Below are 227,774 nucleotides of genomic sequence, written 5' to 3' on the forward strand. Positions count from 1 at the left end.
CCCGGCTCCGAGGCTGGCCGCATCGCCTTGCTGCACGCAGTGGCGCATATCGAGTTGAACGCCGTCGACCTGCACTGGGACATCATCGCCCGGTTCGGGCACGTGCCCATGCCGATCGGGTTTTATGATGATTGGGTTAAATGCGCCGAGGAAGAGTCACGCCATTTCGAGATGGTCTGCGACTGCCTTGAAAACATGGGCAGTTATTATGGTGCCCTGCCCGCCCATGCCGGCATGTGGCGCGCGGCAGAGGACACCGCCGACGATCTGATGGGCCGTTTGGCTGTCGTTCCCATGGTGCTTGAGGCGCGCGGGTTGGATGTGACACCCGGCATGATCAACATCTTCCGAAAGGCCAAGGACGAACAGGCCATCGCCGCGCTGGAAGTGATCTACGCCGAAGAGGTCGGGCATGTGGCCTATGGCTCGAAATGGTTTCACTTCTTGTGCGGGCGTGAAAATGCCGATCCCAAAGACGTGTTTCACCAATTGGTCCGGCGTTATTTCCACGGCGTTCTCAAACCTCCTTTCAATGAGGAGAAACGCGCCGAAGCCGGACTACCGCCTGACTTTTACTGGCCACTGACCGAGGATCTGCCGGCGCCCGGCAGCGCGGATTAGGTTTGCTCAAATCAGTGTTTTCGGCAATTTCCCGCCGAGAATTGGCGGGAAAAAGATGGTTTTAAGGGTGAACAGGTTAACAAACTTGCCCTAATCCAGTGCGCCATTTATGCAATGCGCCAAGGGACGGCGGACGCTCACGACCGGTCCCGATCATGGGGATGAGAGGTATAGACGCGTGCGAACCCGTCTGGCAATAAAACTACACTCACTGTTCGAACGGTATTTCCCGGAGCGCCGGGTCTTTCTGAAATCTGATAACGATACGCGGTTTATCCGGCTCAGCTCGGAAACGCAGGTGGCCGCCGTTGCCGGGGTGTCCGTAATCATAGGATGGACGGCCGTCGCGACAGCGATCCTGTTGATGGACAGCATCGGATCAGGCAATTTCCGCGAGCAGGCCAAACGGGATCAGGCAACCTATCAAGAGCGTCTGAACGTCCTGTCCGCCGAACGCGACGCCCGCGCGATTGAAGCGCTTGCCGCGCATGACCGGTTCAACGCAGCGCTTGAGCAGATATCAGCGATGCAATCCGAGCTTTTGGCGTCGGAAAACCGCCGCCGTGAGCTTGAAACCGGTATCGAGGTCATTCAGACCACCCTGCGCGCCACAATGAAGCAGCGCGAAGAGGCTCGCGCTGAGCTGGCCAGCCTGCAGGCAGAAGCCGGCGAGAGCGATACGTACGTGACCGCCTTGGCCGCGCCCGAACAGATGACCTTCATGACTGAGGCGCTGGCTCGCACCGCGCAGGAACGCGATCAGATCGCCTCAGACGCACAAAACGCGCTGGAACAGCGTGAAGAACTAGAGCTGGAAATCCAGCTGATGCAGGAACGCAGCGACGAGATTTTCCGCCAGCTGGAAGAGGCGATGGTGATTTCGGTTGAGCCTCTGGACAAGATGTTCCGCCAGGCCGGCATGCCTACGGACCGCATCATCGAAGAGATCCGCCGCGGGTACAGCGGCATGGGCGGCCCCCTGACACCCATTTCGTTCAGCACGCGCGGCGGGGAACTGACGCCGGACGAAATCCGCGCCAACGTGCTTCTGCAACAGATGGATCAGCTTAACCTGTACCGCATCGCCGCCGAAAAAGCCCCCTTTGCCAGCCCTGTGCACGCAGCTGTCCGTTACACCAGCGGATTCGGAAAGCGGCGCGATCCCAAAACGGGTGGTCGGCGCATGCATAACGGCGCAGATTTCGCTGGCGCGCATGGCACCGATATCTTTGCGACGGCTGACGGAGTGGTCACCCAGGCAGGCTGGCAATCCGGTTTTGGACGCTTGGTGAAAATCAAACACGCCTTTGGAATTGAGACGCTTTACGCTCATAATACCAAGATCCGCGTAAAGGTTGGTCAAAGGGTCTCGCGCGGGGATCATATTGCTGATATGGGTAGCACTGGACGGTCTACCGGAACGCATTTGCACTATGAAGTGCGCGTTAATGGAAAACCTGTTAACCCAATGACTTACATCAAGGCTGCGAGAAATGTTTTCTAAAAGCAAAATCAACGAGCCCGCGTCCAACGCCCAAGAGGCGGCGAAACCCGCGGCACCGGCGAAACCGGCGGCACCTGCACCCGCAGAAAACAAGGCCAGTACCGCGCCAAAGCCCAAGCCTCCGGCATCAGTTCTGTCGTCTGACCTGCACATCACCGGCAACCTCAAGACATCGGGCGACATTCAGGTCGAAGGTACCGTAGAGGGCGACATCCGCGCGCATCTGCTGACTATCGGCGAAACGGCGACCATCAAGGGTGAAGTCACCGCAGACGACGTCGTCGTGAACGGCCGCATCGTAGGCCGTGTGCGGGGCTTGAAAGTACGCCTAACGTCAACTGCGCGGGTCGAGGGCGACATTATCCACAAGACCATTGCCATCGAAAGCGGCGCGCATTTCGAAGGCTCGGTGCAGCGTCAGGACGATCCACTGAACCCTGGCCGCAGCGCAAAGCCGGGTGCAAACCCCGCGGCTGAGGTCAAACAGTAACACTCTGCCTGTTGCAGAACGATTGAGCGCCGCAGGTTGCCCTGCGGCGTTTTTCTTTGCTCTTGCTGAACGAAAAGGTCGGTATAAAGTCTCTCTATGCTGATCTTTTTCTCTGTCCTGCTGCTGATTGTCGGCTTCTTCCTGTACCGCCATTGGTCAAAATCCCAAGCTCGGCAACGGCTGCTTTCGACATCACTGACCGACCATCAGCGCAAGGTTATCGAACAGCAAGTCCCGCTGATCCGCCGACTGCCCTCTGACCTGCGCGCCAAGCTTGATGGCAAGGTAAACCTGTTTCTGGATCAGGTCCGCTTTTTTGGGTGCGATGGGCTTGAGGTCACCGAAGAGATGGAGCTTGCCATCGCTGCGCAAGCCAGCCTGCTGCTGGTCAACAGTGACCAATGGTACGATCATCTGACCACCATCCTGATCTACCCAAATGCGTTTAAGTCGCGGCAACGCAGGCAGGACGGCTATGTCGTGAGCGAAAAAGAAATCGTTCGCACCGGCGAAAGCTGGGATCGCGGACCCGTGATTCTATCCTGGTCACACAGCCGCAAAGGCGCGGCAAATGACCATGACGGCCAGAACGTCGTTTTGCACGAGTTTGCACATCAGGTCGACGACATGTCCGGCGGAACCAATGGCGTTCCGATCCTGAGCGACGGGCAAAGCTTTGCAGAGTGGGAACGCGTGTTTCTGACTGCCTATGACGCCCATGTAAACGCGGTCGAGCATGGCAGGCATACCGTCATTGACCCTTACGGAGCGGTAGGCCACGAAGAATTTTTTGCCGTTTCGGTCGAGGTCTTCTTTGAACAGCCAAAACAGTTGAAAGCTGCTGTGCCCGATGTCTATGCACAGCTTTCCAAACTGTTTCGACTCGACCCCGTCAGCTGGAATTAAGCCGGTTCAATCTGTGTAGTTTTGCAAGTAGCTATCAAATAGTAATAAATGAATTATAGTGAAACCCGTTGTTTTCGGGAGGACTTTTCATGTTTCCAAAACTTATGGCCGAGTTTTTCGGTACGTTCTGGTTGGTACTCGGCGGCTGCGGGAGTGCAGTATTAGCGGCAGGCGTTGCTGATGTTGGCATCGGATGGCTGGGTGTTTCCTTTGCCTTTGGACTGACCGTTTTGACGATGGCTTATGCTGTCGGGCATATCTCGGGCGGACATTTCAACCCGGCAGTCAGCCTCGGCCTGATGATAGGCGGCAGGTTCCCGGCAAGCGAACTGATTCCCTATTGGATCGCACAAGTAATCGGCGCGATTGCTGCCGCCGCAGTGCTATACCTGATCGTGAGTGGCGCGCCAGGCTTTGAGGGCGTCGGCAGTTTTGCCACAAACGGATACGGCGAGGCTTCACCCGAGGGATATTCGCTGACTTCGGCGCTGGTGATCGAGATCGTGATGACCGCATTCTTCGTCGTGGTCATTCTTGGCGCAACATCCAATTTTGCACCCGAAGGGTTTGCTCCGATCGCTATTGGGCTGTGCCTTACGCTGATCCACCTGATTTCCATCCCTGTAACGAACACATCAGTAAATCCCGCGCGTTCGACTGGTGTGGCTCTATTTGCTGATGGACCAGCTTTGGCGCAGCTTTGGCTGTTCTGGGTTGCCCCATTAGTCGGTGCCGCTATTGGTGCGCTTATCTGGCAAGCGATGGGCGACGACTAAACAATTGCAAGAGGAAAGCCCCGCAGCGATCAACTCCGGGGCTTTTCTATTCATTCAGTTACGGTAACCGTTTTCATCACATCGGGCTGACCAATCACAGCACCGTTGGGTCCGTCGCCCCGCTTGATCATATCAACCACATCCATGCCGTCAGTAACCTGCCCAACAACCGTGTACTGGCCGTTCAGGAATGGACCCGGTTCAAACATGATGAAGAATTGCGAGTTCGCACTGTCCGGGTCCTGCGCCCGCGCCATGCCCACCACACCGCGGTCATAGTTGAAGTCCGAGAATTCGGCTGGCAAATCGGGTCGATCCGACCCGCCGGTGCCCGCCCGGCGCATGTCGCCTCCGATGCGACCAAACTCAACATCCCCGGTCTGCGCCATGAAACCGTCGATCACGCGGTGGAACACGACGCCATCATACTTGCCCTCGGCGGCGAGGGTGCTGATCTGTTCAACATGCTTCGGGGCGAGATCTTCGAATAGATCGACGGTGACCGTCCCATTGGCTCCCTCACCTTCGATCTCGATCTGTAGGCCTGTAGCCAGCGCGGGACTGGCCAGCAGGACAAATGCTGCGGCCAGTTTATACATCTGCTGCCACCTTGACGCTGATCATGCGGTCCGGGTTCGCAGGCGGCTCACCACGTACGATAGCGTCCACATGCTCCATTCCGTCGATCACACGGCCGTAAACGGTGTATTGGCCGTTCAGGAAGTGATTGTCCTTGAAGTTGATGAAGAATTGCGAGTTCGCCGAGTCTGGGTTCTGCGACCGCGCCGCGCCCAGAGTTCCGCGATCATGCGGAAGCTTTGAGAACTCTGCCGGTACGTTGGGCAGCGACGAGCCGCCAGTTCCCGCCATGCGAATGTTGAACCCGTCTTCCATATCGCCGTGCTGCACGTCACCAGTCTGCGCCATAAAACCATCGATCACACGGTGGAAAGCCACGTTGTCATATTCACCGCCGCGCGCCAGTTCCTTCATCCGGGCACTGTGCTGCGGTGCCACGTCGGGCAGCAGTTCAATGACGACCTTGCCATCTTTCAGTTCGATGATGATGGTGTTTTCGGGATCCTTGATCTCGGCCATGTGGCCCTCCTGTCGTTTGTCTTGCGCATTTACCTATTCGCCATGCGCCTGAATGCCAAGTGACGCATTGACCTGAGGACAAAATGCAGGAAAAGAACCGCCTAAATCTGTTTCAAAATACCAAGGATTGCGCGATGGGCTGGAAAACTCTTGACGATATGGACCTGAACGGCAAACGCGTGCTGACACGTGTGGATATCAACGTACCGGTCGCTGACGGGGTGGTGACGGACGATACCCGCATTCAGCGCATCGTGCCGACTGTTCGCGATGTTCTTGCAGCTGGCGGGAAGCCAATCCTGTTGGCTCATTTCGGTCGTCCCGGGGGCGAACGGAAAATGGACCTGTCATTGCAGCAATTGGTTCCTGCTCTTGAAACCGCCTTTGGTGCCGCTGTCCGTTTCGCCCCCGATTGCGTCGGTGCCGAGGCTGAACAGGCCGCGGACGCACTGCCATCGGGTCAGGTTCTGCTGTTGGAAAACACGCGTTTTCACGCAGCTGAAACGAAGAATGACGCCGAATTGGCCGCAGGTATGGCCAAGCTTGGTGAGGTTTACTGCAACGATGCCTTCTCGGCCGCGCATCGCGCCCACAGCTCGACCGAGGCTATCGCCCGCCTGCTGCCCTCCTGCGCGGGTCGTTTGATGCAGGCCGAGCTTGAGGCGCTGGAGGGTGCTTTGGGTGATCCCAAGCGGCCCGTGACTGCCGTGGTTGGTGGGGCAAAAGTGTCGACTAAGCTGGAACTGCTGGGCAACCTGATCAACAAGGTGGATTTTCTGGTGATCGGCGGCGGTATGGCGAACACTTTCCTCGTCGCAAAGGGGTTGAATGTCGGCAAGTCGCTGGCCGAAACCGCGATGAAAGACACCGCAGCTGAAATTCTGGCCAAAGCCGAAAGCGCGGGCTGCACGATTGTCCTGCCTTCGGACGTGGTTGTTGCCGCAGAGTTTGCAGCCAACGCGGCGCACGAAGTGCTGCCTGCCAATCAATGCACCGATGACGGCATGATCCTTGATGCCGGTCCCGAAAGTGTCGCAGCCATCTCGGACATCTTTGCCAAAAGCCGGACCCTGATCTGGAATGGCCCGTTGGGTGCTTTTGAGATCGTACCGTTCAACGCCGCGACTGATGCCGCAGCGCTAAAGGCGGCGGAGCTTACCCGCGCGGGCAATTTGGTGTCCGTCGCAGGCGGGGGCGATACCGTGGCCGCGCTGAATGCGTCCGGTGCGGCAGCAGATTTCTCTTACATCTCAACAGCAGGTGGCGCATTTCTTGAGTGGATGGAGGGCAAAACCCTGCCGGGCGTCGCCGCGCTGGAAGGTTAATCATCTGGTCAATTTTGGGCAAATGGCACTGCTCATGGTAGGATCGCCGTCCAAGCGGAGATTTTGCCATGAGAGGCCTTGCATTTCTGATAGCTGCCTTGCTTCCACCGTCTGCTGTCGCGCAATCCAGTTGCAATGGCCAAACCCAGTTCGACCTCAATTTCTGCGCCAAGGAAAAGTGGGAGATCGCGGACCGTGAACTCAACCGCATCTGGGGCGAAGTCAAACCTTTGGCAGACGCGCGCGGTGACGGACAAGCCCTGCTGGAGCAGCAGCGCGCGTGGTTGAAAACACGGGATGCGACCTGCGAGCCCAACCTATCGGCAGGTGGCAGCGCAGACGCGATGTTCTACTGGAGCTGCATGGAAGAACAGACGCTGGCGCGAAACGAGGTTCTGAAAACGTGGCAGTGATTATCAACCACCTACACGTGAAAAAAACCAGGTAAGGGATTCACAACCCGAATCACCTGTGACATAGTGCTTTGAGATGCCCGAAAAGGGCACGTTATTGAGGCAAACTTCATACGGCGGTAAACAGAGTGTCCCGTTCTCATCGACCCGGCTTGGGCGCAGTCGTCTTCTTCATGGTGGCATTTATGCTGGGTGTGTACTTCACCTTTGCCGCCGTGCAGGGTGACTATGGCCTGTTCAGACGGGTCGAAATTGCAGCAGAACGGGACGCCCTGTCGCGCGATCTTGCCAAGCTTGAGGCCGAGATCGCGGAAATGGAAAACCTGACACGTCGTTTGTCCGACACCTATCTGGATCTTGATCTGCTGGACCAACAGGCGCGTTCAGTTCTCGGCATGATCCGCTCGGACGAAATCGTGATCCGCTGAACCCAGCCTGACAACGCGTTTCAACCGCGAGCCTGGCCACAAGCCAAACGCCGGAATTCGCACATCCGACACCGCGTAACATTTACCCTCGCAAGATTGACGGAAATGCTTTATGAAATAGTTTAACGCTAAACTATCTGTCCGAAAGGGGGAGATCGCCACAATGGCTGCGCGAAAAACCACAAAGAAACCAAACGTTTCTGCGGAAGAACTCAAAACGTATTACCGCGAAATGCTGTTGATCCGCCGATTCGAAGAAAAGGCTGGTCAGCTGTATGGCATGGGTCTGATCGGTGGGTTCTGCCACCTCTACATCGGGCAGGAAGCCGTCGTCGTGGGCCTTGAGGCCGCCGCCAAAGAGGGCGACAAGCGCATCACGTCCTACCGGGACCACGGTCACATGCTTGCCTGCGGGATGGAGCCAGGCGGTGTGATGGCTGAACTGACCGGACGCATCGGCGGGCTGTCCAAAGGTAAGGGCGGCTCGATGCACATGTTCTCGAAAGAAAAGCACTTTTACGGCGGTCACGGCATCGTCGCCGCGCAGGTACCGCTTGGAGCAGGGCTGGCCTTTGCCGACAAGTACAAGGAAAACGGCGGTGTGACCTTCACCTATTTTGGGGACGGTGCTGCCAACCAGGGTCAGGTCTATGAGACGTTCAACATGGCCGCGATCTGGAGCCTGCCTGTGGTGTTCGTGATCGAGAATAACCAGTATGCGATGGGAACCTCTCAGGCCCGTTCGACTTCGACCAAGGATATCTACCACCGTGGTGAGGCGTTTGGCATTCCGGGTGAAATCGTCGACGGCATGGATGTGCTTGCGGTGAAAGCCGCTGGCGAAAAGGCCGTTGCCCATTGTCGCGCCGGAAAAGGTCCGTACATCCTGGAAATCAAGACGTATCGCTATCGCGGCCACTCGATGTCCGACCCGGCCAAGTACCGCACCCGCGAAGAGGTTCAGAAAGTCCGCGAACAAAGCGACCCGATCGAGCACGTGCGCGAGCTGTTGCTGACCGGCAAACATGCAACCGAGGATGATCTGAAGGCGATCGACAAGGAAATCAAAGAGATCGTCAATCAGGCCGCCGAATTCTCGAAAGAAAGCCCCGAGCCTTCCGTCGAAGAGCTCTGGACCGATATCTACGCCTGAGAGGACGAATAAGACATGGCAACCGAAATTCTTATGCCCGCGCTCTCACCCACGATGGAAGAGGGCACGCTGGCCAAATGGCTGGTTAAAGAAGGCGATACCGTTTCCTCGGGCGACATCATGGCCGAGATCGAAACTGACAAGGCAACTATGGAATTCGAAGCAGTCGACGAAGGTATCGTTGGCAAAATCCTGATCGAAGAAGGCACTGAAGGGGTTAAGGTCAACACCCCCATCGCGATCCTGGTCGAAGAAGGCGAAGACGCGTCCGCCCTGCCCGAGGCTGCGCCCGCAGCCGCAGCGGAGGCTGAGGCCGCCCCAGCGGCGGTTGAGGCCCCCGCTCCTGCCGCATCATCAGCCCCTGCCGCTCCGAAGGTCGATCTGTCGCCTGACTGGCCCGCCGACGCGGAAATGGCGCAGCAAACCGTGCGTGAAGCGTTGCGCGATGCGATGGCCGAAGAGATGCGCAGCGACGCAGATGTTTACCTGATGGGCGAAGAGGTCGCGGAGTACCAAGGCGCCTACAAAGTCTCTCAGGGTCTTCTGGACGAGTTCGGCAGCAAGCGCGTGATCGACACCCCGATCACCGAGCACGGCTTTGCCGGGATCGCCGTTGGCTCAGCCTTTGGCGGATTGAAGCCGATTGTCGAGTTCATGACCTTCAACTTCGCCATGCAGGCGATTGACCAGATCATCAACTCTGCCGCCAAAACGCTGTATATGTCCGGTGGTCAGATGGGTTGCCCCATCGTTTTCCGTGGTCCTAATGGTGCTGCCGCCCGCGTGGCTGCTCAGCACAGTCAGGACTACGCCGCATGGTATATGCAAATCCCGGGTCTGAAGGTCGTTATGCCCTATTCGGCAGCCGATGCAAAAGGTCTGTTAAAATCGGCAATCCGTGACCCCAACCCGGTGGTCTTTCTGGAAAACGAGATCTTATACGGTCGCTCGTCCGATGTGCCGCAAGTCGATGATCTGACCATCCCGCTGGGCAAGGCCCGCATCTGGCGCGAGGGATCGGATGTAACCATCGTCAGCTTTGGCATCGGTATGCAATACGCATTGGAAGCCGCCGACAAGCTGGCCGAGGAAGGCATCAACGCCGAGGTGCTCGACCTGCGCACCCTTCGTCCAATGGACACCGGCGCAATCATCAACTCGGTTATGAAGACCAACCGCCTGGTAACCGTCGAAGAAGGTTGGCCGCAGGGTTCCGTCGGCAGCTACATCAGCTCGGTCGTGATGCAGGAAGCGTTCGACTACCTTGATGCGCCCGTAATCAACTGCACCGGTAAGGATGTTCCGATGCCGTACGCAGCAAACCTTGAAAAGCTGGCCCTGATTACCACCGATGAGGTGATCGCCGCCGTCAAACAAGTGACCTACCGGTAAGGAGCGACAGACAGATGCCCACCGAAATTCTGATGCCCGCCCTTTCACCGACGATGGAGGAAGGCACACTTGCAAAATGGCTGGTCAAGGAAGGCGATACCGTGTCCTCCGGCGACCTGCTGGCCGAGATTGAAACCGACAAGGCAACGATGGAGTTCGAGGCTGTCGATGAAGGCACCATTGGCAAAATCCTGGTCCCCGAAGGCTCTGAAGGGGTAAAGGTCAACACCGCAATTGCGGTTCTGCTGGAAGAGGGTGAAAGCGCCGATGATATCGCTGCCACACCCACAGCAGCACCGGAGGCTTCGCCAGAAGCCTCCGCAGGCAACGAGGCCGCCGCTCCTGCGGCGCCCGAGGCGCCTGCCCCTGCCCCGGCTGCTCCGGTCAAGGCCGATGGCGGTCGCATTTTCGCGTCTCCGCTGGCCCGCAGGATTGCCGCTCAGAAAGGTCTTGACCTATCGCAGATCAAGGGGTCCGGGCCGCATGGCCGTATCGTCAAAGCAGACGTTGAAAGCGCGACCGCATCTGCTCCGGCGTCCGCACCTGCCTCGGCTCAGGCAGCACCTGCACCCGCAGCCGCCCCGGCAGGACCATCAGCGGATGCTGTCGCCAAGATGTACGAAGGTCGGGAATATGAGGAAATCAAACTCGACGGTATGCGCAAAACGATTGCCACACGCCTGTCCGAAGCCAAACAGACCATCCCGCATTTCTACCTGCGCCGCGACATCAAGCTGGACGCGCTGCTGAAATTCCGCGGCCAGTTGAACAAACAACTGGAAGGCCGTGGCGTAAAGCTCAGCGTTAACGACTTTATCATCAAAGCTGTCGCTAACGCTTTGCAGCAGGTCCCTGAATGCAACGCAGTTTGGGCCGGTGACCGCGTATTGCAGCTGAAACCTTCGGATGTGGCCGTTGCCGTCGCTATTGAGGGCGGCCTGTTCACCCCGGTCTTGCAGGATGCTGACACGAAATCTCTGTCAGCTCTGTCAACTGAGATGAAAGACCTTGCAGCCCGTGCGCGCGACCGCAAGCTGGCCCCGCATGAATACCAAGGCGGTACCTTCGCAGTCTCGAACCTGGGCATGTTCGGCATCGACAATTTCGACGCAATCGTGAACCCACCCCATGCCGGTATTCTTGCAGTCGGCACCGGCCTCAAAAAACCGGTGGTGGGCGATGACGGAGAGTTGACGGTTGCCACCGTGATGTCAGTCACAATGTCGGTCGATCACAGAGTCATTGACGGCGCGCTTGGCGCACAACTGCTACAAGCCATCGTCGATAACCTCGAAAACCCGATGGTCATGCTGGCCTGAAAACCGGACCGTGCATGAATCGAAAAGCCCCACCTTATTGGTTGGGCTTTTCGATTTGCCCTGCGGCACGTATAGATTTCCCCGTCCCGAAACGCCGGATGGTGTCACACTTTTGCAGGATACACTTCGTATCCTCGGTGTTGACACATCAGAGCGAGACAGAAAAAGCACGCCATGTGGGGCGCGCTTATTTGGCTGGGCCTCGTTACCTGTCTTTGCCCAGCATGTGATCCATCGAGATTGATGGCTGATCACAGCCTGCCTCACCAACGATCTTGGCTGGAATGCCAGCAACCGTTTTGCAGGCCGGCACGTCTTGCAAAACGACGGAGCCCGCAGCGATACGGCTACAACGGCCAACCGAAATATTACCAAGCACTTTGGCCCCGGCACCAATAAGCACGCCATTTCCTATTTTTGGATGGCGGTCTTCTTCTTCCTTACCTGTTCCGCCCAATGTAACGGAATGCAGCATCGAAACATTGTCCCCTACCACGGCCGTTTCACCAATGACGATGGAATGCGCGTGGTCGATCATGATGCCCTTGCCGATTTTTGCGGCGGGATGGATGTCGGTTCCGAAGATTTCGGACGAACGCATCTGGAAGAAATACGCCAAATCATGGCGCCCTTTCCGCCAAAGCCAATGCGCAACGCGGTAGGTCTGCATGGCCTGATAGCCTTTGAAATACAGGATCGGTTGCAACAAGCGGTGGCAGGCTGGATCACGTTCGTAAACGGCCATCAGGTCTGCACGCGCCGCCTCAATCAGCGTGGCGTCATCCGCATATGCTTCGTCCACGACCTCGCGCAGGACCATCATAGACATTTCGTTCGAACACAGCTTGGCCGAGATGCGATAGGACAGAGCCCGACCCAGGCTGCGATGGTGCAATATGCAGGCATGCACTAACCCGCCCATCAACGGCTCATTTTCGACAGCCGCTTGGGCTTCGCTCGTAATACGTGTCCAGACCGGATCAACCGGTGTCACGTGACTGCGCTTTTCCAACATAACTATTGTTCCTTTGCTGCGCTTAGCATGCCATTTAGTTGGTAAAACGCCAAACGCAAACCCGTGATCGGTATGGTAACAAAAAAATATGAAACGGAATAAACCGGCAGCAAGGTCCACAATTGTATCTGACTCTGCATACGATCGCGACAAATTCCCTTGCTTTAACGGCATGTTGCCAGAAACAGGCGCAGGTGGCGCAGGACCAGCTCAAAACACCGGCAAAACTGTATGTCATCAAAGCAAGGCTCATCGGCTAGCCGTCTGTTGCGCGCGACGGCCATCAACGAGCCATTGCCGAACTCGGGGTGCAGTTGACCTGTCTGGGAAACATGTTTGTAGGCCAGTTGAGCTTCGCGGAACATGCGAGCACACAAGCTTTCACGATCTTCCAGCGGCGCGGCCAGCAAAGCCCGCGCCGCCGCGCTGACGTCCCCGTGTAATACAGGACGCATCGTTTGGCCTACCCAACTGTCAGGCTGGCGTACAAGCCCGACCCGTAGCTGGCCGATACCTGCGCAACCCGAACGCTGTACGCGCCGCTGACACCATCTGCCGCTTGCGCCGCGGTGGGGTAAAACAAGGTCGGCTCAGTTACGACCTGTTCCCGCACCAAAGCACCATTCACGCTTATTTGAACAAGATAGGATTCGTTCTCCTCTGCCAGCGGCACGTCCAGCCCTGCCCAATCATCTCCGTCCAGACGGGTTCGGCGTATCCAGGACAATTGATCACCGGATGGCGTGTGCTTTGCGCATAGGTGAACCGGCGCGTATGGGCGCAATCCGTTTCCGTTGAATGCCTCGATCAAGTGTACAAAAGACGGGTCTTCATAGCCACGTGTCGCGGGGCCAATGCGATAATGCTTGGTCACGCGCCGCTCGGATCGCAACAGATTGGTTTGGTATACGCGTTGATCAAGCAAAACGAACATCGATCCTTCGGGCCAAACATCGGGAATGATTGCATCTGTTCCAAGCTGACCACGCAACCGGCTGGACAAGGCGTACATGCCCGCCTCTTGCAAATTTGCCTCGGCGAATTGAAAAACTTCCCAGTTTCCAGGCGTGCCATCCCCAATCGCAGCCAGATTGGCACCATTCAGCAGCGCCTCTTGGGTGCGGGATTCCAGCAAACCGTCGACAAGCCTAACACGCAGAGCCGCCCCTTCATCCCAGATGCCTGCGCTTGCGCGTTTAAGCGGCGTTTCAGTAAAGCCAATCACTGCCTGTCCGGGAATGACGTCTTGCAATGCATAGCCTTCGTCGCCTGATGCCGAATAGACCGCTACGCTGCCAGGCCACGGATTTGCCGACGCGGCCAGATACGGGGCATGCGGTGTTTCCGACCCGGTGATCAGCGGAAGATCCATAAATACGGGTAAAACAGGCACTGGTGCAACGAAGGGTTTTTCGGAAACCGAGTCGTCCGGCAGATTCAATGGTGCATAGACATCCGGTTCAACCCGGACCGCCTCGACCAACTGCAAATCAGACTGTTCTACCCGGTCAATGCGATAGCGCGCACTCTGCCCCTCATTGGTCAGGCTGACGACATCACCTGCACCCAAGTGCAGCATCGACGGCGGCAAGGCAAATCTGGCTGTCTCGCGCGCAGTACGCGCCTCACTCAACCACCGTTCGGCGGTCTGTCGACCTTCGGCTCGGGTCATCGACAGGGGAAACTCGTTCACCGATACTGAATGCGTCTCATTGTCCGGCAAGATGGCCTCTTCCGAAACGACGTCATGATCCGCATCGGATTGAACAAAGCTAACGCGCACACGGCCTGACATCTCGGCCTCTGCCTCACGGCGAAACTCGACCCGTCCAGTGATTTCAGAACTGTCAGCCAGAACGTCGCTGGCAAGCTCTTCGGCACCGTGACCGTCGCGCATCTGAAACCGCAATACACCGTCCCGCTCGATCGCATCGAAACCATAGCGCAGCATCAACGGCTGCAAAGCTGCCCGCGCAGTTGTGACATCCTCGACCATGTACCCTCTCACAACCCCGTAAAGGCGAGAAACATCAATATCCGTAACACCAGCGCCGTAGCAGATTTCCGCAACGACCGAGGCCAAAGTCCGCGTGCCCGATCGCCCGTTCAGCCAGTGACCACGTGGATAGTTTTCCCCATCGCTCCACTGGCTTCGTAGATTTGGAAAAGCAGGAAAGGGACGCGCATCCCAAGCCCAAATGTAGGCGTTCGACATATCCACCATCTGACCGCCATACTGATCGGAAACGGGGTTCACGTGGGGATCAGACCAGTAGCCAAGCATAGCCTTCAGGTACTGCACCTGCATAAAGTCGTCGCGTGCACCATTTGAATAGCGCGGAAGACTGGACTCCGACGACTTGGGGTCAAGAAACTTGTTTGGTTGATTGCTTCCCTTGTCGATCGCCGCGCAACCCAGTTCATCCACCCAGGCCGCATCGAACTGAGGACCGCGCAAGCCCTCGGGATCATGCGCCGAAAACGCCTGTGCCTCGGCCCCGTTGGGCCAGATCAGTTTGCGTTCCGACGCCTTCCACGCAGGTCGCCGGTCCGGCGGCGAACACTGCAAAATCCCGCTATCGCCAAAAATCATCACGTCGCGCACCTGATCAAAGGTTTCACCGACCAAAGCCACGCGACACGCCTCACCATTATCCAACGGCAATGACCCTTCAACCATCGACCGCACCCATTCCGCTCCGGCCCGCGTCTTGCCTGCGCCACGCCCGCCCATGATTACCCAAGATCGCCAATCGCCCTTGGGCGGAAGCTGATGTGGCAGCGCCCAGAACTCGAACAGGAAAGGGAGGGCACATAGCCCCCCCTCCCCGATCTCACTCAGAAATCTTTCCCGAACCGCAGCATCGGCGGAGGCGAGCCAACCTGCACCCGATTTCAAATCGAGCGCGCTCAAGGTCGAGCGCATACCCCCCTTGGGCAATTCCGGCTTGTCTGTGATGTTGTTCGACAAAGCTTGTCTCCACTTTCTGACAACTTCGGATCAGCCCCTCTAGCTGCCCGAGTTGTTTGGCTGCACCAGCCAAGTCTGCATCCTCCCCGGTGCCAATTTGCCTGCGCAGTTCTTCCGCTGCTTGGCGCAAACCGCGAATGGATGTCTCAAGTGACTGCAAAAGCTCCGCCGTTTGTGACATCCGCTCTTCCGGGGTAATCAAAGTCATGTTTGCCTGTGACCTCATGCGTGAGTTATTCCGCACGAGAGAAACGGAAAAACGGCCACCGGGTTGCCCCGGGGCCGTTTGCCCACTTCTTCTAGCATGACACAATTCGTACGGGAAAAAGCACGCAAAGTCAATGTCTTGTGCAACAGGGGCGCAACGGGCACCGTACTTGGCACCTTAACATTTCGTAATCGTTGGTTGCATCGGCGGCTGTTTGTGACTTGGCGCAACCCGAGGGACCGCCAAGCCGCACCTGCACCGGTTGACGCGCTCCACGCAATTCCACCAACTCGCTGCAGGCTCTTTTCGATACAGACGATACTATCGTAGTTCAGTGCGTGATTTTTAACGGCGGCATGGCTGACTAGTCCACTCACCCCCGGCCATTATCAGAAAAACCATCGCTTGACATTCCAGCGACAAACCCGCATGTGCCCTTTAATCAAAGCGCTGCCGCGTGAGCATTACGGGCTGTATTGGCCCGAACAGCGCACCACGATACTCCAGTTCCCCATCACGCAGGGTTCTTGACGCGTCGACCGGACACCATAGGAAGCGCCTGTGTGTCCCGAGGTTACGCGAAACCCTTGCCGGTCACGTCTTGAACGTGGCCAAACGCGCTCGTCCGTGACTGATAAATCGGCGCGGATCATAAAGGAATGACACTTGTTCGATTTTGACATGCTGGGCCTTGCCCCGGCCCTGAATGACGCGCTGAAACGCGCCAATTTTTCCCAGCCCACGCCGATCCAAAACAAGGCGATCCCGCTGGCACTTGAAGGCCATGATATTCTTGGACTGGCCCAAACCGGCACCGGCAAGACATTGGCTTTCGGTCTGCCGCTGATTGATCATCTGCTGGCACAGCCCGGCAAACCCGCGCCTAAGACGGCCAAGGCCCTGATCCTGGCTCCTACCCGGGAATTGGTTAATCAGATCGCCGAAAGCCTCCGCAATCTGACCAAAAAAACAAGGCTCCGCGTTGCCACCGTTGTGGGTGGGCAATCCATCGGCAAGCAAATCTCATTCCTGTCGCGCGGCACCGACATTTTGGTCGCCACGCCGGGCCGCCTGATCGATTTGATGGAGCGCGGCGCCGTTGATCTCAGCTCAGTGCGCCACCTTGTTCTGGACGAAGCTGATCAGATGTTGGACATGGGCTTTATCCACGCTCTGCGTCGGATTGCGCCGGAACTGGGCACCCCGCGCCAGACAATGTTGTTTTCAGCGACTATGCCCAAGCAGATGGAAGAACTCAGCCAAGCATACCTGTCCAACCCACAAAGGGTGCAGGTTTCACCTCCGGGCAAAGCCGCAGACAAGATCACGCAATCCGTGCATTTCCTCAGCCGAGCGGAAAAGCCCGGCAAACTGCGCGACATCCTTTCAAGAGACACGGATGCCCTGACGCTGGTTTTCGCCCGTACGAAGCATGGCGCGGAAAAACTTATGAAAGGTCTTGTGGAGGACGGCTTTAATGCTGCTTCGATCCACGGGAACAAAAGCCAAGGTCAAAGAGACCGCGCGATCAAGGCATTCCGAGCCGGAGAGATCACGATTTTGGTCGCCACCGACGTTGCTGCACGGGGTATCGATATTCCCGGCGTTGCCTATGTGATCAACTACGACTTACCTGAAGTGCCTGACAATTATGTCCACCGCATTGGCCGAACGGCGCGCGCAGGACGTGAAGGCGAAGGCATCGCCTTTTGCGCGCCTGATGAAGTGGACCAGCTGCGCCAGATACAAAAGCTGATGAAGATTGAGATTCCGGTCGCCAGCGGCTCGATGCCCGAAGTTGCAGAACCCAAAGCCCCGCGCAAACGCGGAGGGTTCCGGGGCCGCCGCCCTCAGGGAACCAACACGGGAAGGAAGCCCCAAGGGTCCAAGCAGCGCCGTCCGCGCAGACGGTCAGCCGCGTAGGCAAAAGAAAAGGGCCGCGTTGCGAAACGCGGCCCGTGTTCTAGTTGTTGGAGCCGTTTCTCTCCGCTTCGATCTCGCGCCATTTGGCAACGTTGCGGTTATGCTCATCCAGAGTTTCCGCAAAAGCGTGTCCACCTGTTCCATCTGCGACAAAGAACACATACTGGGTCTCTTCCGGGGCCACCGCTGCCTGAAGGCTGGCCAAACCGGGATTGGCAATCGGCGTCGGAGGCAAACCGTCAATCACATATGTATTCCAAGGTGTTGCGCGGCGAAGTTCACTCTGACGCAAACCACGGCCAAGTACGCCTTGCCCTTTTGTAACGCCATAGATCACGGTCGGGTCCGTTTGAAGTCTCATACCCTTTTCAAGACGATTTACGAAGACGCTGGCAACCTGTCCCCGCTCATGCGGGACACCGGTTTCCTTTTCGATGATGGAGGCAAGGATCAGCATCTCTTCCGGGCTGGAAATCGGTAAGCCGTCCTGACGGCTTTCCCAAACCGCGTTGATGCGAAGCTGCTGTTTCTCCTGCATATTCTGAAGCAGGGCTACGCGGTCATCTCCGGGCCTCACGTCATAACTGTCCGGTGCCAGCATTCCCTCGGCCGGGACTTCGGTGACATCACCAGTAAGCGCATCCACCCCCTTCAAGGCTTCAACCACCTGCCACGAGGTCACCCCCTCGGCAAGGGAAACACGATACCGGGTGTCGGCATCCTGACGCTTTTCGGTATATTCCGCAGGGGTTTCATCTACGCCGACTTCAAAATTGGCGATCTCGACGAAGTCCAGTGTCGCCGGGTCCAGTTCGCGTACCCGCGTTTGCAGGCGGGTTACCCCAATCCGATACTCGATCTCGGAACCGCATGTGCTGGCACCGCTACTGGTGATCTTGTCGATGATTTGCTCCATCGACGAACCTTCGTGTACCAGAAAGCTTCCCGCTTTCAACTGCCCAGCCTTGTCGGTGTAATCCGCACCCATCCTGAAGATAACCGCGCTGCTGATGGCGCCGTCCTCCTCAAGCTGTTGGCTGACCTCGGTCATGTTTGAGCCACGCTTGACCTGCAAGCAAATGGCGGTTTCCAGCGGGCCTTCACTTTTAAACTGCGACTGTCCCCACAGGATCACGCCGCCCGTCAGGAACAGGCCGACCACAAGGATGGTCAACGCATTCGACGCCAAAGCCCGCCACATTTAACCAACCTTCCCGAAGATCACGCTAGCGTTGGTGCCACCAAAGCCAAACGAGTTCGATAGGGCCACGTTGATTTCCCGCTCACGTTTTGCGTTCGGAGCAAGGTCGATCGGAGTTTCGACTGCGGGGTTATCCAGGTTGATCGTCGGCGGAGCCACCTGATCCCGGATCGCCAGGATCGAAAAGATCGCCTCGATCGCGCCGGCCGCACCCAGCAGGTGACCAGTGGCCGACTTGGTCGAGGTCATCGTCGCACTACCCGCATGTTCGCCCAGCAGGCGCTCCACCGCACCCAGTTCAATCGTATCTGCCATGGTCGAGGTGCCGTGCGCGTTAATATAGTCCAGATCTTTCGGCTCCAATCCGGCACTGCGCAGCGCAGCCCGCATCGCGCGTTCGGCACCGTCGCCATCTTCGGACGGCGCCGTAATATGGTACGCGTCACCGGACATGCCATAGCCCAAGACTTCGGCATAAATCTTAGCGCCGCGTGCCTTGGCGTGTTCGTATTCCTCCAGAACCACGATACCCGCGCCTTCGCCCATCACGAAACCATCACGGTCCACGTCATAGGGCCGGCTGGCTTTCTTAGGGTCGTCAGCGTATTTGGTCGACAGCGCCTTGCACGCGTTAAAGCCCGCAATGCCAATCTCGCAAATGCAGCCTTCGCCGCCGCCCGCAACCATAACGTCCGCGTCACCCGCACGGATAATGCGGCTGGCATCGCCAATGGCATGCGCCCCGGTCGAACAGGCCGTCACGACCGAATGGTTCGGGCCTTTAAAGCCGTGTCGTATCGAAACCTGGCCCGAGGCCAGGTTGATCAGCGCGCCCGGAATAAAGAACGGCGACACACGGCGCGGGCCCTTGTCCCTGATGAGGTTGGCCGTGTTCGCAATGGAGCCGAGGCCACCGATACCAGAGCCAATCAGGACACCTGTCCGCAGGCGATCCTCTTCGTCTTCTGGCAACCAGTTCGCATCCTGACACGCCATATCGGCCGCCGCGATGGAATAGAGAATAAAGTCCTCGATCTTACGCTGCTCTTTTGGCGGCAACCAATCGTCCGGATTGAAGGTCCCATTCGACCCGTCTCCACGTGGAACTTCACAGGCATAGGTCGTGGTGACCCCGCTTGCCTCGGCGTCGAACTGAGTGATCGGGCCTGCACCGGATTCTCCGTCCAGCAGCCGCGACCAGGTTTCCTCAACCCCACTGGCCAACGGCGTGACCAATCCCAGACCGGTTACAACGACTCTGCGCATGAAATGCCTCTTGCCTGCTTCCTATTTGAGAACCGCTCTTACCCCGGCCCGGGGTCCGGGGGCAAGAGCCACGGCAGATTCCCCTCCGGCACGATTTCGCCACACGAAGCAAAAGCTTGGCGATATAATCGGTTCTTTCGACAAAAAAACCGCCGGTCAATCGGTAGCGACAACTGGCGGTTTTGAATTGCAGTTGGCTTACTGAAACTGTGCCACCGGCTCATGCGCCGTTTTAGCCACTTCCAGCGCATCCGCCAGGCCAAGTGTCTTGCGGAACAACGCACGCCCAACAATCGCGCCTGAGATGTTGGGGATATACGCCAATCTGGAAATGTCGTCCGCCGTACGCACCACACCGCTGGCGATGATTGGCGTTCGGGACTTTTCCGCAAGTCCTGCGATGAGTCCCAGCTGCGCCTCGACATCTTCCATATCGCTGTCGATATCGGTCACAACAATACCGGCAAACGGAGTATTCTCGAAGGCTTGGATAAACGCTTCCGGAGTGAATGCACTCTGACTGCGCCAGCCGTCGGTCATTACAAACCCCCGCCAAACGTCAACCGCCAGAACGATCTGATCGGGGTATAACTTGGCCAGCTCTTTCACCAGATTGGGATCTCGCGCAGCAAGCGTGCCGATCACGACCCGCCCTGCACCTTTGTCGATCCAATGCGCAACTTGCTCACGGCTGCGCATGCCACCAGCCAGCTGCACAGGCATCTCGGCCGAGCGAATGATCTCTTCAACCAACCCAAAGTTGGTATCCCGTCCTTCGATCGCATCAAAGTCCGTCAGCTGCATCCACTCAGCCCCGGCGGCCGACCACCCGCGCGCCGTTTCAATGGGGTCCACATGCCAGATCATGGCATTGTCCAGACGGCCCTTGTCCAGCGTGACACACCGGCCGTTCTGCAGTTCCATTGTAGGATAAATTCTCATGAGCCCGCTCCCTCTCCCAGTCGCGTTGCAATCCAGCGCACTATACACGCGGGATGAAACCCGGAGAATACTGGTTTCGGCAAACTGAGGGTGTTTTGCGGCATGATTGCCGGTCGCATCACATCCGTGTCGGTGGACCGTTCCGTCGCAACAGAACGACCGGAGTACTGTTGTATTCGCAGCTTCGCATTGGGACATATCCCAGCTTGTCAGCCAGCTTTTGCGACACGGTATTGGCCGAATTTACCATTGCAACCAATGGTCCAGGCATAACGCGGTCAAACCAGTCATGGGCGGCTTGCGCAGCTTCCAGTCCCAATCCCTGGCCCTGTGCCTCGGGCACCAGAACCCATCCAGCCTCGGGGTAGCAGTCAAAATCGTCGCCCAGCGCACGATTGCCGTAGAAAAAACCAGCCTGACCGATCAACAACCGATTCGATTGCTGCAAGACAGCCCACTGCCCGAATCCGGCCATCTGCCAATGCCCCGCATTCCGAAGAAACGAATCCCACGCCTCGCCTCGTGACCGCGGCTTGCCGCCAATATGGTGCACGATGCAAGGGTTGCGCCAGATCTCGGCGAACCGGTTGAAGTCTTCGGGCCGCATTGCGCATAGCATCAAGCGCGCCGTGTTTATGGTCGGGGTGGATCGTATCATGCCCTGCCCGCTCGGATATTTGCCTCAGGCCTAACAGTGCTTAGCGAATTGGCACCTAGCAAGGATGAATTTGGGCAAACACAAAAAAACGGCGCCTCCGTTGCCCGGAAACGCCGTTTTTTATCTGTTCGAAGCGCTTAAGAAGCTTCCGAGATGAATTTTACGGCGTCGCCGAAAGTCTGGATTGTCTCGGCTGCGTCATCCGGAATCTCGATGCCAAACTCTTCTTCGAAAGCCATAACCAGCTCAACTGTGTCCAAGCTGTCTGCGCCCAGATCGTCGATGAACGAAGCGTTCTCTGCTACTTTGTCTTCTTCAACACCCAGGTGCTCAACAACGATCTTTTTAACGCGATCTGCGACGTCGCTCATGTCTATTCCTCATTCCATTTCAGGGCGTATTGCCCGGTTCAGCCCTTGCCCGCTCAGGCTGGCTTTGATGTGCCCGGTCCGGGCGGTTGGGTCCCGGAAGACCGGGAAAGTAGAAGGCCGACCAATCGGTCGACCTCTGCATGTATGCGCCGCCTATAGCACAGACAACGCCCAAGGCAAACGCTTTCGCGCCCGGCCTTGTTGGCGCTCACAACATGGCCATACCACCATTCACATGCAAGGTTGTTCCTGTGACATAGCCCGCCTCGGGGCTGGCAAGGTACAGAACTGCTGCAGCAATTTCCGCTGGTTCGCCCATACGTCCGGCGGGAACCTGGCCCAGGATGCCGGATTTTTGATCGTCGGTCAGCTTATCTGTCATCGCAGTTGTGATGAAGCCGGGGGCGACTGCGTTGGCCGTGATTCCGCGGCTTGCGACCTCATAAGCCAGCGATTTTGTCATGCCGACCATACCCGCCTTGGACGCGGCATAGTTTGCCTGCCCGGGGTTGCCAGTTGCGCCAACAACGGACGAGATATTGATGATCCGGCCCCAGCGCGCCTTCATCATGCCGCGTAAAACGCCTTTGCACAGCTTGGCGGTGGCTGTCAGGTTCACGTCAATCACGCTCTGCCATTCGTCGTCCGACATGCGCATGAACAGGTTGTCCCGCGTAATGCCTGCATTGTTGACCAGAATGTCGACTGATCCCATCGCATCCGCCGCCTGCTTTGGCAGCGCTGCAACGGCTTCGGCATCTCCCAGATTACAAGGCAGTACATGCGCACGTTCACCCAGCTCGTCGGCCAGTGCTTGCAGCGGCTCAACCCGAGTGCCGGACAGCCCGACAGTGGCCCCCGCGTCATGCAGCGCGCGCGCGATGTCGCCCCCAATTCCACCCGAAGCGCCAGTGATCAGCGCGTTCTTACCTGTCAAATCAAACATTCGGTTTCCCTCTTGGTGCGTCCTTCGGGACGTTTATTCTTACGACTCGGCCTCAAGGACCTTTTGCACATCTTCCGGTGTACCAACGGCTTTGCCCGCGATGTCGCGGTCAATCTTTCGGATCATACCGGACAGGGCTTTGCCTGCGCCGATCTCCCATGTCTCGGTCACGCCTTGTGCCGCCATGTATTGCACGCTTTCACGCCAGCGAACCGAGCCGGTGACCTGTTCGACAAGTAATTGGCGAATCAGATCAGGGTCGGCAACCGCCTCGGCGCACACATTAGCAACCAGCGGCACAGACGGCGCCTTGATTGAGACCGATGCCAAAGCTTCGGCCATCACGTCGGCAGCAGGCTGCATCAGCGCACAGTGAAACGGCGCGCTAACTGGCAGCATCACAGCGCGTTTCGCACCTTTTTCCTTGGCGATCTCAGCGGCGCGTTCTACTGCGGCCTTGGAACCAGATACCACGACCTGTGTCGGATCGTTGTCGTTCGCGGCCTGACAAACCTCGCCCTGTGCGGCCTCTTCGGCCACGGATCGCACAGCATCCAAATCCAAACCGAGTATAGCGGCCATCGCACCTTCACCCACTGGCACCGCGCTTTGCATGGCTTGACCACGTGTGCGCAAAAGGCGCGCCGTATCTGCAACGGACAACGCACCAGCAGCGGCCAAAGCAGAATATTCACCAAGCGAGTGACCCGCGACAAAAGCCGCATCCGTGACCGCAACGCCCTCGGCCTCAAGTGCGCGCATCGCCGCCATCGACGTGGCCATCAATGCGGGTTGCGCGTTTTGCGTCAGCGTAAGGTCCGCGATATCACCGTCCCAGATCAGGTCGCTCAGTTTTTCACCCAGCGCCTCGTCAACCTCATCAAAAACAGCCCGAGCAGCCGGATAGGCCTCGGCCAGAGCTTTGCCCATCCCGATGGTTTGGGCGCCCTGCCCGGGAAAAACGAATGCGCGTGTCATTGCGACCTCTTGGATGACGTTAGGTTGTCGCGGGGTGTAAACCGACTGCGGGCGCGGCACAAGCATTGCCTGACTTCTGCATCATGGCACCTTGACTGTGCGCATCACGCTATTGAGTCCTGTTCCCATGGCCTTAGGTTTAGGCCAGCCACACCAGTCCGGAGCCCCTGATGCCCTCGACAAACTCTTTCTCTGCATATGGCAGCGTGACCAAAACGTTCCACTGGCTGACCGCCCTGCTAATCTTTGCCGCCCTGCCGCTGGGCTGGATCGCCAATGACATGGCCTACGCAATCCGCGACCCTTCGGTCCCAACAACTGAGGAAGACATTGCACGGGCTGCGCAACTGTTTTCCCTGCACAAAACGGTTGGTGTCACAGTGTTTTTCGTCGCCCTTGCCCGTATCCTCTGGGCCGTGACGCAAACGAAGCCCGGATTGCTGAACGCCGATAACAAGCCCGAGGCCTTCGCGGCCGAGACCGTGCACTGGATGCTCTACGCCTCTTTGGTTTTGGTGCCTCTGACGGGCTGGGTGCACCACGCCGCGGCCGAGGGGTACGCCCCAATCCTGTGGCCGTTTGGGCAAACCCTGCCGTTTGTCCCCAAGTCGCCCTATGTCGCCGAGGTTACGGCCAACCTGCACTGGCTGTTCATCTGGGTTTTGGCCGGATCGTTGGCGCTGCACATCGCAGGAGCCCTCAAACATCACGTGATCGATAAGGACAGCACCCTGCGTCGCATGTTGCCCGGTCGGTCGGATGCGCCCAAGCCGCCTGCGCAACACCACTCGATCGCGCCGGTGTTTACGGCTTTGACGGTCTGGGGCGCGGTTTTGGTTGGCGGCTGGTCCATCGGTGTATTCTCGGACCACTCTGCCGCTGCAAGCGACACGGCTCAACTGACCGAAGTGCAATCTGATTGGCAGGTGCAAAATGGAAACCTGGCGATCACCATCACCCAACTGGGCAGCCCGGTAACCGGCAGTTTCGCTGACTGGACCGCCGCAATTACCTTTGAAGACCCGGCTGCACCGGGGTTAGCTGGCAACGTGGATGTCACGGTCTCTATCACATCGCTGAGCCTGGGGACGGTCACAGACCAAGCTATGGGCGCAGATTTCTTTGACAGCGCGCAGTTTCCCACCGCCCAATTCAAAGCCGACCTTTATAAAACGGATACCGGATACGAGGCGCGTGGTCCGCTGACAATACGTGACAAGTCCGTAGACGTCGTACTTCCTTTTGCGCTGGATTTGCAGGACAACACCGCCACCATGTCTGGTGAGCTGGAATTGAACCGGATGGATTTTGATGTCGGCACGTCGCAACCGACCGAGGGGTCTCTGGGTTTCGATGTGTTGGTGTCAGTCAACCTGACAGCGCAGCGCGGGACATAAGAAAACCGCCGGGGCAGACCCCCGGCGGTTTCGTCCAACAAATTCGGTCAGACGTACTCAGCCTTCTGGAGTTTCGGCCTTCTGGGCTTCGACAGAAATCCGAACTTCGACTTCGTCGCTAACAAAAGGTGCGAATTGGCCAAGGTCGAATTCGCTGCGCACCAGTGTCGTAGTCGCATCGAAACCTGCCCAAGGCTTGTTTGCCATCGGATGGTCTGCTGCTTGGTTCAGCTTAGCGTCCAGAACGACGGATTTTGTAACGCCGTTCATGGTCAGATCACCGGTGATGTTGGCGGTGTCCTCGCCAGTGACCTCGATGTCGGTCGAGGTAAACGTGATCATATCACCCTCAGACGCGCCAAAGAAATCCTCGGTCATGAAGTGATCTTCGCGCGGTTTCCAACCGGTGATCATCTCAAGCACGGGTATCGAAACGGTGACGCTGGATGCCGCCGGATCTTCTTGATTGAACATGATCTCGCCCTCAAAGCCCGAGAACATGCCATACGTGGTCGAAAACCCAAGGTGGTCATAACTGAAGACGACCTGACTGTGGCTGGGGTCCAGAACGTATTTTTCAGCGCTGGCAAGTGCAGTTGTCGCTGAAACAGCGAGTGCGGCGGCTAGTAGGGTGGGTTTCATAATTCACTCCGCGATTGTGTGGATGCAATCCAAAGGGGTTGCTTAGAAACTTAAATGTGCTGCCCGAAGCCAGCACATCAAGTCGTATCCATTCACAATAGCTGTTCCTATATGAACAGAATAAACTTCACGCGAAGATTGTTACACTTCCACTCAACTGTCCTTTTAGCGCATGGCTGACATCCGCCGATTGCAGCGGCAGTTTCATCAGCAGACTGCCGTCGACGTCATAAAGCTCAACTTGGTCTTCGACAAAGCGCGCGCCGCCCAGCGTGTCATAGCTGCGGCGAAGGACGGTTTGCGGGCGACCGTTTTCATTCTTTTGCAACACGCGAACCTCGCGGCGGATCGGATCAAAATACGCATCGGGACGCGCATCCAGCAGTTGAATTGTCATCAGGCTGACCCCGACCAGCAGGAACATCAATGACGCAGCCAGCTTGATGGGCCACACCTCGGCCGCCATGACCGAACCAGCCACCAGCCACATCGAAAAGGCCATGACGATCAAAATGGCACCCACAATGCGGGCCAGAACCATCCTGACTTTCCAATTTGGCGCGAAAGCGATCAGAACTGGTACCGATTTCTCATAGTTCGCGGAACTCGCGGACTCCTGGAGTGTATTCGTATTCATCGCGGTCATATCTCTCACCCTGTTTCTCAGGTTGCCGTCTTGGGTCCGGTGTGTCCGGATATTCCCCGGTATGAAAAACAACTTTGAGCCGAAAAGCGTCAGGAATTGGGCAGTGCAAAGGAATTAGCACGGCTTCACCAAGGCATCTAAGGCGGGGCTTGCCCCCCACGCTTAAACGTGTATACGAGGCCATCCTTCGCTAAACACATGAATCGCGCAGCCTCTCGTGGCAGGGTCGCGAAGGTGAAAATGGCCCCGCCTATGAAATGCGCCTTGATAGAAACAGGAGTGCACATGCCACTTTATGAGCATGTAATGATCGCGCGTCAGGACCTGTCCAACGCGCAGGCAGAAAGCCTTGTCGAACATTTCGGCACCGTTCTGGCGGACAACGGCGGTAACGTCGTCGAAAGCGAGTACTGGGGCGTCAAGACGATGGCTTACAAGATCAACAAAAACCGCAAGGGCCACTATGCCTTCCTTAAAACCGATGCCCCTTCGGGTGCGGTTCAGGAAATGGAACGCCTGATGCGCCTGCATGACGACGTTATGCGCGTTCTGACCATCAAGGTCGACGAGCATGCCGAGGGCCCCTCGGTCCAGATGCAGAAGCGCGATGAGCGCGAAGGCCGCCGCGAGCGCCGCTGATCAACGCCTGACGAAAGGACATAAACCATGGCCGCAAAACCATTTTTCCGCCGCCGCAAGGTCTGCCCGTTCTCGGGCGACAACGCGCCGAAGATCGACTATAAAGACACCCGTCTGCTGCAGCGCTACATCTCTGAGCGCGGCAAGATCGTACCTTCCCGCATCACCGCCGTTTCGGCAAAAAAGCAGCGTGAACTGGCCCGTGCTATCAAGCGCGCCCGCTTCCTCGCCCTGCTGCCCTACGCCGTGAAGTAAGGAGAGACTGACATGCAAGTTATCCTTCTGGAACGCGTTGCGAAACTGGGTCAGATGGGCGACGTCGTTGACGTCAAGCCCGGCTTTGCCCGCAACTTCCTGCTGCCACAAGGCAAAGCGCTGAGCGCATCGGACGCCAACATCGCGTCGTTCGAAGCCCAGAAAGCGCAGCTTGAGGCCCGCAACCTGGAAACCAAGAAAGAAGCTGAAGCACTGGCTGAAAAGCTGAACGGTCAGCAGTTCATCGTGATTCGCTCGGCGTCGGATGCCGGTGCCCTGTACGGCTCGGTCACCCCGCGTGACGCCGCAGACGCCGCAACCGAAGCTGGTTTCACTGTCGACAAGAAACAGATCGTTTTGATCGCACCGATCAAAGAACTGGGTCTGCACTCGCTGGCAGTCAAACTGCACCCCGAGGTCGAAGTCGAGATCAAGATGAACGTCGCTCGTTCGCAAGAAGAGGCTGAGCTTCAGGCTTCGGGCAAGTCAATCCAGGAACTGGCAGCCGAAGAAGAGGCAGCCGCAGAATTCGAGATCGCCGAACTGTTCGACGATATTGGGTCCGCGGCTTCGGAAGACGAAGAGCTCGTCGCATCCGAAGAAGCCCCGGCTGACGAAGGCGAAGCCAAAGCCTAAGCGGGCTTAATCGAATTTTGAAAGGCCGCATGTTTCATGCGGCCTTTTTTCTTGCACATGCATAACGAGCAAAATTTAGCCCATTTCTTTATCTAAGCTTGCGACCATCCGACCAATCCATATCATCCCCAAGCGTTCATTGGAGATCAAAATGTCAAAACGTACCCGTCGCTTTTGCATGGCTTTATTGCTAATGATCCCCCTCGCCGCCTGCGGTGGCGGCGAAGTTTCAAAGGCAGAGAAAAGTACTTTTGCCCCCCCGCTTCATCCGAATGAAACACCAGAACTTCGGGCCTCAATCAATAAATGGGCGGATCACTACGAACTGCCGCGCGAACTTGTCCACAAACTGGCGATCCGTGAAAGCACCCACCGTCCTTGGGCCGTGAACAAGCCGTATTACGGGCTGTTGCAAATTCTTCCTGCAACTGCGCGTTCGATGGGGTATTCGGGAAACGCTCAGGGGCTATTGGATGCAGATACCAATCTTAAGTTCGCCGGAAAATACCTGCGCGGCGCTTGGATGTTGTCCGACGGCGATCAAAAAAGGGCGATTTATCTCTACGCCAAGGGGTACTATCCGGAAGCCAAGGCGCGCGGAATGCTAGTCGAAACCGGATTGCGAACCGAGTAGAAGCCGACACACCAAGCGCCGAACCAAAAACAATCCGACGCGACCATGACATGTAGTCTTGTGAAAATGGCGTCTTTTTGCATATTTTACTCGCCACAACTGCGCATTGTGCGTGTGGGATACAAACTATTCGCTTGCGTTTAATACCTTGCTTGACGCAACGTAGTTGGAACTAAGAACAACAAGGCGCCCTAGGGGATGAAGGGCGCCAAGTAAAGGTTGGACAGGTGAAACTCATAGACTTGGCCGCAATAGACCACAACGATAAGTCGGCCGCCGACATCATTAATGCTGTCTGTGACGAACTTGGTTTTGACTATGCCTCTTACGCAACCATGAATCCGGTCAAAGGGGATATACAAGGCTATGCCAACTATCCGGACGAATGGAAAATCCACTACGGGAGCCACGGCTTTCACCACTTTGACCCGACCCTTTACAAGTCAGCGCTCAGCATTGCGCCAGTAGATTGGGCCAGATTCGAGAAGGATAACAAGTTTAATACCGTGTTCCGGGATGCGCACGACTTTGGCATTACATCCCGCGGTTTGACTGTTCCTGTTCGGGGTCCCTACGGGGAATGCGGGTTGCTGAATGTCACTCGTGACTGTTCGGATGAGGAATGGGAAAAGCTGAAGAGGCACGTAATGGGCGATCTTCAGCTGGCCGCCGTGCAAGCCCATGACACTGTCATGCAGTCCGGCCTGTTGGCCAAAGCATTGTATCTGCCGGCCCTCTCCACGCGCGAAAAAGAGATCCTGCAGTGGGTTGCCGAAGGTAAATCTCAGCAGGACATCGGCGATATTTTGTCCATTTCCCACCGAACCGTCGAAGTTCACATGCGGTCAGGTCGTGAAAAGCTCGGCGCGTTAACCACGCCTCAAGCCATCGGGCGAGCAATTGGTCTAGGTCTAATCGCGCCCGGGTAGGCGAAAAATCCGAAAAATACGGGATACCCCCAATAGTCTATGGTTACTGTTTGGTTAACCTTAACCCCACGGTAACCAGACTGTAGGGGGATGGAAAATGATCATCGTAATTGATGGTATTAACCAACATATGTTTAGTGATGTCCTGGACGAAATGTTCAAACTTCGAGCGCGCGTGTTCGGGGATCGTTTAGGATGGGAAGTCAACATCGTGGACGGGCGCGAGCGTGATATGTTCGACGACCTAAATCCGGCGCATGTCGTCAGCATCGACGACGAAGGGGAAGTCGTCGGATGTATGCGCCTGTTGCAGACCACGGGTCCACACATGCTTGCGGACGTCTTCAATTCGATCCTTGATGGCGAACCACCGGTACGCAGCTCACAGGTTTGGGAAGCAACCCGGTTCTGTGTCGACACTAAGCGCCTGGGGCGTGGGCGCGGCAAGAACTCGGTGTCTTATGTGACAAGCGAAGTCATGATCGGTTCGTTCGAATATGCAAAAGCCGCCGGTGTTCTGGACTCGATCGCCGTGATTGATCCCGTGATGAACCGGGTTCTGCAACGTTCGGGCAATGCGCCGTATGACTATCTTGGCACGGCCAAGCCAATGGGCAAGGTGGTTGCAATGGCGGCTTTGATGGATTGCTCGGATGAACGGATTTCCGGAATTCGGAAATATGCCGGCATCGAGCATGATGTCTTCCTGACCGACGAACAGGCGCTAGAGCGCTTTGAACTCCGCAAGGCCAGAAAACCCGCCAATATAGATCATCAACCGCTGACCGAGCTTGAAAGATACTTCGTCGAACAGATGCACGCAGCAAAGACACAAGACGAAGTCAACGACGTATTGAGGTTGATTGAATCCCTTTCGGACCGCTTCACGCCAGAGCAAAAGACAGCTCTGCTAAATACCCCCCGTGCTTTTGTTCATGAGGCCTGACCCCCTCACCTCATAAGTTCAAAAGCCACCCACCGGAGCCGTCTAACTTCAGACGGCTCCGACTTTTTTTTGACTGCGCGGAACGCAGGTGAAAGAGGATTATTCCTCTTCCAGTGCCTCAACGGCTTTTTGCAGATCGTCCTTGTTGACCTCTTTGTCAGAAACCTGGGCCAGTTCGAACACGTAGTCGATAACTTTGTCTTCGAAGATCGGTGCGCGCAGCTGTTGCTGCATCTGCGCATTCTGCTGCACGAATTCAAAGAACTGACGCTCCTGACCGGGGTACTGACGCGCCTGGTTCATGATCGCCTGGGTCATCTCGGCATCAGAAACTTCAACCTCGGCTTTCTGGCCCAGTTCGGCCAAAAGCAAGCCCAGACGCACGCGGCGTTCCGCCAGTTTGTTGTGCTCGTCCGTCGGCTCAATCTCACCGTGGTCGTGCCCTTCCACATCGGGGTTTTCCTCGTGGAACAACTGATGTGCGATCTGCTTCGCTTCGGCTTCGACCAGCGACGGCGGCAGGTCAAACGAGACCAGTTCATCCAGCGCGTCCAGCAGGGCACGCTTCATCACGGCGCGCGACGCACCTGCGTATTCCGCCTCCAGACGCTCGGCAATCTGAGTTTTCAGAGCAGCCAGATCTTCGGCACCAAATTTTGTTGCCAGTTCATCATTAATCTCAGCGGCGACGGGCTCTTTCACCTCTTTGACGGTGCAGGTGAACACCGCGTCTTTGCCTGCCAGATGTTCCGCACCGTATTCTTCGGGGAAGGTGACGTTGACGTCCTTTTCTTCTTCGGCCTTCACGCCAACCAGTTGTTCTTCAAAGCCCGGAATGAAGCTGTTGGAGCCCAGAACCAGCGGATAGTCTTCAGCCGAACCGCCTTCGAACTCTTCGCCGTCCACTTTGCCAACAAAATCGATCACCACCTGATCGCCGTCTTTCGCCTTGGACCCTTTACGGCGGGCTTTGAAATCCTGCGCGGTTTCGGCTAGGCTTTTCAGCGCTTCTTCGATGGCGGCATCGTCGGCTTTGACGACCAGCTTTTCCAGCTCGACTGACTTCAGATCAACTTCCGGAATCTCGGGCAGCGCCTCATAGGACATCTCAACGTGAACGTCGTCGCCTTCTTTCCAGTCTTCATTGGTCATCTTGACCTGCGGTTGCAGCGCAGGACGATCGCCGCTGTCCTCGAAGTGTTTGTTCATGGCACCATCGATGCTTTCCTGCATTGCCTCGCCCAGCAGGCGTTGACCAAACTGCTTTTTCAGCAACGCCATCGGCACCTTGCCTTTGCGGAAACCCTTCATCTCGACTTCGGGCTGTGCTTCAACCAGTTTCTCGTTGACTTTGTCATCCAGCTCAGATGCGGAAACGACAATATTGTAGCCGCGTTTCAGACCTTCGTTCAGCGTCTCGGTAACCTGCATTATGGTAGTCCCCATAGGATTCGGGGCGCGCAAAACGGCGCGCCGGGCAAATTTGACGCCTTCTATTTGTCCAGCCCCGCGCGTGCAAGGGGCAAAGCCCGGATCAGCCTTGTTTTGGCATCGATTTGAACAAAAAAACGCCCCGTAATTCAGCGAGGCGCTTTTTCTCATTGGGTAGGCTTGTCAGAATTGCCAGAGCGCGCCCAGAACCCAGGCTTCGTTCCTATCGAAATCAACCGTGTCGTCGAAATCATGGTTCCGATACTTCAGGTATGCATCCGTGTTAATGCTATCGATCCGTTGAACCACGGCAATGCCCCAGGACTTGGTGCTTGACCCTTCGCTGTCGAAATCCGACCCGTCAAAATAGTCGATGCCTATTCCTGTTTTCCCCCAGGGTATCCAGTCGCCTTCATAGGCCAGCTTGGTGTACCAATAGTCCGGATCGCTAGCACCCTCGGCTGAGTCGTCTCGCGTGCCAAGAGCGGCCGTAAAACTCAGCCCATTGGGCAGCAGCACCGAACCAGACGCGATCGTGTCTTTGCGCTCACCGGAACTGTCGTCGAAATCACGCACCGCGTATGCCACGCTTGCGGCAAATTCCACGCCGTTCGCAAACGTGTTGCCGTAAGAAATCGCGATGTCGTAGTAGTCGTCGTCATCGCTGCTGGACAGGATGTTTTGTCCGTAAGCGATCGAGGCAGAAAAGCCATTGAGATCAGGCGTGTCATAACGGATACGCCCGCGCCGGGCCCCATCAAAGTTATCGGCTGAGTCCCCGACGGTGATATCGCTTAGGATACCGTCCGATCCGCGATAGAAAAAAGCGCCATTTTCATCGTTTGTGAAGGAATACAAAGCTGTTCCGACATAAGAAAGATCGGTTTCGGCAGCCCCGTCCGAGGCCATGCTGCCCTGACCGGCGGAAAACTTGCCGTACCCACCTTCAAGTGAGAAATCGACATGCCGGATGTCCTCTCGTGACCACCCTTCCGTGTTGGTTCCATCCTGGTTGGCTGTTGCGGTGCTTGGCAGGCCCAAACCAGTTTCAAAACGAAACATAAACTCGTTACTGCCATAAGGCTGCATCAAGCGCAGACCTACGCGGCTGTTGGACATGTCATTGTCGAGCAGCCGTGTCTCGGTCTCTTCGCCGTCGTCAACGGACACAATCACCGGGTCAAATTGCCCATAAAGCAGAACATAGCCACCACTGTTGTTTTCGTACTTCAGTTCCGCCATTGCCGGTATGGCCGTTGTCGCGGCTAAAATCGCCGCTGTTGAAAGCCATTTAAACTGTTTGGTCATTTCGCTCACCTTTACTATCCCTGCCTTTCACAATCTCCGCGCGCGGTGATCCCGCCACCAGATCGGCAGCCCTCTGCGCGAGCTTGCCAATCCCGCTCACCTGTCCTTCAGAGCGCATAGCTGTTTAAAATTTTTTAAAGAACTACCGCGAATTACACTGTGGACAGAAGCCAAACCCCGTGAAATTTTGCGCCCAGTCATAACGCATAGCAAATGCTCCTTCTTTTTGCTTGGCGACGCTGTCGGCTGAATGCCGCCGAAAACAAAACGGATCAGCCATATCCCGCTTAGACAATCAAAAATTCAAACTCTTTAGAACCAACGGCAGTTGCTCGGGCAAGTCTTCAGCGATCAATCCCGGACCGAATATGCGCGCGCATTCGACATGCAGCCAGGCCGCGACCCCTGCCGCTTGCATCGGGGTCAGTCCTCGCGCAAGCAATCCGGTGACGAAACCCGCCAACACATCCCCGGCCCCAGCCGTTGCCAACCAAGGGGCTGTACGCGCATAGAGCGCCGCATTGATTGCACATTGTCCGTCTGGCGCAGCAATCACAGTATCCGGCCCCTTGAAAAGAATGACACAGCCCGCCCGCATCGCGGCTTCCTGCGTAGCGTCGACCTTGGAAAACGCCGGGCCTTTTTCGGGCATGGCTGTCAATTTCTCGGCAATATCTGGGAACAAACGCGCGAATTCGCCCGCATGCGGGGTAAGAACACAATTCTCATGCAAATTCGTAAAAAGGACCGAGGGGTCATCGGCAAATGGCGTCAATGCATCCGCGTCCAACACTGTTGCACGTTTGGCCTGCAAGGTCGCGGGCACCAAATCACGCGCACGCTCAACCCCCAATCCGGGACCAAGACACACAGCATTCAGCCGCTCGTCCTGCAACACTTCCGACAGGTGATCCGCGCCCTCAACCCGTTTTAACATGATGGCGGTCACCTGCGAAGCAACCTCCATCTGGGCCGCTGGTGGCACACCCAGTGTCACCAGCCCCGCACCGATACGGAGCGCCCCGCGCGCCGCCAGCCGGGCCGCACCGGTTTTGCCTGCACCACCGCTCAGGATCAGCGCGTGCCCGTACGAGTACTTGTGGGTCTGAGTTGTTTTGCCGACCGACTGCGGAACGCCCTGCGCAAGCTCCACTATTGGCCCTTCGGCCCTTTCATTCCAAATCTCATCCAGCCCGATCGGCTTTACAAGCAGTCGGCCCGACTTTTCGGCACCGCAATTGAGGTAATGGCCCCGCTTGGCGCTATGAAACGCGACTGTCAGATCAGCCCCCGAGTAGGTGCCGAGTGACTTGCCGCTATCCGCACACAGGCCCGAGGGCGTGTCGATTGCAACAACCCTGACCGCTTTTCGCAAGATCAATGCGTCAAGTGACTGCAACACCTGTGCCAGCACTCCCTCAATGCGCCGCACCAAACCGGTTCCAAAAATCGCGTCAATGATCAAGTCCGGTTCTGCAATACCGCCAAGCGCATCTTTTGCTGTCAGATCGCCGACAGGCCCCAACTGCCTCCATTTCTCGTAATTCACGCGCGCGTCCGGTGGCAGCTTGTCTGGGTCACCGAATAAGAAAACCTTAACCGTCCATCCCTGCGCCTTCAGCAGACGCGCCACAACTAACCCGTCACCCCCGTTGTTACCCGGTCCGCACAAAACGACAGCGCCAAAAGAGCCCTTTGCCTTTTGCCCCGACGCGTTACTGACCCCGATCTTGCCCAGCTCTGGCCATTCCTCGAGAATCGCATCGACAACGCCCTGCCCTGCGCACTCCATCAGTTGCAGCCCCGTCACAGCACCCGAGTCAATCGCGGCCCCTTCGATTGCTTTCATCTGCCCGGCTGTCAGTAGTCTTGTCATTCCAAACCCCCCAAAGCGATTCCATTGTGACTATTTTTTGTGCAAGGCGACCAATATTTCACCTGCCGCCTAATTTCCAAGCACATGGACACGACCATTTTCGCAATCAGATTGCCGACCGATCATAGACGTGATCAGTCCCATTCTGACAAGTGCGAGAGGGAGCCCGGGATGAAGAAGATCGAAGCGATCATCAAACCGTTCAAGCTGGACGAAGTGAAAGAGGCATTGCAGGACGTCGGGGTCCAGGGCCTGAGCGTGATCGAGGTCAAAGGGTTTGGTCGTCAAAAAGGCCACACCGAGCTTTATCGCGGCGCGGAATACGTTGTCGATTTTTTGCCAAAGGTAAAAGTCGAAGTCGTTCTAGACGATGATCAGGTCGACGCCGCCATCGAAGCCATCGTTTCTGCTGCGAAAACCGACAAGATCGGCGACGGCAAGATTTTCGTTACACCCGTTGAGCAAGCCATTCGCATTCGTACCGGCGAAACCGGTTCCGAAGCCCTGTAATCGAACACACCTAAACCAGAGGAATAGTGAGTATGAGCAAGGACGCAGTTCTTCAGCTGATCAAAGAAGAAGACGCCGAATACGTCGATATCCGCTTTACCGACCCGCGCGGCAAGCTTCAGCACGTCACCATCATGGCCGATCAGGTCGACGAAGACTTTCTGGAAGAAGGCTTTATGTTCGACGGATCGTCCATCGCGGGCTGGAAATCGATCGAAGCATCGGACATGAAACTGATGCCGGACACCGCAAGCGCCTATGTCGATCCGTTTTATGCAGAGAAAACAATCTGCATTCATTGCTCGGTTGTTGAGCCTGACACTGGTGAAGCCTACGAGCGTGACCCGCGCGGAACCGCACAGAAAGCCGAAGCCTACCTGAAGTCGTCTGGTATCGGCGATGCGGCCTTCTTTGGCCCCGAGGCAGAATTCTTCCTGTTCGACGATGTTCGTTTTTCGAATTCTATCAACAAAGTATCCTACGAAGTTGATGCAACCGACGCATCGTGGAACACCGACACCGAATACGAAATGGGCAACATGGGCCACCGTCCGGGCGTGAAAGGCGGGTATTTCCCTGTAAACCCCATCGATGAAAGCCAGGACCTGCGTTCGGAAATGCTGTCGACCATGAAGCGCCTGGGCATGAAGGTCGACAAGCACCACCACGAAGTGGCCTCGTGCCAGCATGAGTTGGGCTTGATCTTTGACAGCCTGACCAAGCAAGCCGATGAACTGCAAAAGTACAAGTATGTCATCCACAATGTCGCGCATGCTTACGGCAAATCGGCCACCTTCATGCCGAAGCCGATTGCCGGTGACAACGGCACTGGCATGCACGTGAACATGTCGATCTGGAAAGACGGCAAGCCGCTGTTTGCGGGCGACAAATACGCCGATCTGTCGGACGAAGCGCTGTGGTTTATTGGTGGTGTCCTCAAGCACGCCAAGACCCTGAACGCCTTCACCAACCCATCCACCAACAGCTACAAACGCCTGATCCCGGGCTTTGAAGCTCCGGTTCTGCGTGCATACTCTGCCCGCAACCGTTCGGGTTGTGTCCGTATTCCGTGGACCGAAAGCCCGAAAGCCAAACGCGTTGAGGCCCGCTTCCCCGATCCGGCCGCAAACCCCTACCTGGCATTTGCTGCCCTGCTGATGGCCGGTCTTGACGGCATCAAGAACAAGATCGATCCGGGCGAAGCGATGGACAAGAACCTGTACGATCTGCCTGCCGAGGAACTGGCCGACATCCCGACCGTTTGCGGCTCGCTGCGTGAGGCTCTGGAAGCTCTGGCAGCCGATCACGACTTCCTGCTGCAGGGCGACGTGTTCACCAAGGACCAGATCGACGGCTACATTGCGCTGAAGATGGAAGAGGTCGAAACCTACGAGCACACACCGCACCCGGTTGAATACGGCATGTACTACAGCTGCTAATTAGGCTTTTGCAGAAAAAATAGGGCGTCCCTTATGGGGCGCCTTTTTTTGTTCAGGCACTTTCATTACAAACCAGAGCCCTCTGGTTTAGGGCGAACCGAAAATAGACACGTTGCACGCAAGAAGCACCCGCCTGCGCATTTTACTTCTGTGTATTAACCAAGGCGGCTATCCTTTACAAAGTTGTCTTTTGAACAAAAGTGAGTGTTTCATGAAACTCTTCCTTGGTTGTACTGCAGCTTTAATCATTTCTGTCGCCTCGACCGGTTTCGCGGCATCCTGTGGGAATACAAGCGCGGGGTTCGAAACCTGGAAGCAAAGCTTCGCGAAACAGGCCAGAAAAGCCGGTGTAAAGAAAAAGGGGCTTCAAGCTCTTGCGCAGACTCAATACGCCAGCCGCACGATCACGGCAGATCGGAACCAGAAAAGCTTTAAATACTCGCTGGACAAATTCATGCAAATCCGCGGCGCAGACACCATCGTTGCACAGGGGCGCAAGCGCAAAGCCCGCAACCCGGACTTTTACGCGGCGCTTGAAAGACAATACGGCGTCCCCAGCGGCGTGCTGATCGCGATCCACGGAATGGAAACGGGGTTCGGAAATTTCATGGGCGACAGCCAGGTTGTCTCTGCGATCACGACGCTGGCCTATGATTGCCGCCGGTCCGAGTTCTTTATTCCCCACGCCATCGGTGCACTGAAACTGATCGATCAAGGCAGCATTACGACCGCAACCAAGGGTGCCAAGCATGGTGAATTGGGGCACACGCAGTTCCTGCCGGGCAATGCTCTGACCTATGGGGTCGATGCGACCGGCGACGGCCGTGTCGATTTCTACAACATGACGGACGCGCTGGCCTCGACCGCCAACTTTCTGCGTCAAAAGGGTTGGAAACCTGGGCGCGGCTATCAGCCTGGCCAACCAAATTTCGCGGTGATTGAACAGTGGAACGCCGCCACCGTTTATCAGCAATCCATCGCGATTATGGCCGCTCGAATCGATGGCTAAGACGCGCCATGAAGCTGGCCCAACTCTTCCCATTGCGGCCACATTTTTGCCACAGACATTAAGTGGTCGCTAAAATGTCTAAGTTTCCAAAGAGTAATCAATCCTAACGATTAGTCATTTTTTTCCATTCTTGCCAAAATCTGCCCCATATCCGTTGGTACCGTAGTTGCTGAAACGGGATGCGACAAAGGAATGCGCGGTGAAACCGAAGCACAGCTATCACGGTGGTCTGCAGTTCAACGGTGAAGCCGAAGGCGCAATCGAGCGTTTTGGAAGAATTGTTGCCGCGACGCTGGAAGACTACGGCCACCTGATTGAACGCAAGTCGGTCCTGAGTTCAACCGAGGCCAGCATCGTATCCAGCCAATACCTCGTGTCCCTGACCCTGGATGTTCAGCAGCCTGCAAAAGAAGACCGGTTCGAGCGCATGGACCGTGCCGCCGGCCTAAAGACGGCGGAAAGACCGACCACAGTCCTTCCGGAAAACCGTTTGACGATCACCATCACGCCTGTGTCCGCGTTGCTGGATGACAGCGAAATCTCTGAACTTATGCTGGTGGTCATCCTGTACCGGATGGTCGATATCTGCGCGACGCAGCGGGTCGAGTGGTTGTCGCCCAACACAGTCTTGACCGTCGAACAATTTATGAGCGCTTTTAATACACTGACCCCCTCGAAACCTCGAAAAAGAAAACAGATCTTTGAGGCAGTGACAGGTCCGTTCGCGGGGCTGGACATTGCGGAAGAAGACTTGGACGAGCCACAAAAAAAGGCGCTGTCACCAGCAGCCCGGCCGATCCAGCTGTCGGATGAGCAATTGCTTAGCATTGCTTTTCGGACAGAACCCATCGAGCAGCCTACTGATGGGAACGAAGACACGCCCCCCCTCAACCACGAGCACCCCAGCGATATCCTGCGACTGACCAGTTGGGGATTAACCGGGGCCGTGGCCAGCGTGTCCGTTCCAATCGCGGTCTCTCTGGCCGCCGTAAACCTGATCAAAGGCGAAGACTTCCGCCTGAACACGCAGGTTCTAGCCTACACCGTCGCTATCTCCGCTATCAGCACAAGCGGGGCAATCGCCGGTGTCGCGAACGCGTTGGGCATGTAGCACTAACCTAAAGACCCTCCTAGGAGGCCCCGCCATCAGGCGGGGTTTTCCATTTTGCGCAGGCGGTCCGCCAGCAGGACATATGTGTGGATCGAAAAGACAACCGCGCGTGTTTGCGGCAAACGCAACAAGGTCTGACGTTCACTGCGCAAAAATCGTGCAGCTTCGGGATCCATGATGTGACGCGGCTCGGTTGCACTGCGGGGTTGGTACAGCTCTGCATCCGCGTACCATAAGGCGTTGAACCGCCACAGCGGTCGCCCTGGCTGTATTCCGTCGAACAGGCGTTGAACCCGACGCGCGATGTTCGCGTCATAGCTGGCGACCGGAATGTGAATATCGACCAACGGGCGCATGAACTTTTCCGACAAGCGCCAACTAGCCGGGAAACACAGGATCGCCCCTGTCAGAACATGTTCATCCCCACGTTTTTGCAGGATGCAGAAATCCTCTTGCACCAAACGACAGAGCGTCTCCAACGGGCGTGTCCGGTCGATTTCGACAATCTGACCATCAGGGCGCGTCGCATGATCCAAGCAGCCCGGATAGGCGTGATGCAAGACCAGGTTCAAAAGCTCTTGCGCTGCAGGTTCCGCGCTGTGGTCAAGCGCCAGAACGTCATCCCGCCGTTCGTCCAACAACGCCGCGCGTCTTTGCATCTGGGCAGAAAACGCATCGTCAAACTGCAACCAGTCATCCATGGCAAGCGGCTGGATACCCGGCAGGGGTCGTGGTGTCAGCGGATCATAAGGAATTGAGGTCTGAAGGATCGTCATCTCCCTGACCTAACATCTGTTTCTGGGCTTGTCGGTCAAAAAGCGACGGCTGAACCGTCGCAAACTTTCAAGACTGTGCGGAAATGACCCCTCAGGCTTCATACTCAGGCAGGGAGGCCCACCATGAACCAGCACTACCGCGATACCCGCAAGATTGACCCTTCAAAAGGCGCGACACTTGGCGACGGCACCCCGAACCAGAATGACCGGATCGAGATTGGCCCGACGCAACTGGCCTTTGCGGAATGGGAGGCCGCCGGCCTGACCCTGCCTAACCTTGCTCAGATGCGCGAATATCGGTGGAAACGCCTGACCAAGGCCATTGTCGATCGCGGCTATGGCGGGCTGCTGATGTTCGATCCGCTCAACATCCGCTACGCCACCGACAGCACCAACATGCAGCTTTGGAACACGCACAACCCTTTCCGCGCCGTTCTTTTGTCTGCCGATGGCTACATGGTGATCTGGGACTACAAGAACTCGCCCTTCCTGTCGAAATTCAACCCGCTGGTGCGTGAACAGCGCTCGGGCGCGGACCTGTTCTACTTTGATCGGGGCGACAAGGTCGATGTTGCGGCTGACGTATTTTCAAACGAAGTCCGCGTGCTGATCGACGAACATGGCGGCGGCAATAAACGTCTGGCCGTGGACAAGATCATGCTGCACGGGTTGCGCGCGCTTGAGGCGCAGGGATTCGAAATCATGGAGGGCGAAGAGGTCACCGAAAAGACCCGTGCGATCAAAGGCCCGGATGAGATTCTGGCCATGCGCTGCGCCAATCATGCCTGTGAAACAGCCGTTGCGGCGATGGAGAACTTCGCACGAGCCAATGTGGGTGACGGTAAGACCTCTGAGGATGATATCTGGGCCGTTCTGCATGCCGAAAACATCCGGCGCGGCGGGGAATGGATCGAAACCCGTCTGCTCGCCTCGGGCCAGAGGACCAATCCTTGGTTTCAGGAATGCGGGCCACGGATCACGCAAAAGAATGAAATCATCGCCTTCGACACCGATCTGATCGGGTCTTACGGCATATGCATCGACATCTCACGCACTTGGTGGATCGGGGACGAGAAACCCCGCCCTGACATGATATATGCCATGCAGCACGCGCATGAGCATATCATGACCAATATGGAAATGCTGAAGCCCGGCGTCATGATCCCCGAACTTACTGAAAACGCGCATAAACTGGACGACAAGTATCAGGCGCAGAAATACGGCTGCCTGATGCATGGGGTTGGCCTGTGTGATGAATGGCCGCTGGTCGCCTACCCGGACAAAGCGGTTGCGGGCTCATACGACTATCCGCTTGAGCCCGGCATGGTTCTATGTGTCGAAGCCGCCGTTGGTGAGGTTGGGGGCGACTTTTCAATCAAGCTGGAAGATCAGGTTTTGATCACCGAGGATGGGTACGAAAATCTTAGCACCTACCCGTTCGATCCACAGCTTATGGGCCTTGCGTAAAAACCTAGTCTGGCCAGGTTGAGCGCCGGACATTGCCATGCCAGTCCTCGGATGGGATGGCAGCTTCGGTGATTGCGGGCGAGTCCGGCTTCCAGTTTTGCCCCAGTGTAAATCCCAGAACGCCGGTCAAGGCGATGACGATCAATAGACCGGGGTGGATTACTGCTTTTTGCGAAGAAGATGCGGTAAGTGCCATGTCTGCCTCCTGGGCTGAGTATCTGATAACCGCAAGATGGGCATTCGCCTAAAATAAACAAAACGAATATTTGATGGGTCACTAATCACTATTCATGATATTTTATACGACCGCCCAGCATCCGGGCTTCGAATGCGTTCCTCACCTTCCCGTGACGCGTCTTACATTGGGGTTGAGCGTCCAGACCGAAGCACACAGTATAAGTGTCAACCCGATACGTAAGGAAGTCTCATGCCCACCGAACGCATTACCTTTGCCGGTCACGACGGCGATCAACTGGCTGCGCGCCTTGATCTGCCAGATGGACCCGTGCTGGCGACCGCATTGTTTGCACATTGTTTTACCTGCTCGAAAGACATTCCTGCCGCCCGCCGCATCGCTGCTCGTCTGGCAGCCATGGGCATTGCCGTCCTTAGGTTTGACTTCACAGGGCTGGGTCATTCGGGCGGTGAGTTTGCGAACACCACCTTCACCTCGAATGTGGAAGACCTTATCTCCGCCTCGCACTATCTGGCGGGGCGGGACATGGCCCCTTCACTGCTTATTGGCCACTCATTGGGCGGTGCTGCTGTTCTGCGCGCGCGCGCTGGTATTCCAAGCGTCAAGGCGGTGGTCACGCTGGGTGCACCCGCTGACCCGGGCCATGTCGCGCATCATTTTGAAGACGCGCTGCCGCAGATCAATCAAGACGGTTCAGCCGTGGTCATGCTGGGGGGGCGTCCGTTCCGCATCGGTAAAGCCTTTGTGGAGGACATCTCGGAATCCGCTTTGACACCGGCAATCTCCGATCTGAAGGCAGCGTTGCTGATCTTGCACGCCCCCAGGGATGAAACGGTTAGCATCGACAATGCCGGCACCATCTTTCAGGCGGCAAAACACCCTAAAAGCTTTGTCACTCTGGACGATGCTGATCATCTGATCACGCGTGCTTCGGATGCTGAGTATGCAGCGGATGTGATCGCGGCATGGGTAAAACGCTATGTTAAACTCTGTCCGCCAGCTCCGCCTCCCGGCGCGCCCGAAGGTGTCGTACGTGTAAGCGAGGTTGACCCAACAGGTTTCCTGCAGGACATCCAGTCCGGCCCAAAGCATCATACCATGGCAGATGAACCTGAAGCCTATGGCGGCACCGACAAAGGGATGTCTCCGTACGGGTTCGTGTCCTCTGGCCTGGGGGCTTGCACCTCAATGACAATTCGCATGTACGCGCGGCGCAAGCAGTGGCCGCTGACTGCTATTTCGGTTGATGTGTGTCACAACAAGGTCCACGCGCAAGATGCCGGTCTGGCCGGAGACGGTAAGATCGACCAGTTCCGCCGCAAGATCCGTCTGGAAGGGCCACTGGATCAGGAACAACGTGCGCGCTTGTTGGAAATCGCTGACAAATGCCCCGTTCACCGGACGCTTGAACAATCAGCCCATATTACCACTGAGTTATTGACCTGATCTTGTTTGATTATCTGCGGGGTCGCGGTGCTGGCCGGTGAATGGGAGGTCTGGCCACGGGTGGTCGGGCCACCGGCGGTCGGGCTGTTGGCGGACTTGGCCGGGCCGGTGGTTTCGCGATCGGCGGCGTCGGTCGTGCCGGTGGTCTGCCTTCGGGCGGGCGCGGTCTTGATGGCCGATCAACGTCGATATCCACGTTAACGTTGCGATAATAGTCATTCCACAGCATCGAGTCATAGAACGGATCATAGCCATACCCGACCCCAACCCCGACCGTGACGCCCTCACAGGCTGACAAGGTGAAACTTGCAACCCCAAGGCCAACGGCAAGAAGCAATCGTTTGATGAATTTGGTAGTCATCGCGCGTCTCCTCACTGCATAGACCGGAACGACGCGAAGACGGCGTTCAAATCGTCAACATAAGCCGGATCGGCACCGTCGCGCAGGATCGCAACAACCACAGCCACACGCCCATTCGGCAGATCGATGACTGTAGCGGTAAAGTTGACCCCCCGCCCTTCACGGGTGCCGGTGCCGCGAATGACGCGTGCGGGCAGCCCTCCGATGCGGGCGTCCGCTGTTCCGGATACAGATGGATTCTTGACCAGAAACTTGTCTATGTCTTCAAGATACTGCAATCCGCCTTGGATCGAAGACACACCCGCCGGCGAAACGAACCCCATCCACACGGTGTCATCTGTTACGGGCCGAATGCCCATGACCCGAGCCACCGCGCGCAGATCGCCCAACTCGGTATCCTCGATTTCGCGCGGACCGCCAGTACGCACAGCCCAAAAGTCCGGCACGGCAAAGCTGAACAACGCCCGCCCCGCGTCGGTATACGTAACCTGAGTGTCTGCCGTCGCAGGTACTGATGCCCAAAAACACAGCGCGACGCAGGCGGCGATGAATGACCTAAATGAAATGCGCATATCTCTATAACCTGATTATTTCTTTGAAATCAGATTGAACGCTGCCCAGTTGCCTTGTCCAGTTTCTCTTGCACAAGACAACAAAAAACCCGCCCCCGAAGCGATCCGGGCGCGGGTTCGAAATGTACGGTCAGAAATCAGGTGCGGGCGTTGCCGACCAGCTTCCACAGGGCCGGAATCAGCAGCGCGGCCAGCGCCAGCTTGATCACATCACCCACAAGGAACGGTGTCAGACCCCACGCCAGGATCGGCTTGTCCCAACCATAAAGTTGACCCAGCCACAGCAAACCAGGCACGTAGATGACAACATTTGCCAGCACCAGAGCCAGCGCCATTTTACCGACCGATCGATCCCATCCGCGGGCGGCCAAGGCACCCAAAAGAACGGTGGCCAGCACGTATCCGACAAGATAGCCACCTGTACCGCCCATCATGTAGGTCAGCCCGAACTTCTCGGCCGAAGACCCCGCGAATACGTCAAAGCCAAGCGCACCGATCAGCAAGTATCCCAGCATGGTGACCAGACCCAGCCGCGCGCCGTAAGCAGTACCGATGGTCAGAACCGCAAAGGTTCCCATGGTGATCGGAACCGGCCACATCGGCACCTTGATCTTCGCGGCAATTGCCAGCGCCAAGATACCCAGAGCGACCAGTACCACCTGTTTAACCCGCAGCGCAGTACCTTCGCGCGGACCGATGGCCTCGGCCAGTACACTTGTATTCATTTCTGTTTCTCCACGTTTGGACGGAAATTCTGGCACATGAATGCCCATTTCGCCTCCGTACTTCAAGATGATTGCGCTATCTGGGACGGTATTCGGTCGTCATTTCATAGGCCTTTCTTGGCCCCGAGACTGTCCAAGTCACTGACCACATCGGCCAACGCGAGAAATCGTAGACTGCATCATAACTGTCGGGCGGGCAATCGTGGTGATCCGAGGATCGCGCCTGCCCCAGATACAGGGCATGAAAGTACCGTTCATCGTCGAAATGGACGGAAATCCAATCCCCAGCATCCAGCCACAAATACCGCCGCGTACCTTTCATCTCGGCCTGGCCCGGGATACGCAGACAGACCTCTTCATCATAAACCAAACCACCTTTTGTCGGGCCCAGACTCGCCTGACCGTGCGCGTGCACGACCTGCCCCGCCCGAGTATCGTGAATGGTGCGGCTCAGGTCCCAACTGCCTTCGAAATCGAAAAGGCTGCGTGGTAAGGTCATTGGGCAAAGGCTCCGTCGGTGAAGCCCCCAGTGTCATCGACAAATCGGATCGTGTCACCGCTTAGCAGCACGCCGTAACAGGCCCACAAATCCGACGGGGGCCAAAGCGAGCAATACCGATCCCCGCGCACCGCCCAGCGCCCGGAACTGGCGCGGCCCGAGAAGTACTGCGTCAGCATGTTTTCGTCGAATGTCTGCCAAACACCGTCACCATAGTCGAGCTTTTGACCGGTCAGGGCATCCAAAATCTCATCCCCGGTCAGCGCGCGGAAATCTTCCGCCGCTAGAATTCCGGGTAAAAGAGCCAAAATCAGGGCAAACCGTCTCATACTTTCACTCGTGCCTTGTTCCCTAGGGATTGCGGGTTTAAACCGCGCGCCAACGTCTCATGCCAATCACAAAAAGGTCACGCCGCCAATGATTCCACGCTATTCCCGCCCCGATATGGTCGCCATTTGGTCGCCAGAGACCAAGTTTCGCATCTGGTACGAGATCGAGGCGCATGCCTGCGACGCCATGGCCGATCTGGGCGTGATCCCGCGTGAAAATGCCGAAGCTGTCTGGAAAGCCAAAGACGTTGAATTTGACGTCGCCCGCATTGATGAGATCGAGGCCGTCACCAAGCACGACGTCATCGCTTTTCTCACTCACCTTGCCGAGCATGTCGGCAGCGAAGAGGCCCGCTTCGTGCATCAGGGCATGACCAGCTCGGACGTGCTGGACACCTGCTTTAACGTGCAGCTGACGCGTGCCGCCGATATTCTGATCGCGGATTTGGAAGGCTTGCTGGCGGCCCTGAAACGCCGCGCGATCGAACACAAGGACACTATTCGTATCGGGCGCAGCCACGGCATTCACGCGGAACCTACCACCATGGGCCTGACCTTCGCGCGCTTCTATGCTGAGATGGACCGCAACCTGTCCCGTATGCGCGACGCGCGCGCCGAAATCGCCACTGGCGCGATCAGCGGCGCGGTCGGCACTTTCGCCAATATCGACCCACGCGTCGAAGAGCATGTCTGCGACCAGCTGGGTCTGGTGCCCGAGCCGATCAGCACTCAGGTCATCCCGCGCGACCGCCACGCGGCCTTTTTTGCCACGCTGGGCGTCATTGCCAGCAGCATCGAAAACATCGCCATCGAAATCCGCCACATGCAGCGGACCGAGGTGTTGGAGGGGGCCGAGTTCTTCTCGATGGGGCAAAAAGGCTCCTCGGCCATGCCCCACAAGAAAAATCCCGTGCTGACCGAGAACCTGACCGGGCTGGCGCGCATGGTGCGCGCGGCCGTGATCCCGGCGATGGAAAACGTGGCGCTGTGGCACGAGCGTGATATCTCGCATTCCTCGGTTGAACGCATGATTGGCCCAGATGCCACGATCACGCTGGACTTCGCGCTGGCGCGACTGACCGGCGTGGTCGACAAGATGCTGATCTTCCCCGAGAACATGATCGAGAACATGAACAAGTTCCCCGGTCTGGTGATGAGCCAGCGTGTTCTGCTGGCACTGACCCAAGCAGGGGTCAGCCGCGAAGATGCCTATGCCATGGTGCAGCGCAATGCGCTGAAAGTTTGGGAACATCGCACCGATTTCAAAGAGGAACTGCTGGCAGACCCCGACGTGACCGCCGCGCTGAGTACCGAAGAAATCGAAGAGAAATTCGACCTTGGCTATCACACCAAGCATGTCGATACGATCTTCGCGCGTGTATTCGGCGAATAACGCCTGACCAATCAAACGGTTGTCAGAGCCCGGTTCGCAAAACGCGGCCCGGGCTCTGTTTCTTTGCCTGAATAGCAAAAATCAGCTATGGTGTCAGTGTATATCCGAACCGGAGAAACGCTATGATCCGCATCACGATTTGTGCTTTGGCCCTTACGATATCAGCTTCGGCTGCATTGGCCTGCAGCGGCCATTCAAAGCAAACCCAATCCTGCGCACCGGGTACATATTGGGACGCCGAAAGCCAGACCTGCGCGAAACTCGTCAATAGCTGAAGCCATCTGTCCTATTTGTGAAGAAAAGCGAGCAAGTGATCGTTATCTTTTTGTAAGATCGCGCTAAGCTAAAATTTAGCCGCTTTTTGAACGGAGTAGGAAGATGCGCCTTGTATTAGTCTCAGCAATTGCCCTTCAGGCATTTGCCTTTGCACCTGTTGTGCATGCTGCGGGTGGCGACAGCAGTACTGCACCTAAACCAACGAACACCACCAAGAAGTGCCTGTTCGGCCGCGTTTATGACAAGGATGCCGGTCGCTGCGTGAAGCCGGACAAGACGAACTTTACCCAGGATGAATTGTACGACGCTGTGCGGGAACTGGCCTATGACGGTCAACTTGAGAACGCGCAGAACATTCTGCGCATCATGGATCAGAAGGACGACCGCGTTATGACCTATTGGGGTTTCACCTATCGAAAAATGGGCGAGCTTGAGCTGGCGAACGTCTATTACAACAACGCCATCGAAGCCAACCCCGACAATATTCTGGCGCGCAGCTACATGGGTCAGGGGTTTGTCAGCGAAGGCAAAACCGATCTTGCGATCATGCAGTGGCGGGAGATCAAAGCCCGCGGCGGTGAAGGAACATGGGCCGAAACCTCACTGCGTGAGGCGATTCAAACTGGTCTGACATACAGTTACTAGACTTCAGTCTTTCTTTACCCGATTCTCGTTAATCTGCCTGCGGAAAGCAACTTTGACACCGCAGGCAGATGCAAGACACAAACTCATTGTTACAGTTGGACGCGGGGGCAGCAACTCCGCTGGCTGATCAGGACGATAGCGCCCCCCGGCTTGTTCCCCGCACGCTTACCAGCAGACAAAAGGCCGCTGTGGTCGTGCGATTGCTGCTGAACGAAGGCGCAGACATCCCACTTGAGGACCTGCCGGATGAGTTGCAGGAAAAGCTGACCCACCAATTGGGCGAGATGGGTCTGGTGGATCGTGTTACGCTGGACGCAGTCGCGCAGGAATTTGCCGAGGCGTTGGACGGTATCGGCCTCGCGTTCCCGCATGGCCTGGCAGGCGCGCTGGATGCGGTGGACGGCAAGATTGGTCCCGCAACGGCGGCGCGGCTGCGTAAAGTCGCCGGGGTTCGCCAGATCGGTGATCCGTGGCAGCGCCTGCGTGAAGTCCCTGCCGAAGAATTGGCCAAGATGGCACAGGCAGAAAGCACAGAGATCGCCGCGGTCATGCTGTCAAAGTTGGAAACCGCGAAGGCGGCTCAGCTTCTGGGGCACCTGCCCGGCCCAACGGCGCGACGGATCACTTATGCTGTTTCCAAGACCTCTAACATTACACCCGAAGCGGTCGAGCGGATCGGATGGTCGCTGGCGACCCAACTGGATCAACGACCATTGCAGGCGTTTACCGATGGTCCCGGCGCGCGCGTCGGCGCAATTCTGAACCACTCAGCGGCGTCCATGCGCGATGATTTGCTGGACGCACTGGACGAGGAGGACGCGGATTTCGCCGGCGTCGTCCGCCGTTCAATCTTTACCTTTGCGCATATTTCAACGCGGGTTCGCGCCCGGGATGCCCTGACAATTCTTCGCGAACTGGATCAGACCGATCTGTTTACAGCCTTTGCCGGGGCTACATCGGATGAGGATAAGAAGACTGTTGAATTTCTGCTGTCTAGCATCCCTTCACGAATGGCCGACAGTTTTCGCGATGAAGTCGCGGATCTTGGCAAGGTGAAGCAATCCGAGGCTGAGGACGCGATGGCAAAGATTGTAAGCACGATCCGTAACCTTCTGGATGGAGGAGTCATCAAACTGATCGAAGAAGACAACGAAGAGTAGGCAAACACCAAGACTTGAACCATAGGAAAGCTTGTGGTCAGTCAGCGTGCCTTGTATGTCTGGCCCAGCAAATCACAACAGCCGGTGAGACCAGAATATGCCCGTCGAAAAGTCGGAACTCAGCCGAGGGGCGCTCTGGAAGTACTACGTGACCGGTCTGTTCATGAAAGGTGTTATCGGGACGATGCGCCTGCTGCCGTATGAGCGGCGCATCGCAGCGATGGGGGCGATTGTGCGCGGGCTTGCCCCGTTGGTTGGATTCACCGAACGCGTCCGCAGAAATCTAAAACTAACCCATCCCGAACTGACGGAAGCCGAAGTCAAACGCATCTGCCGAGATGTCCCCGACAATGCGGGCCGTGCAATAATGGAGCATTTTTCGCCCGAAGGTTTTACCGAACGCCAGGCCAATGCCAAGATCTCGGGGCCGGGCATTGCCGCGTTTGACGACGCCGTGGCCCAAGGGCGCCCAGTCATGATGATCACGGCGCATTTTGGTCACTACCTTGCGGCCCGAATCGCACTACAGGCACGTAGCGGCCAACCGATCGGGTGCCTCTACCGGCGCATGGCGAACCCGTATTTCAACGACATGTATGTCGAGGCGTTCTATAAAACGGGTGCGCCCATGTTCGAACAGGGTCGCCGTGGAATGGTCGAGATGGTGCGCTCACTCAAAAAAGGTGGCATTATCGCCATTGTGTCCGACCTGCATGCCCATGGCGGGGAAGAGCTGACATTCTTCGGCAAACCCGCCGTTACATCCGTTCTGAATGCCGAATTGGCGATGAAATACAAGGCGGTGCTGATCCCGTGCTATGCAATTCGCCAACCCAACGGTCTTGATTTTGAGATCGTTTTACATGACCCCGTCCCACACACCGACCCTAAAACCATGACTCAGTTCACCAATGATGATCTTGAGGCCGTCGTACGGCAGCATATGGGCCAGTGGTTTTGGATTCATCGCCGCTGGAAAGCGTGGAATGGCTTGGGCGTCCAACCCGAAGATATGCCGTGATCACTTGACGCGGGCAGCCGCTACGATAGGTCCATGCCCAACCCGCTGAATCAGCGCCACCGCTGGAAGGTCTGCGGTCAATTTCACCGAAAACTGCTGCGACGCCGCCCCATCCCACTGTCCGGCTATATGCCAGGATTCCACGACATTTGCATACTCCATCTCGTACCCGGCAAGTTCACCGCGGCGGATTGAGGCATGGCGCATCGGTGTATATTGCACCACGCGTACATCATATGCTTCGCCCTCAGGCAGCTCGACCGGTGTCACATCCACCAAGACTTCACTGCCCGTACGGGTTGCCACCACCTCGGCCTCAGCGGCGGCGGTCAGATGCGCATCTATCAACTGATTCAATTCGTATACATGCGCACCCACGACGTCTTGTTGACCATTCACCACCATCTGCGGCGTGAAGATCATTGAGCGCCCAGCCTGCCGCGCATAGTCGCGCTGCCGCTCGGTATGACTGGGATCGGCAAACTCATCCTTCCAACCGATGTAGTCCCAGTAATCCACATGCAGGGCTAAACCGATCACATCCTCGCGCTGCGCCAGATCATGCATCAACCGATCCGCCGGCGGGCATGCCGAACATCCCTGCGACGTAAACAGTTCGACCACCACAGGATCACTTTCTGCAGCGACCGTAGTGGCACATAATAGCGAAGCAAACACGGCGGCTGGAGCAATTCTGACCATAAAAAATCTCAGGTTTTTGAGGATACCCACAAGATGTAGACGGATCAGCACCAAATCTCCAATCAAGGTTTCTTGAGAATTCTGACGCCGCGCCCTTGCTTTGTATTCACTGGTATACAAATACTATTCAAAAGCATCTAGCCTTGAACGCGCAGCGATCATGCTACAAAAAAATGCAGCGAATCCCATTATCCAATTCATTTGAGAGGGAGACCACTAAATGCCCATTACTGTCGGACAGGATACAGCCAAGACACGTCGCAGCCTGAGCGTGAATGGCAAGTCCATTTCCTATTACTCGATCCCCGCAGCGCAAGAGGCTGGCTTGGGCGATTTTTCACGTCTACCCGCCGCTTTGAAAGTGGTGCTGGAAAACATGCTGAGATTTGAGGATGACGGTTTTTCTGTCTCGGTCGATGACATCAAAGCTTTCGGAGAGTGGGCGGCCAATGGTGGCAAAAACCCACGGGAAATAGCCTATCGACCTGCCCGCGTTCTGATGCAGGACTTCACCGGCGTTCCGGCTGTTGTTGATCTTGCTGCGATGCGCGACGGTATCAAGGGTTTGGGCGGCGATGCGCAAAAGATCAATCCGCTGAACCCTGTGGATCTGGTTATCGACCACTCGGTCATGATCGACGAATTCGGCAATCCCCGCGCGTTCCAGATGAACGTCGACCGCGAGTATGAGCGCAACATGGAACGCTACCAGTTCCTGAAATGGGGTCAGTCGGCCTTTAACAACTTTCGCGTGGTGCCGCCGGGAACTGGCATCTGCCATCAGGTAAACCTGGAATACCTGGCCCAAACCGTCTGGACTGACACCGACCAGAACGGGGAAGACGTCGCCTACCCTGACACATTGGTCGGCACTGACAGTCACACCACCATGGTCAACGGAATGGCCGTTCTGGGCTGGGGCGTTGGCGGGATTGAGGCCGAGGCCGCGATGCTGGGTCAGCCGATCTCAATGCTGATCCCCGAGGTTGTGGGCTTTGAACTCACTGGCTCGATGGTCGAAGGCACAACAGGCACGGACCTTGTGCTGAAGGTCGTCGAGATGCTGCGCGAGAAAGGTGTGGTCGGCAAATTTGTCGAGTTCTACGGTGAAGGTCTGGACCGCCTGCCACTGGCTGATCGTGCGACGATCGCGAATATGGCGCCGGAATACGGTGCGACATGCGGGTTCTTCCCCATCGACGGTGAGACCCTGCGCTATATGCGCAATACAGGGCGCGATGAGGAGCGTCTGGCGCTGGTCGAAGCCTATGCCAAGGAAAACGGGTTCTGGCGGGATGAAAACTATGCACCGATCTACACCGACACGCTCTCGTTGGACATGGCCACTATCGTTCCGGCCATCTCGGGGCCCAAGCGCCCGCAGGACTATGTCCCACTGACGAATGCCAAGGCCGCTTTCCGTCAGGAAATGGAAAGCACTTTCAAACGTCCGATGGGCAAGGAAGTGCCGGTCAAGGGCGAAGACTACAAGATGGAATCGGGCAAGGTTGTGATCGCTTCGATCACCTCATGCACCAACACCTCAAACCCGTATGTGATGATCGGCGCCGGACTGGTGGCGAAAAAGGCGCATGAGCTTGGCCTTAACCGCAAGCCTTGGGTCAAGACATCTTTGGCACCCGGATCGCAGGTGGTATCGGAATATCTTGAGGCCGCCGGTCTGCAGGAACATCTGGACGCCATCGGGTTTAACCTTGTGGGCTACGGCTGCACCACTTGTATCGGCAACTCTGGCCCGCTCCAGACAGAGATCAGCGAAGCAATTGCCGAAGGCGATCTGGTTGCGACCTCGGTCCTGTCGGGTAACCGGAATTTTGAAGGTCGCATTTCGCCAGACGTGCGCGCTAATTATCTGGCTTCACCGCCGCTGGTTGTCGTCTACGCGCTGGCTGGCACCATGGATATCGACGTGACTTCCGAGCCGATCGGTCAAGACAAAGATGGCAACGACGTCTTCATGAAAGATATCTGGCCAACACAAAGCGAAATCGCCGAACTTGTCGAACAGACCGTAACGCGCGAAGCATTCCAGTCGAAATATGCGGACGTGTTCAAAGGTGATGAGAAGTGGCGCGAGGTCGAGGTTCCCCAACAGGAAACCTATGACTGGCCGCCGACGTCGACCTACATCCAGAACCCGCCCTATTTTCAAGGCATGGGGCCCGAGCCGGGAACGATTTCGAACATCGAAGGGGCAAAGGTTCTGCTAATCCTGGGTGACATGATCACCACCGACCACATCTCGCCCGCAGGATCGTTTGCGACACAGACACCGGCGGGTAAGTATCTGACAGAGCGCCAGGTTCAGCCGCGTGAATTCAACTCTTACGGCTCGCGTCGAGGCAATCACGAGGTCATGATGCGCGGTACGTTTGCGAACATCCGTGTGAAGAATGAGATGCTGGATGGTGTCGAAGGCGGTTATACGAAAGGTCCCGATGGCCAGCAGACCTCGGTTTACGAGGCGTCGATGGCCTACCAGAAACAGGGCGTACCACTGGTTGTGTTCGGCGGTGAACAATACGGTGCAGGTTCGTCACGCGACTGGGCCGCGAAGGGCACCGCGTTGCTGGGCGTCAAGGCCGTAATCGCCGAAAGCTTTGAGCGTATCCACCGTTCGAACCTTGTTGGCATGGGTGTTATCCCATTCGAATTCACCGGCGGCGACACACGCAAATCGCTGGGCTTGAAGGGGGATGAGACCGTTTCAATCCATGGCTTGGACTCGGTCAAACCGCTGCAAGAAGTGCCCTGCACCATCACCTATGGCGACGGCACCGAAAAGACGATCACCCTCAAGTGCCGCATCGATACCGCGCCCGAGATCGAATACATCGAAAACGGTGGCGTGCTTCACTACGTGCTGCGCAACCTTGCCAAAGCAAGTTAAACCCGCGTGCTAAACAACAAAAAAGGGCGTCCTATGGGGCGCCCTTTCGTATTTCCGTAGCAGCTTGTCGCAGTGGTCGACAGGCGGATTGCCGCGTTCGCAACGTGCGAAGCACTAACTTCCCGCCGCCTTTTCCAACGCAGGTCGGATCGTGCTTTCGATGACACGTTGGGTGATGGGTCCGGCAAAACGCAGGATGATCGTACCGTCTCCGTCGATGACGTAGGTCTCGGGCACGCCGTAAAGACCCCAGTCCAGCGCCATTCGGCCGTTTTCATCCTGTCCGATCGCCCGGTAAGGATCACCCAGCTCAGTCAGGAATGCCTTAGCGTTGTTCAGCTTATCCTTGTAGTTGATGCCGTAGACGGGGATGCCTTCGTTGGACAGCGCCTCAAGGTTGGGGTGTTCAGCCCGGCAGGGCGCGCACCAGCTCGCCCAATAATTGACCAGCTTGACCTCACCGTCGCGCAGGGTGGCATCATCAAATATAGTTTTCCCCGGAAACTCGGTCAGCACAACAGGCGGTGCCGGCTGCCCTTCCCGCGCCGAAGGCAACGCATCCGGGTCGTCGCGAAACATACCAAAGCCAGCCATTACCGCGAATACGCCGAAGATCAGAGGCGGCGCAATCATCAGCGGAGAAATTTTAGCCATCGCGCGTCATCCTTCGTTCGATCTTCTCCATCTCGGCACGCACTCTTCGCCCGCGCACCACGCTGATCACCAGCAGCAATACAAGCAGAACAATCGACGCCGCATAAGACCACAAAACCGTGTCAGCATATTTCCCAAGGTCGGGCATCATCCGCTTACCCTTTCCCGCGCTTGCAGCGCTTTGATACGCCGCGCCCGAATTTCAGTGCCGGTGCGATACAAGACCAATGCAATGAACAACAGCACGAACCCGATAATGCAAAGCAACAGCGGGTAGAAATAAACGTTGCTTACCTTCTCTTCAGAGTCCGCACCGGTCACCGCAGCGACACGCATTACCGACGCGCCCTGATGCAAACCCTGGTTCCAGAAGTTCACCGCGTATCTGCTGAGCAACGCGAAAACGGACCCAACCAGACACAGGACTGAGGTCAGATCAGCGGCGGTATCGGGGTCTTCGATCGCCTCCCACAAAGCGACATAGCCAAGATAGAACAGAAACAGGATCAGGAACGAGGTCAGGCGGGGATCCCACGCCCACCAGGTACCCCACATCGGCTGGCCCCAAATGGCGCCGGTCACCAGCGCAATAAGGGTCATGACAATGCCCACCGGGGCCGCTGCACGTGAGGCCAGCGCGCTGACATGGTGCCGCCGCACCAGCCAAATCAAAGACGTGGCCAGCATCATCAGCCAGCAATTGATCGCCATCAACGCCGCCGGGACATGCAAGTAGATGATTTTTACGGTCGAGCCCTGCTTGTAGTCATCCGGTGTAAAAAAGAACCCCCACACCAGCCCAACCACGACACAGACTGCCGAAGTGATCCAGAAAAACGGCAAGACCCGCTCACTAGTCGCGAGGAATTTCCGCGGGTTGGCATATTCCCAGAGGGAGTTGGCTTTGGCTGCGATCGACATGGGTGTTATTTAGTCCGACTCTTGTTCGTTCTCAATTGACATCCGTCAAAGTTTGACCGCGTCATCGAAGGTTAATACGCAAAACGGCAGCGCTTGCGAAGGGCAATAGCGCGATAGTAGCCGCTGTAATTCCGGCCAGCATCAATAGGGGGGTCTGGGTCTCCATCCCAGTGGCTCCGCGGCGCGCGACTTCGGCCCCGAAAATCAGCGTTGGCACGTAAAGCGGCAGCACAAGCAGTGACAGCAAGAGGCCTCCTCGTTTCAGGCCAACGGTCAGGGCCGCACCAAACGTGCCGATCACACTCATGGCCGGAGTGCCGACCAGCAGCGAGATGACCAACCAGAAGAACCCCGGCACCGGGAGGTTCAACAATATCCCCAGAAATGGCGCGGCCAGAACCAGCGGCAGGCCGGTGGTCAGCCAATGGGCCAGCGCCTTGATCGTGACCACGGATTCCAGCGGCAGAGGCGCGGTTGCCAGAAGATCCAGCGAGCCGTCCTCCCAATCCAGCGCCAAAAGCCGGTCCAGTGATAACAGACACGCCAACAGCGCGCCCAGCCACAAGACACCTGGCGCGATGGTCGACAGCAATGAGGATTGCGGCCCAACTGAAAACGGCACCAAGACCGTCACGATCAGGAAAAACGCCAGACCAAGGCCAAAGCCTCCACCCGCGCGGAAGGCCAGCTTGAGGTCGCGCAGCAGTAGGGCGATCACAGGAAACCTCCGTCGAGATCATCGATGGGTTGCGGCTTGGCTTTGTTCGGGGTGACGTCCAATACGTCACCGTCCAGGCCCAGGTCTATATGGGTTGCAATCAGGGCCGATCCGCCCTGCCCCAGATGATTACGCACGGCCTCAGCGAACATCTGTACGGCATCGCGGTCAAGCGAAACGGTCGGCTCGTCCAGCACCCAGATCGGCCGCCCTGTCACCAGCATCCGCGAAAGACCCAGACGTCGTTTCTGCCCCGCTGAAAGATTGCCCGCGTAGCGATCAGAAAACGCGTTAAGCGCAAAGGCGTCGAGCGCGTGCTGAATGCCCTTTGTCCCAAAGACCGACGCCCAAAACGTCAGGTTCTCCATCACCGTTAACGTCGGCTTCAACCCGTCGGAATGCGAGGCATAGGCGATCTGATCTTCAGCACCATCAATCTGGCCGGCCAGTGGTGGTTGCAACCCGGCCAGCGTCCGCAGCAAGGTGGTTTTGCCGATCCCGTTCGGCCCGCGCAATATCAGCGCCTTACCCGGATGCAGCGCAAAGCTCAGGCCTTCAAGCACGGGAACGCCACCACGGGCGATGGCCAGATCGGTCACAGTTAATGTCATAAGTCCCGCTTATCTCATTGCCGTCAGGGGCAAAAGACAAGATTTGACGCAGGGGATTTAGTCGACTCAGACAGGCAACACGGCCAACGCGATACGCCGCCCTTCCGACAACAGCACGTTATACGTGCGGCACGCAGCCGGAGAGTTCATGATCTCAACCCCCAGCCCAGCGTTTTCAAGCGCCGCGCACAGGTCAGCCGGAATATGCGACAGGTCCGCACCCGTACCGATGAACAGAACATCCACCGCGTCAGCCAGCGCCAGCAACGGGGTGTCGTCAGTGTATCCACCCCAAGAGGCCGTTCCGTCAGGACCAGTCACAACACCGCCCTGGTAAACCTGCCCGCCAATCCGGAAAAACCCGGGGCCATACCCGTCAATCGGGGCCGCGTTGGTATAAGAAATCTCGTTTAAGCGCATGAGCGTGTTCTATCCCCAAAGCGGTAGGCCAGACAAGGCCGCTCCGGCAATCGTTAGATAAGCAGCACCCCGGTAAAGCTTTTCGTGCTGTGGCCTGAACAACCAACCGCCCAGCCAATTGCCCAGCAGATTAGGTACGGCCAGCACGAAACCAAGAGCCGATGCAGCCAGCGTCACCCGCTCCATCCCCGTCAAAAACCCAAGAAGAAGGAAATCGAATCCAAACAGGAACAAGAGAATTGTTGCGCGGATAACGTCGACCGGCAGAGGGCGCGACATATAGAAAAGGATCACCGCCGGACCGGGCAATCCCGCCGCGCCGCCCAGAAACCCAGCGGCCCCGCCGATGCCAGCAACCATGACGCGGCCAACATGGCCGTGATAGCGAACCCCAAGGATCAGGACGACCAACATCGAAAGCCCCAAAAGGCTGACTGCATATTGGAAAACCTCGGGCGCAACTTGCGTCAGCACCCACAGCCCAAGCGGCATAAAAAACACGCAGCCCAAGAGCAAGCGAAGCAGATCGCCCCGATCCACGACAAGCCAGGCGCGGCGCAGGTTCGGCAATGGGCCGAAGATGTCCATGATGGTCAAGCCAATCAAGGCACCAAATGGGCCAAGATAAGGGGCAGCGATCGGAAGAAATACCAACGCAGTTCCAAAGCCCGAAAAGCCGCGGACCACACCGCCGACAAATGCCGCAAAAAGAACAACGGCCAGCCCCGTTGGGGACTGGCCGAAAAACTCAGGCGTCGATATTGGCAAACTGATTGCCTGAAGTGTTGGACGGCTTCGACCAGTCGCGTTTGACCCCCAGCCAAAGCAGGATGGTCGAGGCCACGAAGACCGAGGAATACGTCCCCACGATCACACCCCAGATCATCGCGAAAACGAACCCTCTGATCACGTCACCGCCCAATATGTAGAGCGAGATCAGAGCCAGCAGCGTCGTCACCGAGGTCATCACGGTCCGGCTGAGCGTTTCGTTGATCGAGATGTTCAGAACCTCTTTGAGGTCCTTTTTCTTGTACTTCCGCAGGTTCTCACGAACGCGGTCGAAGACAACCACAGTGTCGTTCAGCGAATAGCCCACGATGGTCAGCAACGCCGCAATAATTGCCAGGTCAAACCGAATTTGCAGTTCCGAAAAGATGCCAATGGTCAGAATCACGTCATGGACAAGAGCAGCCACAGCCCCAAGCGCGAATTGCCATTCAAAGCGCAGCCAGATGTAGACAAGCACAGCGCCGATAGCCAACACAACGGCGATTACCGCGGTCTGTATCAACTCGCCCGAGACTTTAGGGCCAACAGATTCAACGGATGCAAACTCGATATCGGGCGCCGCGGCCTTCAGCGCCTGTTCCACAGCTGTAACCGTGGCAGCCGATACGGCCTCGGCCCCTTCTTGCGCTTGAATGCGGATCATTGCGACATTCTGATCCGGCCCGAACGTCGGATCAAAAATCTCGGTGATCGAAACGTCGCCCAATTCCAGTGGCGCGATGGCGTCGCGATATGCGCCGACGTCAATCACTTGCGCGCTTTCGGTCCGGATCGTCGTCCCGCCACGAAAATCGATACCGAAGTTCAGCCCTTGCAGCATGAACGACACAAACGCCACGATCATCAATGCGCCCGAAATGCCCAGCCAAGCCTTCCAGCGGCTGAAAAAATCAAACGAGGTGTTTTGGGGTACGAGTTTCAGTCTCATGTCAAACCTCGATCATTTTCGGACGGCGCCGTTCAAACCACATCACGATCATCAGGCGAGTCACGAAGATCGCCGTAAAGACCGACGTCAGGATGCCCAGCCCAAGTGTAATCGCGAACCCGCGCACCGGGCCGCTGCCCATGGCGAACAGGATCACGGCGGTAATGAACGTTGTCACGTTGGCATCCAAAATCGCCGACAGTGCCTTTTCATAGCCCAGTTCAATCGCGCGCGCCGGGCCTTTGGCCGATTTCAATTCCTCACGAATACGCTCAAAGATCAGCACATTTGCGTCGACCGCCATGCCGACGGTCAGAACGATGCCCGCAATACCAGGCAATGTCAGCGTTGCACCGATCAAGGAAAGCAGACCAAACAGAAGCCCCACGTTGATGATAAGCGCGATGTTGGCAAAAACGCCGAACAGACCGTAACTCAGCCCCATGAAGACCAGCACCGCGACAAAAGCGACGACCGTCGCCACCTGACCCGCGTCGATACTGTCTTGCCCCAGCTCGGGGCCGATGGTGCGTTCTTCCAGGAACTCCATCCCCGCAGGCAGAGCACCGGCACGCAACAGGACGGCCAGATTGGTGCTTTCTTCGACTGTGAAATTCCCGGTGATAATACCCGACCCGCCCGGAATATGGCTTTGGATCACGGGGGCTGATATCACCTCATCATCCAGTACGATGGCAAAGGGCGCGCCGATATTTTCAAGCGTATAGTCGCCAAATTTGCGCGCACCCGAGGTATTGAACCGGAAGCTGACCGCAGGGCGACCGTTCTGATCGAACGAAGGCTGCGCATCTACCAATTCCTCACCAGTTACGACCGGAGCGGATTCCAACGTGTAGTAAACACCCGTTTCATCAATGGATGGCACGATCTCTTGCCCGATACCCGGTACTGCATCCGGATCGGTTCCGCGCCCAGCGACCGGGTTGAAGGTCAGTTGCGCGGTTGTGCCAATGATTTCTTTCAGCTCACCCGCGCTTCCTATACCGGGTACCTGAATCAGGATGCGTTGGGCACCTTGACGTTGAATCGTCGGCTCACGCGTGCCCACCTCGTCGATACGACGCCGGATGATTTCCAGCGCCTGCCGAACAGTACGGTCATCAGAGGCCAGTTTCTCAGCCTCTGAGAGCTGTACGACGATCGTGTCACCCTCAGCGCGGGCTTCGATATCTGTAGCCCCCACTCCGGTCAGGGTCTGCACCTGTCGCGCAAGGCCACGCACCACTTCCAGCGCGCGCGACATGCCGTCGGGCTGGCTGATGCGTACGCGAATCTCATCCGGGGCCGACTCCTGCTTGCGGATCGTTCCGACAGTGGCACGTTCATCCCGCAGAGCGTCCCGGATTTCCGGCCACATCGCCTCCATCCGAGATTCGTACACATCTTCGACCTTCACCTCGGCCAGCAAATGCGCACCGCCGCGCAAGTCCAGACCAAGATTGACCAAAGAGGACGGCAGCCAATTGGGCCACTGCGCCGCCTCGGCCTGTAATTCCGGAGTGTCGATGCCAAGTTCAATTTCGACTTTGGCATCATTGGATTGCTCGACGCGCGTGTAAAACGCATTCGGCAGAGCCATGAGCAGGCCAGTCACGCAGACCAGCCAGATCAGAACCCGCTTCCAGGTATCAATTTGCAGCATTACCCTGCCTTTTCAAGGAATTGTCGCGCGAAGTTACTTCGCCGGTTCGGTCTTATTCAAAACCTGAGCGATGGTTGACTTGACCACGCGGACCTTCACGTTGTCGGCGATCTCGACCTCAATCTCGTTCTCGCCTTCCTTGACCTTCGAAACTTTGCCGATCACGCCGCCCTGGGTGACCACCTGATCGCCTCGGCGCACGGCATCGACCATGGCCTGATGTTGTTTCATCTTCTTCTGCTGCGGACGGATCAGCAGGAAATACATGATCGCAAAGATCAGAATCAGCGGGAGAAACTGGGCGATTGCGCCACCTTCCATGGGATATTCCTTTTGGTTTGGAGTTGCGAACGAGCGCCGCAAATTTTGCGAGAACCTATGCTTTGAAGCGGCTGTTTGCAAGCAAAGGCCGTATCGGAATGTGCCGGATTTCCATGCCCGGCCCTCAGGATGTTTCGAAGCGTTGCAGATATGTCCTAGGAACGTATGCTGACTTGGATATAGTCAGGGGCGAGGAGGACGAATGCCAAGGAACTTCAAACCCTTCGAGTTGCTGGTGCATCTTTTGCGCGCAGCCTGCGCAATCCTGCTTTTGTCCTCCTTCGCCCTTGCGCAGGAGACTTCTACCGAGCCGGGCGAGACCGAGATCAGCGACTCAGAAGTTTTCAAGGCTCCGGTAATCGTTGACGGCGATACGCTGTTCTTTCTGCGCGGCTCAAGCGCCCTGCCCGCCACTGAGCGGGCCGAGCGTCTTCAGACCGTAATCGTCGAGGTCGCCGAGGCGTCCGAAAACCCAACCGTCGACATCTCCTTCGAAGAGACCGATCTGGGTATCCGCATCCTTGCTGACGGGGAAATTATATCCCTGGTCACTGCGGCCGATGCCGAACTGGAGCAGATGGAACTGGACGTTCTTAGCCTTCTGCATGGCGAAGCCATCGAGGATGCCATCATCTCGTACCGCGCCAACCGGACCGAACAGGCTCTTGTCTCTGGCGCCATCGAGGCCGCGGCCTGGACGTTTGGCTTTGTGGTGTTTAGCGTAGCGATCCTATGGCTGTACCGACGCATCCGGCGCCGCACGCTGAAATTCGTCAAACGGTATTTGCGCGACGTGGAAACAGCCACCGCCAAAAGCGTACAGGCCGAAGCGATTGCCGCGTTGGTCCGCTACGCCCTGAACTTCGTGCTGTTGGTCATCTTCTTCGTCGGCTTTTACTACTACCTCTCGTTCGTCCTTCTGGCGTTTGCCGAGACACGCTATTTCGCGCAGTTGCTGCTGACTTACCTGACCGAGCCAGCGCTGCTGATCTTCAAGGGCATAATCGGATACATCCCCAATCTGATCATGTTGGGCCTGATCACCTGGGTCACGATGTACATCATCAAAGGCATGCGCGTGTTCTTCGATGCGGTCGAGGCAGGCTCGTTCGTCATCGGCGATTTCGAGAAGCACTGGGTCAATCCGACGTTCAACATCGCCCGGGTCGTGGTGATTTTGATCGCGCTGGTCTTTGCAGTGCCGTACATTCCCGGGTCGGATTCGGCGGCCTTCCAAGGGTTGACCATTCTGGTCGGCGCGATGCTATCACTGGGCGCGAACTCGGTCGTGTCCAATATGCTGGCGGGATTGTTCGTGATCTATCGCCGCTCTACCTCGATCGGGGACCGCATCCAGATCGGGGATCACATCGGCGATGTGGTGCAAATCAAACTGATGGAGACGCATCTGAAATCCATCAAGAATGAACTCATCTCGATTCCGAATGCACAGTTGATGAACTCGGACGTGGTAAACTTTTCCAAGAAAACCGACGGTAGCGGTCTGTTGCTGCATACCACCGTCGGCATCGGCTACGAGGAACCGCCCGAAAAGGTTGAGGCGATGCTGATCGAGGCCGCCAATCGCACCAATGGAATTAAGATCAGGCCCGAACCATTCGTGCTGTGGACCGCTTTGGCCGATTACGCGATCAACTATCAGATCAATGGCTATACCACGCGCGGCAGTATCATTCCAAAGATCAAATCCGACCTGCACCGCAACATCGTGGCTGTTTTCAATGAAAATAACGTGCAGATCATGACGCCATCTTACATGGCCGATCCACCCGAGCCGAAAATCCCGGCGGTGGAATGGGATGGCCACCTGGCGCATGAAACGCACGCGGATGCCGACAAGTCGTAACCGGTGCTACACCCTGCTCTCCAGATGGTGCATAAGCGACGCGAGTGATTCACGCATTAAGGACCTGAACCATGCACGACATCCGCGCCATTCGCGAAAACCCAGCCGCCTTTGACGCCGCCCTTGCGCGCCGTGGGGACGCGCCGGTGTCGTCAGACCTGCTGCGGCTGGACGAAAGCCGCCGCGCCAAGATTCTGGCGGCAGAAACCGCGCAGGCCGAACAGAACAAAGCCTCGAAAGAGGTGGGTGCCGCAAAAGGGCGCGGTGATGAGGCCGAATTCGAACGCCTTCGCGCATTGGTGGCAGAGAAAAAGGCAGAAGTCGCGCGTATGCAGACCGAAGCCAAGGATCTCGACGCTCTGCTGACCGACCAGCTGATCCGTATCGCTAACCTGCCCGCCGATGATGTGCCCGAAGGCGTGGATGAGGCCGACAATGTCGAGATTAACCGCTGGGGTACTCCGCGGGAACTGGGATTTGCGCCCAAGGAGCACTTCGAAATCGAAGCCGTTCAGAATGGGATGGATTTCGAAACCGCTGCCAAACTCTCGGGCTCGCGCTTTGTGCTGCTGTCCGGAGGCGTTGCCCGCATTCACCGCGCCCTGGCGCAGTTCATGCTGGACACGCATATCAACGAAAACGGTCTGACCGAGGTGAATGGCCCCGTCCTGGTGTTGTCTGAAATGATGCAAGGCACAGGCCAATTGCCGAAATTCGGCGAAGACAGCTATCAGACCCGCGAAGGCTGGTGGCTGATCCCGACCTCTGAGGTTTCGCTGACCAATATCGTCAACGACACGATGATCGAAGAAAGCTATCTGCCGCGCCGCTATACCGCGCATTCCCTGTGCTTCCGTTCCGAGGCCGGATCGGCCGGCAAAGACACGCGCGGTATGCTGCGTCAGCACCAGTTCGAAAAGGTCGAGATGGTCTCGGTCACCCATCCGGACAAATCGGATGACGAACAAAAACGCATGTTGCGCTGCGCCGAGGGAATTTTGGAGAAGCTTGGCATCCCCTATCGCACCGTCATCTTGTGCACGGGCGATATGGGTTTTGGTGCGCGCCGCACCTACGACATCGAAGCGTGGCTGCCCGGTCAGGACACCTATCGTGAGATCAGTTCGGTCTCAACCTGCGGTGACTTCCAGGCCCGCCGAATGAATGCACGCTTCCGTCCCGAAGCTGGTGGTAAGCCAGAGTACGTTCACACGTTGAACGGCTCGGGGCTCGCGGTCGGACGGTGTCTGATCGCCGTGCTTGAAAATGGCCAGAATGCGGACGGTACAGTGACCCTGCCCGAGGTCCTTGCGCCCTATTTAGGTGGTAAACTGACGCTGCAAGTCGACGGTACGCTGGCATAGAAAAACCGGCTACCGCGCTTCGCGGTGCCGGTTCAACAAGAAACGCAAGGCGAAGAAGGATTACTTCTTCGTCTTTTTCTTATCCTTCTTCTTGTCTTTCTTTTTATCCTTCTTGGCGTCGTCCTTTTTCTTACCGCCTTTCTTGGATTTCTTATCCTTCTTCTTGACCTTGGCTTTCACCTTATCCTTGGCCTTCGAGAATGCGGCCTCCATCTCTTGCAGCTTTTTGGCTGCCTTTTCAGCCTTGGCCTTGGCTTTCGCCTTTTTACGGGCCTTGGCCTCGGCTGCGGCTTTTTCTTCGGCTGCTTTGCGTGCCGCGTCTTCAGCGCGTTTTTCAGCCGCAGCGGCCGCTACGGTCTTTCTGGCTGCAGGTCTGCGGGTTGCAGGTTTGCGCGCTGGCGCTCGGCGTGTTGCCGGTTTTGCTGCCGCTGTCTTGGCCGCAGCCGAACTTTTCGCCGCGGGTTTAGTGGCAATCGCCTCTTTCGCTGCAGCGATCAGGATCAATGCGCGCGCGGCCCCTATGCGTGGGACTTTGACCAGATCGTCGGGGCTGGCACTTGCGACGGCTTCGGCGGTCTTGAATCCATTGGCAATCAGCGCCTGCCCAAGCGCTTCTCCTACACCGTTAACGTCGGTCACTGCAGTCATTACGAGGCCTTCCTTTCTCCCTGATTTATTCTTGTATATACGGAGGATATACACTTCGGCAAGCCGATAGGCCTGATATCATTCCTGTTTATCAATTGGTCTGCGCAAGACTACTAGCGCGACTGCTCTTGGGAAAGGGCACGAGGCGTTTTGCGTCTTCATCCCAAAGTTTCAAATTCAACGCCGCCACCGCCTCTGGGAATTTGATCCGGCGCGGTGTGTATTCGGGTGGAAGGTTATAGTGGCACGCGCGTAAGCGATACGAGGGGATGCGTGAATTGAAGTGGTGAATGTCATGCAGCGTTATACAGGCCACGGCATTGTCGAACCACCAGCCAAAGTCCAATGCAGACGATCCCTGCAGCGCCGCCAGTTGCGGGTCAAGATCCGGACGGCGATCCCAGTACGTGTCTTCAAAGTTATGCTGCAGGTAAACCAGAAAGACACCCAACATCCCGCCCAACAGAGAAAACACTAGCCAGACCAAAATGCCCGTGCTCCCTGCGATAAGAAAAAGAAGCCCAAGAAATACGACGATCGACAGATTGTGCAGCAGCACGCCTCTGACCCCAAACCGCACCGTATTTTTAGGCCAGCGGTAGCGAATGAAATATGTAAACAACGCGCCGACCGGAACCAGAATGAACGGGTTGCGGTAGAGGCGATAGAACAGTCGCGTTTGCCAGTTTGCTGTGTTCCATTCCCGCAGCGTCATGGTGTGGATTTCGCCTGTCTCACGGTGCTCAAGATTGCCGATCCCCGCATGATGCAGATTGTGGTTTTGCTTCATCACCTCGAACGGTGCAAAGGTGAACGGAGACAATCCATGCCCGGCCCACTCATTCTGCGCCCGCGTTTCAAACAGCGAATGATGACCGCAATCATGTTGCAAAACATAAAGGCGTACGGCTGAGAAGGCGAATACAACCCCTGCCGGGACCATTATGTACCAGCGATCAACATAAGCAATTGCCAGTGCCAATGACCCGAAATAGACAGCAAAGGTTCCAAAATAACTTAACGCGGCAAGTCTGTTGTCCTGAACCGCATACTGCCGTGTGTATTCCCGCAAATTCATTCAGCTTGCCCCACCTTTGGCCAAGTTAATATCATAGCGAAATTATTTGCATCTTCCTCGTGTTCAAGTGGCGCGCACAAAACGCATGCACGCAGGCGAATGCTAGCCTGCGGCAACGGGCCTGTCACGCCCTTCCACCGAAAACGCTGAAAATTGGCGCAGTTACGCGCGGCCCTTCAGATGTTTGGCCAGCGCGCCCGCGTTTTTCTTGCGCCGTCCTTTGTACGGGTTTTTGTCACCCTGCCCGCGCAATGTCAGGCGGATGGGGGTTCCGGGCATGTCAAAATCTTCACGCAGACCGTTTACCAAATACCGCGTATAGCTGTCCGGCATCTTATCCGGGTGCGAGCACATCACGACAAAGCCCGGCGGACGGGTCTTGGCCTGGGTCATATAGCGCAGCTTTATCCGACGACCTTGCGGCGCTGGCGGCGGGTGCTGTTCCAGCATGGTTGTCAGCCAGCGGTTCAACGCGGCCGTCGGAACGCGCCGGTTCCAGACATCATGGGCCCGCAGAATAGCCGCGCGAAGGCGTTCCAGCCCACGGCCAGTCTTGGCCGAAACCGTCACCAATGGCGCACCACGCAACTGTGGCAGCAGGCGGTTGAAAGCCTCTTTCAACTCGCGCAGCTTTTCCTGCTTGTTCTCTTCGACGTCCCATTTGTTGACAGCAACAACCACAGCGCGGCCTTCACGCTCTGCCAGGTCGGCGATGCGCAAGTCCTGCTGTTCGAACGGGATAGCGGCATCCAGCAGAACCACCACAACCTCGGCGAATTTTACTGCGCGCAGCCCGTCAGAAACCGAGAGCTTTTCCAGCTTTTCCTGCACTTTGGCCTTTTTTCGCATGCCCGCCGTGTCGAAAATTCGCATTGGCGTGCTGTCGCCATCGGGGTCGGCCCAGTCGATACGCAGGCTGATCGCATCGCGCGTGATGCCAGCTTCGGGTCCGGTCAGCAGACGGTCTTCGCCGATGATCTTATTGATCAGGGTGGATTTTCCGGCGTTCGGGCGCCCTACAACCGCAACTTGCAACGGTTTGGCTGCGGTGATCTGCGGGGTTTCGCCCTCGCCATCTTCATCCAACGTGATATCGATTTCCGGCGCGTCGTCTTCTGCCTGTTCATCCGCCGCGTCGGCCAGGGGCATCAGCTGCGCATAAAGATCGGTCATTCCTTCGCCATGCTCGCCCGACAGGCGCACCGGTTCGCCAAGGCCGAGGTTGTAAGCCTCTAGCACACCAGCATCCGCCGCGTTGCCTTCTGCCTTGTTCGCGGCAAGGATCACGTGCTTGGACCTCTTGCGCAGAATCTCGGCGAACATCTCGTCGGTGGGCGTCAGGCCCACCCGCGCGTCGATCATGAACAAGCAGACATCGGCCATGTCCACCGCACGCTCGGTCAGGCGGCGCATCCGGCCCTGCAGGCTGTCATCCGTTGCGTCCTCAAGCCCTGCCGTGTCGATCACGGTAAACCGCAAGTCGCCCAGCCGCCCCTCGCCTTCGCGCAGGTCACGCGTCACGCCGGGCTGGTCGTCGACCAAGGCCAGACGTTTGCCCACGAGGCGGTTGAACAGAGTGGATTTGCCCACATTCGGGCGCCCCACGATGGCGACGGTCAGCGACATGATACTCAACTTTCAAGACTCAGACGCGCCGTTTAGCGCATCTTGCCGTCAACGGAAAGCGTGTAGATCACCCTTGGTCGAGACAACATACAGCGTCTGTCCGGCCACAACGGGGGCTGTGGTGGCGCCACCCGGCACTTCAACACGGTTTACAAGCGTTCCGTCCACCGGGTTAAAGAAGCGCAGGAACCCGTCATTCGAGGCGATCACGATGCGTCCTCCGGCCAGGATCGGGCCATAATGTGCAAAGACCGGACCGCGACGATTCGGCCTGTCCTTTACGAAACCCGGCAAGTCTTGCGTCCAAACGACAGACCCGTCCGAGATGTCCAACCGCACCAACTGGCTACGGTCACTGATCAGGAACAGGCTGTTGCCCGCAGGCCAAACGGTATCCACGGCACCTTCGTTCGCAGTCCACAGTCGCTCGCCCGATCCGGCGTCAAAGGCAACGGTACGGCCCGAATGGTTGCCAATATAGATCGTGTTGCCCACAACCATCGGCCCACCGGTCACGTCCACGATTTGCGCCGCCGCACGTCCGCGGCGTCCGCCCGCGACCGAAGCGTTCCAGCGCCGAATTCCACCCCTGCGGAAGGTTGCCGCAATATCACCCGAACCGAACGCAAAGACCGACAGATCAGACGCAATCACCGGGGCCGGAGCCCCCAAAACGTTACCAACGCTGGGCGTGCCCTGAATCTGCCAGGCAATACGGCCATCTTTTGTATTTACCGCCCAGCCGGTTTCATCGCCCGCAACAAGGTACAGCAGACCGTCATTGACCAACGGTGCGCCGCTGCCGGTGGCGTTCAGCCGGTTCTGCCACCTGATCGCTCCGGTTTTTGCATCCAGCGCCGACAGCCGGCCAAACCCCGAAGACACGTAAAGAGCACCGTTGGCATAGGCCATCCCGCCGCCCGTCGCATCCGAGTCACCGTCAGATGCTGGGATCAGGTCCGTGCTCCAGGCGACCTGCCCCGCGGGTGTGACAGCGGAAACGGTCGCGCCAGCGTCCAGCGTATAGATCAGCCCCCCGGCGACGACAGGCTCAGCCGTGATGCGGCGCTTGCGGGAATCCCCGTCTCCGATCGAGGCAGACCAAATCCGTTGTGGAGTCGCGCGCAGGGCCGCGTTGTTCGTCCGATATGCAGGAGTGCCGGGGCTTTGCGACCACCCGGCATTCGCAGACTGTGCGGGCAGGCTTATCGGTTTTGAGCCGCGTGTCACAACCGCAGCATTGTCCGACGTGGGGCGAATATCCTCGCGCGGACCGGGCAAGATGACCTCGGGTTCTTCACAGGCCGCGAGCACCATCAGAGATAGCGCCCCAACCGACAATCCAACGCGGGAGAAAAGACTTGTCACCATGATGCTCCGAACTCGCCTGTCATTCTTTTTGCCACCGCGTCAGCCCTGCTGGGCCACCAGCGGCTCCGGTTCGCCGCCAAGGGCAACAATCAACTGAGCCGCGCGCTGCTGAAGATCCACGCCAACCTCTGCATCCTGTCGTATTGCCTGCAGGCGGTCGATTGCAGCGTCAGCATTCCCCTCAGCTATATCGATGAGCGCCAGCTGTTCTTCGGCCAACAACCGCAGCGGAGCGCCGGGGGCGGCCAGCGCTTCGAACTGCTGCCGGCGGTCCGCCACCGGCAATGTGTCATTTTGCAAAAGCAGTGCCTTGAACGAAGCGATAGCACGGTAGATTTCCGGCAAATCCCCTTGAACGGAAATCGCGTTCAGGCTTTCAACCGCTTCCTCGCGTGTCCCTGCTTCGACCTGCGATGAAGACAAAAGCATGTTCAGAACCGCAACGCCACCGGGTGTGGGCGCATCAATACTTGCTAGGCTGTTGGCGCGTTCAGCTGAGTCATTTTGCGACAAAGCGCTGAGAATCTCATCACCCAGCTGCTCTGCCTGACTTGTCGCGCGCGCTTTTCTGAACTCGTTGAATGCAGCCCCACCTACGATGAGGACAACCGCCAGAACTCCGATCCAACCCCATCGGCGCAGTAACAGAAACAAGCGATCGCGCCGGACCTCTTCGGTCACTTCATCAATGAAACTGTCGACGTCGCTCATGCCTGCTCCTCGGGCTGCGTGCTTTTCGTATGGCGCCATGTCATACCCCGGCGTTCCCGCCAAGCCAAGGCCCGGAATTCGCGCATTTTCGCGTCGTCATGCCGCCCTTGCGAAAAAAAGCAAACCAAACTATTCAGTTCAGCGTAGAAAAGGTGCATGCCTGACCCCAATTATTAACATGCGCGCCACAGTAATATTGGCATCTAGTTCTGAACGAGGCCCCGTATGCGTCTGATTTCATTCATAAATGCGATTTTGGTAGTTGCAGCATTATTTTTGCTGATCTTCGAACGCGACGCATTGTTTGCCTTTGCAGGTCGCGGTGAGGCTGCGCCAGACGCAGCAAACGCCAGCGAATCTGCTGCTGATCCCGCTTCGGAGCAGCAAGCTATCGGCGTGGTTGCCCTGCGCTCGGTTGCACGAGAAATTGACAGCGCCCTGACGTTGCGCGGCCAGACGAAGGCCAATCGCCAGGTCGAAGTGCTGGCTGAAACGAGCTCAACCGTGATTTCAGAGCCCAAGCGAAAAGGCGCGTTTGTCGAAGCAGGCGATCTGCTGTGCGAACTGGACCCAAGCACCCGCCCTGCCAGCCTGGCGGAAGCCAGGGCTGCCAGGCTAGAAGCGGAAAGTCGCATCCCCGAGGCCGAGGCACGTCTGGAAGAGGCGCATGCCCTTGTGGCCGAGGCGCAGATCAATCTGACCGCCGCCCAACGCCTATCGGAAACCGGGTTCGGCTCGGAAACCCGACGTATTTCCAGCGAGGCTGTCATGCGGTCGGCTGAAGCAGGTGTAAAAACTGCCGAGGCGGGACTGGAGGCAACACGCGCCGGGATCGAGGCCGCCATCGCCGAGGTCGAGGCCGCGCAACGCGAGATCGACCGCCTGACCATCGAAGCGCCCTTCAGGGGTCTTCTGGAAAGCGACACCGCAGAACTGGGCAGCCTGATGCAGCCCGGATCGCTGTGTGCAACCGTTATTCAACTGGACCCAATCAAGCTGGTCGGTTTCGTACCCGAAGTTGATGTGAACAAAATTGTTGTGGGCTCCGAGGCAACGGCGCAACTGGTCACTGGCCTTCAGGTCACGGGCCGCGTGACGTTCCTGAGCCGCTCCGCCGATGAAACGACACGTACGTTCGAGGTCGAGATCACCGTACCCAACCCCGAGTTGACGATCCGCGACGGTCAAACCGCCGATATCCGCATCTCGGCCGAAGGGACCAAGGCCCATCTGCTGCCTCAATCCGCGTTAACCCTGAACAACGAAGGTCAGGTCGGTGTTCGCACCGTAGGCGCAGGTAACATCGTCGAATTTATGCCGATCAAGCTGCTGCGGGATACGGCCGAAGGTGTCTGGGTCGGCGGTTTGCCGGAAACCACGGATATTATTGTTGTCGGGCAAGAATTCGTGACACAGGGTGTCATGGTCAATCCCACTTTTAGGGAACACACGCAATGACAGGTCTTGTCGCTTGGGCCGCCAACAGGGCCCGTATGGTTCTTGCTTTCATCGCGATCTCGCTGATCGTTGGTGGGTTTGCCTATGTCGGCCTACCCAAAGAGGGCGAACCGGACATCGAAATCCCGGCCCTGTTCGTGTCGGTCCAGTTTCCCGGTATCTCTGCCGAAGACTCTGAAAATCTGCTGATCAAGCCGATGGAAACCGAACTGGCGGATTTGGACGGTTTGAAAGAGATGACCGCCACCGCAGCCGAAGGTTATGCCGGGATCGCGCTTGAGTTTGATTTCGGCTGGGACAAAACCGCGATCATGGCAGATGTGCGCGATGCGATGAACACCGCGCAGGCTGATTTTCCCGAAGGGGCCGAGCAGTACTCACTGACCGAGATCAACCTGTCTGAGTTTCCCATCGTCATCGTGAACCTGACCGGCGCCGTTCCCGAACGCACAATGACGCGCATCGCCAACGACTTGCAGGATGATCTTGAATCTCTGGATTCCGTGCTCGAAGCAGGTATTGCCGGTGATCGTGACGAGTTGCTGGAGGTCATCATCGACCCCCTGCGGCTGGAGTCCTACAACGTGTCAGCCGATGAGTTGATCAACGTTGTGCGGAACAACAACCAGTTGATTGCCGCGGGTGAGGTTGATACGGCGCAGGGGACATTCTCGGTCAAGATACCCTCTTCGTTCAAAACCGCCGAGGATGTGTACAGCCTGCCCGTAAAGGTTAACGGCGATCGCGTTGTAACGATGGGTGAGCTTGCGCAGATCAACTACACATTTGAAGACCGGGAAGGCACGGCGCGTTTTGACAACGAGTCCACTGTGGCGTTGCAGGTGGTCAAACGGAAAGGCTTCAACCTGATCGACACGGTTGCCGACGTTAAAACAACCTTGACCGCTGCGCAGGAAAAGTGGCCCGCCGAACTGCGTGCCGCTGTGGACGTTGGAACATCAAACGACCAGAGCCGTATCGTCGACTCGATGGTGCGCCAGCTTGAAGCCTCTGTCCTGACGGCTATTGCGCTGGTGATGATCGTGGTTCTGGCGTCGTTGGGCACGCGCGCTGCGCTGTTGGTGGGTTTTGCGATCCCGACCTCATTCCTTCTGAGTTTCGCGTTTCTGGCCGTTATGGGCGTCAGCATTTCGAACATGGTGATGTTCGGGCTTATCCTGGCTGTGGGTATGCTGGTCGACGGTGCCATTGTTGTGGTCGAATACGCCGACAAGCGTATCAAGCAAGGCATTGGTCCGATGCATGCGTATGTTGAGGCGGCCCAACGGATGTTCTGGCCCATCGTGTCGTCGACTGCCACCACGCTCTGCGCCTTCTTGCCCATGCTGTTCTGGCCGGGCGTTCCGGGCGAGTTCATGAAGATGCTGCCGATCACGCTGATCTTCGTTCTGTCGTCATCGCTGATCGTTGCATTGATTTACCTGCCCGTCGTGGGCGGCGTTTCTGGTCGTCTGAGCCGAGTTTTTGACCGTACCTCCAACTGGCTGCGTGCTGTTGCTCCTTGGTGGGTGCGTGCGGTTATGGTGCCTCCGGCGCTGTACATGATTTTCCTTGGGGCGATGCAGATGTTGAACCCCGGCTATCTGCTGCCGGAAAACGCGGCCGGCGGCGTGATTTTTGGCGCCTTCCTGTTCATACTTGGCGGGTTTGCCGGATCAGTCACCCTCAGCGCGGCCCGGATCGAACGCAAGCAGGAAGAACGCGTACACAGCGCACGCGAGCGAACGCCGTTTGGCCGAGTGATCAAGTTCCTGGTGGGCAACCCGATCATGCCAATCGTCTCGATTGTGGTCGTCATCTTCGGCGTGATGGGCGTGATGTCGTACTACATGGCCAACAACCGGGGTGTTGAGTTCTTCGTTGAAACCGAGCCAGAGCAAGCGACAGCTTACGTCCGCGCACGAGGCAACCTGTCGCTACAGGAAAAAGACGCGCTGGTGGTGGCCGCCGAAGCAGTGATCAGCGCCCACCCGGCTGTCACAAACGTGTTTGCCTTTGCCGGTGAAGGTGGTTTGAGCCAGAACGATGGGGGGCTTTCCGCACCTGCTGACACGGTAGGACGTGTTCAGTTCGAGATTACACCGTGGGAAGACAGACCCAATGTGTCTGAGCCTGTCTTTTTTGGCCTGTTCGAACGCCAGATCATCGACCCGGAGTATGACGGTGATTACGTTCTGGATGAGTTAAACGCTGAGCTTGCAAAGTTGCCGGGATTCATCGTCGAGATTCTGCCGCTGGAACAAGGTCCTGCTTCGGCCAAGCCCGTGCATCTGCGCATAAAAGGCGACGGGTGGGAAGAGCTGACCGCTGCTGCCCAATCCGCCCGCGCGGTGTTTGAGGAAACGCCCGGCCTGATTAAGATCGAAGACACCTTGCCCTTGCCCGGCATCGACTGGCAGATTGACGTGGACGTCGCCAAGGCGGGACGTTTCGGCGCTGATGTCGCCACTGTCGGCGCGATGGTGCAGCTTGTCACGCGTGGCATCCTGCTGGGTGAGATGCGCCCCGATAACACCGATGAAGAGGTTGAAATCCGCGTGCGCCTGCCCGAGCAGGACCGGGTTTTGTCGACCCTCGACTCGCTCAAGGTTCGCACGCCTGACGGTTTGGTGCCGCTGTCCAACTTCATTACCCGTCAGCCGGTGGCCAAACTGGCCGAGATAAACCGGATCGACCAGCAACGCTATTACGACGTGAAAGCGGATGTGGAAGCGGGGCTGTCCAAGGTGGTTGTTGATGGTCCCGATGGACAAAAGCAACAATTGGCCGTCATCCGCGCGGTTGAAGACGACGCGGAGCCCAACGGCGCAGCCATCATCGGCACCAATGGCGCGACGTATGAGCTGTTTCAACTGACTGAAGCAGAGACCGTAGAAGATGTGCGTGATGCGATCGAAACGGGCGCAGCACGTCTTGAGCTTATCAACCCGAACGAGCGGATCGCGGCCCTGACTGAGTGGCTGAACACCGGTCCCTTCTCGAACGCGATCAGTTGGGAGTGGACAGGTGACCAGGAAGATCAGGCCGAGTCCGGTGCCTTCTTGGTGAACGCCTTCATGGGCGCGTTGGGTCTGATGTTCGTGATCTTGCTGGCGCAGTTCAACTCGTTCTACAACTCGGTTCTGGTGCTGTTGGCGGTCGTACTGTCGACCACTGGGGTGCTGATCGGGATGATTGCGATGCAGCAGCCGTTTTCGATCATCATGACGGGCACGGGCATCGTCGCGCTGGCAGGGATTGTGGTGAACAACAACATTGTTCTGATCGACACCTACCAAGAGTACAGCCGCTACATGCCCCGGATTGAGGCGATCGTTCGCACGGCCGAGGCGCGTATCCGCCCCGTCCTGCTAACTACATTGACCACGATGGCGGGTCTGACGCCCATGATGTTTGGCCTTTCGCTTGATTTCATCGGCGGTGGGTATTCGATCAACAGCCCCACTGCTCTGTGGTGGAAACAGCTTGCCACCGCGGTTGTGTTTGGCCTTGGCATCGCGACGGTTCTGACACTGATCGTGACGCCCTCGTTGCTGGCGCTGCGGGTGTGGGTGTCGACCTATGTCGTGTGGTTGGGTAAACTTCTGGCGCGTGCCACGGCCGGTCGGTCCAGTCAGATTGCGCAGGATATGGCGATTGGCAAGGCGGCGCGTCAGGCGCAAGCGACCGAGGTGATATGGGAAGATGACGCTCCGCCAGAGTACGACCCGCACTCGAAACCCGAGTGGGACCCGGCCCAACCGCCCACATCACCACTGAAAGCGGCAGAGTAAAGCAAACGGCGAACCTTCGGGTTCGCCATTTTCTTTTGTGTCACGCGCCGGATTACTTTAGCCCGGCCAGAACGGGTCAGTTCGATTAAACGGTTTCGGCGTCAGATTGCTGGCGGCGCCACAATTGCGAGTAGCGACCTTCGCGTTGCAGCAGTTCATCATGGGTGCCTTGCTCAATGATTTCACCCTGTTCCAGCACTACGATACGGTCAGATTCGGCAATGGTGCTGAGACGATGCGCGATTGTCAGCACCGTGCGCCCTTCCCCAGCACGTGCCAAAGCGTCCTTGATGTCTTGCTCGGTATCCGTATCCAACGCCGAAGTTGCCTCGTCCAGCAACAGGATCGGCGGGTTCTTCAACAAGGTACGGGCAATGCCGACCCGCTGCTTTTCACCGCCTGACAGCTTCAACCCGCGTTCGCCGACCTTGGTGTCGTAACCTTCGGGCAATGAAATAATGAAGTCATGAATTTGGGCAGCTTTGGCCGCCGCCTCGACCTCATCCTGGGTGGCCCCGTCCCGGCCATAAGCAATGTTATAGCGGATCGAGTCGTTGAACAGCACCGTATCCTGCGGCACCACGCCAATGGCGGCGTGCAGGCTGTCCATCGTCACGTCACGCACATCCTGCCCGTCGATTTTCAACGCCCCGCCGGTCACGTCATAGAATCGAAACAGCAACCGTCCAATGGTGGACTTACCCGAGCCTGTCGCCCCCACGATGGCTACGGTTTGACCTGCGGGCACGATCAATGAGATGCCCTTCAATATCTCACGGTCAGCATCATAGCCAAAATGAACCGCGTCCAAGGTCACTTCACCGCCTTTGACCACAAGATCCGATGCGCCGGGCTTGTCAGTGACCTCAGCCGGTTGCTCAAGCAGGTCGAACATCTGCCCCATATCCACCAGCGACTGGCGGATTTCTCGATACACCGTGCCCAAAAAGTTCAGCGGCACAGTGATTTGGATCATGTACGCATTTACCATGACGAAATCGCCAACCGTCAGGGTTCCCTTTTGCACCCCGAGGGCCGCAAGCACCATCACACCTATCAATCCACAGGTGATCAGAAACGACTGACCGAAATTCAGGAAAGCCAGCGAGTATGCCGTTTTCAGCGCCGCCCTTGCATAGGCTTTCATCGACGTATCATATCGTTGAGCTTCGCGCTGTTCCGCATTGAAATACTTGACAGTTTCAAAATTCAACAGGCTGTCAATGGCGCGCTGGTTGGCCTCAGTATCCTGATCGTTCATTTCGCGTCGCAGTTTTACCCGCCATTCCGTCACTGCGAAGGTGAACCAGATATACAGCGCGATAGTGACAGCCACGACAACCAGATACCACACGTCGAACATCCACATCAGGATGATCGCAACCAGCAGTAGCTCAAGGATAAGAGGTCCAATCGAGAACAGCAGAAACCGCAAGAGGAACTCAACACCCTTGACGCCACGCTCGATAATCCGGCTGAGGCCTCCGGTCCGGCGCGTCACGTGATAGCGCATTGATAGCTGGTGAATGTGCTGAAACGTTTCCAATGCCAGCGCACGTAAGGCCCGCTGACCTACCCTGGCAAACGCAGCATCGCGCAACTGCTGAAAGCCAACAGTCATCATTCGCGCAACCCCATATGCCACCGTCAGGCCCACGGCACCCAAAGCCAGCGGTGGAACACCTTCGCCTGCCAGTCCATCAACCGCACCCTTGTAAAGGATGGGTGTGTAAACCGCGATGAGCTTGGCCAGAACCAGCATCGCCATGGCAATGACGACCCGACGTTTTACCCAAGGCTCATCCTCGGGCCAAAGATATGGCGCGACCTTACGAATCGTGCGCCATCCGGACTGGCGCTCGTCAACTTCTTGAAGGTCATTTGAATACATCGGGACTATCGTCTCATCACGGTTCTGATCTGCGATCAGAGATAGCCCAGGCCCATCCAAGGGCCAAGGGCGCAGGATTAATCAGGTATTGTAAAAATCTGGCCGGGATAAATCAGGTCCGGATCACGGATCGAGTCCCTGTTGGCTTCGAACAGCCGCACATAGAGGATACCGTCGCCGAACCGTTCACGCGAAATGGCCCACAATGTGTCGCCCCTTTGCACAGTGACCGACCGGATTGGCGCGTCATTCGGATCAATCGCGGGTTCGTCCGTCGCCTCAGCGGCGCGCAGGATTTCCGGCGATTCCCGCTTGAACGGGGTTTCCAGTCGGCTGACCACGGTGCCATCTGCGCCAACCTCATCTACGCGCAGGGTATAAACGCCGGGCTCTACACCTTCCAGTTCGCTGCGCCATTTGCCATCGTTTGCCGGGGATTGATCATCCACAAGCCGGTTGTTGAGGTAAAGGCGCACCACCGAGCCATCCGGCACCCGCCCGGTCAGTTCCACCTCTCCCGCATCGGAATAGCCGATCGTGTCCAACGCCACCTGATCCGGCGCTTGCGGCAGGCTGGTCGGTCCCTGTACCAATTCGACACCGTCCTCACCCGAGCGCAGGACGGCAACCTGTTGGTCCGTCGCCTCTGACGTCGGCGGCTCAGCAACTTGTGGTGCCTCATCCTCGACCAACTGACTGTCGGTGTCGGCTGTACCGGAAGTCGCGGGTTGATCCGTTTCAGCAACTTCGGCGACCTCCGCCTTGTCAGCCTCGGCTGCTTCAGCTGTTGAAACCGGTTCTTCTACGGGCTCTGGCCGCGGCAAGGCTGCGATTACGTAATCATCCGATCGTACAGGTTCCTCACCCCGCGTTTCCAGCGTCAGGCCACGCGCACTATCTGAAAACGGGATTGAAACAAACTCGGCAAACTGCCCGCTGGCGTCGACCGTGAAGCTGTGCACCGTCTCACCATCCAGCAGCACGTTTACCTCGGCACCTGGCTCGGCAGAGCCGGAAAGAACCGCAGAGCCATCCGGTTCGACAAAAATCTGATCTAGCAAAAGCGTCACTTGCGGCGCAGCGTCGTCCTGCGTGTTGTCATCCGGCGGGGTTTCGGTTGCCTGCCCATCCTCGGCAGGTGTTGTGGGTTCTTCAACCGCCGGATCGGCCGCTGCCAACTCGGTGCTGTCGTCTTCGGATTGAGCCGCAACTTCGGCCTCTGGCGCTGGCGCGTCCGGGCCGCCACCGATCATGCCGGTCAGATACAATCCACCGGCTCCGACAACAACTGCGATACCGGCGATCAAGCCCCAGACAAAAGTTCCTGAGCTTCCGCTTCCCGACTCGGCGTTCATTTTTTTCCTTTCACTCCGCAGCGCAAATGCTTTGACCATAACACATTCTGACTGACGGTTGAGCCAATCTATCAATCCCGCTATCAGGGGTCAAAACCTCAGGCGCAACCCCGGAGAGCGATCACAATGTTTCAGAAGTCTGTTTGTGTGTATTGCGGGTCACGAAATGGCACCAATTCCACCTATGCCAACGCCGCAAGAACATTCGGGACGATGCTGGCGCAAGAAGGTTGGCGATTGGTTTACGGAGCGGGGGACGTTGGCCTGATGGGCGAGGTTGCCCGCGCGGCACAGGCCGCCGGGGGCGATACATTTGGCGTTATCCCTGTTCACCTATTGCAACGCGAGGTTGGCAAGACCGACCTGACCCGTTTCGTGGTCACGGAAACCATGCATGAACGTAAAAAAGTCATGATCATGAACGCGGACGCCGTTGTCGTCCTTCCGGGTGGGCCGGGGTCGCTGGACGAACTGTTCGAGGCACTGACTTGGCGGCAGCTTGGCCTTCACGACAAACCGATTCTGGTAATGAATGTGGATGGATACTGGGACGCGTTGCACGAGCTTGTACAACGTGTCATCGGTCAAGGCTTCGCGGATGGATCGCTGGCCGAGTTCATCACATGGGTCGATGATCCGACATCGGCGATGACTACGCTGCGGGGCTATCTGACCTAAACGGATTGTGATCGACCACCAGCCGCACGACCGCGATCAAACCGCAAGACCTGGGCGGTTTCTCAACAGGTTTTCAACCTTGTGCAAGGGGTGATTGGTGAGGGATTTGTCGACCTCGGCCACGACTTTGGCCAGCACGTCGCTGTGCAGACGTCGGCGCAGCAGGCCCAGCACGTGCGGACTTGCGACCAGAACCAGCTTGTTGAAAGCACCCTTCAGGCCATTTCGGTTCAGCAGGTTGGCGACGTCTTGCACAAAGAGGGATTTGGCGTGGATTTTCCAGTTGGGCGGTTCCATCTCGGTATCCTGATGCGGCCCGGTATCCAAGCACTGCCCTGCCCGGTCTGCGCGCCCAGCGAGCGCATCCCGTTCCTCGACCGAGACAACAACCAGATTGGGATCTTCGGCATCGGTGATGTTCTCAACAAACAGCGCCTTCTCTCCATCAGAAATGACAATCCAAGTTCCCTGTTCAAGTGCGACCATCGCGCCCTCCGTTTATGAATTGTATGGCCATCGCTTTTTCATCAAATCAGGTTCGACTTTTGCACGCCCGCCGATGCGTTGCGTGTTGCCCGAATGAATTTATGTGTAGCGGAACTTACCCCCACTTAACCTTAGGTAAGCATTGCCGAGCCGCGTACAATCCCATCTCAGAATGAAACTACACTAATCGGCAGGTTTTTTCCTGTCAGCCAAGGTGGCATGTTGGCTGCTGGCCATAAAGAAACCATCTGCGTTGCTTGCCCGAAATACCAGTGCCCCCTTTGGCTGTTTAAAACAATGGAAGCAAACTCTGCAAAAAAGCCCGCCGGCGTTTCCGCCAGCGGGCCCTGAACAACCCCGATGGGGTCAGAATTACATCCGCGAGGCGACGTTTTCCCAGTTCACCAGATTGTCGAGGAAGTTCGACAGGTAAGCCGGACGCTTGTTGCGGAAATCAATGTAGTAAGAGTGCTCCCACACATCGCACCCCAGCAGCGCGGTCTGGTTGAAACACAGCGGGTTCACGCCATTCTCGGTCTTGGTGACAGCCAGCGAGCCATCAGCGTTCTTGACCAGCCACGCCCAGCCCGAGCCGAACTGACCGGCACCAGCTGCGCTGAACTGCGACTTAAACTCGTCAACCGAACCGAAGCTTTCGGTCAGAGCCTTTTCCAGCTCACCCGGCATGGCGTTGTCGCCGGGGCCCATCATCTCCCAGAACTGGTTGTGGTTCCAAAGTTGGCTGATGTTGTTGAAGATGCCGTTTTGCGCGACGGCCGACTTGTCGTAGGTGCCAACGATGATTTCTTCCAGCGACTTGCCGTCCCACTCGGTCCCGGCGATCAGCTTGTTGCCGTTGTCCACATAGGCCTTGTGGTGCAGGTCATGGTGATATTCCAGCGTTTCCGCGGACATGCCCTTGGCTGCCAGCGCGTCATGTGCATAAGGAAGATCAGGAAGTTCAAAAGCCATCTCGGCCCCCTGTAAAATAAAAGTTGCGGTTCCCAAGGGTTAAATGCTTTGGCTGCCGCCTTAGGTCAAGGGGCGAGACAAGAAAACCCGGAGGTCCGCGATGCTGACACAGGCGCGCAAGATGTTCTACCGCGCCCGCGGATACTATGCGGGCAACCTGAACGGGGAACCGTTTCGTCTTGATCCCTATCATTCGAAATTCTGGCGCAAAGCCTCGGCCGGTGCATGGGAACCAGAGACATTTGCCGTTCTGGATCAGTACCTGAAACCCGATAGCGACTATCTGGATATCGGCGCCTGGATCGGGCCCACCGTTTTGTATGGCGCACGGCGCGCACGTCATGTCTGGTGCTTTGAGCCCGACCCTACAGCGTTCCGCCATTTGGCGTGGAACCTGGATCTAAACGAGATTCAAAACGTCTCGGCCTTTGGGGTTGCCCTGTCGGATCGCTTTGGAGTGGCACGAATGGCCTCGGTACGCGGTGAGCCCGGAGATTCCACCAGCTCACTGCTGCATGATGGGGCGCATGGATCGGATGCGTTGACTATCGCCTGGGATCAATTCGAAAAGACAAATGACCTGTCAAAGGTTTCGCTCGTAAAAATGGATATCGAGGGGGCGGAATATATGGTTCTGCCTACGTTGATGGAATGGTTAAAACTACAACGCCCGGCGCTTTTTCTTTCAACGCACGCGCCACTGCTTGACGAGGGCAGCCGCGCGAAAAAAACTCAGGACCTGCTGGCCAAGTTGTCATTTTACTCGGAATGTCGTGACACGGCTGGGCGACTGATCTCCGAAGACCAGTTCACGGAATCCGAAGCGCTTTCGCACTTCGGAAGCTATCTGTTCACCTAGCAAGACGGTCTCGCATAGGGCCGCCCATGCGGATCAATAAAACCCAACCTCACTGCCCGGTTGGGCCGCGACCTTCAGCAGTTTGAACACATAATCCGCAGCCGACCGGAAACAGACGACGCGGAACGTCTCGGCATCGTCCATCCAGAATGCGCCTGCCACTTGTGCCAAACGCGAACGGCGAATTTGACCGGGCTGGAATGCGTCAGGCGACAGATCGACCGGTGCCAGTTTACCCAGCACTTCGCGCGCATTGGGTCCAGAAACACGGAATACCGCCCGTGCGTCCGAAACGTTCGCCGCCAATGCGTGGGTTCCGCTCAGCGCGCCCGCGATATCGGCCAGCTTAGCGTTCACTTCGGCGTATTGAACCAGCACAAGCAACTCGTCCGGTGACATCCAGCAAACACCTGTGTCGCCTTTGACCAGAGCCTCACGCTGCCCGGGCACTTTTTGGCCAGTGGCATCCTTTACGGCTTTGGCCAATACCTTGTCTGACAAGTCACCACGTAAGGTTATCATTCCCTGCAGGCCGCATTCCTCGACCTTTGCGATGCCGTCATAGCTGGCGTGGTTCAGTGCGCTGATGGGTTCAGACATTCTGCTTCTCCCCGTCTTTGTCATAGAAGATCGGGTCCACGATCTTGGCTTTGTAGGTTTTGCCATCAGTACCGGGGAATTCGACAATCTCACCCATCCGGTCGGGGCCATGCTTGATCAGGCCCATTGCGATACCACGATCCAAATTGGCCGAGTAGTAAGTCGAGGTCACACGCCCGATCATGTTGCGCTGACCATTGGCGTTGACGCCCGAGCCAACTGCGTAAGCTCCGTCGGGAATGACAGAACCATCCACAGTCTCCAGACCGACCAGTTTCCAGCGGTCGGGATCGGCCATGTGAGTGCGCGAATGGGCGCGTTTTCCCAGATAGTCCTCTTTCTTTTTGGACAGCGCCCAGTGCAGCCCCAGGTCCTGCGGAATCACCGTGCCGTCGGTCTCGTCCCCGATCATAATAAAGCCCTTTTCGGCCCGCAGGATGTGCAGGCACTCGGTACCGTAAGGCATCACGCCGAACTCTTTCCCGGCTTCCATCAAATCGTTCCAGAACGCCTGACCCTGTGACGCGGGAACGGCGATTTCAAAGGACAGTTCGCCCGAGAACGAGATGCGGTACGCACGGCAGTCAAAGTCACCGATCTTACCATCGCGCCACTCCATGAACGGCAGCGCATCCTTGCTGACATCCATACCGCCCAGCTTTTCCAACACCTTGCGGGCATTGGGACCTACAACAGCCACCTGCGCATATTGTTCCGTCACGTTGGCGACATAGACCTTCCAGTCCCACCACTCGGTTTGCAGCCACTCTTCCATATGGGCGTGGATACGTTCTGCTCCGCCCGTGGTTGTGTGACACAGCCACGTATCCTCGTCGATCCGGGCAACGACGCCATCGTCGATCAGGAAACCGTTTTCGGAACACATCAGGCCATAGCGGCATTTGCCGACCTTCAGCGTGGACATCATGTTGGTGTACATCATGTCGAGGAACTTGCCTGCATCCGGGCCTTTGACAATCAGTTTGCCCAGCGTCGACGCATCCAGCAGGCCAAGGTTTTCGCGTGTGTTCTTCACCTCGCGATTCACGGCATCATGAACAGATTCCCCGGGGCGAACGTAAGCATATGTCCGGCGCCAGTGGCCAACAGGTTCCCAATCCGCGCCGTTCTTGTCATGCCAGTCATGCATCGGAGTCCGGCGGATCGGCTGGAACACCTCACCGCGCGCCTCGCCGCCAATCGCGCCCATGGAGATGGGCGTATACGGTGGCCGGAACGTGGTTGTGCCAACCTTGGGAATCTCCGCATCCAGCGCATCAGCAAGGATTGCCAGTCCATTGATATTGCTCAACTTACCCTGATCGGTCGCCATCCCCAGAGTGGTGTAGCGTTTGGTATGCTCAACGCTCTCATACCCTTCGCGCGCCGCCAGTTGGACGTCAGAGACTTTGACATCATTCTGGAAATCCAGCCACGATTTCATGCGCAGGCCGATCTCGGCATTGGCGGGCATCAGCCAGACCGGCTCCATCGCGGCCTCAGACATGCTTTCGCCCTTTGGCGCTTTGGTGCTTTTTGGTTTGAACCCGGCGGCCTTGGCCGCAGCTTTGCCTGCCGCGTCAGCGTTGGTCAGAACCTCGGGCAGTGCCAGAGGTCCATTTGAGCTGCCAGCAGCCAGAACAAACCCCTCGCCATTCGCACCCAGCGGAGGGCGCGACGGATCGGGCCGGAAGTGCGCCTGCGCCTCATCCCAGATCAGTTTGCCGCCGCAATGCGACCACAGATGCACGACCGGAGACCAGCCACCCGACATGGCAACAGCGTCGCACTCAACCTCTTCGCGTGCGCCGCCGATCCCCTCCTGATTGCAAATTGCGACCTTTTTGACGCGCTTGCCACCTTTGACCTTTGCGATGGCTTTACCGGGGTCGACCCGGATGCCAAGTGCGCGCGCCTCTTCGGCCAATGGACCGGCTGTCGGACGCGCATCCACGACACGCAATACGTCAACTCCGGCCTGTTTCAGGATGATCCCAGTGCGGTAGGCGTCGTCATTGTTGGTGGCGACAATCACCCGCTCACCCGGAGTGACACCCCAGTTTACAACATAGTCGCGCATGGCCGAAGCCAGCATCACACCCGGCACATCGTTGCCCGCAAAAGACAACGGACGTTCGATCGCGCCGGTTGCGGTGACGACCTGCTTCGCGCGAATGCGCCACAGGCGGTGACGCGGGCCTTGCGTACCGGGCGCGTGATCGCTAAGGCGTTCGTATCCCAGCACATAGCCGTGGTCATAAACGCCCGCCCCCATGCAGCGATTGCGCATCGTCACGTTGCCCATTGTTTCCAGTTCGGAAACCAATTGTTCCACGAACTTATCCACAGGCATACCATCAACATCCCCGCCATCCACTGGGGCACGTCCGCCCCAATGCGCGGTTTGCTCGATCAGCAGAACCTTGGCACCGGATCCGGCCGCGGTCTTCGCCGCCTGAAGACCCGCGACACCGCCGCCGATCACCAAGACATCGGTGAAGGCGTAGAAATGTTCGTAAGTGTCCGCGTCACGACTGTCCTTGTCGGGCGCCTTCCCCAATCCAGCGGATTGACGAATGAACGGCTCATAGACGTGTTTCCAGAACGGTTTGGGGTGGATGAACGTCTTGTAATAGAAACCGGCAGGCAGGAACCGAGCCAGCGCGGTGTTCACCGCACCGATGTCATATTCGAGGTTCGGCCAATGGTTCTGCGAAACCGCTGTCAGACCATTGAACAATTCGGTCGTTGTGGCGCGCTGGTTCGGTTCGAACCGGTTCCCCTGCCCCAGACCAACCAGCGCGTTCGGCTCTTCTGCGCCGCTGGCGACCACACCACGCGGACGGTGGTATTTGAACGACCGACCCACCATCATCTGATCATTGGCCAACAGTGCCGAGGCAAGCGTATCGCCCTCATAGCCCTGCATTGAGTTGCCGTTGAAGGTAAAGGTGACCTTTTTCGACCGGTCAATCAGCCGGCCTTGTTTTGCGAGACGGGTGCTCATGTTGCGGACCTTTCGCAGGCGGAATTACGGATGGCGGCGCGGATCATTCAAACTCTCTCCAGGACCAGCCGGGGCGCTTGGCGGTAATCGCGTCCTTGATGTCTTGCGGGGGTTCCGTTGTCTGTGCCGGGTAGGTTCCATACACTTCCAACGTTTCCGTGTCGCGCGCAGCAATAAACCATTTGCCGATGCCATAGGCATGCAGCCAAAGTTCGAAATGCACGCCTTTACGGTTTTCACGAACGAACATGTAAGTTTCAAAGTCCTCGTCAGAAGACCCAGGGCCAAAGCGTTTCCGATGCGCTTCGCCACCACAATGTAGTTCGGTTTCATCCAGCATGGCACCGGTGAACGGGCATTTGAGTGTCAGCATATCGCGGTCTCCTTTTCGAAGCAGGAGCAAGAAATCGAGGTATAGGTGCAGAGCCACGACATCAGTGCGCCACCCCTGCGGCTACGCTTTCGTCGATAAAGCGGCCCTCTTTGAAACGGTCCATCGTGAAGGCTTCGGTCAGAGGTGAATGGCCGGTCGCCATCAATTGCGCCATCCCCCAGCCCGAGCCCGGAATGGCCTTGAACCCGCCTGTCCCCCAACCGCAGTTGATAAAGCAGTTGCCCAGCGGCGTCGTCGAAAGGATGGGTGAGCGGTCGCCGGTCATGTCCACGATCCCGCCCCACTGGCGCAGCATCTTCAGGCGCGAGATCATCGGGAAGGTTTCGACCAGTGCCCGCACGGTTTCCTCAATATGGTGGAAGCTGCCGCGCTGGGTGAAATTGTTGAACCCGTCAGTGCCGCCGCCGATCACCATCTCACCCTTGTCGGACTGAGACATATAGCCGTGCACGGTATTGGCCATCACGACCACATCCATGCAGGGCTTGATCGGTTCGGACACAAGCGCCTGAAGCGCCACAGACTCCAACGGCAGGCGGAAGCCCGCCATCTCGGCCAACTGGCCGGAATGTCCCGCAACAACGATGCCCAGCTTTTCGCAGTCAATCGCGCCCTTGGTGGTATCGACGCCGACAACACGGCCATTTTCTGACCGAACACCGGTGACTTCGCATTTCTGGATGATGTCCATCCCCATGGCCGAGCACGCACGGGCATAACCCCAGGCCACCGCATCGTGACGCGCTGTACCGCCGCGTTCCTGCCACAACGCCCCCAGAACCGGATAGCGGGGACCGTCAATATTGATGATTGGCACCAGCTCCTTGACACGTTCGGGTTCGATCCATTCGGTCTTGACGCCTTGCAACGCGTTGGCGTGCGCCGTGCGCTGATAGCCGCGGATTTCATGCTGAGTCTGCGCCAGCATCATCACGCCGCGCGGGCTGAACATGATATTGTAGTTCAATTCCTGGCTCAGATCTTCGTACAATCCGCGCGCCTTTTCATACAGCGCTGCTGAGGGATCCTGCAGATAGTTCGACCGGATGATGGTCGTGTTCCGGCCCGTGTTTCCGCCGCCCAACCAGCCTTTTTCGATGATAGCGACGTTCTGGATACCGTAGTTCTTTCCCAGGTAATAAGCGGTCGCCAGACCATGCCCCCCGGCACCGACGATAATAACGTCGTACCGCTTCTTAGGTTCGGGCGAGCGCCATGCGCGCTCCCATCCGGTGTGATAGCGCAGAGCCTCCCGCGCCACAGCAAAGGCTGAGTAGTGTTTCATGAGCGAATCCATCCGGTTCGGTAATTGGCGCAGATATGCAGCGTGTGAACAGTTTACCCGTGCCGGACAACGCCACAATATCGAACTATTGCGACATGGTGCCCATTATTGCGCAATCTGAACGGCTCGCGGCCATTTGTCCCTTTTTTCGGAGGGCCTAGAGGTCTAAGTCAGAGCAGCCATATCGGAGAAGCCATGTCGTTCCTGATCGTAACAATTTCAAGCGCCGTGCTGATAGCGGCGGTATTGGGCTTTTCTTTGCTGCGCGCCCGAAAATCGCGCGAGCCTGCTGCGGCCTACGACATGCGCGTCTACCGTGAACAGTTGGCAAGCGTGGACAAAGATTTGGCCAGAGGCGTCATCAGTGAGGCCGACGCTGACCGGGTACGCACAGAAATCTCTCGTCGCATTCTGGCCGCTGATGCGCAGATGCAGACTGCCAGTCAGGAAACGGGGCCGCCACGCTGGGCGAGCCTGGCTGCGTTTTCCACAGTTGCGCTTGTCGTGGTGGGCGGGGCCATCGTGATGTATCAGCAGATTGGCGCCGCCGGACGGCCGGACATGCCCCTGACCCTGCGCGTTGAACGGGCTGAAACCCTCCGGGCTGAGCGCCCCAGCCAGGCCGAAGCCGAGGCTGCAACCCCGCCCGCGCAACTGCCGCAGTTGGATGAGAATTATGCAAACCTTCTTAACCAGTTGCGCGAAACCGTTGCTGCACGCCCTGATGATTTGCAGGGCCATATCCTTCTGGCCCAACATGAGGCGAACGCAGGAAACTTCCCTGCGGCCTACAAAGCCCAGCAACGCGTGATCGAACTGTCGGGCGAAGCGGCACCTGCAGATGCCTATTCGTATATGGCAGAAATGATGATCCTATCCGCTGGCGGCTATGTCTCGCCCGAGGCGGAGGAGGCGCTGAGACAGACACTCAGCCGCGATCCTCGCAATGGCCCGGCACAGTATTACCTCGGGCAAATGATGGTCCAGGTGGGCCGCCCGGACATCGGCTATCGGATCTGGGTTGACGCGCTGCGCAACGCGCCCGCCAGTGCCCCCTGGGCTGACGCGATCCGCGAGCAGCTTGACGAACTGGCCTTTCGTGCGGGCGTCTTCAACGCACCGGATATTCCTGTCGCATCCGGCCCCAGTCAGGATGACATCGACGCCGCCGCCGAACTCAGCTCCGAGGAGCGGCAAGAAATGATCCTCGGCATGGTCAACCAGCTTTCGGATCGCCTCGCCACCGAAGGTGGACCGCCCCAGGATTGGGCACGGCTGATCGCAGCCTTGGGTGTTCTGGGCGAAGGGCAGCGCGCCATCGAGATCAAAAACGAAGCCATGGACGTTTTTGCCGGCGATGCAGACGCGCTCAAAATAATTGACGCCGCCGCATTTCAGGCCGGAATTGCACAATGATTTACAACGAATTCGAAGAGTTCGCAGCGGCGCTGCCGCCGATGACAGCGTTGATCGGTTTGGACTTGGGCGAAAAGACGATTGGCGTTGCCGTCTCGGATCGGATGCGTGGCGTCGCCAGCCCATTGGAAACCGTTAGGCGCAAGAAATTCACCCTCGATTCCGCCCGCCTGCTTGAAATCATTGCAGATCGCGAGATCGGCGGTGTCATTCTGGGCCTGCCAAAAAACATGGACGGCACCGAAGGTCCAAGGTGCCAGTCCACCCGTGCCTTTGCCCGCAACCTGTCGCGCCTGACCGAAGTTTCCATCGGTTTCTGGGACGAACGGCTCAGCACGGTTGCTGCAGAAAAGGCACTGCTTGAGGCGGATACGACACGAAAACGTCGCGGACAGGTTATCGACCACGTCGCTGCCGGTTATATTCTGCAAGGAGCGCTGGATCGGCTGCGCTTTTTGTAATGGGCGGAGTACGTCGATGACGAACATGGTTTGGAAACGGAACGAGGTCGAAAGCCCTTGCGTCCAACTGTGCGTCGTACATACGGCCGAGCGGATCTGCACAGGCTGCTACCGCACTTTGGACGAAATCTCGCGCTGGTCCAAAATGGACAGCGCCGAGCGCGCTGAAATCATGGAAGAGCTGCCATCGCGCAAGCCTCGTCTGGCAAAACGCCGTGGCGGTCGCGCGGCGCGCCAGAAACAGTCATAGCCAGTATCTCGGATAGCAGGTTGTCCCGACCGGCGCCGCTGTAGGTTTGTCTGAACTTCGAGGGGAAAGTTCGTAACACTTGTGCTGAGTGAGTGGCAGCCCACAGCGGCGCTTTCGATGTGTATTCCGCCGAAGTGGTAGATCGGAAGAATGCAATTGACGTAGACGTTTTCGACCCACCGATCAATAATCGGAAAGCTCACCGATCGGTAAACCTTGCGTGAGTGTCATGCGCGCCCTCATCCTGCGGCTAGCCAAGATTTGGCATTCTCGATGTCTTCGGATGCAAAAAACTGCGTTCGTGCTCCCAGAATGTGGCTGGCTGCCCTTTGTGCCATGCGCTGCCATGCCTTGTCGCCGACAATGGCCGCGCGATCCAGCAGGCCGACATGCTTTCGGACCAGTTGAAAATGCGATGCAAGCGCTGTCAGCCCATGCCAACCGTCAAACTCGCGCAGGTCGACCAACAAACGAAACGCAGCTTTGCCCTGCAAGATGTTGTCCATATCCAGCTCGGCCCGTGCGTATTCCTCTGGGTCGAGTTTCCCTAGCAGGCTGACCTGGATACAAGAGCCGCCCAGACCAATCACATGGATCGCGCCCAGTGACTCGCGCATCCAGCGGCGCGCCGCTTCCAGTTCGGACAGTTCAAAAACCTGAACGGGGCATGGCAGGATCGGAGCAGCCAGGCGGACACTTGTCTGCACCCAGCTTTGATCGGCAGCGACCGCGATACGGTCGAACCCACGCCAATGACTGAGACCAAGCTTCGTATCCGCCCAGGCTGCACCAAAATCATAGCCCTTGAATTCCGGCTGTACCACGGCCAGCAGACGCACCGTGTCATGCTCGGCCAAAGCGGCCTCGATTGCGGGCACCAGAACCGTGGTGTAATCGTTGCTGCTGACCTCGCCGGACAGTTCGACTTCGATCAGCGCGCCGTCAGAGCTTGTGTGAACAGTCATCATCGAAAACACCTCCAAACCTTAAAAATGGCAGAAGGTTAGGCGGTTTCGATCCATTCGGCCACTCCCCCGGCGCATTCCGGGCGAAAATAGGCGATCATTCGTCCGTCTGCCCCAGCCGAGGCATTGCTACCCCACGGGGCCACTCCGTGCAGGCAATGGCGGTGCAACACATAGGACTCACCCGGTTTCGCGGGCAGTTCTATGCGGGGGCAAGTGTCGAACACCTCACGCCGCGCGGCTTGGTAGATGTCGGTCACATCAACTTCGTGCAAACTGCTCCGCGCGCGTCCGTCCAGCGCGCGTTGAAAAGCGGCCCGCAGAATTTTATGGCTACCCTCCCACAAAACCATGGGCGCTGCGTCTTTGCTGGCGTCATTCAACGGAATGCCCAGTATCCAGGCGTGGGGTTCATCAACGCGCCGCCGGCGGTCTGGCCCCATCGGCCTGAGCCCGTCAACATGAGCCGCATCGCGCTTTAACCGATACCGCCCAGCGCTTTCGCTTTCGCCACGCCGCGGGCGCGGATAGCCCGGATAGATGACCGAGACCTGACCCTTGTGCAATGGAAGGGTGCCATACTGCGCGGTCAAGAACCTCATGGCCTGCCCGGACAGCGGTGCTGAATGTCCCACCCTGCCCTGCGGGTCGTTGTCAAGCGCGTCAACACCGATGAACCACGTCCCCTCGCAGTCGAGCCATTGAGCATGTGCCGGGTCAGTGACAGACTTGCGCGCTGCGGGCAAAGCATGCCCGACCCAATCCGCCAGCACAGGATCGTACGGAAACTTGACCCAGCCCTTTTCGTCAAAATCACTCATAGACCCAACGCCTTTCGCAACATGTTCAGTGCGACCAGCGTCAGGAACACAGCAAAAACACGCTTTAGCGGTTTGGGGTCCATAGCATGGGCCAGCTTAACCCCCCATGGTGCAGTGATCGTGGTCATGGCCACAACAATCGTAAAGGCGACCAAATTGACCGCACCGATGGTCAGGGGTGGCCGATGTTCCGGCGCGATTTCCAGAAACAAAAAGCCCAAGACCGAGGGCACCGCGATGATCACGCCAAACCCGGCAGCCGTGGCAACTGCCCGATGAATTGGCGTATTGAACAGGCTCATGAGCGGCACGCCAAAGCTGCCGCCCCCGATCCCCATCAGCACAGAAAGAAACCCCACAAGCGGCGACAGCACCGCGCGGCGGATACCCTTGGGCATGGCATCGCCCAGACGCCACTCGGACTTACCCAGCCCCAGATAGGCGCCGATGACCATCCCCAACACACCGAACAAGGCTTGCAAAGCCTCGGTCCGTAGTGCCGATGCCACCAAAACACCGATGATAGCACCAATCGCGATCCCAAGCCCCCAGTCGCGCAGAATATCCCAATCCACTGCGCCCTTCTTGTTATGCGCCAAAACCGAGCGGATTGACGTGACAATGATCGTCGCCAACGACGTCGCCAAACACAGTTGCATCAATTGCGGACCACCGTAGCCCAGCGTTTGGAAGGCATAAAAGAACGCCGGCACCAGCACGATACCTCCGCCGACACCCAGTAATCCGGCCAGCACACCCGCCAGCGCCCCGATTACAAGCAAAAGGCCCAGCATCTGGGCCAGCAACATCGTCTCGGGCATTCTTCCCCCATACCGGCCCTTGGCCGTATCTTAGTTCGTTCAAACCTCGGCCAAAGGCGCAACGTGCTCTAACGCTTGCATCATCACCTCGGGCCCTGCGCCCTGATGCACGGCACCCTCGGACAAGGCCCGTCGCCACGCCCGCGCTCCGGGACGTCCGGCGAACAGGCCCAGCATATGACGGGTGATCTGATGCAGACGGCCGCCCGCGGCAAGGTGTGCTTCGACATAGGGCACCATTTTTTGAACAACTTCAATCGGGTCCGTCGCCTGACCGTCTCCGAAGATCACGGGATCGGCCGCGGCCAGAATATCGGTTGGCTGGTAATACGCGGCGCGACCGATCATGACACCGTCCAGCCCGGCCTCAAGATGCGTACGCGCCTGTTCCAAGGACGTAATCCCACCGTTGATCGAGATATGCAGATCGGGAAACGCCGCTTTCATCCGATGCACCAAATCGTAGTCCAAAGGCGGAATGTCCCGGTTCTCTTTCGGGCTGAGACCTTGCAGCCACGCCTTGCGGGCATGAATCGTCACCCGCTCGCAACCTGCATCGCGGATCTGTTCCAGAAATGCGGGCAGAACCTCATCCGGGGTCTGTTCGTCCACACCAATGCGACACTTGACGGTCACGTCAACATCCACCGCCTCACGCATGGCAGCGACACATTCCGCAACTCGGGCAGGATCTTTCATTAACACCGCCCCGAACGTGCCAGATTGCACCCGATCCGAAGGGCAGCCACAGTTCAGGTTGATCTCATCATAACCAGCATCGGCCCCAAGCCGAGCCGCTTGCGCCAGTTCCTGAGGGTCCGATCCACCCAACTGCAGCGCGACCGGGTGTTCTTGCGGGCTGTAGTCCAACAGGTGCATCGCCCCACCGCGAACCAAGGCAGGTGCGGTCACCATTTCGGTGTATAGCAACGTCTGCCGGCTGAGCAGCCGATGCAGATACCGGCAGTGCCGATCAGTCCAGTCCATCATAGGTGCTACGGATAGGCGCGCAGACTTGAGGACAGTGAGGTTTTCGGTCGAATACCCACGTGGTTCAGTGTCTGACGGTGTGGGCATGGCTGGTTACCGGTATAGGCTCAAAAATGGTTTGAAGGGGCAGCGTCGCGGACGGGATACTGTACTGGGTCAAGTTCCGCAACTCACGAACGGGTGCTGTTAGCGTGGAAAATCCGCCTTTAGTCATACGGCGCTCTGCGGTCGGACTGAACCTGTTTCATTGGTTTCGTGACTCAGTCCTGAACGGCTCGAGGCTGTCGCTGAAATACTCGATGAATTCCAGCGTAACCAGGGACGGCTGCTTTAGCACCGGTCGCACCAATGAAAGAGTATGGGTCAACACCGGCTTGAACGGTCGATAGCTTAGCCCCCTCCCCTTGTATTGGATGGCGTCCAGTTCGCTCACGATGGAAACGCCAACGCCCTTTATTGCCAGCTCACAGGCCGCGGTGAACTGCCTGACTTCGATATGAGAGTTCAGAGCGACATTAGCGGCCTGGAACGCCTTTGAAATACGTCCGAAAAAGTCGCTGTCGCGCCGGGTGTGGATAATGTTCTGATCTGCAAGGTCCGCTGGCGTGACTTCCGACAGGTTTTCCAGCTCATGATGTGACGGAAACACACAGACGGTTCGCACGTCTATATCCCTGCTTTCAACGGCTGGATGACCATTGAACCCATCGGTGATTCCGAAGTCATATTGCTCACCAATCATCCATTCCAGAATGCGCTCTGGCCTGTCAGGTTCAATCGTCATGGTGACGGCGGGCCGGTCTTTCAGAAAACTGGCGACGACCCCCGGCAGGTGGCTGGTGGCAAACCCGGGCAAACAGGCGACACGGATATGCCCCGCCTTTCGTTGCGTAATGTCCTGGCTGACATCAGAAATCTGCCCCATCAATTCCAGCACACGTTCGACGCTGGGCTGAAGATACCGTACCTCTTGGGTTGGCACCAAACGGCCCTCGCGCCGATCAAATAGCTGAAAGCCCAATGATTTTTCGAGGTCTGACAGCAATCGGCTAACCGCGGGTTGACTGACCCCCAGATCAGCCGCCGCCGCCGTGACCGAGCCATTGGTGGTTACGGCCATCAAAGCCTCTAACTGGCGAATTCTAAGAATTTGACTCATCCCCAATCCAAATCTGCCACTTGACGACATAACATTATGTTATTTTTTTATCCAGTAGAATGGGCTTGAATTATATTTCTGTAACGTTAACGTCGTGAAATCGTCATGTGTGCCGTTTACCCGTTGCGGTCGGTATTCAACGAAGCATCACACCCGATGCATGGGAGGAATCATGAAAAAGAATCTGCTTGGCGCTCTTGCCGTAACAACTGCCTTGTCCCCAGTGGCGGCAATGGCGCAAACCGAAGTTCAGTTCTGGCATGCCTTCACCGGCCGCCTGGGTGAACTTGTGAAAGCTCAGGTTGAAGAATTCAACGCCAGCCAGGATGAGTTCGTCGTGGTCGAAAGCCACAAGGGCAATTACTCGGAAACACTGAATGCAGGCATTGCCGCGTTCCGCGCGGGTGAGCAGCCGCACATCCTGATGGTTTTTGAGGTTGGCACCGCAACGATGATGTCAGCCGAAGGCGCGATCAAGCCGGTTTATGAAGTGATGGCTGAAAGCGGCGCGTCGTTTGACCCCGACGCCTATATTGGCGCTGTCAAAGGCTATTACACGACGACCGAAGGCGACATGCTGTCCCTGCCCTTCAACTCTTCGACCCCGGTGCTTTGGGTCAACCGCGACGCGATGGAGGCTGCGGGCGTCGATCCTGATACCGATCTTTCCACCTGGGAAAAAGTCGGCGAGGTTCTTGATCAGCTCAAGGCCGGAGGCGAGGAATGCCCGCTGGTCACTGCATGGCAAAGCTGGATCCATCTTGAGAACCTGTCAGCATACCACGATGTTCCCTTTGCATCGCAGGACAACGGATTTGCTGGTCTGGATACCGAGTTGATGCTCAACGGTCCGGTTCAGGTCGCGCATCTGACGGCGATGGGCGATTGGGCCAAGGATGGGAAGTTCATCTACACCGGTCGCAGAAATGAAGGTGGTGCAAACTTCCGGGCCGGGGAATGCGCGCTGTTCACCGAAAGCTCGGCCGGGTATGCCGGCATCAGTTCGGAGGCTGAGTTCGCGTTTGACGTGCGTCCATTGCCATACTGGGAAGCAGTCGTGAGTGAGCCGCAAAACACCATTATCGGTGGTGCCTCACTATGGGTGATGGAAGGCCACAAAGCTGACGAGTACAAGGGCGTTGGTGAATTCCTCAGCTTCCTGTCATCATCGGATGTTCAGGCGGCATGGCACCAGAACACCGGTTACCTTCCGATTACAGCCGAAGCTGGTGAAGCCACGCGAGCCGCAGGTTTTTATGACGAAAACCCCGGCACCGATATCGCCGTGATCCAGATGACCGCGAAAGAGCCGACGGCAAATTCGAAAGGTCTGCGTCTGGGGTCGTTCGACCAGATCCGCGGCATCATCGACGAAGAGCTTGAGGCAGTATGGTCCGGTGAAAAGACCGCTCAGGAAGCAATGGACAGCGCAAAAGAACGCGGTGACGCGCTGCTGCGCCGGTTCGAATCCGCCAATTAACACAACGCAATCCGGTGCGGGCTCTGCGGAGCCCGCATTTCTTAGTGGGACATCAGGATGGAAAAACGCGTCACCTTTCGCGGCTGGCTTTTGCCATTGGCGCTGATCGCCCCTCAGGTCATTATTTCCGCTGTTTTCTTCTTTTATCCCGCAGGACAGGCTGTTTGGCAGTCTTTGTTCATCCCCGACCCGTTTGGGCTATCGTCTCAATTCGTCGGCCTGGGCAACTTTGAGTTCCTGCTGAGCGATAAGTTCTACCGCGCATCCTTCGTGACGACTGCGATTTTTTCAACGCTGGTCACATTGTGCTCGATGATCCCCGCCTTGTTTCTGGCGGTCATTGCGGATCGCCTGATCAAAGGGGCGGGCGTGTACCGTACGCTGCTGATCTGGCCCTACGCTGTCGCCCCTGCGGTTGCGGGCGTGCTTTGGCTGTTCATGTTCAACACGCGCGTCGGTGTCGTGTCGTGGTATCTTGGTCAACTTGGCTATGATTGGAACCACGTTCTGAACGGGACCGAAGCCATGGGCCTTGTGGTTGTCGCCTCGGCCTGGGGGCGCATCAGCTATAACTTCCTGTTTTTCTTCGCCGCCCTCCAGTCCGTCCCGAGATCGGTGATCGAGGCCGCCGCAATTGACGGTGCGCATTTCTGGCGCCGCTTCTTCACCATTGTGTTGCCGCTGCTGTCCCCCACGGCGTTTTTCCTGCTGGTGGTGAACGTCGTCTATGCCTTCTTTGAAACCTTCGGTGTGATCCACACGATCACAGGTGGCGGGCCACAACAGTCGACGACCATTCTTGTCTACAAGGTCTTCTCGGATGGATTTGTGGGGCAGGATCTTGGGTCATCTTCGGCGCAGTCGGTTATCTTGTTGGTCGTAGTCGGCCTGCTGACCGTCATCCAATTCAAATACGTGGAAAAGAGGGTGCATTACTGATGGCCGCCCAACAACACGGAATGGTCGAAAAGCGCGGCATGGGAATCTGGCTAACCCATGCCCTGATGATCCTTGGCGTTCTGATCATCTTCTTCCCGATCTGGCTGGCGTTTGTGGCGTCAACCGTAACGCAGCCAGAAATCGTCTCACCGCCGATGCCGCTGTTGCCGGGTGATCAGTTCTGGGAAAACTACAAAGCCGCGCTGTTTTCTGGCGTGAATGTCCCTGTTGCAACGATGCTGTTCAACAGCCTGGTGATGGCCATTGGGATCGCAGTGGGCAAGATCATCATCTCACTGCTGTCAGCGTTTGCGATCGTCTATTTCCGCTTTCCGGGGCGCACGACGTTTTTCTGGCTGATTTTCCTGACCCTCATGTTGCCGGTCGAAGTACGGATCGTCCCAACCTTTGAGGTAGTGGCGGGATTCGGCATGCTCAACAGCTATTACGGGCTAATCTTTCCCCTGATCGCTTCGGCCACGGCAACCTTCTTGTTTCGCCAGTTTTTTCTGACAATCCCGGATGAGCTGGCCGAGGCTGCCCGGGTGGACGGTGCCCGCCCGATGCGATTCTTCATTGATATTGTGGTACCCATGAGCCGGACCAATATCGCAGCCCTGTTCGTGATCCTGTTTATTTATGGTTGGAACCAATATCTCTGGCCGCTGCTGATCACGACCGATCCTGAAATGAACACCATCGTGATGGGCATCAAACAAATGTTCCCCTCTGGCGACGATGTGGCGGAATGGCCGGTCATCATGGCCACATCCATCCTGGCGATGATCCCCCCGGTGATCGTGGTGGTATCGATGCAAAAGCTCTTTGTCCGCGGCCTTGTCGATAGCGAGAAGTAAGAAATGGCGACAGTTACCCTAGAGAATGTCAAGAAGAGCTTCGGCCCGACGGATGTTATTCATGGCATCGACATTGATGTGTCAGATGGCGAGTTCATCGTGATCGTTGGCCCCTCGGGATGTGGGAAATCCACGCTTCTGCGGATGGTGGCTGGTCTTGAAACCGTAACATCCGGCGAAATCCGGATCGGGGCGGAAAGGGCCAATGACAAAGAGCCAATGGACCGTGACATCGCGATGGTGTTTCAGAACTATGCGCTCTACCCGCATATGTCCGTGCGCCAAAACATGGGCTACGGCCTGAAGATCGCCGGGTTGCCCAAGGCCGAGATTGATCAAAAGGTGACCGAGGCCGCAAAGCTGTTGCAATTGGAACCTTTGCTGGACCGCAAACCCAGACAGCTTTCCGGTGGCCAACGCCAGCGGGTTGCAATGGGCCGGGCGATTGTCCGCGAACCGGCTGTTTTCCTGTTTGATGAACCGCTTTCGAACCTTGACGCCAAACTACGCGTACAGATGCGTCTTGAAATCCGAGAGCTGCAGGAAAAGCTGGGGATCACCTCGCTATACGTGACGCACGATCAGGTCGAGGCCATGACAATGGCCGACAGGATGATCGTGATGAACGGCGGTATTGCCGAACAAATCGGCACACCGCTTGAGGTTTATGAGACCCCGCAAACTCTGTTTGCTGCGCAATTCATCGGTAGTCCGGCGATGAATGTGTTTGATGCGCATCGTACGGATGGTGTGATCAGGATTGGCGATATCGCGGTCGGCCCCTCTCAGGGTCCCGATACTGCGTTAAAGCTGGGGATACGGCCAGAGCATCTGTTGCTGGATGAAAACGGTCCGCTTGAGGTCGCGGTTCAAATGGCTGAACCCTTGGGGGCAAACACCCTGTTTCATGGCCACCTGACCGGAACAGAAGGCGCGATCACGATTAGCCTTCCAGGCGTGCATCTGGTCGAGGGCCATCATTCAACAATGCGCTTCACGGTCGCGCCAGAGCAAATGCATCTGTTTGACGCCTCATCCGGAAAAAGGCTGGAAAGCTGATGGCGTTCCCGCAGGTCGAGGCATTTCGCGGCGGTGAGGACCTGGTCCGTGTCGTGGGCCATCGGGGCGCGCGCGGCGTTTTGCCCGAAAACAGCATGATCGGGTTCGACTTTACACTGTCGATTGGCGTTCCCCTGCTTGAGTTTGATGTGGTCCTCACGGCGGACAACGTGCCGGTCATCACGCATAACCACCATCTTCACGCCCCGACATTCCGCGATGCTGACGGTCAGTTCCTTATCGGAGAAGAGCCCAAGGTCTCCTCTCTGACGTTCGAACAGATCCAGAAGTTCGACATCGGTCGATTGGACGGGCAAACAGCCTATGGTCAGCGTTTTCCGGATCAGGCCCAGTTGGACAGGGTGCGCGTTCCAAAACTTGTGGACCTGCTCGATCTCATCAACGCCCCCGAAAACGGCAATGCCTATCTGATGCTGGAACTCAAGTCGGACCCTGACTTGGCTCATGACACAACTTACAGAGAAAGTTTTGTCGGGCGTGTACTCCGGGATGTTCGGGGCACTGGCTTATCGTCGCGCACGATATTGCACAGTTTCGATTGGAATCTGCTGGCCGAATGTCAGCGACAGGCTCCGGATCTGCCCACGTCTTATCTGACGCAGCTTCCCGAAAACGCCGATGATCCGGGCGAAGATTCATCGAAAACCATTTGCCCTGATTTTCGCGGTCGACGAGATGACATCCCTCATTTGGTCAAAGACGCAGGTGGGGCGTTTTGGTGCCCCTATTTTGCGGATGTGACAGCTGAAAGCGTGGCGCTTGCCAAGGACCTTGGGCTTTGCGTCGTGGTTTGGACGGTAAACGAGCCGGAAGATATCAGCAGGATGATCGATCTGCGCGTGGACGCAATCGTGACAGATTATCCGGGGCGGGTACAACGGCATCTGTCGGATTTGGGTATGGATTGGCAGACTGCATAGCTGGTGCAGATTTTTCAGTATTGAACTCGCGGATGTAAACGTAACCGTGCGACCACGGAGTATCTTGGCTCGCATAGGCCGCAAGAGGTTTAATTCTACTTTTGAACGCCATAGCGGCTGATCATCATTTCAACGCTGCTTTCTATGGTCTCGGCCATCTCGGCCTCGCTAAGAACCGCGCCGGTGAACAAAAGTGGCCAGAAGGCGCGTGCCTTGATGAGGCCAATAAACTCGTGCCCCGCCTGTTCCGGGTCGTCGATCCGTAGCTGGCCATCCTCCGCCGCGTCCCGCAGCATGCCGATGAAAGCCGCTGTCTTGTCCAGCTTGCTTTGCGCTTCGGCGGCCAGCGCTGGACTGCGCAAGGTTTCGCTTATCACCATTCGGGCCATCGCGATCACTTCCGGCATCATCAGGATACGGCCTTCGGCCCAGGCGAGCGCGGTCAGTTGTTCACGGATATCACGGCCTTTTTCATACCGTATCTCGACCACTTCGGCAAAGCGGCTGGACAGCTCGACCACGATGGACTGAAACAGGTTTTCCTTGCTTTCAAAATACTTATACAGCGTTCTTTTGGACACCTCTGCCCGTGCCGAAATGCGATCCATACTGGCCGCAGCAAAGCCCTTGTCCTGGAACTCGGCCACGGCTGCTTCAATGATCTGCGCGTACTTGGACGCGTTCGGAGCACTGCACACCGTCATGTCAAAGCTATAGACCTATTGACGAATGATGGTCAAACACCAAGTAAACGTATGAGTTTACAGTGATGGCTTTTTGTGTCACTAGTAAACCCGCCAGTTTACCGATTCAGGTAACCAGCCCAACACGGAGAGTCCTCTCATGGCATTGACATTAAAGTTAAATGGCGAGACCCACACGGTTGACGCCGAACCCGGCACACCCCTGCTGTGGGTTATCCGGGATGAATTGAAGCTGACAGGAACAAAATTCGGCTGCGGGGTCGCCTCGTGTGGCGCGTGCACCGTGCATCTGAACGGCGAGCCTGTACGCTCGTGCCAGACCTATATTGAAGATGTTGAAGACGCAGAAATCACCACAATCGAAGCCGTTGGTCAGGACAAGATCGGCGCGGCAGTTCAGCAGGCCTGGGTCGAGCTGGACGTGGTTCAGTGCGGCTACTGTCAGTCCGGTCAGGTGATGTCCGCAGTCGGCCTGCTATCCGAAAACCCCAAGCCTTCGGTCGAAGAAATCGACAGCTACATGCACGGCAACGCCTGCCGCTGCGCCACTTATCAACGCATTCGCGCCGGTATCCAGCGTGCGTCCGAAATACTGGAGGCCTGATCCATGACCATCAACACCTCTCGCCGTGGGTTTCTGAAGGGTGCCGCTGCTGCCGGTGCCGTGCTGCTGGTTGGTGCACGCCCTGATGGTGCGCTGGCAGCTGCGTCGTCTGAGGCCACTCAGTTCAACCCTTTTGTAAAGATCGACGCGGATGGCACAGTGACTGCCATCGTGAAGCACTTTGAAAAAGGACAAGGCCCGGCAACCGGTCTGCCGACGCTGATCGCCGAGGAAATCGGCCTTCGCATGGACCAGATCGAGTACGGCTTCGCGCCCTCTGATCCTAATGTCTATAACAACCTGTTTTTTGGCCCCTTCCAGGGCACCGGCGGATCGACCGCGATGGCAAACTCTTGGCTGCAATACCGTCAGGCGGGTGCCGCCGCGCGCGAAATGCTGATCAATGCAGCCGCCCAAAGCTGGGGCGTTGACGCCTCTGGAATCGCTATCGAAGAGGGCATCGTCAAAGCCGGAGACAAGTCCGCACCGATAGCGGAATTTGTGGCCGCAGCCGCTCAGCTGGACGCACCTGCAGAACCGCGTTTGAAAGATCCGTCCGAATTCCGCCTGATCGGCAACGACTCCGTGCGTCGCAAAGACTCGGCCATCAAGGGGAACGGCCAGGCCATCTATGGGATGGACCTGCATTTGCCCAACCAGATGGTTGCGATGATAAAGCGCCCTGAATCGCGTGGCGGGATTGCCAACGGCTTTGACGACAGCGCCTCGAAAGAGGTTAAGGGCTTTATCAGTGCAGCCGTTTTGCCGAACAAGGCGGGCGTGGCCGTTTTTGCCGAAAACACCTGGGCCGCAATTCAGGCACGCGACGCGCTTGAGGTCGACTGGGACATGTCCGACGCCGAAACCCGTAACTCTGATGAGATCAAGGCCGAGATCATGGCCGCGCTGGACGCTGAGCCAACCTACAACGTGAATAAGGCGGATGTTGCAGCCGTGTCTGCAGCCATCGACGAGGCGGACAAGGTAATCGAAAAGACCTTTTACTTCCCGCTGCTCGCACATGCGCCGATGGAGCCATTGAACTGCACCATCGAACAAACGGCTGATGGCACCATCGTGTTGCATGACGGCGCGCAAATGCCGACCGGCCCGCACATGGCTTATCAGCAAATCTTCGAGCTTCCGCCCGAGAAGATTCAGATCAAAACGATGCTGGCGGGCGGATCGTTCGGGCGGCGCGCAACACCAGATGCGGATTACCAGGTCGAGGCTGCATTGGCATTTGCCGTGACCGACCGCTCGCGCCCGGTAAAGCTGGTCTGGACACGTGAGGATGACATCCGCAGCGGCTACTACCGCCCTGCCTTCGGCCACAAGGTCCGGGTGGGTCTGGACGCCGATGGCAACATCGTGGGTTGGCAACATCAGATAGCGGGTCAGTCCGTCATCAAAGGCACCCCGTTCGAGGCGGTTCTAGTGCATGACGGCGTTGACCACAGCTCGGTCGAAGGCGTTGCTGACAGCCCTTATGCCATTCCCGGTATGGCTGTCGGTTTGACGGACACACCCAAGGCTACGACCGTTTTATGGTGGCGGTCCGTCGGGCACACCCACACGGCCTACACGATGGAGACCATGATGGACGTGGTGGCCAAGGCGGCAGGCCGTGACCCGGTTGAATTCCGTCTGGCGCACCTGTCGGACCCTGACAACCCGGATCAGGCGCGGAAGGCCGCCGTGCTGAGACTGGCGGCTGAAAAGGCCGGTTGGGGCAACGTCCCGGAAGGGCGGTCTCTGGGTGTTGCCGTGCATAAATCCTTTGGATCCTATGCAGCTGAAGTCGTTGAGATTTCGGGTGATCCGGACAGCGGCATCAAGATCGAAAAGGTTACCTGTGCTATCGATTGCGGTATCGCGGTGAACCCGGACATCGTGCGCGCGCAGATGGAAGGCGGTATCGGTTACGGAATTGGCCACGTCATGCGTGATCAGATCACGCTGACAAGCGGAGCCGTAGACCAATTCAACTTTCCAGATTACGAACCGCTACGGATCGGTGATATCGCCGCAATCGACGTACATATCGTACCCTCCGCCGAAGCGCCCACCGGCGTGGGTGAGCCCGGCACGCCCCCTTCCGCTCCGGCGCTTGCGAATGCAATCAAAGCCATGTCCGGTATGCATGTCGCTGTGCTGCCCATGGATGAAAATGGCATAACATTCGTATAAACCCGCGCTCTGCGCCCTGCCTTTTGGGCGCAGAGCATTTTTCGCTGCTGAGTCGCAGCACTGATAATTTGATCAAATTTAGTGACAAGACACGCGGTCTCGATTACATCTCGGACAAGACGATGGATGGAGATCCCGATGGACCTGAGCACCCTGCACAGTTTTCGCGTTGCTGCCTGCGATCTGAATGGTCAAATGCGCGGCAAGCGCGTGCCGCCGTCATATTCGGACAAACTAACCAAAGGGGCAGTCCGGATGCCTTTTTCCGCGCTCAACGTCGATCTTTGGGGCGCGGATATTGCAGGCAGCCCGCTGGTCTTCGAATCCGGCGACGCGGATGGAATGCTGCTGCCAACAGATCGCGGCCCGGTGCCCATGCCTTGGCTGGCCGTGGACACAGCTCTGGTACCAATGTGCCTGCATGATGATGCCGGTGCGCCTTTCGCCGGAGACCCCCGGCACGCCTTAGCCTCGGTGCTGCACCGCTATGCCCAGCGCGACTGGTCCGTCGTCGCGGCAACCGAGTTGGAGTTTACGCTGCTGGACGCCTCTGGCCCGCAACCTCAACCTCCGGTCAACCCGGTAACCGGGCGTCGGTTGACGGACGAAGCCGTGCTGTCCATGGCGGAAATGGATGCCTTCGATTCTTTCTTTACCGACCTGTACGACGGCTGTGCCGAAATGGGTATTCCTGCCCAAACCGCCATTTCCGAAAGCGGTATTGGCCAGTTCGAAATCAACCTGAACCATCAAGATGCCATGCGGTGCGCCGATGATACATGGCTTTTCAAGGCATTGACGCGTGGTCTGGCACGCAAACATGGGTTCACTGCCACGTTCATGTCCAAGCCTTACGCCGAAGACGCAGGAAACGGGATGCATGTGCATTTCTCGGTCGTGGACGGCAAGGGCCGAAATGTATTCGACAATGGCGGCCCCAAGGGCACCGATTTGCTACGCTGGGCTGTTGCGGGGTGCTTGGCGGCAATGCCGGGCAGTACGCTGATATTTGCACCCCACGGAAACTCTTACACCCGTCTCGTACCCGGTGCACATGCGCCCACCGGCGCAAGTTGGGCCTATGAAAACCGAACCGCCGCCGTGCGCATTCCCGGAGGTGCCCCGGCCGCGCGTCGGATCGAACACCGCGTCGCGGGTGGCGATATTAACCCTTACCTGATGCTGGCCGCCGTTCTTGGTGCCGCGTTGAACGGGATTGAGGACGAGGTCGACCCCCCTGCCCCTATCACGGGCAATGCGTATGAGATCGACGGCCTGCCGCAATTGGCAACAGACTGGGCGGACGCCATTGCAGCGTTTGAAACCGATCCACAGGTTGCGCGCATCTTCTCGGCCGATCTGATACGTTTTTTAGCCATGACAAAGCGGCAGGAAATCCGACGCTTTGGCGACCGCCCGCCCGAAGACCACTGGCTCAGCTATCTTGAGGCGGTGTGACCCCTCTTGCCCGCTTGAATTGGGTGGGTTACAGTAAATTTGATCAAATTTGGCGACCCGCGATACACTCATGAAAATCGGCATCCTTCTGACCGGCCACCGCCCTGACGCGTTGCAAAACGAGTTCAGCGAATATGACGCGATGTTTCGCGACCTTCTGGATGGCAATGGCTTTACGTACGAAACCTTTGCTGTCGTGGATGGCCAGTTCCCCAAAGATGAATTTCAGGCCGAAGGTTGGATCATCACCGGCTCGCGCCACGGCGCATACGAGGATCACCCCTGGATTCCGCCGCTGGAAACCCTGATCCGCGACATACAGAAAAGCGGCCGTCCTTTGATCGGTGTTTGCTTTGGCCACCAGATCATTGCGCAGGCCTTGGGCGGCAAGGTCGAGAAATTCAAGGGCGGCTGGGCCGTCGGGCGCACGGACTACGACTATGACGGTCAGACTTTGACGCTAAACGCCTGGCATCAGGATCAGGTGGTCGCCCTACCCGAAGGCGCGCGTGTTCTGGGCTCTAACGCGTTCTGCGAAAACGCCATGGTGGCCTATGGCGACAATATTTGGACGGTTCAGGCGCATCCCGAATATGATGACGGGTTCATTCAGGGCCTGATGGACACGCGCGGTAAGGGCGTTGTGCCCGATGATCTGATGCAAGCCGCCGCAAATCGCCTGCCCGCCGCAAACGACAACCCGAAGATCGGACAACTCATGGCGGAGTTTCTGAAGAAAGAGAGGGCCTGATGGCCGACTGGAAAGATCAACTGCCGCAGGCTGCACGCACCTATATCGAAGGTCAGCGTCTGGATGAGGTCGAGTGCATCATCGCCGACCTGCCGGGCATCGCGCGTGGCAAGGCTGTTCCGGCATCCAAATTCGCCCGACAGGATTATTTCCATCTGCCTGACAGCATCTTCTACCAGACCATCACAGGTGACTGGGGCGAAGCAGCGGGCGAGGATGGGTTCATCGAACGCGACATGATCCTGAAACCCGATTTCTCGACCGCATCAGCCGCCCCATGGACTGGCGACTGGACGCTTCAGGTGATCCACGACGCCTATGACCGGGACGGAGAGCCTATCCCCTTCAGCCCCCGCAACGTGCTGAAACGGGTGGTGCAGCTGTACCGCGACAGGGGCTGGAAGCCGATTGTTGCGCCTGAGATGGAGTTCTTTCTGGTCGCGCCTAACGTCGATCCGGCGCAGGGCATCAAGCCGATGATGGGCCGCTCGGGGCGTCCGGCAGCCGCGCGGCAGGCGTATTCGATGACAGCGGTGGATGAGTTCGGCCCGGTCATCGACGACATCTATGACTTTGCCGAACACCAGGGGTTCGAGATCGACGGCATCACGCAAGAAGGCGGTGCCGGGCAGTTGGAAATCAATCTGCGCCACGGTGATCCTGTCAAACTGGCTGATGAGGTCTTTTATTTCAAACGCCTGATCCGCGAGGCAGCGTTGCGTCACAATTGCTTTGCCACCTTCATGGCAAAACCAATCGCGGATGAACCCGGCTCTGCCATGCACATCCACCACTCGATTACCGATATCGAGACCGGGCAAAATATCTTTTCTGGTCCACAAGGGGGCGAGACCGACGCGTTCTACAACTTCATCGCCGGGCTGCAGAACCACCTGCCTGCAGGTCTGGCCGTCATGGCGCCTTACGTGAATTCGTACCGACGCTATGTGAAAGACCACGCCGCACCGATCAATCTGGAATGGGCGCGCGACAATCGCACCACTGGTATCCGCGTACCTCTGTCCGGACCCGAGGCGCGGCGCGTGGAAAACCGTATCGCCGGGATGGATTGCAACCCCTATCTGGGGATCGCGTTGTCGCTGGCCTGCGGCTATCTGGGGCTGACCCGTCAGGAACGCCCGCGCCGTCAGTTCTATGGCGATGCCTACGAAGGAGAAGGCGACATCCCGCAGGTAATGGGCAACGCGCTGGATCTGTTCGATGAAGCAACCGCACTGCACCAGGTTCTTGGCCCCGACTTCGCCCGCGTCTACGGCATCGTGAAACGGGCCGAGTATGAGGAGTTCCTGCAGGTGATCTCTCCGTGGGAGCGTGAGCATCTGCTGCTGAACGTCTGAGGCACGCAATGAACCTGCTCTATTCCAACGACCGCAAGGCCGAGTATCCGGCCAGTTGGTACGCTGCAACTGCAAATCCGATAGATCGGTTTCCGGTCTTATCCGGAGATGCCAAAGCCGATGTCTGTGTTGTCGGTGGCGGCTATACCGGCCTGTCCGCCGCGCTGCACCTGGCAGAGGCGGGGTTCAATGTCGTACTGCTTGAGGCCCACCGCGTGGGCTTTGGCGCTTCGGGTCGCAACGGCGGCCAATTGGGCAGCGCCCAACGGATGGATCAGGAGGATCTGGAGCGGCTGGTCGGCGATGAGGATGCCGCCAAGCTTTGGGATTTGGCCGAGGATGCAAAAGATCTGGTTAAGTCGCTGATCGCGAAGCATCAGATCAACTGCGACCTGAAGCCCGGCGTCGCTGTGTTGGGCCTGTCGACCTCTGAGCAGAATGAGTTGCACGAACACGCCGCCCATTTGTCGGATCGGTATGGCTATGACCAGATCGAGTTGCTTGACGAAGCCTCAGGGCACGGGCTTTGCCCCTCACCAACCTATCGGGGCGGGTATTTGGACATGGGCGCCGCGCATCTGCATCCGTTGAACTATTGCTTGGGGCTGGCGCAAGCGGCGGCAAAGGCTGGGGTGAGCATCTTTGAAAGCACCGAGGTCACCGCTATTGAAGAAGGCCAACCTGCAAAAGTGCGTACCGCAAATGGTACGGTCAGCGCGGATCACGTTATTCTGGCCTGCAACGGGTATCTTGGCGATCTGAACCGCAAAGTGGCTGCGCGGGTCATGCCGATAAACAATTTCATCGCGGCGACGGAACCTTTGGGTAAAGACGCCGCGCGTATTCTGACCCAAGACATCGCGGTGGCCGATACCAAATTCGTTGTGAATTACTTCCGGCTCAGCGCCGATGGCCGCCTTTTGTTTGGGGGCGGCGAAAGTTATGGCTACCGTTTCCCGAGCGACATCGCGGCCAAAGTCCGTAAACCGATGGTTGAGATCTTTCCGCATCTGCGCGACGTGAAGATCGACTATGCCTGGGGCGGAACGCTGGCCATCACCATGCGGCGTATGCCCTATCTGGCGCGGGTCGGGTCAAATATCCTTTCCGCGTCGGGCTATTCCGGCCACGGGGTCGGTACAGCCACTCATGCTGGTCAACTGATGGCGCTGGCCATTCAAGGGCAAGCCGAAGGCTTTGATACACTATCGCGCGTACCCGCCCTTCTGTTCCCCGGCGGCCCTGCGCTGCGCAGCCCGCTTCTGGTGCTGGCAATGACTTGGTTTGCCCTGCGGGATCGCCTCGGCCTTTAGCTTCGATGAAGTACGACAGATTGGTGAAAATTCGCCCACTTGGCGATTGAGGGGTTTCTTTGTCCCAGGAATAGCTTTATCTTTCCCAAAGATAGAATTCGGGAAAACCAAATATGACGCTTCCTCCAAACGTTCATGATGCCGAACCCATCCCCGCAGCCGCAAGAGAAGCCATTGACGCCCTGATGCAGTCAGGCGACCTGTTTCGCTATACCGCGCCACAGGATGCGCCAGTTGCGTTGCTCGAAGCGGAGTTCGCAGAACTGCTGGGCACGAAATATGCTCTGGCCGTTTCGTCCTGCTCTGCCGCTTTGTTCCTGTCGCTCAAGGCACTTGGCCTGCCGCGCGACGCCCGTGTTTTGATCCCCGGCTTTACATTCGCTGCCGTGCCGTCCTCGGTCATTCACGCAGACTGTATTCCGGTGCTGTGTGAAGTGAGCGAAAACTATCGTATCGACATGGCCGATTTCGCCGCCAAGCTGGACAATGTTCAGGCGGTCATCATCAGCCATATGCGTGGCCACACTTCGGACATGGACGCGATCATGGCCCTGTGTAACGCACGCGATATCCCGGTGATCGAGGATGCGGCGCATTCGCTGGGAACCACCTGGCATGGACAGAACATCGGCACCATTGGCAAGGTCGGCTGTTTCTCGTTCCAGTCTTACAAGATGATCAACGCTGGCGAAGGTGGCATTCTGATCACCGACGACGCAGACCTTGTAGCCCGCGCCGTGATCATGTCGGGCGCTTATGAGCATAACTGGAAGAAGCACAAAGGCCCGCACGGCGACAACTCGCCCGAGTTAGAGCAAGCCTTTGCCCGCTGGCAGAACCAAGTGCCGCTGTATAACCTGCGGATGAACAACCTGAGCGCTGCCGTGATCCGCCCGCAATTGCCGGAACTGGCGCGTCGCGTGCGCGATGGCCTTAGCAACCACGATTATGTGGCTGAGCGCCTGAACACGTCGCCCCATATCGACGTCCCTGCCCCGCTGGCCCCCGAACGTCGTGCACCGGACTCGATCCAGTTTAATCTGGTTGGAATGGACGAAGGTGAAATCCGCGCTTTCGCCGCCGCCAGCGAAGCGCGCGGTGTTAAGGTTCAGGTCTTCGGGCTCAGCGAAGACAACGCGCGTGCGTATTGGAACTGGCAATTCCTGCCTGAAAAGTTCGATTTGCCGAAGACGCGCGACATGTTGATGAGGGCGTGTGATGTCCGACTGCCTGTGCGGTTGACGCGGGCCGAACTGGACGTGATCGCCGATATCCTGCTGGCCTCGGTCGGCGAAGTAACCGGCCCGGTTCCCGCCTACGGCACGTGATGTCTATTCAGCGTCAAGACCAAAACCATCGACGGATAAGAATAGCGCCGTAACCCCGTCTGGGGTTGCCGCGACTGAGGACAGGATTGCCACAACCTGAGGGCCGGTTTGTGTGTCCGCCAAAAGCGGCGCACCTGAGTCGCCCATCATGACGGGACAGACGGACAACAGAACTCCTTCTGCAACGGTTTGAGCACGGCAGTCATCTGTTCGGCTAAGAACATGGGGCCGCAATCCTGGATAGCCAGCCACGAACGTGGTCGCTCCATCCGGCTCCGCAAGCGGTAGAAACCCAACGATCTGACCAAGCGGCTCGCTGAGTTCAAGAATGGCCCAGTCCAATTCCGCACGGCTTGCGAAAGCACCTTCTACACCCTGTTCAGGATGCGTCCGGTAGTCCCGAACAGCTGAGACAGCAACAGCTTTCCCACGTTGATAACCAGCCGCAAACCGAATGCTGGCCGGTGGAATCCATCGCTTGCGTTGCGCATTGTAAAGGCAATGAGCCGCAGTCAGAACCAGCCGGTCCGACACCAGAACACCTGTGCAATGGGACCGCTGATCTCGACTGGCAAAATTTATCCGCCCAATCGCATACCAAGGCGCCGTGTCTGCATCCAGAATCTCGCGTGCGCGAATGGCGTCGCACCCGTCAGCCGACTTTGTACCCAACGTACATATCGAGGACCAGTTTTCCGAGAAAACGCCCTGCGACAGCGCGGGCTGGGTCCAAAGTAAAGCAGCACCCAGGATCAGCCAGCGCATCACTCCACGCGTCAGTTCAGTTTCGAGAGCTTTTGCTGCAATTCAGCCAATTGCTTCTTTATATCGTCCAGATCTTCTTTGGATTCGGGCGCATCGCCCTCTTTGTCCGGTCCTGACCAAGCGCCCGAAAGACCGCCGGTCATCGCCTTCAAAAACGCCTGTTGCTGCGCCTTCATCGCTTCGAACCCCGGCATCTGTGACATCGGGTTCATCGCGTTCATGTTTTCCATCATCTTGCTCTGGCTTTCGCGCAGCATCTCGAACGAGCTTTGCAGGAACTGCGGCATCATCCCCCCACCGGGGATCATGTAGCTGCGAACCAGATCATTCAGAACATTGACGGGAAGGACATTTTCGCCCCGGCTTTCATGCTCGGCAATGATTTGAAGTAAATACTGCCGGGTCAGATCATCCCCGGTTTTCAGATCAATGATCTGTACCTCACGACCGTCGCGGATAAACGCCGCGATATCTTCGAGCGTGACGTAGTCGCTGGTCTCAGTGTTATACAGCCGACGGCTGGCATAGCGCTTGATCAACAGCGGTTTTTCTTGTTCTGACACCGTTTACCCTCCCCAAGGATGATGCGTTGCAGCAGAGGTTATGCGAGCGCAGAACAAAAAGAAAGGGCAGGTCAAAGGACCTGCCCAACGCGATTGCACCAGATGGGAGGAACGGGTGCGCTTCGCGGCCTTATCTTACTTGGCAGTTGCGGCTTTCTTGGCAGCAGCTGTTACGTCGTTGGTTGCTTTTTTGACGACAGCAGTTGCGTCTTCAGCAGCTTCTTTGCCAGCAGCCATCAGCAGCTCAATGGTTTCGGTCTGCAGTTTCTTGGCGACCTCAGCGAAAGCAGCCATGTTTTCAGCAGCAACTTCGGCCGACGCGCTTGCGAAATCGGTTGCGGCTTTTGCATAGTCAGCAGGCTCTGCCTTTGCTTTCGACATTTCTGTCAGTTTAGCCAAGGTGTCTTTGGTCCATTTGCTCGAAATTTCGGCCGATTTCTCGGCGGCTTCCAGAGCAACGCCCGAAAGTTTTTCGTTCAGCGACGCTGTCGATTTGAACGCACCTTCCAGTGCCGCGGTGTCAACAGGGAATGCACCCATCATGTCTTTCAGAGTAGCGGTAAAGTCTTGCGTCTTTGCCATTGTCCTAATCCTTATTGCCGAACCGGGCCCACCCCGGTTTTCATCAGCTTGAGGACAATATGAATGCTGCGGCGCAGCATTTCAAGTATTTTTTGCTGCACCGCAGAAATTTTTTGTTTCAGAATGAAATCAGGCGTTTGGGTCGGCGACTACATACGTTCCGGGTGCCGGTGCCAACCGTGGGTGTTTCGAATCACCAGTATCGCGGGCAGGAACCTGCTTGCCTGAACGCTTCTTGAGCCAGGCCTCCCACATCGGCCACCAAGAGCCTTCGTGGAAGTCCGCCTCTTTCAGCCACGTATCTGCCTCTGCCGTCAGATCCGGGTTCGTATAGTGGCCGTATTTCTTTTTGCTGGGAGGGTTCACAATCCCTGCGATGTGACCGGATTCCGAGACAACAAACGTCTTTGACCGCGACCCCATCATCTGCACTCCGCGGTAACAGTCCTTCCACGCCGCGATATGGTCGGTCTCGCACGTGATTGCCATAAGCGGCACATCGACGTCACGAACATGCAGCTTGTGGCCCAGAAGCTCGAACCCGTCTTCTGCGAATTCGTTGCGCTGGCAAAGGCCGCGCAGATACTGCACTGTCATCTTGGCCGGAAGGTTGGCCCCGTCCCCGTTCCAGAACAGCAGATCAAAGGCCGGCGGAACCTCTCCCATCATATAGCTGCGGATCGCCGGGCCGTAGACCAGGTCGCGTGAGCGCAGAAACGACATGGTGCGCCCCATAATCCAGGATCGCAACACGCCTTTCTTGGTAACTTCTTCCTCGACCCCGTCGATGAAATCATTCTGCAGGAAGGGCGTGAACTCACCCTGATCGGAAAAGTCCGTGAGCGCGGTAAAAAGGGTCGCCGATTTGATCGACTTGTCGCCGCGTTGTTTCAACAACGACAGAGTCAGACTCAGCGTCGTGCCCGCGATACAGTACCCGATCGCGTTAACCTGTTTGACCTTGCATATCTTCTTGGCAACATCGACCGCAGTCAGGAACCCGTCCTGGACGTAATCCTCCATCCCCGTATCTGCATAGCTTTCATCCGGGTTGACCCAACTGACCACGAACAGGGTATAGCCCTGTTCGGTGATCCATTTGATCATGCTGTTCTGTGCCTTGAGGTCGAGTATGTAGAACTTGTTGATCCAGGGTGGGAACAGCACGACCGGCGTTTCATACACGGTCTCGGTCGCAGGCTTGTACTGGATCAGTTCCATCATCCTGTTGCGATAGACCACGTCGCCCGGTGTGGTCGCCAAGTTTCCACCGACCTCGAAAGCGTTCTCATCGGCAAGCTTAACGACCAGTTCGCCATCATTGGCCTCAAGGTCCGCAACAAGGTTTTCCAACCCCTGAATGAGCGACTGCCCTTCTGTCTCGACAGCCTTTTCCAGCGCATCCGGGTTGGTCGCAAGAAAATTCGTCGGGGCCATCATGTCGATAATCTGCTGCGAGAAATACTGCAGACGCCGTTTGTCCTTGGCGTCGAGATCCTCAACCGATGCCACCGCCTGCGCGATAGCTGCTGAATTGGTCTGGTATTGCTGGCGGATCAGGCGGAAGTAAGGGTTTGTCTCCCACATTGGGTTGGAAAACCGCTTGTCGTCCAAGGGGGTCTCATCGACCTCGCCGGTTGTGATCGCCTGCTGCGCCTCGGCAAAGTTCAAAACCGACTTGCCCCAGTACTCAATCTGCTGTTCAAGCAATTTGGCGGGATTATGCCATGCCTCGGACCAATATGCCGTTGCTGCTTTTGCAAAAAGCTCTTGATTCGGGGCGTCCAAGGCCGGGGTATGCGGCTGTTTTACCGCCATGACTTCGATCAGCCGCTTGGAAAGCTGTTCGACCTTTTCCATATTTTCTTTAAGTCGTTCAATGTTTTGTTCAGTAGCTTCTGGCATTTGGTCTTCACTTATTGTCATTTTAACAATTCCCCCCTAACCTTGCTGCTGTGCAGAATAACGCCGTGGGTGTCGGGGGGCAAAGCGGTGAATGGTCCGAACTTTAAGGCTGACATTCAGGAGGCCCCTTTTCCATGCGCTATATGATGACATACGACCTGATGGAGACGGTGCGCAACACCAACCAATGGATGGGTGCAACCGCCAGCGCCATGGCATCCTACCCCGCTTTCTCTATGGCACCCAATCCTGTCTTTAGCATGATGGCCGCCTGGGGCGAAGTGACCGAGCGTACGTTCCAGCGCATGGTCGTCAAACCGGACTGGGGCATTCGCACCTTTACCTGCGAGGATGGGAAGGACCACCTTGTCGACGTCACCACGGTTGTTGAACGTCCGTTTGGTGACCTTGTGCATTTCCGTGTGAACGGCCGTGAAGAGCAGCCGCGCAAGGTGCTTTTGGTTGCGCCGATGTCCGGCCACTATGCCACTCTGCTTCGGTCGACCGTGAAAAGTCTGCTGGTTAACTGCGAGGTCTATATCACTGACTGGCATAATGCGCGCGACATTCCCGTGTCCGAAGGTAAGTTCGATGTAGAGGACTATACACTCTATCTTGTCGATTTCATGAAAGAACTTGGCCCTGACACGCATGTTGTGGCCGTTTGCCAACCTGCGCCTCTCACATTGGCCGCGACTGCCTACCTGGCTGAGGTCGAACCAAAGGCGCAACCCAGCACCCTGACCTTGATTGGCGGACCCGTCGACCCGGACGCCACGCCCACCGATGTCACCGATTTCGGGCGTCGTGTCACGATGGGGCAACTGGAAGAGACGATGATCCAGCGCGTCGGTTTCAAATACAAGGGCGTTGGCCGGATGGTCTATCCGGGTCTTCTTCAATTGGCGTCCTTCATGTCAATGAATGCAGAGCGCCATTCCAAGGCGTTTTCCGACCAGATTCAGCGGGTAATGCGGGGTGAGGCCTCGGATCACGATGCGCACAACCGGTTTTACGACGAATACCTCGCTGTCATGGATATGACCGCCGAATTCTATCTTTCGACGGTCGAGCGTGTGTTCAAAAACCGCGAGATTGCCCGGAACGAATTTGTCGTCGCTGGTCACAAGGTGGATATCGGAAAGATCACCGATGTCGCGGTTAAGACCGTCGAGGGCGCGAATGATGATATCTCGGCCCCCGGCCAGTGTATCGCGGCCCTTGATCTGTGCACCGGTTTACCGGATGCGAAAAAGGCCAGTCATGTCGAACCCGGTGCCGGCCACTATGGTATTTTCGCTGGCCGCAGCTGGCGCGACAATATCCGGCCGCTGGTGATTGATTTCATGAACGCCAATACACGCAAACCGCGCCGGCGGGCCGCCAACAAGAACAAAGTCGCTTAAAGATGAGTTCAACAGCGGGCGAGGGAATGGCCTTCTCCTGCGTTTGCGGCGCGTTGCAAGGGCATATCACCGCTACCGGCGTGCAATCTGGCACTCATGTCGGCTGTTTCTGCCGTGATTGTCGTGCGGCCCAATTGTATTTTAGGCAACCTGATCCGGCCCCCGGCCCTGTCGATATCCTGCAAATGAGCCCGGAAGAAATCCGGATCGACAAGGGGGCTGAATATCTTGCGTTGATGCAACTCAGTCCCAAGGGAATGCTGCGCTGGTATGCAAAGTGTTGCAATGCGCCGCTCGCAACCACCGCGCGCACGGTCAAGGTTCCGTTTGCCGGATTTATCGCAAATCGGTTCGTCGACCCCGGCGGGCTTGGCCCAATAACGACTCGGGGATTTGTGCCCCAGCCAGACGGTAAGCAGAAACACGAAAACCTACGCTATGCGGTGGTTGGGATGCTCAGGCGCCTCGCCAAGTCCTGGGTGTCCGGAAGTTGGAAAAACACGCCGTTCTTTGATTGTGACAGCGGTGAACCGGTCGCCAAACCAATCATTCTCAGCAAGGCTGAGCGGGCAAAGCTCTATACATAGGCCGCCCGTACCGGGGTACTGAGCCATTCCGTCAGCGCCTGATTTACAACTTGTGCTGCTTCGAGCGTTGGAAGGTGCCCAGCCTCCTCTACAACCCTAAGCTCGGCATCTGGAATAAGTTCAGCCATGAAAGCGTGCCTTCGCTGCGGTGTTATCGTGTCATATGCACCTGAAAGCACCAGTGTTGGCACCTTGATATGTCTTAATTCGCCCTGTTGATCCGGTCGCCTTTGCATGGCTCGGATTTGACGTTCAAAAACCTCAGGTCCGAAGTCCAACGCCATCAAAACGACTTCGTTCAGAATTGGAATACGCTGAGGTCCGGGTGCCAAAGCGTCTGACCCGATGATCTTGCGCATCACCTCTTCAAGCCGACCCATTTTGGCCCCGACCACCAGTTCTTCGCGCGCCGCCGCTGCCTGCGGGGTATCGGCCTGTGCATCGGTCGCCATCAGACACAGCCGAGACACCCGATCCGGTGCGCGTCGAATAAGCTCTAGCGCAACCACACCGCCCATGCCCAAACCACCCAGCGCAAACCGATGTGGCAACTGATCCAGCAGAGCCGATGCAATTTCTTCGACGCGTTCGCCTATTGAAATCGGTGCAACTGTTACGGCGCGGGATCGTGACAAGCAGGTGATCTGAGGTTCAAAAAGACGTGCATCGCACATCATTTCAGGCAGTAAAACCAGCGGCTCGATCACGCGGGGCCTCGTAACACTTCAGATATTCGAATAGTCTTTCCCATCAGGATGAGAGGTTTTACACCCCTGGGCAAGTTAAACTTCAGGGATGGGGAATCCCCCGAAAGGGTGGGAAATCCGAATATCTTTCACGGCGGGTCTTCAGGTTTTCACCCGGCTCCTCTCCGGGACGCAGCAAACAGCCGCGCGGTGCGATATAGCTGTCGATGCGACGATGCGGCTTGGGCCGCCAAACCAGATTAAAGGCGCAGAGCTTGGGAAAGAACCAAATCTCGGAATAGTCCAGATGGTCATGCATCCACCACGCCAGATCACGCCAATCGCGCCCCGCATCGTATTGGTCTGAAAACCACGGAATAACAATCGAGGCTCCGGCAATGCGCGCGTCGCCCTCTCCCCTGTCCCAGATGTGACACTCTAGCGGGTTATCGTTGCGGGCACAGTTCAACCGGTTTTCATTCCCAAACCGGTTCAAAGAGGGTGAGCGATACCCGGACCGGACCGCGATCCGCCCAAAGGTTTCCTCCAGCGGGTCAAGCAAGGTCTGGCACAACGCTCGCCCGGTTTCGATGGCAAGATCAGGATTGTCGGGAAGGTTCTGTTTTTCGTGGAAATTCCCGATCTCTGAATACAGGAAATCCCGCATGAAAAAATGCCGGGACAGGCGCACGCGGCCAAGCGTCTCAAGGCTCCACATGCTGCCCGGTTTACGCATCTCTAATCTATACCTATCCCGTTCAGCCACTCCAGAATACCCGTCACAGCGGCGTCAGTCTGCCCCGGAGACATCAGCCGCCCCGCAATCACATGCGATGCAGGATCATCCCCCGGCCCCATGGTCACCAGCTCTACCGTCGCAGGGCCACCCCATGCCTCGGCCACTTTGTGGGTCAGGTCGGGCCGCACCACCTGATCGTCATCCGAGAACCAAAACAACGCCGGTAACTTGGCCTCCGACACGTCCAGCCCATAGACGGTTTCGACCAACGCAGTCATCGGGACCACCGCCTCCCACGGGTAGACCGATGTCCAGTACGTGTTCTTTTCAGGGTCCTGGCCCGAGACATCGCGGGTTTCCCCCATCACCATTGGTAGCCAACCGCGAGCCCAGGGCAAACCAGGTATCCAAGCACCCGGCGTGTTCACACCGAAGTTGGGCGAGACAAAGACAATCCCGGCCACGTCCTTACTCAGACCCTCGTCCAACGCGGCAGCTACAGCCAGGGTGCCACCGGTCGAGGTCGAGATGACAACAACCTTATCGCCAACCGCCCGCGCGGCGGCCAAACCCTCGGCCATGTCATCCATCCAGCCCGATGCCGTTCCTTCGGCCAAAGCATCGCCCTCCTGTCGCCCGTGGCCTTGCAAGCGGGTATAAACAAGGTTAGCCCCCAGCGTGTCAGCCACCAAATCGGGCACCGGGCGGATTTCCTCGGACGAGGCCGAGAATCCGTGAACGTAGAGCACCGATACCGGCGTGCGCTGCTCTTCAAAGCCGTCTTGCCAGATCACGCGCTTTTCAACGCCCGGTACGATGTCGTCATAGGCAGACTCGGTACTTTCGAAATAAACTTGTACACCTTCGCCGAACTTGCGCGGATCAAAGCGTGGGTTCAGATTCACTTCTTCTCGCGGGCCAAGCCAATAGACCAGCCCGCAAATCACAATCAGCGCAAGCAGCACGCGCCCAAGAAGCCACCCGAAACGCTGCATCAGCCTTTCCCCATGACTTCAAGCACGGCTTGTTCGATCAGGCTCAAGCAGGGACCATCAGAAAACCGGTGATCCGCATCCTTAACCAAAAGTAACTGCATATCCGGTCCAGTCGCGTGGTTCAGCAACCGCACGGCCGTTTCCGTTGACACCGCCGTATCCGCTGTTCCTTGCAAAAAACGCACCGGAAAAGGCAAGTTCAATGGGTCACGCAACACAAGGCGCTGCCGCCCATCCATGATCATCCGCTTGGTGATGATGTACGGCTCCATATAGTCCGAAGGCAATTCGACGTGACCAACGCTGTCCAGCGCGGCCTTTTGCTCATCACTGAAGGATGCCCAATACCCATCCTCGGTAAAGTCCGGTGCGGCGGCGATAGTGACCATGCCTGCAAACCGCTCGGGCATCGCTTTGGCCAACAACAGCGCCTGCCACCCTCCCATGGATGATCCCACAACGATCAAAGGCCCGTCAGTTAGTGCAGTGACAGCAGCAACCGTATCCTCGTGCCAATCCCCGATACAGCCATCGGTAAACGCCTCAGAGCTTTCGCCGTGGCCAGAATAATCAAACCGCAGGAAAGCCTGCCCGCGCGCCTGCGCCCAGGCGTCAAGATGCACCGCCTTGGTGCCCTCCATATCCGATTTCAAACCGCCCAGAAAAACAATGGTCGGCCCGGCCCCCTCACTCTTGTGATAGGCCAACCGCCGTCCCTGCGATGTTTCCAAAATTTCCGCTGCTGCCATGAAACCCTCTTTTCTTTTGCAGCATCATGCACGCAACGCGCCCAAGCGCAATTCCCGGATCCCACTTCATCTGGCCCCAAATATCCCGGGGAGCGCGAGGGGCCGGCCCCTCGCCACCGCCCTTGACACACACGCCACCACCTGCCACATGGGCCAAACACACATAACCCGCAACCGGGCGTTCAGTGGGCGCCAAACCGACGAGGAGAGCCGATATGGCCCTGGATGCAAAATCCGTCTCACTCACCTTTCCCGATGGCAATGCACGATCCTACGACGCAGGCGTTACGCCGGCGCAGGTGGCTGCCGATATTTCAACCTCGTTGGCGAAAAAGGCGATCTCGGCCACGGTGAATGGTCAGCATTGGGATCTGCAATGGCCGATTGAGGCGGATGCCGACATCGCCATCCACACCATGAAGGATGAGGTTCAGGCCAATGAACTGATCCGCCACGATCTGGCGCATGTCATGGCCCGCGCGGTACAGGAAATCTGGCCCGCGACCAAGGTCACTATTGGCCCCGTAATCGAAAACGGCTGGTACTACGACTTTGACCGCGAAGAGCCTTTTACGCCCGAAGATCTTGGCCTCATCGAAAAAAAGATGAAAGAGATCATCAACAAGCGCGACCCCGTCACCACCGAGGTTTGGGACCGTCACCGCGCAATCGAGTTCTACAAGGCTAATAACGAGCCCTACAAGGTCGAGTTGATCGAAGCCATTCCGGGCGATGAGCCGCTGCGCATGTACTGGCACGGCCATTGGCAGGACCTTTGCCGTGGCCCGCATTTGCAACACACCGGCCAATTGCCCGGTGACTCGTTCAAGCTGATGTCCATCGCCGGCGCCTATTGGCGCGGGGACAGCAACCGCGCAATGCTGCAACGCATCTACGGCGTGGCATTCACCGGCAAAGAAAAGCTGAAAGCACACCTGCACATGCTGGAAGAGGCGGCAAAACGCGACCACCGCAAGCTGGGCAAAGAAATGGACCTGTTCCATATGCAGGAAGAGGCACCGGGACAGATCTTCTGGCACCCCAACGGCTGGACCATCTACACGCAGTTGCAGGACTACATGCGCCGCAAGCAACGTGCCGGCGGTTATCGCGAGATCAATACGCCACAGGTCGTTGACCGCAAACTGTGGGAGGCCTCGGGCCATTGGGACAAGTACCAGGAACACATGTTCATCGTCGAAGTCGAAGAGGAACACGCCAAGGAAAAGGCGATCAACGCCCTGAAGCCGATGAATTGCCCCTGCCATGTCCAGGTTTTCAACCAGGGCCTGAAATCTTACCGGGACCTGCCCCTGCGGCTGGCCGAATTCGGCTCGTGTTCCCGCTATGAACCCTCCGGGGCCCTGCATGGCATCATGCGGGTGCGCGGATTCACACAGGATGATGCACACATTTTCTGCACCGAAGACCAGATCGAGGCCGAATGCGCAAAGTTCATCAACTTCCTGGCCGAGATTTACAAAGACCTTGGCTTTGAGCAGTTCGAGATCAAGTTCGCCACGCGTCCGGAAAAACGTGTAGGTAGCGACGAAAGCTGGGATCATGTCGAGGGCGCGCTCGAAGGCGCGATCAAGGCGACGGGCCGCGACTTCACGCTGGAACCCGGCGATGGCGCCTTCTATGGGCCAAAGCTGGACTTCTACCTGACCGACGCGATTGGCCGGGTATGGCAGTGCGGCACGTTCCAGGTTGATCCGAACCTGCCCGAAAGGCTGGGTGCCACGTATATTGCTGCCGACGGCAGCAAGAACCGCCCCTACATGCTGCATCGCGCCTGTCTGGGCTCGTTCGAGCGCTTCATCGGCATCCTGATCGAAGAACACGCGGGCAAGTTGCCCTTCTGGCTTGCGCCGCGCCAGGTGGTTGTCGCTTCGATAACGTCCGAGGCCGACGACTACGTTATGGAAGTGGTAGAGGCCCTCAAGTCAGCCGGTGTGCGGGCCGAGGCGGATATCCGCAATGAAAAGATCAACTACAAGGTCCGTGAACACTCGGTCGGCAAAGTTCCGGTTATCCTGGCCGTGGGTCACCGCGAGGTCGAAGAACGTACTGTGACAGTCCGCCGTTTGGGTGAAAAACAAACGCAGGTTCAATCGCTTGAGGCTGTAACAAACGAACTTTCCACGGCCGCAACGCCACCTGATCTGCTGTAACATTGGCAGCAAATTGCCGGAAATCCGGCCCTGATTTTGGGGCCGGGTTGAAATATTTGTCATTTTTCAATTCTAAAACAGTCTGTTAACCTGCAATAGGGCATGGCTTATCCTGACGGGCTTGTGAGACACGGGCTCGTGAATTCAACTCTGCCCGACAAGCCATTATCTTTGTTATCGTTAAAACAGACATACGCAGTCACCAAAAGGAACACCGAGATGTCGAACACAGCAAAAACCCTAGTTATCGCAAGCGCCGTAGCAGCAGCAGTTGCAGGCACCGCAACCACCGCAACCGCTCAGGCCAAAGAAAAGTGCTACGGCATTTCGCTGGCTGGTGAGAATGACTGTGCCGCGGGTCCCGGCACCACCTGCGCAGGCAGCTCGACTGTCGACTATCAAGGCAACGCATGGACCCTTGTTGATGCAGGCACCTGCGCAGATATCGAACTGCCGGCACAAGCCGATGGTACTCCGCGCAAAGGTTCGCTGGAAGCACAAGACCGCGACCTGCCGGCATAAGAACTTGTTCTAAAAATTCGAGGGCGGGCCATAACGCCCGCCCTTTGTTCTTCGTAATCGAGGATCTGGCAATGTTGGATGATGCACTCAGGTCAAACCGTCTGCCCGCGGCGCCGGGCGTTGGATACAAACCGCAGCATTTTGCGCAGATACTTGAACAGGCGCAGCCCGTCGCGTGGCTAGAGATTCATGCCGAGAACTATATGGGCGATGGTGGGCGGCCTCTTGCCCAGCTACGGCATCTCTCCGAAAAGTTTCCGATTTCGGTTCATGGCGTCGGCCTGTCAATCGGGGGGGAAGGTCCGCTGGATGCCGAGCATCTGGCACGTCTGAAGCATTTGGTCGGCTGGCTGGACCCTGCCAGCTTTTCTGAACACCTGGCCTGGTCAACGCATGACAGCCATTTCCTGAACGACCTTTTGCCCCTTCCTTATACGGACGCAACGCTGGCCCGCGTCTGTGAACATATTGATCAGGTACAAGAGGTTGTGGGGCGGCAAATGCTGCTTGAAAACCCCTCCAGCTATCTCGCGTTCGAGGAAAGCACCTGGTCCGAACCTGATTTCCTGCGCGAGGTCTCACAGCGTACCGGATGTGGATTGTTGCTGGACGTGAACAATGTGTTCGTGTCGGCCACCAATCTGGAGTTCTCGCCGCAGGGCTATATCGACGCCTATCCCTTGGACAAAGTTGGCGAAATTCACCTTGGAGGCCATGATGAAGATCAGGATGACCACGGCCACCCCCTGTTGATCGACAGTCACGGGCGTGAGGTTGTCGACCCGGTCTGGGCGCTGCTGGACTACGTTCTTGACAAGTCAGGCCCCAAACCATTGCTGGTTGAATGGGACACCGATGTCCCTGACTGGCCCGTATTGCGGGCCGAAGCGGACCGCGCTCAGGCAGCACTGGACCGAGTTCCGGCATGAGCGTCTCACAAACAGCTTTTCGCGCTGCGCTGCTGGACCCGTCTGCAGCCATCCCAGAGGGGCTTCTGGACGCTGCCGCACACCCCGCTGGGCGCCGGTTCAACGTGTATCGGAACAACGTAGCGGCTTCGCTCACAGAAGCGATGCATCAGGCCTTTCCTGTCATTGCAAAACTGCTTGGCGCGCAAAACATGGATGGCCTGTCCGGGATATTCCTGCGCCAGCATCCGCCCTCATCACCCCTGATGATGTTCTATGGCGAGGCCTTCCCGGACTTTCTGGCCGGAATGGAGCAGCTTTCACATCTTGGCTACCTACCCGATGTCGCACGGCTAGAGCTGGCCTTGCGTCGCGCCTACCATGCCGCGGATAGTCAGGCCGCCCCGGCGGATGCGCTGGCGATTCCACCCGAGGATATCATGAACGCGCGCTTGGAATTTGCCCCGTCGATGCAGGTTCTGCGCTCTGAATGGCCGATTTATTCCATCTGGCGTTTCAACTCCGAAGAAGGCGCACCAAAACCCGAACCTGGTGCCCAGGACGTTCTGATTACACGGCCCGAATATGACCCGCTTCCACAGCTACTGCCAGCCGGTGGTGCGCAGTGGATTGCGGGCCTTCAGGCCGGAAAAACCATTGGTGTCGCGTTTGAAGAAACAGCGGCACAATCCCCCGAGTTTGACCTTGGGGCCACTCTGGCGCTTCTTTTACAAGGCGGCGCAATAACTTCTGTGATTATCGAAAGGCTGGCAAAATGACTGCCCTGATCTCATTACACAACAACACTCTGGGACGACTGGAGTTGACCTCTGACTGGTTGACACCAACGTTGGCCCGAGTGGTCTTTGCGGCAACTATGCTGGTGTATTACTGGAACTCCGCAATGACGAAGCTGGGCAACGGTTTCTTTGGCTTCCTGTTCCCATCCGACGGCGCCTATGTACAGATCTTCCCCAAGGCGATGGAAGCGGTCAGCTATGACAGCTCGCAATTGGGTCTTATTCACTGGGCGATCGCTCTGGCAGGCACCTGGGCTGAATTCCTGCTGCCAGCAATGATCGTTATCGGTCTGCTGTCGCGTTTTGCAGCCCTGGGTATGCTCGCATTTGTCTGGGTGCAGACTATTGTGGACGTCACCGGCCACGGTGCTGCGCTGGGTAGCTACTTTAGCAATGCGACAACCTTGCTGGACGATCGTACAATCTGGTCGTTCCTGTTTCTGGTGATCGTTATCAACGGTGCCGGTCCGCTTTCGCTGGACCGTATCCTGAAGATCAAGTGATCTAAAAATGCGCCTTGGGCTGGTCCGGTTTACCCGCGGCTAGCCCAAGGAGGCCCGCCACGGCCGCGAACGCAACCGGGAACATGGTAAACACGTTAAAGCCAAACGCGTAGTACATCCCGGCTGCTGAAATCAGTAACAACACGCCTCCAACCAGCGCCCGTGCATGGGCCATCGCACCACCGGCAATTGCCATTAACGGCGCGATGATCGAAGCGATCTGTATGACCTGCGCGTTGTCGACCTGCTCGGCAAAACCCTCGATCTCTCCGTACCGGTCGATCAGTTCGACGTATCCATAACCGAAAAAGCCAACGATCATACCGATCAGACCGGCGATGACGCCCAAAATCATAGCTGCGTTGCGCATTCATTACCCTCTTACTTGCGACAATTCACATAGTTACCCATTTACTCGACGCCAAGACCTGCCCGTGTCTGCGGCGACCATCCCAGAAAAAGCTCTCCGTCACGCTCGATCAACGGGCGCTTCATCAGGGTTGGATGATCTGCCAGCAGCTCTAGCGGCGGCCGCGCGCGCTGAGCATCGTCCAATCCGCGCCATGTTGTTGAGCGCGTGTTGAGCAAAGCCTCGCCGAAACGATCCAGCGCCTGTTGCAGCACATTCCCAGGCACGCCGTCGCTGCGAACGTCGAAGAACTTGGCATCCGGAAGTGTTTTCAATGCTTTACGGCAGGTATCACAGGTTTTCAGGCCAAAAAGGCGCATATCTTGAGTCTTCCTTTTTTTGATTGAATTTTCAGCATTTTTCTACGCGCACGTCGGTAATTCTTGATTTTTTACTTTACCGTGCAATGTTGAAAAAGACGAAATACGCATTTCGGGCTGTATCGCATGTGCGGCACGGCGATGATTTGCGGCGACGTCAATCACTGCCCCCACCAATTTTGTGGGACAACGTGCAAGTAGAAGGAGACACGGGAAATGCCAACTGGCACCGTGAAATGGTTTAATACCACTAAAGGCTACGGCTTTATTGCGCCTGATGAAGGCGGCAAGGACGTATTTGTTCACATCTCGGCCGTTGAACGGTCTGGGCTGACTGGGCTGGCTGACAATCAGAAAGTCTCGTACGAGTTACAAGACGGACGTGACGGTCGCCAAATGGCAGCTGATTTGAAGCCGTTGTAAAACAGCCCCGCATAGAGCGGGCGGTCAAAACAGGCCAACGGCCAATTGACGGCCGTTGACCGCTTCCCAAAAGGTCAAAGCACCTTACCCTCGTGCCGGGTCTTCATCGGCATGAGTGTACCAGTCGTGACCCATCGCGACGATACATGAGGTTCCGGTGGCATAGGTCATAACCATCGTCCAATCCCCTGATTTGCTTGTCCAAACCTCCATCACTTGCTCAGGGCTGCGGACGCCGGTTGCTGTACGTTTTGCGCGAAAATGGCGGGTCAGTTTTTCGTGCATACGAGAAGTTGGCTCGCAAATCACCTCGGCAATCGGAGACTTTGCATATGCTGCCGGTACCAACGTCAGGCACAGGCAGACCATACATATCGCGGCAGTTCGGATCATACCTCGTTTGTAACGGTTTTACGACGATTTGTATAGACAAACGATATGCGAAATTAAGCCTTGCGAATAACCGCCTCGAACTCACGCCATTCCCGCGCCGTCATTCCCGAATTTTCCTGTGTCACCGCCTCACCCGTCAGCATCCTGCGCAGGCAGTCGACCATTTGCGCCGAAAGATTGACCGCGCCCAGACGGTAATCCTCAAACGCTTTGTAGGCGAAGGGCACCCAGTCGGCGACGATCTTGCACATAATCTCGGCGTAGACGCGGATTTCGTATTGGGCGTGCGGGTCGGCCCGCAGACGCAGGAAGTGGAAAAGATTGTGCAGGTCAACCTTCCAGTACCACTGTGTGTAGATATTGGCGGGCAGGTTCATCCGTGCCAGTTCACGTGCCAGCCCCTGTTGGCCATCCTGGCTGATCATTGCTTCGTAATTATCATAGCAGCGCGCGCTATCCGCCTTGAGGATATCCAGAACCCGTGCCGCCTCTTCACCTTCCAAAGCAGAGCCGCGGCCCTGATTGTTGACTTCGGATTGTGCTGCCACGTGATCGGGTGCCGGAATATAAAACTCACGATCCAAAATCGAGTAGCGCGCAGAGTATTCGTTCACATTCGCCGTACGGTGGCGAATCCATTGCCGGGCAACAAATACGGGCAATTTGACGTGTAGCTTGACCTCACACATCTCGAACGGGGTCGAATGCCAATGACGCATCAGATAGCGGATCAAGCCTTCGTCATTCTGAACGGATTTGGTGCCCTTACCGTATGATACCCGTGCCGCCTGACAGATCGCCGCGTCATCGCCCATATAGTCAATCACACGCACAAATCCGTGGTCCAGCACCTGATGCGCCGTATACAGGTGCTCTTCCATACCCGCAGCCACAACGCGGCGTGTGGGATGCGATTGCGCCCGTTGCGCTTCGATCTCGGCCAGTTGGTCAGAAGACAGCGGCATGAAATTTCCTTTCCAGCAATGAGTCGCTGACCACTATATATCGGCAATTCTTCGACCGGAACCGCGATATGTGCGCTCATTTCCTGTAACGCAAAATTGTGTCCCTGCTGCCCCTCGACACCCTTGGTCCGCGCGCTAAGGTGCCCTGTATTACCTGAACAGAAAGGAAGCCACTATGGGGCTGAGATATCTTCACACCATGGTCCGCGTGAAGGATCTGGAGAAGTCGATAGCGTTCTACGAACTCCTCGGTCTGAAGGAAACGCGCCGCTATGACAGTGAACAAGGGCGATTCTCGCTGATCTTCATGGCACCTCCGGGGCAAGAGGACCGGCCGATCGAACTGACGTACAACTGGGATGGGGACGACGCGTTGCCCAGTGACAGCCGTCACTTCGGTCACCTCGCTTACGGCGTCGACAATATCTATGAGACCTGCCAGCACCTTCAGGACAACGGTGTGGTGATAAATCGCCCGCCGCGGGACGGTCGCATGGCCTTTGTGCGCTCACCCGACAATATTTCGGTCGAACTGCTGCAAAACGGGGATGCGCTAGAGCCCGCAGAGCCTTGGGCCAGCATGGAAAGCACCGGCCACTGGTGAGTCGGTGGCTGACAGCACTGGGGTTGGCTGCTTTGGCCGCCCCGCTTCGGGCTGAAACCTGCCGCCTTGCCCTGGCCTTGGCCATGGATATCTCTACCTCTGTAGACGCGACAGAGGACGCATTGCAACGGCAGGGATTGGCCGCCGCTCTGGTCGCCCCAGAGGTAACCGAGGCGTTTTTTTCTTCCCCAATGCCCGTAGCCTTGGCCGTGTATGAATGGAGCGGGCGCACAAACCAGCGCATTATCCTGAACTGGACAATGATCAGCACTCAGGCCGATCTGTCGGCGGCTGCGGCGACCGTGCAGCAATCGGTTCGGTCTGACAGTGGATCGGCCACGGCAATGGGGTATGCTCTGGCTTTTGGCGCAACTTTGATGCAGCAAGCGCCCCCCTGCCTGTTCCAGACCATTGATCTATCCGGGGATGGGTCAAACAATGACGGGTACGGGCCGGCTTCGGCCTATCGGCATTTCCCTTTCGAGAACACTGTGGTCAACGGGCTGGTCATCAACGCCGCCGATTTTGAAGGCGAATTGTACCTGATCCCGTTTTTCGAAAACAACGTTCTGTACGGCCCGGGTGCCTTTCTTGAAGTTGCGCAGGGGTTTGAAGATTTTGAACGTGCCATGCGACGCAAATTGGAGCGCGAATTAACCGGCTTGCAAATCGGCGCATTGCAAGAGGTGGCGCCAAAATGATGCGGGTCTTGGCGGCATTCCTAAGTGTGATTGCCGGGTCAGCCGCTGCGGAATGCCGTCAAGCTTTGGCGTTGGGGCTGGATGTATCCGGATCCGTGGACAATGCTGAGTACCGCCTGCAAGTGGACGGTCTGGCAGCGGCACTGCAACGGCCCGAAGTCACTCAGTTGATTCTGGCCGAAGCCGCCCCACCCGTACGCCTGGCGGTTTTTGAATGGAGCGAACCCGGTCATCACCGTTTGCTGTTTGACTGGACAACCATTCAAGCAGAAGCAGACCTTGAACAGATCGCTTTGGTGCTGACCAACACGCAGCGCAGTACCGCGCCACAGGGGACTGCTGTTGGGGCAGCAATGCTGTACGGGGCCGAGTTGCTGTCACAGCAGGCAGGGTGCTGGAGGCGGACGCTCGACCTCTCTGGCGATGGCAAACACAACCTTGGCACCCACCCGCGCGACGCCAAGAAAACGCTTCGATCCTCAGGTGTAACCATCAATGGTCTTGTCATCGGCGCTGATGATCCAAGCCACGGCGACAAGCGTTATGTGCAGGTCGGAGAGCTTTCTGCCTACTATAATACCTGGGTCATTCTCGGCCCAAATGCCTTTGTCGAGGTCGCATTGGGGTTCGATGCCTTCGAAGATGCCATGACCCGGAAACTGATGCGGGAACTCAAAGGGTTGGTCTTGTCCGACGCACGCCCCTGATCAGTAGATGTACCGGATTTGGTCGGTCCAGTAGCGTTCCACTCTGCGCAGAGATGTCGTGATGTCGTCGATACCTTCCAGCCCTAAGACTCCACGGGTCTGCAACCCTTCGGCGTGGCGTGCAAACAGGTCAGATACGATATCGCGGATTTCCCGGCCGCGCGGTGTCAGCCGAACCCGGACCGAGCGCCTGTCGATTTCGCAACGTTGATGGTGCATATAGCCCATCTCGACCAGTTTCTTGAGGTTGTAGCTAACATTGCTGCCCTGGTAATACCCTCGGCTTTTCAGTTCGCCAGCCGTTACCTCATGATCGCCGATATTAAATAGCAAAAGGGCCTGAACCGCGTTGATCTCTAGTATGCCGACACGCTCAAACTCATCCTTGATGACGTCCAAAAGCAAACGGTGCAGCCGCTCAACCAAGGCAAGCGCCTCAAGATAGCTGGTCATGAAACCCTTGATTGCCGGCGCGGAGACCTGCATTTCCATACTCATCCGACCCTCCGATTCAGTCGCGCTGTTTCAGGCAGCATGAAACGAATTCCCCAAGAATCGGTTAAACTGGAATTTCTTTTATTTTTGAAAAGTTTGAGCGATATCCGCAATCAGGTCCGCATAGGCCTTGGGTGAAGGAACCTGCCCTGTGACCCACTGATACAGGTCCTGATCGTTTTCATGAAGCAGCGCGTCATACAAATCCAGACCAGCCGCGTCCATCGCCGCCAGATTGCGCTTTGCATAGGCAGATAGGATCAGGTCCATCTCTTTGATCCCGCGGCGCATCGAACGCATCTGCATGCGCTTGATCATGACGTCCCGTGTTTCGGTCACTTTCCTTGCTCCAGCATCAAGCGAAGTTTTTTCTCAAGGCGGGCGGTTCGTTCAGCGCAGGCCCGCATCTCGCCGCGGATCGCACGCAGCTCTGCCACCGCACTTCCCAGTTCAAGATTGGCTTCGCCGTCTTCGATCGGGGCTTCCATGCCCTCGCCCTCACCAGTCAACAGCCACATGATCGAGACGTTGACCATTCCGGCAATCATCGACAAACGGTTCGCGCGCGGTTCGGACAAATCGTTTTCCCAGGCCGCAATCGTCGCTTTTTTGACCCCAAGACGCCGCGCCAATTGAGATTGTGTCATACCCGCCGCTTCGCGCGCACCTGCCAGCCGGTCACCCAATGTTGCCGCCTCTGGTCCAAACCAGTCATTTTCGTCATTCATCGGCGCCTCCAATCCAGTTTTTCATATCGCTTGATCGTCATTCTGGCGCACCCTATGACAGACAGGTTGAACATACAAATCGAGGCCACCCATGAGTTTCCTGTCTGCGACACTGTCACGCGTAAAACCATCCCCCACGATGGCGATAACGGCCAAGGCCGCCGAATTAAAAGCAGCCGGGCGCGACATTATTGGCCTGAGCGCAGGTGAGCCGGATTTTGACACGCCGCAAAACATCAAGGACGCAGCCGTTGCAGCCATCGCAGCGGGAAAAACCAAATATACCGCTCCTGATGGCATACCCGAGTTGAAACAAGCCGTCTGCGCCAAGATGAAGCGTGATCACGGATTGGATTACACGCCAGCACAAGTCTCGATCGGGTCTGGTGGCAAACAGACGCTGTATAACGCGCTTATCGCTTCGATGAACGAAGGTGACGAGGTCATCATTCCCGCCCCCTATTGGGTCAGCTACCCGGATATGGTCCTGCTGGCCGGGGGAACACCGGTCGTCGTGGAAACGACGCTGGAAAACCGCTTCAAACTGACCGCCGAACAGCTTGAGGCCGCGATCACACCAAAGACCAAGTGGTTCATCTTCAACTCTCCGTCAAACCCAACCGGTGCCGGCTACAACCGCGATGAACTGAAGGCGCTGACCGATGTGCTAAAGCGCCACCCGCATGTCTGGATCATGTCCGACGATATGTATGAACACCTGGCCTATGACGGGTTCGAATTCTGCACTCCGGCAGAGGTCGAACCAAGCCTTTATGACCGGACGCTGACCTGCAACGGTGTGTCCAAAGCCTATGCCATGACCGGCTGGCGCATCGGCTATGCGGCTGGACCGGTCGAGATTATCGCTGCGATGCGCAAGGTTCAGTCGCAGTCAACGTCAAACCCCTGCTCAGTCAGTCAATGGGCCGCAATCGAGGCGCTGAATGGCACACAGTCTTTTCTGGCCCCGAACAATGAAACGTTCAAACGTCGTCGCGATCTTGTGGTTGGCATGTTGAACAAGATCGAAGGTATCACTTGCCCGACACCTGAGGGTGCGTTCTACGTCTACCCGTCCATCGCCGGGCTGATCGGCAAAACGACCCCGGCGGGCACGTTGATCGACTCGGACGAAGCGTTCGTAACTGCCCTGCTTGAAGAAGCGGACGTTGCTGTTGTATTCGGTGCGGCCTTTGGCCTGTCACCGAATTTCCGGGTCAGCTATGCAACGTCGGACGAAGCTCTGACCGAGGCCTGCACCCGCATCCAGCGCTTCTGCGCATCGCTAACCTGACCCGGAGACCTTGATGACCGCCGAACTGCCCGAATACTACTTTCGAATCCGCGAGAATGGCGCGGCCGTTTTCAGGATCGACACTGAGAACCGCCAGCGACGGATCGAGATGGATCAGATCGCGGTCATCAACATCCGAAACGGCGAGGTAAAGCCGCAGGGCCAGCGCACCCTCAGCGAAGCCGATCAGGCCGAAATTGCACGTTGGATGGAAGAGCGCAAAGCCCTGTTGGCGCAGCGTGATATCGACGATATCCATCGCGCCGTCGACTATTTGAACCTGACGACGCAATGGGCGCAGTCCAAGGCGACGGATGAGCAGCTTGAGGATGTTACCGACCGGTTGCTGCTGGCGATGCACGACCTGCGTTCGGTTCTGGTGCGCAAAAAGGCAGACCGTTTGAGCAAGGGCTAAAAGAACGTCATTCCGCTGGTACAGCTATCATACGAACCGATCTGAGCCAGAACCGAGCCATCAGCAGAACCGCAGCACAGGCGAGGCCAAGGACTAAGCCCAGCCACACGCCGATTCCGTCCATACCCTGAACGAATCCGAAATAGTAAGACGCGGGTATCCCCACAACCCAATAGCTGAGCCCCGCCATCACCATCGGAATCTTGGCGTCCTGCAAGCCACGCAGCAGACCCAACGCGATCACCTGTGCACCATCCACCAACTGGAACAACGCGGCCATCGCCAACAAGCCAGTGCCAATGGCCAGAATCTGGGGCCGCAGCGGGTCGTCAGGCTCCATAAACAATGAAATCAACGGCTCGGCGCAGGTCAGGAACAGGATAACCGTCAGCACGGACATAACCAAGGACATCCCCGTCACTGCAATCGCACCCTTTTCCAGATGTGGACGATCTCGCCGACCCAGAGCGTTCCCGGCCCGGATCGTTGCCGCATTGGACAGGCCCAGATGAACCATGAATGTGGCCGAGGCGAGGTTCAGTGCAATCCCATGCGCTGCAAGCGGCACCTGCCCCAGCCAGCCCATCATGATGGCCGACATCGCAAACAAGCTGACCTCGGCCAGCGTGGTCAGGCCAATTGGCACACCAAGGCGCAGAACGCTTACAAACATCTCCCAATCCGGACGCCAGAAACGCTGGAACAGGTTGTGCTCGGGCAAAACGCGCACGGCGTAGATCACAACAAAAACCAAGGACACGACCTGCGTCAGAACCGAGGCGATAGCCGCCCCCATAACACCCAGTTCCGGGGCACCCCAGTTGCCGAAGATCAGCGCATAATTCGCAACCGCATTGACCGCAGCAGCGGTGACGGTGATCCATAAAACGATCTGGGTGCGTTCCAACGCGGCCAGATAGGATTTCAACACCATCACGATCAGCGCGGGAAACAGCCCCCAACCTGCAACCCGCAGGTATTTCGACGCGGTTTCAGCAACTTCCGGTTCCTGTTTCAACGCTATCAGGATCGGGTGGGACCACCACAAAAGGGGCATCATCAGCGCCGCATAGATCAACGACAACCACAACCCCATACGGGTTGAGCGTCGGATGCTGGTCTCATCCTCTTCGGCCGCTGCGGTTGCGACCATGGGCATCACGGCCCAGCCAAACCCGGCTCCGAACAGGAAGAGCACGAAGAAGTAGCTGCTGGCCAACGTCACGGCGGCCAGCGCCTCGACCCCGTACCAACCCAGCATGATCGTATCGGTCAGTCCAATCGCGAACTGCGCCAGGTGTCCGCCGATCAGCGGCAGACCCAACACGGCTATGGCCCGGAAATGTCCGCGATATGTCATGACCTTGTTCATTGGCTCAGCCTTATGCCCGGCCAAAGGCCGGGACAAGAGGCGATCAATGAAATTTCAAGACCAGCCTATTCTCGCAATGAGGTGACGCCGTTTGTTAACGCCCATCAGGGTGGAGGGTATTTCCCAGAATGTGCTCGGACCGGTGAATGACGTGATGCGCCTGCCCGACGATCAACGGATCAGGTTGCCCGACAATGTCTTGATCCTTGTCAGGATAGTCCAGCGTCGAAAGGAAGTGGCGCATCGTGTTCAGGCGGGCACGTTTCTTGTCGTTTGACTTGACGATTGTCCAGGGCGCATCGGCGGTGTCGGTGTAAAAGAACATCGCCTCTTTCGCCTCGGTATAGTCGTCCCACTTATCAAGGCTGGCCTTGTCGATCGGTGACAGTTTCCACTGTTTCAGTGGGTCAGTCTCACGGCTTTTGAAGCGTCTCTGCTGTTCCGTCCTGGTGACCGAGAACCAATATTTGTACAGCTGAATACCAGATCTCACCAACATCCGCTCCAGTTCAGGCGTTTGTCGCATGAACTCCAGATACTCATTGGGCGAGCAAAAGCCCATAACGCGCTCAACACCTGCGCGATTATACCAAGAGCGATCGTAAAAGACCATTTCACCGACGGTGGGGAGTTCTTGAATATAGCGCTGATAGTACCACTGCCCCTTCTCCTCCCACGTGGGCTTGTTCAAGGCAACGACTCGCGCCTGACGGGGGTTAAGATGCTCCATGAACCGTTTGATCGTGCCGCCCTTGCCCGCAGCGTCGCGCCCTTCAAACAACAGAACGAACCGCTGCCCCGTCTCTTGTGCCCAAAGCTGCACCTTAAGCAGCTCGGCCTGCAATTGGGCTTTCTGCGCCTCATAGCTGCTGCGTGCCATCTTGCGGCCATAAGGGTATTTGCCGCTTTCGAATGCCTGCCGAATACGCTCGGGGCTGGGCTGCGATGCCTCAGGCGTGGGTGCTGGGGTAGTTTCGACAGTCAGGTCGGCATGTTCGATTGGTGTCGCGGCGTCCATTCAGTTTTTCCTTTTTTGTTTTCCGATCGAACTCCTAGCAGAAGACACGATTCTGCGCTTTGACGCGGGTCAAGTTGACAATTGCTTCTACACAGTGAGGCTACCTGCGGGAGATATCAGCATGGATGCACAACTCATCGACCTGAACGGCCGCTCCTTCTATTTGCGCAGTTGGGGAAAACCCGACTTGCCGCCCCTGCTGATGCTGCATGGCTTTCCCGAATACGGCGAGGCGTGGCGCGATTTGGCCCCGTATCTGTGCGACCGGTTTCATTGCCTTGCCCCGGATCAACGCGGCTATGGGCAAAGCTGGTGTCCGAAAGGTACCGAGAACTACACGCTGTCAAAGCTTGTTTCTGACATGGCAACTCTGGCCCAGCGCATTAAGACACCGCTTACCGTTCTTGGTCACGACTGGGGTGCATCGGTTGCCTATGGGCTGGCCATGTTCCGACCTGATCTGGTCAGCCGCCTGATCATCGCCAACGGTGTCCATCCGGTACCGTTTCAGCGGGCCATGGCCGCAGGAGGGGCGCAATCCGAGGCGTCGCAATACATCAACGCGTTTCGCAAACCGGATGCGACAGCGCGTTTCTCGTCAAACAACTTTGCCAAGCTTGAGGGTTTCTTTCGTCACGGCATGGGCGTCGATTGGCTATCAGAATCTCGGATGCGCGCGTACCGCACCGAATGGGCCCGGCCAGGCCGGCTTGAGGCGATGTTAAACTGGTACCGCGCATCCCCTCTGGTCGTCGCGAAACCCGGAGTGCCGCGCACTGACCTACCCGACCTGCCGGCAGAGCGCCTTATGGTGCGCTGTCCGCACCTGCTACTATGGGGGCCAGAGGACAAAGCCCTATTGCCTGAGGCAACCGCAGGCCTTGAGGTCTTCGCCCCCAACCTGACCCGAATCGACATATCAAGCACCGACCACTGGCTGCACCACCAGAAACCACAGGCCGTCGCAGATGCCATCCTGAGCTGGATCTCAAATGGCTGACCAGACCCTTCATCTGGCCCCAAATATCCCGGGGAGCGCGAGGGGCTGGCCCCTCGCCCCCGACCTCACCGATGACCCCAATCGTCCGGGTTGTCCGAGTTGTTCGGCGAAAGCCCCAGAACGTCGCCCTTGGTCGAACAGCCCAATCCCATAACCGTGCGGTTCGCGTAAGAAAAATACGCGCAGACCTGGTTGATCTCCAGGATTTCACCGTCATCCCAACCGGCCTCGCGCAATGCGATCAAATCCGCTTCCGAAATGTCCGCCGGCGCTTCGGTCAGTTTGCGCGCATATCTCATCGCCGCAACCTGCGCAGCATCCAGGGGGGCTTCTTCCGTCCGTTGCGCCTCGATCGCGGCTCGTATGGCATCCCCGCGCGCCGCGTCACCCAAAAGTCGCTGCAAGCCGCTGAAATGATGCTCAACGCAATAGGCGCATTGGTTCAGGGAACTGACCCAAACACCCAACACCTCGAGAAACCATTTTGGCACCTTGTTGGCTGAATGGTGCAGGACGTTCTTGTACAGCGCCATATGCCCTTCCATCGAATGAGGTCGCAGCGAATGCGCCATCATGATGTTATCCACGTTGTTGTCTGGCCCCGTGACCCGCTCATACAGCTTCCTTAGCTTGCCCGTCGCGTCCTGAAACGGAATGGTCTTGATCCAGCTCATCGCCTGCTCCTTCAATTGCACGCGGCAGATGACCGCGCTGAAACGGGAATTGCAAGCCATCCAATGCGCTTTGTTTCACACAACACCTCGGGCCCCTCTTCCCCCGGACCACATCACCTGCCATAATGGGAGACAACCCAAAAACAAGAGCAGCACCATGCCCGACGATCTGTTGACGCCCAGCGCGACCTCTACCTACGACGCCTCTTCTATCGAGGTGCTCGAAGGTCTTGAACCGGTTCGCAAACGCCCCGGCATGTATATCGGTGGCACGGATGAACGCGCCTTGCACCACATGGTGGCAGAGATCTTAGACAACTCGATGGACGAAGCGGTCGCCGGTCATGCCAACCGGATCGAGGTTGAACTGCACGCCGATTACGCCCTGACGGTGCGTGACAACGGGCGCGGTATCCCGATCGACCCGCATCCGAAGTTTCCCGACAAATCCGCGCTGGAGGTGATCCTGTGCACCCTTCACGCAGGCGGCAAGTTTTCGGGCAAGGCCTACCAGACTTCGGGTGGTCTGCATGGCGTGGGTGCCTCGGTCGTGAACGCGCTGTCGGATTCCATGGTTGTGCAGGTGGCGCGGGACAAAACGCTGTTCGAACAACGCTTTTCGCGCGGTATCCCACTTGGCCCAGTGGAAAAAGTCGGCGCGGCCCCGAACCGGCGCGGTACTACTGTCACTTTTCACGCGGATGAGGACATCTTCGGCCATCACCGCTTCAAACCGGCTCGCCTGTTTAAATCCATCCGCTCGAAAGCCTACCTGTTCTCGGGCGTCGAAATCCGCTGGAAATCCGCCATCGACGACGGCGAAACCCCGACTGAAGCCAGCTTTCACTTCCCCGGTGGTCTGTCCGACTACCTCAAGGAAACGATGAACGGTTCGTCCACCTATGCCGAGCAGCCCTTTGCCGGCACCGTGGACTTTCAGGAAAAGTTCAGAACCCCCGGCAAGGTTGAATGGGCGATCAACTGGACGCCCTCGCGCGACGGGTTCATTCAGTCTTACTGTAACACGGTCCCTACGCCCGAAGGCGGGACCCATGTAGCGGGCTTCTGGGCTGCGATCCTCAAGGGAATCAAGGCCTATGGTGAGCTGATCAACAACAAAAAGGCCGCGCAGATCACCCGTGATGACCTGATCACCGGCGGCTGCGCGCTGGTGTCATGTTTTATCCGCGAGCCGGAATTCGTGGGTCAGACCAAGGACCGGCTGGCCACGGTCGAGGCGCAGCGGTTGGTCGAAAACTCGGTCCGTGACCATTTCGACAATTGGCTGGCCGCTGATACAAAATCCGCCGGTGCGATCCTCGATTTCCTGATCCTGCGGGCCGAGGAACGCCTGCGCCGCCGTCAGGAAAAGGAAACCGCCCGCAAATCGGCCACCAAAAAGCTGCGCCTGCCGGGCAAGCTGGTGGATTGCTCCAGTTCAACACGCGACGGTACAGAATTATTCATTGTCGAGGGCGACTCGGCGGGCGGGTCCGCGAAAATGGGCCGCGACCGCAAGACGCAGGCCCTGCTGCCCCTGCGCGGCAAGATCCTGAACGTGTTGGGCGCGGCCAGTTCGAAACTGGGCACCAATGCCGAGATCAACGACCTGACGCAGGCGCTGGGTGTAGGGCTTGGCACCAAGTTCAACGTCGACGACCTGCGCTATGACAAGGTCATCATCATGACCGACGCGGATGTGGACGGGGCGCATATCGCCTCGCTGCTGATGACGTTCTTCTTTACCCAGATGCGGCCGATGATCGACGCGGGCCACCTGTACCTCGCCTGCCCGCCTCTGTATCGCCTGACCCAAGGCGCCAAGCGCGTCTATTGTCTGGACGAGGCCGAGCGCGATGAGTGGCTTGAGAAAGGTCTGGGCGGCAAGGGCAAGATCGACGTCTCGCGCTTCAAGGGTCTGGGTGAGATGGACGCCAAGGACCTGAAAGAGACCACAATGGACCCGGCCTCCCGCAAACTGATCCGAGTCACAATCGACGAGGACGAACCCGGCGAAACCGGCGACCTTGTCGAGCGCCTGATGGGCAAAAAACCCGAACTGCGGTTCCAATACATTCAGGAGAACGCGCGGTTCGTGGAGGAGTTGGATGTTTGATTATTCCGTTGGATCAGGTCGCCGGTAAGTCAACCAGCTGGGAAGATCATCACGCAAAAGCCGTTCTGCGTCCTCAATTCGTCTGGATCGGACAGCTAGGTGCGCTTGCTCCTCGCGGGATTTCTGTTCCAGTTTCCCTAAGTAGAGAACTTTGAGAAACGCCACTTCATCGTCTGAAAAATTCGAAATTGGATGCGTTATTATTGTTGTATCCAAAACTTCCACGCCGACCCAGCGTACAACACTAGCAATGGCGTCAATTGCGGCCTCCATCCTCTGCCGCGAAGCCAACTCAAGCTGAGCTTTGCCCCGCCGAACGTCCTCGTCAGAATGCGCTAACCTTTTGTTTCTCCAGCTCCTCGCAAACTCAGCAGCTTCAGTTGCCTTTTCGACAATGCTTGAAATCTCCGCCGCTTTTGGGTGAGAGGAGACGAACTCAGGGACGCGCTGTACAGTAATATTCACCGACTTACCGCGCATCGCGCTCGGTGGGTCAGTTAACCTGCAGACTGAGAGCATTGCGCTTTCAAACATTGACCTTTCAATGAGATATGAGGTGGTACCCGAGACTTCGTTTAGGAGATCCACTCTCTCTCGGCCTGTTCCGAAAAGCGAAGTATAGACGCGCCAACTTAGTCTTAGAGAGAAAAGATCGGTCTTGACGTCTTCGAAGAGATTTCCGAAACACTCTCCCAAGACTTCAATAGTGTTGCGCCGGGTTTCTTTCGCAGAATATTCGGTCACTTACGGGCCTCTTCGATACTTTTTGAGGTTATTGACACGCGCGCAAGAAGCGGGCAAGCAGACAAATGCATGATTGGTACTCGCGGTAATCGGACCGAAAAACCAACGCGATCCATATGGGCGTATACACGGGTTCTACCCATTTGGAATCCTAGCGCCCAATCCGAGGGTGGGTGAGGAACACGCCTGCCCCGGGGGGCTAGTTGGGTGCGTACATGATGCCTTGCATCATGCATTGGATGGATTTTCCGCGCCCCCCCCCACAACCGGCGAATAAACACCCCCCTTGCCTAACCCGTTGATCCCGTTCACAGTTACCCTCAACCCGTCATCCAAGAACGACATTTGAGGTTCTCGAGCGTTCAAGACCCAATTTGAACACGAACAGATTTTCGAACGGGAGGACGACATGAAGACACCAACTCTGGCACTGGCTCTGACCCTGCTGGCCACGCAAGCGCCCGCGCAGCAGATGCTCAGCACCGCATCCCCTATTCCGGACGGGGCCGAATCTCGGTTCTGCTATTACGACGGCATGGCCTATTCCGAGGACGCCTTCGTTCTGATGGTCGGCGACAACACCGTCACCAGCACGGTCAGCACGGTGCAAGAGCGTTTGCTGCGCTGTCATCGCGACGATGACGGCACGTTGAAGTGGCGACCGCAAAGCACCTTCTCGACCAGCAACTGACCGCTTTAGCCCGGTTTGCTTTTCAGCCAGTCCGCCGATCTGCGCGGCATATGTTGGGTGACACGACCTCTCCTGCGACCTGACTAGCGAGATCAGGTGCGCGTTCGGCATGGCCATCTTACACGGCTAAACCGCCAAGCCGATCAGCGCCACACCAATGGCCATCAGGATCGCAGCGCCCAGACGCCGTATCCAGTTGCCCTCGTTCAGAAAGATGAACCCGATCAGGGCGGCAAATATAACCGAGGTTTCGCGAAGCGCAGATACAGCACCCAACGGCGCGAAGTTCTTGGCATAGAGCACCAGCCCATACGCTGCCATCGATACCAGACCACCCAACAGGCCAACCACCCAGACTTTCAGGGGAAGGTCTGACAGTGCTTTGCGCCTGCGGATTCCCACGAAGCCCGCAATAAACAGGTGCAGAAACGCCCCCCACGCCCAATAGCTGAGCGTATTCCCCGACAGCCGCACCCCGATCCCGTCAAACACGGAATAGATCGAAATACACACCCCGGTCCCCAGCGCGAACAAAAGGGCCGAGCGTCCGACACCTGATCGAAGCGCATTCCAGTTGCTAAGCTGAATCCCCACCGCGATGAGGGCAATTCCGAGCCACGCTTGCAGCGGCAGCACCTCGCCCACCAACGCCATTGCCCAAAGCGACACCAGCGCCGGCACGATCCCACGGGCAATGGGGTATACAACACTCAGGTCGCCATGCTGATAGGCTTGGCCCAGCATGTAGTAGTACCCGAAATGGACGACGGTCGAGATCAGGATGTAGGGGACGCTTTCTGCACTCGGCAACGGCAGCGCCAAAACCATCGCACCCCCGGCGATAACGTGACCCAGCGCCACCAGCCCCAATGTCGTCGTCCGGTCGGCTGCGGATTTAACGATTGCGTTCCACACAGCATGCAACAGAGCTGCCGCCAGGACTATGGCGATGACAAACGGGGTCACATGTGAACCTTTCGCGCAAAACCGGCCCGCAAGACGGACCGGTTTTTTAGTGGCATACTGGTGAAAAGATCACAACGCGGCTTTGAACAATGCGGTCAGGTTCTCTTCAGTCAACTCAATCGGGTTGCCGCCACAGGACGGGTCGATAATCGCGCCTTTGACAAGTTCGGGGATCGAAGCCTCGGTCACGCCCAGATCGGACAGCTTGCGCGGAATGCCCAGAGCATCGTTAAAGTCCTGCACAAACGCCCGGAAGCCGTCGAACCCGCCGTCAATGCCAAGATAGGCCGCTGCAGCGCCGAACCTGTCGGCGATGGCGGGTGCGTTGAACTCCAGCACAGCGGGCATGCAGACCGCGTTGGTGGTGCCGTGATGGGTGTTGAAGACCGCACCGACCGGATGGCTCATGGCGTGGATCGCACCAAGACCTTTCTGGAAGGCGGTGGCGCCCATGGCGGCCGCGCTCATCATCTGGGCACGGGCTTCGATGTCGGTGCCATCGGCATAGGCGCGCGGCAGATATTCTTTGACCAACCGCATCCCTTCCAGCGCGATGCCCTGGCTCATTGGGTGGTAATGCGGGCTGGAATACGCCTCAACGCAGTGCGCAAACGCATCAAGGCCGGTCCCGGCGGTGATAAATTTAGGCATACCCACAGTAAGTTCGGGGTCGCAGATCACCACGGTCGGCAGGACCTTGGGGTGAAAGATGATCTTCTTGGCGTGGGTTTCAGAGTTGGTGATGACGCTGGCGCGGCCCACCTCAGATCCCGTCCCGGCGGTTGTGGGCACGGCGATGATCGGCGCGATGGCGTCGGCATCGGCACGCGTCCACCAATCGCCGATATCCTCGAAATCCCAGACGGGCCGTGTCTGACCGGCCATGAAGGCCACCATCTTGCCCAGATCCAGACCCGAGCCGCCGCCAAAGGCGATCACACCGTCATGGCCGCCCGCGTTATAAGCCGCAACCCCGGCAGCGAGGTTCTGCTCATTTGGGTTCGGGTCCACGTCGCTGAACAGGCCACGGCCAAGACCGGCAGCCTCCATGATATCCAGCGTGGCTGTGGTGATTGGCAGATCGGCCAGCCCCTTGTCGGTGACCAGCAGGGGCTTCTTCATGCCAGCAGTCGCGCAGGCCTCGGGCAATTCCTTGATCCGGCCAGCGCCGAACTTGATCGCGGTCGGGTAGGACCAGTTTCCAACAAGGCTCATGATGTCACCTTTTTCAGATGGTAGGATTTGGGACGGGTCAGGTTGTGATAGCCGATCACGGACAACCCACCACCGCGTCCGGTGTTCTTGCACCCTGTCCAGCACAGTCCCGGATCAAGGTAATCCGCGCGGTTCATGAACACTGTGCCAGTCTCAACAGCGTCGCCCACCCGCGCGGCGCGGTCCACATCGCGCGTCCAGAGCGAGGCGGTCAGCCCGAACTCGCTGTCATTCATCAGCGCAATCGCCTCCTCATCCGAGGATACTTTCATGATGCCGACAACCGGGCCAAAGCTTTCATCCCGCATCACCCGCATGTCGTGGGTGACATTGGTCAGGATCTGGGGAGTCAGATACGCGCCGCCGTCATCTTCAGGGAAGGTATCGATATGGGGCATGGCCCCGGCTTCAACCGCCTCGGCGATCTGCTCGCGCACCTCGTCGGCAAAGCGCACATTGGCCATGGGGCCAATCGTCGTTTCAGGGTCCAGCGGATTGCCCAGCTTGTACCCTTTCACGATCTCAACCGCCTTGGCGACAAAATCGTCATAAAGGCTCTCATGAACGTAAATCCGCTCGATCCCGCAGCAGCACTGGCCCGAGTTGAACATGGCACCGTCGATCAGCGTGTCGACCGCAGCATCCAGATCGGCATCCTCCATGACATAGCCGGGGTCCTTGCCACCCAGTTCGGTACCCACGCCGGTAAATGTTCCCGCCGCCGCGCGTTCCATCGCCTGACCACCGCCCACTGAACCGGTGAAATTCACAAAGTCGAACGCATTCCCCGCGATCAGATCGTTGGTCACATCATGGCTCAGGAACACATTCTGGAACACGTCCTCGGGCACGCCCGCAGAGTGGAAAGCCCGCGCCATACGCTCACCCACCAACAGTGTTTGCGTTGCATGCTTCAGGATCACCGTGTTGCCCGCGATCAGCGCAGGCACAACCGTGTTGATCGCCGTCATATATGGATAGTTCCAAGGCGCCACCACGAAAACCACGCCATGCGGGATACGCTTAATATAGCGCTTGAAAGTCTCATCCTCACTCACCGGGATATCCGCCAGCGACTCCTGCGCGATCTGGGCCATATGGCTGGCGCGCTCGTTGAAACCGCCGAACTCACCGCCATAGCGCACCGGACGGCCCATCATATGGGCCAGTTCGGGCACGATCTCGTCATTCATCGCACCAACAGCGGCCACACCTGCCATCACGAGGTTGATCCTCTCTTGCAGGGGCCGTGCGGCCCAACCTGTCTGCGCCGCCCTCGCCCGCTGCGCTGCCTCAAACGCCGCCGCGCGCGAAAGCGTTTCCCGCTCGGCATAAACCGACCCATCGATCGGCGAGATGCATTTCAACATCTGCACCATGTTCACTCCATTCTTAAAAAAGAGCAGGTCCCCTGCTTCATCTGGCCAAAAATATCCCGGGGAGCGCGAGGGGCTGGCCCCTCGCTTCCGCCAGTTCAGGCCCGCTCAAACCCGCGGGCAACTTCCCAATCCGTCACGACACGTTCAAATTCCTCGATCTCGACCTCGGCAGCGCGTGTATAGTGATCGACAACATCATCCCCCATGGCGGCCCGCAACATGGCCGAGCCATGCAGCGCATCCCGCGCCGCGCGCAAGGTGCCGGGGATAAGCCCGGTTTCGCCTTGGTAGACGTCCCCCGTGGTGGGGGGTTGCAACTCCAGTTCTTCTTCGATGCCCGCAATCCCTGCGGCCAGCATCCCGGCCATCGCCAAATAGGGGTTCATGTCCGAGCCCGGAATACGGCATTCGATACGAACGGCCTTGGTCCCGTCACCGCACAGGCGGAACCCAGCCGTGCGGTTGTCCACCGACCAGATGATCCGTGTCGGCGCAAAGGTGCCCTTCATGAACCGTTTGTAGCTGTTGATGTAGGGCGCCATGAAATAGGTATAATCGGCAGCGTACTTCAGCAGGCCGGCCATATAGTGTTTCATCAGCGCCGACATGCCCAATTCGTCCGCCTCATCAAAAAATGCTGGCCTGCCGTCGGCCCATAGCGACTGGTGCACATGGCTGGAACTGCCGACCTTGTCATGATGCCATTTCGGTAGGAAGGTGGCCGCGTGACCATGTTGCCATGCGATCTCTTTCACCGCGTTCTTGGCGATCGAGTGATACTCGGCGGTCTCCATCGCGGGCGCGTATTTGATGTTCAGTTCTTCCTGCCCGGTCTCAGCTTCGCCCTTGGAGTTCTCGACCGGAATGCCCGCGTTCCACAGATGGTTGCGGATCGGGCGCATTACGTGTTCTTCCTTGGTGGTCTGAAGGATGTGATAGTCTTCGTTGTAGCCCGAGATCGGCTCAAGATCGCGGAACCCTTCCTTGCGGATCTGGTCAAAGCTTTTCTCGAACAGGAAGAATTCCAGTTCGGTCGCGCACATCGCGTCATAGCCCATCGCCTTCAGACGGTTGACCTGCTTTTTCAGGATCGACCGGGGCGCGTGCGGCACTTCTTCGTGCGTGTGATGATCCAGCACATCGCACATCACCATCACCGTACCGTCCAGCCAAGGCACCGGGCGCAGCGTATCCAGGTCAGGCTTCATGACATAGTCGCCATAACCACGTTCCCAGCTGGTCGAGGCATAGCCATCAGGCGTCGCCATCTCAAGATCGGTGGCAAGCAGATAGTTGCAGCAATGCGTTTCCTCCCACGCGCCAGCCACGAAATGACCCGCATGAAACCGCTTGCCCATCAAGCGACCCTGCATATCCACCATACACACCAGAACCGTGTCCACGGACCCATCAGATACCTGCGTCTTGAGATGTTCAAACGTGAGCATGTGCCACCCTTATCCTTGCCGATGCCTGATCATCGGCCCTGTGTTCCGTTTGACCCGCCCCGAAACCGGGGCGGGTCGAATTGGCGACCCCTTAACCGTAACGGTAGGGGCGTCCAGCTTTCTGCATATCGGCGTTGTACTTCTTGATGATCTCGACAACCTTCGCCTTCGTCTCAGATTCGGCTGCGATTTCATCCCAGAACTCCACGGCGGCGGCTTCGACCTGTGCCCATTCCTCGTCCGGGATCGAGGTCAGCTGCATCTTATCGCCATTCACTCGCAGCGATGCCTCGCCGCCCCAATACCACCACTGGCGGTAGTAATGCGACTGGTCGGTGCAGACGCGGAACAGCGTCTGCAAGTCTTCCGGCAGTTCATTCCAGCGGTCCATGTTGGCAAAGAACGACCCTGCCCAAGCACCCGAGATGTTGTTGGTCAGGAAATAGTTGGTCACATCGGCCCAACCGACGGTGTAGTCTTCGGTGATGCCCGACCATGCGATGCCGTCCAACTCGCCGGTCTGCACGGCGACTTCGATATCTTCCCACGGCAACGTAACAGGCACCACGCCGAACTGAGACAGGAACCGGCCCGCAGTCGGGAAGGTAAAGACGCGCTTGCCCTGTAGATCCGCGAGGCTGTTGATCGGGTCCTTGGTGGCAAAGTGGCACGGATCCCACGCCCCGGCACTGATGTGTTTTACACCGACCTTTGAGTATTCTTCGTCCCAGATCTCGTTCAGGCCGTACTGGTTGAACAACACCGGAACATCCAGAGAATAGCGGGATGCAAACGGAAAATACCCGCCGAAAACGGTAACTTCGGTGGGCGACGCCATCGAGTCATCGTCCGATTGAACCGCGTCGATAGTTCCCTTCTGCATGGCGCGGAACAGCTCGCCCGTGGGAACAAGCTGGTCGGCATAGAACAGCTCGATCTGCATCCGGTCGCCGGCGATCTGGTTGAACATCTTGATCGCCGGGTCGATCACATGCTCAGCCAGCGCCGGACCAGCATAGGTCTGCATCCGCCATGTGATCGTGTTCTGGGCCAGCGCGGGCGTGGCCAAAGGCGCAGCGGCGACGCCAACACCGGCAGTCTTTAGAAACTTACGTCTTGTAGTCATGTCAATTTCCTCTCTGTTGAAGTTACCTGTGCCCATTCACCGGGCATTCTTGTTAGTTTCCATAGACATAACCGGGCAGCCAAAGGGCAATATCCGGAAATACCATTATTATTATCAAGGCGAGAACCATCACTCCGACAAACGGAACGATCGAGCGGTAAATGTCTCTCAACCCGATCTCGGGCGGTGCCATTGCGCGCATGAGAAACAGGTTATAGCCAAACGGCGGCGTCATATAGGCAATCTGAGTGGTGATCGTATAAAGCACCCCGTACCAGATCAGATCAAACCCCAGCGCGCCTACCAGCGGTACGTAAAGCGGGGCCACAATAACCAACATGGCCGTGTCGTCCAGAAACGTACCCATGACGATAAAGCTCAGCTGCATCAGGATCAGGATCATCCACGGCGACAAACCAAGCTGTTCGGTGAACAGATTCTCGATAGCCTTGACTGCACCCAGCCCGTCGAACACCGCCCCGAAACCCAGTGCCGCCAAGATGATCCACATAAACATGCAAGAGATTGCGAGCGTCTGCTTGGTGCAGTCTTCAAAGATTTTCCATGTCATCCGGCGTTTGATGACTGACACGACCAAAGCGGTCAGCGCGCCGATGGCCGAGCTTTCGACCAGCGAGGTCCAGCCATTTACAAACGGCACCATCATCGCGGCGAAGATGATCAGCGGCAGTGCCCCTGCCCCCAGCAGCCGGATTTTTTCGGACCACGGCACCTCATGCGCGTCTTCCATCGCAGGGCCAAGCTGTGGCTGAATGCGACAGCGCAGCCAGATATACACGATAAACAGACCCGCCATCAGCAAGCCCGGCAAGATACCGGCCAGCCAAAGTTGCCCGACCGGCTGCCGCGCGATCATGGCGTAAAGCACCAGCACGACCGAGGGCGGCACGAGGATACCAAGGCTTGACCCGGCCTGAATGACTCCGGTCACCATCGTCTTGTCATAGCCGCGCCGCAACAGCTCGGGCAACGCGATGGTTGCACCAATGGCCATACCAGCGACACTCAGACCGTTCATGGCCGACACCAGAACCATCAGGCCAATGGTTCCAATCGCCAGCCCGCCATTTACTGGCCCCATCCAGACATGGAACATTCGATACAGGTCATCGGCCAAACGGCTTTCCGACAGCACATAGCCCATGAAAATAAACATCGGCAGTGTCAGCAGTGGATACCACTTCATCAATTTCATCGCCGCGGAAAACGTGATGTCCTGACCCCCGGTTCCCCACAGCGCCAATGCAGCGATCGTCGCAACCGCACCTATGGCACCAAACACACGCTGCCCTGTGAACAGCATCAGCATCATCAAGGCGAACATGAAGATGGCAATAAATTCCTGGCTCATGCCCGCTGCACCCCGATCTCCTGCCCGTTGAGCCGGGCTATGTCTTTGAAAAATTCCGATATCGCCTGCAGCAGCATCAGGAAAAAGCCGAACACCATGATGGCTTTGATCGGCCAGATATAGGGGCGCCATGCGGTCGAGGATCGCTCAAGCCGTCCGATCTCTTCACTGCCCGACAATAGGCCTAAGAAGTACGAAAGCGGCTGATCCCCCCAATAGCCAAGACTATACGCAGTTGAGCCCAACCCGCCGTATAGAAGAACGCCCAGATACAGGATCAACAGAAGAACCGTGAAAGCATCGAACCACGCTTTCTTGCGTGGGCTCCAGTTATGATAAAACAGGTCCATCCTTACGTTCGACCCCATCTGGATCGAATATGGCCCGCCCACGATGTAATAGGTCACCATCGCGAACTGCGCCACTTCAAGCGTCCAAAGCGAAGGCAGGAAGAAGGTCTTCGAGATCGAGGACCAAAGCAGGATTCCCATCAACGCGAACAGGCCCCACATCATCACGCGACCGATCCGATAGTTTACCGCGTCGACGACGCGCACATATGCCGCCATCGCCCCGATCATGCCGCTCCCCTGTCTTGGAACCCTGCCAGCGTTTGGGTGATCCACGACACAAGACGCTCGGCCATCACGCGTTGCTGGTCCGGCGTGCGGATCAAATCATTCCGAACCTCGATCATCACATTCGCCAACCCGTTCGGCAGAGCCTGCGCATCCAATGTGTGCGCCACCCCGTCCGCGGCCGAATAGGGTTCATTTAAACGCGTTACATGTGGCAGATCATCAGGCACCGTTGCCATCATCGCCATTGCAAACCGGTCGTCGCGCCCATGCAGGATGCCCAGCTCTACCTCTCTTTTGCGGCCATGATAAACCGGGGTAAAGCTGTGCACAGTTACCATCAGCTTTAGCGAGGGACGGTGTTTCTTGATCTGGTCTGACACTGCAGTCGAAAACGGGATGTAGATGTTCTTGATGCGGGCTTGCCGCTCATCCGGTGTCATCGCGATGTTGGCGGGAATGTCGTAGTGTTCGCTTTTGACCGGCATCGCGCCTGCGGCCTCGGGCGGGCGGTTGCAGTCATAAACAAGTCGCGAAACTCCACCATGGACCAAGGGCGCTTGCAACAGTTCCGACATATGCTGCGCAACACCCAACGCACCCGGGTCCCAGGCAATGTGACTGCTCAGCGTTTCGGACGCCAATCCCATATCACCCAGGTATTCAGGGATGCGGTTGGACGCGTGTTCGCACACCAGCAGCACCAAAGCTGTGCCGTCCGCCCTGTCCGTGTGAACAACCGTTCCAAAGTCCAATGTGCCGTCCTGCGATTCCATGAAAGAAGTCTGCGGAAAAAATTCCACACGACGCATTCCCCTGTCAATATTTTTCCTGTACAAATTCAATCACACCTTGTCGTGCTGAAAAATTTTTAACATGCGCGATTAAAACCTAAGCAGGAGGACCCAGGGTGCGGGTAACGGACAGGCTGCTGGCCCATCGGGATGAAATGACCCCATCCGAAAGGCAACTGATAAGTGTGCTGCTGGACGACTATCCCATGGCTGGTCTGGGCAGCATCACCGAGCTGGCCAGTTCGGCGTCGGTTTCCACAACGACCGTCGCACGTATGCTGCAAAAGACCGGGTTCGATGGCTATCCGCAGTTCCAAGCCGCCCTGCGCGGTGAAGTGAAAGAGATGATCTCGGGACCTGCTGCAAAGCGGAACGTCTGGCAGAACGACCTGCCCGAGGAACACATCCTGAACCGCTATTCCCAGCAGGCGCTGGCCAATCAAAAACGTACGATTGATGAGGTCGACCCGGCAGAGTTCGACAGTTTCTGCAATCTGCTCAGCGACCCCAAGCGGCGCATCTTTATCACCGGGGGCCGTATTACCGGGGCGTTGGCGCAATACCTGTACCTGCACCTGCAAATGATACGCCCCGACGTGAGAATGCTGCCCTTTGCAGCCTCTTGGACGCATGACCTGCTGGACGTGCGCAAAGATGACGTGTTGATCGCGCTGGATGTGCGGCGCTATGAGAATTCGACAATGTTGATCGGGCAATTGTGCCAAGAGCGTCAGGCCAAGATCGTTCTGTTCACCGACCAGTGGCGTTCCCCCATTCACAGGTTGGCCGAGCATACTTTTGCGGCACGGATCGCTGTGCCTTCTGCGTGGGACTCGATGTCTGCCATCCTGATGCTGATGGAATGCGTGATTGCCGAAGTTCAGGAACGCCTGTGGGATTCGGTGAAAGAGCGCACGGACGAGCTGGAACAGGCGTTTGACCGTACAAAACTGTTCCGGAAGTTCGGCCAAAGCTCTGGGCCTTAGTTCCAAAGTGATACAATAGAATGTGATGACTGTTGCCACCGGGCCGGTGGGTCGTCACTTTGAGCGCATGACCTTTGTTACCGAAAATCAACTGCCGCTGCTGCTCCTGTCCTTTCTGATCGGGACAGTGGGCACTGCTTTTCTGTTTCGCAAACCAGCCGGGCATCGGACATGGAAGCTGGCAGACCTGGTGTGGGTCGTTCTGGGCGGGATTGGTGCGCTGGTTGCGGTTTTGGCAGGTCTGTACACGTCAGATAGTTCACGGCTGGACAGGCAGATCGACGTGGCCTATGCCGCGACGCTGGCCTTTGACCGCGACGCCGCCCGGTTCCGTTTGCGGTTCTGCGACCCGGCCTATGATCGGGACATGGCCGTATTATGTGACAAGGTCGAGTTCCTGTCGGCCTCAACCGCCAATAATGCCGATCTGCCCTTGTTTATTGCCGTGACGAACGAGGTCGCCCCGCTTCAGGGCATACAGTTTCTGTTCGGCCGCAAGGCAAAAAAAGAGCATGATGATCTGCGCACCATGGCTGCAAAGGCTGATGCGTTCGACATTGATCAATTTCTGGTTTTCACCACGCTCGACGACGAAACCCAAGCCGCAATTGACAACATGCGCCGCAAAGTGCCTGCAATTGCAGGGGATTACCTGATCCTCGCCCAAAGCTACGATGACCTGATTGCACAGGTCGGCAAGCTGAAGGATGAATGGGAATACCTGCAGGCCAATGCGCATATTCTGGTGCTGCAGATCGTTGCGCTATGTCTGGTCAGCTTTGCCGCGCCCTTCCGTCTGGGCAAGTCCATCGTTGAACTGCGCACAGTTTTCAGCGCCGATACGCCTGCGCAAGCTTATTCGGATCAGCCCCAAGAAAATACCGCGTCAGAGTCCAAAGATTCCGCGCGCCCCGACGCAGCCAGCCCGCCCGTGCATAGCGGTCCGCACTCGTGACCGCGTGGGGGCTCAGCAAGGTTATTCCGGGCAAGACCCGCACCAGCGCGACATCCTCCATCAACGGCTGATCCGGATAACCTCCGACGGTTTCATACAATCGACGCGGCACCAGCAATCCCTGATCACCGTAAGGCAGGCCAAACATTCGGCTGCGCAAATTGGCCCACGCCGCAACCCAGCGTGGCATGAAACCCTTTGCCTGAAAAGCAAGGCGAAAAGCGGCGGGTTTGCCCGAGGGTAAATGTGCGCTGACTGCGGCGCTCCACCCCTGTTGCAACTGCGTATCAGCATGCAAGATCAACATCCAGTCACCTGAGGCCTCGGCGCAGCCCCGCCGCAACTGCCCCCCGCGTGAGGTCGCGCCGGTGACGATCCTGGCGCCCGCCGCATTTGCAATTTCAAGTGTCAGATCGGTCGATCCACCGTCGGTTACGATCAGTTCTCGGATCAGCCCTGCGTGTAAACCCTCGGTCACGGCTGACAGAGTATCCGGCAAGCTGTCAGCCGCATTCAAAGTTGGAATTACAATGCTGATCGGTGCTGGCACGGTTGATACCCTCTGGTCATGGCGGCGCGAACTCATATATCACGAGGCCAAGGAAAAACACGAGGACCACCCAATGCCCAATCGTCGCATTCTACGCCTGAGCGGGTCGGACACTGACAGCTTTCTTCAGGGTCTGGTCACAAATGACATTGCCGGTCTGGAAAACGGCTTGGTTTATGCGGCTTTGCTGACCCCTCAGGGCAAGTATCTGGCGGATTTCTTCCTTAAACGCGATGGCGACACGGTGCTGCTGGATGTGGCCGATACCATTGCTGACGACTTCGTCAAACGGTTAACCATGTACAAGCTGCGCGCCGATGTCAGCATTAAAGACAGCGGTCTGAATCTGCAACGCGGGACTGGTGCCCCGCCCGCAGAAGCTCTGCCTGATCCGCGCCACCCGGATATGGGCTGGCGGGCTTACACGGACCAGGCCGAAAGCGACGACGGCACAGATTGGGACGCCATCCGTGTGCGGCACTGCATCCCTGAAACCGCGATCGAACTGACCGCCGACAGCTATATCCTTGAATCGCGGTTCGAAGATCTGAAAGGTGTCGATTTTAAAAAGGGGTGCTACGTCGGGCAGGAAGTCACCGCGCGCATGAAGCACAAGACCGAGCTACGAAAAGGTTTGAGCGTCGTCAGGGTCGACGGCTCTGCTCCGGTAGGGACCGAGATCACATCTGGCGGCAAACCGGCTGGTAAGCTGTTCACCCAATCGAACGGCCGCGGAATCGCCTATTTGCGCTTTGATCGCGCGAACGGAGAGATGCAGGCCGCAGACGCCACAGTCACATTTGACCGCTGATATGTTGCCAATCCGGCACGACTTGCGCGTGGCCAATCAAAGCACCGTTTGAACCGGACCCGCGACACTGACAAACTGCGTTAAGTTCACTGAACGGATGCGCATATGTTAAAGTTGTATCAGGCAATCTGGCGGGCCAGCGCCGGGCGGCAGATTGTTCTTATTGTCCTGTCGATTGCCATCGCGGGGCTGGCGGCCGTACCGTTGGAGTTTCAGCGCGATATCATCAACCACCTGACATCGGACAGTATCGAAACCGAACGTCTGACCTATCTTGCCGCAGGTATGATGTCGGTCATCCTGCTGAGCCTTGCCTTGAAATGGCTGTTGGGTTTTCGGGCGGGCACACTTGGCGAAGATATGATCCGCCTGATCCGGCAACGCCTGCTTGCTCGTGCATCAGACGTGGAGGACACGGAAGGCTCGGTGAAAAAGGGCACCATGACCACTGCCATCTCGGCCGAGGCGGAAGAGCTGGGAAAGTTCGCAGGCGGAGCTTTTTCGGACCCGGTGGTGCAAATCGGAACGCTTATCAGTGTTATCGGCTATATCTCATCCACGCAGCCGTGGCTTGGTCTGATTGCCTTGTCCATGATAATACCCCAGATCGTCATCGTATTGATATCGCAACGTAAAGTGAACGTTTTCGTCGCCGATCGTGTCCGAATTCTGCGCAGTGCCACTGACAAGCTGACGGTCGAGGACATCGATACAGTAGCCCGCGACATTGATGCCCGGTTTGACGAAATCTACGAAACCCGCCGCCGCATGTTCCTGTGGAAACTATCGGCGAAATTCCTGCTGAGCGTCATAAACGGAGCAGCCACTGTCGGCGTCCTGATGCTGGGTGGGTATCTGGTTTTGCAGGGTAAAACAGACGTCGGGACCGTAGTCGCCGCCACCAGTGGCCTTAGCCGTATTCAGGGACCCACCGGTTTTCTGATCGCCTTTTACCGGCAGGTCAGCGCTAACCGTATCAAATATGAATTGATGCTGGAACTGTTCGGCCCGAACCCTGAACGTTATCGGCTTCCCAAGCAAGCAAAATAAAAGACCGCGCGCCCCTGGCCTGCGCGGTCTTTTCACCTTTCGCGGTCTTTTCACCTTTCGGCAAACGCGGGATTACGCACGTTCCGAGTATTCCATGGTTTCGGTATTCACGACAATCGTTTCGTCCTGGCCGATGAACGGCGGCACCATGACCTTAACCCCATTGTCCAGGATCGCAGGCTTGAACGAGTTCGCAGCCGTCTGCCCTTTGACCACCGGCTCAGTCTCAACAATTTTGCAGGTGACTTTTTGAGGCAACGTCGCGTTCAGCGCCTCACTTTCATAGAACTCAACCACGATGGTCATGCCATCCTGCAGAAACGGGCGACGCTCACCCAGCAATTCGGCAGGCAGTTCGATCTGTTCATAGGTTTCGGAATCCATGAACACCAGCATCCCGTCGGATTCGTAAAGGAACTGCTGATCCTTCTGTTCAAGACGCACACGTTCAACCTTATCGGCCGAGCGAAACCGTTCGTTCAGCTTTGAACCATTTCGCAAGTTGCGCAGCTCAACCTGCGCAAAAGCACCGCCTTTACCGGGCTTTACATGGTCAACCTTCACAGCGGCCCATAGCCCGTCGTTATGCTCAAGCACATTGCCGGGTCGAATTTCGTTCCCATTTATCTTGGGCATGACATAAATCCTTTACAAACGGTTGATGCGTCAGTTCCCGTCCCTATATCTGGCGGGATAATTCGTGGCAAGAGAACCAGATTTGGCGCTGCAAGGGCAGCGAGCTATGCAAATGACGCAACGCAACTATGCATTTTAGATGTATCCGAATCGCACCTAATAGGTCATAAGGACCGTCACGCCGAAAACGCAAGAGCAAGAACAACAAGGAAAACGAGATGAAAGATTTCGTTGACGGCACTGCCTTTAACAATGAGCAAGGCAATCGTGCTCGTAAACTTTTTGCAGCCGTGGTGTTGGCTGCACTCGATGACGCCATTGCTGACGACAAGAAATACGGCAATGGACCGGAACAAATTGCCCGCTGGGCACGCTCGCGCGATGGGCGCGAGGTGCTTTCCTGCGCGGGTATCGACCCGAATGAACGGGTTGTAAGCGGATTGATGGAGTTCGTCGGTCGTGGTGTGCGCACCTCGGTCGCGCTGTCGCGTGAAGAAAGCGAACGTCGCAATGCCGCTCAGCAGGCTGAGGCTGCCTGAACCAAGGCGACTTTTGAATGAAAAAACGCGCCCCCGCTCATTGGGGCGCGTTTTTCTTTTGCAATCCTGAATGTGCAATACCACTGCTAAAAACCTGGTACCCGGGGCTTTCCCTTTGACATCAAATCAGGTCATCTGCGCCCAACGCACAGGAGACGACCATGGTTCGTGCCATCATGATTCAGGGAACCGGCAGTAATGTCGGGAAATCGGTTCTGGTGGCCGGGTTGGCGCGGGCGTACACCCGGCGTGGGCTCCGGGTTGCACCGTTTAAACCCCAGAATATGTCAAACCACGCCGCCGTAACCGAAGACGGGGGTGAGATTGGGCGCGCGCAAGCTTTGCAGGCACGTGCCGCGATGCGCCCGACGCATACGGATATGAACCCGATCCTTTTGAAGCCCGAGACCGACACCGGTGCCCAAATCATCGTTCAGGGTCAGCGGAAAGGGACAATGAAGGCCGGTGACTACCGCAAAGACAAATCCAAATTGCTGGGCGCTGCGCTTGAAAGCTTTGACCGGCTATGCGGCGATGCCGATCTGGTTCTGGTCGAAGGTGCGGGCAGCCCGGCTGAGACCAACCTGCGCAAGGGCGACATCGCCAATATGGGCTTTGCCTGCGTCGCCGATGTGCCCGTGGTTCTGGTTGGCGACATTCATCACGGTGGCGTTATTGCGCAAATCGTGGGTACGCAGGCGGTTCTGGACGCCGGTGATCTCGCGATGATCAGGGGCTTTGCAATCAATCGGTTCAGGGGCGATGTAAGCCTGTTCGACGAGGGGCGTGATGACATTGCTGCGCGCACGGGCTGGCCCTGTCTGGGCGTCGTGCCGTGGTTCAACGACGCGTGGCGCTTGCCTGCCGAGGATATGATGGACATCCGCTCACACAGCGGCGGCACCTGCAAGGTGGTCGTGCCGCAGCTGGAGAGGATGGCCAATTTCGATGACCTTGATCCGCTGTCAGCCGAACCGGGTGTCACGGTTGAAATCATACCCCCTGGACGCCCCCTGCCCGGCGACGCCGATCTTGTGCTGCTGCCAGGCAGCAAATCCACAATCGGTGATCTTGCGTTTTTTCGGGCGCAAGGCTGGGATATCGACCTCTATGCCCATGTCCGTCGGGGCGGTCATGTACTGGGCTTGTGCGGCGGGTTTCAGATGCTAGGCAAAACCATCGCCGATCCCGAGGGGGTCGATGGCAGCGCGGGTACGGTTGATGGGTTGGGCCTTTTGGACGTAACCACCACTATGGCTGGAAAAAAGCGGGTCACGTTGCGGACCGCACGCTCGGTTCCCGACAACGATCCAGTGACCGGATATGAAATCCACATGGGCCGAACCGAAGGTCCCGATTGCAATCGCGCCTGGCTTGAGATTGATTCCCGTCCCGAAGGCGCTGCCGACAAAACAGGCCGCATTCGCGGCAGCTATCTGCACGGCATATTCTCATCTGACGCCTTCCGCGCCCGCTATCTGAGGGAACTGGGCGCGGTATCCGACTTGCTTTATGAGGATGGGGTCGAGGAAACGTTAGACGCGCTGGCCGACCATCTTGAACAGCACATGGATCTTGACCACCTGCTGAATTTGGCCCAGCCGCCCAAACGTTTGTAGGTTTATTCCACTTCCTGTTCTGCCAGCACGCGAAAGATCTCGCGCCGCACCATTTTGCGAACGTTGCGGGTGATGCGCTGGCCCAAAACGCCCTGTAATTCTTCACGTACAACCTGAGCGATCAACTCTCTCAAGGCGTTATTGTCCAGTTCCGGCGCGGTTTGGTCTACATCGACCTTGGGCGCTTCTGCAGCTACAGCTTGCGGGTCGCGGACAAAAGTGGCCTTGGTTTCAGACTTCTGCTCCTCCGACGCAGTGTCGGATAGGCTGGAGCTGTCCGAGACGATAAACTCGTCCTCTGCATGCCAGTGAAGCGTGTTGGTCGTCGTGCCAGAGTAAGCATCATCGCTGTCGCCGTCCGGCTCCCACTGATCCTCGGTATGGGCAATGGCAGCCTCCAACGCTTCGATCTTGGCGCTCAGACCACCAGAAACGTCTGGCTCGGGCTCGACTTTGGTCTGCTGTTCTGCTGCTGGTTCGGCATACTTGATGATGTCAGAGGTCCGCAAAAGCATCGGCTGAACGGAATCCTCGGCCTTATAGCCGGGTTCTGGGTTTTCGCGCTTCGGGTTTGCGTCCGGTGTCGTTTCACTGACACGCAATGCGTCTGTAAGCACCAACCTGCCGGGCTTTCGCGACCCAACCGGCGCAAAAGCACTTTGGGCATCCCTGCTGTCTTCGCTGACCAAACGTTTAATCGAGGACAAGACGTCCTCGATTCCCGTTTTTACGACTTTATCCGTCATTGTTCTCTACCGCTCTATCCTCAGGATCGAGTGTAGCCAAACAAGTCGGACGTCACAACAGGTAGTATCCGCCCTCAGTCGCGACGCAACGCTTTGAGGACGCGATCCAGATCTTTGCTCTGCCGGCTGACCTGGGCCGGAGCCTTTTTCACCAGGTTGTAGTAGAGCGTGGGATCATAGATCTGCACAGCCAAGCCCAGACGTTCTGCCGTCAGCAGACCCTGTGCCTGCAGAAGCTCATAGGCTGACCGTGTGCGTTCAACACGTGATCTTACCTCGGCCAGCTGCGCATCCAGCAAGTCCTGCTGCGCATTCAGAACATCCAAGGTCGTCCGTGCGCCAAGTGTCGCTTCTTCCCGGATACCATCAAACGCAACTTGTGATGCACGAACCCGTTCCGTCGATGCCCGCAAACTGGCTGAAGCTGCCTGAAACGAGGCAAAAGCATCGACTACGCCTTGAGTAATGTCCTTTTGGACGTTTAGAAGGTTGGCGCGCGACGCATCCCGTGTTGCCATCGAGCGACGCACGCTGGCAGCCAACCGGCCACCCGCATAGATCGGCTGCTCAAAGCGCAGAGCGATTGATGCATCTTCAAGATTGTCATCATTGTCATAGCTTTCACGGATACCAGCATCCGCAAAAAGCCGGACATTTGGCCCGAGATTGGCGCGCTGCTGCTGCACCTGCAAGTCAAGAGCGCGTACTTCGTGCTGCGCAGACAGAATGGCAGGATGGTTTCGCTGTGCCAGTGCAACCGCCTCAGCCTCGGACCCTGGCAAACTGGGCAAACCCGGCAGGCCCGCCGTACGCCCCGGCGCGTTACCTACTGCATTGACGTATTCCGCCTGTGCCTGCGCTAGAAACCCGCGTTCAACCGCCAGATCAGCCTGTGAGCTTGCCAACTGTGCTTCGGACAGAGCGACGTCCGTGCGCGTCACTTCACCCACATCGAATCGATCCTGAGACGCCCGCAGTTCCTCGGACGACACGTCGACGTTGTTCAGGCGAATCTGAACCGCCTCTTCTTGTTCAAGAACAAACAAGTAGGCATTTGCGGCACGGAACAGAACAAATTGCTCAACATCAAGCAGAGCTTGTCGGGTCGACAAAACGATTTCCTGCGCAGATTGCTTGCCCAGCACCGAGAAGCCGCCATCATAGACCAACTGGCTTAACGTGAGTCCCGTGAAAAAGGTAGACGGCTCGTCGCGCGTGACAACATCACTCACTGTAGAGCGCGTATAGTCCTGACTAACCTCGACCGCCCAGTTGATGATCGGACGCAGCGCAGATAATGCAATCGCTACATCTTCATCAGCCGCACGCAGCAACGCGCGGTTTTGCTCCAGCAGACCGCTGGTGTTATAAGCCCCGATAAAGGCGTCTGTCAGGTTATCAGCCCAAACCGCACGCCCCGGCACAGCACTGAGCGCGATCCCCGCAGTCAGTGCAAGTGCCTTAACAAACCTTCCCCCTGTCCTTGAACGCATACCCAATTCCTTCTAAAAAACAAAATTACGCTGCCCTGAGCGCAGTTTGCGCGTTTGTTTTCAACTAATCAAGGCAGCAGAACAATATGCGTAAGAACTATAGCGAAAATGCACACTCAGTGCAAAATGCCTTTAAAACCGGGGCATTGGCATTAAATGCGTAGCGCCACGTTACTTGTCCGCCAGATTTGTGGCCAATCCGAACGGTGCCAAGCTTTCCTTCGACAAACAAACAGGCGATGCGCCCACGATCTTTCAACTGTTCGATCAGCGCGTCGGGTACCTGCTCGACCCCGCCCTGAATCATGATGACATCATAAGGTCCGTGCTCGGTCGCGCCTTGTTCCAACGGACCGACGTGTACAATCGCGTTGTCAGCTTCGGCTTCCATCAAAAGGGTCTGCGCCTCTGCCGCCAGAGCCTCATCCTCTTCCACTGCGACGACCAACTGGGCCATGCGGGCTGCCACCGCGGTTGAATAGCCCAGCGCGGGGGCGATATCCAAAACCACCTCGTCGTTCGAGATGTTCAACGCATCCAGCATTTTTGCAAGTGTCCGCGGCTCAAGCAGACAACGTCCGCTCCCAAGATCGATGATACCCTCGGCATAGGCCGCTTCGCGATGCGAATCCGGCACGAAATTCTCCCTCTGGACGGTTAGCATTGCGTCAATGATGGGGAATTTCGTGACATCCGAGGGTCGGACCTGTGTATCAACCATCGTACGGCGTCGGGTTGCGAAATCTGTCATTTGATCGCTCATGTTAGTCCCAAGGATGCTTGGCTTGTGCCATATCTGGACGAAACCAGCAACGGCTGTGGTGTCGAAAGTTGAACCGAAGTCCAGACGCGTAGAGTTCAACCTTGGTAAGCCCCGACACATGAGCGCGGATTTTTACATCCAACCCACTGGACGCCCCCCTAGAAAGGTGCTAAAACGCCGGGCACACCACGTCAAGTAATTGATTTTACTTATAAAGGCGAGTTGGCGGAGTGGTGACGCAGCGGATTGCAAATCCGTGTACACCGGTTCGATTCCGGTACTCGCCTCCAAATAAAACACCTTAAGATATTGATTTTAAAGGGAAATTTTGCCCCACTAGCGTTTACTCTACTGAACTCCGCAACAAATCCCGCAACATTCTTTGTTGATTTACTTGCGTAAGGTGTCAAGTAACCTGTTGGCAAAAAAGGACTAATCTTACCACTTTGCGTCAGAGATTGAATGATTTGGCCTTGCACGGACCTGGGTTACAGTACAATAAGTTGTGCCAACAAGCTGAAAATTCAGCATAGAGTTTAGCTACCGGAGTTCTAATGAAGAACCTATTTCCTCAGTTCGATCCCGGGGCGACAAAAGACTTTAGAGCTATTTGGGGCCGAGCATTGTTTGTATTCGACACGAATGTTCTCCTAAACCTTTACCGCTATCAGTCGTCAACGCGAGACCAACTGCTGGAAGTTATCGGGAAGCTATCAAATCGGATTTGGATACCACATCATGTGGCGCTCGAGTTTCAGAGAAATCGTCTGAACGTTCTTGCCGATCAAAACAAACGCTTCGCTCAAGTCCGAAAAGCAATCGGCTCAGCACAATCCGAACTTCGAAAAGGTCTTTCAGAGCTTCAGTTGGATCGTCGACATTCACTAATTGACCCGACGCCTTTGACCTCTGAAATAGACAAGTTGGTCTCCGGATTTTTGTCGGACTTGGATGAGATCAAAGAGAAACAACAAAAGCTCACCGAAGCTGATCCGTTGAAAGAAAAGATCGAAGCACTTTTTGAGAAAAAGGTTGGCGAACCACCTAAGGACCAAAAGGAAGTCGAGGAACACTACAAAGAGGCAGAGCGGCGGTACAAATCTGAAATCCCGCCCGGGTTTCTCGATGATGAAAAAGATAAAGACGATCCAGACACATATATGCACAACGAGATCGTTTATAAATGTAAATATGGGGACTACTTAGTTTGGCAACAACTTTTGTCGCACACCAGCGCCTCGAAAACGGACACAGTGATTTTCGTCACCGACGATTCTAAGGCGGATTGGTGGTGGATAGTGAAGTCAGATGGTCCTAAAACTCTAGGCCCACGCCCCGAGTTAATCGAAGAAGCTAAGTTGAGGGGAGAGATTTCCTCTTTTCTACTGTACAAGCCTGAAGCCTTTTTGCAGTTTGCTGAAAGTTATCTTGGCACGGATATCTCAAAAGACACCCTCGCCGAAGTTAGGGACGTGTCGACCGTACTTTCCGAAAGACAAGAAGAGAAATTAAAGACCCGCAGGTCGTACAAGATAGCGGAAGATGCTGTCTCAAGGTGGTTAACTCTAAGATATGGAGAGGTTTTCGCCAACGTTTATGGTTTTCCTGATTTCACCGTGGAGACCGAGAACAAAAAACTAGGCTTTGAAGTAAAACAAACTGGCAACTCCGAACTGGTAATGCGCAGGATTCGGGATGTTACGGACAGAATAATATACGAAAATGCCCAGAGCGACTTTGATGTGCTCACACTTATTCTGGTCGCAACGACCGAAAGTGAAGCCAACAAAATTACTGAAATTCTGCGCAAACGTCGTTTCAGAGGAATGGCCAGTAAACTTCGATTTCTCGTAGGAGTATTGGACTATCCAGACGGATACCAAGCTGAGTTTTTTGTATTGGCAAAGATTTCTCCAGACGAAAACGACTAGAAAAACTTGGCAGTGGACAGTGCTGTAGTCCCGCAACAAATCCCGCAACATTTTCAGCCAATGAAAACAACAAAATTATTATAAGTAATTGTTTTTAAATCAAATACTTATGAAAGTTAGTTTGATTTCAAAACAGGTACTCGCCTCCACTTCTCTGAAAACACTAACTGTTTCAAAACCACGTGTGGTGCGTCATTTGGCCCGGCGGCCTTGTGGAATAACTTCGTAACCGGGCTCTTCCGGCTCGTCATCCATCATTTCGGTTGGAAATCCCGGAGCGGTGATGTCCAGCCCCGTGGCTTCTTCCAACCGCTTGATAATGTTTGGCGACAGTTCACGTTCGCCATAGCGGGCGATCCCGTCATTGAAGATTTGGATCATCACCGGGTTGATTTCCAAAGGTACGCCAGCGCGGTCGGCGACGTCCTGAAAGAGGCCGATATCTTTTTTCACAAGATCCATCGTGAAAGAGATGTCACGGGACCCGTTCAAAATGACCTGGCTTTCGGTTTCATGGACAAACGAAGTACCTGACGAGATCTTGATCGCCTCATAGGTCGTGTTCAGATCCATCCCGGCCGCCTTTGCTGTCACTAGCGCTTCGGCGCAGGTGATCAGGTTGGCGGTGGCCAGATAGTTTGTAAGCACCTTCAGGACCGAGGCAGTTCCCAGATCGCCTGTATGCAGCACGCGCCGTCCCATCGTGGTCAGGAAAGGCAAGATGCGCTCAAAGGTTTCCCGGTCGCATCCGGCAAAGATCGAGATGTTGCCTGTTGCCGCACGGTGGCATCCACCTGAAACCGGGCAATCTACGGCTGCACCTCCGCGCTCGATGACCATCGCGCCAAGGCGTTTGACTTCCGCCTCGTCCGTCGTCGACATCTCCATCCAGATTTTGCCCGGCCCGACTTCGGGTAACATTTCCTGCATAACCGCGTCCGAGGCAGCGGGCGATGGCAGGCAGGTTATGACAGCATCGCAATCCCGCATCATTTGTGCCGGGTCTTCTGCCGCTTTTGCGCCCTTAACCACGAATTCGGCCACCAGATCGGGGTTAAGGTCATGGACCGTCAGGTCAATTCCGTTTCGCAACAGCGATCCCGACAGCTTACCGCCCACATTTCCCAAACCGATAAAACCGACTCTCATCTTTTCCTCCTGACGGTCGCAGTTCGGGCAAGTATCCGTTTTGCTTGCTGGGAAAGAAAATGAATAATAAGTCAAGTTATGGTCAAAAAATTTTGGTGATAAATGGACCGGCTACCGAACCCCGCATGGCTACGCAGTTTCGAATCGGCCGCGCGGCACCTGAATTTCACGACGACAGCGCGGGAGCTTGGGCTGACGCAAACGGCGGTCTCTCTTCACATTCGTTCGCTCGAAGCCGAACTGGGGCAGAAACTGTTCACTCGAAATGCGCGAAGACTGGAGCTGACCGAGCTGGGGCAGTCCTATTCCCTGACGGTCCGACGGGCCTTGGCCGATATCGCACTGTCGACCAACAGCTTGTTCGGCCCTGCATCCCACCAGACCCTGACAATCCGCGCTGCGATTTCCACGGCGACCTACTGGATCGCCGCTGAACTGCCGGGATTTACCGAACAACATCCGGATATCCCTGTTCGCGTGGTGTCACACATCTGGAATGACAGCGTGGCGCCCGGTGATGTAGACGTGGAAATCCGGCTAGGATACGGAGATTGGCCGGGGGTGCGGTCCGAAAAACTGACCGAAGAAAAACTGGTTCCGATATGCCGCGCCACTGGCCGTACGCCGGACCTTGAGCAGCTTAAAGACGCGCCGCTCATTCACATCCTCGGATATGAGGACAATTGGGCGCGCTACTTTCAGGCCAATGGCATTGCTGCACCGGATAAAGCGTCGCGACATTCGGTGGATACATCAGTCGCAGCCCTGCAACTTGTGATGGCAGGCGCCGGGTGCGCGACAATTCTGGAAAGGTTTGCCCGAAACGTGATCCGGCAAGGCGCGCCGATTGCCATCGCAGGCCCGGCGGTTCCCTTTGCGCAGTCGCACTATCTGATCAGTTCGCATGCGACGTCCCAACCAACGGCAGCCGCCGGTTTGTTCTGTTCCTGGCTGCGCGACGGACTGGCCGCGAACGTCACTGATTGACACGGGCTTGTTGCTTTTCTGACCCGAAAGAATTCACTTTGCGCCTCGCGCTCGACGACCTCGCACGTGCGATACGTTGCGTCCGTTCATTTACGGATGATAAGGGAATGCGTCAGCGGAACTGGCGGCCTATCGGTTGTCCGACTGACGCGGCGCAACAGGTCAAAAATAACTTGGCACTATTCACCCGAAGGCCCGGCATCAAGCAGGAGCTGCTGATTACGGGGGCGTTTGCAGGATTTGGCTGAGTGAATCCCGCCAAGCCGCTTAAGGGTCCGGGTCCAATGTGGCTGGATCATGGATATTTATTTGCAGAAATAGCACTAGCGCTGGGTTGCAACGCTGTTTGCCGCCATTGATCCATCTATCGGCACTTGGTACCAGCCTGATTGCGCGCGGAAATGTGCGTGCGCTGCTCGTCGTTTTCTGGCACAACCACATATAGCTTACTTAACGAGGCATTATGATGCGCGCGCTTTGGGGTTTTCTCTGCCTTCTGGCCCTGCCCGTCTGGGCCGAGGAGCGACTACCGGGCTGGGCGGTTTATCCAACTGGCAAAAGCTTTGATGATCTTGTTACCGACACCAAGGCGGCTGTGAAGGACAACGGATTGATCGTTGTCACTCAGGCCGGGCCAACCAAAGCTGCCGCGGCGCGCGGAATTGTCATTCCCGGCAACCTTGTGATCGGCGCGTTCAATAATGACTATGCCGTGCGCGTTCTGGAAACCTCGGTCAACGCGATGATCGAGGCTCCGATCAGGTTCTACGTGACCGAAAATGAAGACGGCACCGCAACACTGTCTTACAAAACCCCCAGCTTTGTGTTCGCACCCTATGCGGACGAGGGCGGAGAGACCCTGAAACACATTGCACAGGAACTTGACGCCAAGTTTCAGGCAGTGGCGGACTCAGCAGTCAAATAGTCACACTGCCGTGAACCTGCTTGCGCCCGGGCGCGTCCTCCGCATTCTCCTGTCTAACAGAATTTTCGGAGCATGACTGATGCATGACGATTCACCCCGTGCGGCTGATCTTTTAGCCCAACGACTCTACGAAGCCGGATGCCGCCACGCGTTCGGTATGCCAGGGGGCGAAGTGCTGACCCTGGTGGATGCGTTGGAACAGGCGGGGATCACCTTTCACCTGACCAAACACGAAAACGCGGCCGGGTTCATGGCAGAGGCCGTTCACCACCGCGATCGCGCGCCTGCCATTCTGGTCGCCACCCTCGGCCCCGGAGCCATGAACGGGATCAACGTTGTCGCCAATGCGCTGCAGGACCGGGTGCCAATGATCGTGTTGACAGGCTGCGTCGATGCAGATGAGGCGCTGACCTACACGCATCAGGTCATGGACCACGCGCAGGTTTATCGGTCGATCACGAAAGGGACGTTTACGCTGACCGCGCAAGGGGCGGATATCATTGCGGACAAGGCGGTTTCCCTCGCAAACCAGCCCCGCCCCGGCCCGGTGCATATCGACATTCCGATCTCGATCGCGGATACGCGCGTGTCTGGCGTCAAACGCCGTCGTTTGGCAAAGCCTGCCGCCGTCGCACCCGAGGGGAATTGCGTAGAGAAAGCGCGCCGCTGGGTGGCCGAGGCTGAACGACCAATCGCGATCATCGGTCTGGATGTGCTCTATGACAACTCGCGAAATGTGGTGCAGGCGTTTCTGGAGCATTTCAACATTCCGTTTGTGACAACATACAAGGCCAAGGGCGTCCTGCCCGAGGATCACCCGCTTTGCCTTGGTGGTGCGGGTTTGTCGCCGCTGGCCGATAAGCATCTGGTTCCATTGGTCGAACAAGCCGATCTGGTACTTTGCCTCGGGTATGACCCGATCGAAATGCGCCCCGGCTGGCGCGAAATCTGGGACCCCGCGGAAAAGCGCGTCATCGAAATCTCAGCCGTGGTCAATGACCACTACATGCATCAGGCTGGGTTGAACCTTGTGGCCCATATCGGTGCTACGCTGGAAGCCATCGCCAAGGGCAATCCCGCCCGCACGACCTGGTCTGAAGGCCAACCCCAGCAAGTCAAGGCTGCGTTGGCAGAGGCCTTTCCCACGGATGATGACTGGGGCCCTGCGGCCGTCATCGCCGAAGCGCGCGCCACTCTGCCTGCGCATACTCTGGCAACTGCTGACAGCGGCGCGCACCGCATCCTGCTGAGCCAGATGTGGGATTGCCATGAAGAGCGTGGGCTGATTCAATCCTCAGCGCTTTGCACCATGGGATGCGCGGTTCCAATGGCCATTGGCCTGAAGCTGGTCGAGCCGGATCGCCCCGTGATCAGCTTTTCGGGCGATGCCGGGTTCCTCATGGTCGCCGGAGAGCTATCAACCGCTGCCGAGATGGGGGGAAATCCGATCTTCCTGGTTTTTGTCGACGCCAGCCTGGCCTTGATCGAACTGAAACAGCGGCAGCGTCAGATGGGCAATACGGGCGTGGACTTCGACCGTCACGACTTTGCCGCCATGGGTCGCGCCTTTGGCGGAAACGGCCACACCGTTCGCAACAGGGAAGAGTTGCGCGCGGCGCTGAACGAAGCCATGAAGGCCGAAACATTCACCGTAATTGCGGCTGAAATTGATCGTGGGGGATATGATGGCCGGATCTGAAGGACCGCTGAAGGGTATCAAGGTTCTGGACCTCAGCCGCATTCTGGCAGGGCCGACCTGTACGCAATTGTTGGGTGATCTGGGGGCCAGCGTGATCAAGATCGAAAACCCCACCACAGGTGGTGACGATACGCGGCAGTGGGGCCCACCTTACGTTGAGGACGCGGATGGCAACCGCTCGGACCTGAGCGCCTATTTCATGGCGGCCAACCGCAATAAGAAATCCGTCGCTATCGACATCGCCACACCCGAAGGTCAGGCGCAGGTCAAACGGCTGGCTGCGCATGCCGACATATTGATCGAGAACTTCAAACCCGGCGGCCTGGCGAAGTATGGGCTGGATTATGCGTCCGTGTCACAGGAATTTCCCAGCCTCGTGTATTGCTCGATCTCCGGCTATGGCCAAACCGGACCGAATGCCTCCAAGCCGGGCTATGACCTGATGGCGCAGGGCTATGGCGGGATCATGTCGCTGACGGGTGACCCTGACGGCGCGCCGATGAAAGTTGGTGTTGGAATTGCAGATGTGATGTGCGGAATGTACGCCTCGGTCGGAATTCTGGCGGCTTTGCGGCACCGCGACCAGACCGGGGAAGGTCAGCAAATTGACCTTGCGTTGGTTGATACCCAGATCGCGTGGCTGATCAATGAAGGCGTAAACTATCTGACCTCGGGTGATGTCCCGCAGCGGCGGGGCAACGGGCATCCCAACATCGTGCCTTACGATGTCTATGAAACCGCCGATGGCCACGTTATTCTGGCCGTAGGAAATGACGGCCAGTTCCGCCGGTTTTGCGATTTCATCGACCACCCCGATCTGGCGGATGACCCGCGCTATGCCACAAATCCAGCCCGGTTGGAGCATCGCGAAACCCTGAACGCGGTTCTGCGCCCCGCGCTGCAATCCCGCGACACCGCCGCTGTCATTGCCGGGTTGGAGGCGTGCAAAGTGCCGGTTGGCCCAGTCAAGACGCTAGATCAGGTTTTCGCAACGGATCAGGTCGCTGCCCGGCAGATGCAAATCGCCATGCAGGCCGGACCGGGCGAGGTTCAATTGATCGGGAATCCACTGAAACTTTCGCGCACGCCGGTCACCTATCGCAACGCGCCGCCAGAATTCGGGGCAGACACACAAGCTGTTCTAAACGCTGAAAATCCGTTCGATGACTGAAACACTGTGCCTAATTCGGCGGCATGTTGCTGAAACATGCCGTTGAATCGGCGGTTTTTTTCAAGTTTTCCACACACAGCCTTTCACCAATTCGAGAGCACAGGCGATACTGATACGACGCCGTCGAAGTCTCTGCTACATCAGTTAGAACAGATGCTCTTGCTTGAATGGATCGGACCAAACGCATGAAACAAGATGTTTTCGGACAGATGAACACCCTCAGCCACCCGGCCAGCGTCGAGGCGTGGGATGGTGTTCTGCTTGGGTTCATGGCGCATTCGGCCAGCACCCCCCAGCATCTGGGCAAGGTGCTGGAACTTGAGCCCGACTTTGCCTTGGGTCACGCGATCAAAGGTCTGTTCATGGTTCTATTGGGACGGCGTGAGATGACGGCAGTTGCGGTCGAGGCGCTGGCGGCAGCCAAGGCCGCCATGGAAAAGCAACCGGTCTCGGCGCGTGAGAGCCTCTACGTGCAGGCACTTGAGCTCTACCTTGCGGATCTGCCATCGCAATCCATCCAGAAATTCGAAGAAATCCTGCTCGCCCATCCCCAAGATACTTTGGCGATGAAGCTTAGTCACGCGACGCGTTTTGTTCTGGGCGACGCGGCCGGTATGCGGCGGTCGATTGAGCGCGTTTTGCCAACCTACGAGGCCAACCATGCCGGGCGCGGTTACCTGCTGGGCTGTCATGCCTTTGCGCTGGAGGAAACTGGCGCCTACGAGCAGGCCGAGATTGCCGGGCGCCAGGCGCTTTGGATGGTTTCGGACGATGCATGGGGCTTGCATGCGGTGGCCCATGTGCACGAGATGAAAGGTAACGCTCAGCTTGGTCTGGATTGGCTGGCCGGGCGCGAAGAGGCATGGGCGCATTGCAACAACTTTCGTTATCATGTCTGGTGGCACAAAGCGTTGATGCACTTGGATCTGGGTCAGGTCGATCAGGTGATGGAGCTGTATGACAACTACATCCGGCAAGACAAAACCGACGACTACCGCGATATTTCGAATGCCACCTCGTTGCTGTCGCGGCTTGAGCTGGAAGGCGTCGATGTTGGTAACCGCTGGGAGGAACTTGCCGACCTCAGCGCCGCGCGAACCGAAGATGGCTGCCTGATTTTTGCCGATCTGCACTATTTGCTGGCCCTGACGGGTGACAACCGCAGTGAAGCGACGAGCAAAATTTTGCATCGAATTCAAAAAGACGCTCAACGCAACCAAGGGGACACGCCGATCCGCATGTCCGACCCGGGTATCGCGGCTGCCAAAGGGCTTCAGGCCTTTGGCGAGGGCCTCTACGGTGCCGCTTTCGACTTTTTGTCAAGCGCGCGCAATAGTATGCAACTGGCAGGTGGCAGCCACGCCCAACGTGATGTCTTCGAGCGCATCACGATTGACTCGGGCCTGCGTGCGGGCCGTCTGGATGCTGTCGAGCGTATCCTGGACGATCGCCGCACCAAACGGTCTGGGGGCGAGGATAACTTTGCCTTAGCGCGCCGCGCATTGATCGACGCGGCCCGCGGCAACCGCGACGCACAAAGCGTCCCTGCGGAATAAAAAACAAAAAAAGACCAAAGAAGGACAGACTACGCATGGCGACTGCATCGCCCGTCTCTGATTTTGCGCCTGTGACTGCTTCGGCAGCCGCACCCGTCCGCGTGCGTGACCCAAGGCTGGATTTCTATCGCGGCATCGCGATGTTCATCATCCTGATCGCCCATATTCCGAATGATCCGTGGGCCAAGTGGATTCCGGCACGGTTTGGCTTCTCGGACGCGACCGAAATCTTCGTGTTCTGCTCGGGCATGGCCTCAGCTATCGCATTCGGCGGCGCGTTTGCTCGGAGAGGCTGGTGGATGGGCACGGCCCGCGTGGCCTTCCGCACCTGGCAGGTCTACTGGGCGCATATTTGCCTGTTCTTCTTTGTCGCCATGAGCATGGCCGCGCTGGATCAGACGGGTTTCTTTGAGAAAACATACATTTCCTCGCTGAACCTACAGCATTTTTTCAACGATCCTGCTCCTCAGATTGTTGGGTTGTTCACGCTGACCTATGTGCCGAATTACTTTGATATCCTGCCGATGTACCTTGTTGTTCTGGCGATGATGCCCTTGTTCATGGGGTTGTCTCGTATTGGATTCTGGGCCGTGGCTGCGACGTCTGTTGCAATCTGGTTGATCGCTCAGACCGGCGTCCTTGCGTTGCCAGCTGAGCCATGGTCGGACCGCCAGTGGTTCTTCAACCCGTTTGGCTGGCAATTGCTTTTCTTCACCGGGTTCGCCTTCATGCGCGGCTGGATCCCGGCCCCACCTGTGTCAAAGACACTGATCTGGGCGGCTGCTTTGTTCCTGATTTTCTCGATGCCATTCGGATCGTGGAAAGTCTTTACGTGGATCAACGGCGTCGCTCCCGATCTGGCCGATCAAATCCGCAAAGTCTGGCCCGTTACCAAGGAGTTCCGCGACAAAACAGATTTTGGCCTGTTCCGTTACATTCACTTCCTGTCCTTGGCCTATCTGGGTTGGGTTGCGGCGGGTGAGCATGGACACCGTTTGATTGCAACCGGCCAAGGTGCGGCTGCGAAAATCTGGCAATTCCTGCTGACCGTTATCACAAAGGTTGGTCAGCAATCACTGGCCGTGTTCGTATTTTCCATGGCAGCAGCGCGACTTATCGGCGTGGGTCTCGATCTGAGTGGGCGGAATGTTGCCAGTGTCTTTTTCGCCAACATGATTGGCTTTGCGATGATCATCGGCGTGGCATACATGGCAGCTTGGTTCAAGTCACATCCATGGAAGACAAAGAAATGAACCTGACACGTCGCGCATTTCTGGCCTCGACTTCGGCGCTTGCTTTCGCCCCGGCCACGTTTGCCTCTGGCGGAGAAACTCCTTTTGACCGTAATGCTGTCATCGAGATGGCCCGCGATCTGGCAAGCCGCCGCTATGCGGAACGCGAGATGGTGCCGCAGGAATGGCTGGACCTGACCTATCAGCAATACCGCTCGATCCGGTTCCGGCTGGACCGTGCGCTTTGGTACGAAACCGACGCGCCGTTCAACGTCGATTTCTTCACGCCCGGCCTGTACTTCCCGCGCACGGTTAAGGTCATGACGGTCGAAAACGGTGTGGCTGCTCCGGTCGCTTTCGATCTGGGGATGTTCGACAAATCCGAAGAGGTTCCAGAGCTGCCGATAGACGACACGCTGGGCTTTTCCGGCCTGCGCCTGCGAACGGAAATGCACCGCCCCGGCAAAACCGATGAGTTCTGCGTGTGGCAAGGTGCCAGCTATTTCCGGGCGATTGGCCTGCATGAGGTGTACGGGTTATCCGCCCGCGGCCTGGCCCTAAAGACCGGCGATCCGGATGGCGAGGAATTTCCCGAGTTCATCCGCTTCTGGCTGGAACGCCCGAAGCCCGGACAGCGCAACATGGTGGTTCACGCACTAATGGACAGCCCCAGCGTGACCGGTGCCTACCGGTTCAACGTCACGGCAGGCGCGGATTGCGTGATGGATATCGAAGCCACGCTTTTCCCGCGTGAGGATCTGACGCATGTGGGCATCGCACCGGGCACGTCGATGTTCCTGTTCGATCAGACCAACCACAGCCGGTTTGACGATTTCCGTCCAGCCGTTCACGACAGCGACGGGCTACTGATACGAAATGGTGCCGGAGAAGTTCTGTGGCGACCACTGGCGAATCCGACACGGCTGCAGATTTCGTCGTTCGTCGATACAAACCCGCGTGGATTTGGCCTGATGCAGCGCAAGCGCGCATTCTCGGATTACGCGGATCTTGAGGCGAATTACCACAAGCGCCCCGGCCTGTGGGTCGAACCCAATGGGGACTGGGGCAAAGGCACAGTCACACTGGTCGAGATTCCGGCAGATCAGGAGATTTATGATAATATCGTCGCCTATTGGCGGCCCTCTGAACCCTATGCAGCCGACAGTCAGGTCGATCTGTCCTACCGCCTGATCTGGGGTGAAGAACCGCAGCGGACACCAATGCCGCGCGTCATCAACACCGCAATGGGCGAAAATACATTCGGCGAAGGACGTCTGGCTGTCATCGACTTTGAGGCCTCTGACCTGTTCGAAGACCCCGAGGCGATGACCATTTTCGTGGATTCGCCACATGCCGAAACGTCCGAGGGCGTCCTGCAGCGCAACCCTGACACCGGCGGGTTGCGGCTGGCATTTTCGTTCGAGCCGGGCGACCGGGACCACGTGGAATTGCGCGCGCAGCTTTTGAAAGACAAAGAGCCGGCCTCAGAGGTCTGGCTTTATCGTTGGACCACATGACACGCGACCTGCATATCATGCCACCCAAGGCTCCGCTGCCTATGCCTGCGCAGAACTTTAGCGCGGGCTTTACAGATGCACAGGTGCCTAACGGGGATCGCCCCTCAGCCGGGTTTTGGCGGGCACTGGCGTTTTCGCCTGCTATGGCGGCCACACTGGGCCTGCTGTGGGTCATGACCGATTGGTTCGGCGCCGAAGGGATCAACCTTATCGAAGCCATCCTTCTGGCATTGATCTCATTCAATTTCTTCTGGATTTCGTTTACCGTCTGCACCGTGCTGCTGGGCATGTTGTCCTTGTCACGGCAGGAACAGCCCAGACGTGAAAGCCGTTCGCAACCTCTGCGCGTTGCGCTGTTGATGCCGGTCTACAACGAGGTGCCGTGGAACGTGCTGGGCAACGCCCGTACAATGCTTGAGGATTTGCAGGCACGGGGCGGACAGCACCACTATGCCATGTTTATCCTGTCGGACACCCGTGACCCCGAAATCGCGGCGCAGGAACAAGCCAGTATCGAGGCGTTGCGCACCACCCTCGCCCCCGGTTTGGAACTCTATTACCGTCGTCGCGCTGAAAATACTGACCGCAAGGTCGGTAACATCTCTGACTGGGTCAACCATTGGGGTGCCGGCTGGGACGCGATGCTGGTGCTGGATGCCGACAGCCTGATGACCGGTCGCGCCATCCTGCGTTTGACGGATGCGCTGGCCCGCGACCCCGGTGCGGGATTGATCCAAAGCTATCCGCAATTGATCGGTGCGCAATCTGTCTTTGCCCGGATGCAACAGTTTGCCAACGGCGTCTATGGTATTGCGTTCGCCGAAGGTCTGGCCCGCTGGTGTGGCCAAGAAGGCAACTACTGGGGCCACAACGCGATCATCCGCACAAAGGCTTTTGCCTCAAGCGCCGGTCTGCCCAAGCTTCGTACGTTCAACGGTCAGGAAAAACTGATCATGAGCCATGATTTTGTCGAGGCGGGCTTGCTGCGCCGTGCGGGTTGGGGTGTTAGGTTCCTGCCGCGAATTCGTGGTTCTTACGAGGAAACACCACCAACGCTGATCGACCACGCGCTGCGCGACCGTCGCTGGTGTCAAGGCAACCTCCAGCATCTGAAATTGCTTAGTGCAACTGGATTCCGCGCGGTGTCACGCTTCCACATGTTCCATGGGGCAGTGGGTTACCTCATGTCGCCGCTCTGGTTTGCGCTGCTGGTGATGTGGGCGCTGATTGGACAGGGGGAGGACGCCTCGGTTCTGCATTACTTCAGCCCCGACAACCCGTTGTTCCCGCAATGGCCTGAAATGTCGGAAACGCGGCACGTGCTGATTATTCTGGTCATGTATGCGATGCTTCTGGCACCAAAGATTCTGGGCGTTTTGGCCCTGCCCCTCAGCGGTGTGCACTATGCGGAATTTGGTGGCCGCTCCAAGTTCCTGACCTCATTCCTGGCCGAGGTGATCTTGTCCATCCTTTACGCGCCAATCCTGATGGTGCAGCAGATGATCGCGGTGTTCCGTACCGTTTTGGGCATTCAGAACGGCTGGTCCCCTCAGATGCGCGACGGCGGCAGCTACAGCCTACGGACCTTGATCTTGTGTCATGCGCTGGAAACGATCAGCGGATTTGCCCTGAGCGTTGGTATTCTGTCGGGTCTTGTTTCGGTATGGCTGGCCCCGATTGCGATCAGCCTTGCACTGGCAATTCCCTTATCCGCGCTAAGTGGAGTTTCGGCGAGTGCCGCGCGGCGCATGGTCGGGATGAAAGAGGATTTTCAAGAACCAGCCATTACTCGTATGGCCCGGCGACACAGGAATGAGTTGAAGCGGTTTATTGAAGGCAAAGGCGTCATGACCGCTGCCGAGTGATTAGCCACCCGGCAGACCCTCGTACCAGTCCACCATCATGTCAGCCCATCCCTTTGGCACAGTATGTCCGCCGGGGAACAGCGCGAGTTCCAGCATGCTGCCGTCGCTGCACCCGCTCCAATAGCGGCGCATAAACTGGCCGGTGACTGAAAACCCGCTTGGTTTGGTATCGACACATTCATTGGCGACCCGCCAGATTTCCAGACCTGCAAAAATATCGCCTTGATGAAACCGGCCACCACCTAAGATGCGGCCTTCCAACGGCACAACGTTATCCGTCCAGCCGTGGGTGTGAAACATTCGAACAGGGCCTTCGCAGCTTTGGGGTTGCGGGCGCCAGAATCCACCCGATACGGGAACATAGGCCGAAAACGTATCCGGTGACGCGCAGGCAAGATAGTAGACCATGAAGGCACCGGCCGAAAACCCGCCCAGGACCACTCGGTCTGCATCCACGCCAAACCGGTCGGAGGCATCCTGCACAACTTCGGTCAAAAAGGCGGCTTCGTCGCGCCCTTCCCAACCCGGAAAGAAATTCCAGCTTTTGCGGCCATTGCGGTCTGATCCCTCGGGCGCCATCACCGCATAGCCCCGCGCCAGCAGCGGCTCAACCATATTACGGTTTTTCAAAACTCCTTTGGCTGATCCGCCATACCCATGCAAGAAAACCAAGAGCGGCGGGTTTTCCGCGTTGGGCAGTTCGATGTGATAACCACCCGAGGCGGTTTCACACATGCCCTCGTGATCTGCGCAAGCGGCAAGGCCTGCTTGTCCGGTCATTGCCAGTATCGCAGCCGTAGTAAGTGTCCGGATCATCCCCATTCTCCTGCCTCGCGTTGGACGGGTAACCCAGCCCGCACCCATCCCGGCCCCGCAGCCGACCCAAGCATGCCTTCTGGCACATCGATTACGTTTGTGAATCCTGCCTCGGTCAATCTGTTGCTCAGCCTGGCCGACCGAACCCCGCGCGCACAGATCAGCGCAACCTTGGCACCCCGGTTGCCGCCTGTCAGTTGCGCCAACGCCTGTTCAAAATCATCGCGGCGCATGTCCAAAGGATATGCCCCTTGGCCGACGCCAGTGGCCCGCCATTCGCGCGGAGTCCGGATATCGACCAACAGAATTTCACCAGAGACCGCCTGTTTGTGCGCGTCCGCGGCACTTATCGTGCCACCGGCATAGTCAGGCGGGATCAGACGGTACTCCCGAACAGCAAACCCACCGGCGATCAGTGTCCCTGCCCCCAGCAAAACCCACCTTCGAGATCGATTTACCTTACCCGTCATGCGGTACCCTTTTACGCCGATAGGGCGTTCTATCACGACACTGCGCTTCGCGCTGTCATGGAATCCGGCCCATGGATCAAGTTCGCGTCATTGTAGCGCAGCTATAATGCAACCAATATGTATCTTTTAGAACAGGTCGAAACCTTGCATTTTCTGAACAGTCATTAAATTATTCATTCTAAATCTATAACATTGACCGCACAGCCCCGGAGTATCGCAGTTGTCCCTATTCCTTATCGCGGCCCTTCCCTTCCTCGGAGCTGTACTACCAGCCCTGCTGATCCGGGCAGGTCGAAACGCAGCAGCCTCGGCCGCGGGGCTAACGACCTTCCTGGCCCTTATGGGTCTGTTGATCCACATACCCTCAGTCATGCGCGGAGATGTCGTGACCGCGCGGTTCGAATGGATACCCGCGCTGGGACTGAACGCGAATTTTATGCTGGACGGTCTTGGGTTTCTGTTCGCTCTGCTGATCCTCGGGATCGGATTGCTGATTATCCTGTACGCTCGGTTCTACCTGTCACGTGAAGACCCGATGGGGCAGTTCTACACCTATTTGCTTTTGTTCCAGGGCGCGATGGTCGGGATCGTTCTGTCGGACAATATTCTGCTTTTGCTTATTTTCTGGGAGCTTACCTCGCTCAGCTCATTCCTGCTGATCGGCTATTGGAAGCACCTGCCTGAAGGGCGGCAAGGCGCGCGAATGGCGTTGGCCGTAACCGGTGGCGGCGGGTTGGCGATGATTGCCGGGATGCTGATCCTGGGCAACATCGCAGGGTCGTATGACCTGAGCGTCATTTTGCAGAACAAGGACCTGATTCAGGCATCGCCATACTATCTACCGGCCTTGATCCTGATCTTGTTGGGCTGCTTTACAAAATCCGCGCAGTTCCCGTTCCACTTCTGGCTGCCACACGCGATGGCGGCACCAACACCGGTTTCGGCTTATCTTCACTCGGCAACGATGGTGAAGGCCGGGCTGTTCCTGATGGCGCGGATGTGGCCGGTTCTGGCTGGGACGGACGCTTGGTTCTACATCGTGGCCACAACCGGTTTGATCACCATGCTGCTGGGCGCATGCATTGCCCTGTTCAAAGATGACCTAAAGGCGCTGCTGGCATTTTCGACGGTATCGCATCTGGGCCTTGTGACGATGCTGCTGGGTTTTGGCACGAAGTTCGCCGTTGTGGCGGCTGTGTTCCACATCATCAACCATGCAACCTTCAAGGCCGCGCTGTTCATGACTGCCGGGATCGTGGATCACGAAACGGGCACCCGCGATATCAAACGTCTGGGCGGGCTGCGTCACCTGATGCCGATTACCTTCACGATTGGAACCATCGCCGCCCTGTCCATGGCTGGCCTGCCACCGCTGAACGGGTTCCTGTCGAAGGAAATGATGCTGGAAGAGACAGTGCACACCACGTGGCTCAATTCGCATTACCTGGTACCCGGGTTGGCCCTGCTGTCAGCGTTGTTCTCGGCGGCATATTCCTTCCGGTTTGTCAGCCACGTCTTCCTTGGACCGGAACGCACCGATTACCCCCATCATCCGCATGATCCGCCTGTTGGCCTGTGGCTGGCCCCGGCGTTCCTTGTGGTGCTGGTCGTTCTGATCGGTCTGTATTCGGCGGCAATCGTAGGACCGCTGGTTGCTGTTGTCTCCAGCGCGGTGCTTGGCGGCGCGGAACTGCCTTATTACTCGCTGAAACTGTGGCACGGATTTACCCCGGCGCTTTACATGTCGGTCGTGGCCGTTGTCGGAGGTCTGTTCCTGCTGTCCCTGTATCGCCAAAGCAATGCTCTGTGGAACGCTCTGCCCCGACCCGAAGCCAAGGTTATCTTTGAGGCCGTCATAGGCGCGCTGGCCACGCTCAGCCGTTGGATCACTGACACGCTACATAACGGCGTGCTCAGCAGATATGCCATCATTGTTGTCGCGTTCACCGTTGGGCTTGGGTATTACGCCTACACCTCCGGCACGATTGGCCCGGTAACGCGTGAGCCGCTGCCCGCGCCAGTTATTCCAATCATCGGCTGGATATGTCTGGTCGTTGCGACGTTGGCGATCATGTGGTTCCACCGCAACCGCCTGTTGGCGCTGGTGCTGATCGGCGTGGTCGGTTTGATCGTCTCGATGGCGTTCAACTACCTGTCGGCACCGGATCTGGCGCTGACGCAGATTTCGGTCGAAGTGGTCACGATGATCCTGCTGCTGCTGTCGCTGAATTTCCTGCCCACAGATACCCCGCGGGACAGCAGCCCGGCGCGACGCTGGCGTGATGCGGCGATCTCGGTTGTGGCGGGTGTCGGTACCGGGGCCTTGATCTATGCCGTGATGCTGAGAGATTTTGCCTTCCCGACGATCTCGGACTTTCATCTGGCCAACTCGTACAAAGGGGGCGGTGGCACCAACGTCGTCAACGTGATCCTCGTGGACTTCCGGGGTTTTGACACCTTTGGCGAGATCATTGTTCTGGGCATTGCCGCCCTGATCATTTTTGCCCTGACCGAGTCCGTTCTAAGCACAAATGTTCGCGCCTACTTGCTGAACCGCAAGCCGCACTGGCCGCAGTCGGGGGATTCACATCCTCTGATGATGGTTGTGGCGACCAGGGTGATGATGCCGATCGCCCTGATGGTTGGCGCCTATATCTTTTTCCGCGGCCACAACCAGCCGGGTGGCGGCTTTATCGCCGGACTTGTCGTCGCGATCGCATTCCTGATGCAATACATGGCCAGCGGCTATACCTGGGCGATTGAGAGGCAACGTTTTTTCTACCACGGCACCATTGGCTGGGGTGTTCTTATCGCAGCTGCGACCGGGATCGGAGCATGGTTCAACGAACGCCCGTTCCTGACCAGTGATTTCGGCTATATCAACTGGCCACCGCTGGAAGAGTTCGAATGGGCCACCGCACTGCTGTTTGACACTGGAGTATTTCTTGCCGTGCTCGGCGCGGTGATGTTGGCGCTGGACAGCCTTTCGCGGCTCGCATGGCAACCCGGAATGGCACAGGAGTTCCCAATGGATATCAATCCGCTGCGGAACGACCCTAAAGTTGACGAATTGAAGGAGCAGGCCTGATGGAAGCGCTCGTTGCCTCTGCCGTAGGCGTCATGACCGCTGCGGGGATTTTCCTGATCCTGCGTCGCCGCACATTCCCGGTGATTCTGGGGCTTTCCCTGATCACATACGCCGTGAACGTGTTCCTGTTTGCCACCGGACGTCTTGCGTTGGATGCGCCCGCCGTTCTGAACAAATACGAAGAGGTTCCCTATACCGATCCTCTTCCGCAAGCGCTGGTCCTTACGGCAATCGTTATTTCTTTTGGAATGACGGCTGTGGTCGTGATGGTCGCGCTGTCTGCCTATCTGTCATCTAAAGATGACCACATCGACATGACTGCTCAAGACAGCGTAGACGCGCCGGGAGAAGACGCATGAACCACTGGATCGTTGCGCCGATCGTCCTGCCCGCGATTCTGGCTCCGTTTATTATCATGGTGTTGCGGTATCACCTTGATCTTCAGCGCATCTTCTCGGTCGCGGGTGTTGTGGCCTTGCTGGGTATCGCGCTGACCATCACCGCGCAGGCCGCAGGCGGCGATATTCAGGTCTATGAGCTGGGCAATTGGCCCGCACCGTTCGGCATCGTTATGGTTCTGGACCGTCTGTCGGCAATGATGGTCCTGTTGACCGCGCTGATTGCTCTGCCGATTGTTCTCTATGCTATTGCATCAGGATGGGATGATCGTGGCAAACACTTTCACGCGTTGTTCCACTTTCAGCTAATGGGCGTCTGTGGTGCTTTCCTGACCGGCGACGCCTTTAACCTGTTCGTGTTTTTCGAAGTGTTGCTGATTGCCTCTTACGGGCTGATGACCCACGGTGGCGGCTCGGTTCGGCTAAAGGCCGGAGTACAATACGTTGTTTACAACCTGATTGGCTCGACCCTCTTTCTGTTTGCGCTTGGTGTACTTTACGGTGTCACCGGCACGCTGAACATGGCGGACATGGCGGTTCGTGTGGCGGAACTGCCTGCCGAGGATACCGCTTTGCTGCGTGTGGGTGCGGTGCTTTTGCTGTTGGTGTTTTGCATCAAGGCCGCCGTGTTGCCACTGCATTTCTGGCTGCCAGCCAGCTACGCAAACGCACCGCTGCCGGTGGCCGCGCTGTTTGCAATCATGACCAAAGTGGGCGCGTATTCCATTGTGCGGATGTATACGCTGGGTTTCGGTCCAGAGGTCGAAGCGACCCAAGGCCTTGTCGGGACATGGCTGCAACCCGCCGCGCTGCTCACACTTGCTGTCGGAGCAATCGGTATCCTTGGCGCGCAGCATATTGCACGGATGGTGGCGTTTTGCGCCATTACTTCGATGGGCACCCTGTTGATCGCAATTTCGCTGTTCACAGAAACTGCCACGGCAGCTGCGTTGTATTATATCTTTCATTCGACACTTGCGACGGCGTTGCTGTTCCTTGTGGCCGATCTGGTGATGGAGCGTCAGGGTGGCGCCATTGAACCAAAGGCTCCGATGCCGCAAAGCGGGCTTGTCTCTGCCCTGTTTTTCGTCGGCGCAATCGCGTTGGCGGGCATGCCGCCGCTGTCAGGCTTCATCGGCAAACTGCTTGTGCTGGACGCAGCGCGAGACGCCCCCGATGCGGGCACGATCTGGGCTGTGATCCTCATCGGTTCGTTCATCACCATCGTCGGCCTGGCACGTGCAGGCACCATGATTTTCTGGAAAAGCCACGATGCCCAATACAATCCGGTCCCTAAGGTAGAAGGTGAAGAAGCCCTTGTCGCCGGCCCGCCCGAGCCAAACCCCGGATTGGCCTTTACAGCCGTGTTTGGCGCGGTTCTCGGCCTTGTGATGCTGACCCTGTTCGCTGGTCCTGCATTGAACTACGCTGGAAAAACGGCCGAGCAACTATTCACACCCGAAGACTATATTTCGGCCGTTCTGGGAGGAGAAGAATGATGAGACTTCTGCACCGGATTTTCCCGCATCCTCACCTGACCTTCCTGCTGACGGTCGTGTGGGTTCTGCTGGCCAATAACGGGTCACTGAACTCGGTCGTGTTTGGCCTGCTGTTGGGGATCATCATTCCATTCATCACGCAGCCCTACTGGCCCGATCGCCCCAAGCTGCGCAACTGGCCGATGGTTGCCGAATATATGCTGGTGGTCCTGTGGGATATCGTAATCGCCAACATCACCGTCGCCCGGATAATCCTGTTCAAACGTGACGCGGACCGTCACCCCAACTGGGTTCGCATCCCGCTGGAACTGCGCACGCCCGAGGCGATAACCGTTCTGGCCGGAACCATCACCATGACCCCTGGCACGGTCAGCTGCGATTTGTCGGCGCAAGGGCACAGCCTGCTGGTCCACTGCCTGGATGCCCCCGACACAGACGCGGTGCGCGACCAGATAAAAAACCGGTATGAACGTCGCCTGAAGGAGATATTCGAATGATCGAGGTTGCCATCTGGTTTGCTTTTGCCTGTTTTGGCGCAGCCATCATGCTGTGCCTGTGGCGGATCATTTCGGCTGAAGGTGTTGGCACCCGTGTTCTGGCTCTGGACACGATGGTGATCAACACAATCGCTCTTTTGATCCTCTACGGGCTTCACTTGGGAACCGAGGTCTTTTTCGAGGCCGCCATGATCATCGCCATGCTGGGTTTTGTCTCAACCGTGGCCTATGCGCGGTTTATGCTACGCGGCAATATTATCGAGTGAGGGCGACATGGAATTTATCTTTGAACTGCTGATCGCCTTCTTTCTGGTCATCTCGGGCATCTTTGGCTTTGTCGGCTCGTACGGAATGATCAAGCTGAAAGACCCGATGTCGCGACTGCACGCACCGACCAAGGCGACCACGCTGGGTGTAGGTGGCGTATTGCTCGCGTCGATCTGCCACTCGGTCTTGATTGAGGGCAAACTGTCTCTGCATGAGTTGCTGATCACCCTGTTCCTGTTTCTGACCGCACCGATCACAGCCCTGTTCATTGCCAAATGGCACATACACCGGCATGAAAAATCCGATGATCTGCCGAATGCCGGCGAGGATGAGCGTTGGGCCACCCACGCGGTTGAGCAGGTCGAAGACGTTCCAGACCACAGCAAGACCTGAGTTCCCATGCATCACCCTCCGCCACCCCTGACCCGTGATCTGGTTTTGATTGGCGGAGGTCATACGCACGCGCTGGTGCTGCGCAAATGGGGTATGAACCCCCTGCCCGGTGCGCGGGTAACGGTTATCAACCCCGGCCCCTCAGCGCCCTATTCCGGCATGCTACCCGGTTTCGTTGCGGGACATTACGAGCGCTACGAGCTGGACATTGATCTGGTGCGCCTGGCCCGTTTTGCAGGCGCGCGCGTTATCCTTGGGCCGGTTGAGGGCATCGACGCCGAACAGCGACAGGTTCACGTTCCAGGAAGGCCGCCTGTTGAATTTGATGTGGCTTCGGTCAATGTGGGGATCACATCCGATATGCCTGCCCTGCCGGGCTTTGCCGAACACGCGGTTCCGGCCAAACCGCTGGGGCCGTTTGCATCCCGTTGGGCAGACTATCTGAATGGCAGCGGCACCGCCTCGGTTGCCGTGATTGGCGGCGGTGTCGCGGGGGTCGAGCTGGTGATGGCAATGGCCCACGCCCTGCGGTCCAAGGGCCGTGCGGCGCAGGTAACACTGATCGACAATGCCGATGCCCTGACAGCAACAAAAGCCAAAGCAGCAGCAACGATCCGTCAGGCGATGACCGATTTGGGCATAGACCTGGTCGAACAGACATCGATTGCGCGTATCGCGAAGGATCATATCATCCTTGAAACCGGCCAGCACGTTCCTGCTGCGTTCGTAACCGGTGCCGCCGGTGCCCGCCCGTATGACTGGGTTGCGGATACCGGGTTGGATTTGCAGGACGGCTACATCCGGGTGAATAGCTATCTTCAATCCAGCGACCCCGCCATCTTTGCCGCCGGGGATTGCGCCCATCTTTCAGAGAACCCACGCCCCAAGGCCGGGGTTTATGCGGTGCGTGAGGCTCCGGTTCTGTTCCACAATTTGCGGGCGGCTTTAGGGGCCGGGGAGATGCGGCGATACAAGCCGCAGAAAGACTATCTGAAGCTGATCTCGCTGGGCGGTAAATCCGCGCTGGCCGAAAGGTTCGGCACCTCGTTCAGCGGTCCTTTGATGTGGAAATGGAAAAACCATATCGACCAGACCTTCATGAACAAGTTCCGCGACCTGCCAGCAATGGCGCGCCCGGATTTGCCGCGTCACCATGCAGACGGGTTGCAAGAGGCATTGGGCAACAAGCCGATGTGTGGTGGCTGCGGGGCAAAGGTCGGACGCGGCGCGCTGCAATCCGTTCTGGGCACCCTGCCCTCACCAAAGCGTAGCGATGTGATACCTTTGCCCACTGATGATGCGGCTTTGCTGACAACGGGTGGCGCACGTCAGGTTATGACGTCGGACCATCTGCGCGGGTTTACGGATGATCCGGTGTTGATGACACGTATCGCTGCCGTACACGCGCTGGGGGATATCTGGGCCATGGGTGCCAGCCCGCAAGCGGCAGCCGCAACGATCATCCTGCCGCGCATGTCGCCCGATCTACAGCGCCGCACCCTAGCCGAGATCATGGCCACCGCCGCAGAGGTGATGGGCGATGCAGGGGCCGCGATCGTGGGTGGCCACAGCTCGATGGGGGATGAGATGACCATCGGCTTTACCCTGACCGGCCTGTGCGAGAACGATCCGATTTTGCTGTCCGGCGCGCGCGCCGGCGACGCCTTGATCCTGACCAAGCCGCTGGGCAGCGGCGTGCTGATGGCCGCTGAGATGGCAGGTCAGGCAAACGGCGCCTGGGTTGCCAGCGCATTCCGGCAAATGGTCCAGCCGCAGGGTGAGGCGGCGCGCATTCTGGCCGGAGCGCATGCGGTGACGGATGTCACCGGGTTTGGTCTTGCCGGGCATCTGCTGGGCATGTGCGAGGCGTCGGATTGCGGCGCTGTGCTGGATTTGGACGCGATACCATTGATGACCGGCGCGCTGGAATTGTCTAATCGCGGTGTCAGATCCACGATTTTTGATGATAACCGCGCAATCGCGCCTGATCTGCCCACGGGCGGCAAGGCTGATCTGTTGTTCGACCCGCAAACCGCCGGAGGTCTGCTGGCTTCCGTTGCCACCGAACAGGGGCAGTCGCTGTGCGAAAAGCTGCGGGACGCGGGCTATCCAGCAAGTGTTATCGGCCATGTAACCAGCAAACCTGGCCTGCGCCTTCAAAGCTGATCCAGAAATTGCCCTATCCGCGTGGCGGCGTCATTCAGGCCCGCCTCATCAAGGGTTGGTATGTTCACCTGCGCAATTACCTTTGCATTTTGTGAGCGGTTGGATTTTGCATATGACAGGTCGTAATGCTGTTCCATCAACGCCCGCGTCAGCGCCTGCTTGTCCCCGGCGTCGATCAGGGCAAGCCAGCCGTCCACAACTTCGTGCCCGCGATGAACGCGCAGCGGAGACAGGCGTTCCCGCAGCCGATCCGCATCGGACAGGATATCCTCATAGGCACTGGCCAGATAAGCGCTACGCGCCGCAATTGGCGCTAATATCCGGATACGCGGCGCGGCGCGCAATGCGGTCCACAGGCTTGGTGGCAGGATACGCGCACCGATCTTGGACGACTCGGCCTCGACCACCACCGGATGCGCTGGATTTAAAGTGCTCAAAGCCGCGGCCAGAGCGGATTCGAACGCTTTCTGGCTGGGCTGACCGCCCGGCATCTCGCCCAAAAGCGAGCCTCGGTGATTGGCCAGTCCTTCGAGGTCAAGCACCTGCAAATCGCGCGATTTCAGATGCCCCAACAGGTCGGTCTTGGCCGTACCGGTATACCCATCCAGCGCAACCAGCTTATACGGCAAGGGGTCATCATAAAGGTATCGCTTCACCAGACGGCGATACGATCGATAGCCGCCTTCGACCACTTCTGCCCGCCAGCCGATCTGCCGCAGCATCCAGGTAAATGACCCCGATCGCTGCCCGCCGCGCCAGCAATAGATCAAAGGCTTCCAACCACCTTCATGATGCGACAGGCTGTGTTCGATATGATTGGCCGCGTTTCGAAAAACCAAGGCCGCGCCCAGCTTACGCGCCAGAAACGGGCTTTCCTGTACATAGATGGTACCCACACGCGCGCGCTCTTCGTTGTCCAGAACCGGCAGGTTAATCGCGCCAGGCAAATGGTCTTCGGCATATTCGGCCGGGCTGCGCACGTCGATCACCGTGTCGAACGTGTGCGCATACAGGTTTTGCAGGTCAGCGAATTTCAGAGCCATTCAAACGGTCTATCCTGCGATCAACGGAATAGGAAGGCGCGCCGTTAGGCCGGGATCGGTTCAATCAGGTCAGGCCCGCTGGCTCGGTTCGAGTTCACCGCAGGGTCAACGCGGTAGAAATCCAGAACATCTTCGGCCCCGGGTTTCATCAAACGCGCGGCCCCCTTGCCAGCCTCACCCAGCCAAAGCGGCCAGTCTTCCTGCTCAAGGATGAGTGGCATCCGATGGTGAATAGCGCTTAGATGGCGGTTGGCTGGCGTTGTTACGATCGCGCAGGTGCCTTGGCGCGCGTCTTCAGCGCCCCAATCCTGCCAAACCCCCGCAAAGGCAATCGGTGCACCGTTTTGTCTATGAATGTACCAAGGCAGACGCGAACCCTGTTCGGTCTTGGTCCATTCGTAGAACCCCGTCGCCACGATCAGACACCGCCGATCACGACAGGCCGCCCGGAATGCAGGCTTTTCCGCCAGCGTTTCGGCCCGAGCATTGATCAGCAATGGCCCTGCGGTCTCGGTCTTGTACCAATGCGGCAGAAATCCCCAGCGCAACGGGTCCAGCCTGCGCCCGGTCTCTCCGCTGCGCACGACATGGACCTGATTTGTTGGACATACGTTGAAGTTTGGAACGGATGGCAGCGTATTCGCAGGCCGCGCAGAAAACAGCTGCGCCATCGCGTCGTTGGGAAGGGTTATTGCAAACCGTCCGCACATGAGTAATGAACCATCAATAGTTGTTTCAAAAAGGCACAGGGTGTCACGGGGTCTCATGCAGAATCAAACAGCGAAAACCCTCAAAGGCAAGGCAGTAGCGGCTTTGGACGCAGGTAAGCTGCAGCAGGCTTTGAAAAAAGCGCAGCTCGGCGCAAAGAAATTCCCCAATGACTCGGATTTTCACGCGATTTCGGGCTTTGTGCTGACCGAGATGAAGCAATACAAGAAGTCCATTCCTCACTTCGTCGAGGCGTCACGGATGAAGCCTGACGATCCGCAATTCGTAGAAAATCTGGCCAATGCGCTGATGCAGACAGGGCAAATTCCAAAAGCGCTGGAGTATATTGAGCAAAAGCTGGAACAGTTCCCCAATAATCAGGAACTGAACCGCGTTCTGGATGAAATTCACCTTAAGGGCGACAACTGGCGCATGATGATCGAACATGCGAGCAAGAAGCTGGAAAATGAGCCCGATGATGTGAAACTGCTGGCCAAGCGCGCGCGGGCCTACGCAAAGATCGGATTTGTCGAGGAAAACACGCGCGATATCGCCCGAGCGTTTGAACTGGCCCCGGATGATATAAAGATCGCCTTCCAAAAGTCTTTGAACCTTCACCAAAGCGGTGACAAAAACGGATCAAAAGACCTCTTGCAAAGCATTTTGCAGAAGGAACCGGGACATATATCGGCCCTGCTGCAACTGTCGACGGTTGCCACCAAAGAGGACGCGCCACAGCTTTTGGATGCAGTTGAAACCGCAATCTCAAACAGCGAGACTCAACATCACGAGCTGGCGTTTGCACAGGCGCATCTGATCTCGAAGATCAGCGGGATGGATGCGGCGATGCCGGCGTTTGAGCAGGCCAATGCCCTTCAACATGAGGGGAATCCTTATAACCCCACAGCCGAAGAGGAAAAGCTGAACAGGGTTATCGGCCTGTTCCCGGTGGATCATCCGATTCCCAGCTCGGGTATCAGCGACGTGCCGGTTCCGGTGTTTGTCGTGGGGCAACCCCGATCAGGCACGACATTGATGGAAATGATGCTCAGTTCGGCCCCGGATATCGCCGGCTGCGGGGAATTGACAATCGGGGCAGACCTTGCCCGCGAATATACGTCGCAAGGTAAAAAATTTGGTTCGGAAGACGCAGCGAAATACGCAGAGGAATTCCGCAAGCTGATGCCGCCGATCCCCGATGGATCGGTCGCTTTTGTTGATAAGCTGCCGCACAACTATCAGATCATCGGCTTCCTTTTGTCTGCCTTCCCCAATGCAAAGATAATCAATATGTTGCGTGACCCGCGCGATGTCGGATTGTCCAAGTGGATCAGGCGGTTCCCGGCGGGTGGGATGCGGTATGCCTCGAACCTGTCGGCAATCGCGCATTCTGCGAATTTGTATCGCCGTTACATTGCCCATTGGAATGCCGTTTTCCCGGGCCAAATTCTGACCGTTCCATATGAAAAACTGGTGGCCGATCCAAAGACCTACAGCCAGAACGTCGCCGCATTCTGCGATCTGGAATGGAGCGAGACCATGATGCACCCGGAAAAGAACACCAAACAGGTTCGAACAGCCAGTATCGATCAGGTGCGCAACAAAATCTCGACCAAATCGGTCGGCGGGTGGCAGAGCGTATCCGAGCACCTGCAGCCGATGCTTGACGGTTTCGATCCGGTACTCTGGCCGGAATACAACTTGGGGTAGGCCGCAGACACAAAGGCCGCAACCAAGGTTGCGGCCTTTTCTTTAGCTCAGCACGGGCTTATTTCTGCTTGATGCGCCCGTCGACGTAAGGCTGGTAAGGTGCATTCTCCGCCAGATATTCTGCCGTCACATCCGCCAGGTCCGGTCCAAAATCATAGGCGTTTTTGTCGTTACCTTCGAACATATGATAGCCGTCTCCACCGTTGCGGACATAGTTGTTCGTGACCACCAGATAGGTCGCCGCCGGATCAATCGGGACAAATCCGTCACCATCTGCCACCATGACCTCGGTAATGCGACCTTCGTTTGGCGCAACCGAAGGGTCCCACGTGAAGGTCATACCAGCAACTTGCGGAAAGCGGCCCTTGACCTCTTCGACCTGGCTGACGCCGTTCTCCAGCGCGTCGATCACGCCCTGACCGCTGATCTCAAACGTTGACAAGGTGTTCTGGAAGGGTAGCACCGTCAGCACCTCACCCATTGTCACCTCACCCGAGTCAATCGATGCCCGCAGACCGCCCGAGTTGGCAATCGCAAGCTGAACACCCTGGTCAGCAACCCGTGCCAACATGGCGTCGGCCACAAGATTACCCATCTCGCACTCCTGCACGCGGCACACGGCCCGGTCGCCCTCAATCGCAGCGGCAGAACTGGCGACAACTTTCTTTTTCGTCTCTTCAATGGGGGCACCCATTTCGGCCACGCGCGCAGCGACTTCGGCATCGGGCTCAACAGACGCGTCCAGCAAAATAGGCTCACCCTCTGCCGATGTGAGGTTCCCCTCGTCGTCAAAGGTCAGCGTCACCTCACCCAGATACTTGGAATAAGCATAGGCCTGTAACACAGGAACATCACCGACCATGACAGGGTATGAGCCCGCCGCGCCTTCTTGGGTGTTGGACAGCAGCGTATGAGAATGCCCGCCAATCACAAGATCAAGGCCCGGCACTTTCTCGGCTATCTCGATATCTTTGGCCAGCCCCACATGGGTCAGTGCGATTATGATTCCGACACCTTCGGCTTGCAGCGCCTCGACATCCGCGGTCAGGCTGTCGATTTCGTCCTGAAACACAACGTCCTTGCCGGGGCTTGATGTCTCGACCGTATCAGTCGCCAGAGCCGAGATGATACCGACCTTTTGCCCGCCAACATCCAGCACCACGTGGTTTTCAACCTTTCCCTTAAGCTCAGTTGAAGAGGACAGGTCAAGGTTGCCGGAAATCACAGGAAAGCTGACCGCATCTATGAACGCAGCCAGACCTTCCGGGCCATCGTCGAATTCATGGTTGCCCACCGCCATGACGTCATAGCCGATGGCGTCCATAAACTCGGCCTCAGCCGCGCCTTTGTAGGTTGTATAGAACAACGAGCCTTGAAACGGATCACCCGCGTCCAGCAGCAGATAGTTCTGGTCCGCCAGTTCATCCCGCTTGGCGTCAACCATCGTTTTTAGCCGGGCAACGCCGCCAAAGCACTTACCCTCAGCCTCATCTTCGGCGTCACAAGTCGAATCGTATTTATTGATGGATTCAATACGGCTGTGCAGATCGTTCGTATGCAGGATCGTCAATTTGTATTCGGCGGCGGCCATGCCTGCAGTCAGGCCCAGAACCGCGACTGACGCCAGAAAACGGGTGAACATCTTCATACTCCTTGTTTTTTGATTGGCGTGATGTTGCGCGCCCTGACAGGAAGAGTCAAAGGGGGAATACAACCTTGATTCTGCTCATCGCGCGGGGCATCACGACCGCATGCTGATTTACAAGATTTTCCGGTCCGATGAATGGGCCGCGTTACAGGAAAACGGCGCGTCAGACGGCGCAACGATTGATATTGCTGACGGCTATGTCCACTTCTCGACCGCCGAACAAGCGGCCGAGACAGCCGCCAAGCATTTTGCCGGGGTCGAGGGGCTTACCCTGTTGGCCTGCGACGCCGATGCGATGGGCGACGATCTGAAGTGGGAGGTTTCGCGCGGAGGTGCCCAGTTCCCTCATCTCTACCGCCAGCTTCGGATCACCGACGTTGTGTGGTCGCGCCCCTTGCCCTTTGACGGGCAAGCCCATCGATTCCCAAAGGAGCTGGAATGACCACTTTCATCGACCCCGACCGCGCCCAGTTCGAAGCGTTCAAATCGCTGGACCGCGACCATCCGATCGAAATGCTGAACCTTGTGAAGTTTCGTGAAAAAGCCGAGTATCCGACCGGACACGAACTGGCGGATGCCGGGCTGAGCGGAGCGCAGGCCTATCGTAAATACGGGTCCGAAACGGCCCCTATCATCGCTCGCCTCGGGGCGTCGATCTTGTGGCGCGGGGCATTTCAAACCACGCTGATCGGTCCACAGGATGAAACTTGGGATGCGGTCTTTATCGCCCGCTACCCAACTGCACACGCGTTCTTGGAAATGGTGACCGACCCGGTCTATCAGGCCGCTGTCATTCACCGACAGGCCGCAGTAGAAACCTCACGCCTGATCCGGTGTGCGCCGACAGAGGGTGGAGAGGCTTTCGGATGAAGCTGACTGAGAAACTGGGTCTGGCGCTCCTGCACAGAATGGACCCCGAAGCCGCCCACGGCATGTCGATCAGAGCACTGAAAGCCGGATTGGCCCCAACGCCGGGGGCAGTAACATCGCCCCGCCTGAAAACAACCGTGGCCGGGCTGGATCTACCCAATCCCGTTGGTCTGGCAGCAGGTTTTGACAAGAACGGTGAGGTTCTGGCTCCTTTGTCCCGCACAGGCTTTGGCTTTATCGAAGTGGGTGCCGTCACGCCTCGCCCGCAGCCCGGTAACCCCAAACCTCGCCTTTTCCGCCTGTCCGAGGACAAGGCCGCCATCAACCGCTTTGGCTTTAACAACGAAGGCATGGAGGCCATGGCTCACCGTCTGGCCAATCGCCCCAAGGATACCGTGATTGGTCTGAACCTTGGCGCGAACAAGGACAGTGACGACCGCCCGGGTGATTTCGCCAAGGTGTTGGCTCGTTGCGCCGCGCATCTGGATTTCGCCACGGTCAATGTGTCTTCGCCCAACACCGAGAAACTACGGGATTTACAAGGCAAGGCGGCGCTTGGCGCGCTGTTGGGCGGTGTGATTGAAACCCGAAACGACTTGCCCCGCCCAATCCCGATTTTCCTGAAAATTGCGCCTGACCTGTCCGAGGCCGAACTGCACGACATCGCTGAAGTGGCCATTGAGACCGGTGTGGACGCGGTGATCGCGACTAACACCACCCTAAACCGCGATGGGCTGCACAGTGTTCACAAGGGTGAAGCGGGCGGTCTTTCCGGCGCTCCCCTTTTTGAGAAATCGACCCGGGTTCTTGCGCGGCTTAGTCATCTGACAAGGGGCGAAATCCCACTTATCGGCGTCGGTGGCATAAGCAGCGCGCAACAGGCCTATGCCAAGATTTGCGCCGGGGCATCCGCCGTTCAGCTATATACGGCGCTGGTCTACGGGGGTATCTCATTGGCGGCTGAAATTGCCAAAGGGTTGGATGACCTATTGGCGCGCGATGGGTTTAATTCTGTCGCACAAGCCGTTGGAATCAAAAGAGAAGACTGGATATGATCACGTACTGGCACAATCCCCGCTGTTCGAAATCCCGCACCGGGCTGGAGCTGCTTGAGCAGAACGGCGCGCAAGTTGAGGTGCGTAAATACCTTGAGGATGCGCCCTCGGTCGATGAACTGCGCGACGTGCTCAGCAAGCTTGGCATCGAACCTATAGACATGATGCGGACGGGGGAGAAGCGGTTCAAGGAACTGGGTCTATCCAAATCCTCACCTGCGGATGAATTGATTTCCGCAATGGCCGAGAACCCAATCCTGATTGAGCGACCACTGGCCATTGCAGGTGACAAAGCTGCCATCGGGCGTCCACCGGAAGAGTTGCTGTCGCTGCTTTAACCCACCTGCGCCTCAAGCCTAGGATAACGCCAGCCCAAGGTAACACCGCGCGCGATGTTCAACACCATCAGCGCGGCCCAAAGGCCGTGGTTGCCCAGCGCCGGCACCAGAACAAACAAGGCGACCACGTAGATTGCAACCGACTGGATCATCGCGTTGCGCATGGCGCGGGTCCACGTCGCACCGATATAGATACCGTCGAACATCCAACTGGCGACGCCGATGACCGGCGCCAGTGCGACCCAGATCAGGTACTCGCGCGCGGCGACGCGCACCTCTGGCGACGTGGTCATCACATCGATCAAGACAGGTCCGGCAAGGAAAAACGCCGATCCCAGAAGCACAGCGCCGCCTACCCCCCATTGCGACGCCATGATCGACGCGCGCCGCACTCGGTATCGGTCACGCGCGCCGACTGCACTGCCGACGAGCGCTTCTGCGGAAAAAGCGAACCCGTCCAGGGCAAACGCTGTAATTTCAAGAAATTGCAGCAACACCTGGTTGGCGGCGAGGTTCACATCCCCCAGATCCGATCCGACAAACAGAAACGTGGTGAAAGAGCCAGTCAGCAAGACCGACCGGATCATGATATCGCCATTCACCTGCATCATCCGCCGCAGACGCGCCGCGTCGAATATGCGCGGCCAGTCGCGCCATTGGTTCCCGCCGAACGCATTGCGACATAACCAAAGGCCCAGTGCCAGCCCGGTCCATTCGGCAATCAGGGTGGCGATAGCGACGCCCTCAACCCCCCAGCCAAGGCCCAGAACGAACCACAGGTTCAGCACGACATTCAGCCCGTTCATCCACACTTGCAGAGCAAACACGCCCCGTGTCCGTTCGACCGCGATAAGCCAGCCCGTGACCGCATAAAGCGCAATCGTAGCGGGCGCACCCCAAATTCGGATTTCCAGATAATCGCGCGTCAACGCTTCGACTTCGGGGCTGGCGGGCGACAGGGCAAACGCACCCAAGAACACCCACACCTGGACCAGGATAAACACCATCCCCGCCGTACCGCCCAACAGCAGCCCACGCATCAAAAGCGCGCCCGTTTCCGCCGTATCACCGGCCCCACGCGCCTGTGCCGCCAGCCCCGTCGTACCCATGCGCAGAAAACCAAAAATCCAGTAGATGCTGGCCAGAATGACAGCGCCCATACCCACCGCCCCGATCGGTGCCGCCTGCCCCATCTGACCGACCACACCAGTATCGACCGCGCCCAGAATTGGAACTGTCGCGTTGGACAAAACGATCGGAATTGCGATCTTTAGCACCCGTCTGTGCGTCAGGGGCGCCGCGGCATCCTGCATCGCAGTCTACTCTTTTATCGGTTCGGATTGCGGCATAAGGAAATGCCCTGTGGCCTGCGCAATCGGGCGCGCGTGATTGTCCTGCCAGGCTTCAACCCGGACCGAAGCGTATCTGCGGCCAGACCGGCTGACGAAAGCGCGTGCATAGGCATCCCGAGGCAAGCCAGAGCGCAGGTAATCAACAGTGAAATCGACGGTTTTCGGGAACCGTATCGTTTCAGCCTCGAACAGGTCTTCAGGATCAATCTCACCGCTTTCGATACGGGGAAAGAAATACTCCCAACTCAGCGTAATCACAGCGGTGACTTCCAGGAATGCCGCCGTGACGCCCCCGTGCAGTGCGGGCAGTAGCGGATTTCCAATCAGCTTGTCGTCAAAGTTCAACACGCCCGTCAGCTCATCCCCGCGTCGGTCGAAGGTAATGTTGAGAAAGCGGATATAGGGCACCCCCTGCACAATCGCGTTCAGGGCGGCGTCACGACGTTGCTTGACAACCTGCATGGGTTCGGGACGAAGGCGCGCCATCACAGCCCCTCCACCGTGAAGGCTCCTGCGGCGGTCGCCACCGGTCGGTTCCGGTCATCATCCATCGCAGTTGCACGGACAAAAGCAACATTGCGGGTAATGTGATAGCAGATGGCGTGGGTCGTGATGTTCTGCCCCGGCGTTGCCGCGCGCATGTAGTCGATCCGCAGGTCTATGGTGGCCGTCGCGCCCGGGGCCGAGGGGTGGCTCATGACAGCAGCACCGCAGCAGGTATCCAGCGCCGCGAAAACGGCCCCGCCGTGGATCACGCCAGTTCTGGGATCTCCGACCAGATCAGGGTTGTATGGCATGGTGATTTCAGCCTCACCTTCGCTGATTGTGGACAAGTTAAGCCCAAGCGCCTTGGCATGCGGGATCGCCTCAATGAACCGGCGCGCAATCGCTACTTTGTCGACCATGTATATGTATCCCTTCGATTTCACCCTTTATGAGCCTGTGCCCCACAAAAGGGCAAGACCGCCTGTTGCGCTTGTCGTCACGACACCCTAGTTTGCAGTCGAGGAGACCCGAAATGACTGACAACCGTTTGTCATTAAACGAGATGTGCGAAAAGTTCGATGTAACCAAGCGCACCTTGCGATATTATGAATATATTGAGCTATTGAACCCCGAGCGCGAAGGCCGTACCCGTTACTATGGACCTCGTGAATGCGCGCGGATGAAATTGATCATGCGCGGACGGCTTTTTGGCTTTTCATTAGAAGAAATTCGTCAATGGCTGTTGATCTACGAAGATCAGGGGAACCGGGCCCAGATGGCCGAGTTCATCAAGCTGGCCGACCGCCAAATGCCGGAACTTGAAAAGCAGCGTCAGCAATTGGACGAGGCGATGGAAGAACTCCAACGCCTGCGCGAACAGACGGCTAAATCGCTTGGCTGATCCCTTTCGGGGCTAGGTTACAGGTATCGCTTGCCAATTCGTCTGGGCTTTTGGCCCTGTCTGACGCTGTGTGTCGCTCAGCCATCCATCAAAATTCCGTTACGTCACGCCTTGAGCCGAAGGCAAACCACATCTTGACGCAAGAGGAAGTTACGTAAACTTTCAGAGTGACGTAGCGTTTGCATTACGTGAACGTCATCTACGTGTTGTAACCTGCGCATCGACTGCGCACCTGACTGATTAGACGCCAGTGACGAAAGTACTGAAACCATGACCGAAGATCTTATGACCATCCGTGAAATGTGCGAGACATATGATGTCACGCCGCGCACCTTGCGTTTTTACGAGGCCAAGGAGCTTTTGTTTCCAATCCGCGAGGGGCAGAAACGTCTGTTCACCAAACGTGACCGGGCGCGTCTCAAGCTGATCCTGCGCGGCAAGCGTTTCGGTTTCAGCCTGGAAGAGATCCGGCAGCTACTGGACCTGTACCATGTGGGCGACCAGCAAATGACCCAGATGACCCGGACCTTCGAAATCGCAAGGGAACGTCTGGCAGATATGGAAGCCCGCCGTGAAGAACTGACTCAGGCCATTGACGATCTGAAAGAACAGCTGCGCTGGGGCGAGAAAGTCATCGCCTCGATGAAGAATGAGAAAAAGGCCGCTGAATAACCCTCACGGCCTTATCCCCGGACATCTGAATTTAAGGGAGCTTCAAATGCCCGTCTATAATGCGCCTACCAAAGACACTCAGTTCATTTTGCATAATGTTCTGAAAGTATCGGAATCCGACATTCCGGGATACAGCGAACTGGAGGCTGAATTCACTGGCGCCGTGCTGGAAGAAGCCGGCAAGGTCGCCACGAACGTTCTGCACCCGCTTAACGTTGTGGGTGACACCGAAGGGTGTCGGCTGGAAAATGGCATCGTGTACACACCCACAGGGTTCAAAGGTGCCTTTGAGCAGGTGAAAGAAGGTGGCTGGACCGGTCTCGACATGCCCGAGGAATACGGTGGCCAGAACATGCCATACGTTATGGGCACCGCAGTGGGCGAGATGTTCTCGGCCGCGAACCAGGCCTTCACGATGTACCAGGGTCTGACGCACGGTGCCGCATCCGCCATTCTGGCGCACGGCACTGACGAGCAAAAGAACAAATACCTGCCCAATATGGTCAGCTGTGAATGGACCGGCACCATGAACCTGACCGAACCGCATTGTGGCACGGATCTGGGCCTGATGCGCACCAAGGCCGAGCCGCAGGGTGATGGCAGCTACAAGATCACTGGCCAGAAGATCTTTATCTCATCCGGCGATCACGACATGGCCGACAACATCATTCACCTGGTGCTGGCCAAGATCCCCGGCGGCCCCGAGGGCATCAAGGGCGTGTCGCTGTTCATCGTTCCCAAATTCATCGTCAATGAAGATGGGTCTCTGGGTGAGCGCAACGGTGTTTCGGTCGGCAAGATCGAAGAAAAGATGGGTATCCACGGAAACTCCACCTGCGTCATGAATTACGACGACTCCACCGGATGGTTGCTGGGCGAGGAACACAAGGGCATGCGCGCCATGTTCACCATGATGAACGAAGCGCGTCTGGGTGTAGGCATGCAGGGTCTGGCGCAAGCCGAGGCCGCGTTCCAAAACGCACTGGAATATGCCAAGGATCGGCTGCAGGGCCGCGATGTGACCGGTGTGAAAAACCCTGACGGCCCCGCCGACCCGCTGATCGTACATCCCGACATCCGCCGCAACCTGATGGATCAGAAAAGCTTTACCGAAGGCGCCCGCGCGTTCATCCTTTGGGGCGCGACCATGATCGACAAGGCGCACCGGTCGAGTGACAAGGATGCGGATGGTCTGATCTCGCTGCTGACCCCGGTCATCAAGGGCTTTCTGACAGATCAAGGCTATGACATGACCGTTCAGGCCCAGCAGGTTTATGGTGGGCATGGCTACATCGAAGAATGGGGCATGTCGCAATACACGCGCGACGCCCGGATCGCGATGATCTACGAAGGTGCAAATGGCGTTCAGGCGCTGGACCTTGTGGGCCGTAAGCTGGCTCAGGACGGCGGCAAGCACGTGATGGCGTTCTTCGAAATGGTCAAAACCTTCTGCAAGGAAAACGGTGGTCAAAACGAAGCCTATGACAAAGCCTTTATCGAACCGTTGAAAGCTGCGTCGAAAGACCTGCAAGCCGCTGGCATGTACTTCATGCAGGAAGGCATGAAGAATCCGAACAACGCGCTGTCTGGCTCTTATGACTTCATGCATATGTTTGGCCATGTCTGCCTGGGCCTGATGTGGGCGCAGATGGCCAAAGCCGCGCAAGACGCTCTGGATGGCGGTGCCTCGGACACGGAGTTCTACGAGACCAAGATCAATACCGGCCGATTCTACATGGCGCGTCGCCTGCCCGCCACGTCCATGCACCTTGCGCGCATTCAGACTGGCGCTGATACGGTCATGGCGCTTGAGGCCGCAAACTTTTGATCTCAATTCGGCCCGTGGGCACATGCCCCGGGCCGGACTTTCGGAGGAGAGAGAAATGCCGAAACGATTTCGCCTGACACGCCGCTTTCCCGTCGCCATGACCGAGGACGGATACCGTAAGCTTCGCGGCTTCGCCCATGAGGCGGGTCTTGACGAAGGTGAGGCGCTGTCTTTCCTGTTCGAAAACTTCGACAACATCATTCATGAGGATAAACTGACCCGCCGACTGCGCGCCTTTAATTCCGAGCTAGAGGCGCGCAAGCGCTGACAGCTTTCGTCAAACTTGCTTTCGATATGCGTGTTTTCAGCAAGACGAACCCTGCCCACCTGAAAGGTTCAGCTTTCTCGAAATACGCGTGTTTCGGCACCGCACCACACGCCTTTGGAAGGACGATCCCATGACCATCAAACTTCACTGCTTCGGAGAAAGCGGGAACTCTTACAAGGCCGCTTTAGCGCTCGAATTATCCGGCCTTGAGTGGGAACCTGTGTTTGTCGATTTCTTCAACGGCGCAACGCGCACGCCCGAATACCGGGCCGAAGTCAATGAAATGGGCGAAGCGCCCGTCATGATAGATGGCGATTTCCGCACCAGCCAGTCCGGTGCCATTCAGGCCTATGTGACCGAGAAATCGGGTAAGTTTGGCGGCAAGGACCGGGATGAGAATTATGAAATTTTCCGCTGGGTTCTGTGGGACAACCACAAACTCAGCTCGATGGCCGGGGTCACCCGGTTTCTGATGAACTTTCTGCCACCCGAGCACCGCAATGCCGACGTGATCGCATTCAACCAGGGCCGCCTGAAAGGCGCCTATCAAGTTCTGGAGAGCCACTTGAGCGAGCGCGACTGGATCGTCGGTGACGGTGTCACCAATGCCGATATCAGCTGTTGCGGCTACCTGTATTACCCGGAACCGTTTGGCTTTGACCGCGCCGACTGGCCCAATATCGACGCCTGGCTGACCCGTTTGTCGGAACAGCCCGGCTGGAAACACCCCTATGACCTGATGCCCGGCAACCCGTCGGATCGAGCTTAAGGAGAAGACCCATGACCGAAGCTTATATTTATGACGCCCTGCGCACCCCGCGCGGCAAGGGCCGCAAGGACGGCAGCCTGCACGAGGTAACCTCGGTGCGCTTGTCCGCCCTGACGCTGAACGCGGTGAAAGAGCGCAACAATCTGGAAGGCCACGCCGTTGAGGATGTGATTTGGGGCAACGTCACTCAGGTGATGGAGCAAGGCGGCTGTCTGGCGCGCTCGGCGGTTCTGGCTTCGGATCTGGATGAGTCGATCCCCGGCTTGGCGATCAACCGTTTCTGCGCCTCGGGCATGGAAGCCGTGAACCTGGCCGCGAACCAGGTCAAAGGCGGCGCGGGCGAAGCCTATATCGCGGGCGGTGTCGAGATGATGGGCCGCGTGGCCATGGGCAGCGATGGCGCGGCCATTGCGGTTGATCCGACTTTGGCGATGGAGACCTATTTCGTTCCGCAGGGTATCTCGGCCGATATCATCGCCACCGAATATGGCTTCAGCCGTGACGATGCTGACGCGCTGGCCGTTGAATCGCAGAACCGTGCCGCGAAAGCGTGGGAAGAGAACCGGTTTGAGAAATCGGTCATCACCATCAAGGACCAGAACGGCCTGACCATTCTGGATCGCGACGAATACATGCGCCCCGGCACCGACATGCAAAGCCTTGGCGCGTTGAATCCGTCCTTCCAGATGATGGGTGAGCAGATGCCCGGCTTCGACAAAGTCGCGATGCTGAAATACCCGCATCTGGAGCGGATCAACCACATCCACCACGCGGGCAACAGCTCGGGCATCGTGGACGGTGCGGCGGCTGTTTTGATCGGCAACAAAGAGTTCGGTGAGAAATACGGCCTGAAACCGCGTGCCCGCATCAAGGCGACCGCCAAGATCGGCACCGACCCGACCATTATGCTGACCGGTCCGGTTCCGGTGACCGAGAAAATCCTTGCCGATAATGGCATGCAAATCGGCGATCTGGACTTGTTCGAAGTGAACGAAGCCTTCGCCTCGGTCGTGCTGCGGTTCCAGCAGGCGTTCGATGTCGATCCGGCGCTGGTAAACGTCAACGGCGGCTCAATCGCGATGGGCCACCCACTTGGTGCGACCGGTGCGATGATTATCGGCACGCTGCTGGATGAGCTGGAGCGTCAGGACAAGGAAACCGGTCTGGCCACGCTCTGCATTGCGTCCGGCATGGGTGCGGCAACCATTATCGAGCGGGTCTGATGCCCAAGCTGGATCTCTCTCAGATCCCGTTTCAGGGGGGATCGTCCTATCCCGGCAAGCTGGCCGAGGCGACCGCAGGTCGTTTCGTGCAGCGTGTGGGCGATGCAGGCGGGCTGACTCAATACGGGGTCAACATCGTGCGGTTGGAACCTGCGGGGATGTCCTCGTTGCGCCACTATCACATGATGCAAGATGAGTTTGCCATCATGCTCAGCGGCACCTGCGTGCTGATCGACGACGATGGTGAGCATGAGATGCTGCCCGGTGACTGCGCCGCTTGGCCTGCTGGTGAGGCCAACGGCCACCACCTTGTGAACAAAACCGATGCGCCCGCGACCTTTCTGGTGGTGGGCACTCGGACCCCGACCGAGACCGGCTATTACAGCGACATAGATATGATGGTGAAGGATGATGAAAACGGATTCTCTTTCACCCGAAAAGACGGCAGCCCGCTGACGGCTGACCAGATTGGAGATGACAATGACTGATTTCACTCTGAGCAAAGACGCAGACGGCGTCGCCTTTGTGACCTGGGACGCCCAGGGCAAATCCATGAACGTACTGACCCGCGAAGCCTTTCAGGAGGTCAGCCAACTGATCGATCAGGCGCTGGAGGATGACGAGGTCAAAGGCATCGTTATTACCAGTGGCAAGGAAGGCTCGTTCGCCGGTGGTATGGACCTGAATACTTTGGCGACCATTCGTCAGGAAGCGGGCGATGAACCAGCGCAGGCTCTGTTCGATTTTGTGATGGGTGGCCACCACATCCTGCGCAAGTTGGAACTGGCGGGCATGGACCCCAAGACCAAGAAGGGCGGCAAGCCGATCGCCTGTGCGATCAACGGCACCTGCGCCGGGATCGGGACCGAGATCGCTCTGGCCTGTCACCACCGCGTCATGACCGACAACCCGAAAGCCAAAATTGGCTTGCCGGAAATCCTGTTGGGAATTTTCCCGGGCGGCGGCGGCACCATGCGCTATAGCCGTATGGTAGGTGCGATGGCGGCGGCCCCTGTCCTGCTGGAAGGCAAGATGATGGACCCGAAGAAAGCCAAGGGCGCGCAGCTGATCGACGCCGTGGCTGATGATCCGGTTGCGGCCGCGAAAGAGTGGGTTCTGAACGCGAAGGACGCCGATCTGGTCAAGCCTTGGGACGCGAAGGGTTACAAAATGCCTGGCGGGGCACCCTATCACCCTGCTGGCTTCATGACCTTTGTCGGTGCCAGCGCAATGGTGCACGGCAAAACCCAAGGTGCGTTCCCGGCGGCCAAGGCTCTGCTGAGTTCGATCTACGAAGGCGCGCTGGTCGATTTTGACACCGCCCTGCGGATTGAGGCGCGGTGGTTCACCTCGATCCTGATGAACCCATCCTCGTCGGCCATGATCCGCTCGCTTTTCCTGAACAAGGAAGCGCTGGAGAAAGGCGCTGTCCGTCCCAAGGATGTGCCCGATCAACGCGTCAAAAAGGTTGGCGTTCTGGGTGCTGGCATGATGGGCGCTGGTATCGCGCTGGTTTCGGCTCAGGCTGGGATGGAGGTTGTTCTGGTCGACCGCGACCAGGAAGCCGCCGACAAGGGCAAAGCCTATACCGAGTCCTATCTGGACAAGGGCATCAAGCGCGGCAAAGCCACCCCTGAGAAGAAAGAGGCGATGCTGGGCCAGATCACCGCGACCCCCGATCTGGATCAGCTGAAAGGCTGCGATCTGATCATCGAAGCCGTTTTCGAAGACTTGGGCGTAAAGGCCGAGATGACCAAGAAGGTCGAGGCGATCATCCCGGAAGACTGCATCTTTGCCTCGAACACCTCGACCCTGCCGATCACCGATCTGGCCAAAGCATCCGCACGGCCCGAGCAGTTTATCGGAATCCACTTCTTCTCACCCGTTGAGAAGATGTTCTTGGTCGAGATCATCAAGGGCAAGGAAACCGGTGATCGTGCCGTCGCCAAGGCACTTGACTACGTGCGCCAGATCAGAAAGACCCCGATCGTCGTCAACGATGCGCGCTTCTTCTACGCCAACCGCTGCATCATCCCCTACATCAACGAAGGTGTCCGGATGATTGCCGAGGGTGTGAACCCGGTGCTGATCGACAATGCTGCGCGTCAACTGGGTTTCCCGGTTGGTCCGATCCAGCTGACCGATGAGACCTCGATTGACCTGGGCGCTAAGATTGCGCGTGCCACCAAGGCAGCGATGGGCGATGATTATCCGGAAAGCCCATCCGATGACGTCATCTTCTGGATGGAGGAACAGGGCCGTTTGGGTCGCAAGGCCAATGCGGGCTTTTTCGACTATGACGACAAGGGCAAGCGCGTCGAATACTGGAAAGGTCTGCAAGAGAAATACCCGCATGCCGAAGACCAGCCCGACCTGATCGAAGTGCAGGAACGTTTGATGTTTGCTCAGGTCCTTGAAGCGGTCCGCGCGCTGGAGGAAGACGTTCTGGAAGACATCCGCGAAGGCGACGTCGGCGCGATCCTTGGTTGGGGCTTTGCACCGTGGTCAGGCGGCCCGTTCAGCTGGTTGGACATTATCGGTACGCCTTATGCCGCCGAGCGTTGCGATCAATTGGCCCAAGCCTATGGCGAACGGTTCGCCTGCCCGCCGTTGCTGCGCGAAATGGCTGAAAAGGGCCAAAGCTTCTATGGTCGCTTCAACCCCGAAGCCAAGGCCGCCTAAAGAAAAACGCTGGCGCGTGCCCCCTCGCGCCAGCGTTTGCTTGCTGTCTCAGATACAGCTTCCCATTCAGGTTCTGATCACGGGACGACCCGGGCGTCCGGGACGACGAGCCCCCCTCACCGGCCTTGCCGGAACAATGGCGTGATCGAAAATCGGTGCGGGCAAGGACCCCAGAGAATTGGCCAGAACGGCAACATCTCTGCGCTTTGCTGTCAGAGAAATCAATTCCGCTGCAGCCTCGGACCCGACTACCTTATAAGACGCGCGACCGGGAATGGTGCGCGACCCAAAGCGCCCCGAGGGGCAGAAGGCGCGAAACCCGCCTTCGATATAGATCACCTCGTCCTGTTCGAAAAACAGGGTTGAGATGTCAAAATACGAGGCCGGTACATCTGACGTGATCCGAAACATGCCGCTTAGCAGTCTTGCCGATACAACAGGCAGGCTGACCGGCAACGCGATTGGATCATGACACAGCTTGGTGTTGTCCAACGCCACGCCCTGCTCTGGCATCAGCCAGACCGGCCTGTCATTGTAGGCCATGTGCGATGGCACGCGGATCGGCATATTCTCGGCCTTGGTTTCATCCGGTGGCACAGTGATGCAATCCGTTGCAACGCGGCTTACCGCCTGAAACCCATTGTCCATTGTGCGTATCAGGTCACCGGGCTGTATCTGTTCTACAGGCTTCCACCCACCATTCGTGGAAACCCTGGTTCCATGGACCAGACCGCCCCGGCGCGCATTCAACGCGGCCTGCGGTTCAGCCGTACCCCGGGCGTCAGGACGCGGGGGAAAACTTATGACACTCTCAACTTTCACCAAAAACCGAACCCACTATTTACTCAAAACCACTAAGAATGATGAGTAACACAGAGCCCGACGCGGTGACTTATTTTTGACATATTAAGGCCGGATTTAGGCCATTTCTGCCGCAATATGCGCAGAAAATCCAAACAACATCGGAAGAAAAATGCTCATTAGGATAGATTTGGAAACTATGCTTCGCCTTCTGGATCAAACGCATACCCGAATCTTGCGATATCCTCATTGCAGGCTTCGGCGACCACCGAAGCCGACCGATCAGTATAGTAGTGACGATAATCTTTCTGTCGCTGTGACCGGTTCAACCGAGGCAAGGTCAGGTTGAACCCAAGGTGATCGAACAAGGCGTTCGCATCCTGATTGAACTGTTCCAGCCGAATATAGTGCTGACATTGCTCAACCCCATCTGCGCGGGTCATATACCGCCGGGCGGGGTTCAGTCGAAATGACTTTACCGTGTCACGGTGCAGAACAAACTCCTCAAAATTCAACCTCTGCGCCAGCGAAACTGCGGGGTGGTCAAAGCGTTGAACGCGCAGCCAGTGATAGTAGCTGACGATCCGGTCCCACGGGTTACGCACCATTGTGAACGTGGTCAGGGATTGAAGTTCGTCTATCGAAAGAACCCCGTCGATATCGGCCAGGGTTGAATGCTTCCACAACCGTCCCTTACCCGTCAAAGCCTTAGCCCTTTTGCGTCGTTTTATAGCTTTGGGCGTATCTCCGAACAGGATGTCATCCTTCATCGCACGATCTTCCAAGGCCTGTGCCAAAGACGTGCCGCCCGTCTTTGGAATATGGACAAACACGTAGCGACGCCCGCGCGAAATGATCATGCTGCCTCTCCGAGCGCTACGGCGCTTTTTGACCGCCAAACATACATCGCGACCGCGCGTTACGATATCCAGCACATTTTCAAAACGGCGCGCAACAGGTTTGCGCCTTTGGATTTTCGCATGTTAAGCTGACGGAAAATAATCACGAGCACCCCCACCTTGAAAACGGCCCTTAAACAGTACCAGCGGATTGAGGCCACCGGTCTGTGGCGCCCCTCGCCGGATATGCAACGGCGCGAGGTGGTGGTGTCGATTGGCGAGGCCACGCTGACAATCTCGGACTTCAACGAACAGGCGTTGACGCATTGGTCTCTGGCTGCGCTCGAGCGGCAGAATCCCGGTGGGTTTCCGGCCATATTCAACCCGGACGGTGATCCGGCTGAAACGCTGGAGCTGGCAGAAACCGAAACCACGATGATCGAGGCGATCGACCGGCTGCAACGGGCCATCGAACGGGCACGGCCGCATCCCGGCCGACTGCGTTGGGTCACTGTCGCCGGGGTGTTCGCCGCCGTGGCCGCCTTGTTGCTGCTTTGGCTGCCGGTTGCCTTGCAGAATCATGTCATCTCGGTTGTGCCGGACATCAAACGTCAGGATATCGGAAACACGATCCTTCGTCGGATCGAGAGGGTCTCGGGCCGTGCGTGTACGTCAAACGACGCACAGGCCGCTTTGGACCAGTTGGCTGCTCGCACTGGTGTTCGGAAAATCGTCATTCTGCCCGCGGGGGTGCAAACCAGCCTGAGCCTGCCCGGAGGCATTGTTCTACTGAACCGGGCGCTCGTTGAGGATCACGAGGATCCCTCGGTCGCCGCTGGCTACATCATCGCAGAGCGTGCCCGTACTGAGGCGCAGGATCCGCTGGATGACCTGTTGGATCGTACCGGCGTCACAACGGCTTTCCGGCTGCTGACAACCGGAGAACTGACGCCCGAGATCATCGACACTTATACCGAGCAGGTTCTGTCCGAACTTCGCCCATCCTTACCCGATGATGAAGTGCTGGAGGTCTTTGCACAAACAGCGCTTCCATCGACGCCATATGCCTATGCGGTGGATGTCACCGGTGAAACGGTTCTAGGCCTGATCGAGGCGGACCCGATGGCAGGGCGCCCCCTGCAGCAGGTTCTGCCGGACCGCGACTGGGTCCGGCTCCAAAACATCTGCGGGGAATAAACGGTGTTACTTGGTACCGAACATCCGGTCTCCTGCGTCACCTAAACCGGGCATGATGTAGCCTTTCGAGTTCAACTCGCGATCGAGCGCGGCAGTTACGATCTTAACATCGGGATGCGCTTCTTTCATCCGCTCCACACCTTCGGGAGCAGCCAGCAAGCAGAGAAAACGGATGTCGGTGGCCCCGGCCTCTTTCAGCAGATCAATCGCAGCAGCCGAACTGTTGCCCGTGGCCAACATCGGATCAACGGCGATGACCAGACGGTCTTTCAGACCTTCGGGCGCCTTGAAGTAGTACTGAACCGGTTTCAGAGTTTCTTCATCGCGATAGAGCCCTACAAACCCGACACGGGCCGAAGGAATCAGTTCCAGCACCCCATCCAGCATGCCGTTCCCTGCCCGCAGGATCGAAACCAGCGCCAGCTTCTTACCGGCCAGAATTGGGGCATCCATTTCTTCCATCGGGGTTTCGATATTACGGGTGGTCAGCTTTAGCTCACGCGTGACTTCATAGGCCAGCAGCAGGGTGATTTCACGCAACAACTGACGGAATCCAGCGGTTGACGTGCCCTTGTCACGCATGAGCGTCAATTTGTGCTGGACCAACGGGTGGTCAACGACGGTCAGGTGTTCGCTCATGTTCTCTCCAGTCTTTTCTTGACCCGCGCACGGGTGTCTTCATCGCAAAAAGCCGCCGCCAGGGCGGTGTGGTTTATGGCAGCAAAATCCTCGGCTTTCCAATCGAAGGCTTTGCCCAGCATTTCATATTCGCGCCGCATTGTAGTGTGGAAAAACGGCGGGTCATCCGTGGAAACGGTGACTTTGACGCCTGCATCGCGCAGTTTCTCGATCGGGTGGGCTTCGAAATCGGGAAACAGGCCCAAAACCACGTTTGACCCCGGACAGACTTCAAGCGTGATCTCGCGGTCAACCAACTCGCGGACAAGGTCCGGGTCCTCAATGGCGCGAACGCCGTGCCCGATCCGTTCGACCCCCAAGTAACGGACCGCATCGCGCACGCTTTCGGGGCCGCCGAATTCACCGGCATGCGACGTCAGACGCAAACCGGCTTCGCGGGCGCAGTCAAAGGCCCATTGATAATCGCCTTGTGCGCCGACGGATTCGTTGCCCCCCATTCCAAATCCGGTGACCCAGTTTCCGGCAGTTTCAGCAGCGCATCGGGCGCTGATCTTTGCTTGTTCCGGCCCGAAATGGCGGACGCATGTAACGATTCCGCGCAGGGTAATTTCGAATTTACGCTCGGCCTCATCTGCCGCGTCCTGAATAGCGCTGAGGTAGTCGCGCCAGGCGTTCACGTCCCCGCCACCACAAAAATCGGGGCTGAGGAAAGTTTCCGAATAAACCACGCCATTGGCCGCGCTTTCTTCGAGGATCGCCAAGGTCAGGCGTCGGAAATCTTCGGGCGTCTTCAGCACCTCACACGCCGCTTCGTACACGCTGAGAAAATGCGCGAAATCACGGAAGTCATAGCTGCCGTCCGGCTTGAAGATACCGCTCAGGTCGATGCGTTTTTCATGCGCAAGTTGGCGGATAAAGGCGGGCGGTGCCGCGCCTTCGTGATGCAGGTGCAGCTCGATCTTAGGCAGGTCTTCTATGGTCATAGGAAGCTCTTTCCCGGTCCCTGTGCCGGAATGTTCAAATGATGCGCGATGCTGGCGGCGATATCGGCGAAGTTCACCGCACCGATTTGGCCCGCCTGTCGTCCTGCGATCAGAACCGGCACTTGTTCGCGTGTGTGATCGGTGCCGATCCAGCTGGGGTCATTTCCGTGATCAGCGGTCAGTAGCATCAAGTCTCCGGGGCGCAGCTTTTGCAGGATCGCGCCAATCTCGTGGTCAAACCATTCCAGCGCGCGGGCGTATCCGCTGATGTCGCGGCGATGGCCATAGAGGCTGTCGAACTCAACAAAATTGGCGAATGTCAGGCTCCCCTCTTCGGCCTCATCAACAAGATCGGACAGGTGTCGCATCAGTTCGGCATCCGATCCCTTGCGCAGCGTGTCGATCCCCTGCATCGAGAAGATATCGCCTATCTTGCCGACCGCATGTACGCGCCGCCCGGCATCCTGTGCCCAATTGGTTAGAACCGGTGCGGGCGGCAGGATGGCAAAGTCCTTGCGGTTGGTGGTACGGGTGAACCCCTCTTCCGGTGTCCCAATGAAAGGTCGCGCAATCACGCGCCCCACTTTCATCGCATGCAGTCGCGGCGCCAGCGTTTTGCACATCTGCAAAAGCCGGTCGAGGCCAAAGCTTTCCTCATGCGCGGCGATCTGGAACACGCTGTCGGCGGAGGTATAGCAGATCGGCCATCCAGTTCGCACGTGCTCAGCCCCCAGTTCTGCGATGATTGCGGTGCCAGAGGCATGGCAGTCGCCCAGAATACCATCGGTTCCCGCGGCCTCAGCAGCGGCGCGGCTCAGTTCAGTAGGGAACGACGGTGTCGTGTTCGGAAAGTAATGCCAGTCCCATGGCACTGGCAGCCCGGCCAGCTCCCAATGACCCGAGGGGGTGTCTTTGCCCGCCGAATGCTCACGCGCGCAGCCCCAAAGGCCGGTTGGCGTAGCATGCAAACCGGGCGTCTCCTCATCCGAAGCAAGGCGCGTTGCGGCCCCCAATCCCAAGACGTCAAGATTTGGCACGGAAAGAGGCCCTGATCGGCCCTGCTCCGCCCGACCCTCAGCACAGGCCTGCGCAATATGAGCAAGGGTATTTGCGCCGGTATCGGGCGTCTCACCGTTGAAGAACTTGCCTGCGTCCGGCGCACCGCCAATGCCCACCGAATCCATCACGACCAAAAAGGCTCGGGTCACGGGGAAATCCTTTCGTGGACAAGCGTTGGGGACGTGATCGCGTCCGGGCCAATCGTGATGGCGCGCAACACCGTCTGAGCGACTTCCCGTGCTGCGTCCTCACGCGCGGCATGAACGACCGCCAACGGTGCGCCCCGATCAACCTTGTCGCCCAACCGAACAATGCCCGACAGGCCAACGGCCGGGTCTATCACATCATCTTCAACCTGCCGCCCGCCGCCCAGCGCGACCACGGCAAGGCCAAGGGCTTCGCCATCTATTGCAGAGACATACCCGCTTTCAGGGGCAGGAACTTCTAGGATCACGCTGGCTTCGGGCAGGTAACGGCTCCAGTTTTCAACGAATTGCAGCGGCCCGCCCACTGCCGCCATCATGCGGCCAAAGCGCTCGGCCGCGCGGCCGTCACGGATCACGTCCGTGATTTTGTCGCGCCCCTCGTCCACCGTTTCGAACATCCCGGCATCCGCCAGCAAAACCCCGCCCAGCTCTGCCGAAATTTCCGCAAGAGGCGCGTCATGCGCTTGAGTCAGAACCATCATCACCTCGGCCACTTCCAGCGCATTGCCGAGTGCCGGGGCAAGCGGCTGATTCATATCGGTGATGACCGCCGAAGTCCGGCATCCTGCTGCATTCGCCGTCTCGGTCAGTGCCTGCGCCAATTCGCGTGCGTCCTGCAGCGTTTTCATGAACGCACCCGATCCGACCTTAACGTCCAGAACCAACGCCTCGGGGCTGGCGGCCAGTTTTTTCGACAGGATGGAGGCGGTGATCAGATCAAGGCTCTCTACCGTCGCGGTCACATCGCGAATTGCATAGAGCCGTTTGTCCGCAGGCGCGATCTGCCCGGTCGCGCCAACAATGGCCGCGCCGGTATCGCGCAAGATTTGCATCAAACGATCCTGCCCGATCTGAGTGGTAACGCCGGGAATAGCCTCAAGCTTGTCCAGCGTCCCCCCGGTGTGTCCAAGCCCGCGGCCCGAGATCATGGGGACATATGCTCCAAGCTCGGCCAGCGCGGGTGCCAGGACGAGGCTGACACTGTCGCCCACCCCCCCGGTCGAGTGTTTGTCGACAACGGGACCGTCGAAATCCCAGCTCAGCACATCGCCGCTGTCGCGCATGGCAATGGTCAGATCAGCGCGCCCCTGCTGACCCAAGCCCCCCATGCAGACCGCCATTGCAAAGGCTCCGGCCTGCGCATCACTGACGCCGCCATCGGCGAGACCCTGCGCGAACCAGCGCAGTTCTTCGCCATTGGGCACTTGCGACCGACGGAGCTTGGCAATGATCGAGCGGGCGTCCATCTGCTCAGACGTCTTCCATATGCGAGGCGTCAAAGGCGCCCGGCAACAGATCACCAATCGTTGTTTCGAATTCGACCCCGTCGACGGTCGCAAGCGTCACCTTGACGTCGCGCTTGCCAAATTCGGCCAGTTTCTGACGGCACCCACCACAGGGCGGCACAGGTTGCGGAGATGACGCAACAACGTAAACCTCGGTCAGGGAAAGCTCACCCGCAGCCACCATGGCAGCAATTGCGCCCGCCTCGGCACAGGTGCCTTCGGGGTATGCTACGTTTTCGACGTTACAGCCGGAAAAAACCTCACCTGACGCAGAACGGATCGCTGCGCCCACCTTGAACTTGGAATAGGGAGCATAGGCTTTTTCCCGAACAGCCAAGGCTGCGTCCTTCAGCGGCATTGTGATTCCCCAATTTTTGATCATCTGGTCAGAAGTGCATACACTAAATGCATTCGCCCAAACAGTTGAAGCCCCCGGACAGAAGTTTCCCTAGCCAAGCGTCGTATTGAACGTGCCCGGAAGCGTCACCTCAAGCAGCTCGACGTCATCTGACGGATCAGACAGGCGCGTGCGCATACCGGGCGGGATCACGAACGCATCGCCTTGTTCCAGCCGGTAAGGTTCGCGGCCTTCGCCTTCCAGCGTGACTTCTCCATTCATGACAAAGGTAAAATGGATATCCGTGTCATGGGATGCCCAAACCGGATCGCCCTGCCCTTTACGCACAACCTGCACCCCGGCAACGCCTTTGGTGTTTTCGGCAATCGTCGTGTCGCGGCAGATGTAACCCGGAAGTCGGAACGGCACCCATTCGGCACCCTCGGCCTGATTAAAGACGAATCGCTGGCCCTGCCATTCCCGCTCGGGGCGGAAATGTGGCGTGGGCAATTCCATGTCGTGATCAATCTCGGTGACATGTTCGGCCGGAACGCCGATCTCGATCACCTGCACATTGTCTGACGCTTCGAGCACACGGTGGCGAATTTCGGGGGGCTGGATAAAGCAATCCCCTGCCGTCAGGCGCATCTTTTCTCCCTGATCCTCGTACACAACGTCAACCCAGCCGTGGATGCAGAAGATCAGTTGAAACCCAACCTTGTGGAAATGCACCATGTCCGGCACCGGACCCCCGTCGGGGATACGGATATGACTGGCGATGATAGACCCGCCCAGCCGATCCGGCACCAGATCGCGATAGTGCATCCCTGCCCGCCCGATAATCCACGGTGCCTGATCCTTGAGCCTGCGTACAACGAAGGAATGCACCGTTTCAGGCATGACCAAAGGCGGGTTCAGCTCATCGATTTCAACCCGTGTGCCATTTGGGGCCACCAAGCTGCGCTTTCCGTCCGCGAACTCATCCGGAGCATCTGTCAGGATTCTGAGTGTCCCGGGCGCCTCGGGCGCGTCCTTGACAATTCGCACGCGCAGACCATGGCCGGAAAAAACGGCAATACGTGGGTCATCGGCCGGATAGATCATATCCATCCGCATACCCAAAACCTTGGTGTAAAACGGAATATCGTTGCGCAGCTCCTGCGTTGGCAGGCGGATTTCAGCGCATGTTGTCTTTGGCGATTTGCTCATCTGATGTCTCATCGGTCTTGGTTTTCGGCCATCCGATCAGAACGGCGGCCAAAATGCCAATCGAAAAATACATCTCAAGCGTTTCTTCCAGCGCGAACAAGCGGACGACCATGACCATTGTCATTTCGTCGCCAAAGGCACTGCTGATTTCTTCCAAGCCCTGCGCAACAACAGCCAGCATGCCAGCCAAAATGAAGACCATAAGAAACGGCGCGCGGATTTTTAGCGCCTGCCAAGCATTTGGTACGCCGTGCCAGAAAACACCGCCCAAGACGACAACGGCCAGCACCACCCGCACAAGCGTCATATCCAGCATGACATCGAGGCCGTTAAGAATCTGGTACGGCAAGCTATCCGTTGCGTACACATCGGCCTCAAGCTCTCGCTCCGCCAACAAAAGGCAAACCACGCCAATATAAAAACGGCTGATACCACGGTACCGAACCAGGGCCGCCACGCCAGCAGCCAACAACGCTGCGGCCGAGCCTGTTTCGATCAGACCGCCTTCTTGATTGAGTGCCGCAGCCTGCATCGGCCAGATCGAGATCGCGCAAAGGATACCAATGGCCAAAGCGATGACTGCACAAAACGCAACGCGACCGGCGCCAAACCCGTTCTTACTAGTAAGGGCGGTGTCCGGCCCATGGTCTTCACTATAGCTCATACCGGTCTTCTCGAAACATAACGGCGAGGATTCAAAAGTTGCCGGAATGTAATAGTTCTGCGACTGAAATCAACCGAAACGACTGAAATCGGTACATCCATCTGATGAGGTGACCTGACGTAGCCAAGCTAAGAAAAATAGTTTAAGGCTAAATCAAATTTTTGAACGGAAGTGAATCGTCAATGTCTGATACACCCAGCCTGCGGCAGGCCGCGCTTGAATATCACGCCAAACCAAAGCCCGGAAAGCTGGAGATCAAAGCGACAAAGCCGATGGCAAACGGTCGTGATCTGGCGCGCGCCTACTCCCCCGGTGTGGCTGAGGCCAGCCTCGAGATCAAGGCGGATGCAGCAAATGCCGAGCTTTACACCGCGCGCGGCAACCTTGTGGGCGTTGTTTCCAACGGAACAGCTGTGCTTGGGTTGGGTGACATCGGTGCGCTGGCGTCAAAGCCGGTGATGGAAGGCAAAGCGGTCCTGTTCAAGAAATTCGCCGGCATTGACTGTTTCGATATCGAAGTGGATCAGCCCGACCCGGAAAAACTGGCCGAAATTGTCTGCGCGCTGGAACCGACATTTGGTGCGATTAACCTTGAAGACATCAAAGCCCCCGATTGCTTTGTTGTTGAGAAGATCTGCCGCGAGCGGATGAATATCCCAGTTTTTCACGACGACCAACATGGCACCGCCATCGTTGTAGGGGCCGCCGCCAAGAACGCCTTGCATGTGGCGGGCAAGAAGTTCGAAGACATCAAGGTCGTTTCGACCGGTGGCGGTGCGGCAGGGATCGCCTGCTTGATGATGCTGGTAAAATTGGGTGTGAAGCGCGAGAATATCTGGCTCTGCGACATTCATGGTTTGGTCTACGAGGGCCGCGCCGAGGACATGAACCCGCACAAGGACCAGTTCGCCCAGAAATCTGATTTGCGCACGTTGGACGATGTAATCGGAAATGCTGATTTGTTCCTTGGTCTCAGTGGACCTAACGTTCTCAAGCCCGAAATGGTCGCGAAAATGGCTAAGAGACCAATTATTTTTGCCTTGGCCAACCCGACCCCCGAAATATTGCCCGAAGCCGCGCGGGAAGTTGCCCCGGATGCGATCATTGCAACTGGTCGCAGCGATTTCCCCAATCAGGTCAACAACGTTTTGTGCTTCCCCTTCATCTTTCGGGGCGCGTTGGACGTCGGCGCGACGGAAATCAACGACGAAATGCAGATCGCCTGCGTTGACGGTATCGCCGAAATGGCCCGCGCCACCACCAGCGCCGAAGCTGCCGCAGCTTACAAAGGTGAGCAGCTGACCTTCGGACCGGACTACCTGATCCCGAAACCGTTTGACCCGCGTCTTGTGGGTGTCGTTTCTTCGGCCGTGGCCAAGGCCGCGATGGAAAGCGGGGTCGCCAAACGTCCGATCGAAGATATCGAAGCGTATAAAGAGAAACTGAACCAGACGGTGTTCAAATCTGCCCTGCTCATGCGCCCCGTATTCGAAGCCGCCGCGGCGGCCTCACGCAGGATCGTGTTTGCCGAGGGCGAAGATGAACGTGTTCTTCGCGCGGCACAGGCCATTCTGGAAGAAACCACCGAAACCCCGATCCTGATCGGTCGTCCCGACGTGATCGGCACCCGGTGCGAGCGTCTGGGTCTAAAGGTGCGTCCCGGTGAAGATTTCCAGATCGTGAACCCACAAGACGACCCGCGATACTACGACTACTGGAGCTCGTACCACGAGATCATGCAGCGCCGTGGTGTCACACCTGATCTGGCCAAGGCCATCATGCGTACGAACAATACAGCCATTGGAGCGATCATGGTGCACCGAGGTGAGGCCGACAGCCTGATCTGTGGCACCTTTGGTGAATATCGCTGGCACCTGAACTATGTTGAGCAAGTCCTGGCGGATGGCGAACTGCGCCCGCATGGCGCCTTGTCTCTTATGATTCTGGAAGATGGCCCCTTGTTCATCGCCGACACCCATGTTCATCAATTGCCAACACCGGAAGAGCTGGCTGAAACCACACTTGGCGCAGCCCGCCATGTTCGTCGGTTTGGGATCGAACCCAAGATCGCCTTTTGCTCACAATCGCAGTTCGGCAATCAGGCTGAGGGCTCTGGCAAACGACTGCGGGCTGCACTTAGGATACTCGATTCCGAACCTCGGGACTTTACCTACGAAGGTGAGATGAACCTTGACGTGGCTCTGGACCCGGAACTGAGGTCTCGGATTTTCCCGAACTCTCGCCTTGAAGGGGCGGCGAACGTTTTGATCTTTGCCCATGCGGATGCGGCCAGCGGAGTGCGCAACATCCTCAAGATGAAGGCCGACGGGCTTGAGGTCGGGCCGATCCTGATGGGTATGGGCAACAAGGCACATATCGTGACCCCGTCCATCACGGCGCGCGGATTGCTGAACATGGCGGCGATTGGCGGTACCCCGGTTGCGCATTACGGTTGATCTGTATTGGCTCAATTGGCCAACGGGTCGTTGAGCCTGCCCCATTGGTGATTCTTTGCACGTGAAAGTTTGCAGATTTGCAAAACTTGTCAGCCAGTGCCCGAAAAAATGACCCAAGCAACTAGTTTGCAAAAATTTGCAAGTGTCTTGGGCAAATTCTGCAAAGATTTTGCGATAAAGTGACGCTTCGTCATTTCCGTTGCTTGTGTGGTGCCCCCCGGCGGCCTTACACAATTCACGGAGATTTAGGAGGAGGTCATCGTGGCATATCAGGACGTATACGAGAGCTGGAAATCCGACCCCGAAGCATTCTGGATGGAAGCCGCCAAGGGGATCGATTGGGTTCAACCACCGACCAAGGCGTTGTTTGACGAAAACGTGCCGCTTTACGAATGGTTCTGCGATGCGAGGGTCAACACGTGCTGGAATGCTGTGGACCGCCATGTCGAAAATGGCCGTGGAGAGCAGACAGCGATCATTTATGACAGCCCGATCACCCACACCAAGCGAGAGATTTCCTATGTCGAGTTGCGCAACCGTGTCGCCACACTGGCCGGAGCGCTGAGGGCCAAGGGCGTCGAAAAAGGCGACCGGGTCATCATCTACATGCCCATGATCCCCGAGGCGCTTGAGGCGATGCTGGCCTGCGCGCGTCTGGGCGCGGTGCATTCAGTGGTCTTTGGCGGGTTTGCAAGCAATGAGCTGGCCTTGCGGATCGACGACGCTGAACCCAAGGCAATCATCGCCGCCTCGTGCGGGATGGAACCGGGCCGCGTGGTGCACTACAAACCCCTGCTGGACGACGCCATCGAGATGGCCAGCCACAAGCCCGATTTCTGTGTAATCTTCCAGCGCGAACAGGAAGTCGCGCACTTGATCGAAGGTCGGGATTACAACTGGCATGGGTTTCAGTATGGGGTGGAACCGGCTGACTGCGTGCCGGTGGATGGCAACGATCCGGCCTATATCCTCTATACATCTGGCACCACCGGTTCGCCCAAGGGGGTTGTCCGTCCGACCGCAGGGCATTTGGTGGCGCTGAACTGGACGATGAAGAACATTTATGACGTCGATCCCGGCGATGTATTCTGGGCCGCGTCAGATGTTGGCTGGGTCGTCGGGCACTCGTACATCTGCTACGCACCGTTGATCCACGGAAACACCACGATTGTTTTCGAAGGCAAACCCGTCGGCACCCCCGACGCCGGCACCTTCTGGCGCGTGATTTCCGAGCACAAGGTCAAAAGCTTTTTCACCGCCCCCACAGCCATCCGTGCCGTGAAACGCGAAGACCCAAAGGGCGAGATGCTGGCAAAATATGACCTGTCGAACCTGCGCGCCCTGTTCCTTGCGGGCGAGCGCGCTGACCCGGACACGATCGAATGGGCTCAGAAATCGCTTGGGGTTCCGGTCATTGATCACTGGTGGCAAACAGAGACCGGTTGGGCCATCGCAGGTAACCCGCTGGGGATCGAGGAGTTGCCGGTCAAGCTGGGCTCTCCGGCCAAGGCGATGCCCGGCTATGACGTGCAGATCCTGGACGAAGGCGGCCACCCGATGAAACCCGGCGAACTGGGTGCGATTGCCGTCAAGCTACCGCTGCCGCCCGGCACTCTGCCAACGTTGTGGAATGCTGAAGAGCGCTTCAAAAGCTCATACCTGAACCAGTTTCCCGGCTATTACGAAACCGGTGACGCGGGCATGATCGACGAGGACGGGTACCTGTACATTATGGCGCGCACCGATGACGTCATCAACGTTGCGGGTCACCGTCTGTCTACCGGCGGGATGGAAGAGGTTCTGGCCGCCCACCCGGATGTTGCCGAATGCGCCGTTATTGGCGTGTCAGATCAACTTAAAGGTCAGATGCCTGTTGGCTTTCTGTGCCTGAATGCCGGATGTGACCGCGACCATGGCGAGGTCGTGCAGGACGTGGTCAAACTGGTGCGCGAAAAGATCGGCCCTGTAGCGGCCTTCAAGCAGGCGGTTGTTGTGGATCGTCTCCCCAAGACGCGGTCGGGCAAAATATTGCGCGGAACCATGGTGTCGATTGCGGACAGCAAAGACTACAAAATGCCCGCAACCATCGACGATCCGGCCATTCTGGACGAGATTACCGTCGCGCTGAAATCCATCGGGTTCGCGCAGTAAGAACATTTTAGGCGGCTACGGCCGCCTGACCCGTGCCTTTCGCTTGCAACGGAATTCAACGCGCCTACTGTCTGATCAAGACAGTGAGGCCACATGACAACCGAAGACTACTGGCGCCTGAACGCCACCGACCTGACCACCCTGACCCGCAGCGGAGACATCAGCGCCGAGGACGCCGTTCAAAGTGCGATTGACCGTATGCACGAGGTCAACCCAGACCTGAACGCCGTCGTCGAAGACCTAAGCACCGAGGCGCTGGACAGGGCGCGTCATCTGGATCGGTCGCGAGCGCGCGGAGCACCTGTCGGGCCGCTACACGGTGTGCCCGTAACGATCAAAATCAACGTCGACCAAAAAGGTCATGCCACGTCGAACGGCGTTGTCGCGCTGAAGGACGTGATCGCTTCAGATGATGCGCCAGTGGTGAGAAATCTGCATAAGGCCGGAGCCGTTGTGATCGGCCGGACGAATACCCCTGAATTCTCGTTTCGCGCGGACACCGACAACCCGTTGCACGGCAGGACCCACAATCCGTGGGGTCGGCATATCTCGCCCGGCGGGTCCTCGGGCGGTGCCGGTGCGGCGGTGATGGCGGGGATTGGCGCTTTGGCGCATGGCAACGACATCGGCGGCAGCCTTAGGTTTCCGGCGGCAGCCAATGGGGCGGTCACGATCAAGCCTGGTCTTGGCCGCGTGCCAGCATGGAACCCAAGCCAACAGGCCGAACGCGGGCTACTGGCGCAATCCATGTCAGTTCAGGGTTTAATCACCCGCTCTGCTGCTGATCTTCACCTGTCGATGCCCAGCCTGATCGCCGCAGACCCGCGCGATCCTTTCCACGTTCCGATACCTTGGCGCGGCGAACCCTTGGACGGACCAATCAAGGTTGCTTTCACCAAAGACACATTTGGCTATGCCCTTCACTCTGAGGTCGAAAAAGCCCTGGACACCGCCCGCGACGCGCTGTCAGACGCCGGATATCAGGTGGAGGAGGTCTCGCCCCCCGATGTGTTCGAATGTGGTCGGACTGGATACCGAACTCTGATGGGTGAGGTCCTGACCCTGATGAAAAGCGATATCGAAGCTGCGGGGTCGAAAACCATCCGGGATATTTTTGACGTCTACTTTCAGGAATTCCCCCCCATCGTCGGCACCGATCTGGTTCAGATGTTGGCCAAACGCAGCCACTACGCGCGCGAATGGTCCCTGTTCATGCAAGACTATCCACTGGTCCTTTCGCCTTTCTTACCACAGCCATTCTTCAAACCCGACCGTGACACCGAAGGTGCAGAAGGCGTGCATGAGGTTCTGGGGTGCGCAGTCTACTCCTATGCGATGAACTTCCTTGGGCTGCCCGCCGCCTGCGTGCCTGCGCGGTTGGCTGATTTGCCTAGTGGGCCGCAGCCAATCAACATCCAAATCGCCGCACGCCGCTGGCGCGAGGACTTGGCCGTTGATGCCGCCGCAGCGATCGAGGCGCGGGTTGGTCAGATGCACCTGCCCCTTTGGAAAAGAATGAGCGCAGCCAAGTAGGCCCGGTCAACAAAATAGACCCCGGGATTTTCACCCAGGGCCCTCTTACTTAAATAAGCCCGGAATTCTGACGACGAGCGTAGCACCACCCACCCTCGTCGGCGCGAAAACTGCGCGATCATTCGACAACGCCGTCTGGTGGCCACTCACTCCCACCAAGGCGTGTTCCCAGGCAAGACCACACTAGCAAAGAAAACATGCAACGCCTGTGAACTGGTTCACACAAGGCAAATAATCGTTTGTTTCCAGGGTTCTAATTGAACTGTTCTGAGATCAGCCGTTCCTCAAGCCCGTGGCCGGGGTCGAATAATAATCGATGCTGGATCGAGGGTTCGGACCGTATTTCAACCCAGTCTATATCCGGAAAAGAAACGGAATCCGCGTCCGCCATGACAGGGCGTTTATCTGCATCCAAGACATCAATGCGAACCTTTGCGTTCTTGGGCAACAGCGCGCCGCGCCATCGACGGGGGCGGAACGCTGCAATTGCCGTCAGGGCCAGAACATCCGCCCCGATCGGCAGAATTGGCCCGTGGGCTGAGTAGTTGTAAGCGGTCGAGCCCGCCGGTGTGGACAGCAACGCGCCATCACAAACCAGTTCAGCCATCCGTACACGCCCATCGACGCTGATCTTTAGCCGCGCTGCCTGAGGACCGGCCCGCAGCAACGACACCTCGTTGATGGCCAACGCTTCGTGCAGTTTTCCGGACTGATCCAGTGCCAGCATCGCCAAAGGGTTGATAACCTCTTCCACGGCTGTGGCCAGACGCTCCATCAAGTCGGTTTCGTGGAACTCATTCATCAAGAAACCAATGGTGCCGCGATTCATTCCGTAGACGGGTGTATCGAGGTGCTGCATGTTATGCAGCGTGTGCAGCATGAACCCATCTCCGCCCAAGGCCACCACAACATCCGCGTCTCTCGGTGCGACGTTACCATAGCGTTTCACAAGGCTGTCCCGCGCGGTTTGCGCCACTTTGGCGTCGCTGGCGAGAAAGGCGATTCTCTTTGTCATCTTTTCCGGTTTCCGGTGCTGCACATTTGGTTCCGAAACAAACATACCTTTCCCCAATAGACCAGACTTGACGCCGTAACGGGGCAAATCGTCGTTTTACACCTTTTGCATATGATCGGTTTCCGATAGGAAATCCGCAAAGAAGAGCTCAGCCAATTGGAGTCCCCATGAACGTCAATATTCGTGACAACGGTTTCTTCACCCAGTCCCTTGCGGATCGTGACCCCGAGCTGTTTGGCTCGATCACATCCGAGTTGGGCCGTCAGCGCGACGAGATCGAGCTGATCGCGTCCGAGAACATTGTCTCTGCCGCCGTGATGGAGGCGCAGGGCTCGGTCATGACAAACAAATACGCCGAAGGATATCCCGGACGGCGCTATTATGGCGGTTGCCAGTTTGTCGACATTGCCGAGAATCTGGCCATCGACCGTGCCAAACAGCTATTTGGCTGCGAGTTTGCCAACGTCCAGCCAAACTCCGGCTCTCAGGCGAACCAGGGCGTATTCCAGGCGCTAATTCAGCCCGGCGATACGATTTTGGGGATGAGCCTTGATGCGGGTGGTCACCTGACCCACGGCGCAAAACCCAACCAGTCGGGCAAATGGTTCAACGCGGTCCAATACGGTGTGCGCAAACAAGACAACATGCTGGACTACGATCAGGTCGAAGTACTGGCGAAAGAGCATCAGCCCAAGCTGATCATCGCCGGGGGTTCAGCCATCCCGCGTCAGATCGACTTTGCCCGCATGCGCGAGATTGCGGACATGGTCGGTGCCTATCTGCACGTAGACATGGCGCATTTCGCCGGTCTGGTTGCGGCAGGCGAGCATCCCAGCCCCTTCCCCCACGCGCATGTGGCGACAACGACGACCCACAAGACCTTGCGCGGACCACGTGGCGGCATGATCCTGACCAATGATGAAGGTATCGCCAAGAAAGTGAATTCGGCGATCTTCCCCGGCATTCAAGGCGGCCCGCTGATGCATGTAATCGCCGCCAAGGCCGTAGCCTTTGGCGAGGCGCTGCGCCCCGAGTTCAAAAGCTATATCCAGCAGGTTGTGACCAATGCTCAGGCGTTGTCGGATCAGTTGATCAAGGGCGGACTGGATACGGTGACCCACGGCACTGACACCCATGTGGTGCTGGTCGACCTACGCCCCAAAGGTGTCAAAGGTAACGCCACCGAACAGGCTTTGGGCCGCGCTCACATCACCTGCAACAAGAACGGCGTACCGTTTGATCCGGAAAAGCCAACGATCACCAGCGGCATTCGCCTCGGGTCGCCCGCTGGCACCACGCGCGGGTTTGGTGAGGTTGAATTCCGCCAGATCGCTGACTGGATCATCGAAGTGGTCGATGGCCTGGCCGCCAATGGCGAAGACGGCAACAGCGCCGTCGAAGCCAAGGTCAAGGCCGAGGTCGCAGACCTCTGCGCCAAGTTCCCGATCTATCCAAACCTGTAGTAGGGTTAATTTTTACGACCTAAGCGGCGCCTGATGGGCGCCGTTTCTCGTCTGCCGGTCAAATAAAGCCCTGCCACCGCAAGAAAATAAGTAGCAGGACGGACAGGGCCAGCAGGTTGAACGCCAGACCGCCCAGCATTCCCAAAAACCAACCCAATCTCCGGTCGGCAAGGTTGATACCGCTCAAATGCTCCTGAACCTGCTCGGACGCGCGCGCCAGTTTCTGAGCGTCTAGTGTCAGCCGCAGCCTGGGATGGTCCGCCAAAGGTTCGGCACGCGCCAAGAGCAACGCTTGCTTGTAAATTCGGCGGGGCAGACGCCGCTTGGCCTTTCGGATCGAGGTTGTCAGAGTCGTATCTTTCACACCCAACTTCTTGCGCAGCAACTCAACCGTCTGCGCAATCTGGGTTTGGATGTCTATGTTATCCGACATGGGCGAGCCTCCGAGCCTGCCAATCTAACCGCCGTTTGCGGGGGCGACAATGGGGCTGGTTGTTTCTGTTCTTGGCGGGTATCACGGCGCTATGCTGAACACGATCTTACATGGCGAACCTACGGACAAACCTCCTGTTTTGATTGCCCATGGGCTGTATGGCTCTGCGCGGAATTGGGGTGTTATTGCCCGGCGGCTGGCCGATGAACGGCAGGTCATCGCCGTCGACATGCGCAACCATGCCTACAGCATGTGGACCGATCAGCACAGCTATCCCGATCTTGCTGGTGATCTGGCCGAGGTGATCGAGCATTTCGGCGGGTGCGCGGATGTGGTTGGCCACTCAATGGGTGGCAAGGCGGCGATGATGCTGGCCCTACAACACGGTGATCTGGTGCGCAAGCTTGTGGTGGCGGACATAGCGCCCGTTGCTTATTCTCACAGCCAGATCCAATTCATCGAAGCGATGCGGTCGGTCGATTTGACCAAGGTTGAGCGTCGTTCGGACGCATCCGAACAACTGGCCGCACTGAATGTGGACAAATCACTGCAAAGCTTTTTCACACAATCGCTGGACATCAAAGGACAACGCTGGTTGCTGAACCTGGATGTGCTGGCAGCCGAGATGCCCAAAATCATGGGCTTTCCTCAAGTGGATGCAAGCTGGCAAGGTTCAGCACTTTTTCTGTCGGGGGCCGAGTCTGACTATGTTCTGCCTCAGCACCGCGATTTGATCCGCGCGCTGTTTCCAGCCGCTAAATTCGCTAAAATTCCCGGCGCGGGCCACTGGCTGCACGCCGAGAAGCCGAGAGAGTTCGAGGCGGCTGTCAGGGCGTTTCTAAACGCCTGAGTCAGCCGTTTGAAACGTCGCCACCGCCATTGACCCAATCGGTCAGGCCGCCAAGGTTATAAACCTGTTCGTACCCCATATCTTTCAAAAGCTTACCGGCCAGCGCCGCGCGACCGCCAGCAGCACAGTATAAGACAATCGGTCGATCTTTCCGAAGCTCAGCGTCATAGGACTTCAGCGTATCGTCAGCACTGAATTCCAACCCCCCACGGGGGATATGATGTGCACCGCTGGCCCGCCCTGTCTGCTGCAACTCGACGGCATCGCGCACATCCAGCAGCAAGCCGCCCTGCTCTATCAACTGTTTCGCTTTGCCTGTGTCGATTCGCTCGACCGCCGCGTTTGCGGCCTCCATCATGCTTTTTACTGTAAGGGCCATGCACTGTCCTCCGATGAAATTCAGCGGACGTTAGCATGTGAAAAACAGAAGATGTAGACTGGCCGTGCAGCCAGCCCCATTATTGTTCGCGGAAGGCGCGCGACATGCTGTCGGTCACTGGCTTCGCGATATAGGCCGCAAATGTCCGCTCTTCCGTCTGGATCATGATTTCCGCGGGCATACCCGGCGTCGGGATAAAGCCGCGCACGCGCTCGATCTCTTCGGGCTGCAACGAGATACGAGCCAGATAAACCTCTTGTGGCGCACCGGCGTTATCTTCCATCACCGAGTCCGCCGACAGATAAAACACCTGACCGTTCAGAACCGGCGTTGTCCGCTGATTCAGGGCGACAAGGCGCACCGTCGCATCTTGTCCGGTTACGACGCTGTCGATCTCGGTGCGTGGTATCTGCGCTTCGATGATCAGGGGCGCGTCCGAGGGCAGGATTTCGGCAATCGGCTCACCCGTTTCGATCACACCACCCGGAGTGTGATAATGCAGACGCACCACAGTCCCCGTGACCGGAGCTCGCACAACCGCGCGATCCAGAACACTACGGGCCTGGCGGGCTTTTTCACGCACACTTTCCAGATCAGCATCGATCACGCCCAACTCGTCCAACGCGGCCTCACGATAGGCCGCACGGGTGCGATCAATCTGTTCCTCATATTTCAATAGCATCTGGCGGATCTCAGAGGCTTCGGCCTGCAAGCGCGCCTGCTGTCCTTCAGCTTCGGCCTGTACGCGGCGGATCGTGTTCAGTTCCCCCTTCCGCACCAGACCTTTTTCGAACAGCGCCTGTTTCGTCTCAAACTCTTCCTGAAGGATTTCGGATCGCCGCACCATGCTGTCCAACTGCGCCTCAAATCCGCTTGAGCGGATTCTCAGCGCTTCCATATTCCGTTCCAGCAAAGCGATATCGTTCAGCAACGTTTTGCGGGACAGATCAAAGGTGATCTTCTGGCCATCCAAAATAGCCATCACTTCGGTGTCGTCCGATTTGGCAGTCAAGTCGGGCGAAAACTCCAACCTCTGCAGTTCATTATATTCGGCGTTCAGGCGCTGTGACATGGCCTGAAGGCGAACTTTCCGGATGAACAGCTCGCGCTCATTAGCTTCGGCCGAGGTCTGGTCCAGGGTCATCATCACCTGCCCGGCCTCAACATACTGACCTTCGGCAACCTTGATATCCTGGATGATGCCGCCTTCCAGGTGCTGCACGATCTTGTTGCGTCCAGTGGCGACAAAGCTGCCCTGTGCGATCACGGCAGCAGCCAAAGGCGCACGGAAGGACCAAACACCAAAACCGCCAAAGCAGACAACAAGCATAACCATTCCAATGACGACGAAGCGGCTGATCGAACGCGGAACTTCGGCATACCAAACCTCGGGCGATTTGGGATCGTTGTTCACGGGCACCAGTTCATTCATGTCGTACCCCCCTTACTGCTTTTGAATGCCGGGCTGATTACCGCGCGGCGCATTCAGTTGTTGCAGAACCTGTTCGCGATGACCAAACAACGCGACACGGCCATCCGTGAGAAGCATGATCTTGTCCACCACGTTCAATAGCGTAGGCTTTTGCGTAATAACTACAACCGTAATCTTGCTCTCTTTCGCCTGTTCGATGGCCCGTGACAAAGCCTTGTCCCCCGCGACATCGAGGTTCGAGTTCGGCTCGTCCAAAACCACCATACGCGGATTGCCGAAGAAGGCCCGCGCCAGCGCGATACGCTGCTTTTGACCACCGGACAGCGGCGACCCATCGGCGGCCACCACGGTCTCATACCCTTGCGGCAGAGTTGCGATCATATTGTGCACATCGGCCAGGACGGCGGCATCATGGATTTGCTCATCCGTTGCATCATCCCGCATCCGGCCGATATTGTCCTTGATCGTTCCGGGGAACAGTTGCACGTCCTGCGGCAGATATCCGATGCTTTCGCCAAACTGGCGCGGATCCCAGTTGCGGATGTCCATCAGGTCCAGACGAACACTGCCCGAGGTTGGCAGGATTGATCCTACCAGGGTTTTACCCAGCGTGGTTTTCCCTGCACCCGAGTTGCCGATGATGGCCAACGTCTCACCCGGGTTCAGCGAGAAACTGATGCCATTCAGCACGACGCGCTTGGTGCCACCGGGAACATACAGCAAACGCTCAACGTCCAAACGTCCCTCGGGGCGCGGCAGCCGCAGCTTTTCGAATTGCAGCGCCGAGTTGGACAGAAGTTGATTGATTCGGCCATACGCCGCGCGAGTCAGCAAAAAGCCATTCCAGCCTTCGATCGAGCCTTCGATCGGCGCAAAGGCCCGGCCTGCGATAATCGAGGCGGCAATGACCATTCCGCCCGTGATTTCACCCTGTAGCGCCAAAAACGCGCCCCAACCCAGAATGCAAATCTGGGTCAGCAGGCGAACGGCGCGAGAAATGGCCGCAAAGATCACGTTCCGGTCCTGCGCGCGAACCTGCCACGTCAGGGATTGCGCGGTGTCCCGTCCCCAAATCCGCACGGCTTCGGGGATCATTGCCAGAGCATTGATGATCTGACTGTTTCGCGACATCGAATCGAGGTGCATGTTAGCCATGGACTGGGCCTTGTTTGCCTCGGCAAACGGTTTAGCCGTCATACGCTGGTTGACGAAGGCAATAACCATAAGCACCAGCGCCGTGACAATCACGATCGTGCCCAATTGAGGGTGTACCAAGAAGATCATCAGGATGAACAAGGGCGCGAAGGGAACATCCAGGAAGGAAATCAGCGTACCCGAGACCAGAAATCCACGTACTTGCTGCAGATCGCCCAGCGTCTGATATTCACGCCCGGTGCCGTGCAGCGAAGCGTGCGCGGCTGCGCTTAGGATCGGGGCGCCGAGACGGGCCGCGACTTCAACCGCGGTTCGCATCAGCATGAATCGTCGGACGGCATCAAATGCCGACTGGAAAATCACCGCGCCAGCAACAATGGTTGTCAGCATGATCAACGTGTCCAACGACCTGCTGGTCAGGACGCGGTCACTGATCTGGAACAGATAAATCGGAATCGCCAGAATAAGGATGTTCGTGGCGCAAGTCAGAACCAGCACGAAGGACAGATTGCGATAGATCGCGCGCAATGACGTGCGCAGCGTTTTCTGAAAGTCTTCGGGCGGGGTTCGCTTGTGAAATGTTTGGGGTGGCCCTTTACCATCACCGCCGCCTGAATTGCTGCGCAGCATTGGCTCATTCGCCTTGGCCTCGATAGTGGCACCCATGCGATCACCGCCGCCCGAGCGCGACGCGGGGGGTGAACGGTCGCTCGTTTTGTTGACGGTTTTTGGATCGGGGCTCTCGACGTCGGCCACCCCAGCACCGCTGCCCTGTTGGTCACTGTCCTTGGCAGGCTGCGGCTGCTTGCGCCGGAAGTAAGGTTCGGCGCGCAGTTTTGGTTCCTTTTTTTCTACTTTAGGTGCGGAATTTTTCTTTGCCTCTTGAGGTGCGGAGTCCGCTTTTATTTCCGGAGCTGCGGAGTCCTTTTTTTTCACTTCCTGAGGTGCGGAATCCTTTTTTTTCGCTTCCTGAGGTGCGGGATCTTTTTCTACTGCCTTATCGGCACCCGCATCGCTCTTGGCGGTTGCATCTGTATTGCCGTCTTTCGGATCACTGATGCGTAAGTCTTCACTTAGGCGTAATCCGGGTATCTTTTTCTGTTTCAATTTGGATTTGCTCGCACTTGGCGGCTTTGAGACAGCGCCACCGTTGCGATCCAACGGGCTGGCGTATCGTCTAGGACGCGACAGAAAAACAATCGACATGTCAAAACTTTCAGGTCACTCGTAACAAACAGAATACTAGGCTAGCATAGTTTGCAGCCCGTCGTCGATGGTTGCCATCTCGGAAGATGTAAGATTGGCCGCGTTTTCGACCTCATTTGCTGCTGCGTCGACCTCTTCCAACAGCATCGCAATCGCTTCATTGACCAGCTCGGGGTTTTCCTCTTCCGGGCTGTCAAACATGCTTGCCTGATGCAGCATCAACTCCGAATACTCACCCTCTTGCGCCATGACGACCGAGTCCACGCCCATTTTGGTTACGCTGGCCGCATTCAACAGTGCATTACCCGCCCCAAGTGCTGAAACCTCTTCTCCGCCTGGGGTTTCAACGTACACATCGTCGTCATCCTGCAGCATGGTGACCTGATCGATGACGTTGACCTGCATCAGATCGCCTTCGATCTTCAGCACCCGGATCAACTCGGTACCGGCGAACATCGGATCGTTCAGCAACGCGTCTTCCAGAGCGTCTGTATCTACTTCTTGCAGGTCCACGGTTGAGGCCAGATTGGCGCTCATCTCTGTGTGAGAGTCTTGTCCCTCAGTTTTCAACGATACCTGGTTCATGACCAGATTGTCCTCGGCATCGGTAGTATGTGCGCCGTGAATCACATCGTTATCCGTGAAAACGATGGTCTGGGTTACGACATCAACCGAGATCATATCGCCCCCGATGATGATAACGTCGTAGTAGGTGCCCAACTGAAGGATGTTGGTCACGTTGGTCAGGATGTTGTCCCCCAACGTGTAAACCGTAGACGAAGAGGTGATTTCGGTTGCGATGTGGTCGATATCTGTCGCGTCGATAAGCTGCTGTATGAAGTTGGTCACCAGCAAGTCACCCGAAATCCAGTCGATTGAGACAATCGGATCCTGTTCGGGATCTTCGGCCACATTGAGTTCCAACCAAGCTGCCTCGTTGGCCTCGGTACTTATGTCCGAAGCCTGAAGCACTTGCGTTTTACTTTGCGCGCCCTCTCCCTGATCAACATCTGTGACGACCGCGACCTGGCTGACGAAGGTCAGATTAACGGCTTGCCCGCCAACAACGATATTCGGGGCATCAACCCAGCCGACGGTCACTGCAACCTCGTTTACGGCGAAGTTGCCCCCCGCGACGATCGAATGGCCGTCTTCGAATTCTTGGTCTTCGGACTGATCCCATTCGGCTGGCAAGTCGTCTGAGATACCGTACTCGTCCTCTTCCTCTTCCAAGTCGTTTTTGTGATGCTCCGGCATCAATTCCAGAAAGTCGGGCATTTCATCAACATGCTCGCCATTCACGATGATGCCCGTTGCATCTTCACCGTGGAACTGATGAACGGTAACGCCTTCGATATCGATAGTTACAGGCGACTGCATCTGTTCGATGAGTTGCTCAATCGCCTCACCGGACTGGTAATCCTGGATGTGGATCGAAGGGGTCGAAACAGCATGCAGCGACATCGCCACAGCTTTCAACGCCTGGCCCTGTTCCATTATGGCTTCGGCATCGCGGAAATTGCCTTCACCCACGACGTCGTTGTCGTTGAGGTGAATTTTCTGCACGGTGTAGGTGACCGCCGAGCCGATCAACTGATGGATAAACTCAGGCTTCAGGATCACGTTGAACTGTACGCCGTCCCCGAAACCCAGCATTTCTGGAAAGAACACGTCTGGGCCGAACGCCGGATTCGACATCAGGACGGCATCTTCAACCGGTCCTGGGCTCACGGCTGGAGGGGGAAGATCAGACTTTAAAGGGGCAAACTTGTAGGATATCGGGTCGTAATCGCCCGGGTTCATTTTCAAAGGTGCTTTTACTTCAATTCTTGTGGGGTCTTCCAGATTTTCGAGTTCTGCCTTGCGCCGCAGTGCAACAAATTCTTCATACTGGTCCCGCCACCGGGCCTGCTCGGTCGTAAGCTCAAATGTTCCAACAAAATGTGCAATTTGTTCCGTAATACTGTCGAGCGACATACTGGTTCCCTTTCCCCGCGCCAGCCTAAAATTTCCGGCTTAGGTTAAGCTGGGCTGAGGCCGCTTGCTTGCGGCCCCGGCATTTTCATGAGAGGGATCAGAGCCCGCCAAAGCGGGCTCTGCCTCTTGCTTATACGTCGGTGTCGTCGGTTGCGTAGCTGGACGACATGTTGCCACCAACCATCGTGGTATCGACCGAGTTGCCGAGGACGTTGGCACCCATGACGATCGACTGGTTGAAGGCCGACGTGTCGACAACTGCCGCTGCGGATGCATGCGACTCGCCGCTCACGATGCCGTCGCCACCGTTGTTCGAGCCCCACGTTCCGGCATTGCCACCGGCACCACCTGCGCCCGAGTTGGCACCGGATGCGTTTCCGCCTTCCTGCATGCCACCTTTGACATCACCGATATCGACGAACCCGTGGGCGTTTCCGCTTTCGCCGCCCGCGGCCCATGCAGCGCCGCCGCCGCCACCGATGCCCGTTTCCGTCGTGCCGTTCGAATAGGCAGTTCCGTCCGCGGTTGCATCGTTGTCGGAGCTTCCGGCACCACCGTAGCCTGAGATTGCCTCGGCCAGGCTGTCAGCTGATCCGTCAACGTCGGACATTGCGAACACACCGGAGTCTCCGCCGTTACCGGCGTCGTTGTCAGCGTCCGCTGAGCCAGTGCCGCTTCCGGTAGAGGTCGCATCCAGATCGATTGCGCCGCCGCCGCCGCCAACACCGTTCGCTGTCGCAGTACCGGTACCATCAGCATCGGCACGACCATCGGTGTCATTGGTTCCGCCAGCACCACCATCCGAGTCAGCGTCCTGCTCGTTCTTGGCAAAGCCGTCCGCATCACCCGCAGTCGGTGTAACGACCGAACCGGTTGCATCCTGGTCACCAATACCTTTGGCGTAGGATTCAGCATCTGCGTTACCGCTGTCTGCGTCACCGCCAGGGCCGTTTCCACCATCACCTGCACCGCCAGTTCCGGCACCGCCTAAGCCTAGGCCACCGTCTCCGGCACCAGCGTTGACGTTGCCACCTTCGTTTGTGTCACCACCACCGTTTTTGGCATCCGAGCTACCGTCATCGTTCAGGCCGACCAGACCATTGGTCTGTTTGGTTGATGCAAGAGCTGCGTCGATCTGACCAGCATCGCCGGCTTCGCCGCCGCCGCCAGTGCTTTCGCCGCCGTCACCGTCGCCGCCGTCACCGTCGCCGCCGTCACCGTCGCCGCCATCACCTTCGCCGCCATCGGCATCCGTGCCAGCAGCGCCAAGGCTTCCAGCTTTACCGAGACCGATGTTGCCACCCGAGGATGTCTCACCAGTTTCGTTTTCGCTTTCAGACTCGTTCTTGGCCAGGCCAATGTTGCCCGCGCCGCTGTCGCCGCCATCTGCGTCGCCAGCCGATGCGTCAGTGGCCGCAAGCGCGCCACCTTTGGCAGCTGCTACGCTCTCATTGTCACCACCGGTTGAGTCGCCTTCGTTGCCGGCACCGGACAGACCCAGACCCAGGCCCAGACCAATCGATCCAGCGTTGCCGCCGTCACCACCGTCGCTGTCAGCTTCCGAAGAGTCTGCGGTGCCTTCGTTATCAGCGCTGGAGTCTGCATCAGCGTCGCCGCTGTCGCCACCATCGCCGCTACCGTCAGCTTCTGCATAGCCTTTACCAAAGTTCAGGCCCAGCGTTGCCGCATCACCCGAGTCGCCGCCGTTTCCAGCGTCTGCGTCAGCGTCAGCATCACCAGTTTCACCACCGGCTGCAAGTGCGCTGCTACCTTTGGTGAACGACAGTACGCCGCCACCGCTGTTCGAGCCGCCGGCACCGGAGTTGCCACCGTCTGACTGGGTGTCGATACCATCGTCGGCAGTTGCCACGCCACCCGTGGCGTCACCGGACTGAGTAAACTCGCCTTCGTTCCTGACATTCGCGGAACCAAGATCGTCAGCATCGTTCAGCTCGGCCAACTGGCTGTTGATTGCCAGCATGTCGTTGCCTTCACCGTTCAACGAGATATCCAGGTTCATGTCGTCGCCCGGATCGTAGTCAAAGTCATTGCCGACAGTGATCACGTCTTCAACAGAGCCACCTTCATACACGTCAACATCGACCAGATCGTTGTCTTCCTGCGGCATCCACTCACCCGGGTCACCGAAGTCAACGTCGACTCTGTTCGTGTTGATGTTCTGGTCGTTGCCACCGTTTCTTACTTCGTTGGCTTGCTGCTGTTGCTGCTGCTGATCCTGATCTACACGCTGATCCTGATCCTGATCGACATCCGTATCTACATCAGTATCTACGTCCTGATCCTGATCAACATCAGTGTCCTGATCCTGTTCCTGACCATTCAGGTTAGCGTTAATATCGGTGTTTTCAACGCTTGCTTCGGCTTCGGACTCAATGTACGTGCCTTCGGCATTTACGTCTGCCAAACCGGAAGCTGTAACGTCACCGGTCGATTGTCTTTCTCTACTCATTTCAAAATTCCACTTACTAAGCGCCCGACCGTCATTCATCTACAAAACGGCTACTGGCGCGGTTGAAACAAAATTTAAGCTCACAGGCGCAACATGCGCTTGAAGCGGTCATGTACCGTGATTTCGTCTCCCACCTTCCTTTCCCGGCTAAGCCGATGGTGTGTCAGCGGTGCTACAGATTCGCGCAAATTCGCGATTCGCGGACACGTCAGGAATTACGCTTCCCAAATTGAAGCAGGATCATGTTCGCAGCAGGAAGGCGGGCTGAATAGCTGCCCTAAAGCATTAGATGATATAAATATATGATTTAACTACATTATTTTTGAGAACTTTCTGTGGCCGGCGGGTAACTGCACGAAAATGCGGCCAAAATTCGGCAAAACGCTTAAAACCATAGTTTTCCTTTGTTTTTATTGGAAAACTGATGGCGAACCTAAACGAAAGTACTAGGCCGAACAGACAGGGGACCACAAAATGTTGATGAAAATTAGTCTTTCAGGTATGGTCGCTACAGCAGTCCAATTTTCCTACGACTGCGTGCTGCTTGTTTTTTTACGATTTCGCCACTGATTTTGTGGCGTGGTTTCATAGGGGGAAGTAATGAACAATCCGTTACAGGATAGTGTTGCCCGAATAAATGAATGTACCGAAGACTTCTCGATCAATTTCATCGGCAAGGAACTCTTCTTTTCAAACCATACCCTGCGAAGTGTTGAGTCAGAGTTCGGCGTCGCCGCTCACAGGTATGAAGACGTCTCTGAGTTAAGCGCCAGCGTTTCAGGCGGTGTGACTGGAAAGGTTGTCGTTGTCGATCAGATCATGTTGGACGATCTTCTCAGCCGACCGGAAGTCTATACCGAAGCAGCTGGCACCGGCTGCCTTGCCTTTGCATATCGTAAAGAGGACGCGGCGCGTTCGCTTTTTGAAAACTGGGATCGGCGCCAATTCGGGGATATCGGATATCTACCAATGAATGTTGCGCCGGATGTGTGGCGGTCCATTCTGCGGCTTTTGATGCATGAAGAGTTATATCTGCCAAGTTTTGTGGCCGATTGCGTGTTGAAGCCGCAGAACCACAACAAGCCTTGTCTGGTGACAGACAACCAGGCAGAGCCAAAAGAACCCAATCCGCTGTATTCACGACTGACGCGTCGGGAAAAGCAGGTGCTGCAACTGGCGTCCAAAGGACAGAGCAACAAGATCATCGCCTCTAACCTTGGCATTACCGAGCACACTGTAAAACTGCACATGCACAACGTTGCGGGCAAGATCGGTGTCAGCAACAGAACGGCCGCTGCGCAGTTCTATTTCGAGGTAACGTCAGACGAAGCGCGCGGCCAGACCGTTGACTGAGACATTGGAAACCCGATTTGACCGTCTGATCTTGCTGGTCGGCAAGCTGAACTACATGTGGACCAACACCGAAAGCCTGTTGATCCACCTGATTGCCGGCCTGAGCGGCACCAACAAGGATGTTGCTGTCATCATCTTCCTGACGCTCAACACCACGCGCGCGCGGATCGATCTGGTTGAGCGCCTTGCCAAGATGGAGGGGCGTCCGGCCGAGATTCGTGATCCGATCCTTGAACACACTCAACGGCTCAGCAAGTTGTCATCGATCCGGAACCGATACAATCACTGTATCTATTCATTCGATGCTGAAAGCGGGAATCCCAAGACGATCTTAATGCGCATAGCGGACCGAAAAACCGACATCAAACTCGGACGTTCCGACACGGTTGATGAGCAAGCCATTAAAGAAATCGAAGACATCGTGGCGCAGTTATCAGCCGCGAACCGTGATATCTGGCGCCTTATCAGTACGCTTGGTTTCCCTGTCTGATCATATCAACACCGACGCCCCCACATTGCTGGGGTCGTCGGAAATTGATGTTTTTTCCTAGAACGCTCGAAGCTTTAAAGTCTGGTTTCAAATCAACGCAGGGCAGCAACCTTCCCTCACTGCGCCCAAGATGTTATCCTCTGTGCCATAGATGAACACAAACTCGATTTTTTTGAATTGCTGCCGGTTCCTATTTCGTTAACACGGCCACCAGGATCCGACGTTTCAGACCCCGAAGTTGGCGTAAAGACGACATTTGCCAAAATAAGGTCAAGAAAATACCGCGTTTCATGCAGGTTTTCTGCTGTTATGCCGCTGTTTCGTCCCACTCGCCTACTAATCTGAGTCCGCTAGGCAGAGTAATCGCGGTTAAACAGTCATGAGACATTCCACGCTCGACAATGATCGGTTCCAAAGAAAGCTGGATCTTCAGGCGCTCAGGCAGGTGACGCTCAACGTTTTGGTCGTTGATGACGAACCAAGTATTCTTGAGCTGCTACAGTCGGCGCTGCCCGAGCTTGAAAACTGCAATGTGTCCGTCGCCGACTCGGCGGCAGCGGCACTTAAAAAGATTCAGGCCGCAGAAGCCCCTTTCGATTGTCTGCTCTTAGACATCCAGATGCCGGGTACCACCGGGATCGAATTGCTGAAGCAACTCAGAAAAACACCTGATTATATGGATACACCGGTGATCATGCTGACCGCGATGGCTGATCACAGCCACATCGAACAGGCGTTTTTAGAAGGTGCCTTTGACTACATCACCAAGCCGTTTGACTTTTTCGAACTTCGCAGTCGAATGAACGCAGCCCATGTTTTGATGATGGAGCGGATCAGGGCAAAGACTTCGACGGCGTCAATACGAAATCTTCGCGAAAAACTTGATTTCAATCAGCAGTTCAACTTCG

223 protein-coding genes, 1 tRNA gene and 1 pseudogene (2 of these 225 only partly in view) are annotated in these 227,774 nt (G+C 57.2%); 113 read left to right on the forward strand and 112 right to left on the reverse strand.

Translation table 11 applies throughout. The annotated features are described in order from the left end of the window. The 5 genes from AVO44_RS02235 to aqpZ form a co-directional block, all read left to right on the forward strand. Positions 1-621, forward strand: partial view of a ferritin-like domain-containing protein gene (locus AVO44_RS02235; protein WP_068331906.1) — the 3' portion only. It extends 195 nt beyond the left edge of the window; 621 of the gene's 816 nt are visible here — the last part of the coding sequence; its start codon lies off the left edge, out of view; it ends in the stop codon at positions 619-621. A gap of 178 nt (positions 622-799) precedes the next feature. Continuing rightward, on the forward strand, positions 800-2,125 hold the full coding sequence (locus AVO44_RS02240) for a M23 family metallopeptidase (protein WP_068331909.1): 1,326 nt from the start codon (positions 800-802) through the stop codon (positions 2,123-2,125). Next, positions 2,115-2,615 (forward strand): bactofilin family protein, encoded by a 501-nt coding sequence (locus AVO44_RS02245; protein WP_068331912.1) that lies wholly within the window; start codon positions 2,115-2,117, stop codon positions 2,613-2,615. The genes AVO44_RS02240 and AVO44_RS02245 overlap by 11 nt, the downstream gene beginning before the upstream one ends. A gap of 96 nt (positions 2,616-2,711) precedes the next feature. Next, positions 2,712-3,521: a M90 family metallopeptidase gene (locus AVO44_RS02250; protein ID WP_068331913.1), complete on the forward strand. Its 810-nt coding sequence runs from the start codon at positions 2,712-2,714 to the stop codon at positions 3,519-3,521. 89 nt (positions 3,522-3,610) lie between these two features. Continuing rightward, the gene (aqpZ, locus tag AVO44_RS02255) at positions 3,611-4,297 is read left to right on the forward strand and encodes an aquaporin Z (protein ID WP_068331916.1); all 687 of its coding nucleotides are present in this window, start codon (positions 3,611-3,613) and stop codon (positions 4,295-4,297) included. A 50-nt stretch (positions 4,298-4,347) separates the two neighbouring features. Here the strand turns inward: aqpZ and AVO44_RS02260 are convergent, their stop codons facing one another. Beyond that, positions 4,348-4,896, reverse strand: coding sequence for a peptidylprolyl isomerase (locus tag AVO44_RS02260; RefSeq protein ID WP_068331919.1), 549 nt, complete (start codon positions 4,894-4,896; stop codon positions 4,348-4,350). After that, positions 4,889-5,395, reverse strand: a complete 507-nt coding sequence (locus AVO44_RS02265; RefSeq protein ID WP_068331921.1) for a peptidylprolyl isomerase — start codon at positions 5,393-5,395, stop codon at positions 4,889-4,891. Before AVO44_RS02265 ends, AVO44_RS02260 begins: the two co-directional genes overlap by 8 nt. 134 nt (positions 5,396-5,529) lie before the next feature. Here AVO44_RS02265 and AVO44_RS02270 point away from each other — a divergent pair, with 134 nt between their 5' ends. The 6 genes from AVO44_RS02270 (at position 5,530) to AVO44_RS02295 (ending at position 11,425) form a co-directional block, all read left to right on the forward strand. Beyond that, positions 5,530-6,720: a phosphoglycerate kinase gene (locus tag AVO44_RS02270; RefSeq protein ID WP_068332650.1), complete on the forward strand. Its 1,191-nt coding sequence runs from the start codon at positions 5,530-5,532 to the stop codon at positions 6,718-6,720. 68 nt (positions 6,721-6,788) lie between these two features. After that, positions 6,789-7,133 carry a lysozyme inhibitor LprI family protein gene (locus AVO44_RS02275; protein WP_068331924.1) on the forward strand — a complete coding sequence of 115 codons (345 nt, stop codon included), beginning with the start codon at positions 6,789-6,791 and terminating at the stop codon, positions 7,131-7,133. A 128-nt stretch (positions 7,134-7,261) separates the two neighbouring features. Then, a complete protein-coding gene (locus AVO44_RS02280) occupies positions 7,262-7,561 on the forward strand; it encodes an FtsB family cell division protein (protein ID WP_068331927.1) in 300 nt (99 codons plus the stop codon). 163 nt (positions 7,562-7,724) lie between these two features. Beyond that, a complete protein-coding gene (gene pdhA / locus AVO44_RS02285) occupies positions 7,725-8,714 on the forward strand; it encodes a pyruvate dehydrogenase (acetyl-transferring) E1 component subunit alpha (protein ID WP_068331930.1) in 990 nt (329 codons plus the stop codon). A 15-nt stretch (positions 8,715-8,729) separates the two neighbouring features. Then, the gene (locus AVO44_RS02290; RefSeq protein ID WP_068331933.1) at positions 8,730-10,106 is read left to right on the forward strand and encodes a pyruvate dehydrogenase complex E1 component subunit beta; all 1,377 of its coding nucleotides are present in this window, start codon (positions 8,730-8,732) and stop codon (positions 10,104-10,106) included. A 14-nt stretch (positions 10,107-10,120) separates the two neighbouring features. Further along, complete coding sequence (locus AVO44_RS02295) at positions 10,121-11,425, forward strand: pyruvate dehydrogenase complex dihydrolipoamide acetyltransferase (protein WP_068331936.1); 1,305 nt, start codon at positions 10,121-10,123, stop codon at positions 11,423-11,425. A 205-nt stretch (positions 11,426-11,630) separates the two neighbouring features. Here the strand turns inward: AVO44_RS02295 and cysE are convergent, their stop codons facing one another. The 3 genes from cysE to AVO44_RS02310 form a co-directional block, all read right to left on the reverse strand. Then, a complete protein-coding gene (cysE, locus tag AVO44_RS02300) occupies positions 11,631-12,440 on the reverse strand; it encodes a serine O-acetyltransferase (protein WP_068331939.1) in 810 nt (269 codons plus the stop codon). A gap of 164 nt (positions 12,441-12,604) precedes the next feature. Then, entirely contained in the window at positions 12,605-12,895 is a 291-nt protein-coding gene (locus AVO44_RS02305; RefSeq protein WP_068331942.1) for a DUF7742 family protein, read from the reverse strand. Positions 12,896-12,903: 8 nt separating this feature from the next. Then, positions 12,904-15,366 carry a phage tail protein gene (locus tag AVO44_RS02310; protein WP_082677361.1) on the reverse strand — a complete coding sequence of 821 codons (2,463 nt, stop codon included), beginning with the start codon at positions 15,364-15,366 and terminating at the stop codon, positions 12,904-12,906. A gap of 919 nt (positions 15,367-16,285) precedes the next feature. Here AVO44_RS02310 and AVO44_RS02315 point away from each other — a divergent pair. Next, entirely contained in the window at positions 16,286-17,542 is a 1,257-nt protein-coding gene (locus AVO44_RS02315) for a DEAD/DEAH box helicase (protein WP_068331945.1), read from the forward strand. A gap of 40 nt (positions 17,543-17,582) precedes the next feature. Here the strand turns inward: AVO44_RS02315 and mltG are convergent, their stop codons facing one another. From mltG to fabD, 8 genes are all read right to left on the reverse strand, one after another. After that, positions 17,583-18,743 (reverse strand): endolytic transglycosylase MltG, encoded by a 1,161-nt coding sequence (gene mltG / locus AVO44_RS02320; RefSeq protein ID WP_068331948.1) that lies wholly within the window; start codon positions 18,741-18,743, stop codon positions 17,583-17,585. Continuing rightward, positions 18,744-20,009, reverse strand: a complete 1,266-nt coding sequence (fabF, locus tag AVO44_RS02325; protein WP_068331951.1) for a beta-ketoacyl-ACP synthase II — start codon at positions 20,007-20,009, stop codon at positions 18,744-18,746. It lies immediately after the preceding gene. A gap of 198 nt (positions 20,010-20,207) precedes the next feature. Next, positions 20,208-20,951 (reverse strand): 1-(5-phosphoribosyl)-5-[(5-phosphoribosylamino)methylideneamino]imidazole-4-carboxamide isomerase, encoded by a 744-nt coding sequence (locus AVO44_RS02330; protein WP_068331952.1) that lies wholly within the window; start codon positions 20,949-20,951, stop codon positions 20,208-20,210. Between the two features lie 118 nt (positions 20,952-21,069). After that, positions 21,070-21,609 (reverse strand): GNAT family N-acetyltransferase, encoded by a 540-nt coding sequence (locus AVO44_RS02335; RefSeq protein WP_068331955.1) that lies wholly within the window; start codon positions 21,607-21,609, stop codon positions 21,070-21,072. 137 nt (positions 21,610-21,746) lie between these two features. Further along, positions 21,747-21,980: an acyl carrier protein gene (locus tag AVO44_RS02340; RefSeq protein WP_008756330.1), complete on the reverse strand. Its 234-nt coding sequence runs from the start codon at positions 21,978-21,980 to the stop codon at positions 21,747-21,749. 19 nt (positions 21,981-21,999) lie between these two features. Beyond that, entirely contained in the window at positions 22,000-22,122 is a 123-nt protein-coding gene (locus AVO44_RS21675; RefSeq protein WP_267885743.1) for a hypothetical protein, read from the reverse strand. A 66-nt stretch (positions 22,123-22,188) separates the two neighbouring features. Further along, positions 22,189-22,926, reverse strand: coding sequence for a 3-oxoacyl-[acyl-carrier-protein] reductase (gene fabG / locus AVO44_RS02345; protein ID WP_068331959.1), 738 nt, complete (start codon positions 22,924-22,926; stop codon positions 22,189-22,191). A 39-nt stretch (positions 22,927-22,965) separates the two neighbouring features. Beyond that, on the reverse strand, positions 22,966-23,904 hold the full coding sequence (fabD, locus tag AVO44_RS02350) for an ACP S-malonyltransferase (protein WP_068332652.1): 939 nt from the start codon (positions 23,902-23,904) through the stop codon (positions 22,966-22,968). A gap of 170 nt (positions 23,905-24,074) precedes the next feature. Here fabD and AVO44_RS02355 point away from each other — a divergent pair, with 170 nt between their 5' ends. Beyond that, complete coding sequence (locus AVO44_RS02355) at positions 24,075-25,301, forward strand: cytochrome b/b6 domain-containing protein (protein ID WP_068331962.1); 1,227 nt, start codon at positions 24,075-24,077, stop codon at positions 25,299-25,301. 57 nt (positions 25,302-25,358) lie between these two features. On the opposite strand, the gene AVO44_RS02360 is transcribed toward AVO44_RS02355, so the two are convergent. Together AVO44_RS02360 and AVO44_RS02365 are read right to left on the reverse strand one after the other, a co-directional pair. Further along, positions 25,359-25,943: a YceI family protein gene (locus AVO44_RS02360; protein ID WP_068331965.1), complete on the reverse strand. Its 585-nt coding sequence runs from the start codon at positions 25,941-25,943 to the stop codon at positions 25,359-25,361. 127 nt (positions 25,944-26,070) lie between these two features. Continuing rightward, positions 26,071-26,589: a hypothetical protein gene (locus AVO44_RS02365; RefSeq protein WP_068331967.1), complete on the reverse strand. Its 519-nt coding sequence runs from the start codon at positions 26,587-26,589 to the stop codon at positions 26,071-26,073. A gap of 285 nt (positions 26,590-26,874) precedes the next feature. On the opposite strand from AVO44_RS02365, the gene rpsF reads away from it, so the two are divergent. The 6 genes from rpsF to AVO44_RS02395 all read left to right on the forward strand — a co-directional run bounded on the left by rpsF (position 26,875) and on the right by AVO44_RS02395 (position 30,628). After that, positions 26,875-27,228 carry a 30S ribosomal protein S6 gene (rpsF, locus tag AVO44_RS02370; RefSeq protein WP_068332653.1) on the forward strand — a complete coding sequence of 118 codons (354 nt, stop codon included), beginning with the start codon at positions 26,875-26,877 and terminating at the stop codon, positions 27,226-27,228. Positions 27,229-27,255: 27 nt separating this feature from the next. Next, entirely contained in the window at positions 27,256-27,483 is a 228-nt protein-coding gene (gene rpsR, locus AVO44_RS02375) for a 30S ribosomal protein S18 (protein WP_005982441.1), read from the forward strand. A gap of 12 nt (positions 27,484-27,495) precedes the next feature. After that, entirely contained in the window at positions 27,496-28,119 is a 624-nt protein-coding gene (rplI, locus tag AVO44_RS02380) for a 50S ribosomal protein L9 (protein WP_068331971.1), read from the forward strand. Between the two features lie 151 nt (positions 28,120-28,270). Then, a complete protein-coding gene (locus AVO44_RS02385; RefSeq protein ID WP_068331974.1) occupies positions 28,271-28,753 on the forward strand; it encodes a lytic transglycosylase domain-containing protein in 483 nt (160 codons plus the stop codon). Positions 28,754-28,980: 227 nt separating this feature from the next. Then, positions 28,981-29,682 (forward strand): helix-turn-helix transcriptional regulator, encoded by a 702-nt coding sequence (locus tag AVO44_RS02390; protein WP_068331976.1) that lies wholly within the window; start codon positions 28,981-28,983, stop codon positions 29,680-29,682. Positions 29,683-29,779: 97 nt separating this feature from the next. Then, positions 29,780-30,628 (forward strand): acyl-homoserine-lactone synthase, encoded by an 849-nt coding sequence (locus AVO44_RS02395; RefSeq protein ID WP_068331979.1) that lies wholly within the window; start codon positions 29,780-29,782, stop codon positions 30,626-30,628. 99 nt (positions 30,629-30,727) lie between these two features. On the opposite strand, the gene tig is transcribed toward AVO44_RS02395, so the two are convergent. From tig to AVO44_RS02410, 3 genes are all read right to left on the reverse strand, one after another. Further along, a complete protein-coding gene (gene tig / locus AVO44_RS02400) occupies positions 30,728-32,059 on the reverse strand; it encodes a trigger factor (RefSeq protein WP_068332654.1) in 1,332 nt (443 codons plus the stop codon). Between the two features lie 183 nt (positions 32,060-32,242). After that, entirely contained in the window at positions 32,243-33,367 is a 1,125-nt protein-coding gene (locus AVO44_RS02405) for a porin (RefSeq protein WP_068331982.1), read from the reverse strand. A 295-nt stretch (positions 33,368-33,662) separates the two neighbouring features. Further along, on the reverse strand, positions 33,663-35,243 hold the full coding sequence (locus AVO44_RS02410; protein ID WP_068331986.1) for a bifunctional ADP-dependent NAD(P)H-hydrate dehydratase/NAD(P)H-hydrate epimerase: 1,581 nt from the start codon (positions 35,241-35,243) through the stop codon (positions 33,663-33,665). 171 nt (positions 35,244-35,414) lie between these two features. Between AVO44_RS02410 and AVO44_RS02415 the strand changes: the two genes are divergently transcribed. The 4 genes from AVO44_RS02415 (at position 35,415) to AVO44_RS02430 (ending at position 39,312) form a co-directional block, all read left to right on the forward strand. Then, a complete protein-coding gene (locus AVO44_RS02415) occupies positions 35,415-35,753 on the forward strand; it encodes a P-II family nitrogen regulator (protein ID WP_068331988.1) in 339 nt (112 codons plus the stop codon). Positions 35,754-35,785: 32 nt separating this feature from the next. Beyond that, positions 35,786-37,192 carry a type I glutamate--ammonia ligase gene (glnA, locus tag AVO44_RS02420; protein WP_068331991.1) on the forward strand — a complete coding sequence of 469 codons (1,407 nt, stop codon included), beginning with the start codon at positions 35,786-35,788 and terminating at the stop codon, positions 37,190-37,192. A 211-nt stretch (positions 37,193-37,403) separates the two neighbouring features. After that, entirely contained in the window at positions 37,404-38,201 is a 798-nt protein-coding gene (locus AVO44_RS02425; RefSeq protein WP_068331993.1) for a lytic murein transglycosylase, read from the forward strand. Positions 38,202-38,400: 199 nt separating this feature from the next. After that, positions 38,401-39,312 carry a hypothetical protein gene (locus AVO44_RS02430; RefSeq protein WP_233421899.1) on the forward strand — a complete coding sequence of 304 codons (912 nt, stop codon included), beginning with the start codon at positions 38,401-38,403 and terminating at the stop codon, positions 39,310-39,312. 35 nt (positions 39,313-39,347) lie between these two features. Here the strand turns inward: AVO44_RS02430 and AVO44_RS02435 are convergent, their stop codons facing one another. Then, complete coding sequence (locus AVO44_RS02435) at positions 39,348-40,088, reverse strand: heme-dependent oxidative N-demethylase family protein (RefSeq protein WP_068331996.1); 741 nt, start codon at positions 40,086-40,088, stop codon at positions 39,348-39,350. A gap of 123 nt (positions 40,089-40,211) precedes the next feature. Between AVO44_RS02435 and dddP the strand changes: the two genes are divergently transcribed. Beyond that, positions 40,212-41,555, forward strand: a complete 1,344-nt coding sequence (dddP, locus tag AVO44_RS02440) for a dimethylsulfonioproprionate lyase DddP (protein WP_068331998.1) — start codon at positions 40,212-40,214, stop codon at positions 41,553-41,555. A gap of 4 nt (positions 41,556-41,559) precedes the next feature. Here dddP and AVO44_RS02445 read toward each other — a convergent pair whose 3' ends face one another. After that, positions 41,560-41,751 (reverse strand): hypothetical protein, encoded by a 192-nt coding sequence (locus AVO44_RS02445; RefSeq protein WP_068332001.1) that lies wholly within the window; start codon positions 41,749-41,751, stop codon positions 41,560-41,562. Positions 41,752-41,982: 231 nt separating this feature from the next. Here AVO44_RS02445 and AVO44_RS02450 point away from each other — a divergent pair, with 231 nt between their 5' ends. Further along, on the forward strand, positions 41,983-43,197 hold the full coding sequence (locus AVO44_RS02450) for a bifunctional alpha/beta hydrolase/OsmC family protein (RefSeq protein WP_068332004.1): 1,215 nt from the start codon (positions 41,983-41,985) through the stop codon (positions 43,195-43,197). 10 nt (positions 43,198-43,207) lie between these two features. Here the strand turns inward: AVO44_RS02450 and AVO44_RS20560 are convergent, their stop codons facing one another. From AVO44_RS20560 to AVO44_RS02470, 5 genes are all read right to left on the reverse strand, one after another. Continuing rightward, positions 43,208-43,558 carry a hypothetical protein gene (locus AVO44_RS20560; protein ID WP_082677362.1) on the reverse strand — a complete coding sequence of 117 codons (351 nt, stop codon included), beginning with the start codon at positions 43,556-43,558 and terminating at the stop codon, positions 43,208-43,210. Between the two features lie 11 nt (positions 43,559-43,569). Beyond that, the gene (locus tag AVO44_RS02455; RefSeq protein WP_068332007.1) at positions 43,570-44,130 is read right to left on the reverse strand and encodes a hypothetical protein; all 561 of its coding nucleotides are present in this window, start codon (positions 44,128-44,130) and stop codon (positions 43,570-43,572) included. Between the two features lie 137 nt (positions 44,131-44,267). Then, positions 44,268-44,855: a biotin transporter BioY gene (locus AVO44_RS02460; RefSeq protein WP_068332657.1), complete on the reverse strand. Its 588-nt coding sequence runs from the start codon at positions 44,853-44,855 to the stop codon at positions 44,268-44,270. A 76-nt stretch (positions 44,856-44,931) separates the two neighbouring features. Then, the gene (locus tag AVO44_RS02465) at positions 44,932-45,354 is read right to left on the reverse strand and encodes a DUF6314 family protein (protein WP_068332010.1); all 423 of its coding nucleotides are present in this window, start codon (positions 45,352-45,354) and stop codon (positions 44,932-44,934) included. Next, the gene (locus AVO44_RS02470) at positions 45,351-45,683 is read right to left on the reverse strand and encodes a hypothetical protein (RefSeq protein ID WP_068332013.1); all 333 of its coding nucleotides are present in this window, start codon (positions 45,681-45,683) and stop codon (positions 45,351-45,353) included. Before AVO44_RS02470 ends, AVO44_RS02465 begins: the two co-directional genes overlap by 4 nt. Before the next feature lie 88 nt (positions 45,684-45,771). Here AVO44_RS02470 and purB point away from each other — a divergent pair, with 88 nt between their 5' ends. The 5 genes from purB (at position 45,772) to AVO44_RS02495 (ending at position 50,178) form a co-directional block, all read left to right on the forward strand. Then, on the forward strand, positions 45,772-47,076 hold the full coding sequence (gene purB, locus AVO44_RS02475) for an adenylosuccinate lyase (protein WP_068332016.1): 1,305 nt from the start codon (positions 45,772-45,774) through the stop codon (positions 47,074-47,076). Between the two features lie 122 nt (positions 47,077-47,198). Continuing rightward, positions 47,199-47,351, forward strand: coding sequence for a chitin-binding domain-containing protein (locus AVO44_RS21775; RefSeq protein WP_157769920.1), 153 nt, complete (start codon positions 47,199-47,201; stop codon positions 47,349-47,351). 103 nt (positions 47,352-47,454) lie between these two features. Beyond that, positions 47,455-47,997, forward strand: a complete 543-nt coding sequence (locus tag AVO44_RS02485; RefSeq protein ID WP_068332023.1) for a tetratricopeptide repeat protein — start codon at positions 47,455-47,457, stop codon at positions 47,995-47,997. A gap of 68 nt (positions 47,998-48,065) precedes the next feature. Next, entirely contained in the window at positions 48,066-49,157 is a 1,092-nt protein-coding gene (locus AVO44_RS02490; RefSeq protein ID WP_068332026.1) for a flagellar motor switch protein FliG, read from the forward strand. 97 nt (positions 49,158-49,254) lie between these two features. After that, positions 49,255-50,178 carry a lysophospholipid acyltransferase family protein gene (locus AVO44_RS02495; protein ID WP_068332029.1) on the forward strand — a complete coding sequence of 308 codons (924 nt, stop codon included), beginning with the start codon at positions 49,255-49,257 and terminating at the stop codon, positions 50,176-50,178. On the opposite strand, the gene AVO44_RS02500 is transcribed toward AVO44_RS02495, so the two are convergent. Beyond that, positions 50,179-50,880 (reverse strand): DUF1223 domain-containing protein, encoded by a 702-nt coding sequence (locus AVO44_RS02500; RefSeq protein ID WP_068332662.1) that lies wholly within the window; start codon positions 50,878-50,880, stop codon positions 50,179-50,181. Positions 50,881-51,100: 220 nt separating this feature from the next. On the opposite strand from AVO44_RS02500, the gene acnA reads away from it, so the two are divergent. Then, positions 51,101-53,791 (forward strand): aconitate hydratase AcnA, encoded by a 2,691-nt coding sequence (acnA, locus tag AVO44_RS02505; protein ID WP_068332032.1) that lies wholly within the window; start codon positions 51,101-51,103, stop codon positions 53,789-53,791. A 114-nt stretch (positions 53,792-53,905) separates the two neighbouring features. Here acnA and AVO44_RS02510 read toward each other — a convergent pair whose 3' ends face one another. The 10 genes from AVO44_RS02510 to yajC form a co-directional block, all read right to left on the reverse strand. After that, positions 53,906-54,445, reverse strand: coding sequence for a DsbE family thiol:disulfide interchange protein (locus AVO44_RS02510; RefSeq protein WP_068332035.1), 540 nt, complete (start codon positions 54,443-54,445; stop codon positions 53,906-53,908). Further along, positions 54,438-54,596 (reverse strand): heme exporter protein CcmD, encoded by a 159-nt coding sequence (ccmD, locus tag AVO44_RS02515; protein WP_205626518.1) that lies wholly within the window; start codon positions 54,594-54,596, stop codon positions 54,438-54,440. The genes AVO44_RS02510 and ccmD overlap by 8 nt, the downstream gene beginning before the upstream one ends. Continuing rightward, positions 54,593-55,366, reverse strand: coding sequence for a heme ABC transporter permease (locus tag AVO44_RS02520; protein WP_068332038.1), 774 nt, complete (start codon positions 55,364-55,366; stop codon positions 54,593-54,595). The genes ccmD and AVO44_RS02520 overlap by 4 nt, the downstream gene beginning before the upstream one ends. A 61-nt stretch (positions 55,367-55,427) precedes the next feature. After that, positions 55,428-56,084, reverse strand: coding sequence for a heme exporter protein CcmB (gene ccmB / locus AVO44_RS02525; RefSeq protein ID WP_068332042.1), 657 nt, complete (start codon positions 56,082-56,084; stop codon positions 55,428-55,430). Beyond that, complete coding sequence (gene ccmA, locus AVO44_RS02530; RefSeq protein WP_068332045.1) at positions 56,081-56,695, reverse strand: heme ABC exporter ATP-binding protein CcmA; 615 nt, start codon at positions 56,693-56,695, stop codon at positions 56,081-56,083. The genes ccmB and ccmA overlap by 4 nt, the downstream gene beginning before the upstream one ends. 66 nt (positions 56,696-56,761) lie before the next feature. After that, positions 56,762-57,115 carry an Mth938-like domain-containing protein gene (locus AVO44_RS02535; protein WP_068332049.1) on the reverse strand — a complete coding sequence of 118 codons (354 nt, stop codon included), beginning with the start codon at positions 57,113-57,115 and terminating at the stop codon, positions 56,762-56,764. 9 nt (positions 57,116-57,124) lie between these two features. After that, complete coding sequence (locus AVO44_RS02540; RefSeq protein WP_068332052.1) at positions 57,125-57,883, reverse strand: TSUP family transporter; 759 nt, start codon at positions 57,881-57,883, stop codon at positions 57,125-57,127. Continuing rightward, a complete protein-coding gene (gene secF / locus AVO44_RS02545; protein WP_068332055.1) occupies positions 57,864-58,832 on the reverse strand; it encodes a protein translocase subunit SecF in 969 nt (322 codons plus the stop codon). Before secF ends, AVO44_RS02540 begins: the two co-directional genes overlap by 20 nt. Before the next feature lies 1 nt (position 58,833). Further along, positions 58,834-60,495, reverse strand: a complete 1,662-nt coding sequence (gene secD / locus AVO44_RS02550; protein WP_068332058.1) for a protein translocase subunit SecD — start codon at positions 60,493-60,495, stop codon at positions 58,834-58,836. Between the two features lie 33 nt (positions 60,496-60,528). Further along, positions 60,529-60,816, reverse strand: a complete 288-nt coding sequence (gene yajC / locus AVO44_RS02555; protein ID WP_068332061.1) for a preprotein translocase subunit YajC — start codon at positions 60,814-60,816, stop codon at positions 60,529-60,531. 202 nt (positions 60,817-61,018) lie between these two features. On the opposite strand from yajC, the gene AVO44_RS02560 reads away from it, so the two are divergent. Together AVO44_RS02560 and serS are read left to right on the forward strand one after the other, a co-directional pair. After that, on the forward strand, positions 61,019-62,683 hold the full coding sequence (locus AVO44_RS02560) for a mechanosensitive ion channel family protein (RefSeq protein WP_068332064.1): 1,665 nt from the start codon (positions 61,019-61,021) through the stop codon (positions 62,681-62,683). Positions 62,684-62,754: 71 nt separating this feature from the next. Continuing rightward, positions 62,755-64,047: a serine--tRNA ligase gene (gene serS / locus AVO44_RS02565; protein WP_068332066.1), complete on the forward strand. Its 1,293-nt coding sequence runs from the start codon at positions 62,755-62,757 to the stop codon at positions 64,045-64,047. Positions 64,048-64,107: 60 nt separating this feature from the next. Here the strand turns inward: serS and AVO44_RS02570 are convergent, their stop codons facing one another. The 5 genes from AVO44_RS02570 to AVO44_RS02590 all read right to left on the reverse strand — a co-directional run bounded on the left by AVO44_RS02570 (position 64,108) and on the right by AVO44_RS02590 (position 69,481). After that, positions 64,108-64,695: a helix-hairpin-helix domain-containing protein gene (locus AVO44_RS02570; protein ID WP_068332069.1), complete on the reverse strand. Its 588-nt coding sequence runs from the start codon at positions 64,693-64,695 to the stop codon at positions 64,108-64,110. Positions 64,696-64,786: 91 nt separating this feature from the next. Beyond that, on the reverse strand, positions 64,787-65,773 hold the full coding sequence (locus tag AVO44_RS02575; protein ID WP_068332072.1) for a fatty acid desaturase: 987 nt from the start codon (positions 65,771-65,773) through the stop codon (positions 64,787-64,789). Positions 65,774-65,935: 162 nt separating this feature from the next. Beyond that, entirely contained in the window at positions 65,936-67,399 is a 1,464-nt protein-coding gene (gene der, locus AVO44_RS02580) for a ribosome biogenesis GTPase Der (protein WP_068332075.1), read from the reverse strand. A 48-nt stretch (positions 67,400-67,447) separates the two neighbouring features. Then, positions 67,448-68,770: a PQQ-like beta-propeller repeat protein gene (locus AVO44_RS02585; protein WP_068332077.1), complete on the reverse strand. Its 1,323-nt coding sequence runs from the start codon at positions 68,768-68,770 to the stop codon at positions 67,448-67,450. Between the two features lie 39 nt (positions 68,771-68,809). Continuing rightward, on the reverse strand, positions 68,810-69,481 hold the full coding sequence (locus AVO44_RS02590; protein WP_068332079.1) for a hypothetical protein: 672 nt from the start codon (positions 69,479-69,481) through the stop codon (positions 68,810-68,812). A 225-nt stretch (positions 69,482-69,706) separates the two neighbouring features. Between AVO44_RS02590 and AVO44_RS02595 the strand changes: the two genes are divergently transcribed. Both AVO44_RS02595 and AVO44_RS02600 read left to right on the forward strand, forming a co-directional pair. Then, positions 69,707-70,939: an efflux RND transporter periplasmic adaptor subunit gene (locus AVO44_RS02595; RefSeq protein WP_068332082.1), complete on the forward strand. Its 1,233-nt coding sequence runs from the start codon at positions 69,707-69,709 to the stop codon at positions 70,937-70,939. Then, complete coding sequence (locus tag AVO44_RS02600; protein WP_068332085.1) at positions 70,936-74,733, forward strand: efflux RND transporter permease subunit; 3,798 nt, start codon at positions 70,936-70,938, stop codon at positions 74,731-74,733. The genes AVO44_RS02595 and AVO44_RS02600 overlap by 4 nt, the downstream gene beginning before the upstream one ends. Positions 74,734-74,818: 85 nt before the next feature. Here the strand turns inward: AVO44_RS02600 and AVO44_RS02605 are convergent, their stop codons facing one another. Both AVO44_RS02605 and AVO44_RS02610 read right to left on the reverse strand, forming a co-directional pair. Further along, positions 74,819-76,624 (reverse strand): ABCB family ABC transporter ATP-binding protein/permease, encoded by a 1,806-nt coding sequence (locus tag AVO44_RS02605; protein WP_068332089.1) that lies wholly within the window; start codon positions 76,622-76,624, stop codon positions 74,819-74,821. A gap of 77 nt (positions 76,625-76,701) precedes the next feature. Next, positions 76,702-77,979: a LysM peptidoglycan-binding domain-containing protein gene (locus tag AVO44_RS02610; protein WP_068332666.1), complete on the reverse strand. Its 1,278-nt coding sequence runs from the start codon at positions 77,977-77,979 to the stop codon at positions 76,702-76,704. 126 nt (positions 77,980-78,105) lie between these two features. On the opposite strand from AVO44_RS02610, the gene AVO44_RS02615 reads away from it, so the two are divergent. Next, positions 78,106-78,657 carry an LOG family protein gene (locus AVO44_RS02615; protein ID WP_068332092.1) on the forward strand — a complete coding sequence of 184 codons (552 nt, stop codon included), beginning with the start codon at positions 78,106-78,108 and terminating at the stop codon, positions 78,655-78,657. 36 nt (positions 78,658-78,693) lie between these two features. Here AVO44_RS02615 and AVO44_RS02620 read toward each other — a convergent pair whose 3' ends face one another. Together AVO44_RS02620 and AVO44_RS02625 are read right to left on the reverse strand one after the other, a co-directional pair. Then, the gene (locus AVO44_RS02620; protein ID WP_068332096.1) at positions 78,694-79,143 is read right to left on the reverse strand and encodes a host attachment family protein; all 450 of its coding nucleotides are present in this window, start codon (positions 79,141-79,143) and stop codon (positions 78,694-78,696) included. Between the two features lie 372 nt (positions 79,144-79,515). Continuing rightward, positions 79,516-80,115 carry a superoxide dismutase gene (locus AVO44_RS02625; protein WP_068332099.1) on the reverse strand — a complete coding sequence of 200 codons (600 nt, stop codon included), beginning with the start codon at positions 80,113-80,115 and terminating at the stop codon, positions 79,516-79,518. 100 nt (positions 80,116-80,215) lie between these two features. On the opposite strand from AVO44_RS02625, the gene AVO44_RS02630 reads away from it, so the two are divergent. After that, positions 80,216-80,974, forward strand: a complete 759-nt coding sequence (locus tag AVO44_RS02630) for an FkbM family methyltransferase (RefSeq protein ID WP_068332102.1) — start codon at positions 80,216-80,218, stop codon at positions 80,972-80,974. A 33-nt stretch (positions 80,975-81,007) separates the two neighbouring features. On the opposite strand, the gene AVO44_RS02635 is transcribed toward AVO44_RS02630, so the two are convergent. The 4 genes from AVO44_RS02635 to AVO44_RS02650 form a co-directional block, all read right to left on the reverse strand. After that, positions 81,008-81,574: a sarcosine oxidase subunit gamma gene (locus AVO44_RS02635; RefSeq protein WP_068332105.1), complete on the reverse strand. Its 567-nt coding sequence runs from the start codon at positions 81,572-81,574 to the stop codon at positions 81,008-81,010. Continuing rightward, complete coding sequence (locus AVO44_RS02640) at positions 81,567-84,581, reverse strand: sarcosine oxidase subunit alpha family protein (RefSeq protein WP_068332108.1); 3,015 nt, start codon at positions 84,579-84,581, stop codon at positions 81,567-81,569. Before AVO44_RS02640 ends, AVO44_RS02635 begins: the two co-directional genes overlap by 8 nt. Before the next feature lie 43 nt (positions 84,582-84,624). Next, a complete protein-coding gene (locus AVO44_RS02645; RefSeq protein ID WP_068332111.1) occupies positions 84,625-84,954 on the reverse strand; it encodes a sarcosine oxidase subunit delta in 330 nt (109 codons plus the stop codon). 61 nt (positions 84,955-85,015) lie between these two features. Then, positions 85,016-86,260, reverse strand: a complete 1,245-nt coding sequence (locus AVO44_RS02650) for a sarcosine oxidase subunit beta family protein (RefSeq protein ID WP_068332668.1) — start codon at positions 86,258-86,260, stop codon at positions 85,016-85,018. 195 nt (positions 86,261-86,455) lie between these two features. Between AVO44_RS02650 and ccmI the strand changes: the two genes are divergently transcribed. Genes ccmI through AVO44_RS02665 form a run of 3 tightly spaced genes read left to right on the forward strand, consistent with a single transcriptional unit; the run spans position 86,456 to position 88,387 of the window. After that, a complete protein-coding gene (gene ccmI / locus AVO44_RS02655; protein ID WP_068332114.1) occupies positions 86,456-87,676 on the forward strand; it encodes a c-type cytochrome biogenesis protein CcmI in 1,221 nt (406 codons plus the stop codon). Then, positions 87,673-88,137 (forward strand): Holliday junction resolvase RuvX, encoded by a 465-nt coding sequence (ruvX, locus tag AVO44_RS02660; protein WP_068332118.1) that lies wholly within the window; start codon positions 87,673-87,675, stop codon positions 88,135-88,137. Before ccmI ends, ruvX begins: the two co-directional genes overlap by 4 nt. 16 nt (positions 88,138-88,153) lie before the next feature. After that, positions 88,154-88,387, forward strand: coding sequence for a DUF1289 domain-containing protein (locus AVO44_RS02665; RefSeq protein WP_068332121.1), 234 nt, complete (start codon positions 88,154-88,156; stop codon positions 88,385-88,387). A 239-nt stretch (positions 88,388-88,626) separates the two neighbouring features. Here the strand turns inward: AVO44_RS02665 and AVO44_RS02670 are convergent, their stop codons facing one another. From AVO44_RS02670 to AVO44_RS02690, 5 genes are all read right to left on the reverse strand, one after another. Next, complete coding sequence (locus AVO44_RS02670) at positions 88,627-89,352, reverse strand: SpoIIAA family protein (RefSeq protein ID WP_233421900.1); 726 nt, start codon at positions 89,350-89,352, stop codon at positions 88,627-88,629. Positions 89,353-89,390: 38 nt separating this feature from the next. After that, the gene (locus tag AVO44_RS02675; protein ID WP_068332126.1) at positions 89,391-90,173 is read right to left on the reverse strand and encodes a hypothetical protein; all 783 of its coding nucleotides are present in this window, start codon (positions 90,171-90,173) and stop codon (positions 89,391-89,393) included. Next, positions 90,170-90,994, reverse strand: a complete 825-nt coding sequence (locus AVO44_RS02680) for a sulfite exporter TauE/SafE family protein (protein ID WP_068332129.1) — start codon at positions 90,992-90,994, stop codon at positions 90,170-90,172. Before AVO44_RS02680 ends, AVO44_RS02675 begins: the two co-directional genes overlap by 4 nt. 39 nt (positions 90,995-91,033) lie before the next feature. Further along, positions 91,034-92,071, reverse strand: a complete 1,038-nt coding sequence (gene dusA / locus AVO44_RS02685) for a tRNA dihydrouridine(20/20a) synthase DusA (RefSeq protein WP_082677363.1) — start codon at positions 92,069-92,071, stop codon at positions 91,034-91,036. A gap of 157 nt (positions 92,072-92,228) precedes the next feature. Beyond that, positions 92,229-93,143: a LysR substrate-binding domain-containing protein gene (locus AVO44_RS02690; RefSeq protein WP_068332134.1), complete on the reverse strand. Its 915-nt coding sequence runs from the start codon at positions 93,141-93,143 to the stop codon at positions 92,229-92,231. Between the two features lie 172 nt (positions 93,144-93,315). Here AVO44_RS02690 and ugpB point away from each other — a divergent pair, with 172 nt between their 5' ends. From ugpB to AVO44_RS02715, 5 genes are read left to right on the forward strand one after another with little or no spacing between them, the layout of a single operon-like run. After that, on the forward strand, positions 93,316-94,623 hold the full coding sequence (gene ugpB / locus AVO44_RS02695; RefSeq protein WP_068332137.1) for a sn-glycerol-3-phosphate ABC transporter substrate-binding protein UgpB: 1,308 nt from the start codon (positions 93,316-93,318) through the stop codon (positions 94,621-94,623). A 57-nt stretch (positions 94,624-94,680) separates the two neighbouring features. Then, positions 94,681-95,562, forward strand: a complete 882-nt coding sequence (gene ugpA / locus AVO44_RS02700; RefSeq protein WP_068332140.1) for a sn-glycerol-3-phosphate ABC transporter permease UgpA — start codon at positions 94,681-94,683, stop codon at positions 95,560-95,562. 20 nt (positions 95,563-95,582) lie between these two features. Beyond that, complete coding sequence (gene ugpE / locus AVO44_RS02705) at positions 95,583-96,419, forward strand: sn-glycerol-3-phosphate ABC transporter permease UgpE (RefSeq protein WP_068332670.1); 837 nt, start codon at positions 95,583-95,585, stop codon at positions 96,417-96,419. A gap of 3 nt (positions 96,420-96,422) precedes the next feature. Then, positions 96,423-97,478, forward strand: a complete 1,056-nt coding sequence (locus AVO44_RS02710) for a sn-glycerol-3-phosphate import ATP-binding protein UgpC (RefSeq protein ID WP_068332144.1) — start codon at positions 96,423-96,425, stop codon at positions 97,476-97,478. Continuing rightward, the gene (locus tag AVO44_RS02715) at positions 97,478-98,419 is read left to right on the forward strand and encodes a glycerophosphodiester phosphodiesterase family protein (protein ID WP_068332146.1); all 942 of its coding nucleotides are present in this window, start codon (positions 97,478-97,480) and stop codon (positions 98,417-98,419) included. Before AVO44_RS02710 ends, AVO44_RS02715 begins: the two co-directional genes overlap by 1 nt. Before the next feature lie 95 nt (positions 98,420-98,514). Here the strand turns inward: AVO44_RS02715 and AVO44_RS02720 are convergent, their stop codons facing one another. Next, complete coding sequence (locus tag AVO44_RS02720) at positions 98,515-99,123, reverse strand: TetR/AcrR family transcriptional regulator (protein ID WP_068332149.1); 609 nt, start codon at positions 99,121-99,123, stop codon at positions 98,515-98,517. 139 nt (positions 99,124-99,262) lie between these two features. On the opposite strand from AVO44_RS02720, the gene AVO44_RS02725 reads away from it, so the two are divergent. The 7 genes from AVO44_RS02725 to AVO44_RS02755 all read left to right on the forward strand — a co-directional run bounded on the left by AVO44_RS02725 (position 99,263) and on the right by AVO44_RS02755 (position 108,125). Beyond that, positions 99,263-99,727, forward strand: coding sequence for a (2Fe-2S)-binding protein (locus AVO44_RS02725; protein WP_068332152.1), 465 nt, complete (start codon positions 99,263-99,265; stop codon positions 99,725-99,727). A 3-nt stretch (positions 99,728-99,730) separates the two neighbouring features. Then, positions 99,731-101,917 carry a xanthine dehydrogenase family protein molybdopterin-binding subunit gene (locus tag AVO44_RS02730; RefSeq protein ID WP_068332154.1) on the forward strand — a complete coding sequence of 729 codons (2,187 nt, stop codon included), beginning with the start codon at positions 99,731-99,733 and terminating at the stop codon, positions 101,915-101,917. A gap of 138 nt (positions 101,918-102,055) precedes the next feature. Further along, a complete protein-coding gene (locus AVO44_RS02735) occupies positions 102,056-103,375 on the forward strand; it encodes a glutamine synthetase family protein (protein ID WP_068332673.1) in 1,320 nt (439 codons plus the stop codon). Positions 103,376-103,445: 70 nt separating this feature from the next. Continuing rightward, positions 103,446-104,126: a type 1 glutamine amidotransferase gene (locus AVO44_RS02740; protein ID WP_068332157.1), complete on the forward strand. Its 681-nt coding sequence runs from the start codon at positions 103,446-103,448 to the stop codon at positions 104,124-104,126. Next, entirely contained in the window at positions 104,126-105,484 is a 1,359-nt protein-coding gene (locus AVO44_RS02745; RefSeq protein ID WP_068332160.1) for a glutamine synthetase family protein, read from the forward strand. Before AVO44_RS02740 ends, AVO44_RS02745 begins: the two co-directional genes overlap by 1 nt. An 8-nt stretch (positions 105,485-105,492) precedes the next feature. Next, positions 105,493-106,797, forward strand: a complete 1,305-nt coding sequence (locus AVO44_RS02750) for an NAD(P)/FAD-dependent oxidoreductase (RefSeq protein ID WP_068332163.1) — start codon at positions 105,493-105,495, stop codon at positions 106,795-106,797. Positions 106,798-106,910: 113 nt separating this feature from the next. After that, positions 106,911-108,125, forward strand: a complete 1,215-nt coding sequence (locus AVO44_RS02755) for a DegT/DnrJ/EryC1/StrS family aminotransferase (protein ID WP_068332166.1) — start codon at positions 106,911-106,913, stop codon at positions 108,123-108,125. A 3-nt stretch (positions 108,126-108,128) separates the two neighbouring features. Here the strand turns inward: AVO44_RS02755 and AVO44_RS02760 are convergent, their stop codons facing one another. From AVO44_RS02760 to AVO44_RS02775, 4 genes are all read right to left on the reverse strand, one after another. Further along, entirely contained in the window at positions 108,129-108,890 is a 762-nt protein-coding gene (locus AVO44_RS02760) for a trypsin-like serine peptidase (RefSeq protein WP_068332169.1), read from the reverse strand. A gap of 11 nt (positions 108,891-108,901) precedes the next feature. Beyond that, the gene (phaR, locus tag AVO44_RS02765; protein ID WP_068332171.1) at positions 108,902-109,453 is read right to left on the reverse strand and encodes a polyhydroxyalkanoate synthesis repressor PhaR; all 552 of its coding nucleotides are present in this window, start codon (positions 109,451-109,453) and stop codon (positions 108,902-108,904) included. Positions 109,454-109,588: 135 nt separating this feature from the next. Then, positions 109,589-110,035 (reverse strand): phasin family protein, encoded by a 447-nt coding sequence (locus tag AVO44_RS02770; RefSeq protein ID WP_068332173.1) that lies wholly within the window; start codon positions 110,033-110,035, stop codon positions 109,589-109,591. A gap of 129 nt (positions 110,036-110,164) precedes the next feature. Then, a complete protein-coding gene (locus AVO44_RS02775) occupies positions 110,165-111,961 on the reverse strand; it encodes a PHA/PHB synthase family protein (RefSeq protein WP_068332175.1) in 1,797 nt (598 codons plus the stop codon). 113 nt (positions 111,962-112,074) lie between these two features. Here AVO44_RS02775 and phaZ point away from each other — a divergent pair, with 113 nt between their 5' ends. Continuing rightward, on the forward strand, positions 112,075-113,346 hold the full coding sequence (gene phaZ / locus AVO44_RS02780; RefSeq protein WP_068332177.1) for a polyhydroxyalkanoate depolymerase: 1,272 nt from the start codon (positions 112,075-112,077) through the stop codon (positions 113,344-113,346). Between the two features lie 2 nt (positions 113,347-113,348). After that, the gene (locus tag AVO44_RS02785; protein WP_068332180.1) at positions 113,349-113,933 is read left to right on the forward strand and encodes a DUF6151 family protein; all 585 of its coding nucleotides are present in this window, start codon (positions 113,349-113,351) and stop codon (positions 113,931-113,933) included. Here AVO44_RS02785 and AVO44_RS02790 read toward each other — a convergent pair. The 4 genes from AVO44_RS02790 to AVO44_RS02805 form a co-directional block, all read right to left on the reverse strand. Further along, positions 113,924-114,640, reverse strand: coding sequence for an alpha/beta fold hydrolase (locus tag AVO44_RS02790; protein WP_068332182.1), 717 nt, complete (start codon positions 114,638-114,640; stop codon positions 113,924-113,926). The genes AVO44_RS02785 and AVO44_RS02790 overlap by 10 nt on opposite strands. 82 nt (positions 114,641-114,722) lie before the next feature. Further along, positions 114,723-115,337, reverse strand: coding sequence for a hypothetical protein (locus AVO44_RS02795; RefSeq protein ID WP_068332675.1), 615 nt, complete (start codon positions 115,335-115,337; stop codon positions 114,723-114,725). Positions 115,338-115,357: 20 nt separating this feature from the next. After that, positions 115,358-116,353, reverse strand: coding sequence for an alpha/beta hydrolase (locus AVO44_RS02800; protein ID WP_068332185.1), 996 nt, complete (start codon positions 116,351-116,353; stop codon positions 115,358-115,360). Next, positions 116,353-117,102: an alpha/beta fold hydrolase gene (locus AVO44_RS02805; RefSeq protein ID WP_068332188.1), complete on the reverse strand. Its 750-nt coding sequence runs from the start codon at positions 117,100-117,102 to the stop codon at positions 116,353-116,355. Before AVO44_RS02805 ends, AVO44_RS02800 begins: the two co-directional genes overlap by 1 nt. Positions 117,103-117,317: 215 nt before the next feature. Between AVO44_RS02805 and thrS the strand changes: the two genes are divergently transcribed. The 5 genes from thrS (at position 117,318) to AVO44_RS02830 (ending at position 122,009) form a co-directional block, all read left to right on the forward strand. Then, a complete protein-coding gene (gene thrS / locus AVO44_RS02810; RefSeq protein ID WP_068332190.1) occupies positions 117,318-119,276 on the forward strand; it encodes a threonine--tRNA ligase in 1,959 nt (652 codons plus the stop codon). 219 nt (positions 119,277-119,495) lie between these two features. After that, the gene (locus tag AVO44_RS02815) at positions 119,496-119,798 is read left to right on the forward strand and encodes a BufA1 family periplasmic bufferin-type metallophore (protein WP_068332193.1); all 303 of its coding nucleotides are present in this window, start codon (positions 119,496-119,498) and stop codon (positions 119,796-119,798) included. A gap of 71 nt (positions 119,799-119,869) precedes the next feature. Continuing rightward, entirely contained in the window at positions 119,870-120,727 is an 858-nt protein-coding gene (gene bufB, locus AVO44_RS02820) for an MNIO family bufferin maturase (RefSeq protein ID WP_068332677.1), read from the forward strand. After that, complete coding sequence (locus AVO44_RS02825) at positions 120,724-121,485, forward strand: HvfC/BufC N-terminal domain-containing protein (RefSeq protein ID WP_068332196.1); 762 nt, start codon at positions 120,724-120,726, stop codon at positions 121,483-121,485. The genes bufB and AVO44_RS02825 overlap by 4 nt, the downstream gene beginning before the upstream one ends. After that, positions 121,482-122,009 carry a DoxX family protein gene (locus AVO44_RS02830; protein WP_068332199.1) on the forward strand — a complete coding sequence of 176 codons (528 nt, stop codon included), beginning with the start codon at positions 121,482-121,484 and terminating at the stop codon, positions 122,007-122,009. The genes AVO44_RS02825 and AVO44_RS02830 overlap by 4 nt, the downstream gene beginning before the upstream one ends. A 1-nt stretch (position 122,010) precedes the next feature. On the opposite strand, the gene AVO44_RS02835 is transcribed toward AVO44_RS02830, so the two are convergent. Continuing rightward, positions 122,011-122,379, reverse strand: a complete 369-nt coding sequence (locus AVO44_RS02835) for a hypothetical protein (RefSeq protein ID WP_068332201.1) — start codon at positions 122,377-122,379, stop codon at positions 122,011-122,013. 41 nt (positions 122,380-122,420) lie between these two features. Then, positions 122,421-122,738 carry an ArsC/Spx/MgsR family protein gene (locus AVO44_RS02840; RefSeq protein WP_068332204.1) on the reverse strand — a complete coding sequence of 106 codons (318 nt, stop codon included), beginning with the start codon at positions 122,736-122,738 and terminating at the stop codon, positions 122,421-122,423. A gap of 216 nt (positions 122,739-122,954) precedes the next feature. Here AVO44_RS02840 and AVO44_RS02845 point away from each other — a divergent pair, with 216 nt between their 5' ends. After that, positions 122,955-123,161 (forward strand): cold-shock protein, encoded by a 207-nt coding sequence (locus tag AVO44_RS02845; protein WP_008758035.1) that lies wholly within the window; start codon positions 122,955-122,957, stop codon positions 123,159-123,161. Between the two features lie 84 nt (positions 123,162-123,245). Here the strand turns inward: AVO44_RS02845 and AVO44_RS02850 are convergent, their stop codons facing one another. Beyond that, entirely contained in the window at positions 123,246-123,554 is a 309-nt protein-coding gene (locus tag AVO44_RS02850; RefSeq protein WP_233421901.1) for a hypothetical protein, read from the reverse strand. A 53-nt stretch (positions 123,555-123,607) separates the two neighbouring features. Then, positions 123,608-124,519 (reverse strand): FAD-dependent thymidylate synthase, encoded by a 912-nt coding sequence (thyX, locus tag AVO44_RS02855; protein WP_068332209.1) that lies wholly within the window; start codon positions 124,517-124,519, stop codon positions 123,608-123,610. A gap of 175 nt (positions 124,520-124,694) precedes the next feature. Here thyX and AVO44_RS02860 point away from each other — a divergent pair, with 175 nt between their 5' ends. The 3 genes from AVO44_RS02860 to AVO44_RS02870 are packed head-to-tail and all read left to right on the forward strand — an operon-like array spanning position 124,695 to position 126,531. Next, on the forward strand, positions 124,695-125,123 hold the full coding sequence (locus AVO44_RS02860; RefSeq protein WP_068332211.1) for a VOC family protein: 429 nt from the start codon (positions 124,695-124,697) through the stop codon (positions 125,121-125,123). Beyond that, positions 125,120-125,824: a DUF1194 domain-containing protein gene (locus AVO44_RS02865; RefSeq protein ID WP_068332214.1), complete on the forward strand. Its 705-nt coding sequence runs from the start codon at positions 125,120-125,122 to the stop codon at positions 125,822-125,824. The genes AVO44_RS02860 and AVO44_RS02865 overlap by 4 nt, the downstream gene beginning before the upstream one ends. Beyond that, the gene (locus tag AVO44_RS02870; protein WP_068332217.1) at positions 125,821-126,531 is read left to right on the forward strand and encodes a DUF1194 domain-containing protein; all 711 of its coding nucleotides are present in this window, start codon (positions 125,821-125,823) and stop codon (positions 126,529-126,531) included. The genes AVO44_RS02865 and AVO44_RS02870 overlap by 4 nt, the downstream gene beginning before the upstream one ends. Here the strand turns inward: AVO44_RS02870 and AVO44_RS02875 are convergent, their stop codons facing one another. The 3 genes from AVO44_RS02875 to AVO44_RS02885 all read right to left on the reverse strand — a co-directional run bounded on the left by AVO44_RS02875 (position 126,532) and on the right by AVO44_RS02885 (position 127,754). Next, positions 126,532-127,029 (reverse strand): MarR family winged helix-turn-helix transcriptional regulator, encoded by a 498-nt coding sequence (locus AVO44_RS02875; RefSeq protein WP_205626519.1) that lies wholly within the window; start codon positions 127,027-127,029, stop codon positions 126,532-126,534. Between the two features lie 78 nt (positions 127,030-127,107). Beyond that, positions 127,108-127,344: a succinate dehydrogenase assembly factor 2 gene (locus AVO44_RS02880; protein ID WP_068332680.1), complete on the reverse strand. Its 237-nt coding sequence runs from the start codon at positions 127,342-127,344 to the stop codon at positions 127,108-127,110. 17 nt (positions 127,345-127,361) lie between these two features. Beyond that, entirely contained in the window at positions 127,362-127,754 is a 393-nt protein-coding gene (locus tag AVO44_RS02885; RefSeq protein ID WP_068332221.1) for a helix-turn-helix domain-containing protein, read from the reverse strand. Positions 127,755-127,845: 91 nt separating this feature from the next. Here AVO44_RS02885 and AVO44_RS02890 point away from each other — a divergent pair, with 91 nt between their 5' ends. Next, positions 127,846-129,048, forward strand: a complete 1,203-nt coding sequence (locus tag AVO44_RS02890; RefSeq protein WP_068332224.1) for a pyridoxal phosphate-dependent aminotransferase — start codon at positions 127,846-127,848, stop codon at positions 129,046-129,048. 13 nt (positions 129,049-129,061) lie between these two features. Beyond that, a complete protein-coding gene (locus AVO44_RS02895; protein ID WP_068332227.1) occupies positions 129,062-129,463 on the forward strand; it encodes a hypothetical protein in 402 nt (133 codons plus the stop codon). A 7-nt stretch (positions 129,464-129,470) separates the two neighbouring features. Here AVO44_RS02895 and AVO44_RS02900 read toward each other — a convergent pair whose 3' ends face one another. Together AVO44_RS02900 and ppk2 are read right to left on the reverse strand one after the other, a co-directional pair. Beyond that, positions 129,471-130,823 (reverse strand): MATE family efflux transporter, encoded by a 1,353-nt coding sequence (locus tag AVO44_RS02900; protein WP_233421902.1) that lies wholly within the window; start codon positions 130,821-130,823, stop codon positions 129,471-129,473. A gap of 106 nt (positions 130,824-130,929) precedes the next feature. Then, a complete protein-coding gene (gene ppk2, locus AVO44_RS02905; RefSeq protein WP_068332233.1) occupies positions 130,930-131,853 on the reverse strand; it encodes a polyphosphate kinase 2 in 924 nt (307 codons plus the stop codon). Positions 131,854-131,974: 121 nt separating this feature from the next. On the opposite strand from ppk2, the gene AVO44_RS02910 reads away from it, so the two are divergent. After that, the gene (locus AVO44_RS02910) at positions 131,975-132,853 is read left to right on the forward strand and encodes an alpha/beta fold hydrolase (protein ID WP_068332237.1); all 879 of its coding nucleotides are present in this window, start codon (positions 131,975-131,977) and stop codon (positions 132,851-132,853) included. Positions 132,854-132,918: 65 nt separating this feature from the next. On the opposite strand, the gene AVO44_RS02915 is transcribed toward AVO44_RS02910, so the two are convergent. Beyond that, positions 132,919-133,527, reverse strand: a complete 609-nt coding sequence (locus tag AVO44_RS02915; RefSeq protein ID WP_068332682.1) for a carboxymuconolactone decarboxylase family protein — start codon at positions 133,525-133,527, stop codon at positions 132,919-132,921. Positions 133,528-133,684: 157 nt separating this feature from the next. Between AVO44_RS02915 and parE the strand changes: the two genes are divergently transcribed. After that, on the forward strand, positions 133,685-135,643 hold the full coding sequence (parE, locus tag AVO44_RS02920; RefSeq protein ID WP_068332240.1) for a DNA topoisomerase IV subunit B: 1,959 nt from the start codon (positions 133,685-133,687) through the stop codon (positions 135,641-135,643). On the opposite strand, the gene AVO44_RS02925 is transcribed toward parE, so the two are convergent. After that, positions 135,644-136,387, reverse strand: coding sequence for an AbiU2 domain-containing protein (locus tag AVO44_RS02925; RefSeq protein WP_157769921.1), 744 nt, complete (start codon positions 136,385-136,387; stop codon positions 135,644-135,646). Between the two features lie 409 nt (positions 136,388-136,796). On the opposite strand from AVO44_RS02925, the gene AVO44_RS02930 reads away from it, so the two are divergent. Further along, positions 136,797-137,078 (forward strand): DUF1496 domain-containing protein, encoded by a 282-nt coding sequence (locus AVO44_RS02930; protein WP_068332246.1) that lies wholly within the window; start codon positions 136,797-136,799, stop codon positions 137,076-137,078. A 126-nt stretch (positions 137,079-137,204) separates the two neighbouring features. On the opposite strand, the gene AVO44_RS02935 is transcribed toward AVO44_RS02930, so the two are convergent. The 8 genes from AVO44_RS02935 to AVO44_RS02970 all read right to left on the reverse strand — a co-directional run bounded on the left by AVO44_RS02935 (position 137,205) and on the right by AVO44_RS02970 (position 145,938). Then, positions 137,205-138,044, reverse strand: coding sequence for an EamA family transporter (locus AVO44_RS02935; protein WP_068332249.1), 840 nt, complete (start codon positions 138,042-138,044; stop codon positions 137,205-137,207). Between the two features lie 69 nt (positions 138,045-138,113). After that, positions 138,114-139,259: an iron-containing alcohol dehydrogenase gene (locus AVO44_RS02940; protein WP_068332252.1), complete on the reverse strand. Its 1,146-nt coding sequence runs from the start codon at positions 139,257-139,259 to the stop codon at positions 138,114-138,116. Then, positions 139,256-140,638, reverse strand: coding sequence for an aldehyde dehydrogenase family protein (locus AVO44_RS02945; RefSeq protein WP_068332255.1), 1,383 nt, complete (start codon positions 140,636-140,638; stop codon positions 139,256-139,258). Before AVO44_RS02945 ends, AVO44_RS02940 begins: the two co-directional genes overlap by 4 nt. 95 nt (positions 140,639-140,733) lie before the next feature. Next, positions 140,734-142,086 (reverse strand): glutamine synthetase family protein, encoded by a 1,353-nt coding sequence (locus AVO44_RS02950; RefSeq protein ID WP_068332258.1) that lies wholly within the window; start codon positions 142,084-142,086, stop codon positions 140,734-140,736. Between the two features lie 91 nt (positions 142,087-142,177). Beyond that, entirely contained in the window at positions 142,178-143,212 is a 1,035-nt protein-coding gene (locus tag AVO44_RS02955) for a TRAP transporter substrate-binding protein (protein WP_068332688.1), read from the reverse strand. Positions 143,213-143,264: 52 nt separating this feature from the next. Then, entirely contained in the window at positions 143,265-144,584 is a 1,320-nt protein-coding gene (locus tag AVO44_RS02960) for a TRAP transporter large permease (protein ID WP_068332261.1), read from the reverse strand. Beyond that, a complete protein-coding gene (locus AVO44_RS02965) occupies positions 144,581-145,165 on the reverse strand; it encodes a TRAP transporter small permease subunit (protein ID WP_068332264.1) in 585 nt (194 codons plus the stop codon). Before AVO44_RS02965 ends, AVO44_RS02960 begins: the two co-directional genes overlap by 4 nt. Beyond that, positions 145,162-145,938: an N-formylglutamate amidohydrolase gene (locus tag AVO44_RS02970; protein ID WP_068332689.1), complete on the reverse strand. Its 777-nt coding sequence runs from the start codon at positions 145,936-145,938 to the stop codon at positions 145,162-145,164. The genes AVO44_RS02965 and AVO44_RS02970 overlap by 4 nt, the downstream gene beginning before the upstream one ends. A 134-nt stretch (positions 145,939-146,072) precedes the next feature. On the opposite strand from AVO44_RS02970, the gene AVO44_RS02975 reads away from it, so the two are divergent. Beyond that, the gene (locus AVO44_RS02975; RefSeq protein WP_082677364.1) at positions 146,073-146,942 is read left to right on the forward strand and encodes a MurR/RpiR family transcriptional regulator; all 870 of its coding nucleotides are present in this window, start codon (positions 146,073-146,075) and stop codon (positions 146,940-146,942) included. A gap of 67 nt (positions 146,943-147,009) precedes the next feature. After that, positions 147,010-147,765 (forward strand): annotated as a pseudogene (locus AVO44_RS21780) (hypothetical protein); the annotation flags it as partial. A gap of 7 nt (positions 147,766-147,772) precedes the next feature. Here AVO44_RS21780 and AVO44_RS20565 read toward each other — a convergent pair. Further along, entirely contained in the window at positions 147,773-148,447 is a 675-nt protein-coding gene (locus tag AVO44_RS20565) for a TIGR04283 family arsenosugar biosynthesis glycosyltransferase (RefSeq protein WP_082677365.1), read from the reverse strand. Between the two features lie 73 nt (positions 148,448-148,520). Between AVO44_RS20565 and ygfZ the strand changes: the two genes are divergently transcribed. Together ygfZ and AVO44_RS02990 are read left to right on the forward strand one after the other, a co-directional pair. After that, a complete protein-coding gene (gene ygfZ / locus AVO44_RS02985) occupies positions 148,521-149,258 on the forward strand; it encodes a CAF17-like 4Fe-4S cluster assembly/insertion protein YgfZ (RefSeq protein ID WP_068332694.1) in 738 nt (245 codons plus the stop codon). 105 nt (positions 149,259-149,363) lie between these two features. Beyond that, positions 149,364-150,308 carry an ABC transporter transmembrane domain-containing protein gene (locus AVO44_RS02990; RefSeq protein WP_068332267.1) on the forward strand — a complete coding sequence of 315 codons (945 nt, stop codon included), beginning with the start codon at positions 149,364-149,366 and terminating at the stop codon, positions 150,306-150,308. A 72-nt stretch (positions 150,309-150,380) separates the two neighbouring features. On the opposite strand, the gene efp is transcribed toward AVO44_RS02990, so the two are convergent. After that, positions 150,381-150,944, reverse strand: coding sequence for an elongation factor P (gene efp, locus AVO44_RS02995; protein WP_068332270.1), 564 nt, complete (start codon positions 150,942-150,944; stop codon positions 150,381-150,383). Positions 150,945-151,162: 218 nt separating this feature from the next. On the opposite strand from efp, the gene AVO44_RS03000 reads away from it, so the two are divergent. Both AVO44_RS03000 and AVO44_RS03005 read left to right on the forward strand, forming a co-directional pair. Continuing rightward, a complete protein-coding gene (locus AVO44_RS03000) occupies positions 151,163-151,483 on the forward strand; it encodes a DUF6280 family protein (protein ID WP_068332272.1) in 321 nt (106 codons plus the stop codon). Between the two features lie 161 nt (positions 151,484-151,644). Further along, entirely contained in the window at positions 151,645-153,102 is a 1,458-nt protein-coding gene (locus AVO44_RS03005; RefSeq protein ID WP_068332275.1) for a cobyric acid synthase, read from the forward strand. A gap of 2 nt (positions 153,103-153,104) precedes the next feature. Here the strand turns inward: AVO44_RS03005 and AVO44_RS03010 are convergent, their stop codons facing one another. From AVO44_RS03010 to AVO44_RS03020, 3 genes are all read right to left on the reverse strand, one after another. After that, the gene (locus AVO44_RS03010; RefSeq protein ID WP_068332277.1) at positions 153,105-153,848 is read right to left on the reverse strand and encodes a hypothetical protein; all 744 of its coding nucleotides are present in this window, start codon (positions 153,846-153,848) and stop codon (positions 153,105-153,107) included. 74 nt (positions 153,849-153,922) lie between these two features. Continuing rightward, the gene (locus tag AVO44_RS03015; RefSeq protein ID WP_068332281.1) at positions 153,923-155,341 is read right to left on the reverse strand and encodes a TolC family outer membrane protein; all 1,419 of its coding nucleotides are present in this window, start codon (positions 155,339-155,341) and stop codon (positions 153,923-153,925) included. Positions 155,342-155,438: 97 nt separating this feature from the next. Beyond that, positions 155,439-156,092 carry a protein-L-isoaspartate O-methyltransferase family protein gene (locus AVO44_RS03020; RefSeq protein ID WP_068332696.1) on the reverse strand — a complete coding sequence of 218 codons (654 nt, stop codon included), beginning with the start codon at positions 156,090-156,092 and terminating at the stop codon, positions 155,439-155,441. A gap of 228 nt (positions 156,093-156,320) precedes the next feature. Here AVO44_RS03020 and AVO44_RS03025 point away from each other — a divergent pair. Together AVO44_RS03025 and AVO44_RS03030 are read left to right on the forward strand one after the other, a co-directional pair. Further along, a tRNA-Cys gene (locus AVO44_RS03025) sits at positions 156,321-156,394 on the forward strand. Positions 156,395-156,658: 264 nt separating this feature from the next. After that, positions 156,659-158,035, forward strand: a complete 1,377-nt coding sequence (locus tag AVO44_RS03030) for a PIN-like domain-containing protein (RefSeq protein WP_068332284.1) — start codon at positions 156,659-156,661, stop codon at positions 158,033-158,035. A 192-nt stretch (positions 158,036-158,227) separates the two neighbouring features. On the opposite strand, the gene AVO44_RS03035 is transcribed toward AVO44_RS03030, so the two are convergent. Continuing rightward, complete coding sequence (locus AVO44_RS03035) at positions 158,228-159,184, reverse strand: NAD(P)-dependent oxidoreductase (protein ID WP_068332288.1); 957 nt, start codon at positions 159,182-159,184, stop codon at positions 158,228-158,230. Positions 159,185-159,286: 102 nt separating this feature from the next. On the opposite strand from AVO44_RS03035, the gene AVO44_RS03040 reads away from it, so the two are divergent. From AVO44_RS03040 to mdoH, 8 genes are all read left to right on the forward strand, one after another. After that, on the forward strand, positions 159,287-160,171 hold the full coding sequence (locus tag AVO44_RS03040) for a LysR substrate-binding domain-containing protein (protein ID WP_068332290.1): 885 nt from the start codon (positions 159,287-159,289) through the stop codon (positions 160,169-160,171). A gap of 466 nt (positions 160,172-160,637) precedes the next feature. Next, complete coding sequence (locus tag AVO44_RS03045; RefSeq protein WP_068332699.1) at positions 160,638-161,096, forward strand: DUF302 domain-containing protein; 459 nt, start codon at positions 160,638-160,640, stop codon at positions 161,094-161,096. Positions 161,097-161,175: 79 nt separating this feature from the next. Further along, positions 161,176-162,795, forward strand: coding sequence for a thiamine pyrophosphate-binding protein (locus AVO44_RS03050; protein WP_068332293.1), 1,620 nt, complete (start codon positions 161,176-161,178; stop codon positions 162,793-162,795). Beyond that, entirely contained in the window at positions 162,782-163,966 is a 1,185-nt protein-coding gene (locus tag AVO44_RS03055; RefSeq protein ID WP_068332702.1) for a CaiB/BaiF CoA transferase family protein, read from the forward strand. Before AVO44_RS03050 ends, AVO44_RS03055 begins: the two co-directional genes overlap by 14 nt. A gap of 185 nt (positions 163,967-164,151) precedes the next feature. Further along, positions 164,152-165,522 (forward strand): tetratricopeptide repeat protein, encoded by a 1,371-nt coding sequence (locus tag AVO44_RS03060; protein ID WP_068332298.1) that lies wholly within the window; start codon positions 164,152-164,154, stop codon positions 165,520-165,522. 35 nt (positions 165,523-165,557) lie between these two features. Next, complete coding sequence (locus tag AVO44_RS03065; protein WP_068332300.1) at positions 165,558-166,775, forward strand: OpgC family protein; 1,218 nt, start codon at positions 165,558-165,560, stop codon at positions 166,773-166,775. Further along, on the forward strand, positions 166,772-168,271 hold the full coding sequence (locus AVO44_RS03070; protein ID WP_068332704.1) for an OpgD/OpgG family glucan biosynthesis protein: 1,500 nt from the start codon (positions 166,772-166,774) through the stop codon (positions 168,269-168,271). Before AVO44_RS03065 ends, AVO44_RS03070 begins: the two co-directional genes overlap by 4 nt. Then, on the forward strand, positions 168,268-170,136 hold the full coding sequence (mdoH, locus tag AVO44_RS03075) for a glucans biosynthesis glucosyltransferase MdoH (RefSeq protein ID WP_068332303.1): 1,869 nt from the start codon (positions 168,268-168,270) through the stop codon (positions 170,134-170,136). The genes AVO44_RS03070 and mdoH overlap by 4 nt, the downstream gene beginning before the upstream one ends. On the opposite strand, the gene AVO44_RS03080 is transcribed toward mdoH, so the two are convergent. Further along, complete coding sequence (locus tag AVO44_RS03080) at positions 170,137-170,952, reverse strand: CE1 family esterase (RefSeq protein ID WP_068332306.1); 816 nt, start codon at positions 170,950-170,952, stop codon at positions 170,137-170,139. Continuing rightward, the gene (locus AVO44_RS03085) at positions 170,949-171,422 is read right to left on the reverse strand and encodes a rhodanese-like domain-containing protein (RefSeq protein WP_068332309.1); all 474 of its coding nucleotides are present in this window, start codon (positions 171,420-171,422) and stop codon (positions 170,949-170,951) included. The genes AVO44_RS03080 and AVO44_RS03085 overlap by 4 nt, the downstream gene beginning before the upstream one ends. 220 nt (positions 171,423-171,642) lie before the next feature. Between AVO44_RS03085 and AVO44_RS03090 the strand changes: the two genes are divergently transcribed. From AVO44_RS03090 to selD, 7 genes are read left to right on the forward strand one after another with little or no spacing between them, the layout of a single operon-like run. Next, positions 171,643-174,510 (forward strand): monovalent cation/H+ antiporter subunit A, encoded by a 2,868-nt coding sequence (locus AVO44_RS03090; protein WP_068332312.1) that lies wholly within the window; start codon positions 171,643-171,645, stop codon positions 174,508-174,510. Next, positions 174,510-174,869 carry a Na+/H+ antiporter subunit C gene (locus tag AVO44_RS03095; protein ID WP_068332315.1) on the forward strand — a complete coding sequence of 120 codons (360 nt, stop codon included), beginning with the start codon at positions 174,510-174,512 and terminating at the stop codon, positions 174,867-174,869. Before AVO44_RS03090 ends, AVO44_RS03095 begins: the two co-directional genes overlap by 1 nt. Beyond that, positions 174,866-176,407: a monovalent cation/H+ antiporter subunit D gene (locus AVO44_RS03100; RefSeq protein WP_068332318.1), complete on the forward strand. Its 1,542-nt coding sequence runs from the start codon at positions 174,866-174,868 to the stop codon at positions 176,405-176,407. Before AVO44_RS03095 ends, AVO44_RS03100 begins: the two co-directional genes overlap by 4 nt. Beyond that, positions 176,407-176,904 (forward strand): Na+/H+ antiporter subunit E, encoded by a 498-nt coding sequence (locus tag AVO44_RS03105; RefSeq protein ID WP_068332321.1) that lies wholly within the window; start codon positions 176,407-176,409, stop codon positions 176,902-176,904. Before AVO44_RS03100 ends, AVO44_RS03105 begins: the two co-directional genes overlap by 1 nt. After that, positions 176,901-177,170 (forward strand): K+/H+ antiporter subunit F, encoded by a 270-nt coding sequence (locus AVO44_RS03110; protein WP_068332324.1) that lies wholly within the window; start codon positions 176,901-176,903, stop codon positions 177,168-177,170. The genes AVO44_RS03105 and AVO44_RS03110 overlap by 4 nt, the downstream gene beginning before the upstream one ends. A gap of 7 nt (positions 177,171-177,177) precedes the next feature. After that, a complete protein-coding gene (locus AVO44_RS03115) occupies positions 177,178-177,564 on the forward strand; it encodes a Na+/H+ antiporter subunit G (RefSeq protein ID WP_068332327.1) in 387 nt (128 codons plus the stop codon). A 6-nt stretch (positions 177,565-177,570) separates the two neighbouring features. After that, positions 177,571-179,730, forward strand: a complete 2,160-nt coding sequence (selD, locus tag AVO44_RS03120) for a selenide, water dikinase SelD (protein WP_068332330.1) — start codon at positions 177,571-177,573, stop codon at positions 179,728-179,730. Here the strand turns inward: selD and mnmH are convergent. Then, entirely contained in the window at positions 179,721-180,773 is a 1,053-nt protein-coding gene (gene mnmH, locus AVO44_RS03125) for a tRNA 2-selenouridine(34) synthase MnmH (RefSeq protein ID WP_068332333.1), read from the reverse strand. The two genes, selD and mnmH, sit on opposite strands and share 10 nt — an antisense overlap. Before the next feature lie 44 nt (positions 180,774-180,817). After that, positions 180,818-181,483, reverse strand: a complete 666-nt coding sequence (locus tag AVO44_RS03130) for an SOS response-associated peptidase (RefSeq protein WP_068332336.1) — start codon at positions 181,481-181,483, stop codon at positions 180,818-180,820. Between the two features lie 55 nt (positions 181,484-181,538). On the opposite strand from AVO44_RS03130, the gene AVO44_RS03135 reads away from it, so the two are divergent. Further along, a complete protein-coding gene (locus tag AVO44_RS03135) occupies positions 181,539-183,191 on the forward strand; it encodes a tetratricopeptide repeat-containing sulfotransferase family protein (protein ID WP_068332339.1) in 1,653 nt (550 codons plus the stop codon). A 58-nt stretch (positions 183,192-183,249) separates the two neighbouring features. On the opposite strand, the gene AVO44_RS03140 is transcribed toward AVO44_RS03135, so the two are convergent. Then, positions 183,250-184,833: a bifunctional metallophosphatase/5'-nucleotidase gene (locus tag AVO44_RS03140; RefSeq protein ID WP_068332706.1), complete on the reverse strand. Its 1,584-nt coding sequence runs from the start codon at positions 184,831-184,833 to the stop codon at positions 183,250-183,252. Positions 184,834-184,942: 109 nt separating this feature from the next. Between AVO44_RS03140 and AVO44_RS03145 the strand changes: the two genes are divergently transcribed. From AVO44_RS03145 to arsC, 4 genes are read left to right on the forward strand one after another with little or no spacing between them, the layout of a single operon-like run. Further along, positions 184,943-185,281 carry a DUF952 domain-containing protein gene (locus AVO44_RS03145; RefSeq protein WP_068332342.1) on the forward strand — a complete coding sequence of 113 codons (339 nt, stop codon included), beginning with the start codon at positions 184,943-184,945 and terminating at the stop codon, positions 185,279-185,281. Further along, positions 185,278-185,709, forward strand: coding sequence for a DUF1330 domain-containing protein (locus AVO44_RS03150; protein WP_068332345.1), 432 nt, complete (start codon positions 185,278-185,280; stop codon positions 185,707-185,709). Before AVO44_RS03145 ends, AVO44_RS03150 begins: the two co-directional genes overlap by 4 nt. Further along, positions 185,706-186,764 (forward strand): quinone-dependent dihydroorotate dehydrogenase, encoded by a 1,059-nt coding sequence (locus tag AVO44_RS03155; protein WP_068332348.1) that lies wholly within the window; start codon positions 185,706-185,708, stop codon positions 186,762-186,764. The genes AVO44_RS03150 and AVO44_RS03155 overlap by 4 nt, the downstream gene beginning before the upstream one ends. Continuing rightward, positions 186,761-187,102, forward strand: coding sequence for an arsenate reductase (glutaredoxin) (arsC, locus tag AVO44_RS03160; RefSeq protein ID WP_068332351.1), 342 nt, complete (start codon positions 186,761-186,763; stop codon positions 187,100-187,102). Before AVO44_RS03155 ends, arsC begins: the two co-directional genes overlap by 4 nt. On the opposite strand, the gene AVO44_RS03165 is transcribed toward arsC, so the two are convergent. The 3 genes from AVO44_RS03165 to AVO44_RS03175 are packed head-to-tail and all read right to left on the reverse strand — an operon-like array spanning position 187,099 to position 189,359. After that, complete coding sequence (locus AVO44_RS03165) at positions 187,099-188,415, reverse strand: MATE family efflux transporter (RefSeq protein WP_068332353.1); 1,317 nt, start codon at positions 188,413-188,415, stop codon at positions 187,099-187,101. The two genes, arsC and AVO44_RS03165, sit on opposite strands and share 4 nt — an antisense overlap. Before the next feature lie 6 nt (positions 188,416-188,421). Beyond that, positions 188,422-188,940 carry a PaaI family thioesterase gene (locus AVO44_RS03170; RefSeq protein ID WP_068332355.1) on the reverse strand — a complete coding sequence of 173 codons (519 nt, stop codon included), beginning with the start codon at positions 188,938-188,940 and terminating at the stop codon, positions 188,422-188,424. Beyond that, entirely contained in the window at positions 188,940-189,359 is a 420-nt protein-coding gene (locus tag AVO44_RS03175; RefSeq protein WP_068332357.1) for a PaaI family thioesterase, read from the reverse strand. The genes AVO44_RS03170 and AVO44_RS03175 overlap by 1 nt, the downstream gene beginning before the upstream one ends. Before the next feature lie 113 nt (positions 189,360-189,472). Here AVO44_RS03175 and AVO44_RS03180 point away from each other — a divergent pair, with 113 nt between their 5' ends. The 8 genes from AVO44_RS03180 to AVO44_RS03215 all read left to right on the forward strand — a co-directional run bounded on the left by AVO44_RS03180 (position 189,473) and on the right by AVO44_RS03215 (position 197,283). Next, positions 189,473-189,841, forward strand: coding sequence for a MerR family transcriptional regulator (locus AVO44_RS03180; protein WP_068332359.1), 369 nt, complete (start codon positions 189,473-189,475; stop codon positions 189,839-189,841). Between the two features lie 270 nt (positions 189,842-190,111). Continuing rightward, positions 190,112-190,513: a MerR family transcriptional regulator gene (locus AVO44_RS03185; protein ID WP_068332361.1), complete on the forward strand. Its 402-nt coding sequence runs from the start codon at positions 190,112-190,114 to the stop codon at positions 190,511-190,513. A 46-nt stretch (positions 190,514-190,559) separates the two neighbouring features. Continuing rightward, positions 190,560-192,341, forward strand: coding sequence for an acyl-CoA dehydrogenase C-terminal domain-containing protein (locus AVO44_RS03190; protein WP_068332363.1), 1,782 nt, complete (start codon positions 190,560-190,562; stop codon positions 192,339-192,341). 55 nt (positions 192,342-192,396) lie between these two features. Next, entirely contained in the window at positions 192,397-192,609 is a 213-nt protein-coding gene (locus AVO44_RS03195; protein ID WP_068332367.1) for a hypothetical protein, read from the forward strand. Positions 192,610-192,739: 130 nt separating this feature from the next. Then, entirely contained in the window at positions 192,740-193,378 is a 639-nt protein-coding gene (locus AVO44_RS03200; protein ID WP_068332370.1) for a glutathione S-transferase family protein, read from the forward strand. 11 nt (positions 193,379-193,389) lie between these two features. Further along, positions 193,390-194,601 (forward strand): acetyl-CoA C-acetyltransferase, encoded by a 1,212-nt coding sequence (locus tag AVO44_RS03205; protein ID WP_068332373.1) that lies wholly within the window; start codon positions 193,390-193,392, stop codon positions 194,599-194,601. Next, positions 194,601-195,089: a cupin domain-containing protein gene (locus AVO44_RS03210; RefSeq protein ID WP_068332376.1), complete on the forward strand. Its 489-nt coding sequence runs from the start codon at positions 194,601-194,603 to the stop codon at positions 195,087-195,089. The genes AVO44_RS03205 and AVO44_RS03210 overlap by 1 nt, the downstream gene beginning before the upstream one ends. Further along, on the forward strand, positions 195,082-197,283 hold the full coding sequence (locus tag AVO44_RS03215) for a 3-hydroxyacyl-CoA dehydrogenase NAD-binding domain-containing protein (RefSeq protein ID WP_068332379.1): 2,202 nt from the start codon (positions 195,082-195,084) through the stop codon (positions 197,281-197,283). The genes AVO44_RS03210 and AVO44_RS03215 overlap by 8 nt, the downstream gene beginning before the upstream one ends. A gap of 66 nt (positions 197,284-197,349) precedes the next feature. Here AVO44_RS03215 and AVO44_RS03220 read toward each other — a convergent pair whose 3' ends face one another. Together AVO44_RS03220 and AVO44_RS03225 are read right to left on the reverse strand one after the other, a co-directional pair. Next, complete coding sequence (locus AVO44_RS03220; protein ID WP_233421903.1) at positions 197,350-198,105, reverse strand: Hint domain-containing protein; 756 nt, start codon at positions 198,103-198,105, stop codon at positions 197,350-197,352. A 176-nt stretch (positions 198,106-198,281) separates the two neighbouring features. Continuing rightward, positions 198,282-198,944 carry a sulfotransferase family 2 domain-containing protein gene (locus AVO44_RS03225; RefSeq protein ID WP_068332382.1) on the reverse strand — a complete coding sequence of 221 codons (663 nt, stop codon included), beginning with the start codon at positions 198,942-198,944 and terminating at the stop codon, positions 198,282-198,284. Between the two features lie 159 nt (positions 198,945-199,103). Between AVO44_RS03225 and AVO44_RS03230 the strand changes: the two genes are divergently transcribed. After that, positions 199,104-200,120: a hypothetical protein gene (locus AVO44_RS03230; protein WP_068332385.1), complete on the forward strand. Its 1,017-nt coding sequence runs from the start codon at positions 199,104-199,106 to the stop codon at positions 200,118-200,120. A 6-nt stretch (positions 200,121-200,126) separates the two neighbouring features. On the opposite strand, the gene upp is transcribed toward AVO44_RS03230, so the two are convergent. The 7 genes from upp to AVO44_RS03265 form a co-directional block, all read right to left on the reverse strand. Beyond that, positions 200,127-200,759, reverse strand: coding sequence for a uracil phosphoribosyltransferase (gene upp / locus AVO44_RS03235; protein WP_068332388.1), 633 nt, complete (start codon positions 200,757-200,759; stop codon positions 200,127-200,129). Beyond that, entirely contained in the window at positions 200,756-201,742 is a 987-nt protein-coding gene (locus AVO44_RS03240) for an adenosine deaminase (protein WP_068332390.1), read from the reverse strand. The genes upp and AVO44_RS03240 overlap by 4 nt, the downstream gene beginning before the upstream one ends. Beyond that, complete coding sequence (locus tag AVO44_RS03245; protein WP_068332392.1) at positions 201,739-202,950, reverse strand: phosphopentomutase; 1,212 nt, start codon at positions 202,948-202,950, stop codon at positions 201,739-201,741. Before AVO44_RS03245 ends, AVO44_RS03240 begins: the two co-directional genes overlap by 4 nt. Next, entirely contained in the window at positions 202,947-204,254 is a 1,308-nt protein-coding gene (locus tag AVO44_RS03250) for a thymidine phosphorylase (protein ID WP_068332393.1), read from the reverse strand. Before AVO44_RS03250 ends, AVO44_RS03245 begins: the two co-directional genes overlap by 4 nt. Before the next feature lie 4 nt (positions 204,255-204,258). Continuing rightward, entirely contained in the window at positions 204,259-204,675 is a 417-nt protein-coding gene (locus AVO44_RS03255) for a cytidine deaminase (RefSeq protein ID WP_082677366.1), read from the reverse strand. Between the two features lie 66 nt (positions 204,676-204,741). After that, positions 204,742-205,839 (reverse strand): cupin domain-containing protein, encoded by a 1,098-nt coding sequence (locus AVO44_RS03260; RefSeq protein WP_068332394.1) that lies wholly within the window; start codon positions 205,837-205,839, stop codon positions 204,742-204,744. Continuing rightward, positions 205,808-206,503 (reverse strand): hypothetical protein, encoded by a 696-nt coding sequence (locus AVO44_RS03265; RefSeq protein WP_068332395.1) that lies wholly within the window; start codon positions 206,501-206,503, stop codon positions 205,808-205,810. Before AVO44_RS03265 ends, AVO44_RS03260 begins: the two co-directional genes overlap by 32 nt. A gap of 182 nt (positions 206,504-206,685) precedes the next feature. Here AVO44_RS03265 and AVO44_RS03270 point away from each other — a divergent pair, with 182 nt between their 5' ends. The 3 genes from AVO44_RS03270 to AVO44_RS03280 all read left to right on the forward strand — a co-directional run bounded on the left by AVO44_RS03270 (position 206,686) and on the right by AVO44_RS03280 (position 212,643). Continuing rightward, on the forward strand, positions 206,686-208,959 hold the full coding sequence (locus AVO44_RS03270; protein ID WP_068332398.1) for an NADP-dependent malic enzyme: 2,274 nt from the start codon (positions 206,686-206,688) through the stop codon (positions 208,957-208,959). A gap of 261 nt (positions 208,960-209,220) precedes the next feature. After that, complete coding sequence (prpE, locus tag AVO44_RS03275) at positions 209,221-211,110, forward strand: propionate-CoA ligase PrpE (RefSeq protein WP_068332401.1); 1,890 nt, start codon at positions 209,221-209,223, stop codon at positions 211,108-211,110. Between the two features lie 93 nt (positions 211,111-211,203). Next, positions 211,204-212,643 (forward strand): amidase family protein, encoded by a 1,440-nt coding sequence (locus AVO44_RS03280; protein ID WP_068332405.1) that lies wholly within the window; start codon positions 211,204-211,206, stop codon positions 212,641-212,643. Between the two features lie 253 nt (positions 212,644-212,896). Here the strand turns inward: AVO44_RS03280 and AVO44_RS03285 are convergent, their stop codons facing one another. After that, a complete protein-coding gene (locus AVO44_RS03285) occupies positions 212,897-213,658 on the reverse strand; it encodes an NAD kinase (RefSeq protein WP_068332713.1) in 762 nt (253 codons plus the stop codon). A 167-nt stretch (positions 213,659-213,825) separates the two neighbouring features. Here AVO44_RS03285 and glyA point away from each other — a divergent pair, with 167 nt between their 5' ends. Beyond that, a complete protein-coding gene (glyA, locus tag AVO44_RS03290) occupies positions 213,826-215,121 on the forward strand; it encodes a serine hydroxymethyltransferase (protein ID WP_068332407.1) in 1,296 nt (431 codons plus the stop codon). A gap of 58 nt (positions 215,122-215,179) precedes the next feature. Here the strand turns inward: glyA and AVO44_RS03295 are convergent, their stop codons facing one another. Continuing rightward, a complete protein-coding gene (locus tag AVO44_RS03295) occupies positions 215,180-215,554 on the reverse strand; it encodes a hypothetical protein (RefSeq protein WP_068332409.1) in 375 nt (124 codons plus the stop codon). A 49-nt stretch (positions 215,555-215,603) separates the two neighbouring features. On the opposite strand from AVO44_RS03295, the gene AVO44_RS03300 reads away from it, so the two are divergent. Further along, the gene (locus AVO44_RS03300) at positions 215,604-216,404 is read left to right on the forward strand and encodes an alpha/beta fold hydrolase (RefSeq protein WP_068332412.1); all 801 of its coding nucleotides are present in this window, start codon (positions 215,604-215,606) and stop codon (positions 216,402-216,404) included. A 1-nt stretch (position 216,405) separates the two neighbouring features. On the opposite strand, the gene AVO44_RS03305 is transcribed toward AVO44_RS03300, so the two are convergent. The 5 genes from AVO44_RS03305 to AVO44_RS03325 form a co-directional block, all read right to left on the reverse strand. Then, positions 216,406-216,783, reverse strand: a complete 378-nt coding sequence (locus AVO44_RS03305; protein ID WP_068332415.1) for a rhodanese-like domain-containing protein — start codon at positions 216,781-216,783, stop codon at positions 216,406-216,408. A 79-nt stretch (positions 216,784-216,862) separates the two neighbouring features. Next, positions 216,863-218,215 (reverse strand): HlyD family type I secretion periplasmic adaptor subunit, encoded by a 1,353-nt coding sequence (locus tag AVO44_RS03310; protein ID WP_068332418.1) that lies wholly within the window; start codon positions 218,213-218,215, stop codon positions 216,863-216,865. Between the two features lie 12 nt (positions 218,216-218,227). Beyond that, positions 218,228-220,126, reverse strand: coding sequence for a type I secretion system permease/ATPase (locus tag AVO44_RS03315; protein ID WP_420865713.1), 1,899 nt, complete (start codon positions 220,124-220,126; stop codon positions 218,228-218,230). 486 nt (positions 220,127-220,612) lie between these two features. Then, positions 220,613-222,553: a type I secretion protein gene (locus AVO44_RS03320; RefSeq protein WP_068332424.1), complete on the reverse strand. Its 1,941-nt coding sequence runs from the start codon at positions 222,551-222,553 to the stop codon at positions 220,613-220,615. A 130-nt stretch (positions 222,554-222,683) separates the two neighbouring features. After that, the gene (locus AVO44_RS03325; protein WP_068332427.1) at positions 222,684-225,023 is read right to left on the reverse strand and encodes a hypothetical protein; all 2,340 of its coding nucleotides are present in this window, start codon (positions 225,021-225,023) and stop codon (positions 222,684-222,686) included. A gap of 600 nt (positions 225,024-225,623) precedes the next feature. Here AVO44_RS03325 and AVO44_RS03330 point away from each other — a divergent pair. The 3 genes from AVO44_RS03330 to AVO44_RS03340 form a co-directional block, all read left to right on the forward strand. Continuing rightward, on the forward strand, positions 225,624-226,376 hold the full coding sequence (locus AVO44_RS03330; RefSeq protein ID WP_068332430.1) for a helix-turn-helix transcriptional regulator: 753 nt from the start codon (positions 225,624-225,626) through the stop codon (positions 226,374-226,376). Next, positions 226,369-226,866 carry a hypothetical protein gene (locus tag AVO44_RS03335; RefSeq protein ID WP_068332433.1) on the forward strand — a complete coding sequence of 166 codons (498 nt, stop codon included), beginning with the start codon at positions 226,369-226,371 and terminating at the stop codon, positions 226,864-226,866. Before AVO44_RS03330 ends, AVO44_RS03335 begins: the two co-directional genes overlap by 8 nt. 379 nt (positions 226,867-227,245) lie before the next feature. Continuing rightward, positions 227,246-227,774 carry the 5' end (the start) of a response regulator gene (locus AVO44_RS03340; RefSeq protein WP_068332436.1) on the forward strand. 605 nt of this gene lie beyond the right edge of the window, so the window shows 529 of its 1,134 coding nt (coding positions 1-529); it begins with the start codon at positions 227,246-227,248; its stop codon lies beyond the right edge, outside the window.

The organism is Ruegeria profundi, from assembly GCF_001507545.1.
Classification (GTDB): domain Bacteria; phylum Pseudomonadota; class Alphaproteobacteria; order Rhodobacterales; family Rhodobacteraceae; genus Ruegeria; species Ruegeria profundi.

Bases quoted from the DNA above. Each gene is read 5' to 3' on its own strand.
- AVO44_RS02245 (WP_068331912.1), top strand. From the start codon at position 2,115: ATGTTTTCTAAAAGCAAAATCAACGAGCCCGCGTCCAACGCCCAAGAG.
- AVO44_RS02250 (WP_068331913.1), top strand. From the start codon at position 2,712: ATGCTGATCTTTTTCTCTGTCCTGCTGCTGATTGTCGGCTTCTTCCTG.
- aqpZ (WP_068331916.1), top strand. From the start codon at position 3,611: ATGTTTCCAAAACTTATGGCCGAGTTTTTCGGTACGTTCTGGTTGGTA.
- AVO44_RS02260 (WP_068331919.1), bottom strand. From the start codon at position 4,896: ATGTATAAACTGGCCGCAGCATTTGTCCTGCTGGCCAGTCCCGCGCTG.
- AVO44_RS02265 (WP_068331921.1), bottom strand. From the start codon at position 5,395: ATGGCCGAGATCAAGGATCCCGAAAACACCATCATCATCGAACTGAAA.
- AVO44_RS02270 (WP_068332650.1), top strand. From the start codon at position 5,530: ATGGGCTGGAAAACTCTTGACGATATGGACCTGAACGGCAAACGCGTG.
- AVO44_RS02275 (WP_068331924.1), top strand. From the start codon at position 6,789: ATGAGAGGCCTTGCATTTCTGATAGCTGCCTTGCTTCCACCGTCTGCT.
- pdhA (WP_068331930.1), top strand. From the start codon at position 7,725: ATGGCTGCGCGAAAAACCACAAAGAAACCAAACGTTTCTGCGGAAGAA.
- AVO44_RS02290 (WP_068331933.1), top strand. From the start codon at position 8,730: ATGGCAACCGAAATTCTTATGCCCGCGCTCTCACCCACGATGGAAGAG.
- AVO44_RS02295 (WP_068331936.1), top strand. From the start codon at position 10,121: ATGCCCACCGAAATTCTGATGCCCGCCCTTTCACCGACGATGGAGGAA.
- cysE (WP_068331939.1), bottom strand. From the start codon at position 12,440: ATGTTGGAAAAGCGCAGTCACGTGACACCGGTTGATCCGGTCTGGACA.
- AVO44_RS02305 (WP_068331942.1), bottom strand. From the start codon at position 12,895: ATGCGTCCTGTATTACACGGGGACGTCAGCGCGGCGGCGCGGGCTTTG.
- AVO44_RS02310 (WP_082677361.1), bottom strand. From the start codon at position 15,366: ATGCGCTCGACCTTGAGCGCGCTCGATTTGAAATCGGGTGCAGGTTGG.
- mltG (WP_068331948.1), bottom strand. From the start codon at position 18,743: ATGTGGCGGGCTTTGGCGTCGAATGCGTTGACCATCCTTGTGGTCGGC.
- fabF (WP_068331951.1), bottom strand. From the start codon at position 20,009: ATGCGCAGAGTCGTTGTAACCGGTCTGGGATTGGTCACGCCGTTGGCC.
- AVO44_RS02330 (WP_068331952.1), bottom strand. From the start codon at position 20,951: ATGAGAATTTATCCTACAATGGAACTGCAGAACGGCCGGTGTGTCACG.
- AVO44_RS02335 (WP_068331955.1), bottom strand. From the start codon at position 21,609: ATGATACGATCCACCCCGACCATAAACACGGCGCGCTTGATGCTATGC.
- AVO44_RS02340 (WP_008756330.1), bottom strand. From the start codon at position 21,980: ATGAGCGACGTCGCAGATCGCGTTAAAAAGATCGTTGTTGAGCACCTG.
- AVO44_RS21675 (WP_267885743.1), bottom strand. From the start codon at position 22,122: ATGCAGAGGTCGACCGATTGGTCGGCCTTCTACTTTCCCGGTCTTCCG.
- fabG (WP_068331959.1), bottom strand. From the start codon at position 22,926: ATGTTTGATTTGACAGGTAAGAACGCGCTGATCACTGGCGCTTCGGGT.
- fabD (WP_068332652.1), bottom strand. From the start codon at position 23,904: ATGACACGCGCATTCGTTTTTCCCGGGCAGGGCGCCCAAACCATCGGG.
- AVO44_RS02355 (WP_068331962.1), top strand. From the start codon at position 24,075: ATGCCCTCGACAAACTCTTTCTCTGCATATGGCAGCGTGACCAAAACG.
- AVO44_RS02360 (WP_068331965.1), bottom strand. From the start codon at position 25,943: ATGAAACCCACCCTACTAGCCGCCGCACTCGCTGTTTCAGCGACAACT.
- AVO44_RS02365 (WP_068331967.1), bottom strand. From the start codon at position 26,589: ATGACCGCGATGAATACGAATACACTCCAGGAGTCCGCGAGTTCCGCG.
- rpsF (WP_068332653.1), top strand. From the start codon at position 26,875: ATGCCACTTTATGAGCATGTAATGATCGCGCGTCAGGACCTGTCCAAC.
- rpsR (WP_005982441.1), top strand. From the start codon at position 27,256: ATGGCCGCAAAACCATTTTTCCGCCGCCGCAAGGTCTGCCCGTTCTCG.
- rplI (WP_068331971.1), top strand. From the start codon at position 27,496: ATGCAAGTTATCCTTCTGGAACGCGTTGCGAAACTGGGTCAGATGGGC.
- AVO44_RS02385 (WP_068331974.1), top strand. From the start codon at position 28,271: ATGTCAAAACGTACCCGTCGCTTTTGCATGGCTTTATTGCTAATGATC.
- AVO44_RS02395 (WP_068331979.1), top strand. From the start codon at position 29,780: ATGATCATCGTAATTGATGGTATTAACCAACATATGTTTAGTGATGTC.
- tig (WP_068332654.1), bottom strand. From the start codon at position 32,059: ATGCAGGTTACCGAGACGCTGAACGAAGGTCTGAAACGCGGCTACAAT.
- AVO44_RS02405 (WP_068331982.1), bottom strand. From the start codon at position 33,367: ATGACCAAACAGTTTAAATGGCTTTCAACAGCGGCGATTTTAGCCGCG.
- AVO44_RS02410 (WP_068331986.1), bottom strand. From the start codon at position 35,243: ATGACAAGACTACTGACAGCCGGGCAGATGAAAGCAATCGAAGGGGCC.
- AVO44_RS02415 (WP_068331988.1), top strand. From the start codon at position 35,415: ATGAAGAAGATCGAAGCGATCATCAAACCGTTCAAGCTGGACGAAGTG.
- glnA (WP_068331991.1), top strand. From the start codon at position 35,786: ATGAGCAAGGACGCAGTTCTTCAGCTGATCAAAGAAGAAGACGCCGAA.
- AVO44_RS02425 (WP_068331993.1), top strand. From the start codon at position 37,404: ATGAAACTCTTCCTTGGTTGTACTGCAGCTTTAATCATTTCTGTCGCC.
- AVO44_RS02435 (WP_068331996.1), bottom strand. From the start codon at position 40,088: ATGACGATCCTTCAGACCTCAATTCCTTATGATCCGCTGACACCACGA.
- dddP (WP_068331998.1), top strand. From the start codon at position 40,212: ATGAACCAGCACTACCGCGATACCCGCAAGATTGACCCTTCAAAAGGC.
- AVO44_RS02445 (WP_068332001.1), bottom strand. From the start codon at position 41,751: ATGGCACTTACCGCATCTTCTTCGCAAAAAGCAGTAATCCACCCCGGT.
- AVO44_RS02450 (WP_068332004.1), top strand. From the start codon at position 41,983: ATGCCCACCGAACGCATTACCTTTGCCGGTCACGACGGCGATCAACTG.
- AVO44_RS20560 (WP_082677362.1), bottom strand. From the start codon at position 43,558: ATGACTACCAAATTCATCAAACGATTGCTTCTTGCCGTTGGCCTTGGG.
- AVO44_RS02455 (WP_068332007.1), bottom strand. From the start codon at position 44,130: ATGCGCATTTCATTTAGGTCATTCATCGCCGCCTGCGTCGCGCTGTGT.
- AVO44_RS02460 (WP_068332657.1), bottom strand. From the start codon at position 44,855: ATGAATACAAGTGTACTGGCCGAGGCCATCGGTCCGCGCGAAGGTACT.
- AVO44_RS02465 (WP_068332010.1), bottom strand. From the start codon at position 45,354: ATGACCTTACCACGCAGCCTTTTCGATTTCGAAGGCAGTTGGGACCTG.
- AVO44_RS02470 (WP_068332013.1), bottom strand. From the start codon at position 45,683: ATGAGACGGTTTGCCCTGATTTTGGCTCTTTTACCCGGAATTCTAGCG.
- purB (WP_068332016.1), top strand. From the start codon at position 45,772: ATGATTCCACGCTATTCCCGCCCCGATATGGTCGCCATTTGGTCGCCA.
- AVO44_RS21775 (WP_157769920.1), top strand. From the start codon at position 47,199: ATGATCCGCATCACGATTTGTGCTTTGGCCCTTACGATATCAGCTTCG.
- AVO44_RS02485 (WP_068332023.1), top strand. From the start codon at position 47,455: ATGCGCCTTGTATTAGTCTCAGCAATTGCCCTTCAGGCATTTGCCTTT.
- AVO44_RS02490 (WP_068332026.1), top strand. From the start codon at position 48,066: ATGCAAGACACAAACTCATTGTTACAGTTGGACGCGGGGGCAGCAACT.
- AVO44_RS02495 (WP_068332029.1), top strand. From the start codon at position 49,255: ATGCCCGTCGAAAAGTCGGAACTCAGCCGAGGGGCGCTCTGGAAGTAC.
- AVO44_RS02500 (WP_068332662.1), bottom strand. From the start codon at position 50,880: ATGGTCAGAATTGCTCCAGCCGCCGTGTTTGCTTCGCTATTATGTGCC.
- acnA (WP_068332032.1), top strand. From the start codon at position 51,101: ATGCCCATTACTGTCGGACAGGATACAGCCAAGACACGTCGCAGCCTG.
- AVO44_RS02510 (WP_068332035.1), bottom strand. From the start codon at position 54,445: ATGGCTAAAATTTCTCCGCTGATGATTGCGCCGCCTCTGATCTTCGGC.
- ccmD (WP_205626518.1), bottom strand. From the start codon at position 54,596: ATGATGCCCGACCTTGGGAAATATGCTGACACGGTTTTGTGGTCTTAT.
- AVO44_RS02520 (WP_068332038.1), bottom strand. From the start codon at position 55,366: ATGTCGATCGCAGCCAAAGCCAACTCCCTCTGGGAATATGCCAACCCG.
- ccmA (WP_068332045.1), bottom strand. From the start codon at position 56,695: ATGACATTAACTGTGACCGATCTGGCCATCGCCCGTGGTGGCGTTCCC.
- AVO44_RS02535 (WP_068332049.1), bottom strand. From the start codon at position 57,115: ATGCGCTTAAACGAGATTTCTTATACCAACGCGGCCCCGATTGACGGG.
- secF (WP_068332055.1), bottom strand. From the start codon at position 58,832: ATGAGACTGAAACTCGTACCCCAAAACACCTCGTTTGATTTTTTCAGC.
- secD (WP_068332058.1), bottom strand. From the start codon at position 60,495: ATGCTGCAAATTGATACCTGGAAGCGGGTTCTGATCTGGCTGGTCTGC.
- yajC (WP_068332061.1), bottom strand. From the start codon at position 60,816: ATGGAAGGTGGCGCAATCGCCCAGTTTCTCCCGCTGATTCTGATCTTT.
- AVO44_RS02560 (WP_068332064.1), top strand. From the start codon at position 61,019: ATGCCAAGGAACTTCAAACCCTTCGAGTTGCTGGTGCATCTTTTGCGC.
- serS (WP_068332066.1), top strand. From the start codon at position 62,755: ATGCACGACATCCGCGCCATTCGCGAAAACCCAGCCGCCTTTGACGCC.
- AVO44_RS02570 (WP_068332069.1), bottom strand. From the start codon at position 64,695: ATGACTGCAGTGACCGACGTTAACGGTGTAGGAGAAGCGCTTGGGCAG.
- AVO44_RS02575 (WP_068332072.1), bottom strand. From the start codon at position 65,773: ATGAATTTGCGGGAATACACACGGCAGTATGCGGTTCAGGACAACAGA.
- der (WP_068332075.1), bottom strand. From the start codon at position 67,399: ATGTCGCTGACCGTCGCCATCGTGGGGCGCCCGAATGTGGGCAAATCC.
- AVO44_RS02585 (WP_068332077.1), bottom strand. From the start codon at position 68,770: ATGGTGACAAGTCTTTTCTCCCGCGTTGGATTGTCGGTTGGGGCGCTA.
- AVO44_RS02590 (WP_068332079.1), bottom strand. From the start codon at position 69,481: ATGAGCGACGTCGACAGTTTCATTGATGAAGTGACCGAAGAGGTCCGG.
- AVO44_RS02595 (WP_068332082.1), top strand. From the start codon at position 69,707: ATGCGTCTGATTTCATTCATAAATGCGATTTTGGTAGTTGCAGCATTA.
- AVO44_RS02600 (WP_068332085.1), top strand. From the start codon at position 70,936: ATGACAGGTCTTGTCGCTTGGGCCGCCAACAGGGCCCGTATGGTTCTT.
- AVO44_RS02605 (WP_068332089.1), bottom strand. From the start codon at position 76,624: ATGTATTCAAATGACCTTCAAGAAGTTGACGAGCGCCAGTCCGGATGG.
- AVO44_RS02610 (WP_068332666.1), bottom strand. From the start codon at position 77,979: ATGAACGCCGAGTCGGGAAGCGGAAGCTCAGGAACTTTTGTCTGGGGC.
- AVO44_RS02615 (WP_068332092.1), top strand. From the start codon at position 78,106: ATGTTTCAGAAGTCTGTTTGTGTGTATTGCGGGTCACGAAATGGCACC.
- AVO44_RS02620 (WP_068332096.1), bottom strand. From the start codon at position 79,143: ATGGTCGCACTTGAACAGGGAACTTGGATTGTCATTTCTGATGGAGAG.
- AVO44_RS02625 (WP_068332099.1), bottom strand. From the start codon at position 80,115: ATGGCTTTTGAACTTCCTGATCTTCCTTATGCACATGACGCGCTGGCA.
- AVO44_RS02630 (WP_068332102.1), top strand. From the start codon at position 80,216: ATGCTGACACAGGCGCGCAAGATGTTCTACCGCGCCCGCGGATACTAT.
- AVO44_RS02635 (WP_068332105.1), bottom strand. From the start codon at position 81,574: ATGTCTGAACCCATCAGCGCACTGAACCACGCCAGCTATGACGGCATC.
- AVO44_RS02640 (WP_068332108.1), bottom strand. From the start codon at position 84,581: ATGAGCACCCGTCTCGCAAAACAAGGCCGGCTGATTGACCGGTCGAAA.
- AVO44_RS02645 (WP_068332111.1), bottom strand. From the start codon at position 84,954: ATGCTGACACTCAAATGCCCGTTCACCGGTGCCATGCTGGATGAAACC.
- AVO44_RS02650 (WP_068332668.1), bottom strand. From the start codon at position 86,260: ATGAAACACTACTCAGCCTTTGCTGTGGCGCGGGAGGCTCTGCGCTAT.
- ccmI (WP_068332114.1), top strand. From the start codon at position 86,456: ATGTCGTTCCTGATCGTAACAATTTCAAGCGCCGTGCTGATAGCGGCG.
- ruvX (WP_068332118.1), top strand. From the start codon at position 87,673: ATGATTTACAACGAATTCGAAGAGTTCGCAGCGGCGCTGCCGCCGATG.
- AVO44_RS02665 (WP_068332121.1), top strand. From the start codon at position 88,154: ATGACGAACATGGTTTGGAAACGGAACGAGGTCGAAAGCCCTTGCGTC.
- AVO44_RS02670 (WP_233421900.1), bottom strand. From the start codon at position 89,352: ATGACTGTTCACACAAGCTCTGACGGCGCGCTGATCGAAGTCGAACTG.
- AVO44_RS02675 (WP_068332126.1), bottom strand. From the start codon at position 90,173: ATGAGTGATTTTGACGAAAAGGGCTGGGTCAAGTTTCCGTACGATCCT.
- AVO44_RS02680 (WP_068332129.1), bottom strand. From the start codon at position 90,994: ATGCCCGAGACGATGTTGCTGGCCCAGATGCTGGGCCTTTTGCTTGTA.
- dusA (WP_082677363.1), bottom strand. From the start codon at position 92,071: ATGCCCACACCGTCAGACACTGAACCACGTGGGTATTCGACCGAAAAC.
- AVO44_RS02690 (WP_068332134.1), bottom strand. From the start codon at position 93,143: ATGAGTCAAATTCTTAGAATTCGCCAGTTAGAGGCTTTGATGGCCGTA.
- ugpB (WP_068332137.1), top strand. From the start codon at position 93,316: ATGAAAAAGAATCTGCTTGGCGCTCTTGCCGTAACAACTGCCTTGTCC.
- ugpA (WP_068332140.1), top strand. From the start codon at position 94,681: ATGGAAAAACGCGTCACCTTTCGCGGCTGGCTTTTGCCATTGGCGCTG.
- ugpE (WP_068332670.1), top strand. From the start codon at position 95,583: ATGGTCGAAAAGCGCGGCATGGGAATCTGGCTAACCCATGCCCTGATG.
- AVO44_RS02710 (WP_068332144.1), top strand. From the start codon at position 96,423: ATGGCGACAGTTACCCTAGAGAATGTCAAGAAGAGCTTCGGCCCGACG.
- AVO44_RS02715 (WP_068332146.1), top strand. From the start codon at position 97,478: ATGGCGTTCCCGCAGGTCGAGGCATTTCGCGGCGGTGAGGACCTGGTC.
- AVO44_RS02720 (WP_068332149.1), bottom strand. From the start codon at position 99,123: ATGACGGTGTGCAGTGCTCCGAACGCGTCCAAGTACGCGCAGATCATT.
- AVO44_RS02725 (WP_068332152.1), top strand. From the start codon at position 99,263: ATGGCATTGACATTAAAGTTAAATGGCGAGACCCACACGGTTGACGCC.
- AVO44_RS02730 (WP_068332154.1), top strand. From the start codon at position 99,731: ATGACCATCAACACCTCTCGCCGTGGGTTTCTGAAGGGTGCCGCTGCT.
- AVO44_RS02735 (WP_068332673.1), top strand. From the start codon at position 102,056: ATGGACCTGAGCACCCTGCACAGTTTTCGCGTTGCTGCCTGCGATCTG.
- AVO44_RS02740 (WP_068332157.1), top strand. From the start codon at position 103,446: ATGAAAATCGGCATCCTTCTGACCGGCCACCGCCCTGACGCGTTGCAA.
- AVO44_RS02745 (WP_068332160.1), top strand. From the start codon at position 104,126: ATGGCCGACTGGAAAGATCAACTGCCGCAGGCTGCACGCACCTATATC.
- AVO44_RS02750 (WP_068332163.1), top strand. From the start codon at position 105,493: ATGAACCTGCTCTATTCCAACGACCGCAAGGCCGAGTATCCGGCCAGT.
- AVO44_RS02755 (WP_068332166.1), top strand. From the start codon at position 106,911: ATGACGCTTCCTCCAAACGTTCATGATGCCGAACCCATCCCCGCAGCC.
- AVO44_RS02760 (WP_068332169.1), bottom strand. From the start codon at position 108,890: ATGCGCTGGCTGATCCTGGGTGCTGCTTTACTTTGGACCCAGCCCGCG.
- AVO44_RS02770 (WP_068332173.1), bottom strand. From the start codon at position 110,035: ATGGCAAAGACGCAAGACTTTACCGCTACTCTGAAAGACATGATGGGT.
- AVO44_RS02775 (WP_068332175.1), bottom strand. From the start codon at position 111,961: ATGACAATAAGTGAAGACCAAATGCCAGAAGCTACTGAACAAAACATT.
- phaZ (WP_068332177.1), top strand. From the start codon at position 112,075: ATGCGCTATATGATGACATACGACCTGATGGAGACGGTGCGCAACACC.
- AVO44_RS02785 (WP_068332180.1), top strand. From the start codon at position 113,349: ATGAGTTCAACAGCGGGCGAGGGAATGGCCTTCTCCTGCGTTTGCGGC.
- AVO44_RS02795 (WP_068332675.1), bottom strand. From the start codon at position 115,337: ATGTGGAGCCTTGAGACGCTTGGCCGCGTGCGCCTGTCCCGGCATTTT.
- AVO44_RS02800 (WP_068332185.1), bottom strand. From the start codon at position 116,353: ATGCAGCGTTTCGGGTGGCTTCTTGGGCGCGTGCTGCTTGCGCTGATT.
- AVO44_RS02805 (WP_068332188.1), bottom strand. From the start codon at position 117,102: ATGGCAGCAGCGGAAATTTTGGAAACATCGCAGGGACGGCGGTTGGCC.
- thrS (WP_068332190.1), top strand. From the start codon at position 117,318: ATGGCCCTGGATGCAAAATCCGTCTCACTCACCTTTCCCGATGGCAAT.
- AVO44_RS02815 (WP_068332193.1), top strand. From the start codon at position 119,496: ATGTCGAACACAGCAAAAACCCTAGTTATCGCAAGCGCCGTAGCAGCA.
- bufB (WP_068332677.1), top strand. From the start codon at position 119,870: ATGTTGGATGATGCACTCAGGTCAAACCGTCTGCCCGCGGCGCCGGGC.
- AVO44_RS02825 (WP_068332196.1), top strand. From the start codon at position 120,724: ATGAGCGTCTCACAAACAGCTTTTCGCGCTGCGCTGCTGGACCCGTCT.
- AVO44_RS02830 (WP_068332199.1), top strand. From the start codon at position 121,482: ATGACTGCCCTGATCTCATTACACAACAACACTCTGGGACGACTGGAG.
- AVO44_RS02835 (WP_068332201.1), bottom strand. From the start codon at position 122,379: ATGCGCAACGCAGCTATGATTTTGGGCGTCATCGCCGGTCTGATCGGT.
- AVO44_RS02840 (WP_068332204.1), bottom strand. From the start codon at position 122,738: ATGCGCCTTTTTGGCCTGAAAACCTGTGATACCTGCCGTAAAGCATTG.
- AVO44_RS02845 (WP_008758035.1), top strand. From the start codon at position 122,955: ATGCCAACTGGCACCGTGAAATGGTTTAATACCACTAAAGGCTACGGC.
- AVO44_RS02850 (WP_233421901.1), bottom strand. From the start codon at position 123,554: ATGATCCGAACTGCCGCGATATGTATGGTCTGCCTGTGCCTGACGTTG.
- thyX (WP_068332209.1), bottom strand. From the start codon at position 124,519: ATGCCGCTGTCTTCTGACCAACTGGCCGAGATCGAAGCGCAACGGGCG.
- AVO44_RS02860 (WP_068332211.1), top strand. From the start codon at position 124,695: ATGGGGCTGAGATATCTTCACACCATGGTCCGCGTGAAGGATCTGGAG.
- AVO44_RS02870 (WP_068332217.1), top strand. From the start codon at position 125,821: ATGATGCGGGTCTTGGCGGCATTCCTAAGTGTGATTGCCGGGTCAGCC.
- AVO44_RS02875 (WP_205626519.1), bottom strand. From the start codon at position 127,029: ATGAGTATGGAAATGCAGGTCTCCGCGCCGGCAATCAAGGGTTTCATG.
- AVO44_RS02880 (WP_068332680.1), bottom strand. From the start codon at position 127,344: ATGATCAAGCGCATGCAGATGCGTTCGATGCGCCGCGGGATCAAAGAG.
- AVO44_RS02885 (WP_068332221.1), bottom strand. From the start codon at position 127,754: ATGAATGACGAAAATGACTGGTTTGGACCAGAGGCGGCAACATTGGGT.
- AVO44_RS02890 (WP_068332224.1), top strand. From the start codon at position 127,846: ATGAGTTTCCTGTCTGCGACACTGTCACGCGTAAAACCATCCCCCACG.
- AVO44_RS02895 (WP_068332227.1), top strand. From the start codon at position 129,062: ATGACCGCCGAACTGCCCGAATACTACTTTCGAATCCGCGAGAATGGC.
- AVO44_RS02900 (WP_233421902.1), bottom strand. From the start codon at position 130,823: ATGACATATCGCGGACATTTCCGGGCCATAGCCGTGTTGGGTCTGCCG.
- ppk2 (WP_068332233.1), bottom strand. From the start codon at position 131,853: ATGGACGCCGCGACACCAATCGAACATGCCGACCTGACTGTCGAAACT.
- AVO44_RS02910 (WP_068332237.1), top strand. From the start codon at position 131,975: ATGGATGCACAACTCATCGACCTGAACGGCCGCTCCTTCTATTTGCGC.
- AVO44_RS02915 (WP_068332682.1), bottom strand. From the start codon at position 133,527: ATGAGCTGGATCAAGACCATTCCGTTTCAGGACGCGACGGGCAAGCTA.
- parE (WP_068332240.1), top strand. From the start codon at position 133,685: ATGCCCGACGATCTGTTGACGCCCAGCGCGACCTCTACCTACGACGCC.
- AVO44_RS02930 (WP_068332246.1), top strand. From the start codon at position 136,797: ATGAAGACACCAACTCTGGCACTGGCTCTGACCCTGCTGGCCACGCAA.
- AVO44_RS02940 (WP_068332252.1), bottom strand. From the start codon at position 139,259: ATGAGCCTTGTTGGAAACTGGTCCTACCCGACCGCGATCAAGTTCGGC.
- AVO44_RS02945 (WP_068332255.1), bottom strand. From the start codon at position 140,638: ATGGTGCAGATGTTGAAATGCATCTCGCCGATCGATGGGTCGGTTTAT.
- AVO44_RS02950 (WP_068332258.1), bottom strand. From the start codon at position 142,086: ATGCTCACGTTTGAACATCTCAAGACGCAGGTATCTGATGGGTCCGTG.
- AVO44_RS02955 (WP_068332688.1), bottom strand. From the start codon at position 143,212: ATGACTACAAGACGTAAGTTTCTAAAGACTGCCGGTGTTGGCGTCGCC.
- AVO44_RS02960 (WP_068332261.1), bottom strand. From the start codon at position 144,584: ATGAGCCAGGAATTTATTGCCATCTTCATGTTCGCCTTGATGATGCTG.
- AVO44_RS02965 (WP_068332264.1), bottom strand. From the start codon at position 145,165: ATGATCGGGGCGATGGCGGCATATGTGCGCGTCGTCGACGCGGTAAAC.
- AVO44_RS02970 (WP_068332689.1), bottom strand. From the start codon at position 145,938: ATGGAATCGCAGGACGGCACATTGGACTTTGGAACGGTTGTTCACACG.
- ygfZ (WP_068332694.1), top strand. From the start codon at position 148,521: ATGCCCAATCGTCGCATTCTACGCCTGAGCGGGTCGGACACTGACAGC.
- AVO44_RS02990 (WP_068332267.1), top strand. From the start codon at position 149,364: ATGTTAAAGTTGTATCAGGCAATCTGGCGGGCCAGCGCCGGGCGGCAG.
- efp (WP_068332270.1), bottom strand. From the start codon at position 150,944: ATGCCCAAGATAAATGGGAACGAAATTCGACCCGGCAATGTGCTTGAG.
- AVO44_RS03000 (WP_068332272.1), top strand. From the start codon at position 151,163: ATGAAAGATTTCGTTGACGGCACTGCCTTTAACAATGAGCAAGGCAAT.
- AVO44_RS03005 (WP_068332275.1), top strand. From the start codon at position 151,645: ATGGTTCGTGCCATCATGATTCAGGGAACCGGCAGTAATGTCGGGAAA.
- AVO44_RS03010 (WP_068332277.1), bottom strand. From the start codon at position 153,848: ATGACGGATAAAGTCGTAAAAACGGGAATCGAGGACGTCTTGTCCTCG.
- AVO44_RS03015 (WP_068332281.1), bottom strand. From the start codon at position 155,341: ATGCGTTCAAGGACAGGGGGAAGGTTTGTTAAGGCACTTGCACTGACT.
- AVO44_RS03020 (WP_068332696.1), bottom strand. From the start codon at position 156,092: ATGACAGATTTCGCAACCCGACGCCGTACGATGGTTGATACACAGGTC.
- AVO44_RS03030 (WP_068332284.1), top strand. From the start codon at position 156,659: ATGAAGAACCTATTTCCTCAGTTCGATCCCGGGGCGACAAAAGACTTT.
- AVO44_RS03035 (WP_068332288.1), bottom strand. From the start codon at position 159,184: ATGAGAGTCGGTTTTATCGGTTTGGGAAATGTGGGCGGTAAGCTGTCG.
- AVO44_RS03040 (WP_068332290.1), top strand. From the start codon at position 159,287: ATGGACCGGCTACCGAACCCCGCATGGCTACGCAGTTTCGAATCGGCC.
- AVO44_RS03045 (WP_068332699.1), top strand. From the start codon at position 160,638: ATGCGCGCGCTTTGGGGTTTTCTCTGCCTTCTGGCCCTGCCCGTCTGG.
- AVO44_RS03050 (WP_068332293.1), top strand. From the start codon at position 161,176: ATGCATGACGATTCACCCCGTGCGGCTGATCTTTTAGCCCAACGACTC.
- AVO44_RS03055 (WP_068332702.1), top strand. From the start codon at position 162,782: ATGGCCGGATCTGAAGGACCGCTGAAGGGTATCAAGGTTCTGGACCTC.
- AVO44_RS03060 (WP_068332298.1), top strand. From the start codon at position 164,152: ATGAAACAAGATGTTTTCGGACAGATGAACACCCTCAGCCACCCGGCC.
- AVO44_RS03065 (WP_068332300.1), top strand. From the start codon at position 165,558: ATGGCGACTGCATCGCCCGTCTCTGATTTTGCGCCTGTGACTGCTTCG.
- AVO44_RS03070 (WP_068332704.1), top strand. From the start codon at position 166,772: ATGAACCTGACACGTCGCGCATTTCTGGCCTCGACTTCGGCGCTTGCT.
- mdoH (WP_068332303.1), top strand. From the start codon at position 168,268: ATGACACGCGACCTGCATATCATGCCACCCAAGGCTCCGCTGCCTATG.
- AVO44_RS03080 (WP_068332306.1), bottom strand. From the start codon at position 170,952: ATGATCCGGACACTTACTACGGCTGCGATACTGGCAATGACCGGACAA.
- AVO44_RS03085 (WP_068332309.1), bottom strand. From the start codon at position 171,422: ATGACGGGTAAGGTAAATCGATCTCGAAGGTGGGTTTTGCTGGGGGCA.
- AVO44_RS03095 (WP_068332315.1), top strand. From the start codon at position 174,510: ATGGAAGCGCTCGTTGCCTCTGCCGTAGGCGTCATGACCGCTGCGGGG.
- AVO44_RS03100 (WP_068332318.1), top strand. From the start codon at position 174,866: ATGAACCACTGGATCGTTGCGCCGATCGTCCTGCCCGCGATTCTGGCT.
- AVO44_RS03105 (WP_068332321.1), top strand. From the start codon at position 176,407: ATGAGACTTCTGCACCGGATTTTCCCGCATCCTCACCTGACCTTCCTG.
- AVO44_RS03110 (WP_068332324.1), top strand. From the start codon at position 176,901: ATGATCGAGGTTGCCATCTGGTTTGCTTTTGCCTGTTTTGGCGCAGCC.
- AVO44_RS03115 (WP_068332327.1), top strand. From the start codon at position 177,178: ATGGAATTTATCTTTGAACTGCTGATCGCCTTCTTTCTGGTCATCTCG.
- selD (WP_068332330.1), top strand. From the start codon at position 177,571: ATGCATCACCCTCCGCCACCCCTGACCCGTGATCTGGTTTTGATTGGC.
- mnmH (WP_068332333.1), bottom strand. From the start codon at position 180,773: ATGGCTCTGAAATTCGCTGACCTGCAAAACCTGTATGCGCACACGTTC.
- AVO44_RS03130 (WP_068332336.1), bottom strand. From the start codon at position 181,483: ATGTGCGGACGGTTTGCAATAACCCTTCCCAACGACGCGATGGCGCAG.
- AVO44_RS03135 (WP_068332339.1), top strand. From the start codon at position 181,539: ATGCAGAATCAAACAGCGAAAACCCTCAAAGGCAAGGCAGTAGCGGCT.
- AVO44_RS03140 (WP_068332706.1), bottom strand. From the start codon at position 184,833: ATGTTCACCCGTTTTCTGGCGTCAGTCGCGGTTCTGGGCCTGACTGCA.
- AVO44_RS03145 (WP_068332342.1), top strand. From the start codon at position 184,943: ATGCTGATTTACAAGATTTTCCGGTCCGATGAATGGGCCGCGTTACAG.
- AVO44_RS03150 (WP_068332345.1), top strand. From the start codon at position 185,278: ATGACCACTTTCATCGACCCCGACCGCGCCCAGTTCGAAGCGTTCAAA.
- AVO44_RS03155 (WP_068332348.1), top strand. From the start codon at position 185,706: ATGAAGCTGACTGAGAAACTGGGTCTGGCGCTCCTGCACAGAATGGAC.
- arsC (WP_068332351.1), top strand. From the start codon at position 186,761: ATGATCACGTACTGGCACAATCCCCGCTGTTCGAAATCCCGCACCGGG.
- AVO44_RS03165 (WP_068332353.1), bottom strand. From the start codon at position 188,415: ATGCAGGATGCCGCGGCGCCCCTGACGCACAGACGGGTGCTAAAGATC.
- AVO44_RS03170 (WP_068332355.1), bottom strand. From the start codon at position 188,940: ATGGCGCGCCTTCGTCCCGAACCCATGCAGGTTGTCAAGCAACGTCGT.
- AVO44_RS03175 (WP_068332357.1), bottom strand. From the start codon at position 189,359: ATGGTCGACAAAGTAGCGATTGCGCGCCGGTTCATTGAGGCGATCCCG.
- AVO44_RS03180 (WP_068332359.1), top strand. From the start codon at position 189,473: ATGACTGACAACCGTTTGTCATTAAACGAGATGTGCGAAAAGTTCGAT.
- AVO44_RS03185 (WP_068332361.1), top strand. From the start codon at position 190,112: ATGACCGAAGATCTTATGACCATCCGTGAAATGTGCGAGACATATGAT.
- AVO44_RS03190 (WP_068332363.1), top strand. From the start codon at position 190,560: ATGCCCGTCTATAATGCGCCTACCAAAGACACTCAGTTCATTTTGCAT.
- AVO44_RS03195 (WP_068332367.1), top strand. From the start codon at position 192,397: ATGCCGAAACGATTTCGCCTGACACGCCGCTTTCCCGTCGCCATGACC.
- AVO44_RS03200 (WP_068332370.1), top strand. From the start codon at position 192,740: ATGACCATCAAACTTCACTGCTTCGGAGAAAGCGGGAACTCTTACAAG.
- AVO44_RS03205 (WP_068332373.1), top strand. From the start codon at position 193,390: ATGACCGAAGCTTATATTTATGACGCCCTGCGCACCCCGCGCGGCAAG.
- AVO44_RS03210 (WP_068332376.1), top strand. From the start codon at position 194,601: ATGCCCAAGCTGGATCTCTCTCAGATCCCGTTTCAGGGGGGATCGTCC.
- AVO44_RS03215 (WP_068332379.1), top strand. From the start codon at position 195,082: ATGACTGATTTCACTCTGAGCAAAGACGCAGACGGCGTCGCCTTTGTG.
- AVO44_RS03225 (WP_068332382.1), bottom strand. From the start codon at position 198,944: ATGATCATTTCGCGCGGGCGTCGCTACGTGTTTGTCCATATTCCAAAG.
- upp (WP_068332388.1), bottom strand. From the start codon at position 200,759: ATGAGCGAACACCTGACCGTCGTTGACCACCCGTTGGTCCAGCACAAA.
- AVO44_RS03240 (WP_068332390.1), bottom strand. From the start codon at position 201,742: ATGACCATAGAAGACCTGCCTAAGATCGAGCTGCACCTGCATCACGAA.
- AVO44_RS03250 (WP_068332393.1), bottom strand. From the start codon at position 204,254: ATGGACGCCCGCTCGATCATTGCCAAGCTCCGTCGGTCGCAAGTGCCC.
- AVO44_RS03255 (WP_082677366.1), bottom strand. From the start codon at position 204,675: ATGATCAAAAATTGGGGAATCACAATGCCGCTGAAGGACGCAGCCTTG.
- AVO44_RS03260 (WP_068332394.1), bottom strand. From the start codon at position 205,839: ATGAGCAAATCGCCAAAGACAACATGCGCTGAAATCCGCCTGCCAACG.
- AVO44_RS03265 (WP_068332395.1), bottom strand. From the start codon at position 206,503: ATGAGCTATAGTGAAGACCATGGGCCGGACACCGCCCTTACTAGTAAG.
- AVO44_RS03270 (WP_068332398.1), top strand. From the start codon at position 206,686: ATGTCTGATACACCCAGCCTGCGGCAGGCCGCGCTTGAATATCACGCC.
- AVO44_RS03280 (WP_068332405.1), top strand. From the start codon at position 211,204: ATGACAACCGAAGACTACTGGCGCCTGAACGCCACCGACCTGACCACC.
- AVO44_RS03285 (WP_068332713.1), bottom strand. From the start codon at position 213,658: ATGACAAAGAGAATCGCCTTTCTCGCCAGCGACGCCAAAGTGGCGCAA.
- glyA (WP_068332407.1), top strand. From the start codon at position 213,826: ATGAACGTCAATATTCGTGACAACGGTTTCTTCACCCAGTCCCTTGCG.
- AVO44_RS03295 (WP_068332409.1), bottom strand. From the start codon at position 215,554: ATGTCGGATAACATAGACATCCAAACCCAGATTGCGCAGACGGTTGAG.
- AVO44_RS03300 (WP_068332412.1), top strand. From the start codon at position 215,604: ATGGGGCTGGTTGTTTCTGTTCTTGGCGGGTATCACGGCGCTATGCTG.
- AVO44_RS03305 (WP_068332415.1), bottom strand. From the start codon at position 216,783: ATGGCCCTTACAGTAAAAAGCATGATGGAGGCCGCAAACGCGGCGGTC.
- AVO44_RS03310 (WP_068332418.1), bottom strand. From the start codon at position 218,215: ATGAATGAACTGGTGCCCGTGAACAACGATCCCAAATCGCCCGAGGTT.
- AVO44_RS03320 (WP_068332424.1), bottom strand. From the start codon at position 222,553: ATGTCGCTCGACAGTATTACGGAACAAATTGCACATTTTGTTGGAACA.
- AVO44_RS03325 (WP_068332427.1), bottom strand. From the start codon at position 225,023: ATGAGTAGAGAAAGACAATCGACCGGTGACGTTACAGCTTCCGGTTTG.
- AVO44_RS03330 (WP_068332430.1), top strand. From the start codon at position 225,624: ATGAACAATCCGTTACAGGATAGTGTTGCCCGAATAAATGAATGTACC.